At 64.6% G+C, this 229,570-nt stretch carries 199 protein-coding genes, 2 pseudogenes and 1 riboswitch (2 of these 202 only partly in view); of the genes and pseudogenes, 109 read left to right on the top strand and 92 right to left on the bottom strand.

The window, feature by feature from the left end:
• Positions 1-915, bottom strand: the 5' portion of a protein-coding gene (locus J2X19_RS06665) for a circularly permuted type 2 ATP-grasp protein (protein WP_116608724.1). Its footprint begins 603 nt before the window's first position; only the first 915 of its 1,518 coding nucleotides appear in the window; it begins with the start codon at positions 913-915; its stop codon lies beyond the left edge, outside the window.
• A gap of 148 nt (positions 916-1,063) precedes the next feature.
• The gene (locus J2X19_RS06660; RefSeq protein ID WP_310371751.1) at positions 1,064-3,514 is read right to left on the bottom strand and encodes a DNA internalization-related competence protein ComEC/Rec2; all 2,451 of its coding nucleotides are present in this window, start codon (positions 3,512-3,514) and stop codon (positions 1,064-1,066) included.
• A gap of 118 nt (positions 3,515-3,632) precedes the next feature.
• Here J2X19_RS06660 and J2X19_RS06655 point away from each other — a divergent pair, with 118 nt between their 5' ends.
• From J2X19_RS06655 to J2X19_RS06640, 4 genes are all read left to right on the top strand, one after another.
• Complete coding sequence (locus J2X19_RS06655; RefSeq protein WP_310371749.1) at positions 3,633-7,214, top strand: transglutaminase family protein; 3,582 nt, start codon at positions 3,633-3,635, stop codon at positions 7,212-7,214.
• Positions 7,215-7,342: 128 nt separating this feature from the next.
• Positions 7,343-9,937: a circularly permuted type 2 ATP-grasp protein gene (locus J2X19_RS06650; protein WP_310371746.1), complete on the top strand. Its 2,595-nt coding sequence runs from the start codon at positions 7,343-7,345 to the stop codon at positions 9,935-9,937.
• A 92-nt stretch (positions 9,938-10,029) separates the two neighbouring features.
• Positions 10,030-11,046, top strand: a complete 1,017-nt coding sequence (locus J2X19_RS06645) for a transglutaminase family protein (RefSeq protein WP_310371744.1) — start codon at positions 10,030-10,032, stop codon at positions 11,044-11,046.
• 100 nt (positions 11,047-11,146) lie between these two features.
• Complete coding sequence (locus J2X19_RS06640; protein ID WP_116608698.1) at positions 11,147-11,605, top strand: RidA family protein; 459 nt, start codon at positions 11,147-11,149, stop codon at positions 11,603-11,605.
• 39 nt (positions 11,606-11,644) lie between these two features.
• Here the strand turns inward: J2X19_RS06640 and J2X19_RS06635 are convergent, their stop codons facing one another.
• The 4 genes from J2X19_RS06635 to J2X19_RS06620 all read right to left on the bottom strand — a co-directional run bounded on the left by J2X19_RS06635 (position 11,645) and on the right by J2X19_RS06620 (position 18,865).
• Positions 11,645-13,438: a methyl-accepting chemotaxis protein gene (locus J2X19_RS06635; RefSeq protein WP_310371742.1), complete on the bottom strand. Its 1,794-nt coding sequence runs from the start codon at positions 13,436-13,438 to the stop codon at positions 11,645-11,647.
• Between the two features lie 95 nt (positions 13,439-13,533).
• Complete coding sequence (gene parC, locus J2X19_RS06630; RefSeq protein WP_310371740.1) at positions 13,534-15,966, bottom strand: DNA topoisomerase IV subunit A; 2,433 nt, start codon at positions 15,964-15,966, stop codon at positions 13,534-13,536.
• A 90-nt stretch (positions 15,967-16,056) separates the two neighbouring features.
• The gene (locus J2X19_RS06625; RefSeq protein ID WP_310371738.1) at positions 16,057-16,854 is read right to left on the bottom strand and encodes a lytic transglycosylase domain-containing protein; all 798 of its coding nucleotides are present in this window, start codon (positions 16,852-16,854) and stop codon (positions 16,057-16,059) included.
• Positions 16,855-16,888: 34 nt separating this feature from the next.
• Complete coding sequence (locus J2X19_RS06620) at positions 16,889-18,865, bottom strand: DNA topoisomerase IV subunit B (RefSeq protein WP_310371736.1); 1,977 nt, start codon at positions 18,863-18,865, stop codon at positions 16,889-16,891.
• A 90-nt stretch (positions 18,866-18,955) separates the two neighbouring features.
• Between J2X19_RS06620 and J2X19_RS06615 the strand changes: the two genes are divergently transcribed.
• The 7 genes from J2X19_RS06615 to J2X19_RS06585 all read left to right on the top strand — a co-directional run bounded on the left by J2X19_RS06615 (position 18,956) and on the right by J2X19_RS06585 (position 24,547).
• Entirely contained in the window at positions 18,956-20,179 is a 1,224-nt protein-coding gene (locus J2X19_RS06615) for an MFS transporter (protein ID WP_310371734.1), read from the top strand.
• Positions 20,180-20,183: 4 nt separating this feature from the next.
• Entirely contained in the window at positions 20,184-20,309 is a 126-nt protein-coding gene (locus tag J2X19_RS06610) for a hypothetical protein (protein WP_310371732.1), read from the top strand.
• Positions 20,310-20,465: 156 nt separating this feature from the next.
• Positions 20,466-21,347 (top strand): 4-hydroxy-tetrahydrodipicolinate synthase, encoded by an 882-nt coding sequence (gene dapA, locus J2X19_RS06605; RefSeq protein WP_116608704.1) that lies wholly within the window; start codon positions 20,466-20,468, stop codon positions 21,345-21,347.
• 31 nt (positions 21,348-21,378) lie between these two features.
• Complete coding sequence (bamC, locus tag J2X19_RS06600; RefSeq protein WP_405048622.1) at positions 21,379-22,464, top strand: outer membrane protein assembly factor BamC; 1,086 nt, start codon at positions 21,379-21,381, stop codon at positions 22,462-22,464.
• Positions 22,465-22,478: 14 nt separating this feature from the next.
• Positions 22,479-23,261 (top strand): MBL fold metallo-hydrolase, encoded by a 783-nt coding sequence (locus J2X19_RS06595; RefSeq protein ID WP_310371729.1) that lies wholly within the window; start codon positions 22,479-22,481, stop codon positions 23,259-23,261.
• 39 nt (positions 23,262-23,300) lie between these two features.
• Positions 23,301-23,489, top strand: a riboswitch (yybP-ykoY riboswitch).
• A gap of 1 nt (position 23,490) precedes the next feature.
• Positions 23,491-24,066: a TMEM165/GDT1 family protein gene (locus J2X19_RS06590; RefSeq protein ID WP_310371727.1), complete on the top strand. Its 576-nt coding sequence runs from the start codon at positions 23,491-23,493 to the stop codon at positions 24,064-24,066.
• A gap of 169 nt (positions 24,067-24,235) precedes the next feature.
• On the top strand, positions 24,236-24,547 hold the full coding sequence (locus J2X19_RS06585; protein ID WP_207776414.1) for a hypothetical protein: 312 nt from the start codon (positions 24,236-24,238) through the stop codon (positions 24,545-24,547).
• A gap of 31 nt (positions 24,548-24,578) precedes the next feature.
• Here the strand turns inward: J2X19_RS06585 and J2X19_RS06580 are convergent, their stop codons facing one another.
• Positions 24,579-25,091: a hypothetical protein gene (locus J2X19_RS06580; RefSeq protein WP_310371725.1), complete on the bottom strand. Its 513-nt coding sequence runs from the start codon at positions 25,089-25,091 to the stop codon at positions 24,579-24,581.
• Between the two features lie 11 nt (positions 25,092-25,102).
• Complete coding sequence (locus J2X19_RS06575) at positions 25,103-26,221, bottom strand: JmjC domain-containing protein (protein ID WP_310371723.1); 1,119 nt, start codon at positions 26,219-26,221, stop codon at positions 25,103-25,105.
• A gap of 54 nt (positions 26,222-26,275) precedes the next feature.
• Between J2X19_RS06575 and J2X19_RS06570 the strand changes: the two genes are divergently transcribed.
• The 4 genes from J2X19_RS06570 to J2X19_RS06555 all read left to right on the top strand — a co-directional run bounded on the left by J2X19_RS06570 (position 26,276) and on the right by J2X19_RS06555 (position 29,479).
• A complete protein-coding gene (locus J2X19_RS06570; RefSeq protein WP_116608710.1) occupies positions 26,276-26,800 on the top strand; it encodes an FKBP-type peptidyl-prolyl cis-trans isomerase in 525 nt (174 codons plus the stop codon).
• Positions 26,801-26,879: 79 nt separating this feature from the next.
• Positions 26,880-28,079: an MFS transporter gene (locus J2X19_RS06565; protein WP_405048597.1), complete on the top strand. Its 1,200-nt coding sequence runs from the start codon at positions 26,880-26,882 to the stop codon at positions 28,077-28,079.
• Entirely contained in the window at positions 28,079-29,173 is a 1,095-nt protein-coding gene (locus tag J2X19_RS06560) for an NAD(P)/FAD-dependent oxidoreductase (RefSeq protein WP_405048596.1), read from the top strand. Before J2X19_RS06565 ends, J2X19_RS06560 begins: the two co-directional genes overlap by 1 nt.
• A gap of 9 nt (positions 29,174-29,182) precedes the next feature.
• Positions 29,183-29,479 carry a cupin domain-containing protein gene (locus J2X19_RS06555; RefSeq protein WP_310371713.1) on the top strand — a complete coding sequence of 99 codons (297 nt, stop codon included), beginning with the start codon at positions 29,183-29,185 and terminating at the stop codon, positions 29,477-29,479.
• Positions 29,480-29,521: 42 nt separating this feature from the next.
• On the opposite strand, the gene J2X19_RS06550 is transcribed toward J2X19_RS06555, so the two are convergent.
• The 9 genes from J2X19_RS06550 to J2X19_RS06510 form a co-directional block, all read right to left on the bottom strand.
• Positions 29,522-30,451, bottom strand: coding sequence for a sugar kinase (locus J2X19_RS06550; protein ID WP_310371711.1), 930 nt, complete (start codon positions 30,449-30,451; stop codon positions 29,522-29,524).
• A gap of 5 nt (positions 30,452-30,456) precedes the next feature.
• Entirely contained in the window at positions 30,457-31,896 is a 1,440-nt protein-coding gene (locus J2X19_RS06545) for an aldehyde dehydrogenase family protein (protein ID WP_310371709.1), read from the bottom strand.
• A 13-nt stretch (positions 31,897-31,909) separates the two neighbouring features.
• On the bottom strand, positions 31,910-32,821 hold the full coding sequence (gene kdgD, locus J2X19_RS06540) for a 5-dehydro-4-deoxyglucarate dehydratase (protein ID WP_116608893.1): 912 nt from the start codon (positions 32,819-32,821) through the stop codon (positions 31,910-31,912).
• A 40-nt stretch (positions 32,822-32,861) separates the two neighbouring features.
• On the bottom strand, positions 32,862-33,836 hold the full coding sequence (locus J2X19_RS06535) for a Bug family tripartite tricarboxylate transporter substrate binding protein (RefSeq protein WP_405048595.1): 975 nt from the start codon (positions 33,834-33,836) through the stop codon (positions 32,862-32,864).
• A 21-nt stretch (positions 33,837-33,857) separates the two neighbouring features.
• Positions 33,858-35,147 carry a TRAP transporter large permease gene (locus tag J2X19_RS06530; protein ID WP_116608895.1) on the bottom strand — a complete coding sequence of 430 codons (1,290 nt, stop codon included), beginning with the start codon at positions 35,145-35,147 and terminating at the stop codon, positions 33,858-33,860.
• 13 nt (positions 35,148-35,160) lie between these two features.
• Positions 35,161-35,754, bottom strand: a complete 594-nt coding sequence (locus tag J2X19_RS06525) for a TRAP transporter small permease (RefSeq protein WP_116608896.1) — start codon at positions 35,752-35,754, stop codon at positions 35,161-35,163.
• Positions 35,755-35,824: 70 nt separating this feature from the next.
• On the bottom strand, positions 35,825-36,814 hold the full coding sequence (locus J2X19_RS06520) for a TRAP transporter substrate-binding protein (protein ID WP_310371702.1): 990 nt from the start codon (positions 36,812-36,814) through the stop codon (positions 35,825-35,827).
• Between the two features lie 35 nt (positions 36,815-36,849).
• The gene (locus J2X19_RS06515) at positions 36,850-37,755 is read right to left on the bottom strand and encodes an SMP-30/gluconolactonase/LRE family protein (protein ID WP_310371700.1); all 906 of its coding nucleotides are present in this window, start codon (positions 37,753-37,755) and stop codon (positions 36,850-36,852) included.
• Complete coding sequence (locus J2X19_RS06510; RefSeq protein ID WP_310371698.1) at positions 37,752-38,561, bottom strand: NAD-dependent epimerase/dehydratase family protein; 810 nt, start codon at positions 38,559-38,561, stop codon at positions 37,752-37,754. The genes J2X19_RS06515 and J2X19_RS06510 overlap by 4 nt, the downstream gene beginning before the upstream one ends.
• 170 nt (positions 38,562-38,731) lie before the next feature.
• Here J2X19_RS06510 and J2X19_RS06505 point away from each other — a divergent pair, with 170 nt between their 5' ends.
• Together J2X19_RS06505 and J2X19_RS06500 are read left to right on the top strand one after the other, a co-directional pair.
• Positions 38,732-39,523 carry a FadR/GntR family transcriptional regulator gene (locus J2X19_RS06505; protein WP_310371696.1) on the top strand — a complete coding sequence of 264 codons (792 nt, stop codon included), beginning with the start codon at positions 38,732-38,734 and terminating at the stop codon, positions 39,521-39,523.
• Positions 39,524-39,645: 122 nt separating this feature from the next.
• Complete coding sequence (locus tag J2X19_RS06500) at positions 39,646-40,629, top strand: Bug family tripartite tricarboxylate transporter substrate binding protein (RefSeq protein WP_310371694.1); 984 nt, start codon at positions 39,646-39,648, stop codon at positions 40,627-40,629.
• Positions 40,630-40,736: 107 nt separating this feature from the next.
• Here the strand turns inward: J2X19_RS06500 and J2X19_RS06495 are convergent, their stop codons facing one another.
• From J2X19_RS06495 to J2X19_RS06455, 9 genes are all read right to left on the bottom strand, one after another.
• Positions 40,737-41,693 (bottom strand): alpha/beta hydrolase, encoded by a 957-nt coding sequence (locus J2X19_RS06495; RefSeq protein WP_310371693.1) that lies wholly within the window; start codon positions 41,691-41,693, stop codon positions 40,737-40,739.
• Positions 41,690-43,324: a methyl-accepting chemotaxis protein gene (locus tag J2X19_RS06490; protein WP_310371691.1), complete on the bottom strand. Its 1,635-nt coding sequence runs from the start codon at positions 43,322-43,324 to the stop codon at positions 41,690-41,692. Before J2X19_RS06490 ends, J2X19_RS06495 begins: the two co-directional genes overlap by 4 nt.
• A gap of 4 nt (positions 43,325-43,328) precedes the next feature.
• On the bottom strand, positions 43,329-44,159 hold the full coding sequence (locus J2X19_RS06485) for an alpha/beta fold hydrolase (protein ID WP_310371689.1): 831 nt from the start codon (positions 44,157-44,159) through the stop codon (positions 43,329-43,331).
• A 28-nt stretch (positions 44,160-44,187) separates the two neighbouring features.
• Positions 44,188-46,605 (bottom strand): efflux RND transporter permease subunit, encoded by a 2,418-nt coding sequence (locus J2X19_RS06480; protein ID WP_310371686.1) that lies wholly within the window; start codon positions 46,603-46,605, stop codon positions 44,188-44,190.
• 34 nt (positions 46,606-46,639) lie between these two features.
• Positions 46,640-47,704 carry a WD40/YVTN/BNR-like repeat-containing protein gene (locus J2X19_RS06475; protein WP_310371685.1) on the bottom strand — a complete coding sequence of 355 codons (1,065 nt, stop codon included), beginning with the start codon at positions 47,702-47,704 and terminating at the stop codon, positions 46,640-46,642.
• Positions 47,704-49,062 carry a DUF1329 domain-containing protein gene (locus J2X19_RS06470; RefSeq protein WP_310371683.1) on the bottom strand — a complete coding sequence of 453 codons (1,359 nt, stop codon included), beginning with the start codon at positions 49,060-49,062 and terminating at the stop codon, positions 47,704-47,706. The genes J2X19_RS06475 and J2X19_RS06470 overlap by 1 nt, the downstream gene beginning before the upstream one ends.
• 32 nt (positions 49,063-49,094) lie before the next feature.
• Complete coding sequence (locus J2X19_RS06465; protein WP_310371681.1) at positions 49,095-50,777, bottom strand: DUF1302 domain-containing protein; 1,683 nt, start codon at positions 50,775-50,777, stop codon at positions 49,095-49,097.
• Between the two features lie 81 nt (positions 50,778-50,858).
• Complete coding sequence (locus J2X19_RS06460) at positions 50,859-51,626, bottom strand: coniferyl-alcohol dehydrogenase (protein ID WP_310371678.1); 768 nt, start codon at positions 51,624-51,626, stop codon at positions 50,859-50,861.
• A gap of 139 nt (positions 51,627-51,765) precedes the next feature.
• Entirely contained in the window at positions 51,766-53,220 is a 1,455-nt protein-coding gene (locus J2X19_RS06455; RefSeq protein WP_310371676.1) for a benzaldehyde dehydrogenase, read from the bottom strand.
• 237 nt (positions 53,221-53,457) lie between these two features.
• Between J2X19_RS06455 and J2X19_RS06450 the strand changes: the two genes are divergently transcribed.
• Entirely contained in the window at positions 53,458-55,296 is a 1,839-nt protein-coding gene (locus tag J2X19_RS06450; RefSeq protein WP_310371674.1) for a sigma 54-interacting transcriptional regulator, read from the top strand.
• A 66-nt stretch (positions 55,297-55,362) separates the two neighbouring features.
• On the opposite strand, the gene J2X19_RS06445 is transcribed toward J2X19_RS06450, so the two are convergent.
• Entirely contained in the window at positions 55,363-55,677 is a 315-nt protein-coding gene (locus J2X19_RS06445; protein WP_310371672.1) for a nucleotide pyrophosphohydrolase, read from the bottom strand.
• Positions 55,678-55,739: 62 nt separating this feature from the next.
• Here J2X19_RS06445 and J2X19_RS06440 point away from each other — a divergent pair, with 62 nt between their 5' ends.
• The gene (locus J2X19_RS06440; RefSeq protein WP_310371670.1) at positions 55,740-57,119 is read left to right on the top strand and encodes an alpha/beta hydrolase; all 1,380 of its coding nucleotides are present in this window, start codon (positions 55,740-55,742) and stop codon (positions 57,117-57,119) included.
• 41 nt (positions 57,120-57,160) lie between these two features.
• Here the strand turns inward: J2X19_RS06440 and J2X19_RS06435 are convergent, their stop codons facing one another.
• From J2X19_RS06435 to J2X19_RS06395, 9 genes are all read right to left on the bottom strand, one after another.
• Positions 57,161-57,637: a DUF2269 family protein gene (locus J2X19_RS06435; protein ID WP_310371668.1), complete on the bottom strand. Its 477-nt coding sequence runs from the start codon at positions 57,635-57,637 to the stop codon at positions 57,161-57,163.
• The gene (locus J2X19_RS06430; RefSeq protein WP_310371667.1) at positions 57,634-57,993 is read right to left on the bottom strand and encodes a DoxX-like family protein; all 360 of its coding nucleotides are present in this window, start codon (positions 57,991-57,993) and stop codon (positions 57,634-57,636) included. The genes J2X19_RS06435 and J2X19_RS06430 overlap by 4 nt, the downstream gene beginning before the upstream one ends.
• Before the next feature lie 8 nt (positions 57,994-58,001).
• Entirely contained in the window at positions 58,002-58,502 is a 501-nt protein-coding gene (locus J2X19_RS06425) for an SRPBCC family protein (protein ID WP_310371665.1), read from the bottom strand.
• A 16-nt stretch (positions 58,503-58,518) separates the two neighbouring features.
• Complete coding sequence (locus tag J2X19_RS06420; RefSeq protein ID WP_310371663.1) at positions 58,519-59,640, bottom strand: saccharopine dehydrogenase family protein; 1,122 nt, start codon at positions 59,638-59,640, stop codon at positions 58,519-58,521.
• 140 nt (positions 59,641-59,780) lie between these two features.
• Positions 59,781-60,203: a PPC domain-containing DNA-binding protein gene (locus tag J2X19_RS06415; RefSeq protein WP_310371660.1), complete on the bottom strand. Its 423-nt coding sequence runs from the start codon at positions 60,201-60,203 to the stop codon at positions 59,781-59,783.
• A 66-nt stretch (positions 60,204-60,269) separates the two neighbouring features.
• Positions 60,270-60,392: a hypothetical protein gene (locus tag J2X19_RS06410; protein WP_310371659.1), complete on the bottom strand. Its 123-nt coding sequence runs from the start codon at positions 60,390-60,392 to the stop codon at positions 60,270-60,272.
• Between the two features lie 15 nt (positions 60,393-60,407).
• Entirely contained in the window at positions 60,408-61,712 is a 1,305-nt protein-coding gene (locus J2X19_RS06405) for an MFS transporter (protein WP_310371657.1), read from the bottom strand.
• A gap of 9 nt (positions 61,713-61,721) precedes the next feature.
• Entirely contained in the window at positions 61,722-61,868 is a 147-nt protein-coding gene (locus J2X19_RS06400; protein ID WP_310371655.1) for a hypothetical protein, read from the bottom strand.
• Positions 61,869-61,874: 6 nt separating this feature from the next.
• Positions 61,875-62,660 (bottom strand): sensor histidine kinase, encoded by a 786-nt coding sequence (locus tag J2X19_RS06395; RefSeq protein WP_310371653.1) that lies wholly within the window; start codon positions 62,658-62,660, stop codon positions 61,875-61,877.
• 364 nt (positions 62,661-63,024) lie between these two features.
• Between J2X19_RS06395 and J2X19_RS06390 the strand changes: the two genes are divergently transcribed.
• The 3 genes and pseudogenes from J2X19_RS06390 to J2X19_RS06380 all read left to right on the top strand — a co-directional run.
• On the top strand, positions 63,025-64,680 hold the full coding sequence (locus J2X19_RS06390) for an MASE1 domain-containing protein (RefSeq protein ID WP_310371651.1): 1,656 nt from the start codon (positions 63,025-63,027) through the stop codon (positions 64,678-64,680).
• A complete protein-coding gene (locus J2X19_RS06385; protein WP_310371649.1) occupies positions 64,670-65,326 on the top strand; it encodes a response regulator in 657 nt (218 codons plus the stop codon). The genes J2X19_RS06390 and J2X19_RS06385 overlap by 11 nt, the downstream gene beginning before the upstream one ends.
• Before the next feature lie 16 nt (positions 65,327-65,342).
• Positions 65,343-65,489, top strand: a pseudogene (locus J2X19_RS06380) (IS5/IS1182 family transposase); the annotation flags it as partial.
• A gap of 3 nt (positions 65,490-65,492) precedes the next feature.
• Here J2X19_RS06380 and J2X19_RS06375 read toward each other — a convergent pair.
• The gene (locus J2X19_RS06375) at positions 65,493-65,903 is read right to left on the bottom strand and encodes a hypothetical protein (RefSeq protein ID WP_310372667.1); all 411 of its coding nucleotides are present in this window, start codon (positions 65,901-65,903) and stop codon (positions 65,493-65,495) included.
• A gap of 492 nt (positions 65,904-66,395) precedes the next feature.
• Between J2X19_RS06375 and J2X19_RS06370 the strand changes: the two genes are divergently transcribed.
• A complete protein-coding gene (locus J2X19_RS06370; RefSeq protein ID WP_310371647.1) occupies positions 66,396-67,664 on the top strand; it encodes a helix-turn-helix transcriptional regulator in 1,269 nt (422 codons plus the stop codon).
• 130 nt (positions 67,665-67,794) lie between these two features.
• On the opposite strand, the gene J2X19_RS06365 is transcribed toward J2X19_RS06370, so the two are convergent.
• Genes J2X19_RS06365 through J2X19_RS06355 form a run of 3 tightly spaced genes read right to left on the bottom strand, consistent with a single transcriptional unit; the run spans position 67,795 to position 71,840 of the window.
• Positions 67,795-69,369, bottom strand: a complete 1,575-nt coding sequence (locus J2X19_RS06365; RefSeq protein ID WP_310371645.1) for an acyl CoA:acetate/3-ketoacid CoA transferase — start codon at positions 69,367-69,369, stop codon at positions 67,795-67,797.
• A gap of 23 nt (positions 69,370-69,392) precedes the next feature.
• Positions 69,393-70,631, bottom strand: a complete 1,239-nt coding sequence (locus J2X19_RS06360) for a thiolase family protein (RefSeq protein ID WP_310371644.1) — start codon at positions 70,629-70,631, stop codon at positions 69,393-69,395.
• A gap of 3 nt (positions 70,632-70,634) precedes the next feature.
• Positions 70,635-71,840, bottom strand: coding sequence for a thiolase family protein (locus J2X19_RS06355; protein ID WP_310371641.1), 1,206 nt, complete (start codon positions 71,838-71,840; stop codon positions 70,635-70,637).
• A gap of 158 nt (positions 71,841-71,998) precedes the next feature.
• Between J2X19_RS06355 and J2X19_RS06350 the strand changes: the two genes are divergently transcribed.
• The 12 genes from J2X19_RS06350 to J2X19_RS06295 all read left to right on the top strand — a co-directional run bounded on the left by J2X19_RS06350 (position 71,999) and on the right by J2X19_RS06295 (position 90,807).
• Positions 71,999-72,787 (top strand): crotonase/enoyl-CoA hydratase family protein, encoded by a 789-nt coding sequence (locus J2X19_RS06350; RefSeq protein ID WP_092758489.1) that lies wholly within the window; start codon positions 71,999-72,001, stop codon positions 72,785-72,787.
• Positions 72,788-72,800: 13 nt separating this feature from the next.
• Entirely contained in the window at positions 72,801-74,654 is a 1,854-nt protein-coding gene (locus tag J2X19_RS06345) for a feruloyl-CoA synthase (protein ID WP_310371639.1), read from the top strand.
• 151 nt (positions 74,655-74,805) lie between these two features.
• Positions 74,806-75,570, top strand: coding sequence for an SDR family NAD(P)-dependent oxidoreductase (locus J2X19_RS06340; RefSeq protein ID WP_310371637.1), 765 nt, complete (start codon positions 74,806-74,808; stop codon positions 75,568-75,570).
• A gap of 157 nt (positions 75,571-75,727) precedes the next feature.
• Positions 75,728-76,894, top strand: a complete 1,167-nt coding sequence (locus tag J2X19_RS06335) for a porin (RefSeq protein WP_310372648.1) — start codon at positions 75,728-75,730, stop codon at positions 76,892-76,894.
• Between the two features lie 91 nt (positions 76,895-76,985).
• Positions 76,986-77,972, top strand: a complete 987-nt coding sequence (locus J2X19_RS06330) for a Bug family tripartite tricarboxylate transporter substrate binding protein (protein WP_116608921.1) — start codon at positions 76,986-76,988, stop codon at positions 77,970-77,972.
• Positions 77,973-78,151: 179 nt separating this feature from the next.
• Positions 78,152-79,849 (top strand): acyl-CoA dehydrogenase family protein, encoded by a 1,698-nt coding sequence (locus tag J2X19_RS06325; RefSeq protein WP_310371634.1) that lies wholly within the window; start codon positions 78,152-78,154, stop codon positions 79,847-79,849.
• A gap of 97 nt (positions 79,850-79,946) precedes the next feature.
• Positions 79,947-81,650, top strand: coding sequence for a tannase/feruloyl esterase family alpha/beta hydrolase (locus tag J2X19_RS06320; protein WP_310371632.1), 1,704 nt, complete (start codon positions 79,947-79,949; stop codon positions 81,648-81,650).
• 179 nt (positions 81,651-81,829) lie between these two features.
• On the top strand, positions 81,830-83,548 hold the full coding sequence (locus J2X19_RS06315; protein WP_310371629.1) for a tannase/feruloyl esterase family alpha/beta hydrolase: 1,719 nt from the start codon (positions 81,830-81,832) through the stop codon (positions 83,546-83,548).
• 50 nt (positions 83,549-83,598) lie between these two features.
• Positions 83,599-84,057, top strand: coding sequence for a MarR family winged helix-turn-helix transcriptional regulator (locus J2X19_RS06310; RefSeq protein WP_310371627.1), 459 nt, complete (start codon positions 83,599-83,601; stop codon positions 84,055-84,057).
• Positions 84,058-84,202: 145 nt separating this feature from the next.
• Positions 84,203-84,514 (top strand): winged helix-turn-helix transcriptional regulator, encoded by a 312-nt coding sequence (locus tag J2X19_RS06305; protein WP_092758496.1) that lies wholly within the window; start codon positions 84,203-84,205, stop codon positions 84,512-84,514.
• A 273-nt stretch (positions 84,515-84,787) separates the two neighbouring features.
• Positions 84,788-89,230, top strand: a complete 4,443-nt coding sequence (locus J2X19_RS06300; protein ID WP_310371625.1) for a beta strand repeat-containing protein — start codon at positions 84,788-84,790, stop codon at positions 89,228-89,230.
• 101 nt (positions 89,231-89,331) lie between these two features.
• Positions 89,332-90,807 carry a ShlB/FhaC/HecB family hemolysin secretion/activation protein gene (locus J2X19_RS06295; protein WP_310371623.1) on the top strand — a complete coding sequence of 492 codons (1,476 nt, stop codon included), beginning with the start codon at positions 89,332-89,334 and terminating at the stop codon, positions 90,805-90,807.
• Positions 90,808-90,895: 88 nt separating this feature from the next.
• Here the strand turns inward: J2X19_RS06295 and J2X19_RS06290 are convergent, their stop codons facing one another.
• Positions 90,896-91,222, bottom strand: coding sequence for a LysR substrate-binding domain-containing protein (locus tag J2X19_RS06290; RefSeq protein ID WP_310371621.1), 327 nt, complete (start codon positions 91,220-91,222; stop codon positions 90,896-90,898).
• Positions 91,223-91,272: 50 nt separating this feature from the next.
• On the opposite strand from J2X19_RS06290, the pseudogene J2X19_RS06285 reads away from it, so the two are divergent.
• The 7 genes and pseudogenes from J2X19_RS06285 to fghA form a co-directional block, all read left to right on the top strand.
• Positions 91,273-91,953 (top strand): annotated as a pseudogene (locus J2X19_RS06285) (fumarylacetoacetate hydrolase family protein); the annotation flags it as partial.
• 184 nt (positions 91,954-92,137) lie between these two features.
• Entirely contained in the window at positions 92,138-92,497 is a 360-nt protein-coding gene (locus tag J2X19_RS06280) for an FKBP-type peptidyl-prolyl cis-trans isomerase (RefSeq protein WP_092758500.1), read from the top strand.
• Between the two features lie 132 nt (positions 92,498-92,629).
• Entirely contained in the window at positions 92,630-93,136 is a 507-nt protein-coding gene (grpE, locus tag J2X19_RS06275) for a nucleotide exchange factor GrpE (protein WP_310372646.1), read from the top strand.
• Between the two features lie 122 nt (positions 93,137-93,258).
• Positions 93,259-95,211 carry a molecular chaperone DnaK gene (gene dnaK / locus J2X19_RS06270; RefSeq protein ID WP_116608932.1) on the top strand — a complete coding sequence of 651 codons (1,953 nt, stop codon included), beginning with the start codon at positions 93,259-93,261 and terminating at the stop codon, positions 95,209-95,211.
• A 130-nt stretch (positions 95,212-95,341) separates the two neighbouring features.
• The gene (gene dnaJ / locus J2X19_RS06265) at positions 95,342-96,478 is read left to right on the top strand and encodes a molecular chaperone DnaJ (protein WP_116608933.1); all 1,137 of its coding nucleotides are present in this window, start codon (positions 95,342-95,344) and stop codon (positions 96,476-96,478) included.
• Positions 96,479-96,682: 204 nt separating this feature from the next.
• The gene (locus tag J2X19_RS06260) at positions 96,683-97,801 is read left to right on the top strand and encodes an S-(hydroxymethyl)glutathione dehydrogenase/class III alcohol dehydrogenase (protein ID WP_092756767.1); all 1,119 of its coding nucleotides are present in this window, start codon (positions 96,683-96,685) and stop codon (positions 97,799-97,801) included.
• 37 nt (positions 97,802-97,838) lie between these two features.
• Complete coding sequence (gene fghA, locus J2X19_RS06255; RefSeq protein ID WP_310371613.1) at positions 97,839-98,699, top strand: S-formylglutathione hydrolase; 861 nt, start codon at positions 97,839-97,841, stop codon at positions 98,697-98,699.
• A gap of 4 nt (positions 98,700-98,703) precedes the next feature.
• Here fghA and J2X19_RS06250 read toward each other — a convergent pair whose 3' ends face one another.
• On the bottom strand, positions 98,704-99,786 hold the full coding sequence (locus tag J2X19_RS06250; protein ID WP_310371611.1) for a PA0069 family radical SAM protein: 1,083 nt from the start codon (positions 99,784-99,786) through the stop codon (positions 98,704-98,706).
• 207 nt (positions 99,787-99,993) lie between these two features.
• On the opposite strand from J2X19_RS06250, the gene J2X19_RS06245 reads away from it, so the two are divergent.
• From J2X19_RS06245 to J2X19_RS06175, 15 genes are all read left to right on the top strand, one after another.
• The gene (locus J2X19_RS06245; protein WP_310371609.1) at positions 99,994-105,945 is read left to right on the top strand and encodes an alpha-2-macroglobulin family protein; all 5,952 of its coding nucleotides are present in this window, start codon (positions 99,994-99,996) and stop codon (positions 105,943-105,945) included.
• 290 nt (positions 105,946-106,235) lie between these two features.
• Positions 106,236-106,604: a hypothetical protein gene (locus tag J2X19_RS06240; protein WP_310371607.1), complete on the top strand. Its 369-nt coding sequence runs from the start codon at positions 106,236-106,238 to the stop codon at positions 106,602-106,604.
• Positions 106,582-107,463: a hypothetical protein gene (locus J2X19_RS06235; RefSeq protein ID WP_310371605.1), complete on the top strand. Its 882-nt coding sequence runs from the start codon at positions 106,582-106,584 to the stop codon at positions 107,461-107,463. The genes J2X19_RS06240 and J2X19_RS06235 overlap by 23 nt, the downstream gene beginning before the upstream one ends.
• Positions 107,464-107,533: 70 nt before the next feature.
• A complete protein-coding gene (locus tag J2X19_RS06230) occupies positions 107,534-109,624 on the top strand; it encodes a tetratricopeptide repeat protein (protein ID WP_310371603.1) in 2,091 nt (696 codons plus the stop codon).
• A complete protein-coding gene (locus J2X19_RS06225; protein ID WP_310371601.1) occupies positions 109,614-110,072 on the top strand; it encodes a hypothetical protein in 459 nt (152 codons plus the stop codon). Before J2X19_RS06230 ends, J2X19_RS06225 begins: the two co-directional genes overlap by 11 nt.
• Before the next feature lie 547 nt (positions 110,073-110,619).
• Positions 110,620-111,285 (top strand): methyl-accepting chemotaxis protein, encoded by a 666-nt coding sequence (locus tag J2X19_RS06220; protein ID WP_310371599.1) that lies wholly within the window; start codon positions 110,620-110,622, stop codon positions 111,283-111,285.
• Positions 111,286-111,289: 4 nt separating this feature from the next.
• Complete coding sequence (locus tag J2X19_RS06215; RefSeq protein WP_310371597.1) at positions 111,290-111,781, top strand: SEL1-like repeat protein; 492 nt, start codon at positions 111,290-111,292, stop codon at positions 111,779-111,781.
• Between the two features lie 168 nt (positions 111,782-111,949).
• A complete protein-coding gene (locus J2X19_RS06210) occupies positions 111,950-113,533 on the top strand; it encodes an extracellular solute-binding protein (protein WP_310371595.1) in 1,584 nt (527 codons plus the stop codon).
• A gap of 21 nt (positions 113,534-113,554) precedes the next feature.
• Complete coding sequence (locus J2X19_RS06205; RefSeq protein ID WP_310371593.1) at positions 113,555-114,418, top strand: hypothetical protein; 864 nt, start codon at positions 113,555-113,557, stop codon at positions 114,416-114,418.
• 57 nt (positions 114,419-114,475) lie between these two features.
• Positions 114,476-115,186 carry a PspA/IM30 family protein gene (locus tag J2X19_RS06200; protein ID WP_310371591.1) on the top strand — a complete coding sequence of 237 codons (711 nt, stop codon included), beginning with the start codon at positions 114,476-114,478 and terminating at the stop codon, positions 115,184-115,186.
• A gap of 19 nt (positions 115,187-115,205) precedes the next feature.
• On the top strand, positions 115,206-117,026 hold the full coding sequence (locus J2X19_RS06195) for an AAA family ATPase (protein WP_310371588.1): 1,821 nt from the start codon (positions 115,206-115,208) through the stop codon (positions 117,024-117,026).
• Positions 117,027-117,071: 45 nt separating this feature from the next.
• The gene (locus J2X19_RS06190; RefSeq protein ID WP_116604317.1) at positions 117,072-117,527 is read left to right on the top strand and encodes a TerB family tellurite resistance protein; all 456 of its coding nucleotides are present in this window, start codon (positions 117,072-117,074) and stop codon (positions 117,525-117,527) included.
• Positions 117,514-119,676, top strand: coding sequence for a penicillin-binding protein 1C (pbpC, locus tag J2X19_RS06185; protein ID WP_310371586.1), 2,163 nt, complete (start codon positions 117,514-117,516; stop codon positions 119,674-119,676). The genes J2X19_RS06190 and pbpC overlap by 14 nt, the downstream gene beginning before the upstream one ends.
• Positions 119,677-119,699: 23 nt before the next feature.
• Positions 119,700-120,404, top strand: a complete 705-nt coding sequence (locus J2X19_RS06180) for an aspartate/glutamate racemase family protein (RefSeq protein WP_310371584.1) — start codon at positions 119,700-119,702, stop codon at positions 120,402-120,404.
• A gap of 187 nt (positions 120,405-120,591) precedes the next feature.
• On the top strand, positions 120,592-121,614 hold the full coding sequence (locus J2X19_RS06175) for an iron ABC transporter substrate-binding protein (RefSeq protein ID WP_310371580.1): 1,023 nt from the start codon (positions 120,592-120,594) through the stop codon (positions 121,612-121,614).
• An 83-nt stretch (positions 121,615-121,697) separates the two neighbouring features.
• Here the strand turns inward: J2X19_RS06175 and J2X19_RS06170 are convergent, their stop codons facing one another.
• From J2X19_RS06170 to coaBC, 3 genes are all read right to left on the bottom strand, one after another.
• Positions 121,698-122,540, bottom strand: coding sequence for a PEP-CTERM sorting domain-containing protein (locus J2X19_RS06170; protein WP_310371579.1), 843 nt, complete (start codon positions 122,538-122,540; stop codon positions 121,698-121,700).
• Positions 122,541-122,669: 129 nt separating this feature from the next.
• Entirely contained in the window at positions 122,670-123,116 is a 447-nt protein-coding gene (dut, locus tag J2X19_RS06165) for a dUTP diphosphatase (protein ID WP_116604321.1), read from the bottom strand.
• Positions 123,113-124,360 carry a bifunctional phosphopantothenoylcysteine decarboxylase/phosphopantothenate--cysteine ligase CoaBC gene (coaBC, locus tag J2X19_RS06160; protein WP_310371576.1) on the bottom strand — a complete coding sequence of 416 codons (1,248 nt, stop codon included), beginning with the start codon at positions 124,358-124,360 and terminating at the stop codon, positions 123,113-123,115. The genes dut and coaBC overlap by 4 nt, the downstream gene beginning before the upstream one ends.
• Before the next feature lie 88 nt (positions 124,361-124,448).
• On the opposite strand from coaBC, the gene J2X19_RS06155 reads away from it, so the two are divergent.
• The 5 genes from J2X19_RS06155 to J2X19_RS06135 all read left to right on the top strand — a co-directional run bounded on the left by J2X19_RS06155 (position 124,449) and on the right by J2X19_RS06135 (position 129,333).
• A complete protein-coding gene (locus J2X19_RS06155) occupies positions 124,449-126,098 on the top strand; it encodes a CTP synthase (RefSeq protein WP_310371573.1) in 1,650 nt (549 codons plus the stop codon).
• A complete protein-coding gene (gene kdsA / locus J2X19_RS06150) occupies positions 126,095-126,952 on the top strand; it encodes a 3-deoxy-8-phosphooctulonate synthase (protein WP_310371571.1) in 858 nt (285 codons plus the stop codon). Before J2X19_RS06155 ends, kdsA begins: the two co-directional genes overlap by 4 nt.
• A gap of 148 nt (positions 126,953-127,100) precedes the next feature.
• Positions 127,101-128,387 carry a phosphopyruvate hydratase gene (eno, locus tag J2X19_RS06145; protein WP_116604325.1) on the top strand — a complete coding sequence of 429 codons (1,287 nt, stop codon included), beginning with the start codon at positions 127,101-127,103 and terminating at the stop codon, positions 128,385-128,387.
• An 18-nt stretch (positions 128,388-128,405) separates the two neighbouring features.
• Positions 128,406-128,684 (top strand): septum formation initiator family protein, encoded by a 279-nt coding sequence (locus J2X19_RS06140; protein WP_116604326.1) that lies wholly within the window; start codon positions 128,406-128,408, stop codon positions 128,682-128,684.
• Between the two features lies 1 nt (position 128,685).
• Positions 128,686-129,333: an AAA family ATPase gene (locus tag J2X19_RS06135; RefSeq protein ID WP_310371568.1), complete on the top strand. Its 648-nt coding sequence runs from the start codon at positions 128,686-128,688 to the stop codon at positions 129,331-129,333.
• On the opposite strand, the gene hslO is transcribed toward J2X19_RS06135, so the two are convergent.
• A complete protein-coding gene (hslO, locus tag J2X19_RS06130) occupies positions 129,319-130,308 on the bottom strand; it encodes an Hsp33 family molecular chaperone HslO (RefSeq protein ID WP_116604327.1) in 990 nt (329 codons plus the stop codon). The two genes, J2X19_RS06135 and hslO, sit on opposite strands and share 15 nt — an antisense overlap.
• 72 nt (positions 130,309-130,380) lie before the next feature.
• On the opposite strand from hslO, the gene J2X19_RS06125 reads away from it, so the two are divergent.
• Positions 130,381-131,193, top strand: coding sequence for a ferritin-like domain-containing protein (locus J2X19_RS06125; protein WP_310371564.1), 813 nt, complete (start codon positions 130,381-130,383; stop codon positions 131,191-131,193).
• Between the two features lies 1 nt (position 131,194).
• Here J2X19_RS06125 and J2X19_RS06120 read toward each other — a convergent pair whose 3' ends face one another.
• Both J2X19_RS06120 and J2X19_RS06115 read right to left on the bottom strand, forming a co-directional pair.
• Positions 131,195-132,313 carry a glycosyltransferase family 2 protein gene (locus tag J2X19_RS06120; RefSeq protein WP_116604329.1) on the bottom strand — a complete coding sequence of 373 codons (1,119 nt, stop codon included), beginning with the start codon at positions 132,311-132,313 and terminating at the stop codon, positions 131,195-131,197.
• 27 nt (positions 132,314-132,340) lie between these two features.
• Complete coding sequence (locus J2X19_RS06115; protein ID WP_310371562.1) at positions 132,341-133,984, bottom strand: glycosyltransferase family 39 protein; 1,644 nt, start codon at positions 133,982-133,984, stop codon at positions 132,341-132,343.
• A gap of 187 nt (positions 133,985-134,171) precedes the next feature.
• Between J2X19_RS06115 and J2X19_RS06110 the strand changes: the two genes are divergently transcribed.
• The 9 genes from J2X19_RS06110 (at position 134,172) to J2X19_RS06070 (ending at position 144,559) form a co-directional block, all read left to right on the top strand.
• On the top strand, positions 134,172-135,419 hold the full coding sequence (locus J2X19_RS06110; RefSeq protein WP_116604331.1) for an EAL and HDOD domain-containing protein: 1,248 nt from the start codon (positions 134,172-134,174) through the stop codon (positions 135,417-135,419).
• 91 nt (positions 135,420-135,510) lie between these two features.
• Positions 135,511-136,782: an EAL and HDOD domain-containing protein gene (locus J2X19_RS06105; protein ID WP_116604332.1), complete on the top strand. Its 1,272-nt coding sequence runs from the start codon at positions 135,511-135,513 to the stop codon at positions 136,780-136,782.
• Between the two features lie 292 nt (positions 136,783-137,074).
• The gene (locus J2X19_RS06100) at positions 137,075-138,160 is read left to right on the top strand and encodes an ABC transporter ATP-binding protein (protein WP_310371557.1); all 1,086 of its coding nucleotides are present in this window, start codon (positions 137,075-137,077) and stop codon (positions 138,158-138,160) included.
• A gap of 8 nt (positions 138,161-138,168) precedes the next feature.
• Positions 138,169-139,044: a carbohydrate ABC transporter permease gene (locus J2X19_RS06095; protein ID WP_310371555.1), complete on the top strand. Its 876-nt coding sequence runs from the start codon at positions 138,169-138,171 to the stop codon at positions 139,042-139,044.
• 12 nt (positions 139,045-139,056) lie between these two features.
• The gene (locus tag J2X19_RS06090; protein WP_310371553.1) at positions 139,057-139,893 is read left to right on the top strand and encodes a carbohydrate ABC transporter permease; all 837 of its coding nucleotides are present in this window, start codon (positions 139,057-139,059) and stop codon (positions 139,891-139,893) included.
• Between the two features lie 87 nt (positions 139,894-139,980).
• Positions 139,981-141,312 carry an extracellular solute-binding protein gene (locus J2X19_RS06085; RefSeq protein ID WP_310371551.1) on the top strand — a complete coding sequence of 444 codons (1,332 nt, stop codon included), beginning with the start codon at positions 139,981-139,983 and terminating at the stop codon, positions 141,310-141,312.
• Between the two features lie 64 nt (positions 141,313-141,376).
• Positions 141,377-142,897, top strand: coding sequence for an arabinosylfuranosidase ArfA (gene arfA, locus J2X19_RS06080; RefSeq protein ID WP_116604337.1), 1,521 nt, complete (start codon positions 141,377-141,379; stop codon positions 142,895-142,897).
• 42 nt (positions 142,898-142,939) lie between these two features.
• Positions 142,940-143,659 (top strand): FadR/GntR family transcriptional regulator, encoded by a 720-nt coding sequence (locus J2X19_RS06075; RefSeq protein ID WP_116604338.1) that lies wholly within the window; start codon positions 142,940-142,942, stop codon positions 143,657-143,659.
• Positions 143,660-143,662: 3 nt separating this feature from the next.
• Positions 143,663-144,559, top strand: a complete 897-nt coding sequence (locus J2X19_RS06070) for a glycosyltransferase (protein ID WP_310371548.1) — start codon at positions 143,663-143,665, stop codon at positions 144,557-144,559.
• On the opposite strand, the gene J2X19_RS06065 is transcribed toward J2X19_RS06070, so the two are convergent.
• Complete coding sequence (locus J2X19_RS06065) at positions 144,556-145,134, bottom strand: TetR/AcrR family transcriptional regulator (protein WP_310371546.1); 579 nt, start codon at positions 145,132-145,134, stop codon at positions 144,556-144,558. The two genes, J2X19_RS06070 and J2X19_RS06065, sit on opposite strands and share 4 nt — an antisense overlap.
• 109 nt (positions 145,135-145,243) lie before the next feature.
• Here J2X19_RS06065 and J2X19_RS06060 point away from each other — a divergent pair, with 109 nt between their 5' ends.
• From J2X19_RS06060 to J2X19_RS06040, 5 genes are all read left to right on the top strand, one after another.
• A complete protein-coding gene (locus J2X19_RS06060; protein WP_310371544.1) occupies positions 145,244-146,059 on the top strand; it encodes an SDR family NAD(P)-dependent oxidoreductase in 816 nt (271 codons plus the stop codon).
• A gap of 66 nt (positions 146,060-146,125) precedes the next feature.
• The gene (locus J2X19_RS06055; RefSeq protein ID WP_310371542.1) at positions 146,126-147,349 is read left to right on the top strand and encodes an MFS transporter; all 1,224 of its coding nucleotides are present in this window, start codon (positions 146,126-146,128) and stop codon (positions 147,347-147,349) included.
• Positions 147,350-147,455: 106 nt separating this feature from the next.
• The gene (locus J2X19_RS06050; protein WP_310371540.1) at positions 147,456-149,453 is read left to right on the top strand and encodes a patatin-like phospholipase domain-containing protein; all 1,998 of its coding nucleotides are present in this window, start codon (positions 147,456-147,458) and stop codon (positions 149,451-149,453) included.
• Positions 149,454-149,481: 28 nt separating this feature from the next.
• Positions 149,482-149,691, top strand: a complete 210-nt coding sequence (locus tag J2X19_RS06045) for a DUF6434 domain-containing protein (protein ID WP_310371538.1) — start codon at positions 149,482-149,484, stop codon at positions 149,689-149,691.
• A 38-nt stretch (positions 149,692-149,729) separates the two neighbouring features.
• Complete coding sequence (locus J2X19_RS06040) at positions 149,730-150,458, top strand: class I SAM-dependent methyltransferase (protein ID WP_310371536.1); 729 nt, start codon at positions 149,730-149,732, stop codon at positions 150,456-150,458.
• Between the two features lie 23 nt (positions 150,459-150,481).
• On the opposite strand, the gene J2X19_RS06035 is transcribed toward J2X19_RS06040, so the two are convergent.
• From J2X19_RS06035 to J2X19_RS06025, 3 genes are read right to left on the bottom strand one after another with little or no spacing between them, the layout of a single operon-like run.
• The gene (locus tag J2X19_RS06035) at positions 150,482-151,234 is read right to left on the bottom strand and encodes a dienelactone hydrolase family protein (RefSeq protein WP_310371533.1); all 753 of its coding nucleotides are present in this window, start codon (positions 151,232-151,234) and stop codon (positions 150,482-150,484) included.
• A gap of 30 nt (positions 151,235-151,264) precedes the next feature.
• A complete protein-coding gene (locus J2X19_RS06030) occupies positions 151,265-151,741 on the bottom strand; it encodes an SRPBCC family protein (RefSeq protein WP_310371531.1) in 477 nt (158 codons plus the stop codon).
• Positions 151,728-152,072 carry an ArsR/SmtB family transcription factor gene (locus J2X19_RS06025; protein ID WP_092758540.1) on the bottom strand — a complete coding sequence of 115 codons (345 nt, stop codon included), beginning with the start codon at positions 152,070-152,072 and terminating at the stop codon, positions 151,728-151,730. The genes J2X19_RS06030 and J2X19_RS06025 overlap by 14 nt, the downstream gene beginning before the upstream one ends.
• A gap of 179 nt (positions 152,073-152,251) precedes the next feature.
• Here J2X19_RS06025 and J2X19_RS06020 point away from each other — a divergent pair, with 179 nt between their 5' ends.
• On the top strand, positions 152,252-153,217 hold the full coding sequence (locus tag J2X19_RS06020; RefSeq protein WP_310371527.1) for an AEC family transporter: 966 nt from the start codon (positions 152,252-152,254) through the stop codon (positions 153,215-153,217).
• A 36-nt stretch (positions 153,218-153,253) separates the two neighbouring features.
• Here J2X19_RS06020 and J2X19_RS06015 read toward each other — a convergent pair whose 3' ends face one another.
• From J2X19_RS06015 to dapA (J2X19_RS05995), 5 genes are read right to left on the bottom strand one after another with little or no spacing between them, the layout of a single operon-like run.
• Positions 153,254-153,937, bottom strand: coding sequence for a GntR family transcriptional regulator (locus J2X19_RS06015; protein ID WP_310371526.1), 684 nt, complete (start codon positions 153,935-153,937; stop codon positions 153,254-153,256).
• Positions 153,938-153,984: 47 nt separating this feature from the next.
• Positions 153,985-155,439, bottom strand: coding sequence for a dihydropyrimidinase (hydA, locus tag J2X19_RS06010; RefSeq protein WP_310371524.1), 1,455 nt, complete (start codon positions 155,437-155,439; stop codon positions 153,985-153,987).
• Between the two features lie 27 nt (positions 155,440-155,466).
• Positions 155,467-156,192: an amino acid ABC transporter permease gene (locus tag J2X19_RS06005; protein WP_310371522.1), complete on the bottom strand. Its 726-nt coding sequence runs from the start codon at positions 156,190-156,192 to the stop codon at positions 155,467-155,469.
• 37 nt (positions 156,193-156,229) lie between these two features.
• Positions 156,230-157,057 carry an ABC transporter substrate-binding protein gene (locus J2X19_RS06000; RefSeq protein ID WP_310371520.1) on the bottom strand — a complete coding sequence of 276 codons (828 nt, stop codon included), beginning with the start codon at positions 157,055-157,057 and terminating at the stop codon, positions 156,230-156,232.
• Between the two features lie 59 nt (positions 157,058-157,116).
• The gene (dapA, locus tag J2X19_RS05995) at positions 157,117-158,013 is read right to left on the bottom strand and encodes a 4-hydroxy-tetrahydrodipicolinate synthase (protein WP_310371518.1); all 897 of its coding nucleotides are present in this window, start codon (positions 158,011-158,013) and stop codon (positions 157,117-157,119) included.
• Between the two features lie 117 nt (positions 158,014-158,130).
• On the opposite strand from dapA (J2X19_RS05995), the gene J2X19_RS05990 reads away from it, so the two are divergent.
• The 3 genes from J2X19_RS05990 to J2X19_RS05980 are packed head-to-tail and all read left to right on the top strand — an operon-like array spanning position 158,131 to position 163,119.
• Positions 158,131-161,079: an FAD-dependent oxidoreductase gene (locus tag J2X19_RS05990; RefSeq protein WP_310371516.1), complete on the top strand. Its 2,949-nt coding sequence runs from the start codon at positions 158,131-158,133 to the stop codon at positions 161,077-161,079.
• Between the two features lie 13 nt (positions 161,080-161,092).
• Positions 161,093-162,343 carry a M20/M25/M40 family metallo-hydrolase gene (locus J2X19_RS05985; protein WP_310371514.1) on the top strand — a complete coding sequence of 417 codons (1,251 nt, stop codon included), beginning with the start codon at positions 161,093-161,095 and terminating at the stop codon, positions 162,341-162,343.
• 41 nt (positions 162,344-162,384) lie between these two features.
• Positions 162,385-163,119, top strand: a complete 735-nt coding sequence (locus J2X19_RS05980; RefSeq protein WP_310371512.1) for an amino acid ABC transporter ATP-binding protein — start codon at positions 162,385-162,387, stop codon at positions 163,117-163,119.
• 30 nt (positions 163,120-163,149) lie between these two features.
• Here the strand turns inward: J2X19_RS05980 and J2X19_RS05975 are convergent, their stop codons facing one another.
• Positions 163,150-164,142, bottom strand: coding sequence for a Bug family tripartite tricarboxylate transporter substrate binding protein (locus tag J2X19_RS05975; protein WP_092758548.1), 993 nt, complete (start codon positions 164,140-164,142; stop codon positions 163,150-163,152).
• A gap of 149 nt (positions 164,143-164,291) precedes the next feature.
• Between J2X19_RS05975 and J2X19_RS05970 the strand changes: the two genes are divergently transcribed.
• The 5 genes from J2X19_RS05970 to J2X19_RS05950 all read left to right on the top strand — a co-directional run bounded on the left by J2X19_RS05970 (position 164,292) and on the right by J2X19_RS05950 (position 168,811).
• Positions 164,292-165,101 (top strand): DeoR/GlpR family DNA-binding transcription regulator, encoded by an 810-nt coding sequence (locus J2X19_RS05970; RefSeq protein ID WP_310371509.1) that lies wholly within the window; start codon positions 164,292-164,294, stop codon positions 165,099-165,101.
• Positions 165,098-166,129, top strand: a complete 1,032-nt coding sequence (locus J2X19_RS05965) for a four-carbon acid sugar kinase family protein (RefSeq protein WP_310371507.1) — start codon at positions 165,098-165,100, stop codon at positions 166,127-166,129. The genes J2X19_RS05970 and J2X19_RS05965 overlap by 4 nt, the downstream gene beginning before the upstream one ends.
• Entirely contained in the window at positions 166,126-167,151 is a 1,026-nt protein-coding gene (gene pdxA, locus J2X19_RS05960) for a 4-hydroxythreonine-4-phosphate dehydrogenase PdxA (RefSeq protein WP_116604351.1), read from the top strand. The genes J2X19_RS05965 and pdxA overlap by 4 nt, the downstream gene beginning before the upstream one ends.
• Positions 167,148-167,927, top strand: coding sequence for an SDR family NAD(P)-dependent oxidoreductase (locus tag J2X19_RS05955; RefSeq protein WP_310371504.1), 780 nt, complete (start codon positions 167,148-167,150; stop codon positions 167,925-167,927). The genes pdxA and J2X19_RS05955 overlap by 4 nt, the downstream gene beginning before the upstream one ends.
• Before the next feature lie 110 nt (positions 167,928-168,037).
• Positions 168,038-168,811 carry an HpcH/HpaI aldolase family protein gene (locus J2X19_RS05950; protein WP_310371502.1) on the top strand — a complete coding sequence of 258 codons (774 nt, stop codon included), beginning with the start codon at positions 168,038-168,040 and terminating at the stop codon, positions 168,809-168,811.
• A 71-nt stretch (positions 168,812-168,882) separates the two neighbouring features.
• On the opposite strand, the gene J2X19_RS05945 is transcribed toward J2X19_RS05950, so the two are convergent.
• From J2X19_RS05945 to J2X19_RS05935, 3 genes are all read right to left on the bottom strand, one after another.
• Entirely contained in the window at positions 168,883-169,341 is a 459-nt protein-coding gene (locus J2X19_RS05945) for a carboxymuconolactone decarboxylase family protein (RefSeq protein ID WP_310371500.1), read from the bottom strand.
• 93 nt (positions 169,342-169,434) lie between these two features.
• Complete coding sequence (locus J2X19_RS05940) at positions 169,435-170,310, bottom strand: RNA polymerase sigma-70 factor (RefSeq protein WP_310371498.1); 876 nt, start codon at positions 170,308-170,310, stop codon at positions 169,435-169,437.
• Positions 170,311-170,372: 62 nt separating this feature from the next.
• Entirely contained in the window at positions 170,373-170,633 is a 261-nt protein-coding gene (locus J2X19_RS05935) for a DUF3297 family protein (RefSeq protein WP_310371496.1), read from the bottom strand.
• Between the two features lie 247 nt (positions 170,634-170,880).
• On the opposite strand from J2X19_RS05935, the gene J2X19_RS05930 reads away from it, so the two are divergent.
• On the top strand, positions 170,881-171,804 hold the full coding sequence (locus tag J2X19_RS05930) for a ketopantoate reductase family protein (protein WP_310371494.1): 924 nt from the start codon (positions 170,881-170,883) through the stop codon (positions 171,802-171,804).
• Positions 171,805-171,810: 6 nt separating this feature from the next.
• Here the strand turns inward: J2X19_RS05930 and J2X19_RS05925 are convergent, their stop codons facing one another.
• Positions 171,811-174,357, bottom strand: coding sequence for an EAL domain-containing protein (locus tag J2X19_RS05925; protein WP_310371492.1), 2,547 nt, complete (start codon positions 174,355-174,357; stop codon positions 171,811-171,813).
• Positions 174,358-174,642: 285 nt separating this feature from the next.
• Here J2X19_RS05925 and J2X19_RS05920 point away from each other — a divergent pair, with 285 nt between their 5' ends.
• On the top strand, positions 174,643-176,379 hold the full coding sequence (locus tag J2X19_RS05920) for a methyl-accepting chemotaxis protein (protein WP_310371490.1): 1,737 nt from the start codon (positions 174,643-174,645) through the stop codon (positions 176,377-176,379).
• A 109-nt stretch (positions 176,380-176,488) separates the two neighbouring features.
• Here the strand turns inward: J2X19_RS05920 and J2X19_RS05915 are convergent, their stop codons facing one another.
• Positions 176,489-177,208 (bottom strand): aldolase, encoded by a 720-nt coding sequence (locus J2X19_RS05915; RefSeq protein WP_310371488.1) that lies wholly within the window; start codon positions 177,206-177,208, stop codon positions 176,489-176,491.
• A gap of 148 nt (positions 177,209-177,356) precedes the next feature.
• Positions 177,357-178,508 (bottom strand): phytanoyl-CoA dioxygenase family protein, encoded by a 1,152-nt coding sequence (locus J2X19_RS05910; RefSeq protein WP_310371486.1) that lies wholly within the window; start codon positions 178,506-178,508, stop codon positions 177,357-177,359.
• 108 nt (positions 178,509-178,616) lie between these two features.
• Here J2X19_RS05910 and J2X19_RS05905 point away from each other — a divergent pair, with 108 nt between their 5' ends.
• Entirely contained in the window at positions 178,617-179,654 is a 1,038-nt protein-coding gene (locus tag J2X19_RS05905; RefSeq protein WP_310371484.1) for a LacI family DNA-binding transcriptional regulator, read from the top strand.
• A gap of 8 nt (positions 179,655-179,662) precedes the next feature.
• Here J2X19_RS05905 and J2X19_RS05900 read toward each other — a convergent pair whose 3' ends face one another.
• From J2X19_RS05900 to J2X19_RS05890, 3 genes are read right to left on the bottom strand one after another with little or no spacing between them, the layout of a single operon-like run.
• Complete coding sequence (locus J2X19_RS05900) at positions 179,663-180,190, bottom strand: chromate transporter (RefSeq protein WP_310371482.1); 528 nt, start codon at positions 180,188-180,190, stop codon at positions 179,663-179,665.
• Entirely contained in the window at positions 180,187-180,756 is a 570-nt protein-coding gene (locus J2X19_RS05895; RefSeq protein ID WP_310371480.1) for a chromate transporter, read from the bottom strand. Before J2X19_RS05895 ends, J2X19_RS05900 begins: the two co-directional genes overlap by 4 nt.
• Before the next feature lie 55 nt (positions 180,757-180,811).
• Entirely contained in the window at positions 180,812-181,672 is an 861-nt protein-coding gene (locus tag J2X19_RS05890; RefSeq protein WP_310371478.1) for a LysR family transcriptional regulator, read from the bottom strand.
• A gap of 127 nt (positions 181,673-181,799) precedes the next feature.
• Here J2X19_RS05890 and bla point away from each other — a divergent pair, with 127 nt between their 5' ends.
• A complete protein-coding gene (gene bla, locus J2X19_RS05885) occupies positions 181,800-182,684 on the top strand; it encodes a class A beta-lactamase (protein ID WP_405048593.1) in 885 nt (294 codons plus the stop codon).
• Here the strand turns inward: bla and J2X19_RS05880 are convergent.
• The 6 genes from J2X19_RS05880 to J2X19_RS05855 form a co-directional block, all read right to left on the bottom strand.
• Positions 182,681-183,199: an acyloxyacyl hydrolase gene (locus J2X19_RS05880; RefSeq protein WP_310371476.1), complete on the bottom strand. Its 519-nt coding sequence runs from the start codon at positions 183,197-183,199 to the stop codon at positions 182,681-182,683. The genes bla and J2X19_RS05880 overlap by 4 nt on opposite strands.
• A gap of 296 nt (positions 183,200-183,495) precedes the next feature.
• Positions 183,496-185,376 (bottom strand): putative bifunctional diguanylate cyclase/phosphodiesterase, encoded by a 1,881-nt coding sequence (locus J2X19_RS05875; protein ID WP_310371474.1) that lies wholly within the window; start codon positions 185,374-185,376, stop codon positions 183,496-183,498.
• Positions 185,373-186,800 carry an ATP-binding protein gene (locus J2X19_RS05870; RefSeq protein ID WP_310371472.1) on the bottom strand — a complete coding sequence of 476 codons (1,428 nt, stop codon included), beginning with the start codon at positions 186,798-186,800 and terminating at the stop codon, positions 185,373-185,375. The genes J2X19_RS05875 and J2X19_RS05870 overlap by 4 nt, the downstream gene beginning before the upstream one ends.
• The gene (locus J2X19_RS05865; RefSeq protein WP_310371470.1) at positions 186,797-188,893 is read right to left on the bottom strand and encodes a PAS domain-containing protein; all 2,097 of its coding nucleotides are present in this window, start codon (positions 188,891-188,893) and stop codon (positions 186,797-186,799) included. The genes J2X19_RS05870 and J2X19_RS05865 overlap by 4 nt, the downstream gene beginning before the upstream one ends.
• A gap of 64 nt (positions 188,894-188,957) precedes the next feature.
• A complete protein-coding gene (locus J2X19_RS05860; RefSeq protein WP_310371468.1) occupies positions 188,958-190,655 on the bottom strand; it encodes a methyl-accepting chemotaxis protein in 1,698 nt (565 codons plus the stop codon).
• 577 nt (positions 190,656-191,232) lie between these two features.
• Entirely contained in the window at positions 191,233-191,916 is a 684-nt protein-coding gene (locus J2X19_RS05855; protein WP_310371466.1) for a GntR family transcriptional regulator, read from the bottom strand.
• A gap of 127 nt (positions 191,917-192,043) precedes the next feature.
• Between J2X19_RS05855 and J2X19_RS05850 the strand changes: the two genes are divergently transcribed.
• The 5 genes from J2X19_RS05850 to J2X19_RS05830 are packed head-to-tail and all read left to right on the top strand — an operon-like array spanning position 192,044 to position 197,123.
• Entirely contained in the window at positions 192,044-192,733 is a 690-nt protein-coding gene (locus J2X19_RS05850) for a DUF2848 domain-containing protein (protein WP_310371465.1), read from the top strand.
• A gap of 10 nt (positions 192,734-192,743) precedes the next feature.
• Positions 192,744-194,093, top strand: a complete 1,350-nt coding sequence (locus tag J2X19_RS05845) for an amidase (RefSeq protein WP_310371463.1) — start codon at positions 192,744-192,746, stop codon at positions 194,091-194,093.
• A gap of 36 nt (positions 194,094-194,129) precedes the next feature.
• Entirely contained in the window at positions 194,130-194,765 is a 636-nt protein-coding gene (locus tag J2X19_RS05840) for a DUF4286 family protein (RefSeq protein WP_310371461.1), read from the top strand.
• A gap of 48 nt (positions 194,766-194,813) precedes the next feature.
• The gene (locus J2X19_RS05835) at positions 194,814-196,097 is read left to right on the top strand and encodes an MFS transporter (protein ID WP_310371459.1); all 1,284 of its coding nucleotides are present in this window, start codon (positions 194,814-194,816) and stop codon (positions 196,095-196,097) included.
• Between the two features lie 48 nt (positions 196,098-196,145).
• The gene (locus J2X19_RS05830) at positions 196,146-197,123 is read left to right on the top strand and encodes a Bug family tripartite tricarboxylate transporter substrate binding protein (protein WP_310371456.1); all 978 of its coding nucleotides are present in this window, start codon (positions 196,146-196,148) and stop codon (positions 197,121-197,123) included.
• 92 nt (positions 197,124-197,215) lie between these two features.
• On the opposite strand, the gene J2X19_RS05825 is transcribed toward J2X19_RS05830, so the two are convergent.
• From J2X19_RS05825 to J2X19_RS05800, 6 genes are all read right to left on the bottom strand, one after another.
• Positions 197,216-197,662 carry a PRC-barrel domain-containing protein gene (locus J2X19_RS05825; RefSeq protein ID WP_310371454.1) on the bottom strand — a complete coding sequence of 149 codons (447 nt, stop codon included), beginning with the start codon at positions 197,660-197,662 and terminating at the stop codon, positions 197,216-197,218.
• 454 nt (positions 197,663-198,116) lie between these two features.
• On the bottom strand, positions 198,117-198,425 hold the full coding sequence (locus J2X19_RS05820) for a putative quinol monooxygenase (RefSeq protein WP_116604369.1): 309 nt from the start codon (positions 198,423-198,425) through the stop codon (positions 198,117-198,119).
• A gap of 190 nt (positions 198,426-198,615) precedes the next feature.
• On the bottom strand, positions 198,616-200,085 hold the full coding sequence (locus J2X19_RS05815; RefSeq protein ID WP_310371452.1) for an efflux transporter outer membrane subunit: 1,470 nt from the start codon (positions 200,083-200,085) through the stop codon (positions 198,616-198,618).
• 23 nt (positions 200,086-200,108) lie between these two features.
• A complete protein-coding gene (locus J2X19_RS05810) occupies positions 200,109-203,363 on the bottom strand; it encodes an efflux RND transporter permease subunit (RefSeq protein WP_116604372.1) in 3,255 nt (1,084 codons plus the stop codon).
• Between the two features lie 24 nt (positions 203,364-203,387).
• The gene (locus J2X19_RS05805) at positions 203,388-204,620 is read right to left on the bottom strand and encodes an efflux RND transporter periplasmic adaptor subunit (RefSeq protein ID WP_310371450.1); all 1,233 of its coding nucleotides are present in this window, start codon (positions 204,618-204,620) and stop codon (positions 203,388-203,390) included.
• Between the two features lie 105 nt (positions 204,621-204,725).
• Complete coding sequence (locus J2X19_RS05800; protein WP_405048592.1) at positions 204,726-205,622, bottom strand: alpha/beta hydrolase; 897 nt, start codon at positions 205,620-205,622, stop codon at positions 204,726-204,728.
• Positions 205,623-205,918: 296 nt separating this feature from the next.
• On the opposite strand from J2X19_RS05800, the gene J2X19_RS05795 reads away from it, so the two are divergent.
• Both J2X19_RS05795 and J2X19_RS05790 read left to right on the top strand, forming a co-directional pair.
• Positions 205,919-206,827 (top strand): LysR family transcriptional regulator, encoded by a 909-nt coding sequence (locus J2X19_RS05795; RefSeq protein WP_310371448.1) that lies wholly within the window; start codon positions 205,919-205,921, stop codon positions 206,825-206,827.
• A 194-nt stretch (positions 206,828-207,021) separates the two neighbouring features.
• A complete protein-coding gene (locus J2X19_RS05790; protein ID WP_310371445.1) occupies positions 207,022-207,606 on the top strand; it encodes a DinB family protein in 585 nt (194 codons plus the stop codon).
• Between the two features lie 219 nt (positions 207,607-207,825).
• Here J2X19_RS05790 and J2X19_RS05785 read toward each other — a convergent pair whose 3' ends face one another.
• The 3 genes from J2X19_RS05785 to J2X19_RS05775 all read right to left on the bottom strand — a co-directional run bounded on the left by J2X19_RS05785 (position 207,826) and on the right by J2X19_RS05775 (position 211,740).
• On the bottom strand, positions 207,826-209,541 hold the full coding sequence (locus J2X19_RS05785; protein WP_310371443.1) for a diguanylate cyclase domain-containing protein: 1,716 nt from the start codon (positions 209,539-209,541) through the stop codon (positions 207,826-207,828).
• The gene (locus tag J2X19_RS05780) at positions 209,538-210,554 is read right to left on the bottom strand and encodes an extracellular solute-binding protein (protein WP_207776254.1); all 1,017 of its coding nucleotides are present in this window, start codon (positions 210,552-210,554) and stop codon (positions 209,538-209,540) included. Before J2X19_RS05780 ends, J2X19_RS05785 begins: the two co-directional genes overlap by 4 nt.
• A gap of 283 nt (positions 210,555-210,837) precedes the next feature.
• Positions 210,838-211,740: a LysR family transcriptional regulator gene (locus J2X19_RS05775; protein ID WP_116604379.1), complete on the bottom strand. Its 903-nt coding sequence runs from the start codon at positions 211,738-211,740 to the stop codon at positions 210,838-210,840.
• Positions 211,741-211,835: 95 nt separating this feature from the next.
• Between J2X19_RS05775 and J2X19_RS05770 the strand changes: the two genes are divergently transcribed.
• The 5 genes from J2X19_RS05770 to J2X19_RS05750 all read left to right on the top strand — a co-directional run bounded on the left by J2X19_RS05770 (position 211,836) and on the right by J2X19_RS05750 (position 216,734).
• Positions 211,836-212,177, top strand: coding sequence for a c-type cytochrome (locus J2X19_RS05770; RefSeq protein ID WP_116604380.1), 342 nt, complete (start codon positions 211,836-211,838; stop codon positions 212,175-212,177).
• 30 nt (positions 212,178-212,207) lie between these two features.
• A complete protein-coding gene (locus J2X19_RS05765; RefSeq protein WP_092758584.1) occupies positions 212,208-212,681 on the top strand; it encodes a (2Fe-2S)-binding protein in 474 nt (157 codons plus the stop codon).
• A 13-nt stretch (positions 212,682-212,694) separates the two neighbouring features.
• On the top strand, positions 212,695-214,941 hold the full coding sequence (locus J2X19_RS05760; RefSeq protein WP_310371437.1) for a xanthine dehydrogenase family protein molybdopterin-binding subunit: 2,247 nt from the start codon (positions 212,695-212,697) through the stop codon (positions 214,939-214,941).
• A 20-nt stretch (positions 214,942-214,961) separates the two neighbouring features.
• Positions 214,962-216,017 (top strand): XdhC family protein, encoded by a 1,056-nt coding sequence (locus J2X19_RS05755; RefSeq protein ID WP_310371435.1) that lies wholly within the window; start codon positions 214,962-214,964, stop codon positions 216,015-216,017.
• A 99-nt stretch (positions 216,018-216,116) separates the two neighbouring features.
• Positions 216,117-216,734, top strand: a complete 618-nt coding sequence (locus J2X19_RS05750; protein WP_310371433.1) for an NAD(P)H-dependent oxidoreductase — start codon at positions 216,117-216,119, stop codon at positions 216,732-216,734.
• Between the two features lie 43 nt (positions 216,735-216,777).
• Here J2X19_RS05750 and J2X19_RS05745 read toward each other — a convergent pair whose 3' ends face one another.
• The 10 genes from J2X19_RS05745 to J2X19_RS05700 all read right to left on the bottom strand — a co-directional run bounded on the left by J2X19_RS05745 (position 216,778) and on the right by J2X19_RS05700 (position 223,888).
• The gene (locus tag J2X19_RS05745) at positions 216,778-217,185 is read right to left on the bottom strand and encodes a YchJ family protein (RefSeq protein ID WP_116604383.1); all 408 of its coding nucleotides are present in this window, start codon (positions 217,183-217,185) and stop codon (positions 216,778-216,780) included.
• 12 nt (positions 217,186-217,197) lie between these two features.
• A complete protein-coding gene (locus J2X19_RS05740) occupies positions 217,198-218,226 on the bottom strand; it encodes a DctP family TRAP transporter solute-binding subunit (RefSeq protein ID WP_310371430.1) in 1,029 nt (342 codons plus the stop codon).
• A 17-nt stretch (positions 218,227-218,243) separates the two neighbouring features.
• Entirely contained in the window at positions 218,244-219,542 is a 1,299-nt protein-coding gene (locus tag J2X19_RS05735; protein WP_310371428.1) for a TRAP transporter large permease, read from the bottom strand.
• On the bottom strand, positions 219,539-220,063 hold the full coding sequence (locus tag J2X19_RS05730; protein ID WP_116604386.1) for a TRAP transporter small permease: 525 nt from the start codon (positions 220,061-220,063) through the stop codon (positions 219,539-219,541). Before J2X19_RS05730 ends, J2X19_RS05735 begins: the two co-directional genes overlap by 4 nt.
• A gap of 189 nt (positions 220,064-220,252) precedes the next feature.
• A complete protein-coding gene (locus tag J2X19_RS05725; RefSeq protein WP_116604387.1) occupies positions 220,253-220,495 on the bottom strand; it encodes a DUF2789 domain-containing protein in 243 nt (80 codons plus the stop codon).
• Between the two features lie 59 nt (positions 220,496-220,554).
• Positions 220,555-220,956 carry a GNAT family N-acetyltransferase gene (locus J2X19_RS05720; RefSeq protein ID WP_310371423.1) on the bottom strand — a complete coding sequence of 134 codons (402 nt, stop codon included), beginning with the start codon at positions 220,954-220,956 and terminating at the stop codon, positions 220,555-220,557.
• A gap of 19 nt (positions 220,957-220,975) precedes the next feature.
• Complete coding sequence (locus J2X19_RS05715; protein ID WP_310371420.1) at positions 220,976-221,413, bottom strand: ribonuclease HI family protein; 438 nt, start codon at positions 221,411-221,413, stop codon at positions 220,976-220,978.
• A gap of 63 nt (positions 221,414-221,476) precedes the next feature.
• Positions 221,477-221,920, bottom strand: a complete 444-nt coding sequence (cynS, locus tag J2X19_RS05710; protein WP_116604389.1) for a cyanase — start codon at positions 221,918-221,920, stop codon at positions 221,477-221,479.
• Positions 221,921-222,019: 99 nt separating this feature from the next.
• A complete protein-coding gene (locus J2X19_RS05705) occupies positions 222,020-222,487 on the bottom strand; it encodes a nuclear transport factor 2 family protein (protein ID WP_310371417.1) in 468 nt (155 codons plus the stop codon).
• Positions 222,488-222,496: 9 nt separating this feature from the next.
• Complete coding sequence (locus tag J2X19_RS05700) at positions 222,497-223,888, bottom strand: aminotransferase-like domain-containing protein (protein WP_310371416.1); 1,392 nt, start codon at positions 223,886-223,888, stop codon at positions 222,497-222,499.
• 348 nt (positions 223,889-224,236) lie between these two features.
• Here J2X19_RS05700 and J2X19_RS05695 point away from each other — a divergent pair, with 348 nt between their 5' ends.
• The 7 genes in view from J2X19_RS05695 to J2X19_RS05665 are tightly spaced (at most 12 nt apart) and all read left to right on the top strand, a layout consistent with a single transcriptional unit that may run on beyond the window.
• Positions 224,237-224,719: an MSMEG_0572/Sll0783 family nitrogen starvation response protein gene (locus J2X19_RS05695; RefSeq protein WP_310371414.1), complete on the top strand. Its 483-nt coding sequence runs from the start codon at positions 224,237-224,239 to the stop codon at positions 224,717-224,719.
• Positions 224,720-224,731: 12 nt separating this feature from the next.
• Positions 224,732-225,727, top strand: a complete 996-nt coding sequence (locus J2X19_RS05690; protein ID WP_310371412.1) for a Nit6803 family nitrilase — start codon at positions 224,732-224,734, stop codon at positions 225,725-225,727.
• Positions 225,728-225,731: 4 nt separating this feature from the next.
• Complete coding sequence (locus J2X19_RS05685; RefSeq protein WP_310372640.1) at positions 225,732-226,802, top strand: MSMEG_0568 family radical SAM protein; 1,071 nt, start codon at positions 225,732-225,734, stop codon at positions 226,800-226,802.
• Positions 226,803-226,813: 11 nt separating this feature from the next.
• Positions 226,814-227,371, top strand: a complete 558-nt coding sequence (locus J2X19_RS05680; RefSeq protein ID WP_310371410.1) for an MSMEG_0567/Sll0786 family nitrogen starvation N-acetyltransferase — start codon at positions 226,814-226,816, stop codon at positions 227,369-227,371.
• Positions 227,368-228,357 carry a sll0787 family AIR synthase-like protein gene (locus J2X19_RS05675; RefSeq protein WP_310371408.1) on the top strand — a complete coding sequence of 330 codons (990 nt, stop codon included), beginning with the start codon at positions 227,368-227,370 and terminating at the stop codon, positions 228,355-228,357. Before J2X19_RS05680 ends, J2X19_RS05675 begins: the two co-directional genes overlap by 4 nt.
• Positions 228,354-229,517, top strand: a complete 1,164-nt coding sequence (locus tag J2X19_RS05670; protein ID WP_310371406.1) for an MSMEG_0565 family glycosyltransferase — start codon at positions 228,354-228,356, stop codon at positions 229,515-229,517. The genes J2X19_RS05675 and J2X19_RS05670 overlap by 4 nt, the downstream gene beginning before the upstream one ends.
• Positions 229,508-229,570, top strand: the beginning of a protein-coding gene (locus J2X19_RS05665; protein ID WP_310371403.1) for an MSMEG_0570 family nitrogen starvation response protein. 222 nt of this gene lie beyond the right edge of the window; 63 of the gene's 285 nt are visible here — the first part of the coding sequence; it begins with the start codon at positions 229,508-229,510; the stop codon falls past the right edge of the window. The genes J2X19_RS05670 and J2X19_RS05665 overlap by 10 nt, the downstream gene beginning before the upstream one ends.

Below are 229,570 nucleotides of genomic sequence, written 5' to 3'. Positions count from 1 at the left end.
GCCCAGGGTGGAGGTGGGGCGGAACACCTGCGGATCGAGGAAGTCGTCGTCGACGCGCCGGTAGATCACGTCCACGCGCTTGGGGCCGCGGGTGGTGCGCATGTAGCAAAAGTTGTCTTTGACAAACAGGTCCTGGCCTTCGACCAGCTCGACACCCATTTGCTGCGCCAGGAACGCATGCTCGAAGTAGGCGCTGTTGTACATGCCAGGCGTCAGCACCACCACCGTCGGGTCGGACGTCGCTGCCGGGGCCGAAGCGCGCAGGGTTTCCAGCAGCAGATCGGGGTAATGCGCGATTGGCGCCACGCGGTGGCGGTTGAACAGATCTGGGAACAGCCGCATCATCATCTTGCGGTCTTCCAGCATGTAGCTCACGCCGCTGGGCACGCGCAGATTGTCTTCCAGCACGTAGTATTCACCGTTGCCCTGGGCATCGGGGGCACGCACGATGTCGACGCCGGAGATGTGCGAATAGATGTTGTTGGGCACATCCACGCCCATCATCTCGGGGCGGAACTGGGCGTTGTTGATGACCTGCTCACGCGGGATCAGGCCAGCCTTCAAAATTTCCTGGTCGTGGTAGACGTCGTGGATGAAACGGTTCAGCGCGGTGACGCGTTGCACCAGGCCTTTTTCCATGCTGCCCCACTCGTGGGCCGGGATGATGCGGGGGATCAGATCGAAGGGAATCAGTCGCTCGGTACCCGAGCCGTCTTCGTCCTTGGCGCCGTACACCGCGAAGGTGATGCCGACGCGGCGGAAGATCATTTCGGCTTCTTCGCGCCGCTTGGCCATCATGTCACCCGGCTGCTTGGCCAGCCAGGCATCGTAGATCTTGTAATGGTCCCGGATCTGCTTGCCCTCAGAGAAAAACTCATACGGCAGCGCCGTGTACATCTCGTCAAATTTTTGCATAAAAAAATCCATCTCCTGATAACAAAGCATAGCAAGTTGCGCGCCAGGTTGGTGCAAAAACCAGCGATCTGTGGAGGGTTCCGGCAATCCACGCCGTCCCGTTCATGGCTTCCACGGCACCCATCGTAGCGCTGTTTTCAGGGCCGATTCACAAAGGCCGGTGCTGCCAGTAATGCGGCGCCGCCAGCCGCTCGCAGCGCACCGCCTCGGGGGCCGCCGACGACCAGGTCGCCGCCCCGCAATGGCTGCTGTCGATCAGCTGGATGCCCCGCTCCTGGTAGCGCGCCAGCACCGGCGGTGCGGGGTGGCCGAAGCGATTGCGGTAACCGGCCTGTACCAGCGCAATCCGCGGCTGCACTGCGTCCAAAAAAGCCGGGCTGCTAGAGGTCTTGCTGCCATGGTGCGGCACCAATAGAACATCGGCCCGCAGTGCGGAGGCATCGGCCAGCAGCCGGGCCTCTTGCGGCTGTTCGATGTCGGCCACCAGCAAGGCGGTCTGTGTGCCATTGCTGACGCGCAGCACGCAGCTCAGCGCGTTCGGCTTGGTGGCCGTGTCGTAGTCGCCAACCTGCGGGTGCAGCAGCTCGAAATGCACGCCATCCCAGTCCCAGGCCTGGCCGGTCACACAGCGCCGGGCCGGGCGCTGCGCTTGCAGTACATGGCCGGCCTCTATCGAGCTCAGCAATTCGGCTTGCGGCTGCATCGCCAGCACCGAAGCCGCACCGCCGCTGTGGTCGCTGTCGCGGTGGCTGACCAACACGGTATCCACCGACGCATCCAGCGCCCGCAATAGCGGCACCAGCACGCGCTGGCCGGCATCGCTGTCCAGACCAAAGCGCGGCCCGGTGTCATATACCAGTGCATGCTGGGCGGTGCGCACCAGCACGGCATTGCCCTGGCCGATGTCGGCGGCTAGCAGTTCGAACTGGCCGTTGGCCGGACGCGGCGTTTGCCACAGCAGTACCGGCAGCAACAAGGGCAAGCCCAAGACGCGCATCCCCCAGGGCAGGCGCAATACCAGCAACACCGCACCCAGTACGCCGGCCACGCCCATCCAGATTGCGGAAGCCGCTACGGAAACAGTAGCAAATGGCATTTGCACCAGCACCTGCAGCACCCAGCCCATGGCATCCACCGCCAGCGCCGCGCCCTGCCACAGCGGCGGCAACAGCACGCCCAGCATGGCCAGCGGCGTGACCACCAGCGTGACCCAGGGGATCGCCAGCAAATTGGCCAGCAGCCCCACCACCGATACCTGCTGGAACAACAGCAGGCTCAGTGGCGCCAAGGCCAGGGTGATGGTCCACTGCTCCCGCAACATCAAACCAAATCGGGCTCTGGCGCTTATATGGTCTGCATGGGCAGCTCTTTTATCTGTAGCAAACAGCACACCGACCGCGACAAAGCTCAGCCAGAATCCGGCCTGCAGCAATGCCCAGGGGTCGATGGCCAGCACCACCGCGCAGGCCAGCAGCCAGACCGAGGGCCAGGGCCATTGCCGGCCGCTGAGCCGCAGCAAGCCCACCGTCGCCAGCATCCATACCGTGCGCTGCGACGGCACGCCCCAGCCGCTGAACACCGCATAGGTGCTGGCCAGCAGCACCCCGCCCAGCAGCGCCACCTGCGGCACCGGCCAGAGCAGGCCCGCCCGCCAGCCCAATACATCGCTGCGCCGCCACAGCCAGCCCACCAGCCCGGCCGCCAACCAGGCAAACATGGTCACGTGCAACCCAGAGATGCTGACGAGATGGGCCACGCCTGCCGCGCGGAACAACTCCCAGTCGGCGCGTTCGATGGCCCCCTGGTCTCCCACCACCAGCGCTGCCAGCACCCCGGCCAAGCGCCGGTCTGCCACCTGCTGGTAGATCGCGTCGCGCACCGCCTGGCGGGCCTGCTCCACCAGGTGCTGCCAGGTGCGCGCCAAGCGCTGCGGTGCGGCGTCCTTGGGGCCGGCACGCACATAGCCGGTGGCCTGCACGCCCTGCTCCCAGAGCCAGAGTTCAAAGTCGAAGCCATGCGGATTGCGGCCACCGTGCGGAGCCTTCAGGCGCACCGTCATCTGCCAGCGCTCGCCGGCGCGCAGTGCCTCGGGCAGGCGCTGCAGCTCCAGCAGCTGGGCACTGCCACCCCAGCCCGAAGCCAGCACGCCGCCGTACCAGGCCAGGTCGATACGCGGCGGAACCACCACCGCCACACCGTCGACCTGTGCCGACTCGACCTGCAAGCGAAACCGCAGGCCCGTGTCGCTGGGTTGTGGCATGGCCGCGACAAGCCCGACCACGGCCACGTCGCGCCCTTCCAGTTCCGGCGCCAGCGCGGTCTGCAAAAAATAGCCGGCGCGCAGGCCGCAAGATCCCCAGGCCAGCAGCAAACCGCAGAGCAAAGCCGACAACCAGCGCCTGCGCCGCCATCGCAATGCTACTTTTTTAATAGCTACCAGCGCAATCAGAATAAGCGCCAGCAGCAAACAGCCTATATAAACCCAGGGCGACCACAAGGCCGGCTGCACGACCTGCAGCGCGGTGCCCAGCAGCCAGCCCAACAAACCAGGGGCTAGCCAGGCAACACGTTTGATCTCCGAGGGCCAGAGGTTTTGCATCAAGTTATGTCCAAGTCGCCACAGCTTATTCACGTTTCATGGCTCAGGACTTGCTAGTATGCGTGCAGGCCCTGGCGTTGCTAGGACATCTTTTTCGAAGCTTCCAAGAGACACCTACATGTCCATCCATGCCGCACTGAACCACGTTACGCACTACAAGTACGACCGACCGGTCAACCTCGGCCCCCAAGTCATTCGACTCCGTCCCGCACCGCACTGCCGCAGCAATGTCATCTCTTACTCGCTGAAGATCGAGCCCGCCAACCATTTCGTGAACTGGCAGCAAGACCCGTTCGCCAACTACCAGGCCCGCCTGGTGTTTCCCGAGAAGACTACCGAATTCAAGGTCACTGTCGACCTGGTGGTCGAAATGGCGGTCTACAACCCCTTCGACTACTTCCTCGAGCCCGAGGCCCAGCACTTCCCCTTCAAGTACAAAGACGGCCTGAAGGAAGAACTCTCGCCCTACCTGGTCACCGAGCCGGCCACGCCGCTGGTCCAGGCCTACCTCGACAAGCTGAACCTGGACAAGCAGCCCACCAACGACTTCCTGGTGGCCATCAACCAGCAGATCCAGCACGACATCAAGTACCTGATCCGCATGGAGCCCGGCGTGCAGACGCCCGAAGAAACGCTAGAGAAGGCCAGCGGCTCCTGCCGCGATTCCGGTTGGCTGCTGGTACAGCTGCTGCGCCACTGCGGCCTGGCCGCGCGCTTCGTCTCCGGCTACCTGATCCAGCTGACCCCCGACGTCAAAGCGCTCGACGGCCCCAGCGGCACCACCGTTGACTTCACCGACCTGCACGCCTGGTGCGAAGTGTTTCTGCCCGGTGCCGGCTGGGTTGGCCTGGATGCGACCTCGGGCCTGTTCGCCGGTGAAGGCCACATCCCCCTGGCCTGCACGCCCCAGCCCTCCAGCGCCGCGCCGATTGAAGGTGGCGTGGACAAGGCCGAGGTCGAGTTCGAGCACCACATGCAGGTCACGCGCCTGTACGAATCGCCGCGCGTCACCAAGCCCTATACCGACGAGCAATGGGCCGACATCCAGGTGCTGGGCCACAAGGTGGACGACGAGCTGGTGGCCGGCGACGTGCGCCTGACCATGGGCGGCGAGCCCACTTTTGTGGCGGTGAACGACCGCGATGCCGCCGAATGGAACACCGACGCCCTCGGCCCCACGAAGCGCGGCTTTGCCACCGAGCTGGTGCAAAAGCTGCGCGACCAGTACGGCCAAGGCGGCTTTCTGCACTTCGGCCAGGGCAAGTGGTACCCCGGCGAGCAGCTGCCGCGCTGGGCACTCAATATTTTCTGGCGCGCCGACGGCCAGCCCGTGTGGCGCAACCCCAAGCTGTTTGCCGACGAACGCCAGCCCTCCAACTACACCAGCGAAGACGCACGCCGCTTCACCGAACGCCTGGCGCAAAACCTGGGCCTGAAAACCGACTACATCCTGCCCGGCCATGAGGACGTCTGGTACTACCTGTGGCGCGAGCGCCGCCTGCCGGTGAACGTCGATCCGTTCGACTCCAAGCTCGGCGACGAAATGGAACGCGCCCGCCTGCGCCGCGTCTTCGAACAAAAGCTGGATGCGGTGGTTGGCTATGTGCTGCCGGTCAAGCCCGCCGACGGCCCGCGCCTGGCCGGCCCGGTGTGGACCACCGGCCCCTGGTTCCTGCGCGACGAGCGCATGTACCTGATGCCTGGCGACTCGCCCATGGGCTTGCGCCTGCCGCTGGACTCGCTGCCCTGGGTCAGCGAAGCCGACTACCCCTACATGATCGAGCAAGACCCGTCCATCCCCCGCGACGGCCTGCCCGAATCCTCGTCCATGTACGCCCGCTACGCGAACCGCGCGGCGGCACGCGCTGCCGGCTTCACAAGCAGTGCCACCGCCGTGGGCGGCCCGGTACGCCCGGGCAAGGACGCCATTCCAACGCTGACCGAGCGCGCCAACCTGCCCTACCAGGCGGGCGTCAACCCACAGCCCGAAGCCTTGCGCCAACGCCAGGACGGCGCCGCCCGCTCCATCGGCGACACCCCGCCGCTGGCCAGCGCCCATTCGCCGCTACAAACCGAGCCGGCCAGCTTCACCCGCGCCCCGGCGCGCAACGAGTCGGCCTACTGGGTGGGCCGCACCGCGCTGTGCGTGGAAGTGCGCGACCCGCGCCGCGCCAGCGGCCCCAAGGCCGAGGCCATAGGCACCAAGTCCGGCGTGCTGTACATCTTCATGCCGCCGCTGGAGCTGCTGGAAGACTACCTGGAGCTGCTGGCGGCAATCGAAAACACCGCAGAGCAACTGGGTGTCAAGCTGGTCATCGAAGGCTATCCGCCACCGCGCGACCCGCGCCTGAAGCTGCTGGCCGTGACCCCCGATCCCGGCGTCATCGAAGTCAATGTGCACCCCGTCACCACCTGGGGCGAGCTGGTGGACAACACCGAGTTCCTGTACAACGCCGCCTTCGAGTCGCGCCTGAGCGCCGAGAAGTTCATGACCGACGGCCGCCACATCGGCACCGGCGGTGGCAACCATTTCGTGATGGGCGGTGCCACGCCTTCGGAAAGCCCGTTCCTGCGCAAGCCCGAGCTGCTGACCAGCCTACTGGTCTACTGGCACAACCACCCGTCCCTGAGCTATCTGTTCAGCGGCATGTTCGTCGGCCCGACCAGCCAGTCGCCGCGCGTGGACGAGGCCCGCAACGACCAGCTGTACGAGCTGGAAATCGCCGTCGAGCAAGTCGCCAAGAACCGCGAGAAATACGGCCAGGACATGCCGCCGTGGATAGTCGACCGCACGCTGCGCAACATCCTGATCGATGCCACCGGCAACACCCACCGCAGCGAGTTCTCCATCGACAAGATGTACTCGCCCGACAGCGCCACCGGCCGCCTGGGCCTGCTGGAGTTCCGTGCGTTCGAGATGCCGCCGCACGCCCGCATGAGCATTGCCCAGCAGTTGCTGTTGCGCGCCCTGGTGGCCCGCTTCTGGAAGACCCCGTACCAGGCGCCCGCGACCCGTTGGGGCACCGAGCTGCACGACCGCTTCATGCTGCCGACCTTCATCGAGATGGATTTCAACGACGTCATCGCCGAGATGAACATGGCCGGCTACGCGTTCGACAAGAGCTGGTTTGCGCCGCACCTGGAGTTCCGCTTCCCGCTGGTCGGCGATGTAAAAACCCATGGCATGGAGCTGACGCTGCGCAACGCGCTGGAACCCTGGCATGTGCTGGGCGAGGAAAGCACCTCCAGCGGCACGGCCCGCTATGTGGACTCGTCGCTGGAACGCATGGAAGTCCGCGTCACCGGCTTCAACCAGAGCCGCTACGTGGTCACCTGCAATGGCCGGGCAATCCCGCTGCAGCCCACCGGCACCACCGGCGAGTTTGTGGCCGGCGTGCGTTACCGCGCCTGGAACCCGCCATCGGCGCTGCACCCGACCATCGGCATCCATGCGCCGCTGACCTTCGACATCGTCGATACCTGGATGAAGCACTCGGTCGGTGGTTGCCAGTATTTCGTCACCCATCCGGGTGGTCTGAGCTACGACACCTTCCCGGTGAATGCCTACACGGCCGAAAGCCGGCGCCTGTCGCGCTTCAGCCGTATGGGCCATACGCCGGGCGTAATGAGCGTGCCGCCGGCGACCATCAATGTGCCGGGCAGCCGGGAGTTTCCGTTCACCCTCGACTTGCGGCGGTGAGCCGCCTGCCGCCCACCCGGCGGCCTGCATCTGGAGAGGGAGAAGCGGTATTTGTACGCGCCGGGTTGTCCATATCTGATGTGACAATCGGGTGAATCGTGGAAAACCTGAACCTACCCCCTTTTCAAATGCCGCCCTCGGAGGACCCCCGCGCGCTCGCCTTGGCGCTGGCCCGGCCGGCCATGGCCGGGCATTTTGACGAGCTGCTGGGCCAGTCGCGGCCAGCCGATACCTGGCTGCTGCCCAAGCCGCCGGCCGAACGCACACCGCTAGCCCCCGAATGGAACCAGTTCTTTGAACACCTGGGTGCCAGCGGCTTTGCAGACCTGAACCACCGCACCGAGCAACTGCAGCGCCAAATCCATGACAACGGCGTGACCTACAACGTCTACGCCGATGCCGACAACCCGCAGCGGCCCTGGTCGCTGGACCTGTTCCCGCTGATCGTCTCGCCCGAAAGCTGGAAAAAAATCGAAACCGGTGTGCTGCAGCGGGTGCAGGTGCTCGACCGGGTGCTGGCCGATATTTACGGGCCGCAGCAGCTGCTGGCGCGCGGCTTGCTGCCGCCCGCCCTGGTGCAAGGCCACCCCGGCTATCTGCGCCCCATGCACGGCGTGCAACCCCTGGGCAGCACGCATCTGCACGTCACCGCTTTCGATCTGGCCCGCGGACCCGATGGCAACTGGTGGGTGGTGTCGCAGCGTACCCAAGCCCCGTCCGGGCTCGGCTATCTGCTGGAAAACCGGCTGTCGATCTCGCGGCTGTTCCCGCAGGCTTTCGAATCCATGCACATCCAGCGCCTGGCGGCGACCTACCGGGCCCTGGTGGATGGACTCAAGCGCATGAGCCCGGCCGGCCAGGATGCGCACATTGCGTTGCTGACCCCCGGCCCATACAACGAAACCTATTTCGAGCACGCCTACCTGGCCCGCTACCTGGGCCTGACCCTGGTGGAAGGTAGCGACCTGACGGTGCGCGACCAGCGCCTGTACCTGAAGACATTGAAGGGCCTGGAGCCAGTGCACGGCCTGCTCAAGCGCCTGGACGATCAGTTCCTGGACCCGCTGGAGCTGCGGCCCGACTCGCGCCTGGGGGTTCCCGGCCTGATGCAGGTGGTCCGCGCCGGCAATCTGGTGATGGCGAATCCGCCGGGCTCGGCCTTCCTGGAGTCCCCGGCGCTGCTGGGCTTTCTGCCGGCTTTGTCCCGGCACTTGCTGAACCAGGAACTGCTGCTGCCCGCCCTGCCCACCTGGTGGTGCGGCGAACGCGCAGCGTCCGAAGCCGCCCTGCCCGAGCTGGCCAACTGCGTGATCAAGCCAACCTACCAGGGTGCGGCCAGCCGCCAGGCTTTTGACGCGATACTGGGCCGCACGCTGTCGCGCCGCGAACTCGACGAATGGGCGGGCCGCATTCTGCGCCAGGGCGACGAATACACGGTGCAAGCCTATCTGCCGCTGTCGCAAATGCCGACCTGGAGCGCCCAGCCGAACCAGCCGGCGCGCATCGCCCCGCGCTCGATGATGCTGCGTGTGTTCGCGGTGTCCGACGGGCCGCAGTCCTGGCGGGTATTGCCCGGCGGACTGGCGCGCATGGTCAATGTGCGCGACAGCGTGGCGTCCATGCAGCGCGGCGGCAGCAGCGCCGACGTCTGGGTGCAAACCCAGGGTGAGGTTGACCGCACCACCTTGCTGCAGGCCAGCCTGTCACCCGAGCTGGTGACCCGGCGCAGCCACCGCGTTACCAGCCGCGCCGCCGAAAACCTATTCTGGCTGGGCCGCTATGCCGAGCGCACTGAAAACAGCCTGCGCCTGGCCCGCGTCACTCTGGAGGGCCTGGGCGGCGAAGACCAGACCTCCACGCCTTTCCTGGTCTGGCTGCACGATATGGCCACGCGCCACGGCCTGGTGCTGGCAGCCGTGCCCTCGCCGCTGCAAGCGCGCCGGGTGTTCGAGCGCTCGCTGATCGCCGGCCTGGCCGACCCGGCCGCCGTGCCCAGCGTGGGCTACAACCTGCGCGCCATCAAGCAATCGGCCGCCACCCTGCGCGAGCGCCTGTCGCAAGAGCACTGGAACGTGATCGTGCGTGCCGAAGACAAGTTCTTCAGCCGCTGCGCCAAGAATGCCAAGGACGGAGACTTCTCGCCCATGGAAGCACTGCGCGTGCTGGAAGCCACCAGCACCCACCTGGCCGCCATGACTGGCGCCCAGACCGACCGCATGACCCGCGACGACGGCTGGCGCCTGCTCAGCATCGGCCGGCATATCGAGCGCCTGGGCTTCTTGTCCACCGCCCTGGCGCGCGGCTTCAAGGCCGGCTCGCTGGCCAATACCGGCGGCTTCGAGGCCATGGTGGCGCTGTTCGACAGCACCATCACCTTCCATTCGCAATACCAGCAAAGCCGCGATGTGGCAGCACTGGTCGACCTGCTGGTGCTGGACCGCGACAACCCGCGCTCACTGGCCTGGGTCGCGCATACCTTGCGCGGCCGGCTGGCCAAGCTGGCGGGCAGCCCGCCCGGCGAGCTCAGCCCCATGTCGAACCGGGTGCTGTCGCCCGCCGACTGGGACCTGGCCGAACTCTGCAGCGTGGACGCCCAGGGTAACTACCGGGTGCTGACCGACCTGCTGGCGCAGTGCACGCAATGCGCGTATGCGGTGTCCGACGAAATCAGCGCCACCTACTTCACCCATTCACGGGACGCCAAGAAGAGCCTGGGGGCCTGAGTTTCAGCTTGCGCAGCACCCGGAGAATCCGGTTAAACGGCCGCTGGCCCGGCCTGCGGGCGCTGCGCAAGTCGTGTTAAGGTTGGTTTGCCATGCAGCTAGAAATCACCCACGAAACCCATTACGCCTACCAGCCTGCGGTGGAAACCGCCCAGCATGTGGCGCATCTGCGCCCGCCCAGCACGGCCCACCAGCAGCTGCTGAGCCACACACTGAAGATCGGCCCCACACCCAGCCAGCTGACCCAGTCGCTCGACGTCTACGGCAACCTGTGTTCGTTCTTTTCGCTGCAGGCAGTGCACGAACACCTGAGCGTGGTCGCCCGCAGCCTGGTCCGCACCAGCGAGCCCATCTGGGCCCAGAGCACCCTGACCTGGGAGCAGGTGCGCGAACGCTTTCGCTACCAGGCCGGCGCCCAATTCAACGCTGCCTCCGAATTTGTATTTGCCTCGCCCTATGTACCGCGCCACCCCGACTTTGTGGCCTACGCCCGGCCCAGCTTCGGCCCCGGTGTGCCCTTGCTGGCGGCAGCCCAGAACCTGATGGAGCGCATCTACACCGACTTCACCTACTCGTCGGAAAGCACCGAGGTCAACACCCCGGCCGTCGAAGCCCTGGCGCTGCGCAAGGGCGTGTGCCAGGACTTCGCCCACATCATGGTCGCCTGCCTGCGCGCCATGGGTTTGCCGGCCCGCTATGTCAGCGGCTATTTGCTGACCCACCCGGCGCCAGGTCAGCCCCGGCTGATCGGCAGCGATGCCTCGCACGCCTGGGCCTCGGTCTATGTGCCGGACCAGAGCGGTGACCTGGGTTGGTGCGACTTCGACCCGACCAATAACCGCACCCCGGGCGAAGACTATGTAACCCTGGCCACCGGGCGCGACTATTCCGATGTATCGCCCATGCGTGGCGTGATCCACGGCGGCGCCAGCCACACCCTGAGCGTGGCTGTTACGGTGATGCCGTTGGAGCCTGCCATTGCTGCACCGGAGCGCCCGGACGATGCCAGCCAAAGCCAGCGCAGCAGTGGTGCATCCCCATCTCAATCCCAAAGCCAAAGCCAAAGCCAAGCCAGCAACTGGTCGCCACCGCCGATGCAGTGGCAATAGGCTACGAATAGGCGCGGCTGGCAGTTACTATCAAAATAGTAGCTGCTTGCGCAATACCCCTATGCGGCAACCGCCGTTTTTATCTATAAAAGGAATCGCCATGGACGTGTACGCCAAACTCAAAGAACTGAATATCACCCTGCCACCGGTGGCGGTACCCGTGGCGGCCTATGTGCCGTTTGTGCGCACCGGCAACCTGGTGTTCCTCAGCGGCCACGTGGCCAAGAAAGACGGCAAACCCTGGGTTGGCCAATTCGGCAAAGACATGACGACCGCCGAAGGCCCGGCCGCAGCCCGCGCCATCGCCATCGACCTGCTGGGCACTTTGCACGCCGCTGTCGGCGACCTGAACAAGATCACCCGCATCGTCAAGCTCATGTCCCTGGTCAATTCCACGTCCGATTACACCGAGCAGCACCTGGTAACCAATGGCGCCAGCGAGCTGTTCGCCGAGGTGTTTGGCAAAGACGTAGGCGCCCATGCGCGCAGCGCCTTCGGCGTATCCCAAGTGCCTATGGGCTGCTGCGTGGAAATCGACCTGATCGCCGAAGTCGGCTAAGCAGCCCACTCCAGCGATCCGCTTAAACCAGCGGGTTTCTTAAAAGCTTTCCCACTCGCCTTCGCCCCCGGCGGGGGCGGCAGCGGGTTTAGCCTTGGCCGCCGGTGCCGCGAGCGAACGGGCCACGGGGCCGCTTGCAGCTGGCCGCGCTGGGGCAGCGACCGGGGTGCGTTTGACCGCCGCCACCGGCGCATGTTTTACGGCCGGAGCCGCAACCGGCCTGGCCACGGGTGCAACCGCCTTCTTCACGCTAGACGCAGGCCGGTGGACCGGCGTGGTATGCAGCGAGCCGTGGACCTTGAACACCGACACCGCCGCAGCCAACTGGGTGGCCTGCTCGCGCATGCTGCTGGCGGCAGCCGCGCTTTCCTCGACCAGGGCCGAGTTCTGCTGCGTCATCTGGTCCAGGTTCACCACCGCACGGTTGATCTCGCCGATGCCCGAGCTTTGCTCGGTGGCGGCGGCGGAAATCTCACCCACGATATCGGTCACGCGCTTGACCGACTGCATGATGTCGGTCATGGTGGTACCGGCTTCGGCCACCAGCCGGGCACCGGACTCGACCTTTTCCACCGAGGTGCCGATCAAGCCCTTGATCTCCTTGGCCGCCTGGGCGCTGCGCTGCGCGAGGCTGCGCACCTCGCTGGCGACCACCGCAAAGCCCCGGCCCTGCTCACCCGCGCGGGCGGCTTCCACGGCGGCATTCAGCGCCAGGATATTGGTCTGGAAGGCAATGCCGTCGATCACGCCAATGATGTCCGAAATCTTGGTGCTGCTGGCGTTGATCTCTTCCATGGTGACCACCACCTGCTTGACCACATCGCCGCCCTTTTGCGCCACGCTGGAAGCGCTGGCCGCGAGAGTACTGGCCTGGTGGGCGTTGTCGGCGCTCTGGCGCACGGTCTGGGTCAGGTTGTCCATGGACGCCGCGGTTTGCTGCAGGTTGCTGGCGGTCTGCTCGGTGCGTGCTGCCAGGTCGTTGTTGCCGCTGGCAATCTCGGCGCTGGCGGTAGCAATGCTGTCGGTACTCTCGCGCACCTGGTGCACCATGCGCCCCAGCGAACTGCTCATGGTGCTCAGGGAACGCAGCAGATCACCAAACTCGTCTTTGCGCGCCGACTGCAATTGCATGCTGAGATCGCCCTCGGCAATCAGTGCCGCAGCCGAATTGGCCTGCTCTAATGGCTGCTGGATGCTGCGGATCAGCCAGTAGGCGCCCGCCAGCACGCACAGCACCAGCAGCGCCAGCCCCACGCTCACCACATTGAACAGCAGGGCACGGCCAGCCTGGGCATCGGACTCGGACTGGCGCAAGGACTGCTCCTGCATCTCCACAAACTTGCGCTGCTCGCCCAGGTAGGCAGTGACAGCCGATTTGACTTCGCCTTGCAGCAGCGCCAGGGCTTCCTCGGTCTTGCCATCCTTCTTCAGCTGCTGGGCCCGGGCCCGGCTGTCCAGCACCAGCTTGCGGCTGCTGGCGATTTTCTCCAGCTGTGCCTTGTCGGCGTCACCCAAGGCGCTGTCGGCAATGTTTTTCTGGATTTCCGTGATCTGGGCGCTGGTGGCCGCAGTCGGGTCTTTGAAGGTAGCCGCGACCACCGGGTCGGTGCTCAGCAAGGAGGCTTCGGCCCGCACGGCATTCAGTGCGGTCAGCCCCGACCACTTGGTCGACTGCATGACCCGCTGGACCATGGCACTCTGCGCCGCTGAGCTCTCGGCTTCCAGCTTGCTGAGCCGGAAGCTCACCAAACCGACCAGGACCAACAGCGTCGTGATGATCACCCCAACTGCCAACCAGAGCTTGGCAGCCACCCGCAGATTGCTGAAGTTCATGATTTCTCCTTGTAGTGCACGGAATTTGTCTCTCGACAAATTGTGACAGATTCACACAGGAGAGATCAGCTTATGTATACAAAAGCAAATGCGAATTACTCCAGTCGCAACACGGCATTCGGCTTGAAGCCCAGGTCGGCCAGTTTGCCCTTACGGCCCCGTACGGCGCGCGCATTGTTCAGGCTGCGGATCTCCAGGGTTTCGGTGCGTGGTTTGGCGCCCCGGCCAATGCCGTCGATGCGGATGCTGCGGGTGTAGGCCGCAGCGCCAGCCAGCACGTCTTTGTCTTCCAGATCGATCAGCATCAGGCCGCGGCCACCCTTGGGCTGGTTCTTCAGCTCGGTGATCTCGAAGGTCAGAATCCGTCCGCCGGCCGATGCGCAGGCCACATGGCTTGCCGGTGGCACCGGCTGGCCACCGCCACCACCGCTGGCATGCGACGGCGGGTTCACTGTTTCGCCCTCGCCCACGGTAATAAAGGCCTTGCCGCCTTTTTGGCGCGACAGCATATCGTCCACCGTTGCCAAGAAACCATAGCCGCCCGAGCTGGACAGCAACAGGGTGGCATTGCCCGGCCCGGCAAAATAATGCGCCACCTGGGTGCCGGTTTCCAGCTCGATCAGCGTGGTCACCGGCTGGCCGTCGCCACGCGCGCCCGGCAGCGACGCCACCGGCACGGTGTAGACCCGGCCGACCTTGTCCTTGGCGGTGCCGAACACCAGCAAGGTATCGACGCTGCGGCATTCAAAGGTGCCGTAGAGCGCGTCACCCGATTTGAAGCTGTACTCGGGCGTGCCATTCGCTGCCCGGTCTTTGGCCCAGCCCTTCTGGGCGCGTACCCAGCCTTTTTGCGACACCACCACGGTGACCGGCTCATCGACCACCTTGACTTCGACCACCGCGCGCTTCTCGGCCTGGATCAGGGTCCGGCGTGCGTCGGCAAACAGCTTGGCGTCGGCTTCGATTTCCTTCACCATCAGGCGGCGCAGCACGGCTGGATTGGCCAGAATGTCTTCCAGCTTGGCCTGCTCTTCGCGCAGGTTTTTCAGCTCCTGCTCGATCTTGATGGCTTCCAGCCGAGCCAGCTGGCGCAGGCGGATTTCCAGAATGTCTTCGGCCTGGATCTCGCTGAGCTTGAAGCGCTCTATCAGCGCCGCCTTGGGCTCGTCGGCCTGGCGGATGATGGCGATCACCTCGTCGATATTCAGCAGCACCAGGTGCCGGCCTTCCAGAATATGGATGCGTGCCAGCACCTTGTCCAGCCGGTGCCGAGAACGGCGCTGCAGGGTGGTCTGGCGGAAGGCAATCCACTCCAGCAACATCTGGCGCATGGCCTTCTGCATGGGACGGCCATCCAGGCCGATCATGGTCAGATTCACCGGCGCCGAGGTCTCCAGGCTGGTGTGGGCCAGCAGCGCGGTGATCAGCTCCTGCTGTTCGATGCGGCTGGTCTTGGGCTCGAACACCAGGCGCACCGCCGCGTCCTTGTTCGACTCGTCGCGCACCACGTCCAACACCGACAGCACCGAGGCCTTCAGCTGCGTCTGCTCCAGGCTCAGAGCCTTCTTGCCGGCCTTGATGCGCGGGTTGGTGAGCTCTTCGATTTCTTCCAGCACGCGCTGGGTGCTGACGCCGGGCGGCAGCTCGTTGACCACCAGCTGCCACTGGCCGCGCGCCAGGTCTTCGATCTTCCAGCGCGCGCGCACTTTCAGCGAGCCGCGGCCGGTACGGTAGGCGTCGGCGATATCGGCGGCACTGCTGATGATCTGGCCACCGCCCGGGTAGTCGGGGCCGGGCACGATGGCAAACAGCTCTTCGTCGATAAGCTGCGGGGTCTTGATCAGCGCCACGCAGGCATCGGCGATCTCGCGCAGGTTGTGGCTGGGGATTTCGGTCGCCAGGCCCACGGCAATGCCGCTGGCGCCATTCAGCAGATTGAACGGCAGGCGCGCCGGCAGCTGCTGCGGCTCTTCGAAAGAGCCGTCGTAATTGGGCACAAAGTCGACCGTGCCTTCGTCCAGCTCGTCGAGCAGCAAGGTGGTGATGCGCGACAACCGGGCTTCGGTATAGCGCATCGCCGCTGCACCGTCACCATCGCGGCTACCGAAGTTGCCCTGGCCGTCAATCAGCGGGTAGCGCTGGCTGAAATCCTGCGCCATGCGCACCATGGCGTCGTAAGCAGCCTGGTCGCCGTGCGGGTGGTATTTGCCCAGCACGTCGCCGACAACACGGGCACTTTTCACCGGCTTGGCACCGGTCGCGCCATTCGCGCCGCCAAAGCCCAGGCCCATGCGCGACATCGCGTACAGGATGCGCCGTTGCACCGGCTTTTGGCCATCAGTCACGTCCGGGATGGCGCGGCCCTTGACCACGCTCAGCGCGTATTCGAGGTAGGCGCGCTGGGCGTAGCTGGCCAGACTCAGGGCGTCATCGCCATCGGCGGCCAGCGGGATGGCTTCATCAACAGGAGGCAGGGGCGGTTCGCCGGGTGGATTGGGAGGCAGGTCCAGTTCGGGTTGGTCGTTCATGGAACAAAAACTTCAGTGCAAAGAATGGGAATGGGAGGCAGCGGCTGGCTGCCGCGCAGACGGATCAGACAGCTGTGCAGAAGATGGGAATCAGGGCAGGCCTACCAGCACAGGTTGGCTGCTGGACGGCATATTGCCGCGACCAACAGCCCCACCAGACAGCTCCATGCGCACCCGGGTGGGCTGGCGCCGCTGTTCCACCGGGGGTTTCAGCCCGTTGTAGAGCTGTAGCACGGTTTTGACGTAGGCCTGGGTTTCCTTGTAATTGGGAATCCGGTTGCCTGCGCGCTGCACCGCGCCTTCGCCAGCGTTATACGAGGCCACGGCCAGGTCCAGCTGGCCGGGGAACATGCGGATCAGGTCGCTCAAATAGCGTGAGCCGATCCGGATATTGGTCTTGGGGTCGGTGAGCTTTTGCTCGATGCTGTTCTTCGGGTCGCCCACCAGGCCATAGCGCTCGGCGGTGGCGGGCATGATCTGCATCAGGCCGACCGCGCCCTTGGGCGATACCGCCGTGCTGTTGAAGCCGGACTCGGCCACGATCAAGGCCTGCAGCAGCTCGTAGTCGATGCTGAGCTTGTTGGAGGCTTCGCGCAAATGGTGCTTCACCAGCTTATAACTGGGCGAAATGTCGAAAAATGCCAGCAGCTTGGGCGGTGCGCCCGGCGTGGCAGGCGTTTGCGAAGCTGCAGCTTTCACGCCCTGGGTGGTGTCAAAGCTTTCGTCCCCCTGGTAGAACAGCTCGTAGCGCTCGTCCACCCGCTCGCTGGCGAAATGGGCGACGCCCTGGGTATCGATATAGCCCCAGACGTCCGCACACGCCCATTGCTGCACTATTAATAGCGCAAAGCCTATACAGAATCTGCGCCAGAGGCCAGTTTTATTCATAAATTTCACGACTTAACCCAGCGCTGCTACGCAGCTAGACATCGATCTCCACCGCATCGCCATGCAGCTCCATCAGTTCCCGGCGCGACGAAGCCTCGCCTTTGCCCATCAGCTTGGTGATCAGGTTCTCGGTTTGTGCGAAGTTAACATTCCCCAGCTGAACCGGCAACAGGCGGCGTGTATCCGGGTTTAACGTGGTGTCCCACAGCTGCTCGGCATTCATCTCGCCCAGGCCCTTGAAGCGGCTGATGCTCCAGGCGCCTTCGCGCACGCCTTCCTTGCGCAGCTTGTCCAGGATCGCGGTCCGTTCGCCTTCATCCAGCGCATAGGCTTTGGACGCGGGCTTCTTGCCGCGCGCCGGCGCATCGACGCGGAACAGCGGTGGCCGGGCCACGTACACATGGCCGGCCTCGATCAGCTTGGGGAAATGGCGGAAGAACAGGGTCAGCAGCAGCACCTGGATGTGCGAGCCGTCCACATCCGCGTCGCTGAGGATGCAGATCTTGCCGTAGCGCAGGCCGCTCAGGTCGGGCGTGTCGTTCGGGCCGTGCGGATCGACGCCAATGGCCACCGAGATGTCGTGGATTTCGGTGTTGGCAAACAGCCGATCGCGCTCGACTTCCCAGGTATTCAGTACCTTGCCGCGCAGCGGCAGGATGGCCTGGCTTTCCTTGTTGCGGCCCATCTTGGCGCTGCCACCGGCGGAATCGCCCTCGACCAGGAACACCTCGTTCTGCGCCAGATCGCGGCTTTCACAGTCGGTGAGCTTGCCGGGCAACACGGCCACGCCCGAGCCCTTGCGCTTCTCGACCTTCTGCCCGGCTTTCTGCCGGTACTGGGCGGCCTTGATGGCCAGTTCGGCCAGCTTCTTGCCGTATTCCACATGGTGGTTCAGCCACAGCTCCAGCGCCGGCCGCACAAAGCTGGACACCAGGCGCACTGCATCGCGCGAATTCAGCCGTTCCTTGATCTGGCCCTGGAATTGCGGGTCCAGCACCTTGGCACTGAGCACAAAGCTGGCGCGGGCGAATACGTCTTCGGGCAGCAGCTTGACGCCTTTGGGCAGCAGCGAATGCAACTCGATGAAGCTCTTTACCGCGGTGAACAGGCCATCGCGCAGGCCCAGCTCGTGGGTGCCGCCCACTGTAGTGGGAATCAGGTTCACATAGCTTTCGCGCACCGGTGCGCCATCTTCGGTAAAGGCCACGCACCACTGCGCACCCTCGCCTTCGGCGAAGGTTTCATGGCCGTTGTCGGCAAAGCCCTCGCCCTCGAACATCGGGATCACCAGCTCGCCGTTCAGGGTCTGGGTCAGGTAGTCGCGCAGGCCGCCCTTGTACAACCAGGTCTGCACGTCCTTGGTTTTCTCGATGGTCAGGGTGACGGTGACGCCGGGCATCAGCACGGCCTTGCTGCGCAGCAAGTGGGTGAGTTCGGCCATGGGCAAGGCCACGGCTTCGAAGTATTTGGGGTCGGGCCAGACGCGCACGCTGGTGCCGGATTTACGGTCGCCGGCCTCGGCCTTGCGCACCTGCAGCGGTTCAACCACGTCGCCGCCCGCAAACACCAGCTTGGCGGCCGAGCCTTCGCGGTAGGAGGTGGCCTCCAGCCGCAGCGCCAGCGCATTCGTCACGCTAACGCCCACGCCGTGCAGGCCGCCGGAGAAGCTGTAGGCGCCGCCTTTGCCCTTGTCGAACTTGCCGCCCGCGTGCAATCGGGTGAACACCAGCTCGATCACCGGGGCGTTTTCTTCGGGGTGCATGCCGAACGGGATGCCGCGGCCTTCGTCTTCGATGCCGACCGAGCCGTCAACGAACAAGGTCACGCGGATCTTCTTGCCATGGCCAGCCAAGGCCTCATCGGCCGCGTTGTCCAGCACTTCCTGGATCACGTGCAAGGGGTTGTCGGTGCGGGTGTACATGCCCGGGCGCTGCTTGACAGGCTCCAGGCCTTTCAGTACGCGGATCGAGCTTTCGGAATATGCAGGGGTAACGGGGTTTTGGGTTGCCATAGGCGCGGATTGTAGTGGTTTGGCGCAGCAAACACTGGATGCAACCACAGCTCTACCGCCTATAGCCGGCAAATTGGCTACAGTCCAAGGATGAACCGCCCCTCCTCCACTCTTTCACTCCCCCAACTGCTGCTCTGCGGCGGTGCCATCGTCACGCTGTCCATGGGCATACGCCACGGCTTTGGCCTGTGGCTGCAGCCCATCACCCAGGCCCAGGGCTGGACCCGCGAAACCTTCGCCTTTGCGATTGCTATCCAGAACCTGGCCTGGGGCATCAGCGGCGTGTTTGCCGGCATGCTGGCCGACAAGCTGGGCGCCTTCCGCGTGATGGTCGCCGGCGCCGTGCTGTACGCCCTGGGCCTGGTCGGCATGGCCTATGCGCCCACGCCATTCCTGTTTACGCTGAGTGCCGGCGTATTGCTGGGCATGGCCCAGGCCGGCACCACCTATGCGGTGGTCTACGGCGTGATCGGGCGCAATGTAGCGGCCGACAAGCGCTCCTGGGCCATGGGCATCGCCGCGGCGGCGGGCTCGTTCGGTCAGTTTCTGATGGTGCCGACCGAAGGCCTGTTGATCAGCCAGCTGGGCTGGCAGCAGGCGCTGGTGGTGCTGGGCGCCGCCGCGATGCTGATCGTGCCGCTGGCTTGGGGCCTGCGCGAACCGAATTTTGGCTCTGGCCAGCCGGTGCGGCGCGAACAAACGATTGGCGAAGCCCTGAAAGAGGCCTTCAAGTACCCCAGCTTCCAGCTGCTGATGGCCGGCTATTTCGTCTGCGGTTTCCAGGTGGTGTTCATCGGCGTGCACATGCCCAGCTATCTGCGCGACAAGGGTTTGTCGCCCCAGGTGGCCAGCTACGCGCTGGCGCTGATCGGCCTGTTCAACGTGTTCGGCACCTACGCCGCCGGCTCGCTGGGCCAGCGCATGCAGAAAAAGAACATCCTGGCCTTCATCTACTTTGCCCGGGCGGTGGTGATCAGCGTCTTCCTGCTGGCGCCGCTGTCGCCCACCAGCGTCTACATCTTTGCCGCGACCATGGGCGTGCTCTGGCTGTCCACCGTGCCGCCGACGAATGCGGCGCTGGCCCAGATTTTCGGCATCCAGCATATGTCGATGCTGAGCGGCTTTGTGTTCCTGAGCCACCAAGTCGGCTCGTTCATGGGCGTCTGGCTGGGCGGCTTCCTGTACGACCGCAACGGTAATTACGATCTGGTCTGGTACATCGCAATTGCCCTGGGAGTATTCGCCGGGCTGGTGAATCTGCCGGTCAAGGAAGCGCCGATCCAGCGCACGCGCACGGCGCCGCAGCCGGCCTGACAGCATGCACCGCGCCACCAAACCCCTACTCTGGTGTGTCGCCCTGGCGGCGCTCGCCGGCGTCTTTGCACTCTATACCCGGCCCGAGTTCCTGGTGGCGCTGGCCGATCAGCTATGGGCTTGTTTTTGAACAAAATCCGCCTCCAGCGCACTATCTATTTGCGCAAGCAGCTATTAAATTCATAGCAACCCAGTCTTTCAGTGCCATTTTTGAACGTAAAGGCCTATCGAATACCCGATACACGCTCTCGTTAGAATGGCCGTTTTCCCGTTTGAGACTGCGGACATGACACCCATTACCGGCAGCATCGTGGCGCTTGTAACGCCCATGCTTGAAGACGGCAGCGTGGACTACCCCACCCTGCGCACATTGATCGACTGGCATATCGCCGAGGGCACAGACTGCATAGGCGTGGTCGGCACCACTGGCGAATCGCCGACGGTCAACATCGAAGAGCATTGCGAGATCATCCGCGTGTCGGTCGAGCAGGCCAAAGGCCGGGTGCCCATCATGGCCGGCTGCGGCGCCAATTCCACCTCCGAAGCCATCGAGCTCACCCGCTTCGCCAAGAGCGTGGGCGCCGACTGCCATCTGCAGGTCGTACCCTACTACAACAAGCCCACGCAAGAAGGCCAGTACCAACACTTCAAGGCCATCGCCGAAGCGGTGGACCTGCCCATGGTGCTGTACAACGTCCCCGGCCGCTCGGTCGCCGATATGCTGCACGACACCGTGCTGCGCCTGGCCCAGGTGCCCGGCATCGTCGGCATCAAGGAAGCCACCGGCAACATCGAGCGCGCACAGTGGCTGATCCGCGATGTGCCCCAGGGTTTTGCCGTGTACTCGGGCGATGACCCGACCGCCGTGGCCCTGATGCTGTGCGGCGGCCAGGGCAATATCAGCGTCACCGCCAATGTGGCGCCGCGCCTGATGCACGAACTCTGCGTGGCCGCGATTGCCGGCAATGTACGCCGCGCCATGGAAATCCAGCGCCAGTTGATGCCGGTGCACAAAAACCTGTTTGTCGAAGCCAACCCGATCCCAGTGAAATGGGCGATGGCCGAAATGGGCCTGTGCGGCCCGGCGCTGCGCCTGCCGATGACCCAGCTGTCCACCCACCTCCATGCCACCGTCAAAGACGCGCTGCGCAGCGGCGGCCTGGTCTAAACACACTTTTTAGGAACGCTACGTGAACCATATTGCAAAAGCTGGATTGAAAGTTGGATTGCTGGGATTGACGCTGACTCTCGGCGCCTGCTCGATCATGGACGGCGAGAAAATCGACTACAAAAGTGCGGGTGCCAAAACCGGCCCGTCACTCGACGTGCCCCCCGACCTGACGCAGCTGACCCGTGACTCGCGCTATGTGGTGCCCGGCGCGCCTATCACCGCCAGCAACTACAAAGTAGGCCAGGTCGCAGCCGCAACGCCCACTGCCGCCTCTTCCCTGGGCGACATCCGCATTGAACGCGCAGGCACGCAGCGCTGGCTGGTCATCAACCGTCCGGCCGACCAGCTGTGGGGGCCCGTACGCGACTTCTGGCAACAGAACGGCTTCTTGCTGACCGAAGACCAGGCCAGCCTGGGCATCATGGAAACCGACTGGGCCGAAAACCGCGCCAAGCTGCCGCAGGACATCATCCGCAGCACCCTCGGCAAGGTGTTTGAGTCGCTGTACTCCACCGGCGAACGCGACAAGTTCCGCACCCGGCTGGAGCGCAATGCATCCGGCGGCACCGAAATCTACATCAGCCACCGCGGCATGATCGAGGTCTACACCAACCAGGCCAAGGACCAGACTATCTGGCAACCGCGCCCCACCGACCCCGAACTGGAAGTCGAATTCCTGCGCCGCCTGATGCTCAAGCTCGGCGTGCCTAGCGACGATGTGAAGACCGCGCTGCTGCCCGAAACCGCCAAATCCGGCGCCCGCGCGACCACCATCAACAACCAGCCCGTCGTGCAAATGGACGACGGCTTCGACCGCGCCTGGCGCCGTGTCGGCCTGACCCTGGACCGCACAGGCTTCACCGTGGAAGACCGCGACCGCAGCAAAGGCACCTACTTCGTGCGCTATGTGGCGCCGAATGCGGACAAGAAGGAACCCGGTTTCTTCAGCAAGCTGTTCAGCAAGGAAAACGCCACACCACCGCTGCAGTACCGCATCGCCGTGGTCAGCGCAGGCGAATCCACCACCGTCTCGGTGCTGAATGCCAGCGGCGCCCCCGAGTCGTCGGCCAATGCCCAGCGCATCGTCAAGATCATCGCCGACGATCTGAAGTAAGAGCTGCTTTCCAGGTGCTGCGCTTCAAAAGCCTGGGCAGTGGCAGCGCGGGCAACGGCACTGTGGTGGAAACCCAGCACGGCGGCCAAACCACCCGCCTACTGGTCGATTGCGGCTTCGGCCAGAAGCAGCTTGACCAGCGGCTGGCGCTGGCGGGCCTGCAGGCCTCACAGATCGATGCCATCTTCATTACCCATGAACACGGCGACCACGTCGGCTGCGCGCCGCAATGGGCGCTGCGGCACCGCATCCCGGTGTGGATGAGCCACGGCACGCAAGCCGCCATCGGCCCGCACGACTGGGATGGCTTGCTCCACATTGCCCGCGACACCAGCGCGATCGAGGTGGGCGGCCTGCAGCTGATGCCGTTCACCGTGCCACACGATGCACGCGAGCCACTGCAGCTGTGCTGCCGCAGCGGTGATGCCCAGCTGGGCATACTCACCGACCTGGGCCACGCCACACCCCATGTGCTGGAACAACTCATGGGCTGCCAGGCCATGCTGCTGGAATGCAACCACGACACCGAGCTACTGGCCGCATCGCGCTACCCCGCCTTCTTAAAGCAACGCGTGGGCGGCATGTACGGCCACCTGGCCAACCAGGCTGCTGCTGAAATCGCCCAAACCCTGGTGGGCGGTGGCCTGCGCCACATCATGGCCGCGCACCTGAGCGAGCAGAACAACCGACCTGAACTGGCGCTGGCGGCCCTGGCCGAGGCGGCGGTTTGCAGCGGACTGACCTTGGGCGTCGCAGATGCCGCCACGGGCACCGACTGGCTGGCGGTCGCAGTTTAGAGAGACGCACCCTGGTAATTACCCTAGGATTTTGGGTTATCATTGCCGGGTCACTGGGGAGTAGCCGCCCGTCTCAAGACGGGGCTTGCATCAACATACTTGGCCGCAAGGCTATGGTGCAAGCGGTTCATATTGAAAGCTTGGCAAGACCTTTGACCATAATGCCTTCGGAATGGCCGGGGAGCGTTGTGGTCAATCGTTTTGGATTCCGGCCAATACAAAGAACCCCATGGAAGCATTTCTCGTCTCTACCGGCATCGTCGCACTGGCTGAAATCGGCGACAAAACCCAACTCCTCGCCTTCATTCTGGCGGCCAAGTTCCAACGGCCCTGGCCCATCATCGGCGCCATTCTGGTCGCGACGCTGGCCAACCATGCATTCGCCGGCGCGCTCGGCTCCTGGATCACCTCGCTGGTCGGCCCCGAGACCCTGCGCTGGGTGCTGGGCATTTCCTTCCTGGCCATGGCCGCCTGGACCCTGGTGCCCGACAAGTTTGACGAAGAAGACGCCAAGCTCGCCCGCTTTGGCGTATTCGGCACCACGCTGGTCGCGTTCTTCCTGGCCGAGATGGGCGACAAAACCCAGTTTGCCACCGTCGCGCTAGCCGCCAAATACCACTTCTTCTTCTTGGTGGTCGCCGGCACCACGCTGGGCATGATGCTGGCCAATGTGCCCGCCGTGATTCTGGGTGACCGGATCGCGCAACGTCTGCCAACCCAGTTGGTGCACCGCATCGCCGCCGCGATTTTTGCGATTATGGGCATTGCCACCTTAATGGGCGCAGGCGCCGGGCTCGGCTTATAAATTCAAGGCCATGCAAATGGCCGTACAGACTTGAATATCCTGTACGGCCATTAGTAATCGGGCATAAAAAAAGCCACCTCGCGGTGGCTTTTAATGCGTCGAGTAATGAATTACTTCGAAGCGGCGCTGGCAGCAGCAGCAGCGGCTGCAGCAGCTGCGTCAGCAGCAGGTGCCGAAGCGTCAGCAGCAGGTGCCGAAGCAGCTTCAGCAGGTGCGGGTGCTGGTGCAGCAGCTGGTGCTTCAACCGCAGGTGCTGGTGCAGGAGCTGGTTCTTCTTTTTTGCCGCAAGCAGCCAAAGCAACAGCAGCCATCAGAGCTGCGAGTACAAGCGATTTGTTCATTACAAAATTCCTTAAGAGGTAGGGGAAAACAATTTCCGGAAATCGTCGGCATCACACGGATGCGTATGCGACCGAGAGAAAGCACTCGAGCTCTTTCAACTCAGCCCTCGATTATAAGCTTCTTCTTTGGCAATGCTTAAAAACCCTAGGGCGTAAAAGCAACAGGCAAACTCATAAACCGAGGATGGAAGCCGGGAATGCCGGGCTGCTTTTACGCAGCCATTCGTCAATGCTTTGCCGTAACAACAAACGCCGTTGGGGCTCGTCGCCGCAGATGCCATCGCTGCGTTCCAGGTCCAGCCGGCGCAAGGCCCAGGCCGGGCTCCAAAGTGCGCTAGGTAGGTCTTGTGGACTGGCCTGGCGGCACGAACGGCAGTCCACCAGATGCGACCAGGTGGTCCGCCAGACCGCAAACCGCGCATGGCGCCGCACCACCTCGTCGTAGGCGATGGCCAGCATCGTGAACTGGCGCCCCGGCCGGGCCCAGGCTTGCAGGGATTCGACCACCGCCCGCTCGCCCAAAGGCCAGTCTTCAAAGTTGGGATCACAGACGACGATTTCGCGCCAGCCCTCGTGGGCTGCACAGGCGAAAGCATCGCGCACCCGCTGCTGGAATTCCACCCGGCCCTGGAAGCGCCCAGCGGGCCTGGGCGGCGCTTCAGAAGGGGTTTGCGAATCGTCCATAGAACACCTTTTCAGTGCGCGTGCACCCAGCCGGACGCACACCATGACAACAGCAAAGACCGTGCATCGGCACTGGCGCGGGCCAGTTCCTTAGGGCCCAGTTTCCGCGCGTCGGCGAGGCGGCGCATCAGGGTGGCATCGCGGCCCGCGGCGCGGTAGCTTTCGCCATTGATGAACACGTGGTGGGCATCGTAGAACATGCGGCTACGCGGGTCCAGCGCCACCTGGTCCAGGCTGGCGGGCGGCTCTTGCGACTCGAACCAGACCTGGGCTTTGGGCTCGGTCAGCACCTCGCCCAAAGCACATTGCAGTGCCATCGGATCGTCCAGCAAAGCCGTCAAAGCAGTCTGTGCAAAGTCTTGTAAAGATGCCGGAATCGCGCCCGGATGCTCTACCGCCGGCTGCCCGGCATCGCTGTACAAGGCCTCGCCGACCACATCCTCTGCCTCCTCGGCCATGCGCTGCAGCAGCTCGCGGGCCAGCTCGCTACGGCGCGGCGCCCGAAAACCGATGGAATAGGTCATGCATTCGCCGACCGCGACACCATCGTGGGCGTAGCGTGGCGGCAGGTACAGCATGTCACCCGGCTCCAGCACAAACTCCTGCTCGGGCTCGAAATTAGCCAGAATCTTCAGCGGTGCACCCTCCACAAGGCTCAGGTCTTTTTGCCGCCCGATGCGCCAGCGGCGCTGGCCGTGGGCTTGCAGCAGGAATACATCGTAGCTGTCGAAGTGCGGCCCCACGCCGCCGCCATCGGTGGCGAAGCTGACCATCACATCGTCCAGCCGCACGTCCGGCACAAAGCGAAACTGTTGCAACAGTTCGTGCACGGTGGCCGCGTGCGTGTCCACACCCTGCACCAGCAAGGTCCAGCCCGGGGTCTTCAGCGGCGGCAGGGCACGGCGCGGCAGCGGGCCATTTTTCAGCTTCCAGCCAGCGCCAGCCTGGGTGACCAGGCGCGACTCAACCTCTTCTTGTTCAGCCAACGCGAACAGCGCGCTGCGGTCCAGCAAGGCCTGGAAGCCGGGTATGGCCTGGCGTATCAGCAAGGGCTTCTTCTGCCAATAGCGCTGCATGAATTGCTGCGGGCTCAGGTCGCCCAGCAAAGGCAAAATTTGGGTGATGTCCACGGGTATCCTTGGTTTCTTCAGCAAGGCGGGTGCCTAAACTGCGACAATTCTCGTATGGAAATCACACAACAATGCGTCGTCGCTCTGACCTGGACGCTCAAAGACACCCTTGGCGAAGACCTGGACGTACTCAGCGAACCGGTCGAATTTCTGGTCGGCGGCGATGATCTGCTGAAAAAGGTCGAAGAAGCCCTGCAAGGCCATGTGGCCGGCGATGTGCTGGAGCTGCACCTCGAGCCCGAGGAAGCCTTTGGCGACTTCAATGACCAGCTGATCTTTCTGGAGCCGCGTGCGCTGTTCCCCGATGTGCTGGAAGCCGGCATGAGCTTCGACGGCGCCGCCCTGCCCGAAGGCCTGAGCCCCGAGCTGCCACGCGAAGGCCTGTACACCGTGGCCGAAATCTACCCCGAACACGTGGTGCTGGACGGAAACCATCCGCTGGCTGGCATCGCACTGCGGCTCAAGCTGGGCGTGGCCGGCGTGCGCGAAGCCACCGAGGACGAAATCGGCAGCGGCACCGCCGGCACCGGTTTCTTCAACATCGCCCCCAGTGCGCCCAACGGCCAGCACCTGCACTGAGCACCAGGCAAAAACAAGCCTCCAGCGCAGATAACACCTGCGCCGGCAGCTATTTATTCAATAGCAACCAAGGTTTTCGTTGACTCCCCTTTTTCAACAACGCGCATTCATGCGCCTGTGGACGGCGCGCGTATTTGGCACCTTGGGTACGCAGATTCTGATGCTGGCCGTGGGCTGGCAGATGTACGACCTGACCGGCAGCGCCTGGGACTTGGGCCTGGTCGGCCTGCTGCAATTCCTGCCCGCCCTGCTGCTGACCCTGGTGGCCGGCCATGTGGCCGACCGGGTACACCGCGGCCGCATCGTGGCCGTCTGCGTGGGGCTGCAGGCCCTGGTCGCCGTACTGCTGCTATTGGCCACCTACGAGCACTGGGTCAGCCGCGGCTGGCTGCTGGGCATCTCCCTGGTGCTGGGCACGGCCCGGGCCTTCCAGATGCCGGCCCAGCAGGCGCTGACACCGCTGCTGGTGCCGCCCGCGCTGCTGCCGCAGGCCATGTCGCTGAGCGCGGCCGGCATGCAGGCGGCGACCATCGGCGGCCCGGCCTTGGGCGGGGCGATCTTCCTGGCCGGTGCCAGCGCGGTGTATGCCAGCGGCGTATTGCTGTTCGCGGTCAGCGTGGTGCTGCTCAGCGGCCTGCGCTACGAGCATGTGCCGCCGCCGCGCGAACCCATGACGATGCGCAGCGTGCTGGCCGGCGTGCACTTCATCTGGGAACACAAGCCGATTCTGGGCGCGGTGTCGCTCGACCTGTTTGCCGTGCTGCTGGGTGGTGCTACCGCCCTGCTGCCGATGTTCGCCAAGGACATCCTGCACACCGGCCCCTGGGGCCTGGGCCTGCTGCGCGCCGCGCCGGCCGTGGGTGCGCTGGTGATCTCCATTGCGCTGACGCGCTGGCCGCTGCAGCGCAAGGTCGGCCGCACCCTGCTGCTGTCGGTGGGGCTGTATGGGCTGTGCATGGTGGTGTTCGGCGCATCGACCAGCCTGCTGCTGTCGCTGGCAGTGCTGGCGATTTCGGGCGGTGCCGACATGGTCAGCGTGGTGGTGCGGCAAAGCCTGGTGCAGCTGGAAACCCCGAACGCAATGCGTGGCCGGGTCAGCGCCGTGAATTCGGTGTTCATCGGCGCCTCCAACCAGCTGGGCGAATTTGAATCGGGCGCCACCGCCGCCCTGCTCGGGCCGGTCGGCTCGGTGGTGCTGGGCGGCATCGGCACGCTGGTGGTGGCGGCCTTGTGGCTGAAGATCTTCCCCGGCCTGGCGCAACGCGATACGCTGCAGTGATGGACCAAGTCGATGCTGTTGTCATAGGAGCCGGTGTGGTCGGCCTGGCGGTGGCGCGGGCGCTGGCTTTGCAGGGGCGCGAGGTACTGGTGCTGGAAGCGGCCGACGCTATCGGCACCGGCACCAGCTCGCGCAACAGCGAAGTCATCCACGCCGGCATCTACTACGCGCCGGGCTCGCTCAAGGCCAGCCTGTGCGTGCAAGGCAAACAGCTGCTGTACGCCTACTGCGCCGAGCGCGGCATCGCCCACCAGCGCTGTGGCAAGCTGATCGTCGCCACCGACGCCGAGCAGCTGGCGCAGCTGGAAAAAATCCGCCTACAGGCTGCCGCCAATGGCGTAGACGACCTGCAGCTGCTGGACCGTGCCGCCGCCCGCGCGCTGGAGCCGCAGCTGGAATGCACGGGCGCGCTGCTGTCGCCCAGCACCGGCATCGTCGACAGCCACGCGCTGATGCTGGCGCTGCTCGGCGACCTGGAGAACGCGGGTGGTCTTTTGGCACTCAATAGCCCGCTGGCGCAGATGCAGATTGCGCAAGACGCTATTATTTTGGAAGCAGAAGACGGTACGCGGCTGCAAGCCCGCACGGTGGTCAACGCCGCCGGTCTGCAGGCCCAGGCACTGGCCCGGCGCTGCGCCGGGCTGGACCCGCGCCATGTGCCGCCCAGCTATTACGCCAAGGGCAATTACTTCACCCTGGCGGGACGCGCACCGTTCCAGCACCTGATCTACCCGGCACCGCAGGCCGCGGGGCTCGGCGTGCACCTGACGCTGGACCTGGGCGGCCAGGCCAAATTTGGCCCCGACGTGCAATGGGTGGATTCACCGGATGACCTGGTGGTCGACCCGGCGCGCGGCAAGGCGTTTTATGCCGAGGTGCGTAAATACTGGCCCGGCCTGCCGGACGGCGCCCTGCTGCCCGGCTATGCGGGCATTCGCCCGAAGATCCAGGCCCCGCACGAAGCGGCCAAAGACTTCCTGGTCCAGGGCCCTGCAGTACACGGCGTGCCGGGTCTGGTCAATTTATTCGGCATCGAATCGCCGGGGCTGACCAGCTGTTTGGCCATCGCCGAACACGTAGCGCGGCTGGTGTAAAAACAGCCCATGCCGCATATCCCGCTGACTGCCATCGCCGCGCAATTACCGCAGGCCTGGACCTCGCAAATCCAGGCCTATGTCGGCACCACCCGCATCAAGGTATTGCGCATGGACGGCTGCGACTACCCCGACGAAACCCACGACTACGCCGAAGGCCTGCTGGTGCTGGAGGGCGAGATGCAGCTGACCGTGCAAGGCGCGCTGGTGACCGTGGCCGCAGGCGAGCTGTACCTGGTGCCGGCCGGCACACCGCATGCGGTGGCACCGGGCAGCTACGGTACCTTGGTGATTCTGGACGTTTAAAGAAAAAAAGCCTTGCAGCGCAGGTACTACCTGCGCAAGCAGCTACTTATTCGATAGCACCAGATCGGTCATCACATCCATGGGAATCAAGGCACCGCGGTGCTGGATCACGCGTCCAGCCAGCCGGTTACCCTGGGTGGCTGCAGCCACTACATCGCCGCCTTGCAGGCGCACAGCCAAATAGCCGGCGGCGAATGAATCGCCAGCAGCGGTGGTATCCACCACTTTGGCAACCAGCTCGGTAGCCACTTCCTGCTGCCCGCTGGCGGTGCGTACCAGGGTCGGGTTGCGACCGCGCTTGATGACGACTTCGGGGCAAGGCAAGGCCTTGGCGGCAGCGACTGCATCGTCGAGCTGCGGCAGGCCACGCAGGGCTTGTTCGTCGTCGGCCGTGACCAGCGCGATGCTGGCCAGGCTGTAGGCACGGTCGAAACTGGCCAGGGCCTCTTCGCGGCTGGCCCACAGGCGCGGACGGTAGTTGTTGTCAAAAATCACCGGGGTGCCGCGGGCCTGCAAACGGGCCATCAGGGCAAACAGGCGTTCGCGGCCCGCCGCCGGCAGGATCGCCAGGCTGATGCCACTCAGATACAGGGCACCGAGGCTGTCGGCCGCGGCTTCCAGCGGCGTCTGCTCGGCATCGAAATAGGACTTGGCGGCGCTGTTGTCGCGCCAGTAGCTGAAGCTGCGTTCGCCTTGCGCATCGACCTCGATCAGGTACAGGCCGGGCATGCGGCCCGGCAGGCGTTGCACCAGCGATACACCGAGCTTCTCCGCCTGCCAGCGCGCCAACATGCCGGCGCTGAGCTTGTCGTCGCCCAGCGCGGTGGCGTAGCCGACCTGCAGGCCGGTCGCGCAGCGCGCCAGGTAGACGGCGGTATTGAGGGTGTCGCCCCCAAAGCTTTGCTGCATGCTGCCAAAAGCCTCCCCCTGGAGTTCCAACATGCACTCACCAAACAGGACGACACGCTGCATACCGATCAGGCCCCCGTGTAAGCCGTCTTCACCGTCGTGAAGAACTCCTGCGCATAGCGCCCCTGCTCACGCGAACCGTAGCTGGAACCCTTGCGCCCACCGAACGGCACGTGGTAGTCCACGCCCGCGGTCGGCAGGTTCACCATCACCATGCCGGCCTGGCTATGCCGCTTGAAGTGGGTCGCGTACTTGAGGCTGGTGGTGGCAATGCCCGCCGACAGGCCGAACGGCGTGTTGTTGGACTCGGCCAGTGCGGCTTCGTAGTCTTTGACGCGGATCACGCTGGCTACCGGGCCAAACACTTCTTCGCGGTTGATGCGCATGGCCGCCGTGGTGTCCAGCAGCAAGGCGGGTGCCATGTAGAAGCCTTCGGTGGTGCGCTCCAGGCGGGTACCGCCGGCGACCAGCTGGGCGCCTTCGGCCTGGCCGATGGCCACGTAGTCCAGATCCTGCTGCAGCTGCGACAGGGAGGACACCGGGCCGATGTCGATACCGGCCGCCAGGGCGTCGCCGATCTTCAGCGTGGCCATGCGGGCTTGCACGGCGTCGACGAACTTGCCGTAGATGCCGTCGGTGACGATCAAACGGCTGGAGGCGGTGCAGCGCTGGCCGGTGGAGAAGAAGGCGCTTTGCACGCTGAGCTCGACGGCCTGGGCCAGGTCGGCGTCGTCCAGGATGATTTGCGGGTTCTTGCCGCCCATCTCCAGCTGGACCTTCTTCAGGTTCACCGCGCACTGCTGGGCGATACGGCCACCCACGCCTTGCGAGCCGGTGAAGCTGATGCCGCTGATGCCCGGGTGGTTGACCAGCGGGTCACCGATGACGGAGCCGCGGCCCATCACCAGGTTGAACACGCCGGCGGGGATGCCGCTGCGGCTGATGATCTCGGCCAGGGCCCAGGCGCAGCCGGGGACCAGGTCGGCGGGTTTGAGCACCACGCAGTTGCCATAGGCCAGGGCCGGGGCGATCTTCCAGGCCGGAATCGCGATGGGAAAGTTCCAGGGAGTGATCAGGCCGACCACACCCAGGGGTTCGCGGGTGATTTCCACGCCGACACCGGAGCGCACCGAAGGCACGATCTCGCCGGTCAGGCGCAGGCATTCGCCAGCGAAGAACTTGAAGATATTGCCAGCACGTGTGGCTTCGCCAATGCCTTCGGCCTTGGTCTTGCCTTCTTCGCGGGCCAGCAGCGTGCCCAGCTCTTCGCGGCGGGCCAGGATTTCGGTGCCGATCTTGTCCAGCGCGTCGGCGCGGGCCTGCACATTGCCGGTAGACCAGGCGGGGAAGGCGGCTTGCGCTGCCTGCACGGCCGCGTCCAGCTGAGCCGCGTCGCCCTGGGTGTACTCGCCGATGACGTCGGACAGGTTCGACGGGTTGATGTTGGGGGCGTAGCTATGGCCGGCCACCCAGGCGCCGTTGATGTAGTTGTCGTGTTTTTGGGTCATGCTTGTCGGTCCATTATTGGGGGCCAAGAGACTTGATCAGCACAGCCAATTCTTCCATCTCGGCAGGCTTCAAATCGGTCAGCGGCGCCCGCACCGGGCCACCGTCATGGCCGACGATGGTAGCACCGGCTTTGATGATGCTCACGCCATAGCCTTCGACCCGGTTGCGGATGTTCAGGTAGGGCATGAAAAAGTTTTTCAGCAAGCGGTGCTGGGTAGCCAGGTCGTCCGCAGCCACGGCATGGTAGAAATCCATGGCGGTCTTGGGGATGAAGTTGAACACCGCCGACGAGTACACCGGCGTGCCCAGCGCCTTGTAGGCGGCTGCATAGACTTCGGCCGTGGGCAGGCCGCCCAGGTAGGCGAAGCGGTCGCCCATCTTCATGAAGATGGAGGACATGGTTTCGATATTGCCCACGCCGTCCTTGAAGCCGATCAGATTCGGGCAGCGGTCGGCCAGAATGGCCAGTGAGTTGGGGGTCAGCTTGGTGCGGTCGCGGTTGTAGACGATGACGCCAAACTTGACGCTATTGCAGACCTGCGCCACGTGTTCGATCAGGCCTTCCTGGCCGGCTTCGGTCAGGTAGTGCGGCAGCAGCAGGATGCCGTGGGCGCCCAGGCGCTCGGCTTCCTGGGCATGGGCGATGGCCATGCGGGTCGGGCCACCGGCGCCGGCGATGATAGGCACCTTGCCGCGGCAGGTATCAACGGCGGTCTTGATGACCTGGCTGTATTCGGCGCCGACCAGAGAGAAGTATTCACCCGTGCCGCCAGCGGCAAACAGGGCCGAGGCGCCGTAGGGGGCCAGCCATTCCAGGCGTTCGATGTAGGTCTTGGGACGGAAGTCGCCATTCGCATCGAAGTCGGTGATGGGGAAAGACAGCAGGCCGGAGCCCATGATGGTTTTGAGGTCTTGAGGTGTCATATGTGTGCTCTCTGGTGAAATTGAAAGAATGGAAGGAAGCTCAATCCAGCTTGATCTGGGCCTGGGCCACGACCTGGGCCCAACGGATGCGTTCGCGGTTGAAAAACTGGTCTTGCTCGGCCGACGGCATGGTCACCACTTCGGCGCCCTGCCCGGTCAGGCGCGAACGGATGTCGGCGCTGCGGATGATCTTGATGAGTTCGGCGTTCAGGCGGGCGATGATGGCCGGCGGTGTGCCATTGGCCACCAGCGTGCCCTGCCAGGTACCGGACTCGAAATCGGCCAGGCCTTGCTCGGCCAGGGTCGGCACATTGCCCACCAGCGGCATGCGGGTCTTCTTGGAGATACCCAGCACCTTGAGCTTGCCGCTCTGCACATGCGGCAAGGTGGCCAGCATGCCGTTCATCAGCACCTGGGTCTGGCCACCGATGGTGTCGGAGATGGCTTGCACGCCGCCCTTGTAGGGCACGTAGATCCACTTGGCGCCGCTGGCGCGCTCCACCGCCACACCGGCGATGTGGGGTGCGCTGCCCATGGCGGTGACCGCGAAATTCAGATCGGTGGTCTTGGACAGCGCGACCAACTCTTTCAGGTTGTTGGCCGTCACCGAGGGATGCACCACCAGCATGTGCGGCGAATAGGCCAGCATGGTCACGCCGCGTAAATCCTTGCTCGGATCGAATGCCAGCTTGGTGTAGACCGAGGGGCTAATGGCCAGCGCACCTACGTCGCACAGCAGTACCGTATGGCCGTCCGGCGCCGACTTGGCGACGAAATCGGCACCCAGGTTGCCATTGGCACCAGGCTTGTTTTCCACGATCACCGACTGCTTGAGCGCCTCGGCCAGCGGCTGGCTGATGGCGCGGGCAATGATGTCCGACGAACCGCCGGGTGGGTACGGCACGATCAGCTTGATGGGCTTGCTGGGCCAGGCCTGGGCTTGGCTCAGGGATGGCATACCTACCGTAGCCAATGCGCCAGAGGCCAGCAATACACTTCGACGATTCAATTTCACAATTTTCTCCTGGTTCCGTATTTACTTGAACAGACTCGGCAGCCACAACGAGAACGCCGGTACGTACGTCACGAGCAGCAGGCATGCGGTCAGCGCGCCATAGAAGGGAAGGATCGATTTCATGACCTCCCCGACCGATATCTCCCCGATGGCGCAGCCCACGAACTGTGTGACCCCCACCGGTGGCGTATTCAGGCCCAGCGCGCAGTTGATCAGCATCACGATGCCGAACTGCACAGGGTCCATGCCAAACTGGGCGGCGATGGGCAGGAAGATCGGCGTACAGATCAGGATGGTGGCGGCCATGTCCAGGAAGGTGCCCAGCACGAACAACAGCACGTTGATCATCAGGAAGATCACCCACGGCGTGGCCGAGAAGGACGTCATCAGCGCACCAGTCTTCTGTGGCACTTCGTACAGCGCCATGAAGTAGCCAAAGGCCGAAGAGATGCCGATCAGCAGCAACACCACGCCGGTGGTCTTGCAGGCTTTGGCGCAGGCCTTCAGGAAATGCTGCCACGACAGCGAGCGGTAGACCAGCACCGTGACCAGCAGCGCCCACAGCACAGCCGTAGCGGCCGACTCGGTGGCGGTGAAGACACCGGACAAGATGCCCGCCAGGATGATCACCACGATCAGCAGACCGGGCAGCGAACCCAGGAAGGCTTTCAGCACTTCCTTCCAGCCAGGGAAATTGCCACGGGTGGGATAACCGCGCTTGACGGCCACGTAGTAGGCGGCAGCCAGATTGCACAGCGTCAGGATCAGCGCCGGGATCACACCGGCCAAAATCAGACTGAACACGCTCACCGAGGCAATGCCCGTGGTTGCCAGCGCGAAGATGATCAGGTTGTGCGAGGTGGGCATCAGCGCGCCCACCAGCGCCGCATGCGTGGTCACGTTGACGGCGTAGTCGGCGTCGTAGCCTTCTTTCTTCATCAACGGGATCATCACCGAGCCCATGGCCGACACGTCGGCCAGCGGTGAACCGGCAACACCACCGAACAAGGTACAGCCGATCACATTGCTCATGCCCAAGCCGCCGCGCACATGGCCGACCAGGCTATTGGCAAAACGCACAATACGGTCGGCAATGCCGCCGTACAGCATCAGCTCACCGGCGAACACGAAGAACGGAATGGCCAGGAAGGAAAACACCTGCATGCCGCCCACCATCTTCTGGAAAACGATGGCGATGGGCATGCCCGAATACAGCACGGTGCAGACCGAGGCGAGCCCGATCGAAAAGGCCACCGGCACGCCCAGTACCAGCAGCAGCGCAAAGCTCAATGAGAGAACAGTCAGTTCCATTTTTTTCTTTCAGTCAGTACCAGGACGGAACAACTTCTTCGTTTCGGAGCAGCGCCACAATGTGCTCGATGGAGAACATCACGATCAGCACGCCGGCAATCACCAGCGACAGATAGTCGATACCCACGGGCAGGTGCAGCATCGGGTCGAGCTCGTCCCACTTGAGGCGGGTCCAGAGCATGCCGCTCTGCACCATGATTCCGCCAAACAACGCCACCAGCATGTGGATCAGGATCTCCAGCTTCAGGCGCAATGCTTCAGGCAGCAGCGACACCAGCGACTCCAGGCCAATGTGGCCGGCATCGCGCACGCCCACCGCCACGCCGAGCGCGGTCACATACAACACCAGTTGCAAGGCCAGGGCTTCAGCCCAAGTCGGCGTGTCATTGAAAACATAGCGACCGACCACCTGGATCTGCACGCTCAGAATGATGCCTATCAGGCAGAAGATCGCGAGGACCAGGCAGATCTTGCTCAACAGTCCGCACAGGCGCGAATAAGCGTGGCGTGCAGGCGGACGCGCTTGTTCGGGGTCGATGCCCAGGGCAACAGCGCTCACGGCCGCTGTGGTGGCCGCGGCCGCAGCCGATGTATGGGGTGCACTCATGGGATTCCTAGGTGGACGCGCGAAGCCCGGACCGGCCACTGCCAGACCGGGCTTCAAACGGTCGCTGGCTTTACTTGTTGTCCTGAACGGCCTTCACCAGACGCTGCAGATCAGGCGTGGTGATGAACTTGGCGTACACCGGTGCCATGGCGGCCTTGAACGAGGCTTTGTCCACGTCTGCCACGATCTGCGCGCCGGCCTTGGTCACGATGGCCAGGGCCTTGGCTTCCTGCTCGTCCCACTTCTGGCGCTGGAACGTCACCGATTCCTTGGCCGCAGCACGGAACATGGCCTGGTCGGCCGGCGTCATCTTGTCGAAGATCGCCTTGGACATCACCAGCATTTCAGGCGCCATCGAGTGTTCGGTACGCGAATACACCTTGACTGCTTCGTAGTGCTGGAAGCCTTCGTATGACGGGATGTTGTTTTCGGCGGCATCGATCAGGCCTGTCTTCAGTGCGGTCAAAACTTCACCGGTAGGCATGGGGGTGGCATTGGCACCCATGGCGCCCACAAGCGAAACCCACAGCTCAGACTGCTGCACGCGGATCTTCAGACCCTTGGCATCGGCGATGTTGCGCACGGGCTTCTTGGCGTAGATGGAGCGTGCACCGCTGTCGTAGAACGCGAGACCGATCAGACCCTGGCTTTCGCAGCCCTTCAGAATCTCCTCACCAATGGGGCCGTCCAGCGACTTACGCATGTGGGCGATGGAGTCGAACAGGAAAGGCATGGTCGGCACCAGGCTCTTCGGGCAGATGGAGTTCAGCGAGCTGATGTTGACGCGGTTCATCTCCAGCGCGCCGATCTTCACCTGGTCTAGCGTTTCTTTCTCGGAACCGAGCGCGCTCTTGTTGAACACCTTGATCGTGTACTTGCCACCGCTTTGCTTGGACAACACTTCACTCATGTGTTTGACGGCGGCCACGGTGGGGTATTCGTCGCTGTTGTGCACGTCGGCGGAGCGGAACTCAACGGCGTGGGCGGAAAGGCACAGGCTGGCCAGCACGCTGGCGGTCAGCGCAGCAGCGCGGAAGGAAGGACGGCGGATAGATTTCATGGACTTGTCTCCTGATTAGAATTAAAAATGCTCGGTTAGAGCGACATGGGAAAACGCGAAAACACAGGTTCAGGCAGGCCGCGCACGCCAGGCTGCAAGGCAAACACCGCACCGTTCAGGCCCGGCGCAGCAGGGTCTACGGTGCCGGGCTGGATAGAAGCCACATACAGGACATCCAGATTGGCCCCGCCAAACGCGCACATCGAGGGCTTGGCTACAGGCACTTCCAGCGAAGCCAGCAACTGGCCTTGCGGATCAAAGCGGTGCACCAGGCCGGCGTCGTTGGCGCAGATCCAGTAGCAGCCCTCGGCATCCACCGCCGCGCCATCCGGACGACCCGGCAGAGGCAGCATGTCGACGAACAGACGGCGGCGCGCCAGCTCGCCGCTGACGGCATCAAAATCAAAGGCCCAGATCTTTTGCACGCTGGGGTGCGAATCGGACACATAGGCGGTAGCGCCATCCGGGCTGAACGCCAGCCCGTTGGGGGTGATCAGGCCGTCCAGCCGGGCCGGACTGAGGCCGATTTCATCCAGACAGTACAGGCCGCCCAAGGGCGAGGCCAGGCCCATGTCCATCACCATGGTGCTGATCCAGAAGCGGCCTTGCGCATCGCAGCGGCCGTCGTTGAAACGCATGCCGGGTGCAGGATGGGTGACGGCCACCAGGCAGTCCAGCTGCACTGCGGGCGCCTCGCCCAGCTGCACCACGTAGACGCCGGTTTCCATGGCGGCCACGATGCGGCCCACCGCAGGGGTCAGGGCAATGCAGCCCACGCGCTCGGGCAGGGTCCAGCTCTGTACCGCATCGCTTGCGGGGCTCCAGCGGCGGATCTGCCGACCTTCGATATCCACCCAGTACAGGGCGTTTTCGGCCACCGACCACACCGGGCATTCGCCCACGCGGTCGCGGCTGCTCGCAATCGCCTTGGCGGTGGTCATTGCTCGTACGGTCCCATGCGCACAAAGGCGCCGCCCTGGTGCAGGGCTGCAGGGTCGCTGAAATCGGGCGCCGGGGTGCGCGCAAAGACCGCTTCGCGGAACACGTCAGAGCTGTCTTGCGGTACATAGCCGACGTGGCGGGCGCGGGAGTTGTCCCACCAGGTCACGGAGTTGTTCGACATGCCGAAGATGATGCTGAAACCCAGCGCCGGCGTGGTCAGGCAGGCGGTAATCAGGCGGTGCAGGTCGCCGTAGCTCAGAAAGGTGGCCAGCATGCGGCGGTCCCGTGGCTCGGGGAACGAGGAGCCGATGCGCACGCACGCGGTTTCGATGCCGTAGCGGTCAAAGTAGTAGCGCGCCAAGTCTTCGCCAAACGCCTTGCTCAGGCCGTAGTTGCCATCAGGCCGGGCCGGGGCATCGGCAGTGATGGTTTCGTCCTGGCGGTAAAAGCCGGTCACATGGTTGGAGCTGGCAAACACCACCCGCTTCACGCCAAATTTACGGGCGGCCTCGTACAGGTTGTAGGTGCCCAGGATATTCGCCTGCATGATGGGCAGGAACGGGCCGTCGAGCGATTTGCCTCCCATATGCACAATCGCGTCCACGCCCTGCACCATGGCATCCACCGCTGCCGCATCGGCCAGGTCAGCCAGCATGATTTCCTCGCCTTCGGCGGCTGCGCCGAAGTCCACCACGTCGGACAGGCGCAAGGTGGTGCAGTTCTGCTTGAGGCTCTCGCGCAACACCTTACCCAGGCCACCTGCGGCACCGGTTAACAATATCTTTTCATGCTGCTTGATGGCCATGTTTTTTCCGATACACCTGAAAGTTAAAGTTGGCACTGACTAAGGGCTCTACCGCTGGACATTTCCAGGGGCTTTGCTAAAGTGGTACCGGAGGTCCCACACATCAGTCATGTGTTGTCTGATGACTTAGATTTTGATAAATTCCACACTCCCCTGTCAAGGCTTTTTTGATGGCATCCGTACAAACCCTTAGCTCCTTGGCCCATGCTGGCGACAGCTCTGCTGCTACCACTGCCACCCGCCCCAGAAGGCCGCGCGGCCTGGTTTCGGAAATCGTCGAAGCCCTGGTGCTCAATATCCGCCAAGGGCAATTACAGCCCGGCGACAAGCTGCCCACCGAGGTCGAATTCATGGCCCGGTTTGACGTCAGCCGCACCGTGGTACGCGAGGCTATCTCCAAGCTCCAGGCTTCAGGCCTGGTGGAAACGCGGCACGGCATCGGCACCTTCGTGATCGAGCCGCCCGATACCCGCAACTTCAAGATTGCGCCCGAAGACTTCGCCACCGTAGCCGACGTGATCGCCCTGCTGGAGCTGCGCATCAGCCTGGAAACCGAGGCCGCCGGCCTGGCGGCCCAGCGGCGTACCCCGGCCAACCTGGTCCAGCTGGAAGCCGCGCTGCAGAGCTTCAAGGACGCGATCCCCCACGAGTCAGATGGCGTGCCCGCCGACTTCCAGTTCCACATGGAGGTCGCCCGCGCCACCGGCAACCAGCACTTTGCCGATCTGATGACCTACCTGGGCACCATGATCATTCCGCGCACCCGCGTCAAAACCCTGGAAAACGTGCCCGAGGGCCGGCTCGCCTATCTGCAAAAAGTGCATGCCGAGCACGAGAGCATCTACCACGCGATCCGCGACCAGGACAGCGACTCGGCCCGCGCCGCCATGCGCACCCATTTGTCGAATAGCCGCGAGCGCCTGCGCAAAAGCCAGCCACTCGACAGCGCGTCCAGCAGCTGAACAGGCACTCGCAGGACCAAGGGTTAGTCCGCGGCGCCAATGGCAACTCCAGTTGTAGGATGACTGGCTAATTTTTAGCCCTTAGAACGTGTTCTAAAACCTATAACACCACTGGAGACACCATGCCACACCACCCTGTTTCTCGCCGCACCGCCGCCAGCTATCTGGCCCTGGGCGCCGGCAGTTTGTTGGCTGGCCGGGCATTTGCCCAGGCCGGCGACTACCCGAACCACCCCATCGAGCTGGTGGTGGCCTACGGTGCAGGCGGCGGCACCGATGTGCTGGCCCGAGCCTTCAGCGATGCTTCGCGCAAACACACAAGCCAGGCCATCGCCGTGACCAACAAGCCCGGCGCCAGCGGCGCCATCGGCCTGACCGATGTGCTCAACGCCAAGCCCGACGGCTACAAGATCGCCATGCTGACGGTCGAGCTGACCACCCTGCCCCACGTGGGCGTGATCAAGTTCAGTTATGAGGACTTTGCGCCCATCGCCCTGCTGAACGCCGACCCGGCGGCCATCACCGTCAAGGCCGATGCACCCTGGAACACCATCGAAGAATTCCTGGCCGCTGCCAAGAAGGCGCCGGGCGAGTTCCGCGTCGGCAACTCGGGTGCCGGCTCGATCTGGCACCTGGCGGCCGCCGCGCTAGAGGACAAGACCGGCACCAAGTTCAACCACATCCCCTACCCAGGTGCCGGCCCGGCCATGCTGTCGCTGCTGGGCGGCCACATCGAGGCGGTGGGCGTGAGCGCGGCCGAAGTCACCGCCCATGTGGCCTCGGGCAAGCTCAAGACCCTGGCGGTGATGGCCGACAAGCGGCTCAAGGGCTTCGACAATGTGCCCACTCTGAAGGAACGCAATATCGACCTGTCGATCAGCGCCTGGCGCGGCCTGGGTGCCCCCAAGAACACGCCACCCGAGATCCTGGCCATCCTGAAGAACATCGCTGTCAAAACCAGCGCCGAGCCTTCGTTCCGCGAAATCATGGACAAGCAGAACATGGGCTTCGCGTTCGGCGACGAGGCCGGTTTCAAGGCCGTGATGGTGCGCGACAACACCTACTTCAAGAACCTGATCGCCAAGCTGAACTTCAAGCTGGCCTGATCCGAATGGGCAGCGCGAGGCAGCTATGGTTTTTTATATCAAAAACAATAGCTTCCTGCGCTTATTAAATATGCGCTAGAGGCCTATTTAAGCATTCAATTTAGGCCCTAAATCTGCAAACGCAGCCACTGCGCCATATCCACCAGCAGCTGGGTGCCCACCGGCGACACCGCGCTGAAATGGATGCAGGCGTGGATGGCACCCGGGTAGTGCTGGTGGGTTACCGCCACGCCCGCCGCTTTGGCGCGCAAGGCCAGCGCATGGCCTTCGTCGCGCAGCGGGTCGTGGCCCATGGTGGCGAGCCAGGTGGCGGGCAAGCCCGCCAGGTTGGACTGCAGCAAGGCCATATCGGGATGGCCGGGCGATTGTCCGCCCAGGTAGCTGGCAATGAACCAGCGCATGGCGCCCATGGTGAGGAACTTGCCTTCGCCGTTCTCCTGGTACGAAGGGCTGGGTTCGTCCGGGTGCTGGGCCACCGGATAAATCAGGCCCAACGCGCGCACCGCGTTGGCCTGCACACGCCGCGCCGCCACCAGGGCCAGTTGCGCGCCCGCGCTGTCGCCCACCACGGCGATGCGCTGCGGGTCGGCACCCAGGCTGTCGGCATGGGCCAGCAACCAGCGCAAGGTGGCTTCCACATCGTCGGGCGCGGCCGGAAACGGATGCTCGGGCGCCAGCCGGTAGTCCACTGCCACAACCAGCATCTCGGCATGGTGGCACAGGGTGCGGCAGACGCTGTCGTGGCTTTCCAGATCGCCAATCACAAAGCCGCCGCCGTGCACGTACAGCACCACCGGTAAAAGCCGCTGCTGCACTGCGCTACTCGGCGTATAGACCCGCAAAGGCAAATCTCCTCCTGGCCCGGCAATGGCGGTGTGGAACACCCGGCCAATCTCAGGCGGTGGCAGGCCCAGGGCCCGCGCCAGGTCCCGGTACATCTGCCGCGCCACCGGCGGCGGCAAGGCCTCCAGGGGCGGGTTGCCCTGGGCAGCGGCCTGGGCCAGAAATCCGGCCAGGGCCGGGTCCAGATCGGCCGAGGCCAGGGTCGGGAGGTCGCTCATCATCGGGGTTGCTCCTTGGGGGTTGTGGGAAGTGCCGGCTCCAGCCGGAAGACGCTGACCAACCCAGTCAGCCGCTCGGCCTCCTGGCTCATGGCCATGGCGGCGGCCGCGCTCTGTTCGACCAGGGCGGCGTTCTGCTGCGTCATCTGCTCCAGCGCATGCACCGACTGGTCGACTTCGGCGATGCCCTGGCCTTGTTCGGCCGCGGCTGCGGCGATTTCGGTCACGAAGCTGGCCAGCCCGTCCACGGCTCCCACGATGTCGGCCATGCTGCGGGCTGCGTTCTCTACATGGCGCTGCCCGCTGGCGACTTCGCCGGCCGACTGTTCGATCAGCTGGCGGATGTCCTTGGCCGCGCTGGCCACGCCCTGCGACAAGGCGCGCACCTCCGACGCCACCACCGCAAAGCCGCGGCCATGCGGGCCGGCTCCTGCAGCTTCGATTGCGGCGTTCAATGCCAGGATGTTGGTGCGGAACGCAAAGCTGTCGATCATGCCGACGATCTCGGCCATGCGCTGCGAGGAACGGCTGATGTCGGCCATGCTGGACTGGGCGCGCAGCACTACCGCACCACCGTGTTGCGCTGCCTGCGTGGCCGCGCCGGTGATCTGCTGGGCGGCTGAAGCCGACTCGGCCAGCATCTGCACATTGCCCGCCAGCTGCGTCGTGGCTTCGGCCGTGCGCCGCAAGGAAGCGGCAGCGTTCTCGGTGCGCTGCGACAAGTCGTCGTTGCCGGCTGCCACATCCGAGGCCGATGCATCGATGGCCGAGGCCGACTCGCGCACCGCACCCACCAGCGCCCGCAAGCCGTCCTGCATGGTGCCCAGGGCGGTCAGCAGGCGGCCGGTTTCATCCTGCGCAGCCGCCGACATGGGCTGCGAAAGATCGCCTTGCGCCACCTGGCGCGCCAGCGCCATCGCCTGGCGCAGCGGCAGGGTCACGCCACGGGCGATCCACCAGGCCGCTGCAGCCCCCAGGCACAGCGCCACGGCAGCCGCACCGGCCAGCCACAGGCGCGCACGGCGGGCCGCCACACCGGCCTGGGCCGCAGCCTCGGCGCTGGCTTGCGCGGCACCATCGTTCAGCGCATCGATCGCGCGCAGCCATTGGTCGAACAAGGGTTTGACGCTGCTGACCACCAGCACCTGGATCGCCGGGTCGCGTTCATAGTCAGCCCCGGCCGACTCCGCGGCCAGCTGCAGGCGCTGCACCGCGCTGCCGAGCAAGGGCCGCAGCTCCGCTTCGGCGCTTTGCAGGGCGACGGCGTGGGCCTGCAGCGCCGCGCCCTGGGGGGTGCCGAACAATTGGCTGTAGCTGCTCTGGTAGGCACCCAGCGCCTTTTGCAGCGCGGCGTTCTCGTATTGCAGGTCTTCCAGATCGTCGACCATGGTGGCCACCAGCAGGCCCAGATAGGCATCGGCCACGCGGTCGTGCATGTTGCGGGCCTGGGCCGCCAGACGCTGGCCCGAGGCCATCGCGTCCTGCATGCCCTGGTCCACCGCGCGCAGCTGGTAGATAGCGCTGGCCGTGGTAACCGCAAACAGCAGCAGCACCATGCCGAAGGCCATGGCCAGCCGCGCCACCAGGCCCATGCGCAGCAGAGGGCCGAGGTGCAGCCGATAGTGCAGCGGCACTCTCTCAGGCCTCGACAACCAGCGCCCGCAAAGCGGCGTTGAAGACGGCAGGCTGCTCCAGCTGGGGCGTGTGGCCGCAGTCATCGATGGGCTGAAACCGGCTCGCCGGGGCCCGCTTGTGCGCGTGCTCCGAATGCGCGAACGGGATCACGCTGTCTTGCCGACCATGCAACAGGAGCGGGGGCACCGGGGCCGAAGCGAGTGCCGTATGCGCATCGGCCACCAGCGACGCACGCTGCCCACCCAGGTCCGTCATCCGCCGCAAGGTGGCGAGGAAGGCGGCCTGGGCACCCGGTCGCATCACGTTGCGTTCTATCGTCTTGCGCAGCTCGTCGGTGACGACAAACGATGGGCCGAAGATGGCCTGGATCTGTTGCGTGACGGCCATGGGGCCAGCCCGCGACATCAGCGTGCCCAGCACAGGCAGCGTCATCAGCCGGAAGGGCACGGGGCAGTCGCGCCCGAGGTTGGCCGCCGCGGCGAGCAGCACGGTCTGCACCCGCGCCGGCTGCTGGGCCTGCATCTGCAGGCAAATGGCCCCACCCAAGGAATTGCCGGCCAGATGCACCTTGTGCAAACCGAGCGCATCGACAAACTTCCACACAAAGGCGGCAAAGGTCTTGGGCGCGTACGGCTGCCGACCAAAGCCGGACAGGCCGTGCCCCGGCAGGTCCAGCGCGATCAGGCGCATGGCCCGGTTGTCACTGACAAGTTGCGCCGACCAGAGCTCCAGTGAGCCGCCGATGCCGTGCAGCAGCAGCACCGCCGGGCCAGCACCGCCCGAATCGCGGTACCGCACCTGTACGCCGTCTGCCGAAATGTATGAATCGATCAAATCTCTTCCCCTTTTCAAAGCATGTGTCTCATGCTGCAACCCGGCCCGGGACACCCGCCATGCTCTCGGCCTCAGCAGGCCGCAGCAGGAAGTAGCCGAGCGCGGGCAGCAGCACCAGGGCGCCGACCATGTTCCAGACGAACATGAAGGCCAGCAGAATCCCCATGTCGGCCTGGAACTTGATGGGCGAGAACGCCCAGGTACCGACGGCCAAGGCCAGGGTGATACCGGTCAGCATGACCACCCGGCCGGTAAACTGCAGCGCGTGGTGGTAGGCGTCCGACAGGCTCGCACCTTCGCGCATGCGGGCCAGGGTGATGCTCAGCACATACAGTGCGTAGTCCACGCCTATGCCCACACCCAGTGCAATCACCGGCAAAGTGGCCACCTTCACGCCCATGCCCAGCCAGACCATCAGCGCCTCGCACAGGATGGAGGTCAGCACCAGCGGCAGCACCGCCACCACCACCGCGCGCCAGGAGCGGAAGGTGATCCAGCACAGCACGACCACCGCCGCATACACCCACAACAGCATCTCGTGCATGGCCTGGCCGACCACGATGTTGGTGGCCGCTGCAATACCGGCGCTGCCCGCGGCCAGCTTGAACTGCACGTCGTCGGTGTTGTGGGCGGCGGCAAAAGTCTCGACTTCGCGCACCACCCGCGACAGGGTTTCGGCCTTGTGGTCCTGCAGGTAGACATACAGCGCCAAGAACGAACAGTTCTGGTTGAACAGCTCGCGCGGCGCCCGGGTCTGCACGCCGCCGAGCGCGCCATCGTTAGGCAGCAGCTCCAGCCATTTAAAGTTGCCCTCGTTGTAGCCCACCATGGCCAGCTTGGACAGCGCGGCCATGGAGTTGGTGGACTCCACGCCCGGCAGCTGCTCCAGACGCCAGGCCAGGCTGTCCAGCTGGGCCAGCGTGCCGTACGTGGTGCACTGGTCGACCGGGGTGGTGACCATCACTGTCAGGATGTCGGCGCTGGCCGAGTAATGCGAAATTTGGTAGGCGTTGTCGCGGTTGTAGCGCGAGTCCGGGCGCAGCTCGGAGGCGCCGGCGTCCAGGTCGCCGATCTTCAGGTTCAGACTGACGGCATAGCCGCCAGCCGCCATCAAGGCCGACGCCACGATGGCCGCCGCCGCCCAGCGCTTCTGCGTGAAGTGGTCGAGCAAAGCCCACAGCCAGGGCCGCTTGCCGCCGTCCAGCACCGCTTCTTCGCGCAGGCTGCGTGCCGCCGCCTTGGCACCCACGCCGGTGTAGGACAGCAGAACCGGCAGCAGCACCAGGTTGGTAAAAATCAGCACCGCCACGCCGATGCTGGCGATCAGCGCCAGGTCCTGGATCACCTTGATCTGGATGATGACCAGCACCGCAAAGCCCACGGCGTCGCACAGCAGCGCCGTCAGCCCGGCCATGAACAGGCGGCGGAAGGTATAGCGCGCAGCCACCACCCGGTGGGTGCCACGGCCAATGTCCTGCATGATGCCGTTCATCTTCTGCGCGCCGTGGCTCATACCGATGGCGAACACCAGGAACGGCACCAGCACCGAATACGGATCCAGCTCATAGCCAAACAAGGCCAGCAGGCCAAACTGCCAGACCACCGCCACCAGCGAACAGGCCACCACCAGCGCCGTGCTGCGGGCGCAGCGGGTATAGGCGAACAGCACCACGGTGGTGATGGCCAGGGCCAGCAGAAAGAACAGTAGCACCTGCTGCAGGCCTTCGATCAGGTCGCCCACCACCTTGGCGAAGCCGGTGACGCGGATCTCCAGGGTGTCGCTGGCGTACTTGCCACGCAGCACTTCGATCTGGCGCGACAGATCGCCGTAGTCCAGCGCTTTACCTGTTTCGGGGTTGCGGTCCAGCAGGGGCACGAAGACGATGCTGGACTGGAAGTCGCCGGCCACCAGCTGGCCGATTTCGCCCGAGCGCTCGACGTTGGCGCGCAGCTCGGCCAGGCTGGCGGGCGAGCCGTCAAAGGTATCGGGGATTACCGGCCCCCCGTCAAGGCCTTCTTCGGTCACCGCCACCCAGCGGGTGTTGGAGGTCCACAGCGACTTCATGAACGGCCGGTCCACGCCGGGCAGCAGGAAGATTTCGTCGTTGATCTTCTGCAGCGCGTCCAAGTAGCCCTTGTCGAAGATCGTGCCCTGCTTGGCCTGCACCACCAGGCGCAGCGCATTGCCCTGCCCCGCCAGATCGCCTTTGTGCGCCAGGTAGTTGACGATGTAGGGGTGGCTGGTGGGAATGGTCTTCTCGAAACTGGCGTTCAGCCGCAGCTGGCTACCCAGCCAGCCCAGCACCAGGGTCAGCGCCAGGCAGACCAGCATCACCCAGGGCCGGTGGTTGAAAAAAACCCGCTCCAGCAAACTGCCAGAACGCGTATCGAAATCTTCGAGCCGCGCAACGACAGGCTGGTTGGGGGTGGAGGAATCGGCGTGCATAAATGTGTGTCCGCAGCAGGGCGGCTTCTCTTCTTCAGTTGACAGACAGGGCGGGTAGACGGCGCATGCCGCGCAGGCTGGACAGCACCAGGCTGCCGTCGGCGGCCAGGGCTACACCCGATACCGGTACCGGCTCGCGCGCCGGCATGCGTTGCAGCGTTAAGCCATCGGCCCGGCCAAGCAGCACATCGCCGGCCTGGCCCATCAGCACAAAACCGCCATCGGGCAAGGCCGCACCCGACCCTACCGCCATGGGCAAGCCGGTATCGAGCTTTTGCCACTGCGCACCCGCATCGGTGGACCGATAGGCCGAGCCGCGCAGACCGTAGGCCACCCAGGCATCGCCCGTGCTGTGCAGCAGGCCAAAGAAGCTGCCCTTGTAAGGCGACTCCAGTGCGTTGAAGCTGGCGCCGCCATCGGTGGAGCGCAGCAGCAAGCCCTGCTCACCCGCCAGCAGCAAGGTGTCACCGCGGGCACGCAGGCCATACAGATGCAAGGCCTTGGGGTTGGGCAACGCCACTGCCGTCCAGTGCCGACCGCCGTCCACAGTAGCCAGCATCAGGCCGTAAGCGCCCACGGCAAAGCCGCGCTGGCTGTCGATGAACTCCAGGTCGAAGAAGGGTTTGTCCGCGCCCTCCTCTACCAGGCGCTGGGCATTCGCTATGGCTTTTGTGTCGCCCGCGCTTTGCGCAGCTTGCAGCACCAGCGCTGCGGCCTGCAGGCCATCCATCTGCTTGTGCCAGCTGGCGCCGCCATCGTCGCTGCGCAAGACCACACCCAAATGGCCCGCAGCCCAGCCGGTTTTTTCATCCACAAAGCGCACGCAGGTCAGCGTGGCCTGCACCGGCACGGCGGCCTGCTTCCAGCTGACGCCGTGGTCGTCCGACAGCAGCACGGTGCCGCGCTCGCCCACGGCCACCAGGCGCTGGCCGGCCCGGGTCACGGCCAGCGTGGCGGCACCCAGGGCCTTGGGCGTCTGCAGGGCCGGCTGCGACAGCACGGCCGGCAGGGTGGCCGACCAGCCCGCACCAGCCGCCAGCCCCAGCAGCCCGAGCACGGCTGTCCGCCGCGCAATGCCTGCTTGTGCGAGTCCGCGCATCAGCGCGCACCTTCGCTGGACAGGGATTCGGCGCTGAAGAAGCTGCGCGGAATCGGCGGCACGATTTCGTACTGCTTGGGCAGCTCGTTCGAAGCCATGTTCAGGTAGTAAGAGCTGTTTTGCAGGTCGTAGCCACCCCACAGCACAAAATTGCTGACCACGGGTACATCGGGCGCGGTGAGCATCAGCGCGAAGTTGGTGCGCCAGAGTTGGCCCTTGGCATCCCAGCCATCAAACAATGCGGTCTGCCAGCTGTCTTCGTCGATGTAGTACTTGCGCTTGGGCACCACATGGCGCTTGCCGGCGGCCAGCGTAGCTTCCACTTCCCACACGCGGTGCAGCTCCCAGCGTACCTGGGCCGGGTTCAGCGTATTCGGCGTCACCAGTTCATCCACCTTGGCGGCGGCGGCGCGGTTATTGTTGTAGGGGATGTACATCTCCTTTTTGCCCACCAACTTCAGCTCATGCTTGTCGATGGGGCCGAACAGGGTGAAGGCTTCGTCGAACAGGCCGATGCCGGAAGTCACCGAGTCCGGCGTGTCATAGGCTACCGAAGGCGCTTTGCGCACGCGGCGCTGGCCTACCAGGTACTGCCACAGGCCGCGCGGTGCGGCGTCGGACACGCCGTCCAGCGCCAGGATCGCCTCGCCGGCCTTGGAGCCCGGCGCATCGGCCACAAACTTGCCGAGCGAGTAGTAGCCGTCGAACTTCTCCAGGCTGCCGTCCTTGGCATAAAAGGTCTGGCTCAGGGTCTGCGTGCCGCCCGAGGCCAGGGCGCGACGGCCATCGGCCGTCACCACCCAGACCCGCGTCGGCAGCGTCACATTGCCGCCGCGCCAGGCGGTACGCTGGTTCCAGATGGCTTCATAGCCGTCCTTGGGGATAGGGAACGGCACGCCGCCAAACGCACCTTCCATGCCGTAGCCACCTTCTATGGTCTTGGCGCGGGTGGCGTTTTTGAAAGTGTTGTCGTACACCGCCTGTGGCGCTGCCGCCGTGCGGTGCGTGGGGTAGACATCGATGCGGAAGTCCGGGTACTTCTTCATCAAGGCCTGCACGCCATCGCTCAGCTTGTCGGCGTATTGCGCCATGTTCTTGGCGTTGATGGACAGCGTGGGCTTCTCACCGGGGAACAGGTCGGGCCGGGCATCGCCGTTCTTGTAGCCGGGCGTGGCCTTGGTCAGGCCGCCGTCCCAGGCGGGAATCGTGCCGTCCTTGTTGCCGGCTTTCTCGGCGCCCACCGGGGTCAGCGTGGTCTTCAGCTTGGCGGCTTCGTCGGCGCTGACGGCGGCCTGGGCGCCCATGGCAGCGGCCAGCAAGGCAGCGGCCAGCAAGGTGTTGTGTGCGAACTGGGTCATGGTGTGTCTCGAAAGTGCGTTGGAAGGACGTTTTAGAAAGTGCGGGAGATGTTCAGCGCCAAGTAGTTGCGGTCCTTCATGGTCTGGCCATAGGACAACATGCGCGAACCGGCGGGGTCGACCACGGTGAAGGTGTTCTGGCTGCCGAAGAAGGCCGTGTAACTCAGGCCCAGGTTCCAGTCGCGGTACTTGGCCTTGACACCCACCGTGTAGTCGCCGGCCTTGCTGGCGCCGCCGGCGTAGTTCATGATGGCCGACGAACGCCCGGCAAAGTTGTAACCCAGGCCTAGCGGTACCGACAGGTCCAGCCCCGGCAGCACCTGGAAGTACTGCGGCTCGAAGATCATGCGGAAAGCCGCCGCGTCGCGCGTGGTGTTCGGGTCCAGCCCGCCATTGCCGCGGGTGCTGGGGTTCTTGGTCACGCTCAGGGTGCGGTTCCAAGCCAGCTCGGAGACGATGGAGCCGCCATCCCACAGCGGGCCCTTGGTCAGCACATAGATGCCCGACAAATTGATGTGCGCGGTCTTGCCGATGGCAAAGCAGGGGTTGGACGGCGAGCCGCTGCAGTCGGCCGCCGGCCCGCCCACGCCCAGGAAGGCGGGCAGCAGTACAGCCGGGTCTCCGGCCAGCGGCGCATCGGCACGCAGCGAGCCTTCCAGCGCCCAGTTCAGCGGGCCGACCGACGAGGTCACGCTGGCGCCCACGGTCTTGATGCCCTCGGCATACACCTTGTGGACGTTGCCATTGATCAAGTCGAACACCGGCACGGCCGGGGTTTTCTCGTTGTAGCGGGCCGCATAGAAACCGTATTCGAACGCGCTGCCGGCCGGCGACCAGCGCAGCTGCGCGCCGAACTGGCCGCTGTTGCCTGGCGTCTGGTCCTTGCTGTTGTCGGTGTTCAGTACTGTGGTCGGGCCCAGGTAGACGCGGCCGCCGTTGATGTAGTCCTGGTTGGAGAAATAGCTGCCCACGCCGGGCAGCTTGCTGGGCCGCCATTTCAGCTGGTAATAGCCGCCCAGGGTCACGGCGTCCGTCAGCTGCAGCGTGCCGGAGATCTGCTCTACCGGCAGCAGCACTTCCTTGAATTGCCAGTTAGGCACCGAGGAAATCTTGGCAATATCCACCGGGCCCTGGGCATTGGCAATGCCGTTCTGGCCGAAGAACAGGCTCTCGCCGTACTGCAGCGCGTGCTTGCCGACGCGGATCGACGCCGGCATCTCGCCCAGGTGGCCCTTGGCAAACACGAACGCATCCAGAAACTCGTCGTTACGGCCATGCTGGCTGCGGGTGAACGGCAGGAACTCGTTGCTGGGCTGGCTGGCAAAGTTGCTCACGCCGTTGCTGCCGTCGTTGTTGCTGTGGCCCAGGTATTTGGAGTCGTACCAGGCGGAATGGCTGATGCGCAGGCCATAGTTGCCGTGCGTCACATCGAACTCGGTCAGCAGGTCCACGCGGGTGGAGACAATGCCCTTCTTGCGAAAGTTGGTGTCGCCGTCGTTCTCGTTCACCACCCCGCCGTCGTTGGCCGGGGAAATCAACCCGGGCGAGGCGTCCTTCATGCGGTAGGCCGTGCTGAACTTGGGCGTGAAGTCCAGCCGGATCTTGGTGTCGGGGTTGCCGCTGTCCAGCTCAAAGGCCTGGGCCGACAGCGCACACAGCATGCCCGCGGCCAGCGCCAAGGCGCTGCGTTGGAAGGGGGTGGATTTTTTTATCATTCAAGTCTCCTCGTTAAGTGTTTTTCGCTAATTCAAAAAATGGTGGCCCCAGCGCCCGCCCACTGGGGCCACCGCCCCAAATCACAGATAAGTCGATGCCAGGCCGCCATCGACCGGAATATTCACGCCGCTGACCCAGCGCGCGGCGTCGCTGCACAGCCAGGTAATCACCGCGGCCACCTCGTCGGCAAAAGCCGGGCGCAGCATGCGGTGGGCATCGGCCTGCACCCGCTCTTCGCCCAGCATGGACACGAAGTCGCCCAGGATCGGGGTGAACACCGGACCGGGCGCTACACAGTTCATGCGCACGCCCTTGCCCAGGAACCACTCCTGCGACTGGGTGGCATTCCAGACGATCAAGGCCTCCTTGAAGTACTGGTAGCAGGTGGCCTGGGGCACAGGGTGGTCGCGCAGCCAGGCGGCGCCGGCTTCAAAGCCCTTGGCTGCCGCCAGCTGCTTGTGCAGGTCTAGCCGCAGTGGCCATTCGGCGCCCAGGATGGAGGCCACGTTGACGATGCTGCCGCCGCGCGGCATGCGCGGCAGCACGGCTTCCGTCAGATGGCGCAGGCCCAGGTAATTGACCCGTGCGACCAACTCACCATCGGCCGTGCCGGGCACACCGGCGATGTTGCAGAACGCGTCGATGCGCGCAGGCAGCTCGGCCACGGCCGCATCGATGGCGGCCACGCTGCCCAGATCGGCTTTGACAAAGCCGTCCAGGGTGAGCGTGGGATCGTTGCGGTCCATGCCGATGACATGCGCGCCCTGGAAGCGGGCAAGCCGGGCGACTTCGGCCCCGATGCCGGACGAGGTGCCGGTGATGACGACGGTTTTTCCTTGCAAGCTCATGCGGTTCTCCTCAATAAAAATGGGTCGCTATGCCACTACCGCGCCCTTCCAGGGATACCGCGGAACCGGCTTAGCCGGGCCGCTGGTATCGCCCCCTGCAAGGGGGTTGGAGGCCACACGCAGTGGGCAAGCCTGGGGGTTAGAAGGGATAACTTGGGGCCTGGTCTTTGAGGGTGATCCACTGCCACTGGGTGTATTCCTCCCAGTCGGCCGGGCCACCCACGCTGCTGCCGTTGCCGGCAATGCCGGGGCCGCCGAAGGGGTTCACGCAGTCGTCGTTCACGGTCTGGTCGTTGATGTGCACCATGCCGCACTTGAGCTGCTGGCCCACGCCCATGGCGCGGCCCAGCGACTTGGAGATCACCGCGCACGACAGGCTGCCGGTGTTGTTGTTGGCCAGCGCAATCGCTTCTTCGTCGCTGCGGTAGGTCACGATGTTGGCCACCGGGCCAAAGGTTTCTTCGTCGAACACCCGCATGCCGGGCTTTACGCCGGACAGCACGGTGGGCTGGTAGAACAGACCGTCGAAGCGGCCTCCGGCTTCCAGCTTGGCGCCGGCCGCCACGCTGTCCTGCACCAGGGCGTGCACGCGGTCGCGCTGCTTGGCGTCGATCAGCGGGCCTAGCGCCACCTGGCCGGTTGCGCCATTGCCCAGGGGCAGATGGGTGGCCTTCGCCACCAGGCGCTTGGTCAGCTCCGCCGCCATGCTGGCATGCACCAGGATGCGGTTCGCCGCCATGCAGATCTGGCCCTGGTGGAAGTACGCACCCCAGGCCGCATTGCTGGCGGCCACGTCCAGATCGGCGTCGTCCAAAATGATCAGCGAGTTGGCGCCGCCCAGCTCCAGCGACACCTTCTTCAGATGCCGGCCGGCCAGCTCGCCGATGCGGCGGCCTACGGCGGGCGAACCGGTGAAGGCGATCATCGGCACCAGCGGGTCGGTCACCAAGGCCTCGCCGGCCTCGGCATCGCCGGGCAGGACGTGCAACAGGCCGGCCGGCAAGCCGGCTTCGGCAAACACCCGGGCGATCATCAGCCCGCCGGTCACCGGAGTACGCGAGTCGGGCTTGATGACCACCGCGTTGCCCGCAGCCAGCGCCGGCGCCACGGCGCGGATGGTCAGGATCATCGGAAAGTTGAACGGCGAGATCACCCCCACCACGCCATGCGGCACGCGGCGCGCCAGGCTGGTACGGCCCTGCACGCTGGGCAGCACATGGCCTTGCGACTGCAGCGGCATGCCGGCGGCCAGGTTGCAGATCAACGCGGCTTCGCGGATCTCGTGCTGGCCCTTGGCCAGGATGCCACCGGTCTCGCGGGCGGCAAACAAGGCCAGGGCGTCAAAATGCTGCTGGAACAAAGCCGCAGCACGGCGGAACACCTCGGCCTTGTCGCGCGGCGGCACCGCCACCCAGCTGGCTTGCGCGGCGGCGGCAGCCGCCGTGGCCACCGCCACATCGGCCGCATCGGCAATGCCTACCGTGCACAGCACCTGGCCGGTGGCCGGCTCGACCACGTCGCGCACGCCGCCGCCCAGCTTGGCAGGCGCCAGGCCAACAAAATCAGACCATGCTGTCGCATCTGCTGCACCCATGGGTAACGTCCTTTCGATTGGTTGATCAGTTCGCCACTTTTGCGGTGGCACACTGATTTATTGCAATGCACGGACCAGCCGCGCCTGGCGCACCCCAATCGCCCCGTTTCCAGGGCCGTCTTCCACAGGAGAATTAGGGACATACCCTAGGCCGCTTTACCGCAGCGCAACAAAGGGAAATCCCTCGCTAGGTTTTTCACCATTTGCTTATAAATTTGAATCAAATTTGAGCATTTGATGAAACTGGAAAAACCCATGGCGCGCAGCTCCACCCGCATCTCCCTGGCCGATGTCGCCCGTGCCACCGGCACGGTGATGGGCAACTTCGACAGCGCCGCCGTCGGCAAGGCCCTGGGCGGCTTTAGCAGCACCTCCATAGGCTACGACGCCCACCCCAACGTGGCCGACATCAGCGAATGCCTGTTCTTCTCGCCAGGAGACGGCCGCATCTGGCTGCAGGACCAGCGCATGGTGCTGCTGCACACCGAGGCCCTGGGCTCGCTGCGCCGCGAGATGGTGGATAGCCTGGGGCTGAAGCAGGCGCGCGGCCTGTTCACCCGCGCCGGCTATGTCAGCGGCGCGCGCGACGCCCAGCTGGTGCGCAAGCAGTGGCCGGATGCCGACCCCTCTGCCGCGGCCATCGCCGGCACCCGCCTGCATGCGCTGGAGGGCGTGGTCAAGGTCGAGCTGGTGCAGGTGGTCTACGACGCCAAGACCGGCAGCTACGAGGGCGAATTCCTCTGGCACAACTCCAGCGAGGACGATGAGCACATCGCCGCCTACGGCATAGGTGGCTCACCCGCCTGCTGGATGCAGGTCGGCTATGCGACCGGCTACGTCAGCACCTTGTTTGGCCGGTTGATCGTGTTCCGCGAAACCCAGTGCCGCTCCATGGGCGACGCGCATTGCCGGGTCATTGGCAAGTCAGCCGACCAGTGGGACGACATCGAGGAAGACATGCGCTACCTGAACGCGCGGGAGTTCGTCGACACCGCCGCCTATGCACGGCCCGATGCCGATGCAGCCGAATTGCCCAGCGCTGGCGCCTCGGCGGGCGACGCCATGGTCGGCGCCTCGTCGGCCTTCAATGCCGCCTGCCACCAGCTGAGCCGTGTCGCGCGCACCTCGGCCACCGTGCTGTTCACCGGCGAATCCGGCGTCGGCAAGGAAAAGTTTGCCAGCATGCTGCACAAAATCAGCCCGCGCAAAAGCCAGCCCTTCATCGCCGTCAACTGCGCGGCGATTCCCGAGACGCTGATCGAATCCGAGCTGTTCGGCGTGGAGCGCGGCGCCTACACCGGGGCCAGCGTGTCGCGGCCCGGCCGCTTCGAGCGGGCCAGCGGCGGCACCCTGTTCCTCGACGAAATCGGCACGCTGAGCTTTGTGGCCCAGGGCAAGCTGCTGCGCGCGCTGCAGGAGGGCGAGATCGAGCGCGTGGGCGGCACGCGCAGCGTTCCGGTGGATGTGCGGGTGGTGGCGGCCACCAACGAAACCCTGCGCCAGGCCGTGCGCGAGGGCAAGTTCCGCGAAGACCTGTTCTTCCGGCTCAATGTGTTCCCCATCCACCTGCCGCCGCTGCGCGAGCGCCGCGACGACATTCCGCTGCTGATGAACCACTTCCTGAACCACTACCGGCGCAAGCACGCCTGCAATGTGCGCGGCTACTCGCAGGCCGCCGTACGCACCCTGCTGAACTACGACTTTCCCGGCAATATCCGCGAGCTGCAGAACCTGGTCGAGCGCGCTGTCATCATGGCCGACGTGGGCGGCCTGATCGACGTACACCACCTGTTCACCAGCGGCGAAACCCTGAGCCCCGACGTCATGACGCTGCGCCTGCAAGAAGGCTCGGACACCTTGAACCTGGCCGCCACCACCGCCCAGGCCGCGGCCACCACGCCCGTGCCCGTGCCCAGCCGCAGCAGCCCGTCGCCCTTGTCGCTGGAACAGACCGAGCAGGCCATGTTGCAGCGGGCGATTGCCGCGTCCCAGGGCAATCTGTCGGCGGCGGCGCGGCTGCTGAACACCAGCCGCGCCAAGCTGGCCTACCGGGCCAGGAAGCACAAGCTGGTTTAAATTTATACAAAAAGTGGCTCTGGCGCAGGTAATACCAGCGCAAGCAGCTACGCTTTCAATAGCAAATCAAGCAACCGGGTACTTCTGGGCATTCACCAGCATCTTCAGCCGCGCGGCCTCCAGCAGGTCGATGCCCAGCTGGTCGCACAGCTGCAGCAGGTACAGCAGCACATCGGCTGCCTCTGCGCCCACCTCGGCCCGCTGGTCGGCGGCCAAATTGCGGCTCTGCTCCTCGGTCAGCCACTGAAAATGCTCGAGCAGCTCGGCCGCCTCCACACTCAAGGCCGAGGCCAGGTTCTTGGGCGAATGGAACGGTGCCCAGTTGCGCGCAGCGGCAAAATCGCGCAAGGCCTGGGTCAGGGAAGAGATATCGTTGGTCATGCAGAATTTTGGCCTGGATCGGCGGCCACCCTCTTGGGCCGACGGATAAAAGGAAATCCTTGATGTACAGATACCCTTGGCCAGCCCTGCTCGCCGCCCTCGCCGGCCTGCTACTGGCCGCCCCGCCCGCCCTGGCGCAGACGCCGTATGCCGACCGCTTCCAGCCCCACTCTGGCGCCCCGCTGCACCCGTGGAAAGACGCCAGCGGCAAGGACAAGCCCTTCAGCCGCTACCTGCAGGACGCGCAGGATGGCATCGCCCGCTACCACTACGCCCTGCCCCCTGGCACGCCGCTGCCCGACGAGCCCCTGGCCCGCGCCGTCGGCCCGCGCGAATGGCCACTGCAAGGCCAGAACTGCAGCGCCGGCAATACCGACGGCATCCTGCTGGTCCACGGCCTCAGCGATTCGCCCTACCTGGTGCGCGACCTGGGCGACATGCTGTCACGCCAGCCCATCGCCGCCGGCCGCTGCGTACTGGTGCGCAGCCTGCTGTTGCCCGGCAATGCCACCACCCCCGGCGACCTGCTGCGCGTGCGCTACGAAGACTGGGTAGCAGCCACCGGCTACGGCCTGCGCAGCTTCGCTGGCGCCGCCGCGCGCGTGCACCTCGTCGGTTATTCGACCGGCGGCGCGCTCGGCATCTACTGGGCCTACCACCAGCAGGAATTGCAGCCAAGGGTGCCGCTGGCCAGCCTGGTGCTGCTGTCGCCGGTGGTGCGGCCCACCGGCTTCATCACCCGGCTCAGCACCCTGCCGGACATCCTGGCCCGGCTGGTCGACATCACCGGCTACAAACGCTGGCTCAGCCAGCACCTGGACCAGGACTTCGCCAAGTACGAATCCTTTCCGCTGAACGCCGGCTACCAGGTGGTACGGCTAGACAACGCGCTGGAAGCCCTGCTGGAGCAGGCGCCGATCCCGGTACCGGTGTACATGGCACTCAGCCGCAACGACGCCACGGTCAACGCCAAAGACAGCATCCAGGCCTTCTTGCGCAGCACCGACCCGCGCAACCGCATGCTGCTGGCCGCCCCGCAAGGCAAAGCCAGCAGCGACGACGCCGTCCAAGCCGCCCTGGTGGATGCCAGGGTCACCGTGGTGGACGCCGTGCTGCCCGCACAGAGCATCGTCGACATCGCCCACACCGCCACCACCATCGCCCCGTCCAACCGCCACTACGGCCCTGGCGGCGCCTACGCCCAGTGCATGCGCTACACCGTGCAGCCCCTGGACGCCAGCCCGGCCTTCTGCGCCTGCATCACCCCGCAAATGCGCGCTGCCGCCTGCAGCACCCAGTCCACCGCCGCCGTGCAATACGGCGAAGCCCTGCCCAAGAACTTCCCCACCGACACCGCCTTGCGCCGGCTCACCTTCAACCCCTACTTTGACCGGATGGTGGGGGAGATACAGCAGTTTCTGGGGAGTGTGGGGGCGCCGTAGCCCAGCCATCCACTACCCACTAAAGTACAAACCCGGAGCTTCTAGAAAATAGACGCCGGCTTCGCCACCATCAGGTAAAAAACACCCACCATGGCAACGAATGCCGGGTAACCCAAGGCCTCCCACCACCGGGTGTAGCGCCAATACAGTGCGGGCAGCACAGTCTCTTCATCCATTGCCTGCTGTGCGAGCCGCGCCATCTGGATCTGCAACCACACCACGGGCAACCAGCACACCCCGGCCAGCACAAACAAGCCCAACGACCAGGCCAACCACGGGGTAGCCAGAGGCCAGCCCGCCAGGTGCGCCATCAGCAAACCCGTGGCCGGCTGGATCACCACCGTGGGCGTGGTGAACCACCAGTCGGCCCGCACCACCAGCTTCACCACTTCGGCCTGCGCGACCAGGTTGCGCGTGCGGTTGATGAAAAAGAAATAAAAAGCCGAACCAAAGCCGGTACCTACCAGCACCACGCTGGACAGCACATGCAGCCACTTCAAAGTCATGTACCAGTTCATGCGCGCACCTTTGCCAACACCCACAGAATGACGGCCATCGGCAGGTTCTTGGTCAGCGGCCCCAAAGGGTGTAGCCACAAGGACGGGTCAAATACCGTGGCCACCAAAGTCATCGCCAGCATAAGGACCAAGGCAGCCCAGTAGCTTGCGCGTACAGGCTTCATGAGCATGGCCAGGGCCACTACTACGTCAACTCCGGCGCCGCCCAGGATCAGGGCCTGCGCCAGCAGCGGGTTGTGCAAGCCCGCAGCCGTCAACAGGCTCAGACTTTGGCCATGCAACTCCCACACGCTCGCCAACGCCGTGGCCAACCAGACGAATACAAGGCTGTAGCGCAATGCGGCAACTTCTTTCATAGAGAGTGTCATGCCACACCTGCCTCTGCGCCATGGGTAGGCGCCACGGTATCCCGTTGCTGCCACAGCCGCACCTCTTCGGCATGCAGTGCCAGAAAGTTTTGCAACCTGGCAAAACGCCGGCGTGTCTGCTGGGCAAATACCAGTGCGACCAAGGGACCGAGCAGCCAGCGTAGCGCGGCAGGTCCCACCTCGAATGTGTAGGTGTAGACCAGCACAGACTCCTGCGGGGCCGTAGCCCGGTGCCGCATTGAAGCGGCCCACTGCGTGAACGGAAAAGCCTGGCCCACCATCGCGGCCGCAGCCACATGCGGTCGGTCGTAAGAAACAAACTGCGTGCGCATGGACAGGCTGCGCAGCATGCCCGCGCCGGCGTTCTCCGTAACCGCACCTTTGTAGGGGCACGGCGCACCACCCACGACATGGGTCGCACTCACCAAAGAATCCCAGCGCGCGCGCCACTGGTGGTAGTGGAACGCATCAAACACCACGTCCAGGCTGGCGGGCATGGGAAATTCCAGCTTTTTATGCACCATACGCAACACCCTCTGCGACTATCTCCGTCACCATGCCCCAACGCACGAACTCGGAGCCGAACTCTTCCAGCTTCAGCAAGCCCATGCAGGGCATCGCGCCCACCGGCATCGGCTCGGCGCGGGCCAGCCGCCGGGCCAGCAAGATGGCCGCCATGCAAGGGATTTCAGGGCCATGGTCGTTATCGGCGGCGATATGCCAGGCGCGGCGGGCTGCTTGCCCAGCCCCATTCAGCCCCTGCACCCGCACCACCATGCCACCCAGTGCTGTACCCATGAAGTCCAGCAACGTAGCGGTCCGGTTCAGCAGGCCCGCCAGCACGGCGGGCTGTGGCATCAGGCGCCAACTACGCAAGGCCGCCAACACGGCAAATGCGCGCTGGGCCAGCCCCACCTCTAACGCTGCGCGGAACATCACGCGCTGCGCCACGCCGTACCGTGCAGGAAACAGCTCCAGATCGGGGATGTCGCACAATGCCCCCAGGCGAGGGCTCAGGCGGGCGAACCGCACTGGCGTCAGCTGGCCCCAGCCACGCATCGAACGCCATTGCCCGCCGCTCCATACGGAAATCGGCTCGCCGCAATAGCTCAACACCCCCGCCAGCGTGGCCTTGCCCCGGGGTGCGGTTTGGGCCGGGGCGATGCAAATATCTATCGTATCGATACGCTGCCAGCCCTGGCACAGATGCTCTACCACCGCGGAAGACAAAGCCGGCACCGTGCTGGCCCCAGACACCGCGGTACGCCCAGCAGCCTGAAACCGCGCCTGCAGCGCTGTAGAAAAGTCGCAGACAAAGCGACGGCCATCGGCCAGGTCCAGATAATGCGCGCCCGCCTCCGCTGCGGCTTGGGCCACGGCATAGTCTTGCTGCTGAAATGGCCCGGCGGTGTGGATCAACAGTTCCACGCCGAGCGCACGCAAGCTCTGCGCGAAATTCGCAGCCGTGTGGTCTATAGCAACACCCTGGGCGCCATGGCCAAGTTCCCCGGCTAAAGCGCGGGCGCGCTGCACATCACGCCCACCCACCAGCAGTTGGATGGATGCATCGCCCGCCAATGCCCGACAAATGCGTGCGCCAAAATTGCCGTAGCCCCCGAGTACCAGAGTTTTCAACGCTGCAAATCCTTGCTGAAGGGGTAGGGAGATAAGCCTGCCATGCCGGCGATTATCAATGCGCCACGGTCGTCCCACTGCGCACGACTTTTATAAGAAAAAATAGTTGCTGGTGCAGACGATATCTGCACCAGCAGCTATTATTTTTGATGGTCCAAGAGCCGCCGCACCACCAGCTCGTCATAGCCCGTCACCGCATCCGGCTCGCGCGCAAACTCCCACTCGGGTAGCAGTGCCAGCAACACCTCGGCCGTGGTCCGCACGATGCAGCCCGCCGCCACATGGCCGCCCAACACCGCGCCGGTGGCGGTGGACAGTGCCATGTGCAGGTGCGAGCTGCTGTGCTGGCCGTCGAAGGCTATGGTGCCCGACAGGCTGAGGATTTCGCTATCGCCCACCAGGCGTTGCGGCTGATCCGCGCCAGCAAAACGCAGGCCGGCGGTGGACAGGCTGCCTATGCCGGAGAGCACGAAGGCGGCACGGCAATTCTGGCTGCGCACGGCGGCTTCCAGGGCTTGGCGCAGGTCCTGGCCGGGGGGCAGGCGGATGGGAAGGGTTTGCATGGTTTTCATAAAAAATAGGCCTCCAGTGCATTCTGCACCTGCACGAGCAGCTATCATTTTTGAAAATTAATCGTATTCCTGTTGCACCGCCGAACCACCGATCAACGCCGCCAAAGCCGCAGCGCTGCCGACCGGCGGCCCCAGCATGCACAGCAGAACACCCAGCCCGATTTCAGCCGGCGAATGCATGCTTGCGGTCTTCCTTCAGAACGTGGGACGTACAGGGCCGGCAATGCCGCATGCGATGCGGGGCTGGCAAGCGGGTCCACCCATGCAGACATCCGCCAACCCTTCCGAGGGAACCGCGATGTCGGACGGCTCGCCGCCACGCATCGCCGTCTGGCCGATCCGGCAGCGCTTGGCCAAGGCCCAGCAGCAGGCCACACCAAGGGCGGCGAGAGCCAGGCACGGCAGCGCCGCCAGTTCGCCGGAGAGCATTCCCTGCGAGACCTGCGCCAAGGCCGCACCAAGGGCGATGCCGCAATTCGCGGTGGCCTTGATGGCCCCTTGGGCTTTGCCGGCCGACAGCTGGTCGAGCATGGCGTAGACGTTGCCAAAGCATGCGCACAAAAAGCCCACCGTGAACATGGTCGAGCCGAGTAGCCAAGGGTTCGATGGCGGCGCAATGAGTATCCATGCCCACAGGGCGAAGGCGGCGAGAGGGACTCGGCGAGCGACCTTATTGCGGGCCTTGGCCTTGTCGCCTATGCCGCCCCATGCCAGCGAGCCCAAGGCGAAACCTCCAACCATCGCCGAGACCACCATGCCCGCGGCTTGGCTGTCGATGCCGAGGGAGCGGGCGAGTTGGTGCGCTCCGAAGCCGGCGAAGGCGTGGAAAGCGCCCGCCAGGCCCGCCAGGGCTCCGGCCGCGAGATAGACCTCCGAGTGGCGAAGAGAGTCGAGGAAGGCCGGAAAAGCCTTGCGGGCCGCCGTCCGGATGCTGTCGCCCGGAGAGTCCTTGGGCGCGAGGACCAGGGTCGCCAGGCCGGCAATGGCAGAGCCCACCGCCAACGCCCACCACGCTTGGCGCCAGCCGACCAGGTCGAGGGCGAATTCGAGTGGGGCTCCGGAGGCGACGCCGCCGATGTTCCCGATGAGAAGGGCACGACCGAGCGCCGAGCTCGAATGGCTGCCAAAGGATTTGCTGCAGTAGGAGATCAAGGCGAGAAAGACACTCACGGCCCCGGCGGCGCACAGGCCTCGGGCGCCGGCCATCATCCAAGGGGTGCTCGCCGAGGCGAACAAACCGGCTCCGATCGCCATGGCCGCGCTGCCCCAGGCGGACACGCGCCGAGATCCGGCCGCGTCGACCAGGATGCCGGCTGGGATCTGAAAGCCGAGGTAAACCCAGAAAAAGGCCGACCCGATCCAGGCCAGGCATTCGGTGCTCAGCGCGCCGTCGTGGCCGAGGATCGAGGAGACCTCCGAGAAGGATGTGCGGTGAAACATGGCCAGCGCGTAGGCCAGGCTGAGGGCGATGGCGGCGCGACGCGTAGTGCTGGTTTGCATGTCAGGATGTCAGTCGGGGCAGACATAGACCGTGTCGAGTGGGACACAGACGTTCTGGTCTGCAGCCTGGGGTAACGCTGGATACGACAACCACAGGAACACCGCCATCAACACGGCCGCACCCAGCGCCAGAATTTCAGGCAAATACTTTTTCATGGCGGTTCACTCAACTTTGTCCAGACGGCTAACCAGACGCCGTACCGGGAGACGCAACGCAAGACAAGTCCCTGCGCTGTTGGACACCCAAGCCAATTCCGCACCAATAGCCTGGGCGCGGTGCCGTTGATTGGGCAAGCCCCTGCCCTTGCTTTCGGCCTGCTGTGGGAGCAAAAATCCGCATCCGTTGTCGCACACGCTGACGACAACGTGATCGTTCTGCTCGTACGTAGCCACCCTGATTTCGGTGGCATGGGCGTGCCTGCTGATGTTGGTAAATGCCTCCTGCAGGATCCGCAGGATGTGCAGCGAGGATGGGGGCTCCAGCCATTCGAGCGCAGGGACCTTTTGGACTTCCCATTTCAAGCGGATGCCACTCGCCTCCAGGCCCGGGCCCAGCCGAAACCGCAAGGTCGCAAGCAGGAGCAACAGATCGGCGTCCACCGGTTCCATGGAATCAATCGCCAGCTTCAGATCGTCAATGCAACTTCTGAGTACCCGCGTGACCGCTGCTTCGTCCAGGTGGCCGTGCTCCACGACCCGCAAGGCACTGATCAGGGAAAAGCCCACGCCGTCGTGCATGTCCTGCATCAGGCGCTGCCGTTCCTGGCTGAGGATTTGGCGGCGCTCACTCTCGCGCAGTCGCAGATGGATCTCGGTCAGTTCTGCCCCTCTGGCTTGCAACAGTGCCGGACCGGTTACGGTGGGTAGCCCGGCAAGCAAGCCGGCCACGCGTCGGCCAAACAGTTGCCTCACCGTCAGCAGCAATGCGACTGTGGGGGCGGTGAGCATGGCTCTGTAACCCAAGTCCATCACAAGCGTCCTTACCATAGGTGGTTCGGCGCAAGATTAGGCTGTCCCTCTGACCTCAGCGTCATCGGAAGCAATGAGCCACGCACACTTTTTTGCACGGCCGCATATAGATCGCAAGCATGTTCTAAGGGCATCCCTGAGGGCAAAACCAGGGATTCCCCAGCGCCGCATCCGGGCCCCTCTCCGACAGTCCGGCCATCGCGCGTCTGGCGCCAGACGCGCGGCCACCCCCGTATTTTCGGCAAGACTGTTCCATCACCGTATGATCGGCCACGGGGCTGCGCATCCGGGCAGCGTCTTCTGCTCTCACCACTGACCCAGCCTGGAGAACACAGCCGAAGCTATGCCACCGCCCACCGCCTTTTTCGCCCGACTGGCAGGGGTCACGCTGCTGTACGTGGCCACCGCGAAGGCCGGGCTGTTGTTGGCCGTGGTGGGCCACACCGTTACGCTGGTTTGGGCACCGAGCGGAATCGCGCTGGCGGCGCTGCTGGCCTATGGCTACCGCATGGCGTTCGGCGTGGCCATCGGCGCTTTCATCGCCAACGCCTGGAGCGAGCTTCCGCTGGCGGCGGCCGCCGGCATCGCCGCGGGCAACACCCTCGAAGCTCTGGCCGGTGCCTTCCTGCTGTTGCGCTTGGCCGGCTTTCGCAACGCGCTGGACCGTCGCAGGGACGTGTTCGCGCTGATCCTGCTAGCCGCCGTCTGCGCCACCATGCTCAGCGCTTTTGTGGGCGTGGCCACGCTGTCTCTGGGGAAGGTCATCGCCGCGGGCGACTACGCCACCGTATGGCTCAAGTGGTGGCTGGGTGACATGATGGGGGTGCTGGTGGCGGCACCGCCACTGCTGGTCTGGCTCAGCCGGACAAGGCCACGACTCTCGCCGGCGAAGGCCTTCGAAGCCTGCTGTCTCGCGGTGGCGCTGACAGCCGTCAGCCTCAACATCTTCGGTGCGCCCGAACTGGCAGTGCAGGGTTTTTATCCGGCCTCGCTGGCGGTCTTTCCCTTCATCATCTGGGGCGCTCTGCGCTTTGACCAATGGGGTGCCAGCCTGGTCACCCTCATCGTCTCGCTACTAGCCGTGTGGTGCACGACGCACGGGACCGGGCCGTTCGTGGTGGCAGAACCGGTGGATAGCCTGGTGCGCTGGTGCGCCTTCGCCATCGTGCTGGCCGTGACCGGGCTGTTGCTGGCCGCTTCGGTGGCCGAGCAACGCCGCGCGCAGGTCGAGCTCAAGAGCTCGCATGACCAGTTGGAGCAGCGCGTCTTAGCGCGCACCCGGGACCTGGCCCAGACCAACATCGATCTGCGCAAGGAAATGACGGAGCGCCGGCGGCTGGAAGCCTCGCTGATCCGCATCAGCGAAGAGCAGCAGCAAAACATGGGCCGCGAACTGCACGACGGCCTGGGCCAGCAACTGACCGGGCTGGCGCTGTTCAGCGCCACCTTGCGGCACAGGCTGGAAGAACAGGCCTTGCCGGAGGCAGAGCTGGCCGGCCGCATTGTCGAGCAGGTCCATCAGGCCACGGCCGTAGTCCGTTCGGTAGCGCACGGACTCTACCCTTCCGAGTTGGAATTCGATGGCCTACCCGCGGCCCTGGCCCGGCTCGCCGAAGACACACTGTCGCTGCAAGGCCTGCGGTGCACTTTTCAAAGCGATGCAGGGGTGCAGGTGGACGACGCGCTGGTGGCGATCAATCTGTACCGCATTGCACAGGAGGCCGTGCACAACGCCGTGAAGTACAGCCGGGCCAGCGAGCTGCGGATCGCGCTGACACAGAGCCAGGGCCGGCACCAGCTCGTGGTGAGCGACAACGGTATCGGCATGAATCTTGCGACTTCGCAGCGGGGCCGCGGCATCGGCATGCACAGCATGCGCTACCGGGCCAGCCTGCTCGGCGGCCATTTCGACATCGCCCCAAACGCACCGAGCGGCACAACCATTCGCGTCACTTATCCGGACCAGAAGGTGCAAAGTGAGCAACAACATGGTGCATAAACCGGGAGCCACCCGCATTCTGATGGTGGACGACCATCCAATCGTGCGCGAGGGCATGGCCTTGTTCCTCAATGCCCAGCCCGATCTCCACCTTTGCTGCGAAGCCGGCAGCACCGAAGAAGCCCTGGATGCCATGCTGCGCTGCGACCCAGCGCTAGCCATCGTCGACATATCGCTCAAAAAGGATTCAGGCCTGGACCTGATCAAGACACTGCGCCAACGCCACCCCACGGTGAAGCTGCTGGCCATGAGCCAGCACGACGAGTCCATCTTTGCCGAACGCGCGCTGCGCGCGGGCGCCAACGGCTACCTGATGAAGCAGGAGGCGACCGCGCATGTGCTGCTGGCGGTGCGCAAGGTGCTGGCGGGAGAGATCTACCTCAGCGCGGCCATGCACAGCCGACTATCGCAGCAATTGGCCGCACCGCGCCGCTCGACCCCGAGCTTGGTGTCAGCGCTGACCGAGCGCGAATTCGAGATCCTGCTGCTGCTCAGCAGTGGACTCGGTACCCGCGAAATCTCCGAAAAACTCAACCGCAGCGTCAAGACGATAGAGACCCACCGCGCCAGCCTGAAGGACAAGCTGCAGCTCAAGAACGGCGCGGAACTACTGCGCTTTGCCGTGCAGTGGCTGGAGAGCCGCTGAAGCACGCGCGACCTCTCTGACGCGGGTGCAAAGCCTACTGGCAGACGCCGGCTACGTCGACGCGCCATTCGCGCAGGGCGGATGCGACATCCTGGGTGGACACGTCTCGGTGCAGATCGCCAAGCGCAGCGAACTGCACACCTTCAAGGTCATGCCCCCGCGCCGGTCACTGTGGCGCGGTCGGCGCCAGATGCGACAGGGCCGTGCCGTCTGCCTTGGCGAGCGCCAGGTGCTCAGCCTCCTTGTGCTGCCGCCACCAGGCCAGCATGGCATTGAAGTCGCCATCGAACTTGCGCTGTTTCAGCGCCTCGGTAAGGCTGCCGCAAGTAATCGCGGCGCCCGTGTCGATGAGACCGATCGTCGCCGCGTGGTCGCAGAGCCAGAAGACTTTCTCGAGCTCGGTCAAGCGCAATTCGGTGCCGCTGATCGCTTGCGCGCTGCTCGGCGCGAACCAGCCCGTCGCGCCGGCGGCGATCAGCACCGCGGCAGCAGCCTTCATCGCCGGCGAACGCCGGCCCGTGATCGCACGGCAGAGCCGCTCGGTGACTTCCCATTCCTTGTGACGCGTGGCCTGCATGGTGTTCTCCGGTAGTTGCAAAAGGTATAGCCGATCCGCAATGGCGTGCCTTGGGCACGGCTATCAGCTTAGGCAATCGGCCTGGTCACCGCGTCATCTGAAGCGATGATGCGCAGAGCCCGCCAGGCAAAGGCACGCCTCGCCTGGATCGCAATCTCCCGGGCAGCCACGGCGGCCCATGGCGCTTGCGAATTTCGCCTTTTACTGCCACGTTCAACCCATGCCGATTGCACCTCAACGTGGCCTTAAAGAGATCGTAAACACGTTCTAAGGGAATCCCTTAGGGCAGAACCAGGGATTCCCGTCGCCGCATCGGGGACCTTCTCCGATGGCCCGGCCACCCCCAAAAACCTACAGTCTGCACAAGCATGGCGATGGCGCCTCCGTGATCTTGACGCCACGGCCGTGCCATTCACCGCCGAAAACGCGGTGCACGTCGGACCAGCCTTCCCTTGCACCGGCACAGGGAGGCAAACCACAGGGAGCCACAGAATGCAAAACGCATCCAGCCACGCCTACACCAGCTACCCAACTGATCCACTCGGCAACATGCCCGGCGCCATCTCGCACCTGCCGGACATATCCGCACCCGTGCTATCTGAGCTTATTGGTGAGATCTATGACTGCGCACTCGATCCGCAGCGCTGGCCGGCCACCTGCCGAAAGATTGCAGACCTGTGCGCAGGCATCGGAGGTGGCATATGCGTTCATGATCTACAGCACCAGCAGAACGACCAACTATTTGTGTTCGGCTACCAGCCGGAATTTCTGCAACGGCTGGGAAGCCAATACGCGCAGAGCCCCATGGCCGCCTCGGATGTGGTGTCGAATATCGGCGATGTCAGCGCTCTTTCCATGGAGCGCCACCATTTGCGCGGCAGCCGGTTTTTCCACGAGGTATTGGAGCCGTTTGGGCTACTGGACATGATCTGGTTTCCTGCCTTGCGCACCGGCGGGCGCATGGCCTCCCTGCATGCCTCGCGCAGCGTGGACTCCCCGCATTTTCAGGAGCGCGATGTCGGTCTGTTCAAACTGCTGTCACCCCACGTCAACCGTGCGCTGACCATCTCCGATGCGCTGGATATCAGAACACTGCGATCGGAAATCCTGGAAAAGACACTGGATGGACTGGCCGCCGGTGTTTTCCTCACCACGCACGATGGCCGCGTCGTTTACATGAACCAAGCCGCCGAGCAGCAGGTGGCGAACGGCAAATCGATCCGTATGGTCCATCAACGCGTTGTACCCACGAATGCCGCAGCGCGCACTGAACTGTCCAGGGCGATTGAACAGGCATCGCGCGACGCCGCCGATGCAGATGTGGGGCCCAAGTCCGTGGCGATACCGAATGGTGTCAGTGGCGGCTACGTGGCAACGCTGCTGCCGATCGCAAGCGGCCTTCGCCACGGGATGCTGGCACCCTTTGCTGCGTCGGTTGCCATCTTCACGCAGGATCCCGTCCTGGTGCCACCGATGCCCGGCGAGGCCTTCGCCAGGTTGCATGGGTTGACTGGCGGCGAACTGCGGGTGTTGATGGCGCTTTCCCAGGGCATAGCAGGCACGGAAGTGGCCGACATGCTGGGCATCAGCGAACCCACTGTTCGCACCCACCTGCAACACATCTTTTCCAAGACCGGCACCTCCAGGCAGGCCGACCTGCTGCGCATGCTGCACCACTCGACGCCGCCCATCCGCACCCAGCCCGCGGCGCCTCGCATTCCCGCAAATGCGTCTGCTCTCAAGACGGCCGCAATTGTTTAAGCTTCTGGCTGAGGCCGAGTCTCTGCATACGCATTTATAAAAAAAAATGGCCGCCAGCGCAGATAGCACCTGCGCTGGCAGCTATATTTTTGATAGTCTTTCAGCTGAACCCGTTAACTGGGCAGTCGCTTTACTTCACCTGCGCCGCCTTGGCCGCCATGGCCTGCGCCAGCCCACCCCATTGCGCGCTGAACAGGCCGGCGTCCATAGTCTTGACGTTCTTCATGATGGGCTTGAAGCCCATGTGGGCGAGTACGTCGCGCTCCAGGTCCACACCCGGGGCAATCTCGGTCAGCTCCAGGCCGTCGGTGGTCAGCTGGAACACGGCACGCTCGGTGACGAACAGAACTTCCTGCTGGCGCAGCGCCGCGTCGTGGCCGTTGAAGGTGATCTGCTCAACCTTCTCGATGAACTTGCGCGACTTGCCTTCTTTGACGATGCTCAGCTGGCCGTCGGCGACCTTGACCTCCAGGCCGCCGGCGGTGAAGGTGCCGCAGAACACCAGCTTCTTGGTCGAGCGGGTGATGTTGACGAAGCCGCCGCAGCCCACCGGGCGACCGTTGAACTTGCTGACGTTGACGTTGCCCCAGTAGTCCGCCTGGGCCAGGCCCAGGAAGCTGGCGTCCAGGCCACCGCCGTCGTAGAAGTCGAACTGCAGCGACTGCTCGATGATGGCGTCGGCGTTATAGGCCACGCCGAAGTCGCCCAGCTGCGCCGGGATGCCGCCGGTGATACCGCTCTCGATGCTCAGCGTCAGCTGGTCCGACACGCCCTCTTCCGCCGCCACCGACGGCACGCCGGCGGGGATGCCGATGCCGAGGTTGGTGATGGCGCCGGGGGTCAGCTCCATGGCGGTGCGGCGGGCGATGACCTTGCGCTCGTCCAGCGCCATGGGCTCCAGCGAGTTGACCGGCACGCGCACATCGCCGCACAGCGCGGGGTTGAACTGGGTGGCGATGGTCTGCATGTGGTTCTCGGGCTTGCTGAGCACTACGTAGTCCACTGACACGCCGGGGATCTTCACCGCCTTGGGGTGCAAGCTGCCGGCCTTGACGATGCGCTCGACCTGCACGATGACGATGCCGCCGCAGGCCTTGGCCGCGTGGGCAATGTTGATCTGCTCGAGCAGCATGCCTTCCTTGTCCAACGTGATGTTGCCGTTCTCGTCGGCCACGGTGCCGCGGATGATGGCCACGTCGATCTTGGGCGTGGGGTAGAACAGCCATTCTTCGCCATTGAATTCGACCAGCTTGACCAGATCTTCGGTGGACTTGCTGTTGAGCTTGCCGCCTTCGATGCGCGGGTCGACAAAGGTGCCCAGGCCCACCTTGGTCAGCAGGCCGGGGCTGCGGCTGGCGATGTGGCGCGTCAGGTGCGACAGGCTGCCCTGCGGGAAGTTGTAAGCCTCGACCTGGCCTTCGAACACCATCTTCATCATCTCGGCACCGGTCTGGCCGAAGTGGCCGGCCACGGTGCGCTTAATCATGCCGGCGTGCGCAAAGTGCACCATACCCGCATCCTTGCTGTTGCCAATGGCGCCGCAGGCCCAGGTGGTGACGTTGCGCGGGTGGCCGGTGTCCAGAAAGGTTTGCTCCACGCCTTTGAGCACTTCTTCCGGCAGGCTGGTGACGGCCAGGCCGCCGAGGAAGATGGTGGCGTTGTCTTGGATAAGGGCGCCGGCTTGGGCGGCGGTGATGATTTTCATGTCGGTCTTTCAGGAATTCGGAATTAAGCGTCGGGGTTCTCAATGAGTAAAGCCATGCCCTGGCCGCCGCCCACACAGGCGCTGGAGATGCCGTAGCGCAGGCCGCGGCGGCGCAGTTCGCGCGCCAGGGTCACGGTGAGACGCACGCCGGTCGCGGCCAGCGGATGGCCGAGGGCGATGGCGCCGCCGTTGACGTTGAGTTTGTCGCGGTCCAGGCCGAGTTCGCGTTCCACCGCAATGGTTTGCGCGCCCTGGGCTTCGTTGATTTCAAACAGGCCGATGTCGGACAGCTGCAGGCCGCAGCGCTCCAGCAAGGCGCGGATGGCAGGCGCCGGGCCAATGCCCATCAGCTCGGGCGGCACACCGGCGGCAGCCGCACCGCGCAAGCGGGCCAAAGGCTTCAAACCGTTCTTGCGCACGTAGGCATCGCTGGCGACCAGCGAACCCACCGCGCCATCGACCAGGGCCGAGCTATTGCCCGCGGTTTGCACGCCACCGGGGTAGACGGTGCGCAAACCGGCCAGGGCTTCGATGGGCGAGGGGCGCGGATGGGTGTCGCGGTCGAGCTGGGCGACTTTGCGCGGCAGCTGGATGCCGCGGGTGACGTAGCCGTCCAGTTCAAATTTCTCGCTGACGACGGGCACGATTTCGCCTGCGTGGAAGCCGTCGGCCTGGGCCTTCAGCGCACGCTCGAACGACAGGGCCGCAAACGCGTCCACGTCGGCACGCGTAACGCCGTATTTCTTGGCCAGGTTTTCGGCGGTCTCGATCATGGTCACCGGGCCGGCGGTGTCGATCAGGGCTTCCATCAGAAAGTCCTTGAACTCCACCGGCGCGCCCAGCTTGAAGCCGGTGCGGTGGGTGTAGGCGGCAATCGGGTTGCGCGTCATCGACTCGGCGCCGACCACCAGGGCCAGCTCAGCATAGCCGAGGGCGATCTGGTCGGCAGCCTGGCGGAACAGCTCGAAGCCGGTGCCGCAGATGCGCTGCACCAGGATGGCCGGCACGGCGATGGGCACGCCCGCATACAGACCGATGTGGCGCGGCAGACAAAAGGCGTCGAAGTCGGCCTGGGCCATGGAGCCGGTGATGACCGAATCCACATCGGCGGCCGGCACGCCGCTGCGCTCCAGTACCGCGCGGGCCACCTTGATGCCGGTGTCGGTGGGCGACACATGGCCCAGCGGGCCGCAGTAGTCGACCAGGGGGGTGCGTACGCCGTCAACAATCCAGGCGTCCAGTTTGGCGGAAAAGTGTTGCATGGTTTAAGCCTTTGTACTGTCGGTGACGCGCAAGATGGTGGCATAGCCGCTATCGCCGGCTGCGCAGCCGGTGAACAGGCCCACGCCGCCGCCGCGCAGCACCAGCTCTTCGATCAGCTCGATGATGGCGCGCATGCCGGTGGGGGCCTGCGGATGGCCCCAGATGATGGAGCTGCCATAGTTGTTCATCTTCTCCCAGGCAAAGCCGGTATCGCGCGCCAGGGCGATGTCGTTCACGGCAAACGGATTGTGGGTTTTGATGGCATCAATGTCTTTGATGGTCAAGCCGGCGTTCTTCATGGCATTGAAGCTGGCCGGCGATGGCGCCATGGGCATGTAGCCGGGCTCGGCGCGGGCCATGCCGAAGCCCAGGATTTCGATTTCGATATGCGGGTTGGTGGATGCGGCACGGGCCAGGTCACGCGTGGTGACGATGGCGCCGGCATTGCCGTCGGCCGGGTGCGTCTGGCCACCGAAGGTCACCGTACCGCCCTCCTTCACCGGCTTGAGCTTGGCCAGGCCTTCGGCGGTGGTGGGGAAGATGCCTTCGTCGGCAGCCAGCACGCCGGTCTGCTTGCGGAACTTGGAGTCGGTCAGCGGCACATCGACCATGTAGCGCTTCTGGAACGCGCGGTCATCGGCCAGCGCCTGCAGGTACTGGGTGTAGCGGTGCAGCTTGACCTCGTGCTGCTCGCTGGTACTGATGCCATAGCGCGCGGCCACGTTCTCGCCGGTTTGCAGCATCGGGTTCTTGGCGTAGGGGTCATGGCCCATGTTGTCGGGCACCCAGTGCTCGCTGATGCCGTAGCCGCCACTGCCGCTGGAATCGGGGTAATACACCACCGGGCCGTTCGACTGGCGGTCGGCCATCACCAGCAGCGCACTGGTGGCGGTGCCGCAGACCACCTCTTGCGCCGCCATCTGCAGGGCCCGCACGCTGGTGGCGCAGGCCTGTTGGATGGTCGGGCCGGCCACGCGGTCTATGCCCATCATGCCGGTAACCCAAGGCAGGCCATAGAAGCTGCCTTTTTGCGGGTTGGTCAGGCCCAGGATGGCCAGGTCGATCTGCGCCAAGTCATAGCCGCGGGCCGCCAGGGCTTGCTTGCCCACGCTGGCCGCCAGGGGCAAGGCATTCAGGTTGGCCAGCGCGCCCTGCCACTTGGCGAATGGCGACGACCAGTAAATACCGTAAGGGATATAGGCGTTCATGGCGGATTCCTTGCTGTGTTTTTTGGCAAATTTAGTTATTTATCATAATCAAATTGAGACCCCAAATAACTAGGGAAAGCACTTAGTATTGAGTGCCTTTAATGCCTTGTTTTAGTTATTTTCCATAACCATAATTCAACCAACTAACGTACCTCAGCATGACTACACACAACCCCGACATCACCCTGGAAATCCGCGGCAACGAGCAGGAAGTCGCCGTGATCCGCCTGTCCCGCCCTGCCAAGCGCAATGCCTTGAACGACGGCCTGGTGCTGGCGCTGCGCAACCTGATGGACGGCCTGCCCTCCAGCGTGCGCGCCGCAGTGATCGACGGCGAAGGCGAGCATTTCTGCTCCGGCCTGGACCTGAGCGAACTCAAGGAACGCGACGCCGGCCAGGGCCTGCAGCATTCACGCATGTGGCATGCGGCGCTGGAACGCGTGCAGTTCGGCCCGGTGCCTGTCGTCGCCGCGCTGCACGGCGCGGTGGTCGGCGGCGGCCTGGAGCTGGCCAGCGCCTGCCACATCCGCGTGGCCGATGAATCCACCTTCTACGCCTTGCCCGAAGGCTCGCGCGGCATCTTTGTCGGCGGCGGCGGCGCGGTGCGCATTCCGCGCCTGATCGGCACTGCCCGCATGACCGACATGATGATGACCGGCCGCGTCTACAACGCGGTCGACGGCGAACGGGTCGGCTTCGCCCAGTACCTGGTGCCCACCGGCCAGGCCTTTACCAAGGCCTTCGAGCTGGCCGAGCGCATCGCCCAGAACGCCCCGCTGACCAATTACGCGCTGATGCACGCCCTGCCGCGCATCGCCGAGCAGCCGTCCGACCAGGGCCTGATGACCGAGGCCATGATGGCCGCCATCGCCCAGAGCGCGCCCGAAGCCAAGGCCCGTGTGCGCGCCTTCCTGGACGGCAAGGCCGCCAAGGTCCAAAAAGCGTAATCGAGACTGCCGCATGTCCGCCCCCCAATACCGCCCACTGCGCTTCGGCGTCACCCAGGTCACCACCCGTGACACGCCCGACGGCGTGCGTTATGTGCGGGCCGCACAGGACCTGGAGCCCTACCCCACGCGCCTGACCGACCGGCTGGCCCACTGGGCGCAAACCACGCCTAACCACACCTGGATGGCCCAGCGCGTGAAGAACACCGACGGCAGTCTGGGCGAATGGCGCCACATCAGCTACGCCGAAGCCTGGCAGTCGGCCCGCAACATCGCCCAAGCCTTGCTGGGCATGGGCCTGGGCGATGACCGCCCCATCGCCATCCTCAGCGAAAACGACCTGGACCACGCCCTGCTGTCGCTGGGCGCCCTGGTGGCCGGCATTCCGCAGTGCACGATTTCCACCGCCTACTCCACCATCAGCCAGGACTACGACAAACTGCGCCACGCGCTGGACACCCTGACCCCGGGCCTGGTATTTGCCAGCAACGGCAGCCGCTTTGCCCGCGCCATCAACGCCACCGTGGGCGCCGATGTCAAGGTGGTACTGGGCTCGGGCAGCATCGAAGGCCGGGACACAATTCCCTTCAGCGATCTGTTGAACACGCCGGCCACGCCCGCTGTGGACGCCGCCCATGCGGCCATCGGTGGCGACAGCATTGCCAAATTCATGTTCACCTCCGGCTCGACCAAGCTGCCCAAGGCGGTGGTCGTCACCCACCGCATGTGGAGCGCGAATCTGCAGCAGATGAACCAGTCCATGCCGGTGCTGGCCGAGCCTGGCCTGGTGCTGGTCGACTGGCTGCCCTGGAACCACACTTTTGGCGGCAACCACAACTTCGGCATCGTCATCTACAACGGCGGCACGCTGTACCTAGACGAGGGCAAGCCCACGCCCAAGGGCATGGCCGAGACCATCCGCAACCTGCGCGAAATCGCGCCCACGGTGTACTTCAACGTGCCCACCGGCTTCGAGGTGCTGGCCGAGGCCATGCAGACCGACGACCAGCTGCGCCAAAAGCTGCTGAGCCGGGTGAAGATGTTCTTCTTTGCCGCCGCCGCCCTGTCGCAGCCGATCTGGGACTCGCTATTTGCCAGCGCCGAGCGCGAGGTGGGCGAGCGCATTGTGATGAATACCGGCCTGGGCATGACCGAAGGCACGCCCTTCTGCATCGCCGTCAACAGCCCAAATGTGAAGGCCGGCTACATCGGCGTGCCCACGCCGGGCCTGGAACTCAAACTGGTGCCCACCGACGGCAAGACCGAGGTGCGCTACCGCGGCCCCAACATCACCCCCGGCTACTGGCGCAACCCCGAAGCCACCAAGGAGAGCTTTGACGAAGAAGGTTTTTACTGCTCGGGCGACGCAGTGCAGTGGATCGATGAAAACGACCTGCACCAGGGCCTGAAGTTCGACGGCCGGATTGCCGAAGACTTCAAGCTCAGCACCGGCACCTTTGTCAGCGTCGGCCCGATGCGCGCCAAGATCATTGCCGCCGGCGCGCCCTATGTGCAGGACGCGGTGCTGACCGGCATCAATTGCAAGGAAGTCGGCGCGCTGATTCTGCCCACGCCGGCCTGCCGCAGCCTGAGCGGCCTGCCTGACAGCGCCAGCCTGCAAGAGGTGCTGGAAAGCGCCCCGGTACAAGCCCACTTCCAGCAGGTTGCCAACCGGCTGGCCGCCGAATCCACCGGCAGCGCCACCCGCGTGGCCCGCATCCACCTGATGGCCGAGCCGCCCTCGCTGGACAAGGGCGAGATCACCGACAAGGGCTCGATCAACCAGCGCGCCGTGCTCAAGCACCGCGCCGACCTGGTCGCGGCCCTGCACGACGGCAGCCTGCCTTTCACTATCCAACCCCAATAACCCAACTTAAAAACACAACCCCAAGCCACAGCTAGAACGTACGCCCCAGAGATACCGAGGAACCGGCTTTGCCGGGCCTCTGGTATCGCCCCCTGCAAGGGGGTTGGCGTAGCAAAGCGAAGCCTGGGGGTGAGCCAAAGGAAACCACCACATGCAAATCCAAGGACAAGCCGCCCTCGTCACCGGAGCCGCCTCCGGCCTGGGCGAAGCCACCGCCCGCGAACTGGCCCGCCTGGGCGCCAAGGTCGCAGTACTCGACGTCAACATCGCCCTGGCCGAAAAGGTTGCGGCCGAAATTGGTGGCATCGCCTGCCAGTGCGACATCACCAGCGCCGACAGCGTGACCGCCGCCATCGACAAAGCCGCTGCCGCCCACGGCCCGGCCCGCATCCTGATGAACGTGGCCGGCATCGGCGGCGCCAAGCGCGTGGTGCAAAAAGACGGCAGCGCGGCCCCGCTGGACGCCTTCAGCAAGGTCATCGCCGTCAACCTGATCGGCAGCTACAACATGACCCGCTTGTTCGCCGCCGCCTGCGCCAAGCTCGACGCGCTGGAAGACGGCGCCCGCGGCGTGATCCTGTTCACCGCCTCGGTCGCGGCCTTCGACGGCCAGGTCGGCCAACAGGCTTACAGTGCATCCAAGGGCGGCCTGGTCGGCATGACACTGCCGATGGCACGCGACCTGGCGCAGTACGGCATCCGCGTCTGCACCGTGGCGCCCGGCCTGTTTGCCACACCATTGATGAAAGAGCTGCCCGAAGCCGTGCAGGCCTCGTTGGCCGCCAGCATCCCGTTCCCGTCGCGCCTGGGCAAGCCCTCCGAATTCGCCGAGCTGGCCGCCCACATCGTGACCAACGGCCATTTGAACGGCGAAGTGATACGCCTGGACGGCGCGCTGCGCATGGCGCCGCGTTGATAAATTTATAAGAAAAGAGCTGCCAGCGCATATACCACCTGCACCGAAAGCTATACAAATAAGAGCAGGCTCGATGCCCACCACCGAAGCCATGCCACCCCAGAACATCAAGGCCGCTGCGCATCTGCAGCGGGATGTACCACCCGAAGGAGACAACATGCAAGCCCCCAAGAACCGCCCCCAACGCCTCAACCGACACTTCCGCCCCCTGGCCATCGCACTGATCGGCGCTGGCGCCTTTGCCGCCCACGCCCAGACGGCGGCACCGAGTTCCAGCGTCAACTTGTACGGGCTGATCGACGTGGGCGTGGAACACGTCAGCAAGGTCAACGGGGTGGGTGGCATCACCCGCATGCCCAGCAATACCAGCTCGCTGCCATCGCGTGTGGGCTTTCGCGGTACCGAAGACCTGGGCGACGGCCTGAAGGCCCAGTTCGTGCTGGAAATGGGCTTTGCCCCCGATACCGGCGCGTCCGGCCAGGGCGGACGCTTGTTCGGCCGCCAGGCCAACGTCGGCCTGGCCGGCTCTTGGGGTAGCGTTACCCTGGGCCGCCAGTATTCCACGCTGTTCTGGTCGATCCAGGACTCGGACGTGATCGGGCCAGCCGTGTACGCCATTGGCTCGCTCGACTCCTACATCCCCAATTCGCGGGCCGACAACTCCATCGGCTACCGTGGCACCTTCAGCGGCTTCACCGTGGGCGCCGAATACAGCCTGGGCCGTGACACCGTGAACGCCGGCCCCAGCCCGGCCGGCACCAACTGCGCCGGCGAAAGCGGCACTGACAAGCAGGCCTGCCGCCAGTGGTCGGCCACCGCCAAATACGACACCCCCAACTGGGGCGCCGTGCTGACCTATGACACCTTGAATGGCCGCACCCCCACCGGCCCCACCGACGTGATTTTCGGCGGCCTGAACAGCAGCAGCACCAGTGACAGCCGCACGCTGGTGGCCGGCTACTTCAAGGTGGCGGGCGCCAAGATCGGCGGCGGCGTGATCCGCCGCGACAACGAAGGCAGCCTGACCCGCCCCCGCAGCAAGCTGTGGTACCTGGGCGCGTCCTACCCGCTGACCCCCCAGCTGACTCTGGACGGCCAGTGGGCCAGCCTGCGCTATAGCAATGCCAACGACGTGAATTCGACCCTGCTGGCCGCGCGCCTGGTCTACAGCCTGTCCAAACGCACGGCCGTGTACGGCCAGGTGGGCCACATCAGCAACGACCGGCTGGTCAACGTGTCCGTCAGCGGTGGCGCAGCCGGCAGCAACCCGGCCCTCGGATCCTCACAAAACGGCATCAACTTTGGCGTTCGCCACGCGTTCTAAGCCGCCGTTCCCACCCGATACATCGATATAGAAAGTGGCTCTAGCGCACATAAAACCTGCGCTAGAAGCTACTAAATTAGGAGCAAACAGCATGACCCGCCGCCTCTTCCTCACCACCCTGACCAGCAGTGCCGCCCTGGCGGCCTGGTCGCCCCTCACGCTGCTGGCCCAGGGCCTGGAGCAAGTCAAGATTTACTACGGCTTCCCGCCCGGCAGCTCGGGCGACAGCGTGGCCCGCCGCGTCGGCGAGAAGCTGATCGGCACCGCCTACACCAAGAACGCCGCCGTGGTCGACAACAAGCCCGGCGCTGGCGGCCGGATTGCGCTGGAAACCCTGAAGGCCGCGCCCGCCGATGGCTCGGTGCTGGCGCTGGCGCCGGTGTCGGCCATGTCGGTCTACCCGCACATCTACAGCAAGCTCAGCTACGACCCCAAGGACTTCGCCCCGGTGTCGATCGGCGCGATCATGCACCACGGCCTGGCGGTCGGTCCGGCCGTGCCGCCCTCGGTCAAGACCTTGAAGGACTTCCTGGCCTGGGCCAAGGCCAACCCGGACCAGGCCAGCTACGGCTCGCCCGGCGCCGGCTCCATGCCGCACCTGCTGGGCGCGCTGCTCGGCCTGCGCTCCAAGGTCGACCTGAAGCATGTGCCCTACCGCGGCACCGTGCCCGGCATCACCGACCTGGTGGGCGGCCAGATCGCCTCCACTATGAACCCCAGCGGCGACTACCTGGCCTATGCCAAGGCTGGCAAGCTGCGCGTGCTGGCCACCTCGGGCCCGCAGCGCTCGCCCTACTACCCCGACGTGCCGACCTTCGTCGAGCAAGGCTTCCCCGACCTGGTGGTGGAGGAATGGTTTGGCTTCTACGCCCCGGCCAAGACCCCGGCCGCCACCCTGGCCAATGCCACGGCCGCCATCAACGCCGCGCTGAAAGACAAGGTGGTGGTGGACAGCCTGGCCCTGGTCGGCCTGATCCCCCATGGATCGAGCGCCGAGGAAATGGCCAAGTCGCAGAAGGCTGAGTTCGAACGCTGGGGACCGTTGGTGAAACAAATCGGTTTCAGCGCAGATTCTTAGGCACACCCCCAGGCTTGCCCACTTCGTGTGGCCGCCACCCCCCTTGCAGGGGGCGGCACTGGCGGCCCGGCGAAGCCGGTTCCGCTGTGCCCTGGAGGGGGCGTGGCTGCGCTCGCCCTTGGAAGAAATGTAGTTCCCGCGCTTATTTCATAAGCGCAAGCAGCTATCGAAAGTAGAGCATGACTGCATTGAATGACATCACCTTCATCCTGAACGACGTGTTGCAGGCTCCGGCCCAGTGGCAGGCGTTGCCGGCGTTTGCCGACACCGATGCCGATCTGGCTCTGCAGGTGCTGGACGAGGCCAGCAAGTTCGTCGCCAGCGAGATCGCGCCGCTGCACCGGGTGGGCGACGAGCTGGGTTGCAGCTTCAATGCGGGCCAGGTGACGGTGCCGCCGGGTTTCAAAGCGGCCTACCAGGCGTTCTGGCAGGCCGGCTGGCCGTCGCTGTCGTGTGCGGTGGAGGACGGTGGCCAGGGTTTGCCGGCGGTTTTGGAGGGCGTGCTATTCGAGATGCTGGCCGGTGCCAACCACGGCTGGACCATGGCGCCCGGCCTGCTGCACGGCGCCTATGCCTGCCTCAAGCACCACGGCAGCGACGCACTCAAAGCCGCCTATCTACCCAAGCTCGCCAGCGGCGAATGGCTGGCCACCATGTGCCTAACCGAAGCCCACGCCGGCAGCGACCTGGGCCTGGTGCGCAGCAAAGCGCTGCCGCAGGCCGACGGCAGCCTGCGCGTGTCCGGCACCAAAATTTTCATCTCCGGCGGCGAACACGACCTGACGGACAACATCGTCCACCTGGTGCTGGCCCGCCTGCCCGATGCGCCCGCCGGCCCCAAGGGCCTGTCGCTGTTCCTGGTGCCCAAGGTCTTGCCCGACGGTCAGCGCAATACCGTGGTCTGCGAGCGCATCGAGGAAAAAATGGGCTTGCACGGCAGCCCGACCTGCGTGCTGCGCTTCGACGAAGCCATCGGCTGGCAGGTCGGCGCAGCGAACAAGGGCTTGAACGCCATGTTCGTGATGATGAACGCTGCCCGTCTGCACGTCGGCATGCAGGGCATAGGCCTGCTGGACGCCGCCTGGCAGAAAGCCCAGGCCTATGCGCAGGAGCGCCGGCAGATGCGCGCGCCAAAGTCAGTACAAGGCCCGGACCTGATCACCGAACACCCGGCAATCCGCCGCATCCTCGACACCCAGCGCGCCTGGATCGACGGCGGCCGGGTGCTGGCCTACCACACGGCCCTGCAGTTGGACGTGGCCGAACACCACCCCGACGCCGCCGAGCGCGCCACCGCCCAGCGCTGGTGCGCGCTGGTCACCCCGGTGCTGAAGGCCGCGTTCACCGACCAGGCCTTCAGCGGCGCCAGCGCCTGCCTGCAGGTATTTGGCGGCCACGGCTATATGCGCGAATGGGGCATAGAGCAGATCGTGCGCGACGCCCGGGTGGCGATGATTTACGAGGGCACGAACGAGATCCAGGCCATCGACCTGCTGCTGCGCAAGGTGCTGGCCGATGGCGGTGCCGGCCTGTCCAGCCTGCTGGCCGACCTGCCCGGCGACCGGCGCCGCGATGCGTTGCTGGAAACTACCGCCGCCCTGGTGCAGGCCGCCCAGACCGACGCCGAGCTGCCCTACTGGGTGGCCGACGACTACCTGCGCGCCCTGGCCCTGGTGCTGCTGGACTGGGCCTGGGGCCGCATCGCCGCCGCGCCTGGAGCACACACACTGCGCTGGGCCGAGCCGGCCCAGGCCTTCCAGACCTGGGTGCTGCCCGAGTTCGACATGCGACTGGCCATCATCCGCCAGCGCCTGCCCCCACGAATAAGTAAAAAAACCGCCGCTAGCGCAGCATCTGTGTGCGCTACCAGCTACTGATTCAGTAGCAAACCCGTTTCCCCGCTCCCCCAGCTTTCAGCGTGTTGAGGCCACGCTGTGGGCTCCCCTGCGCCTCGACCTTGGAGACAACAACACCATGATAAGAAGATTGCACCCTGGATTACTCGCCCTGTCGGCCCTGCCGGCAGCCCTGCTGATAGGTTGCGGCGGGTCGGACAGTTCGCTGCCCCAGCTCTCCGCCGCCAGCGCCGGCACGCTGCTCTCCTGTACCGATCTGGTCAGCAAGATCAGCTTCCCCAACACCACGATCACGGCCGCCAATGCGGTTGCGGCGGGCACGCTGACGGTGGCCGGCACACCCGTGCCAGCGCACTGCCAGATCACCGGCAGCATGTACCCACGCGTCAGCGCGGTGGACGGCAAAAGCTATGCCATCGGCTTTGAGATGCGCCTGCCCAATGCCTGGAACGGCCGCTTCTTCTACCAGGCCAACGGCGGCATTGACGGCAACGTACTCACAGCCATCGGTAATGTCGATGGAGAAAATAGTGGCGGCCCGACCAACGCCTTGAACATGGGCTTCGCCGTCATCAGCTCGGACGCCGGCCACGCCGCTGCGCTGGGCGCAAGCTTCGGCATCGACCCCCAGGCGCGCCTCGACTACGGCTACCAGGCGGTAGCCAAGCTCACCCCCATGGCCAAAAGCGCGATCCAGACCGCCTACGGCAAGGGCCCGGACCGCTCGTACTTCGGCGGCTGCTCGAACGGCGGGCGCCACACCATGGTGGCCGCCGCGCGCTATGCCGACCAGTACGACGGCTTCCTGGTCGGCAACCCCGGCTTCAACCTGCCCAAAGCGGCAATTGCCAACATTGCCAGCGCCCAGATCTACGCCACGCTGGCCAGCACGCCAGGCGATTTGTCCACCGGCTTCACCACCGCCGAGCGCACCCTGGTCTCCAAGGCCGTACTGGCCAAGTGCGACGCGCTGGACGGATCCACCGACGGCCTGGTGCAGGACACCGGCGCCTGCCAGGCCGCCTTCAACCTGGACCGTGACGTGCCCACCTGCAGCGGCACGCGCGACGGCAGTTGCCTATCGGCTGCACAGAAAACCGGCATCGCCAAGATCCTCAGCGGCCCGACCACCAGCAGCGGCAGCAAGATCTACGCGAGCTTTCCGTATGACGCGGGACTGGCCGGCAGCGGCTACGGCTTCTGGGAATTCACCGCACCGCTGGTGCTCGACTCGGGCGGTGTGGGCTTGATCTGGCCGGCCCCGCCAGAAGACCCCACCACCTTCAATGGCCCGGTGTTTGCGCTCACCGGCAATGTGGACACCATGCTGGCCCGGGTCAACGCCACCACGGCGCTGTACACCGAGAGCGCCATGTCGTTCATGACCCCACCCAACCCCAGCAACCTGTCGGCCGTAAAGGGCCGGGGCGCCAAGATGATGCTGTACCACGGCACCAGCGACCCGATCTTCTCCAGCGACGACACCACCGCCTGGTACGACGCCCTGCGCAGCGCCAACGGCGGCGACGCCAGCAACTTTGCCCGCTTCTACCGCGTGCCCGGCATGAACCACTGCTCGGGCGGCCCTGCCACCGACCAGTTCGACATGCTGACGCCACTGGTCAACTGGGTCGAAAAAGGCCAGGCCCCGGACAGCGTGACGGCCAACGTGCGCGGCCCGGGCAATGCGGTTGCGGTCAATCCCGACGTCCCCAGCAGCTGGTCCCCCACCCGCAGCCGCCCGCTGTGCGCCTACCCCAAGGTGGCCCGCTACAACGGCAGCGGCGATGTGGAAAGTGCGGCCAGCTTCAGCTGCAAGTGAACGCCTGGTACCGCCAGCGCCCACCTCAAAAATAAGTAAAAAAACAACTGCTAGCGCAGAACCTGCCTGCGCTAGCAGCTACTGATTCAGTAGCAAACCTATTGCCCCATTCCCCCAGCCTGCAGCGTGTTGAGGCCACGCTGCGGGTGCCCCTGCGCCTCGCCCTTGGAGACAACACCATGAAAAGAAGATTGCACCCTGGATTACTCGCCCTGTCGGCCCTGCCGGCGGCCCTGCTGATGGGCTGCGGTGGGTCGGACAGCGCGGTACCGCAGCTCTCGGCCGCCACCCCGGCCACGCTGCAGTCCTGCGCCACCCTGGCCAGCAGCCTGGCGCTGCCCAATACCAGTATCACCTCGGCGGTCGACGTAGCCGCCGGCGCACTGGTGGTCACCGGCGTCAGCACGCCCATCCCCGCACACTGCCTGGTCAAGGGCAAGATGAACCAGCGCACCAGCGCAGTCGACGGCGCCAGCTACGCCATCGGCTTCGAGATCCGCATGCCGGTGGCCTGGAACGGCCGCTTTCTGTACCAGGCGAACGGCGGGCTGGACGGCAGCGTGGTCACTGCCGCCGGCGCGACCAGCGGTGCCGCGCCCATCGCTCCCGGCCTGAGCCAGGGCTTTGCGGTGCTGAGCTCGGATGCCGGCCACGGCGCACCCACGCCCTTCTTCGGCCTGGACCCGCAGGCCCGGCTCGACTACGGCTACCAGGCCGTGGGCAGCCTGACGCCCATGGCCAAAAACCTGATCAAGTCTGCCTACGGCAAGGCACCCGACCGCTCCTACTTTGCCGGCTGCTCGAACGGCGGCCGCCACGCGATGGTCGCCGCTGCCCGCTATGGCGACCAGTACGACGGCATCCTGGCCGGCAACCCCGGCTTCCACCTGCCCAAGGCTGCCACCACCCAGCTGTGGAAAGCCCAGCAGTACGCCACCGTGTCCAGCCTGGACTCCAACAGCCAGCCGGTGCTGACCAGCGCCGTCACCCCGGCGGAATTCAGCATGGTCGGCGCCAAGATCATCGCCAAATGCGATGCGCTGGATGGTGTCACCGACGGCCAGGTGCAGGACGTAGCTGCCTGCCAGGCCGCCTTCAGCCTGCAAAACGACGTGCCCAGCTGCAGCGGCGCCCGCGACGGTAGCTGCCTGACGCCGGCCCAGAAGACGGTGCTGGGCAATATCTTCGCCGGCCCGAAGAACAGCAAGGGCGAGGCCCTGTACACCGGCACCTGGTTCGATCCGGGCATTGCCGGGGCCAACTTCGCGTCCTGGCATTTCGGCTCGCCGGCCACCCGCGATGCCGGCGCCGTGGCCTTCATCTTCGCCACGCCGCCCTCCACCACGGCCGCCTTCGCCGCCACCACCGGTTTGCAGTACGCGCTGAACTTCAGCATGGAGACCGACTATCCGAAGATATTCGCCACCACCTCGGTGTATACCGAATCGTCCTGGGCCTTCATGACGCCGCCGAACGAGAGCCAGCTGAACACGCTGCGCAACCGCGGTGCCAAGCTGATGGTCTACCACGGCGTGGCCGACGGCGTGTTCTCGCCGCTCGACACCGCCAACTGGATGGATGCCTTGCAGGCGAACAACAGCGGCAATGCCAGCAGCTTCGCCCGGCTGTTCCTGGTACCGGGCATGAACCACTGCTCGGGCGGCCCGGCCACCGACCAGTTCGACATGCTGGCCCCGCTGGTCAACTGGGTGGAAAAAGGCCAAGCCCCGGACAGCGTGATCGCCAACGTGCGCGGCGCCGGCGCCAATGTGGTCAACACCGAGCTGCCCACAGCCTGGTCGGCCACCCGTACCCGCCCGCTCTGCGTCTACCCCAAGGTGGCCCGCTACAACGGCAGCGGCGACGTGGAAAGTGCGGCCAGCTTCAGCTGCAAGTAGGCTGGGACCGGCAAAAAATGGGGGCTGGCCACGGCTGGCAAAATAGCACTATGACCGTTACCAGCCCCCGCAAGTCCATTACCTCCGTCGACAGCAGTGCCTTGGAGACCCTGGTGGGCTACAACACCCGGCGGGCCTCGCTGGTGATCACCGAAGTTTTTGTCGAGCGCATGGCGGTGCACGACCTGCGCATGGTGGAGTTTTCCATCCTGTCGCTGGTTGGGCACAACCCCGGCATCACCTCGCGCCAACTGTCCAGCGCCCTCAGCATCCTGCCGCCCAACCTGGTGAGCCTGGTCAACGGCATCGACAAGCGCGGCCTGGTCGAGCGCCAGCCGCACCCGGTAGATGGCCGGGCCGTCGGCCTGCACCTCACCAGCGCTGGCGAAACCCTGCTGGCCGAGGCCGAACACACCGCGGCCCAGCTGGAAATGGAATCCACCGCCAGCCTGAGCGCCGCCGAGCGAAAAACCCTGATCCGGCTGCTGCAAAAAATATACCGCGCATAAATCTGCACCAGCGCATATACCCTATGCGTGCATTGCTATTAAACTAGTAGCAAAATTGATTTTTGCGGTATAGTTGCACCGCCATCCGGGCGCAAAGCCAGCAACCGGACACCCCCAACAAACATTGCACCGAGGAGAACACCCTATGAGTTCCAAAGAAAACGTCGCCGTCCACCAACTGCTGGCCCTGCTGGAATCCCGCTACGCCATCCGCGTGCTGTGGGCCCTGAAAGACGGCCACGCCCAGACCTTCCGCCTGCTGCAAGACAGCGTCGGCGGTGTCACCCCCAACACCTTGAACACCCGCCTCAAAGAGCTGCGCGAAGCCGACCTGCTGACCCACGGCTCCGACGGCTACAGCGTCACCCCCACCGGTGCCGACCTGCTGAAACGCCTGAGCGACATCCAGGCCTTTGCCGGTAAATGGTCGGTAGCCCAGGCCAAGAAGGTCAAGTAAGCTGGAATGCCATGAAGTCACCGATAGAGTGACCATGGTTTCCAGTCGACGGATTCAAATTGCAAGCCTTGGCAAAGGCAGAGGGAGGTTCAAAGTGAGGATGGAATCACCATGCTTGACCAGCCGCTACGCCCCTTCCCGGCATACGAAGAAGCCTCTCCTCTTCACAGCAAGCGCAACTCCGCCTCCGGCACAGACCTAAAGAGAGGCCCGCTGGCAAAGCCGCTCCCCCAAGCGCGTTGCCAGGGCAGTCCAAAGCGCAGTCTGGCGGCCTTGCTCGCCGGCCTTGCCTGCTACGGCCCAAGCCAGGCCGAGCCAGCGGGCGGCAACATCGCTGCGGGCAGCGGCAGCATCAGCCAAACCGGCCTCACCACGACCATCAACCAGAATAGCCAGCACCTGGCCATCGACTGGTCCCGTTTTGGCATTCGCGCCAACGAAACGGTGCGGTTTGCCCAACCGAATGCCCAGGCCATCGCACTGAACCGTGTTACCGGCCGAGAGTCGTCCAGCATTCTGGGCAGTCTGATCGCCAATGGGAACGTGTTCATCCTGAACCCGAATGGCGTGCTCATAGGCTCTGGCGCGCAAGTCAATGTCGGAGGCCTGGTCGCCAGCACACTGGATATCAGCAATGCCGATTTTGAAGCAGGCCGGTACCAGCTGGCGGGCAGCAGCACGGCCAGCGTAGCGAACCAGGGCACGATCACCGTCCCCCCTGGCGGCAAGGTCGCGCTGATTGCCCCCAGCGTTGCCAATACCGGCCAGATCCACGCCCCCCAAGGCAGCGTGCTGCTGGCGGCTGCCAATGGCGTCAGCCTGAAACTGGCCGATGGCAGCCCCATCGGCTACACCCTGACCCAGGGCGCGGCCCAGGCCCTGGTAGACAACGGCGGCATGGTGCTGGCCGATGGTGGCAAGGTGGTGCTGACGGCCAAAGGCCTGGAAGGCTTGAACAACGCCGTCATCAACCACAGCGGCATCGTCCAGGCCAGAACGGTGTCGCAACGCAACGGCAGCATCGAGCTGCTGGGCGATGCGGGTAGCACGGCACTCGTCAGCGGCACTTTGGACGCCAGCGGCCAGAGTGCCGGCGACAGCGGCGGTACCATAAAGGTGCTGGGGCAAAAGGTTGGCTTGTTTGGAGCCGCCCGCCTGGATGCCAGCGGCCCCGCGGGTGGGGGCATGGTCCTGGCCGGAGGCAACCAGCAAGGCCTGGGGCCCGAGCCCAATGCCGATGCCGTCTATATGGCCTCCACAGCTACCATCGACGCCAGTGCCACGCAGGCCGGCAATGGCGGCAAAGTCGTCGTCTGGGGTACTGACGTAGCCAATGTGCATGGCCGCATCCTGGCCACGGGCGGCGCACAGGGCGGCAATGGGGGTGCGGTAGAAACATCTGGGCACGCGCTGGATACCAATCGCATTGAGGTCGATGTTTCCGCCCCGCAAGGCCAAGGTGGCCTGTGGCTGCTGGACCCGTATAACGTCACCATCTCCAGCGGAGTTCAGACGGGCGGCGCCTTCACCAGCAATGTGTGGGCGCCTACGGCCTCGGGCTCGCTGGTCAACACCGGCAATATCCAAACCATTCTGAACGCTGGCGGCAGCGTCACCATCACCACCGTCGGGGCTGGAGCCCAAGAGGGCAATATCGCCATCAATGGCAATATCCTGAAGAATGTGGGCTCGGCCGCCACGCTGACCCTGATTGCCGATGGCCGCATCACCAGCAATGCCACCGTCGGCAGCCACCGCACCATCACCAGTACCAGCAATGCACTGAATGTCGCCATGACCGCCAATGCCACCACCACGGCTGCCGGCAACAATGGACTAAAACTGCAATTTGTGGATGTAACAGCCAATGGCGGCAATATCAGCCTGACGGCCACGGGAGCGCAGAACGGCACGGCTTCGGCCCTGCAGTTTCTGAACGGTTTTCTGAACACCACAGGCACTGGGAATATCAACATCACCGGCACCATGCCCAGCAATGGCAACTCCCAGGGCGTGGTAATGAACTCGGCGACCCTGACCACAGCCAGCGGAGCCATCACAGTACAGGGCACGAGTGGCGGCACCGGCACCATTACCGGCGTCAATGGCAACGGCGCGTCGCTCATGAGCACCAACAATACCGGCGTGAAACTTACAGGCAGCAACACCTTGCAAAGCACCTCGGGCGGCAATATTTCACTGACCGGCATTGCAACCGGCGCCGTCAGTACCTGGGCCGGGGGCGGTGTGGAGATTGGCGCTGGCGACACCATTTCTACCACCGGGGCAGTCAACATCATCGGCACCGTCTCCAACCCGGTATCCACTACCTACAGAAACCAGTTGTCCACCGTCAATTTTGCGGGGAACACCGGTACGGCGATCAACGTCACCGGAGGCACGGTAAATATTTCCGGCACCAATACCACCGTCGGCCAGGCCGGCACCACCAGCAATAGCAATGCCGGTTTGAAACTGGCGGGCAAGATCAACATCACATCCACCACGGGAGCCGTCACCCTCAGCGGCTCCAATGCCGGAGGCGATGGCGTGTGGGGTTCCGGCACCGCCAATGCCACGGTTTCCATCTCCGCACCGGTGGCCAGTGCAGTCAATATCAATGCGGCCGCGCTGGATGCCGTCAATGGCTATACCGGCTTCTATGTGGGGGGCAACGCCACCCTGGCTTTTTTGACCACGGCACCCGTCCACCTGGCTTCCCAGACTGCAGAGACATCCACCCACAATTCCATCTGGAACAAGGGTTTCATCAGCACTCCTGGAAACCTGGTGATCACATCCACCGGTGGTGCGATTTCAGACGATGCAGCTGCCAATGCGGGTGTCTTCTCCAATGTCGGAGGCACTACCCACATCACCAGCATGGGTGGCGGCAACGCCGTCAGCCTGACCCATGCCAGCAATAAATTTACGGGAGCCGTGTCGATCAATGCCGGCGCCGCCAGCCTGGTCAACAGTACCGCCTTGTCGCTCGGCAGCAGCACCATCGCTGGCGCCCTCACGCTAACTGCGCCTGGAATCACCCAAACCGGAGCCATCACCGCCAGCGGAGCAACCACACTCCACGGCGGTGGCAGCGCCATCAGTTTGACCAACGCAGGCAATGACTTCAGCACGCTATCAGCCAACAATGCCGCAGGCGTAACGGTCGTGGACGCGAATGCGCTGGGCGTCACCGGTATCGCTTCCACCAACACGGTACAACTAACCACCCTCACCCAGAATTTGACTACCAGCGGCAGCCTGGCGGTCAGCAATGGCGACTTGACACTGACCGCCGGCGCCAACACAGCGCGCGGAACCAGCGCGGGCGGCGATGTGGTGAGCAGCGCCACCTTGTCGGTCGATTCCGGCAAAAAAATCTATGTCTACAGCGGTGCCTTGGGCTCGACCAGCCTGGGCGGATCACTGGCCACACAAGCCGCGGCAGGTAGCGGCAATTTCCGTTACAGCAAGCAGGCGGGCGATGCGCCCGGCGCAAGCTCGGTAGGCGATGGCACCACCTATGTGCTGTACCGGGAACGCCCCACACTCACGGTCACGCCCACCGACCCCAGCAAGGTCTACGATAAAAATGCCGCAACCGACCCCAGCCTGGGCTATGCCATTTCCGGCCAGGTACATGGAGATACCGCCAGCCAGATACTGAACGGCAGCCTGGTGCGCAGTGCGGGACAGAACGTCGGCAGCTACAGCATCAGCCAGGGAAGCTTGGCCGACCAACTGGGATACCAGACCAGCTTCAGCGCAGGGCATAGCTTTGCCATCACCCCCGCCCCACTGACCGTCAGCGGCAGCAGCGCCGCCTCCAAAACCTATGACGGCAACACCACAGCCGCCGTCAGCGGCGGCACGCTCAGCGGCGTGGTCACAGGCGACACCGTGACCCTGGGCCAAAGCGGTAGTTTCGACACCCGCGACGTGGGTACCGGCAAGACCGTCACGGCGGCCTTCAGCCTGGGTGGCAGCGGGGCCAGCAACTACGTGCTGGCCAGTTCCTCTGCCACCACGACCGCCGACATCACCCCCAAGGCCCTCACCGTCGCAGCCAACGCCGCGTCCAAGGTCTACGACAACAACGCCGCTACCGACCCCAGCCTGGCCTATGCCACCAGCGGACTGGTCAGCGGTGACAGCCTGACGGGGACGCTCAGCCGGGCCGGCGGCCAGAATGCGGGCAGCTATGCCATTGGCCAGGGCAGCCTGGCCAATGGGAACTACAGCATTGCGTTCACAGGCAATACGTTCTCCATCACACCTGCGCCATTGACCATTTCTGCCAACAATGCCAGCCGCCTGGTGGGACAAAACAACCCCTCCTTCAGTGCCACATACAGCGGTTTCGTGGCGGGCGAGAGCGCTGGCGCTTCTGATTTAACCGGCAGCCTGGCCTTCAGCACCGGTGCTGGCAGCAACTCCGTGCCAGGTAGCTACGCCGTCGTTCCCAGCGGCTTGGGCAGCAACAACTACCAGCTGCACTATGTCGCAGGAACATTGCGAGTTCTTCCGGCCAGCATGGCGGCCGTGACACTGGGGTCTGCTGGCCTGGAGCTCGGTTATGCCGCAGCACTGTCCGACTTGCCCCGCATGCAGACGGGCAGCGCGCTGCCCATGCAACAGCCCCCTACCCTCCAGAAAAACTGCGGAGGGAGTCTGGCCTCAGCCGGCCCGACCGACGCATGCCGGGCCAAATGAAGGCAGTACGAGCACACACACTTGCAGCATTTTTGTGGGGCTTGTTAGCACCGGCACTGGCACAGACGCCCCCGGACCAAGTGGACACCAGCGCATCGCCCATGTCCCCCAGCGCGGAAAGAAAAATTCCCGTCCGGCAGATCCACGTAACGGGCGCCACGCTGTTTCCCGCCGCCACACTGGAGGCGCTGGTCAGCCCGCTGAATGGCGGCGAACATACCCTTACCGAACTCAACCTCGGCATAGAACGCATCAACGCGCTCTACCGCGCGAATGGCTGGACTCTGGTACGCGCCTACCTGCCACCGCAGGCCATTCAAAATGGAGAGCTTGAAGTACGCGTTGCAGAAGGCGCGTTGTCCGAAATACGCATCGACAACCGGAGCCGGCTGCGCACCGAGGTACTGGAAGCCCGGCTGGGCCACATCCGGCGCAACGCGCCCATCAACCTGTACCAGCTCGACCGGGCCGTATTGCTGCTTTCCGACATGCCGGGCATCGAGCCCCAAGCCGAGCTGGCGCCCGGAACGACCACGGGACTCACCGAACTACGTATCAACGTACAGGATTCCCCACTGCTGACGGGCCGACTGGAGAGCGACAACCATGGCTCCCAATACCTGGGCCGCATGCGCTACGGCGGCAAATTCGCGCTGAACAACCCCTTCGGCTACGGTGAGCAATTCGGCCTGCATCTGCTTAGCAGCCAATCTGCCCTCTTTTTCGGCCATCTCTCGGCACAGGTGCCCCTGGGTACCGATGGCCTGACGCTGGGCACCAGCATCATCCGCACCCAATACCGGCTGGGCTCCGACTTTGCCCAGCTGGACGCCACAGGCAGCGTCAAAGCCGCAACAGTCCGCGTCAGCTACGCCTTGATTCGCAGCCCGGAGCGCAATCTGGTGGGGCAGATCAGTGCCGAAAACCGTGCTTTGCAGGACAAGGTCAATGCAACCCAGACCACCATCGACAAGCACGCACAGCATTGGAGCCTGGACCTCACGCTCAGCCAGCTCGACCGCATGGACGGGAGCAATCTGCTGGCCCTGCAACTGGGCACCGGATACCTCCGCCTCGACAGCGATGTCTCTCGTGCCATTGACGCAGCCAGTGCCCAGACAGCCGGGCGTTACAGCACCTTGGGCCTGGAACTGCAGCGCACCCAGCGGTTGAGCCCCCGGTGGGAGGCGTACCTGCGCCTGCATGGGCAACTGGCATCCCAGAATCTGGACTCCTACGACAAACTGGCTATCGGCGGCCCTGCCGGCGTACGCGCCTATCCATCCGGCGAAGCCACGGGCGACCAGGGCTGGCTGTCCCAGTTGGAACTGCGCTATGCGATCACACCCATGTTCATACCCAGCGTGTTTTGGGATACTGGAAGCGTGCGTATCAGCAAAAATCCCTTCCTGACCGGTACCAACCACCGCCGGCTAGAAGGCGCAGGGCTCGGTTTGCGCGGCAGTTACAAGGCACTGGACTGGCAAGCCTGGCTGGCTTGGCCGCGCACCGGCCCAGCCCAATCTGAACACGACAAATCCCCTCGCGCCTGGATTCAAGGCCGCTGGGCCTTCTGATCAATACCTTCTCAAGATTTTTCTGCAGCTGCATTTGAGCCTCGACTCCGTATTTGGCCGACGTTCTCTGAAGCTAAATCGTAAGGACTCAAACTTGGCGCGTTGCCTCTCGGAACGCTACCGCTTCCTTGGTTAGCCAGTCAGCCACCGCGCGCGCCGCGGGGTTGCGCAGCACACGTTTGGTCTGCAACAAGTGGTAGCCCGCAGCAAGCGGCGCATAGGCAGGCCAGACCTCCATGAGACGGCCCTCGCGCACATCGTGATCGACCAGCACGGCATGTCCTATGGCAATACCAAGGCCCGCGGTCGCCGCAGTCAAAGTAGCCTCCGTGTCCTGAAACTTCATATTGCGTGCGCTCGCCAACTCTTCCACTCCGCAAGCGGCAAGCCATTTGGACCATTTGCTGGTGCGCAATAGATCGTGCAGCCAGGGAAACCTTTTGAGATCGCCAATTTCCTGGATGCTCCCCGGCTGCCGCCCAACTCAAACAGGTGCTGCTGGCCCAGGGTATGTGGTCGCAGTACCTGGAGGTCGGCATTGGCCCGGACGCCGAAATCTTCACCAAATCCCAGGTGCTGAGCGTCGTCGGCGTAGGCGCCGAGGTCGGCATCCACCCGGGCAGCGTCTGGAACAACTCCGAGCCCGAAGTGGTGCTGGCCGTCAACAGCCGCGGCGAAACCGTGGGTGCAGCGCTGGGCAACGACGTCAACCTGCGCGACTTCGAAGGCCGCAGCGCCCTGCTGCTGGGCAAGGCCAAGGATTCCTGCGCCATCGGCCCGTTCATCCGCCTGTTCGATGCGGATTTCGGCATCAACGAGGTGCGCCGCTGCGACCTGGCGATGCAGGGTGCCAGCAGCCGCAGCAAGATCAGCCGCGATCCGTTGGACCTGGTGGCCCAGGCGATTGGCCCGAACCACCAGTATCCCGACGGCCTGATACTGTTCCTGGGCACCATGTTCGCCCCCACTCAGGACCGGCATGGCCCGGGCCAAGGCTTCATCCATGTGGTGGGCGATGTGGTGACGGTGGCCACGGCCCAGTTGGGGCAGCTGGTGAACCGGGTCAATACCTGCGACCGGGTGGCTCCCTGGACCTATGGCATCAGCGCGTTGCTGCACGACCTGGCGCGGCGCAATCGCGCATAAGCCCGAATACCCCTGCGGGCTGCTGGCATAATCCAGGGTCTTTTAGGGCTGCTGCGCACGTCTACTGTGCGACAGCAGCTATTACTTCCATAGCAAACAAGCTACGCAGCGCCAGAGTGGCGGGCCACAGGCCTGCCGCCCGGGCGCCGCGTGGGCATGACAGCAATACATTCAAGGAATTCACATGGCATTCACCACCACCGCCTCCGGCCTGCAGTTTGAAGACACCATCCAGGGCTCGGGCGACGTCGCCACCAAGGGCAAGAGCGTGACCGTGCACTACACCGGCTGGCTGTACAACGACGGCGTGCAAGGCGCCAAGTTCGACTCCAGCAAGGACCGCAAAGACCCGTTCGTGTTCTCCCTGGGCGCCGGCATGGTCATCAAGGGCTGGGACGAAGGCGTGGCCGGCATGCAGATCGGTGGCGCCCGCACCCTGATCATCCCCGCAGCCCTGGGCTATGGCGCCCGCGGCGCCGGTGGCGTGATCCCACCGAACGCCACGCTGAAGTTCGACGTGGAATTGCTGGCCATCAAGGGCTAAATTCCGGTTTTTTAGGCGGCTAAGCCCTTGCAAACAGGCGCTTAGCCCCCAGTCTGTGTCGCTGGTTCATTCCATTTCCTCATAAGCATGTCTGATATCAATCCCAATCCCGACCACAACCCGCTGGACAGCATGGCCCCCACCGACGAGCAGCCCGCTGCCAGCGATGCGGAAGCCCTGGCCCAGGCCCAGGCCGAGTTGGCTGCGTTGAAAGCCAAAAGTGCCGATCTGGCCGACCAGTTCCTGCGCGCCAAGGCCGATGCCGAGAACGCCCGCCGCCGCGCCGAGGAAGACATCGCCAAGGCCCGCAAGTTCAGCCTGGAAAGCTTTGCCGAAAGCCTGCTGCCGGTGGCCGACAGCCTGGAAGCCGGCCTGGCGATCAAGGACGGCACCACGGCCCAGATCCGTGAAGGCGCTGAAGCTACCCTGCGCCAGCTGAAAAGCGCACTGGAACGCAACAAGGTGATCGAGATCGCCCCTCCCGCCGGCACCAAGTTCGACCCGCACCAGCACCAGGCGATCAGCGTGGTACCGGCCGAGCAGGAAGCCAATACCGTGGTCAGCGTGCTGCAAAAAGGCTATTTGATCGCCGACCGCGTGCTGCGCCCGGCTTTGGTCACCGTTACTGCACCTAAATAAACAAAAAGCGGTAACCCCACTCTTGAAGTGGCGAAAGTTATCCACACGTTAGCAACACAAGGGTTTTTGCAGCACGAACTGGCAACAACCCGCTCCACTCACATAAATCGAAGGAAGCAATCATGGGAAGAATCATTGGTATTGACTTGGGCACCACCAACAGCTGCGTCTCCATCATGGAAGGCAATGTGCCCCGCGTCATTGAAAACTCCGAAGGCGCGCGCACCACGCCGTCCATCGTGGCCTACCAGGAAGACGGCGAAGTGCTGGTTGGCGCGTCCGCCAAGCGCCAGGCCGTGACCAACCCGAAGAACACGCTGTACGCCGTCAAGCGTTTGATCGGCCGCAAGTTCTCGGAAAAAGAAGTCCAAAAAGACATCGATCTGATGCCTTACAAGATCGTGGCAGCCGACAACGGCGACGCCTGGGTCGAAGTGCGCGGCACCAAGATGTCGGCCCAGCAGGTCAGCGCCGACATTCTGCGCAAGATGAAGAAGACCGCCGAAGACTACCTGGGCGAGCCGGTCACCGAAGCCGTGATTACCGTGCCAGCGTACTTCAACGACGCGCAGCGCCAGGCCACCAAGGACGCTGGCCGTATCGCCGGCCTGGAAGTCAAGCGCATCATCAACGAACCCACCGCTGCAGCCCTGGCCTTCGGCCTGGACAAGCAGGAAAAGGGCGACCGCAAGATCGCCGTGTATGACCTGGGCGGCGGTACCTTCGACATCTCCATCATCGAAATCGCCGATGTCGATGGCGAAAAGCAATTCGAAGTGCTGTCCACCAACGGCGACACCTTCCTGGGCGGCGAAGACTTCGACCAGCGCATCATCGACTTCATCATCACCGAGTTCAAGAAAGAATCCGGCGTCGATCTGTCCAAAGACGTGCTGGCCCTGCAGCGCCTGAAAGAAGCCGCTGAAAAGGCCAAGATCGAACTGTCGAACGGCGCCGCCACCGACATCAACCTGCCCTACGTGACCGCCGACGCTTCCGGCCCCAAGCATCTGAACATCAAGCTCAGCCGCGCCAAGCTCGAAGCCCTGGTGGAAGAGCTGATCGAACGCACCATCGCCCCTTGCCGCCTGGCGATCAAGGATGCTGGCGTGTCGGTCTCCGACATCCATGACGTGATCCTGGTCGGCGGTATGACCCGCATGCCCAAGGTGCAGGACAAGGTCAAGGAATTCTTCGGCCGCGAACCCCGCAAGGACGTGAACCCTGACGAAGCCGTGGCCGTGGGCGCCGCGATCCAAGGCCAGGTGCTGTCGGGCGACCGCAAGGACGTGCTGCTGCTGGACGTGACGCCTCTGTCTCTGGGTATCGAAACCCTGGGCGGCGTGATGACCAAGATGATCAACAAGAACACGACCATCCCGACCAAGTTTGCGCAGACCTTCTCCACCGCCGACGACAACCAGCCGGCCGTGACCATCAAGGTGTTCCAGGGCGAACGCGAGATCGCCAATGTGAACAAGCTGCTGGGTGAGTTCAACCTCGAAGGCATCCCGCCCGCAGCCCGTGGCACGCCGCAGATCGAAGTGTCGTTCGACATCGACGCCAACGGCATCTTGCACGTCGGCGCCAAGGATAAAGGCACGGGTAAGGAAAACAAGGTCACCATCAAGGCCAACTCCGGCCTGTCGGAAGCCGAAATCCAGCAAATGGTGAAAGACGCCGAGCTGAACGCCGCCGACGACAAGAAGAAGCTGGAACTGGTGCAAGCCCGTAACCAGGGCGAAGCCAGCGTGCACAGCGTGAAGAAGAGCCTGACCGAATACGGCGACAAGATCGAAGCGTCCGAAAAGGACAGCATCGAAGCCGCCATCAAGGCCCTGGAAGAAGCGCTGAAGGGTGACGACAAGGCTGCGATCGACGAAAAGAACACCGCCTTGATGACCGTCAGCCAGAAGCTGGGCGAAAAAATGTACGCCGACATGCAAGCCAAGCAAGCTGCCGAAGAAGCCTCTGCCGGCGCAGCCGCCGGTGGCGCCGAAGCCGCTGCCGAAGCCAAGCCCGCTGCCGACGACAACGTCGTCGACGCGGAAGTGAAAGAGGTCAAGAAAGGTTAATCCCGCGGGGTTCACTCCACCGGACCCGCGCCGCGTTCGAATGCCCCTCACGGGGTTTCGACGCGGCTTTTTGCGTACTGGCGCTGATGTGGCTCATCCCGGATCGCTGTATTGAGAAAGTAATTGCAGAATGAGCAAAAAAGACTACTACGAAACCCTGGGCGTTCCCAAGAACGCTTCCGACGAAGAAATCAAGAAGGCCTATCGCAAGCTGGCGATGAAGCACCACCCTGACCGCAACCAGGGTGATGCAGGCACTGTCGCGGAAGAAAAGTTCAAGGAAGCCAAAGAGGCTTACGAGATGCTGAGCGACGCGCAAAAACGCGCGGCCTACGACCAGCACGGCTTTGCCGGCGTCGACCCGAACATGCGCGGCGGCCCGGGCGCGGAAGGCTTTGGCGGCTTTGCCGAAGCCTTTGGCGACATTTTTGGCGACATGTTCGGCCAGAGCCGGGGCGGTGGCCGCGGTGGCCGCCAGGTGTTCCGCGGCAGCGACCTGAGCTACGCCATGGAAATCACCCTGGAAGAAGCCGCCCGCGGCAAGGAAGCGCAGATCCGCATCCCCACCTGGGAAGCCTGCGACACCTGCCACGGCAGCGGCGCCAAGCCCGGCACCCAGGCCAAGACCTGCGGCACCTGCGCGGGCCAGGGCACGGTGCAGATGCGCCAGGGTTTCTTCAGCGTGCAGCAAACCTGCCCCACCTGCCGCGGCACGGGCAAGGTGATCCCCGAGCCCTGCACGGTCTGCAGCGGCCAGGGCAAGCTGAAGAAACAAAAGACGCTGGAAGTGAAGATCCCCGCCGGCATCGACGACGGCATGCGCATTCGCAGCGTCGGCAACGGCGAGCCGGGCTCCAACGGCGGCCCCTCCGGCGACCTGTACATCGAGATCCGCACCAAGAAACACGACATCTTTGAGCGCGACGGCGGCGACCTGCACTGCTCGGTACCAGTGAGCTTCATCACCGCGGCCCTGGGCGGCGAGATCGAAGTGCCGACGCTGGCCGGCAAGGCCGCCATCGACATCCCCGAGGGCACGCAAGCCGGCAAGCAGTTCCGCCTGCGCGGCAAGGGCATCAAGGGCGTGCGCGACAGCTCGCCCGGCGACCTGTACTGCCACATCACGGTGGAAACGCCGGTCAAGCTCACCGAGCACCAGCGCAAGCTGCTGCGCGAGCTGGAAGAGTCGTTCAAGAAGGGCGGCGGCAAGCATTCGCCCTCCGGTGACAGCTGGACCGACAAGCTGAAGAAATTCTTCAACGCATAAGGTGTTGAAGCAAAGCGCCCGGCGTTACAACCGGGGGCTTTTTTCGTTTGCGGCTGCCATCGCTTTTGCTATTGTGTTGATAGCTACGGGTGCAATTCCTACCTGCGCCGGCGATCTATTTGTTATAAAAATAGCAGGATGGGCAGGTAGCAAATAGGTGGTCGCGGCTTATAGTTGAACTTTTGCCAGCGCAAGGACACCGCCATGAAAACCAAAGCCGCAGTCGCCTGGAAAGCCGGCACCCCCCTGACAATAGAAACCGTGGACCTGGAAGGCCCGAAATTCGGCGAAGTGCTGGTCGAAATCAAAGCCACCGGCATCTGCCACACCGACTACTACACCCTCAGTGGCGCCGACCCCGAAGGCATCTTCCCCGCCATCCTCGGCCATGAAGGCGCGGGCATCGTGGTCGATGTCGGCCCCGGTGTGACGACATTGCAGAAGGGCGACCACGTCATCCCCCTGTACACCCCCGAATGCCGCCAGTGCAAGTTCTGCCTGAGCCGCAAGACCAACCTGTGCCAGCTGATCCGTGGCACCCAGGGCAAGGGCCTGATGCCTGACGCCACCAGCCGCTTCAGCCTGGGCGGCCAGCCCATCTTCCACTACATGGGCACCAGCACCTTCAGCAACTACACCGTGGCCCCCGAGATCTCCCTGGCCAAGATCCGCAAGGACGCCCCGTTCGACAAGGTCTGCTACATCGGCTGCGGCGTCACCACCGGCATCGGTGCCGTGCTGTTCACCGCCAAGGTCGAAGCCGGCGCCAATGTGGTGGTGTTCGGACTCGGCGGTATCGGCCTGAACGTGATCCAGGGCGCCAAGATGGTGGGCGCCGACAAGATCATCGGTGTCGACCTGAACCCGGCCCGCGAAGCCATGGCCCGCAGCTTTGGCATGACCCACTTCCTGAACCCCAAGGACATCGAAGCCGCTGGCGGCAACATCGTCGATGCGATTGTCCAGCTGACCGACGGCGGTGCTGACTACAGCTTTGAATGCATAGGCAACACCAAGGTCATGCGCCAGGCGCTGGAATGCACCCACAAGGGCTGGGGCCGCAGCATCATCATCGGCGTGGCCGAGGCCGGTGCCGAGATCAGCACCCGGCCGTTCCAGCTGGTCACCGGCCGCAAATGGGAAGGCTCGGCCTTCGGCGGCGCACGGGGCCGCACCGACGTGCCCAAGATCGTCGACTGGTACATGGAGGGCAAGATCAGCATCGACCCGCTGATCACCCACACCATGCCGCTGGAGGACATCAACAAGGGCTTTGATTTGATGAAGCGCGGTGAATCTATCCGCGGAGTCGTGCTGTTTTAACGCCCCGCCCTCCCTTCCCATTTCTTTGATTGGCTGTATGACCGAACCCCTGAAAACCCTCTCCGAGCACGGCTGTTTTGGCGGCGTGCAAACCTTCTACCAACACGACTCGCGCGAGATCGGCTTGCCGATGAAGTTCTCGGTCTACCTGCCGCCGCAGGCCAACCACGGTCGCGTGCCGGCCCTGCTGTACCTGGCGGGCCTGACCTGCAACGAAGAAACCTTCATGACCAAGGCCGGCGCCCAGCAATACGCGGCCCAGCACGGCCTGGCCTTGATTGCGCCCGACACCGGCCCGCGCGGCGCGAATGTGCCAGGCGAGACCGATGACTGGGACTTCGGCCTGGCCGCCAGCTTCTACATCGACGCTACCGAGGCCCCCTGGTCCACCCACTACCGCATGGAAAGCTACCTGACCAAGGAGCTGCTGCCGGCCATCGCCTCCGAGCTGCCGATTGACCCGCAGCGCGTCGGCATTTTCGGCCATTCGATGGGCGGCCACGGCGCGCTGACCCTGGCGCTCAAGCATCCAGGCCTGTTCAAGTCGGTATCCGCCTTCGCCCCCATCTGCGCACCCACCCAGTGCGGCTGGGGCCAAAAAGCCTTCAGCGGCTACCTGGGCGCCGACAACACCGATTGGCCCAAGCACGACGCGGTGTTCCTGATGGCCGCCAAGACCTCGGCGCCCTACCCCGGCGGCATCCTGATTGACCAGGGCCTGGCCGACAAGTTCTTGGCCGCCCAGCTGAACCCGCATATCTTCGAAGCCGCCTGCCAGGCCGTAGGCCAGCCACTGATCGTGCGCCGCCACATGGGCTACGACCACGGCTACTACTTCATCACCACCTTCATGGCCGAGCACATCGCCTTCCACAGCCAGGCGCTGCAAGGCAACTAAGCTCTCAAAACAAACTCGACTGCCCCGACAGCAGCCCCGGCCGGAACTGCGCCACATCCAGTTCGACCCGCTCGCGGTTCAGCCCCAGCTTGGCGCAGGTCTTGTGGAAGCGCTGGCGCAGCAGCTCGGCCCACAGGCCGCTGCCCTTCATGCGGGTAGCAAAGTCGGCGTTGTAGTCCTTGCCGCCGCGCATGTCCTGGATGCGCGCCATCACCCGCTCGGCGCGCTGGGGGTAGTGCAGCTGCAGCCATTCGCGGAACAGCGGCCGCACCTCCCAGGGCAGGCGCAGCACGGTGTAGAACGCGGTGCGCGCGCCGGCCTCATAGGCGGCGGCCAGCACCTGTTCCATGTCGTCGTTGATGAACGGAATCTGCGGCCCCACGCTGACGCCCACCGGCACGCCGGCCTCGGCCAGCGCGCGGATGGTGCGCAGCCGGCGGTACGGCGCAGCAGCCCGTGGCTCCAGGGTGCGGGCCAGTGCGCCGTCCAAGGTGGTGATGGTCACGTAGACCGCTGCCAGCTTCTGCGCCGCCATCGGCGCCAACAGGTCCAGATCCCGCTCCACGCCGCTGCCCTTGGTCACCAGGCCCACCGGATGCCGGCAGCGCTGCAGCACCTCCAGCGCGCCACGGGTCAGGCGCAGCTCGCGCTCCACCGGCTGGTAGCCGTCGGTCACCGTGCCCAGGGCGATCATCTGCGGCACATAGCTCTTGGCCGCCAACTCGCGCGCCAGCACTTCGGCCAGGTTGCGCTTGGCGATGATGCGGGTTTCAAAGTCCAGCCCTGGCGACAGATTCAGGTAGCTGTGCGTGGGCCGGGCATAGCAATACACGCAGCCATGCTCACAGCCGCGGTACGGGTTAAGCCCGTAGTCGAAGTAGATGTCGGGCGAGTCGTTGCGGGTGATGGCGCTACGCGCGTCTTTAAACGTGACCTCGGTGGCCAGCGGTGCCCTGGGCTCGGCGTCTTGCAGCGTGCCCCAGCCGTCGTCGAACGCATCGCGCTCCAGCGATGTGAAGCGGTGCGCCAGGTGCGTGGCCGTGCCACGGCCTTTGATGGCGTGGATGGGGACGATGGTGTGGGACATGGCAGGACAAAATAAGGATTAAATCGGCCTCTGGCGCTGATAGAAGCTGCGCAAGCTGCTATCAAAACAGGAATTCACCCATTACTGTAATTTTATACAGTAAATTTCAGACTTCAAGTACCCGCTGCGTCCATACGCGATCCGGGTTCGCGTCTTTTTTTTCGGCTACCCTAGCGGCGCCCGACAAGAGGCATATGAGGGAATCGCTTGAACATCCAAAAATTCGCCATCGCCTGCTGCATTGCAGCCTCCGCCAGCCTGGCCCAGGCCGCACAAATCATCCGCGTGTCGCCGCAGGGCGAGGTGGCACGCATCCGCCAGTTGGTGGTGCAGTTCGACAGCAGCGCAGTCAACTTTGGCGACCCCAAAGCACCGGCCCCCGCCAGCCTGCAGTGCAACGACGCGCAGGCCAGCCAGGGCACGGGCCGCTGGACCAGCGACCGCGAATGGGCGTTTGAATTTGCCAACGATCTACCCCCCGGCATACGCTGCACCCTGCAGCCGCGGCCGGATGTCAAATCGGCCTCCAGCGCTTATTTGGTGGGCACCACCAGCTACAAGTTCAATAGCGGCGGGCCGTTTGTGCAGAACATCCGCCCGTCCAGCGGCAGCCAGATCGACGAAGAGCAATACTTCACCCTGCAGCTCAACGGCGATGCCACGCCGGCCAGCCTGCAGGCCAACCTGTGGTGCGCGGTAGACGGCCTGGGCGAGAAGGTCGCGGTGCGCGCCATCACCGGCAAGGACCGCACTGAATTGCTGAAGGCCCACGGCCTGGACAAAGCCGCTGCCGCCGCCCCGCTGCGCTTCGCCACCCTGGCCTGCAACCGCCGCCTGCCGCCGTCTGCCAAAGTGCAGCTGGTCTACGGCAAAGGCGTGGCCACGCCCAGCGGCGTCCCCAATATGGTGGAAAAACGCTTCGGCTTTGAAGTGCGCCCACCGTTCGAAGCCAGCTTCAGCTGCGAACGCGAAAACGCCCAAAGCGCCTGCCTGCCGATCCAGCCCATGCGCCTGACTTTCAACGCGCCGGTGGCCCGCAAGCTGCTGGAAGGCATACGCCTGAAATCCGGCAAAGACACGCTGCAGCCCACGTTTGACGAAGAAAGCAGCGACGCCGACGCGGTGCTCAGCAGCCTGACCTTCAAAAGCCCGTTCGAAGAGCTCACCAAGTTCAGCCTGACCCTGCCCAGCGACTTCAAAGACGCCTCCAACCGGCCGCTGAGCAACGCCAGCAGCTTTCCCCTGCAGGTCGCCACCGGCAGCCGGCCGCCGCTGGCCAAGTTCGCCGCCGCGCCGTTTGGCATCGTCGAGCGCTTTGCCGAACCGAATGGCGTGGCGCTGCTGCCGGTGACGCTGCGCAATGTCGAGGCCAAGCTGGCGATCTCCGGCTTGAACCCCGAGACCGCCAAGTCAGCCGGCAAGGTCAGCGAGCTGCAGCCGCGCAGCGACGCCGAGATCATTGCCTGGTTCGAAAAGGTGCAGCGCTACGACAGCTACCACGTGCCACGCAAGCTGGCCGCCGCCGAGCTCAAAGGCCGCCTGCCCAAGGTGCTGGGCGATGAGGACAAGAACTACGTGCAAAGCCGCATGCTGTCGCTGCTGCAAGACCAGCCCGGCGTGAAAACCCTGGACCTGCCCCAGCCCGCCAACAACGACCCACGGCCGTTCGAGGTGGTCGGCATTCCGCTGACGCCCGGCTTCCACGTGGTCGAGATCGCCTCCAAGATGCTGGGTACCTCGCTGCTGGACGAGCGCTTTGGCGGCCAGCGCACCATGTATGTACGCACCTCGGCCCTGGTGACCAACCTGGGCGTGCACTTCAAGCTGGGCCGTGAGAACGCCCTAGCCTGGGTCACCAGCCTGGACAAAGGCCTGCCCGTGGCCAACGCCCAGGTACAGGTATCCGACTGCCGGGGCAAGCCCGTCGCCCACGCCACCACCGATGCCCAAGGCATCGCCTACCTGAGCGGCATCAGCGCTGAGGCGCCGAATTGCAGCGGCGAAGAGAGCAGCCGCCAGGCCTATTTCGTCAGCGCCCGCAGCACCGGCAAGGACGGCGTGCCCGACATGGCCTTCACCTGGAGCGACTGGAACCGCGGCATCGAGGCCTGGCGCTTCAACCTGCCGACCAGCAGCCAAGCCCGCCCGGACGAGCGCGCCCACACCATCTTCGACCGCACCCTGCTGCGGGTCGGCGAAACCGTGTCGATGAAGCACATTTTGCGCACCGAAACCAGCAAGGGCTTTGGCCTGCCGCAGTCGGCGCCCGACACCTTGTTGATCACCCACGTGGGCAGCGGCCAGCAGTACACCCAGGACCTGGCCTGGCGCAAAACCGCCACCGGCGGCCGCAGTGCAGAGAGCACCTGGTCGATTCCGCCCGCCGCCAAGCTGGGCGTCTACACCGTGGAGTTACACAGCGCGGGCAACGAGCGCAACTTCAGCACCGGCATGTTCCGCGTGGAAGAGTTCCGCCTGCCGGTGCTGGAAGGCCGGGTCACGCCCAGCGACAAGAAAGCCCTGGTGAATGTGAAGAGCGTGCCGGTCGATGTGCAGATCAACTACGTGGCCGGCGGCGGCGCGGCCAACCTGCCGGTGCGTGTGTCGGCCCTGGTGCGCGGCAAATACCTGAGTTACAGCGACTTCGAAGAGTTCAGCTTCGCCGCCCCCCGGCGTGAAAACGCAGACTCCAACGCCGCCGTGGCCGACGAAGAGCAGACCGAAGCCAGCCAGGACAACCGCGTCATTGCCGACAAGCTGCCCTTGACGCTGAACAAGAACGGCGCCGGCAAGGTCACGGTCAACGAAGTACCCATCCGCCCGCAACCACAAGACCTGCTGCTGGAAGCCACCTACTCCGACCCGAACGGCGAGGTGCAGACCATCCGCAGCACGCAAACCCTGTGGCCAGCCTCGGTGGTCGCCGGCATCAAGACCGAGGGCTGGGTATCGACCAGCCAGAAGCTGAAGTTCCAGGCCCTGGCGCTGGACCTGGCCGGCAAGCCGAAGGCCGACGTGGCGCTCGAGGTCACCGCTACGGCCCGCATCGTCACCACCAGCCGCAAGCGCATGGTCGGCGGCTTCTACACCTACGACAACAAGACCACCATCAAGTCGCTGGGCACGGTATGCAGCGGCAAGAGCGATGCGCGCGGCCTGCTGCTGTGCGAAGCGGCGCTGAAGGAAGCCGGTGAAGTCGAGCTGGTGGTCACCGCCAAAGACAGCGAGGGGTATCGCATCCAGGCCGCGTCCTCGGTCTATGTGACCAAGCAGGGCGAGCTATGGTTCGGTGGCGAAAACCACGACCGCATGGACCTGCTGCCCGAGAAAAAGAGCTACCAGCCCGGCGAGACCGCCAAGTTCCAGGTGCGTATGCCGTTCCGTTTTGCCACCGCGCTGGTGACGGTGGAGCGCGAAGGCATTGTGCAAACCCAGGTGGTGCAGCTCAACGGCCAGGACCCGACCATCCAGCTGAAGATCCAGGACGGCTGGGGCCCGAACGTGTATGTCAGCGTGCTGGCCCTGCGTGGCCGGCTGCGCGAGGTGCCGTGGTACAGCTTCTTCACCTGGGGCTACAAGGCGCCACGCGAATGGTGGACCAGCTTCTGGTACGAGGGCCGCGAATACGTGGCGCCCACCACCCTGGTCGATCTGAGCAAGCCGGCCTTCCGCCTGGGCGTGGCCGAGATCCGCGTCGGCAGCAAGGCGCACCAGTTGGATGTGAGCGTCAAGGCCGATAAAGAAAGCTACCCGGTGCGCAGCCAGGCCAAGGTCACGGTCCAGGTCAAGCTGCCGAACGGCCAGCCCGCGGCGAATGCCGAGGTGGCCCTGGCCGCCGTCGACCAGGCGCTGCTGGAGCTGATGCCCAACAACAGCTGGAACCTGCTCGATGCCATGCTGCAGCGCCGGTCCTGGGGCGTGGAAACCTCTACCGCGCAGATGGAAATCATCGGCCGGCGCCACTACGGCCGCAAGGCCGTGCCCGCGGGCGGCGGCGGCGGCCACAGCGGTGCCCGCGAGCTGCTGGAAACCCTGCTGCTGTGGAACCCCAAAGTGCAGCTGGACGCGAATGGCCAGGCCACCGTGACCGTGCCGCTGAACGACGCGCTCACCACCTTCAAGATCGTCGCCGTGGCCGATGCGTCCACCGGCCTGTTCGGCACTGGATCGACCAGCATCCGCGCCACGCAAGACCTGCAGATCATCAGCGGCCTGCCGCCGCTGGTGCGCGAAGACGACCAGTTCCGCGCCCAGATCACCCTGCGCAACACCACGCAGAAAGCCATGAAGGTCGAAGTCGCGCCGCGCGCCACCCTGCTGGACCTGAAGCCGCAAACCGTGGACATCCCGGCCGGCGAAGCGCGGGAAGTCGCCTGGAACGTAACGGCACCGGCGCAGCTGGCGCAAGTCCGCTCCGAGGCCATCCTCTGGGAGATCGAAGCCAAGGACAGCATCAGCGGCGCCCGCGATGCGCTGAAGGCGCGGCAGCGCATCATCCCCGCCGTGCCGCTGACGGTGCAGCAGGCCACGCTGGTGCAGGTCGACGGCCCGTACACATTGGATGTGAACCCGCCGGCCGACGCCCTGCCCGGCCGCGGTGGTTTGAAGATGTCCATGCAACCCACCCTGGCCGAAGGCCTGCCCGGCGTGCGCGACTGGTTCGCCAACTACCCGTTTGCCTGCCTGGAGCAAAAGACCAGCAAGTCCGTGGGCCTGCGCGACGCCAAGCTATGGGAAACCGTGGCTGCGCAAATCCCCAGCCACCTGGACAGCGACGGCCTGGCCAGCTACTTCCCGCCGCGCGACGGCGAAGCCGAGCGCGGCAGCGACACGCTGACCGCCTACCTGCTGGCGGCGACGCACGAGGCATCGGGCATCAACCCGGCATTCGCCCTGAGCGACGAGGTGCGCGCGCCGATGGAGCGCGGCCTGATCGCCTTTGTCGAAGGCCGTATCCAGCGCAGCTTCTGGAGCCCGCGCAAGGACCTGGACATGCGCAAACTGGCCGCCATCGAAGCCTTGTCGCGCTACGGCAAGGCCCAGGCCCGCATGCTGGGCAGCATCACCATCGCGCCCAACCAGTGGCCCACCCACGCGGTGATCGACTGGCTGAACATCCTGAAACGCGTGGCCGACGTACCCGAGCGCGACAAGCGCCTGGCCGAAGCCCAGCAGATACTGCGATCGCGCCTGAGCTTCCAGGGCACGAAGATGGTCTTCAGCACCGAGCAGGACGACTACTGGTGGTGGCTGATGCAGAACGGCGACGTCAACACCGCCCGCCTGCTGCTGGCCGTGATGGACGACCCGGCCTGGAAGGACGACATGGGCCGCCTGGCCAACGGCTTCATCAGCCGCCAGCAACGCGGCGCCTGGCTGACCACCACCGCCAATCTGTGGGGCGGCCTGGCACTGGAGAAGTTCTCTGCCAAGTTCGAAGCCACGCCGGTCACCGGCATCACCAAGGCCGCCCTCGGCGCCGCCATGGCCAGTGTCGACTGGAGCAAGGTCGAGCGCATCAAGCCTACCGATACAACAGGCGCACCGCACCAGACCAGCATGTTCGGCGCGCCCGCCTCACCCGGCAACCTGCGCAACAACGGCATGTTCCTGCCCTGGAGCAAATCCGCCGCCAAGGAAACGCTGACCATCACCCAGCAAGGCACAGGCAAACCCTGGCTGACCCTGCAGTCGGTGGCCGCCATCGCGCTGAAGGCACCGTTCAACGCCGGCTACCAGATCAAGAAGACCATCACCCCGGTGGAGCAGGCCGTCAAAGGCCAGTACACCCGTGGCGACGTGCTGCGCATCAGCCTGGAAGTCAACGCCTCCGCCGACATGACCTGGGTCGCCATCACCGACCCCATCCCCGGCGGCGCCACCATCCTCGGCAGCGGCCTGGGCCGCGATTCCGAGATCGCCACCCAGGGTGAAAAGCGCAGCGGCAGCGGCTGGCCGGCCTTCGAGGAACGCAGCTTCGAATCCTTCCGCAGCTACTACGAATACCTGCCCAAGGGTGTGGTGAAGATGGAGTACACGGTACGGCTGAACAACGTGGGCGACTTCGCCCTGCCACCCAGCCGCGTCGAGGCGATGTATGCGCCGGAGATGTTTGGCGAATGGCCGAATCCGCGAGTGAAGGTGGAGGCGGCGAAGTGAAGACCCTGCTGGTTCATAGGTTCCAAGACCAGCAAGGTAGGCACCAATGTCCCGCAAAGTCGAACCCGCACTATCTGGCATGCTTCACAACTTTTCCCACAGCCCACCATCCATGGAACGGTGGGTACCGCCAGTGGCGCAACAACCACCTGCACCGCGCTCTGGTGCCGCCCCTGGCGTTCGTGGACCAGATTGGTGATCTGGTCCAGGCCCAGCAACACCGCCACCAGTAGCAGACCGGCAAGCCACCAATGCGAAACACGCGTCTCATCGTAGTCCTGTCGTTGCTGTTGAGCACGCTGCTCGTCGTGGGCGCATTGGCATGCGCGCCCACAATGAAGTTTCGCTATCTTTCCGGCATGGAATGCTTGGTGGGAGTGCCCATATTTGTCTTGATCAGTTGGCCATGGGTGGTCGCTTTTTTCCTGGCAAGCAAACCACGCGCCTGGCTTGGCGCAAAGGTCTTCGCATGTACCGCAGTCGTAGGTGCGACACTGGTTTTCATGCCGATTGCAACCGCTTCGGAAGATGGGGTTGATGACTTCGTGCGTATCTACTTGCTGGGTGTATGGATAGTTGGCCCCTTGCTGCTCATGATTCGCAGCCGCGAACCCCATCCCCCCAACGTTCCTTTGTATGAGTCCAATGAAGTTATTTAGCAGGTTCGCAATTCATTGCGCGTTGATTACGGCAAGCCTGTTGTTGGCGGGTTGCGAGAAATCCGACATTCGATATTCCAAAACCCTGGACCGCAATGCCTTGATGGTTCTGCCGTTCCCCGGCTGGACGTCGACGGGAGACGACAAAGTTCAACCCGTGGACTTGTCGGCCACAACAGATACGCCCACCGAAGTGGGTGTAGCCGGGACGCAGGCAGAAATTTCGCCTCTGTATGTGGTGAGGCTGGACGACACACATGCTGCGCTGGTGACCCAGGTGCTACCCGTCGATGAGAACAACCGTCCATTCGATTGCCATAGCTGCTCCGGCACGATTGGGGCCTACTTTTTTGAGCACAGTGCCGATGGATGGCACATGATCACCAGACAAGATTCTGTGGCAACCAGTGGCGTAGAAGGCAATATTGGTAGAACCAGCATTACCAAATTGGAAGAGGGGCACTTTGCCGTCACTGCCGAATGGGGAAGTTGCTGGCAAGGCTATTGCGGCAGGTGGTTGGTAGTCGTCGGCCTGCAGGGCGATCTGGCCCATTTGCTGAATGCGGGCATTGCCTTGTCGGTAGACAACGATGGTGCCCACGGCGCCTGCAGTGCCTTGGATAATTCTGCGTCTGCAAAAGAAGATGCAAAGGACGGAAGCGATGAGTGCATGGATATTCAAAGCGAGTGGAAATTCCAGGGAAACCATCTGCAGGTGTTGTACACCGGCAGACTGCGCCAATTGGGTACAAGCGGTGAATTGCTGCCCACGAAAAAGATTCGAGAACGAACGATTTACGTCGCCACACCGGGTCAGCTCACGCTGATCAGCGGGAGCGATCCGATCCCTGATTTTTGACCTGCCCCGTGCTGTCGCCAGCGCACATTTACTGCCATCCTTTCATGCATCCACCTTCGGAGCCGAACCCATGGTGTGGACTTCCGCAGGCCAGGTATTCCTTGTTGCCAGCGCGCTGTTTCTCGGCGCTGCGTACTGGTTGGGGTGGCGCGTGTCGCAGCGCTCACGACCCGGCAGCGGAGTCGTGAAAATTTACACTGCAGTCATGCAGTGCAAACCTTTCAAGCTATTGGCAAATGTATTGGCAGGGTGGCTGCTGGCTGCTGGTATGGCCCTCGGCCAAACGCTGGGCTTGGCGTATACCAGCGCTGAGGCCCAGTCGTATGGCAACGTGCCCGTGCCAGAGCTGGTGTATGCCCGCTTTGGCAAGAGCCAGGACCCGCTGATCCGCGAACAAGTAGCGCAGGGCATGCTAAACAAGGCCAACGCGTTATCGCGGAGCGGCGAGGCTGCAGAGTCCGCCGCCACCTACGACCTGGTGTACGAACGGTTTGGCCAAGACCCTGCCCCCAATGTACTGGTACAAGTGCTCAAAGCGCTGATCAACAAAGGCTACGACCTGGGCCAGCGGCAGCAACTGGAAGCGGAGCGCGAGGTATATGCGCTGATTGATCGCGAATACGGTCAACGCCAGGAGCTAGTGCTGAAAGAGAAGCTGGCAGATGCGTTATTCAACACGGGCATCCATTGGCAAAAGACCGGGGACGCTGAGGCCGCTATTGCGGCTTACAAGCGCATTGACACCCGCTTTGGCACGGAGACTGCCCCCTCCCTGCAAGCCAGCGTCGCGATGGCCTTGGTCAATGCCGCTGTGCAGCTATCGCATACCGATGTGCGAGCGGCCATTGTCCTGTGCGACCAAGTAAAAGCGCGTTATGGGCAAGCGCCGTCACCACAGATACGCCAACGGGTCGCACAGGCGCAGGTGAATAAGGCCATCGGTCTGCAAAGATTGGGCGAAACGGCGCAGGCCTTGTACACCTACGATGGGGTCGTTCAGCAGTACGCGGCTGACAAAGCAGGGCCTGTGTTGGTACAACTGGGGCGGGCCTGGTATGGCAAGGCCATTAGCTTGGCAGCACTGGGACAAACTGCGAAGGCCATGGCGCTGTACGACACGGTCTACACCCGCTATGGAACCAGCACGCACGCACCGCTGCGTTTGGTAGCAATGCAATCGCTGTTTAACAAGGGCGCGGCACTCGCCGTCCAAGGTCAACTGGAAAAAGCTGTTGCCAGCTACGCGCTACTCAGCAATGCGCTAGACCGTCGGGGAGATAGTGAGGTGCAGGAAGTCGTGCTGCAAGGCACGGTGAACATGGGGGCCACACTGCACAAACTACAACGCTACAGGCAAGCCATTGAGGCGTATGACAGGGTGGTACGGATTTACCACGTTGACCTGTCAAACGAAATGCGTGAACAGGTTGCATTTGCCTTTTTTAACCGCGCTGCCAGCCTGAACGCCCTTTCCGACACGCGCAGCGTACGGGTGAACTACGACCGGGTTGCAGAAACTTTTAGTGAAGACCCGAGCCCGATACTGCGCGAGTATGTGGCCGCCAGGCTCTATAACGCAGCGCAACAGCTGACCGTTAGTGAAGAGTATGCCGACGCTGCAATCCTGTACCAATTGACCTATGCCAACTTTTCCAAAGACACAGCGCCCGGTGTACGCAAAGTGCTGGCCCGAAGCCTGAGCAATTGGGCGCTGGGCTCCGGCTTGACCGACAAGCTGCAAGAAGAGCGGCAAATAAACGATTTGCTGGCGGAGCGTTTTGCCCGAGACGACGACTCCGACATTAACACCTTGGTAGCGCGGGCTTTAAGCAACGCCTCAGATGCACGGGTGGTGGAATCAAAGCAGCTGCTGCTAAATGCGCAGAGTCCGGCACCACTGCTCGCACGCGCGGTGGCCGACTTGCAAAAGGCCAAGTTCATTTGCGCGCAAGAAGAATGCGCTGCAGTACTCGCCAATCTGGGCTACGCCCAGTTTTTGAATGGTGATGTGACCATGGCGGAGCTGACCATTCGTGAGGCAATACAACAAGGAGGAGCCCCTGTGCTGGAAAACTTGCGCAAAGATGCCGCTTTGCACCGCGTTGAGCCCATAGATACGCGGTTCGAAAAAATGCTCAAGTCGTGTTGTGATGCACGATGAACATGGCAACCGCGCTTTGCTGGCGCGGATCAAGGCGTCTCTTCTCGGCGGAGTGGCAGCAGCACTTGCGGCACCGGCGTTCTGGTTCATGGCCGAACTGGTCGCACCGAGTGGCTTCTGGATCAATCCCGTCGATGTGCTCTTTGCAAGTCCGGCAATCTGGCTGTTTTCGGGCTTCATCGCGGTCCCCACCAGTCTCTGTCTGGGGCCAGTACTATTTGCGTTCACCTGCCGCCTACCAAGGCCACAACAGTCGGCCTCCGTCCTGGGGGCGCTGGTTGGTGCTGCAATCATGTACATCCTGCCGGCTGTAGTCGGCAGCGCAGACCGCCCGTTCTCGCCAGAACTCAGCGTTTTCGGTGCGCTAACCGGAGCATTCGGCGCAGGGGTTGCAGCGCACTTCCTGAGGCGTCGTGAAGTGCAGGGACGTAGCGAGAATGCGGCCTAATATCCCCTGCTTCATTCACGAGGTTTGTTGCAGGTTCAGTGCGCTTCACGCCGGGCGTTTTGTCCAGCCCGGCAAACCATCCTTCCCAGCGCTTGCCATCTTTTCTATCGCGAAAGTTTAGGCGCTGCACCCGCTCTGCCATGGGCGGGGTTGGCGACAGGATGTCGAGGCATCGCATTCTTGCTGGCCGCCGCGGTGGGCTTGGGCCTGGCGGCCAAGACACTGCCGGATACGGCAGCCAGCTTTGTATTGCATATGGTTGCGGTACCGCTGTGGCTGCCCTACTGGTTCTGGGGTGGCATGGTGGCGCTGTTGACTTGCACCGTGGCCCTGCTGGGCGCGGCCTACGCCAGCCGGGGCCAGAAGCGCAAACAAAGCGACCGTTCCGTCCACAAGGGTATTGAAAACCCCGCCGCACTCCACCATCTTCAGCGCCAGAAAGCCCCCACTATTGGCATTAAACTGGTGCGCGCTCACAGGAGCGGCACTGCGGTGGAATGGCTGTCGCAGGCAGGTATGGCATGCAACACAGGGTGGAGAACACGCGATGAAGGGAATGCTGAATTTTCTGGAGAAAGCCGGCTTGGTCAAGAACGACCCGCCCAGCGACTCCATCCCTGCCATCGCCGAGCCTGCTGTTGTAACCCAGCCCCCGGCTCCCACCGCATTGCCGATCGAAACCGGGCCTGGCACACTGGATACCGACACCATCTACGCCAACGCCGGCATCGCCCCCGCCCTGTACCCGGCGGAGCGGCTGCTGCGCCTGGTCGACGGGCTCAGCGCCATGGACCCGGCCACGCGCCTGATGGCCATCCAAGCCATGGATGCGGCCGACGAGTCCTGGTCCATCGAAGACCCACTGAGCGACGCCGCAGCCAAGACCCAAGCCCTCGCAGCCTATGCAGAACAGCTGCAGGCAAACCTGCAGTCTCTGGAACACGAAACCCAGGCCCAGCTGACCGCCGCCACCGCCCGCCAGGAGCAGGTGGTGGGCGACATCCGCAAACAGATCACCGAGCTGGAAGCCCTGGTGGCCCGCGAGCTGACCCGTGGCGCACAGGAAGCGGCAAGCGTTGAAGCCAGGCTCAAAGCCGCCAGCGAGCAGACGCAGCGCACGCTGGCCGAAATCACCCAACGCAGCCAGCGCCTGCAAAGCCTTTCGGCGCAGTTTGGCGCCGCTACCGCATCCACCAGCACCCTACAGGAATAAGCCGATGGCAAGTTTGACCCCTCTCTCCAAGGGCCTGATCGGCTTGGCCATCGTGGGCGCCATGGCCTCGGCCGTATGGCACCTGGGCCTCAAGGAATGGCTGGCCGAGAAGCAAGCCCCGGCTGAATCGCCATCGATCTCCACCGCACCCGCACAATCCCAAGCGCCCAATATGACCGAGCCGCAGGTGGCCGTGCCAGTACCTGCCGTACCGACGCCACCGCCAGCCGCACCGGCGGCCAACAATGCCCCCATCTCGGCACTCACACCCGCCAACCACGCCGAGGCCGGGCGCAAGCTGCTGGCCAGCGGCGACTACGCCCAGGCCCGTACGCACCTGGAGCAGGCCGTGCAAGGTGGGGATGGCAGCGCCGCCTGCCTGCTGGGCGAAATGACCATCAAAGGCCAGGGCGGCATTACCGCCAGCCAGGACAAAGCCGCGGCCCTGTTCCAGCTGGCCCAGTCGCGCGGCAGTATCTGCTTCGCATCGAATTGAGCTCACCCCCAGGCTGCAGTGCTTCGCATCTTTCGCCCACCCCCTTGCAGGGGGCAACACCTGCAGCCTGGCAGAGCCAGTTCTGCGGTGTTTCTGGAAGGGGTGCGTTCTGCTTGCACGGGGGCGGTGATTAGTTAGTATTCTTCTCGACTTACCAGGACTGACTCCATGAAAATTCGCACAGTTGCCCTCGTCGCAGCGCTTTGTACCAGCGGCTGGATGGGGAGTGCCGCCATGGCACAAGGTTTTGTGTTTGGCACCGACGGACCGAAGGCGGACGCCCCGGCGCCCAGCACCGCCAACAGCGGCAACCGCAACGCCAAGGTGGAAACCGCCCAGCGCTTGCTGGCACGCATGGGCCTGTTCCGCGAAACGCCCAGCGGCAACCTCACACCGGCCACGCTGGAAGCCATCCGCGCGTTCTCGCAACAGCAAGGGCTCGCACCGGCCAACCAGGTGACGGACGCCCTGCTGAATGCCATCCGCAAGGTGATCTGGCAAACCCAGAACTGGTCGAGCGGCAACTACAAGGGCCGCGAAAAGCTGGTGGACGCGGCCGGGCTGCGCGAAGCGCAAATCCTGCTGGGCAAGCTGGGCTTCAACGCCGGTCCATTGGATGGCACCTTCGGCCCGCAAACCCAGGTCGCCACCGAAGCCTTCCAGGAGTCGCAGGCGGTGTCGGTCGACGGCCTGATCACCGCCACGGTGCTGATGAACCTGCGCCGCGCCGTGAACGGCGTGGGCGCCAGTGCCAAAGACACGGTGCGGGTGCTCAACTGGCCTGACTACATCGAACCCAGCGTGCTGCAGGACTTCGAGAAGGAAACCAAGATCCGTGTGGTCTACGATATTTTCTCCAGCAACGACGACCTGCAAACCAAGCTGCGCAGCGGCGGCACGCCGTACGACGTGGTGTTCCCCACGGCCAACGCCGTGCCCGCCATGGCCGCCAAAGGCCTGCTCGGCAAGCTGGACAAAGCCAGCCTGAAAAACCTGGGCAACATCGACCCCCGGGTCGACGCCACCCTGCGCGCCTGGGACAAGGACGGCGCCTACAGCCTGCCCTACATGTGGTATACGGTCGGCATTGCCTGGAACCCCAAGCTCACCGCCCGCGCCTACCCCGGTCGCGACATGGATTCGCTGACCAATGTGTTCGACCCTGAAGTCGCCAAACGCTTCCAGTCCTGCGGCATCGGCGTGGTCGACTCGGCCAGCGATGTGGTGCCCCTGGCGGCCATGGCCGGCGGCCAGCGCAAATGGGACGGCAAGGCCTCCACCGCGGCTGCCGCCCAGGTGCTGGACCGGCTGGCGGGCATCGTCAAAGTGATCCCTACCGACCAGTACATCGATGCGCTCGCCACGGGCAAGATTTGCGTCGCCATCGGCTTCTCGGGTGACGCGGTGCAAGCCCAGGCCAAGGCCCGTGGCGCGGTCGAATACCGGGTGCCGGCCGATGGCGGCCTGCTCGCCATCGACGCCATGGCCGTGCCCGCCAATGCCAGGAACAAGCGCGAAGCCCATCTGCTGATCGACTACCTGATGCGCCCCCAGGTCATCGCCAAAATCTCCAACACCGTGGGCTACGCCAACGCCAATTCCAAGGCCGGCGAGTTCATGAGCGACAGCGTCAAATCCAACCCCGCCGTCGTGCCCAGCACCGCGTCGCTGAGCCGGTCCTTGCCGATCCCGATTCTGTCGGAGCAAGACCAGCAGGAGATCGCGCGCATCTGGGCCAAGTTCGCCAAGTAACGCCCAACCCACCGTGCACCCGTGACCCCCAAGCCCAACTACCTGGGTGCTTTTCTGAAGCACCCCACCAACCTCACCGCATTGCTGGCAGCCGGTTGCGCCGCCATATTTGCGTCCCTGCCCATGGGCTGGGCAGGTTTGGGCTTGGTGGGTGTGGTGGCCTTGGGCACCGAGGCGCTGGCCGCGTTGGCCATACCCAGCCTGCCATCGTTTCGCAACTGGGTGGACCGCGAAGAACACCGCCAGGCCCGCGACCAGCGGCAAGCCCGGCTGATGGCCGAGCTGAACACCTACGGCGATAAAAACGGGCTGGCCACCTACCGGCATATGTGCAGCCGCGTGCAAGCCCTGTACCAAACCGCCGGTGACGTACGCACCACCCTCACGCGCCAGGATGTAGAGAAGCTGGAAGACCTGACGGTGGACTACCTCGGCCTGTGCGTGGTCCATCTGTCGCTCAGGCAGCGCAAGGACGGCGCCAGCGAAGAGGTGCTCGCCAGGCGCATTGCCGAAATCCAGGCCCAGCTGCAAAACACCCAGTTGCCCGAAGACGAAGCCCGCCAGCTGCGTAGCGCCATGGCGCAATACACCGAATCCATGCAGCGCTCGCGCCGCCTGGCGGTACGGCGCAGCGCACTGGAGGCCACGCTGATCTCCATGCCCGACAAAATGGAAGAGGTGTACCAACTGGTGATCACCTCGCCCTATTCGTCCGAGATGGGCAGCAAGCTGGAAGACTCCTTGGCGCGCCTGCGCATTGCCGAGGAGGTGGCTGCCGAGTTCGAGTTACCAGGTGCGCTGGACTTTGAGCCCATGCCGACGGGCAATGCAGCCTCCCGCGCCACCACTGCCACCAAGCCCCAAGCGCGCGCGCTCAAAGCCTGAGCCGCCACCACGCTCCGTCCCCCCTATTTACCTTACCGATTCAACCTGGAGAACTTCATGGCCAACAACGCAATCTTCGCCCGCCTGTCCAACCTGTGGACAGGCTTCATCTCCCTGTGGGTGTCCGACATCGAGAAAGAGCACCCTGAGATCGCCTACCAGAACGCGATCGCGTCGATGATCCAGAAGTACACCCAGCTGAAGGCGGCGACCGGCGCCATCATCGCCCGCCGCCTGGACATCACCTCCCGGCTGGAAACCCATGAACGCGAGTTGGCCAGCGTCAGCGCCGACCTGGAAACCGCGCTGGCCACCAACCAGGACGACCTGGCCGTGGTGCTGATCCAGAAGAAGAACGCACTCGACACCGCCCTCACCGACCTGCGCGCAGACGCCGCCCAGGCTACTGCCGACGCCGACAACGCCAAGGATTCGCTGATGCAGGTGAAGTCCGAGATCGACAAGCTCAAGGCCGAAAAAGACCGGATGCTGGCGCAAATGCACAGCGCCCAGGCGCGCATCAAGATCCAGGGCCAGCTGGATGGCCTGTCGGTGGATGCCGAAGTGCAGGCCCTGGGCGCGGTGCGCGACCACATCAAGGGCCAGGTCGCCCAGGCCAACCTGGGATCGGAACTGCAAAGCTCCGACCTCGACGTACGCCTGAACAAGCTGCGCCAAAGCAGTGCCAGCGTCACCGCCAAGGCACAGTTGGACGCCATGAAGCAGGCCCGCGCCGCCGCCCAGGCCACGCCCGCCAAAAACCTGTAAGCCCGCTCAAGCACCCACGATGGCCGCCCCCTCCACCACCCGCAACGCACTGCCCCGCTGGGCCGAAACCCTGAGACAGAAGTACCTGGCCGGGGAGGCTTCCACCTTTGTGCTGTACCGCAATGTGTTCGACAACTTCCTGGTCGGCGACACGCTGCACAACCTGCAGTCCTTCCTGGTCGCCGAGCTGTTCAAGGACACCAAGAAGCATGTCGTGGAGGTCAGCCTGGAACGTGGCATCCGCAGCCTGAGCGGTCTGCCCGGACTCGTCACCCACGGCGACGACGCCCCCGAGCTGCTGGCGGCCCTGCACACGCTGGAAACCCAGATGCGCACCGAGCAGTCCACTGCCGTCATCGTGCCCTATGCCGATGCGCTGCTGCCCGCCGGCGACCCCAGCTTCATGGCGCAGCAGGACCGGCAGATCTACCTGGCATTCCACCGCTGGTCGCTGGACAAGAGCCTGACCACTGGCGACAACATCACCATCCTGGTTACCGAATCGCTGAACGCCATCAACCCCGGCCTGCTGTCCAACCCCAAGGTCGCGGCCATCGAAATCCCCATGCCCGACCTGGCTTTGCGCCACAAGGTCATCGCGTTTCTGGCGCCCAAGCTCAGCGCGCAGCAAGTCAGCCTGTTCTCCGAGCGCACCGGCGGCCTGCGCACCGTGCAGTTGGCCAGCATCATGGCCAGCTCCGAAGGCCATGGGCTGAGCGAGCCGCAGCGGCGCGCGCTGATACTGCAGCTGCTGCAAGGCTCGGCCGATGCCGAACAGCGCGCCACCACGCTGGCCACCATCACGGCGGGCATGACACCGGCCGAGATCACCAAGCTCATCGAGCCCGAAAAAACCTTGCCGGTGGGCGATGCCAACGAGGAAGTGCTGAAAGTCATCCACGCCCGCAAGCGCGAAATGATCGAGAAAGAGTGCGCGGGCCTGATCGAGTTCATCGAACCCAAGCATGGCCTGGCATCGGTGGGCGGGCATGAAAACATCAAGCATGAGTTGCTGGCGATTGCCAAGAATCTCAAGGCCGGCGAAACCACCCTGACCCCCATGGGCCTGTTGGCCGTGGGCCCCATGGGCTCGGGCAAGACCTTCGTCATCAAGGCGTTCTTGAAGGAAGCCGGCTTGTCCGCCGTGGCGCTGAAGAACTTTCGATCCAAGTGGGTGGGCTCGACCGAGGCCAATCTGGAACGCGTGCTGGCCACTGTCAAAGCCATGGGGCCGATCGCCGTCATCATCGACGAAGGCGACCGCAGCTTTGGCTCGGGCGGCGGCGAAGGCGGCGACGACGGCACCAGTTCGCGCGTCATCGCCCGGCTCAAGGAATTCATGGCCGAGACGGAGAACCGCGGTCAGGTCTTGTTCGTGATGCTGACCAACCGGCCCGACAAACTGGACAGCGACATCAAGCGCCCCGGCCGGCTCGACCGCAAGATCCCGTTCTTCTACTGCGACTCGGCCGCCGAGCGCGCCCAGGTGCTGCAGGCCGTGCTGTCGCGCTACGGGGAAACCTGCGTTGCCAGTACCGAAGAGCTGCTCATGCTTTGCGAAACACTGCTCGGTTACTCGAACGCCGACCTGGAAGCCCTGGCCCTGCTGGCCGTGGAGCTGGCGCGCAACCAGGCCAGCCCCTTGAACGCCACCGTGCTCAGCGCCGCCGCACAAGACTTCATGCCGCCGCAGGAACGCGACATGATCGAATTCATGGAGCTGCTGGCCGTATCCGAAACCTCGCGGCGCAGCATGCTGCCCAAGCGCTACCGCGACATGGCGCTGGCCGACATCCAAAGCAACCTGATCGCTGCCAAACGGCGCGCCCTGGCGCGTTAACCACCTGCCCCAGCCACAGAAAATCATCCACGTTAGGAGACCACCATGCACAACATGCCCGACCAGAACCTCAGCCCCGCGCAAGTCGCCCTACTCACCAAGGCCATGCTCTCGGTAGCGTTGGTGGACGGCATCCACCCCGCCGAAGCGGCCTTGATCGGCCAGTTCTACGAAAGCTCACGTAGCGCAGACATGCCCACCACGGCCGCCATCATGGCCGACACCGCCAGCCCGTTTGACGCCCAGGCCTTCTTGCCCAGCACCGATGCCTTCGCCGACACGGTGGTGCTGATGTGCCTGATGACCGCCTACGCCGACGGCAGCCTGAGCAGCGCCGAACGCGAGCACGTGCAATCCATCGCCACCACCCTGGGTGTCAGCCCGGCCCGCTTTGAAGCCCACATCGCCCAGGTGCGCGACGAACTCGTGGGCGCACTGTCGCACCTGCCCGACACCGCATCGGTCGCGGCGGTGGTGCAAGAACTCAATGCTGCGGGCTAAAAGCCGGCTTTTTGCTGCGCTTTTAATAGCTGCTAGCGCAGGTAACGCCTGCGCCACAGCCACTTTCAACTCCATAAAATCCAGCTACCAGCCGTCCGACACCCAGATCCTCGACCGCCATGGCGAGCTGCTGCAGCGCCTGCGCACCGATGCCAGCGTGCGGCGCGGCCAGTGGGTGGCGCTGGCTGATGTGTCGCCGGCGCTGCGCACGGCGCTGGTGCTGAGCGAAGACAAGCGTTTTTACGAGCACAGCGGCGTGGACTGGCAGGCGGTGTCCAGCGCGGCCTGGGGCAATTTGTGGAACACCAAGACCCGTGGCGCGTCGACCATCACCATGCAGCTGGCCGGCCTGCTGGATGCGGACCTGAAGCCCAGCGCCGGCGGGCGCAGCGTGGTGCAGAAGATCGGCCAGACCGTATCGGCCCAGATGCTGGAACGCAGCTGGCGCAAGGACCAGATCCTCGAGGCCTACCTGAACCTGGTGCCGTTCCGCGGCGAGTTGGTCGGCATAGCTGCACTCAGCCAGACCTTGTTCGGCAAGGCCGCCCACGGCCTGGATGCACGCGAAGCCGCTGTCGCCGCCGCCCTGGTGCGTGCGCCGAACGCCAAGCTGGCGCAGGTCACGCAGCGCGCTTGCGGCGTGCTGCAGGCCATAGAGGCGAAAGCCGACTGCACCGGCCTGGACCTGTTCACCACCGCCGCGCTGCAGCGCCGGGCCTTTGACACCAACGAAGGCATCGCGCCGCACCTGGGCCGGCAACTCGCCAAAGGCACGGCACGCAGTATCACCACCAGCCTGCGCGCCCCCCTGCAACGCTTTGCGGTGCAGACCCTGCAGCAGCATCTGCGCGAGCTGCAAGGCCGGCATGTGGAAGACGGCGCCGTCGTGGTGCTGAACAACGCCAGCGGCGAGGTGCTGGCCTGGGTCGGTTCGTCCGGCACGCTGAGCGCGGCGGCCGAGGTCGATGGCGTAACGGCGCTGCGCCAGCCTGGCTCCACCCTCAAACCTTTTCTGTACGCCGAGGCCATTGCCGAGCGCCGCATCACCGCCGCCTCGCTGCTGGAAGACACGCCCACCCACATCCAGACCGCGGGCGGCCTGTACATCCCGCAGAACTACGACCACCAGTTCAAGGGCTGGGTGTCGACGCGCACCGCACTGGCCGCCTCGCTGAACGTGCCGGCAGTGCGCACCCTGGTGATGGTGTCGCCCGATGCGTTCTTCCGCCAACTGCAGGCGCTGGGCCTGCCGCTCAAGGAATCGGGCGGCTACTACGGCTACAGCCTGGCGCTGGGCAGCGCCGAAGTCTCGCTGCTGAACCTGGCCAACGCCTACCGCGCGCTGGGCAACGGCGGGCGCTATAGCGCGACCAGCTTCACGCCCAACGCCAAGCCGCAGTTCCGCCCCGCGCTGGACCCGCGCGCAGCCTTCATCGCCAGCGACATCCTGTCCGACCCGCTGGCGCGCAGCCGCACCTTCGGCAGCGACAGCCTGCTGGCCACACGCTTCTGGTCGGCGGTAAAAACCGGCACCAGCAAGGACATGCGCGACAACTGGGCCGTCGGCTACTCGCAGGCCTACACGGTCGGCGTGTGGGTTGGCAACGCCAGCGGCGCGCCGATGTGGGACGTCAGCGGCACCACAGGCGCCGCACCGGTCTGGGTCGCGGTGATGCAGTTCCTGCACAGCCGCCAGCCCAGCCGCGCACCTGTGCCACCCGCCGGCGTGCTGCAGGCCGCGGTGCAGTTCGGCGGCCAGGAGGCGGCGCGCAGCGAGTGGTTTATTGAGGGTACGCAGCAAACCCAGTTTGCTATGCATTCCGTAGCTGGTGGCGCAGATGGAAGCAGCGCTAACGGCCTAAAAGGCTTAGAAGTTGCGGCCCGCATCACCAGCCCGACCAGCGGCACCATCATCGCGCTGGACCCGGACATTCCGCCCGCCCACCAGCGCGTCAGCCTGCAGGCCGAAGGCAGCGGCCTGCGCTGGTGGATAGACGGCAAGCTGTTCGCCCCCGGCCCGTCGGCCCAGTGGCTGCCCTGGCCGGGTCGGCATGTGCTGCAGATCCGCAACGCGCGTGGCGAGGTGCTGGACAGCGTGCGGCTGGAAGTGCGCGGCGCCGGGCTGCGGGCGGCAACAAACACGCGCTAACCCCCTCACCCACAGGAAAACACATGAAAACCATAGGCCTGATCGGCGGCATGAGCTGGGAATCGACCATCCCTTACTACCGCGCGATCAACGAAACCGTGAAAGAGCAGCTGGGCGGCCTGCATTCGGCCAAGCTGGTGCTGGTCAGCGTCGACTTCTTTGAGATCGAGCGGCTGCAGCATGCGGGCGATTGGGACGCGGCCGGCGCGCTGCTGGCCGATGCGGCGCGTGCACTGCAGCGTGCCGGGGCCGACTGCGTGGTGGTCTGTACCAACACCATGCACAAGGTGGCGCCAGCCATCGAAGCGGCGGTCGGCATCCCGCTGCTGCACATTGCAGACCCAACGGCGGCGGCCATCCAGGCAGCCGGTTTGCACACCATCGGCCTACTGGGCACGCGCTTCACCATGGAGCAGGACTTCTACAAAGACCGCATGCAAACCCGCCACGGCCTGCGCATGCTGATGCCCGACACCGCCGGCCGCGACAGCGTGCACCGCATCATCTACGAAGAGCTGTGCCTGGGCCAGATCCTGCCGGCGTCGCGCCAAACCTACCGCGAGGTCATGGCCGGGCTGGTGGCCCGGGGCGCGCAAGCCATCATCCTGGGCTGCACCGAGATTGCGCTGCTGGTCGATGCCAGCGACGCCAGCGTGCCCTTGTTCGACACCACGGCCATCCATGCCCGCAGCGCGGCAGAGTGGGCCTTGCAAGACGCTCCAGGCTGAATTTTCAAGCCAAATCGGCCTCTGACGCAGATAACACCAGCGCTAGCAGCTATAAAAACTGAAGCAAAACCATAACCCATGGCCGCGGACCCGGCGCAGCGCCATCCTATAATTCAAATGCAAATTATTCGCGTTTAAATTAACTCTGCCGATTTTTTGGCAGCTGCCCCCATAGGATTTACTGCCCATGCCATTCCGTTCCCCTTCCCTGCTGCGCCGCTCCCTTATCCTGGCCCTCGGCCTGGGCCTAGCTTCACTGGCGGCGCAAGCCCAGAGCAGCAACGAGCCCCTGGTGATCTACAACGCCCAGCACGTCAGCTTGACGCAGGCCTGGGTCGAAGCCTTCACCCGCGAAACCGGCATCAAAGTGGTGGTGCGCAACGGCGGCGATGCCGACCTGGCAAACCAACTGGTGCAAGAAGGCGCGGCCTCGCCGGCCGATGTGTTCCTGACGGAAAACTCGCCCGCCATGTCCCTGGTGGACAACAACAAGCTGTTCGCGCCGCTGGACCCGGCCACCCTGGCCCAGATCCCCGCCGAATACCGCCCCGACCACGGCCGCTGGACCGGCATTGCCGCGCGCAGCACAGTGTTCGTCTACCGCAAGATCAAGTTCACGCGCGACACCCTGCCCAAATCCATGATGGACCTGGCCGATCCGGCCTGGAAAGGCCGCTTTGGCGCAGCACCGGCCGGGGCCGACTTCCAGGCCATCGTTAGCGCCGTGCTGCAGCTCAAGGGCGAAGAAGCCACCGCCACCTGGCTCAAGGGGCTGAAAGACAACGTGGTCACCTTCCGCGGTAACAGCGTGGCCATGAAGGCCACCAACGACGGCCAGGTCGATGGCGCCTTGATCTACCACTACTACTACTTTGGCGACATGTCCAAGGGCGGCGAGAACACCGAGAAAATCGGTGTGCACTACTTCCGCAACCAGGACCCGGGCGCCTTCGTCAGCGTCTCCGGCGGTGGCGTGCTGGCCTCCAGCAAGCGCCCCGCCCAGGCCCAGGCTTTTCTGAAATGGCTGACCGGCAAGGGCGGCCAGGAGATTCTGCGCAGCGGCAATTCGTTTGAATATGCCGTGGGCGTGGACGCCAAGTCGAACCGCAACCTGGTGCCGCTGGCCGAGCTGCAAGCGCCCAAGGTCGACATGTCCAAGCTCAACACCGGCAAGACCACCGACCTGATGCTGAAGGCCGGCCTGCTGTAGTAAGTCCTCGACGCCACGATATGGTGCTGGTCGATGACCGGGACCATGTTGTGGCCGTTGGCCACTGGCGGTGACTGACGATTTCAGTACAGTGTTCTTCTGAAAGCAATTTGGCGCAGGTTTTTGGAAGAAGCACTCAACAGGGCCATCAGCCCCAACCCCATCAATGCAAGAGAACTGGGCTCAGGCACGGATTGCGGAGGAAGATCCGGAACAAGCGCCAAAGAATCCAGACTAGCCCCTAACGATAGATTGATGGGGTTTCCACAATCCGTGCCGATACACGTGCGCGGGTTATATCCAAAAGTCAAAGATGAGAGTGAAGGGTCCATGCCCGAAAAATCGGGGAGCTGGGAAAAATCGGTCATGTTGCCCAACAAGGCGTTTCCGAGAACCTTTGCTAGCAGACCCAGATATGCCTGATCAACTGTATAGGCAGTGGGTTCGACGGGAGAAAAATAATTGGTAGTGGATAGCGATGAAGAGATGAGAACCGTATCCGAGCCAAGCGATGTATTCTGAAATGGTAAGACCCGTTCATATCCGACCATAGAACCATCATTGCCAATTGAATAATTGGCTTGCGCCGCGTACGAATCTCCCCATGAAGTGGAAAGGCTGAACGCACTCACTATGGGGCTGTACACATCGGTATACGCGCTGCAAACATTGGACGTGGCAAAGTCACATCCGCCATGGCTCATTCCATAGCTTCCATAGAATAAAGAACCGAAACTCTCTAAAAAACTGCTTGCATTGCCGGTGTAGACAAAAGTACCCGACACATGCCCACCCACTTTGGAACTATCGCTTACTCCATAAGCGGAGTAACTGGTCACAGTTCCGGTAAACGCATACGTCGTTGGGGTTGCCCCTACGTCAAGCGCAGTCAGCAGGGAAAAGATCGCGAGTCCTGTTTTCAGCATACCGCCACTCCCCTAAATATCGCCACTGGCATGCACTACTGACTCAAGCGGCGGTCCTGCACTATCCGTTAACAATTGGAAAAGTGTGGGCAAAAATAGTTACAAACATGCAACACAAGTAACATATTCTTAGGCCGTACCGGTAGAGCCGTAGCCCCCCTCCCCGCGCTCGGACGCGGGGAACTCGGTGACGATGTTGAACTGGGCCTGCACTACCGGCACGATCACCAGCTGGGCCAGCCGCTCCATCGGCTCGATGGTGAAGGGCACCGTGCTGCGGTTCCAGGCGCTGACCATCAGCTGGCCCTGGTAATCGCTATCGATCAACCCGACCAGATTGCCCAGCACGATGCCGTGCTTGTGGCCTAGACCCGAGCGCGGCAGTATCAGCGCCGCATAGCCGGGGTCGCACAAATGGATGGCGATGCCGGTAGGCACCAGCTGCCAGGCGTTGGCCTGCAGGGTCAGCGGCGCATCCAGGCAGGCGCGCAGGTCCAGGCCGGCGCTGCCGGGGGTCGCATAGGCTGGCAGCTGCTCTGCCATGCGGGGGTCGAGAATTTTGACGTCGATTTTCATGGGGATGTGTGCAAGCGCTTGGCGATTTCGGCAACCAGTTGCCGCGCCAGGCTGAGTTTGGAGGCATGGGGGAGCTCGGTAGCGCTCAGCGCGTCTACCAGCAGCAACGCATTTTCGTCTTTGCCGAAAGTCGCCGGGCCGATGTTGCCCACCAACAGCGGCACGCCTTTGCGGGCGCGCTTGGCCTGGGCGTTGGCCAGCAGGTCCTGGCTCTCGGCGGCGAAGCCTACGCAGTACAGGGCGCCGCTCAAAGCGCGGGCAGATTGGGCCACGGTGGCCAAAATGTCGGTGTTCTCGACGAACTGCAGCTGCGGCGTGGCACCCGAGCCGTCTTTCTTGATCTTCTGCTCGGCCGCTTGCGCGGGCCGCCAGTCGGCCACCGCGGCAGTCGCTACAAATAGCGTAGCTGCCTGCGCATGTTGGACCACCGCTGCGAGCATATTTTGTGCAGATTTCACATCGATGCGGTTGACGCCGCGCGGCGTGGCCAAGGCCACCGGGCCGGCCACCAAGGTGACGTCGGCCCCAGCCTCGCGGGCCGCGCGGGCGATGGCGAAACCCATCTTGCCGCTGGACAGATTGGTGATGCCGCGCACCGGGTCGATGGCCTCGTAGGTGGGCCCGGCGGTGACCAGCAGGCGCTGGCCGGCCAGGGACTTGGGACGGAAGAAGGCAATCAGGTCCTCGACCATCTCGGCCGGCTCCAGCATCCGGCCGTCGCCGATTTCGCCGCAGGCCTGCGGGCCGTTACCGACTCCCAGCAGGGTCGCGCCGTCTTCGGCCAGCTGCGCCATATTCCGCTGGGTGGCGGGGTGCACCCACATTTCGCGGTTCATGGCCGGGGCGATCAGCAGCGGCGCGGTGGCGATGGGCCGGGCCAGGCACAGCAGGCTCAGCAGTTCGTCCGACCGCCCCTGCACCAGCCGCGCCATGAAGTCGGCGCTGCAGGGCGCGATCAGGATCGCATCGGCCTCGCGGCTCAGGTTGATGTGCGGCATGGTGTTGGGCTCGCGCGCATCCCACTGCGAGCCATACACCGGCCGGCCACTGAGCGCCTGCATGGTGGTAGTCGTAATGAACTGGGCGGCGGCCTCGGTCATCACCACCTGTACGGTGGCACCCTGCTTGATCAACAGCCGGCAGAGTTCGGCCGACTTGTAGCAGGCAATGCCGCCGGTGAGGCCCAGCACGATGTGCTTGCCTGCCAGGTCGCCATCGGCCGAAAGAAGTGTGTTGGGGTTCATGGCGGGCAATGTAGCAGAGCAGAACCGCCTAATTCACGCCCTTATAATCACCATTTCCACCTCCTCGGGATTACGTCCCGACTTTGAGATGACCAAATTTGTCTTCGTCACCGGCGGTGTCGTGTCTTCCCTCGGCAAGGGAATCGCTTCAGCCTCTCTTGCAGCTCTTCTCGAATCGCGTGGCCTCAAAGTCACCCTCATCAAGCTGGACCCCTACCTCAACGTAGACCCCGGCACCATGTCGCCGCTGCAGCACGGCGAAGTTTTCGTCACCGATGACGGCGCAGAAACCGACCTGGACTTGGGCCACTACGAGCGTTTCGTTGAAACGCGCATGCGCAAGTCCAACAACTTCACCACCGGCCAGATCTACCAAAGCGTGCTCGACAAAGAGCGCCGCGGCGACTACCTGGGCAAGACCGTGCAGGTCATCCCGCACGTGACCAACGAAATCCAGGAATTCATCAAGCGCGGTGCGCGCTTTGGCGAAGCCGATGCGGTGGACGTGGCCATTGTCGAAGTCGGCGGCACCGTGGGCGACATCGAGTCCCTGCCCTTCCTGGAAGCTGTGCGCCAGATGAGCCTGAAGCTCGGCCCGAACAACACAGCCTTCGTGCACCTCAGCTACCTGCCGTGGATTGCCGCCGCTGGCGAGCTGAAGACCAAGCCCACCCAGCACACCGCCAAGCAACTGCGCGAAATCGGCATCCAGGCCGATGTGCTGCTGTGCCGCGCCGACCGCCCGATTCCGCAAGAAGAGCGCTCCAAGATCTCGCTGTTCTCCAACGTCGCCGAATGGGGTGTGATCTCCATGTGGGACGTGGACACCATCTACAAAGTGCCGCGCATGCTGCACGAGCAAGGCCTGGACGGCCTGATCTGCGACAAGCTGCGCCTGAATACCCCGCCCGCCAACCTCAAGCGCTGGGACGACCTGGTCTATGAGACCGAGCACCCCAAGGGCGAAGTCAACATCGCCATGGTCGGCAAGTACGTGGACCTGAGCGACAGCTACAAGTCGCTGAACGAAGCGCTGCGCCACGCCGGCATGAAAAACCATGTGCGGGTCAAGATCAACTACATCGACTCCGAAACCATCACCCCGGCCACCGTGTCCCGGCTCGGCGGTTTTGACGCGGTGCTGGTGCCCGGCGGCTTCGGCAAGCGCGGCATCGAAGGCAAGATCTGCGCGGCCCGCTTTGCGCGCGAACACAAGGTACCGTACCTGGGCATCTGCCTGGGCATGCAGGTCGCCACCATCGAGTTCGCCCGCCATGTGGCCGGCCTGAACGATGCCAACAGCACCGAGTTCGAACCCGAAACGCCCCACCCGGTGATCGCCCTGATCAACGAGTGGAAAGACGCCGACGGCACCATCAAGACCCGCGACGAACACTCCGACCTGGGCGGCACCATGCGCCTGGGCGCGCAAAGCTCCGACGTGGCGCCTGGCACGGTGGCCCACAGCATCTACGGTGACGTGGTCACCGAACGGCACCGCCACCGGTATGAGGCCAACGTCAACTACCTGGACCGCTTGCGCGAGGCCGGCCTGGTGATTTCGGCGCTGACCCAGCGCGAACAGCTGACCGAAATGGTCGAGCTGCCGCAGAGCCAACACCCCTGGTTTGTGGGCGTGCAGTTCCACCCCGAATTCAAGTCCACCCCCTGGAACGGCCACCCGCTGTTCAACGCCTTCGTGAAAGCCTCGCTGGACCACCAAGGAGCCAAGAAATGAAACTGTGTGGATTTGACATCGGCCTGGACAAGCCCTTCTTCCTGATCGCCGGCCCCTGCGTGATCGAATCCGAGCAGCTGCAGATGGACACCGCCGGCACGCTGAAGGAAATCACCACCGAACTCGGGATTCCCTTCATCTTCAAGAGCAGCTTCGACAAGGCCAACCGCAGCAGCGGCAACACCTTCCGCGGCCCGGGCATGGAAAAAGGCCTAGAAATCCTGGCCAAGGTGAAGCGCGAGCTCGGTCTGCCGGTATTGACCGACATCCATGACGAATCGCAGATCGCCCATGTCGCCAGTGTTGTCGACGTATTGCAGACCCCGGCCTTTCTGTGCCGCCAGACCGATTTCATCCGTGCCGTCGCCCAAAGCGGCAAGCCGGTGAACATCAAGAAGGGCCAGTTTCTGGCCCCCGGCGACATGAAGAACGTGATCGACAAGGCCCGCGCTGCCGCCAAGGAAGTCGGCCTGAACGAAGACAACTTCATGGCCTGTGAACGCGGCGCCAGCTTTGGCTACAACAACCTGGTCAGCGATATGCGCAGCCTGGCCATCATGCGCGAAACCCACGCCCCCGTGGTGTTCGACGCCACCCACTCGGTGCAGCTGCCTGGCGGCCAAGGCACCAGCAGTGGCGGTCAGCGCGAGATGGTGCCGGTGCTGGCACGTGCGGCAGTCGCTGTAGGCGTGGCCGGTGTGTTCATGGAAACCCACCCGGACCCAAGCAAGGCCATGAGCGACGGCCCCAACGCCGTGCCGCTGAAACACATGCGCGCCCTGCTGGAAACCCTGGTGGCGCTGGACCGCGTGACCAAGAAGAACGGCTACCTGGAAAACAGCTTCTCGGCATGAACCTGGTGCGCGCGTTGGTTACGTACCCCGAACAATCGGCACGCAAGCAGCCGCGCAGCCCCCAAGCCATGCAAAAATCCGTTGTTGAGCTCCAGGCCCTTAGCCAGGCTAGCCATGCCCGATTTTTATTTAACTAGGAAGACAAAAAATGAGTGCAATTGTTGACATCGTCGCCCGTGAAATCCTGGATTCGCGCGGTAACCCCACCGTGGAATGTGACGTGCTGCTGGAATCCGGCACCATGGGCCGCGCGGCTGTGCCGTCGGGCGCATCCACCGGCTCGCGCGAAGCCATCGAACTGCGCGATGGCGACAAGAAGCGCTACCTGGGCAAGGGCGTGCTGAAGGCCGTCGAGCACATCAACACCGAAATCTCCGAAGCCATCCTGGGCCTGGACGCGTCCGAGCAAGCCTTCCTGGACAAGACCCTGATCGACCTGGACGGCACCGAAAACAAGTCCCGCCTGGGCGCCAACGCCATGTTGGCTGTATCGATGGCCGTGGCCCGCGCTGCGGCCGAAGAATCCGGCCTGCCGCTGTACCGCTACTTCGGCGGCATGGGCGGCATGCAATTGCCGGTGCCTATGATGAACGTCATCAACGGCGGCGCCCACGCAAACAACAGCCTGGACCTGCAAGAGTTCATGATCATCCCGGTGGGCGCACCCAGCTTCCGTGAAGCCCTGCGCTACGGCGCCGAAGTGTTCCACGCGCTGAAGAAGATCCTGCACGACCGTGGCATCAGCACCGCCGTCGGCGACGAAGGTGGCTTTGCCCCTAGCGTGGAAAACCACGAAGCTGCGATCCAGCTGATCCTGGAAGCCATCACCCTGGCCGGCTACACCGCTGGCGAAGACATTGTGCTGGGCCTGGACTGCGCCGCCAGCGAGTTCTACAAGGACGGCCAGTACGTGCTGGAAGGCGAAGGCGGCATCAAGCTGTCGGCCGCCCAATGGACCGACATGCTGGCCACCTGGTGCGACAAGTACCCCATTATCAGCATCGAAGACGGCATGGCCGAAGGCGACTGGGACGGCTGGAAGCTGCTGACCGACCGCCTGGGCAAGAAGGTGCAGATCGTCGGCGACGACCTGTTCGTCACCAACACCAAGATCCTGCAAGAAGGTATCGACAAGGGCATCGCTAACTCGATCCTGATCAAGATCAACCAGATCGGCACCCTGACAGAAACCTTCGCCGCGATTGAGATGGCCAAGCGCGCCGGCTACACCGCCGTGATCTCGCACCGCTCGGGCGAAACCGAAGACTCGACGATTGCCGACATCGCCGTGGGCACCAACGCCGGCCAGATCAAGACCGGTTCGCTGAGCCGCTCCGACCGCATGGCCAAGTACAACCAGCTGCTGCGCATCGAAGAAGACCTGGGCGACGTGGCCACCTACCCCGGTCGCAAAGCCTTCTACAACCTGCGCTAACCGGTCCACTGCTGCGCCATGGCCTCTCGCGTTGTGCCTGTGATCTTGCTAGCGCTGCTAGGGATATTGCATGCGCAACTCTGGTTCGGGCGCGGTAGCATTTCCGAAGTCAGCCGCCTGCAGCAGAAGCTGGAGGCGCAAAAGATCCACAACGACGAGGCGCAGCGGGTCAACGACCAGCTCAGCGCCGAAGTCCGCGATCTGCAAGAAGGTTTGGAAATGGTGGAAGAACGTGCCCGCTTCGAGCTGGGCATGGTCAAGTCCAACGAAATCTTCGTCCACATCACAACAAAGTAAGTTGATCAAAATTGCTTTGCTGGGTGCCGAGAGCACGGGCAAGACCCAGCTGGCCGAAGCCCTCAGCGCCGCCTTGCGCAGCCAGGGCCACAGCGTTTCCCATATCCCCGAATACTTGCGCCTGTGGTGCGACACCGCAGGCCGCATGCCGTGTGCCGATGAGCAATGGGGAATAGCCGACGCGCAAACCGCGCGTATCGCCCAAGCTCCCGCCGCCACCTACCTGATTGCCGACACCACCGCGCTGGTGACCGCCGTCTACAGCGACTTGCTATTTGGCGACGACAGCTTGTACGCCATGGCGTTGCAGCAGCAACGCAACTTCGATCTGACGCTGCTGATGGGGCTGGACCTGCCCTGGACTGCCGACCCCCAGCGTGACGGCCCACACAGCCAGGCCCCGGTGGATGGCCGCCTGCGCGCCGCGTTGGCCCGGGGCAATCTGCCCTACCAAGTGGTCTACGGCAAAGATCTGGCCCGCAGCCAGAATGCGCTGCATGCTATCGAATCGATAGCGGCTGGCGCAGGTGGAATCAGCGCCAGAGGCCGATTTTCGTCAAAAAGTAATACGCCCTGGGTCTGGAACTGCGAAAAGTGCAGCGACCCGGAGTGCGAGCACCGGCTGTTCAGCGGCCTATTGAACCGCTGACGGCCCGGGCAACGTGGCGTCGGGCGTGGTGAATAGCTGGGCCGCATCTACAGCGTCAAAGCGGTACTGCTTGCCGCAGAATTCACAGGCCACTTCCACCTGGTTGCTCTCGGCCAGAATGCCCTCCACCTCCTCGGTGCCCAGGCTGCGGATCATCGCGCCCACGCGGTCGCGGCTGCAGGTGCAGGCAAACTTGGGCGCGGTGGGGCCGATGTGCGGGCTGAACATCAACACTTGCTCTTCCCAGAACAAACGCCGCAAGATGGTGTCCACGTCCAGGGTCAGCAGCTCTTCGCGCTTCAGCGTGGAGGCCAGGTGGGCGATGCGGTTGTAGTGCTCGCTCTGGCCGATTTCGTCCTCGTTCTCCTGGCTCACCAGGCTGCCGGCCAGGTTCTTCTCGCCCTTGACCGGCAGGCGCTGGATCAGCAGGCCCGCAGCCACCTGCTCGTCGGCCGCCAGCACCATCAAGGTGTCGAGCTGCTCGCTTTGCAGCATGTAGTGCTGCAGCACGTCGCTCAGCTTTTCCAGCTTTTCCTTCCGGTCACCAAACAGCGGCACCACGCCCTGGTAGGCCTGCTGGCCAGGGAATTTGTCCTTTGGGTCCAGGGTGATGGCGCAGCGGCCTTCGTTGTGCACGTTGACCATCTGGCTCAGGCTGGCGCCCACCGGCACCTCGCCCATCACGCTGGCGGTGGTGCGCAGGCTCAGGTCGGGCTGCACTTCGACCACGGCCAGCTTGACCGGGCCGTCGCCAAAAATCTGCAGCACTACCGCGCCGTTGAACTTGATGTTGGACTGCATCAGCACGCCGGCCGCCGTCATCTCGCCCAGCAACTCGGCCACTGGCGCCGGATACGGCCCGGTGGTGCTGTTGGAGGCGCGGCGCTGCAGGATCTCTTGCCAGGCGTCGGTCAGGCGCACGATGCAGCCACGCACCGGCAGGCCGTCGAATAGGAATTTATGGAGTTCAGACAAGGTAATTTCCCCGGACTATTGGGCTACTAGGATATGGATAAGCTGCCGCTTGGGCTTTCTACAATTGTAGGTATGGAACTCCGACACCGCGCACTGCAAGCCCTGTGCCTTAGCGATCCTGCAGAAAAAGTGGCTGCGGCGCAATTACTACAAGCGCAGGCAGCTACGCTTTCAATAGCAAAAACCAATTTCACGCCCTTCGGCAATCCGCCGGGCCGCCCGCCCCTCCCACAGCTGGTCGAGCGCGTCAGCAAACCGCAGCGCTCGCCCTTCACCCCCGACGGTCTGGCCACGCTGCTGCACACCGTGGCGCATATCGAATTCAACGCCATTAACCTGGCGCTGGACGCCGCCTGGCGCTTCGACGGCATGCCCGACGCCTTCTACCGCGACTGGGTGCGCGTGGCGGCCGAAGAGGCCCAGCACTTCAGCCTGCTGCGCAGCCATCTGCAAAGCCTGCAGGGCCACGACGGCCGGCGCTGGGACTACGGCGACTTCCCGGCCCACGACGGGCTGTGGACGGTCTGCGCCGCCACCAGCGTCGATGTGGTGGCCCGCATGGCCCTGGTGCCGCGCACCCTGGAGGCCCGTGGCCTGGACGCCACGCCGCTGATCCAGGCCAAGCTGCGCCGCGTCGCCACACCGCAGGCGCTGCGCGCGGTGGAGATTCTGGACACCATCCTGCACGACGAAGTCGGCCATGTGGCCATCGGCAACCGCTGGTACCGCTGGCTGTGCGAGCGCGACGGCTGGGAGCCGGTCGCGCATTACCGCCTGCTGGCCGAACGCTACGACGCGCCCCAGCCCAAGCCGCCGTTCAACACCCAGGCCCGGCTGCAGGCCGGGTTTACCGACGAAGAGCTGGCGATTCTGTTGGCCAGCTAGCTCAGGCTGCAACGTTTTTGGGTTTGTTCCACGTGTAGACCGCGGTGACGGCGTAGTTCCATACTGCTCCGACCACAATGCCCGCCAGTGCCGCCAACGCCCAATTGGTCGTGTTTTCACGGAACAAGTAGGTGGCAATACCCACATTGGCCGCCGCCCCGAAGGAACAGGCAATAGAGAACGATATCCACCCCTTGACCAGACCCCAACCAGTGAGGCGACGGTCGCGGTAGGTGAAGGCATTGTTCAGCAGAAAATTGAAGGCCATGGTCACCACCGAGGCCGCGATCTGGCCATTCGCAAAATCGACCTCCATGCCTTTGAACAGTGCCAACAGAATGAGCATGTGTACCAGCACACCCAACCCGCCGATCATCGCAAACGGGATGAAGCGCACCGGCACATAGCGGCCGATGGATTTGTCCAGCAGCAGCATCAGGTACTCCCAGGCGACCATTGAATCGAGCTTGCTTTCGCCCGAGAACCGGCTCTTGAAGGTATACCCCAACTCCAGAAAACGCATGGGCCGCGGCACCGATGCGAACAGATCCAGCAAAATCTTGAAACCGATGCCCGACAGATTCGGCATCGCCTCGTACAGCACCTCGCGGCGCAGCATGAAAAAGCCGCTCATGGGGTCGCGCAAATCGGCCTTCACGACAGTGCTGGCAAGCCGTGTGGCAATACGGCTGATCTTGGCGCGCTCGGCATCCCATTCGCCCACACTGCCCTGGTCCACATAGCGGCTGCCGACCACAATATCCAGTTGGCCCGTCTGCAGCTCACGCAACATAGCCGGCAGCAGGGTTTCGTCGTGCTGCAGATCGGCGTCCATCACCGCAACATAGGGCGCACTGGACGCCAACATGCCTTCGACGCAGGCAGTGGACAAACCCCGGCGTCCTATGCGATGCACCAGCCGCACCCGGGCATCCTGCAATGCCAGTTCACGCACGACCTGGGCGGTGCCGTCCGGGGAATTGTCGTCAACAAAGATGGCCTCCCACCGAACCTGGTCCATGCAATCGCCTATCCGGCGCAGCAGCTCGGCGATATTGCTTTTCTCATTGAAAGTCGGAACAACGATGGACAACTGGACGCCAGGGAGGAAATTTTGCATAGTGGTCGATCCATGGAATGAAACGGCTTAATTTGCTTTCAACTCTGTACCTATTCCGACCAGTTCGGCGCCCAGCGGCAGTGCAGGAGACTGCAGCTCACCCAGGAACTGGTAAATGCGCAGGCGTTTATCGGCCTGGTTGAAATTCGCCGTGGTGCGGATTTCCTGCACCAACGCAAAGCGGCTACGGTCCTCGAGTAGCGAGGACAACGCGGCCATGGACGGCAAGTCTTGCCAAAAATCCGGGTCGTACACGATATAGCGCACGCCATGCTGGTGGAAAAACTCGGAAATCCTCTCGCCGGTCAGTTGCCGGTCCTGGATCCCGCGTTCGCGCTCGATGGAGACACGGAACAGCAACTTGTCTGCCCGAGCCACACTGACATCGCCACGCTTGCCTGCCCGCATATTGAAGATGAAGCTGCCATCGCGGTTGCCTGAAAACAGCACCACGCTATCGGCTGGCGCATGCTCCAGTACATAAGCAGCCGCCTGTTCATAACCACGCACAAATTGAATCGGCCGGTAGGCAATCGACCAAGCCAGCAAACCCACTGCTAGCAGCACAGCACTTGCCTGCCCCCCATACGCATACCGCACTGAAGCCAAATGCTGGATGGCCAGAACCGCGAACAAGGGCAAAGGCAGCAATGCCATCAAATCGTGGCGCGGCTCGCGCACCATGATGAATGAGAAAAACAGATAGCCGCACACCAGCCACGCCAGCAGTAACACCATGTGCGCACGCGGCAGGCGCCAGGCCGGACGGACACAGCAACCGCCGATATAAATCAGCGCCAGAACCACCGTAGGCCAGCCCAGTTGTGCGGGCAGCACCGAAGCGTAATATGTCCAAGCGGCCAAGCTCAGGCGGGACATGTCAGCCCGCTGGCTGCCACCCAGCAGCGACGCGGAATTGACTTGGCCAAACTTGAGCTGCAAAAAAATCAGCGGCGCAATCAACACCAGAGCCAATAAAGTTGCGCCCCAGACATGGCGGTTGCCGAGAACCCGCCGCCCCTGCCCGGCCCACAGACCCAATGCCATGGCGGGAATCACAAACAAGGGGGTTTGCTTGGTGTACAAGGCCAACGCCAACAGCAACACGCTGGAATAGAGATCACGCGGGCGTTCCTGGTCCAGGTAACGCACAAACACGAGCACCATCGCCACCAACCAGGCGTACGTCGGGATGTCCAACATGACCTGCCGACCCCAGAAAGTGATTTCTGGTGCCCCCACCAGCAGCAAGCCTGCAGCCAGCGCCAGCAGTCCCCCCACCCAACGCCGGGCCAATCCGTAATACAAGCACCCCAGCAAAAGGTAAAAAACTGCAACCGTGCCCTGTGCAACCGGATGTGAAAACCCAAAAACCGCGTAAGCCAGCGCCAGGGCACCCGAGAACAAAGGGGGGTAGAAAAGAACCGTCAGCGCCGGGTACTGGAGGTAATAGCGGACCGCAAAGCCCCGCGGGTCAGCCATCGGCAGATGGGCTAAAAAGTCATGCACGAAAATGCCATTCAAGGCATGGCGGGGTGCATCGCTCCAGACAAAATCGCCCTCCACGGGCGCATGCAAATAAAGAACAATGGTGGCAACAGCAAAAACGATGAATACACCCGCGATCCGCAGGTAGTGCCGGCAGCGATTCAATCCTATTGCACTAATCATGTCCGCATGCGCCCACGACCACTCCCCCATCCATTTTTACGAGGATTGCAAGCCCAACTCCAAGCTTAGGGCTAGCTTCGTGAGCTACTATAAGCGTAAGTCCACTGATGCCATCCATCAGATGATCAACACGTTCCTTATTGAAGCGATCCAAGTTGTTTCTTGACTTCGTCTTAGCCTGCAACCCATGCCACCATCTGACATATCCGACCCCACTGCTCCTCAAGCCACGGGCATGATCGTGATCGCCCGCCAACCTATCGTGGACGCGCAGCGTTCCGTAGTGGCCTACGAGCTGTTTGACCGCTCGACCGCAGCCCACAATGCGGCCAGCGATGTAGCGCTGATCTTCAATGCCATGACCCACACCGGCAACGAGTCGCTGGTCGGCAAGGTCACGATCTTCGTCAATTGCACGCATGAAAGCCTGGCTGGCGGCCATCTGGACCTGATCCAGCCCGACAAGGTGGTACTCGAGGTCGGCCCGGTACCCGGCCATGCGCCGGAAGAAATTGAAGTCCGCAAGCACACCCTGATAGAGCTGCGCAAGCGCGGCTTCCGGCTGGCCTTCAACCACACGGTGCTGGCGCCGGTCTACGCCTCCTGGCAGCCGCTGGCCGACTACGTCAAGCTGGACCTGATGGCCCTCAAGCCCGAACAGCTGCAAGTCATCGTGGCCGCCGTCAAAACCCGCACCAAGGCCGCAGTCATCGCCGAAAAGGTAGAAACCGCCGAACAATTCAGCGCCCTGGCCGCCTATGGCGCCACCCTGTTCCAGGGCTACTGGTTCGCCCGCCCGGATGTCATCAAAACCCGGGTGGTGACCCCGAGCCAGGCCCATGTGCTGCAGCTGATCAACCTGGTGCGCAACCAGGCCAGCACCGAAGAAATCGAAGCTGTGCTGAAAAAAGACGCCATGCTGGGTTTCAATTTGATGCGGTTGATCAACTCCTCTGGCTTTGGGCTGACCCGCGAAATTACCTCGTTCCGCCAGGCCGTGATGCTGATGGGCCTGAAAAAGCTGTTCCGCTGGGCCGCCCTGCTGCTCACCGCCTCGCGGGCCAACGGCACCTCGGCCGCGGTCGGCACCATGGCCGTGGTGCGGGGCCGGATGATGGAGCTGCTGGCCAAAGGCAATATGACAGACGAGGAAACCGATGGGGCCTTTGTGGTCGGCATCTTCTCTTTGCTCGACGTGATGCTTGGCATGCCGCTGGAGCAGGCACTGGAGCTGCTGTCGCTGCCGCCGGCGGTCACCGAGGCGCTACAACACGGCACAGGCATCTACGGCCCGATGCTGGCCCTGACCAAGGCCTGCGAAAGCAATGACGACGAAGCCTTCACCGCCGCCGCCAACGCCATGCAGTTCTCCAACCACCACATCAATATGGCCCATATGGAGGCTCTGGCTTGGGCAGACACCCTGTCGATCTAGGGTCAACCCGGGTATAAGTTTCCCTTGCCGAGCCGTTCTTCCCTAAAATTGGATTTAATTGGCCCCCGCGGCCCGAAGTAACCACTACGCAATGTCCACCATACCCGACGAACTCCAAGGCTCGAAACAGCCGTCTGACGCTGAAGAAGACAGCCATGTGCTGATCGCGCGCCAGGCCATCGTGGATGAGAACCGCGCCGTATTCGGCTATGAGCTGTATGACCGCTCCACGCCCAGCCAAGGCTACACCGCCGACAGCGATGCGGCCTTGCTGTTCAACGCGTTATCGTTCGCCGACACCGAGACGCTGGTGGGGCAAAAGCTGGTTTTCATCAACTGCACACTGGCCAGCCTGGCCGGCGGCCACCTGGAGCTGATCCACCCCGACAAGGTGGTGCTGGAAGTGCCGCCAGTGCCGGGCAACCTGCCCGAAGACATTGAAAGCCATGCCGTGGTGCTGGAAGACCTGCGCAAGCGCGGCTTCAAGTTTGCCTTCAACCACTCGGTGCTGACCCGCGGATATGCGCCCTGGCGGGCCCTGGCTTCGTTCGTCAAGCTCGACATGACGGTGCTCAAGCCGGAAATGGTGCAACCCTTTGTAAAGTTCGCCACTGCCAACACCACTGCCCAGCTGATTGCCGAAAAAGTAGAAACCGCCGAACAGCACCAACTACTGACCAGCTACGGCATCAAGCTATTCCAGGGCTACTGGTTCGCCAAGCCGGCGCTGGTCAAGGCGCAAACCATACGCCCCTCGCAGGCCACCATCCTGCAGCTGATCAATCTGGTGCGCAAACAAGCCACCACCGCCGAGATCGAAGAGCTGCTCAAGCGCGATCCGACTTTGTCGTTCAACCTGCTGCGCTTCATCAACTCGTCCGGCTTTGGCCTGAACTGCGAGATCACCTCGTTCCGCCACGCGGTGATGATCCTGGGCCTGAAAAAGCTGTTCCGCTGGGCCGCGCTGCTGATGACCACCTCGCGCAACGGCGGCGCGCCGCCGGCCGTGGGCCAGACCGCCGTGGTACGCGGCCGCCTGATGGAGCTGCTGACCGCCGAAATGCTGTCGCCCGAAGACTGCGACAACGCCTTTGTGGTCGGGGTCTTCTCCCTGCTCGACGCCATGCTTGGCGTGCCGCTGGCCAAGGCCCTGGAATCCGTAGCCCTGCCCCAGCCGGTGCTCGACGCCCTGCTGTACCGCACCGGCGTGTTCGCCCCCTTCCTGGCGCTCACAGAGGCCTGTGAAAGCGGCGACGACGAAGTCTTCGGCCGCACCGCCGAAGCTCTGCACCTGTCCAACAAGCAGGTCAACTGGGCGCATCTGCAAGCCCTGGCCTGGGCCGAGTCGCTGGCCGCCGACTAAAGCGCGGGCCGCCTGCGTAGCTCGGCGCTATGCTTTTTCAGTAAAAATTCAATAGCTGCCAGCGTAGGCTGTTACTGCGGTAACAGCCTTTTTTATGCCTGAAAAATGGCTTCAAACTTGCACAGCCAACGAGCGCCCCGTGCAGCACAGACAAGCTGCCGCGCACTCGCTGTAGCGCCCCTCCTCCATCCGCTTCACTTGCTGCAGCGCAACATCATCTTTTGTTGACAGGCCAAACTAAGCTCTTCTATGATCGTCTTTCATAATACCAAAGACATATTGGAGACAAGACGTGGCAGGCATTCAACTGAACCGGGTCAGCAAGCACTACGGCAACGTAGCGGTGATGAACGATCTGAGCCTGGACATCGCGCAAGGCGAATTCCTGGTCTTCCTCGGCCCCTCGGGCTGCGGCAAATCGACACTGCTGCGCATGATGGCCGGCCTGGAACCGGTGACCGCGGGCAGCATCACCATCGCCGGGCGCGACGTAACCGACCTGCCGCCCGGCCAGCGCGGCGTGGCCATGGTGTTCCAGCACTATGCGCTGTACCCGCACATGAGCGTGTACGACAACATGGCCTTCGGCATGCGCAACATCGGCCTGGCCGAGGCCGAGATCGGCACCCGCATCACCGACGCCGCCCGCATGCTGGAACTGGAGCCCCTGCTGCAGCGCAAGCCCGGTCAGTTGTCGGGCGGGCAGCGCCAGCGGGTGGCGATTGGCCGCTCCATCGTCAAGAACCCCAGCGCGTTCTTGTTTGACGAACCGCTGTCGAATCTGGACGCCGCTCTGCGCACCCGCACCCGGGTCGAGCTGGCACGGCTGCATCAACGGCTGCAATCGACCATGGTGTTCGTCACCCACGACCAGGTCGAAGCCATGACGCTGGCGACCCGCATCGTGGTGATGAACAAAGGGAAGATCGAGCAGATCGGCGCGCCCATGGACATCTACCGCCGCCCGGCCACGCGTTTTGTGGCCGGCTTCATTGGCCAGCCGGCGATGAACTTCTTAGACACCGAACGCATGGCCCCGCAAGACGGCCGGCTGTGCCTGCAACTGGCCCATGGCAGTGTGCTGCGCACCACGCTGATGGATGCCGACGTGCCGCAGACCGGTCCGCTGACCCTGGGCATTCGCGCCGAATCCATCACCGTAGACCCGCAAGGCGAGCTGCCCGGCCGCATCGACATCGTGGAGCGACTGGGCGACCGTACGCTGGTGCACGTAGGCCTGGCCGATGGCAGCAGCGTGGTGGCCGAAGCCCACCGCGACAGTGCGGCCGCTCCCGGCGAAGCCGTGGCGCTGCGCATCGACAGCGCACGCCTGCATGTGTTCGACGCGGCGGGCCTGGCCCACCACGCGCCGCTGTAAGGCCTGCCATGCAAAAACCCCGCAAACAACCCAAGCACTGGGGCAACGCCTTGTTCGTGCTGCCCTTTCTGGTGGTCTACGTCCTGCTGCTGGTACTGCCGCTGGCCACCGGCTGGTGGCTAAGCCTGCGCGACGTGGACATGCTGGCCGACACCAGCGACTTCATCGGCCTGAAGAACTACGCCGACCTGCTGCACGACGACATCTTCATGGGCGCGGTGCGCAACACCTTTTACTTTGTGGCCATGACGACGCCGGTATTCGTCGCACTAGGCCTGGCGCTTGCCTTGGCTTTAAACCGTCCTGGGCGCACCGGTGCTGCGCTACGCGCTATCTTTTTTGGGTCATCGGTGCTGTCGGTCACCATCGTCACCCTGGTCTGGCGGCTGGTATTGATGCCCGACCGGGGCCTGCTGTCGAACCTGATGCAGGGTATGGGCCTGGCACCGATTGCACCCCTGGTCAGCGAGACCCTGGCCCTGCCGTCGGTGGCGCTGGTCACCGTATGGTGGATTATTGGCCTGCCGATGATGCTGTTCCTGGCCGCGCTGCAGCAGATCCCGCAAGAGATGTACGAGGCCGCCGCGCTGGACAACGCCGGCCGCTGGCGCACCTTTGTGTCCATCACCCTGCCGTCGATCAAGCGCACGGTGGCGCTGGTAGCGGTGATCGAGGTGATACAGCAATTCCAGCTGTTCGGCCAGTCCTATCTGATGACGGCCGGCGGGCCCAACAACACCTCGCGCCCCATCGTCCAGTTCATTTATGAGACCGGCTTCCGGCAGTGGGCGCTGGGCTACTCGGCCGCCGCCGCCCAGGTGCTGTTTGTGCTGATGCTGCTCGGCGTCAGCCTGCAAGCCTGGCTGAACCGCCGCAACGCATAAAGGAACCCCGCAATGTCAAATATGGTTGGAAAAGGCTGGGGCGACCGGCTGGTGCTGGGTGCGGCGATCGCGCTGGCCTGCCTGTGGGTTGCACCCTTGCTGTGGGTTCTGGTGCTGTCGTTCAAACCCAATGACGTGCTGGCAGCACGCACCGATGTGCTGTTTGCACCGCCGTTCACGCTGAAGAACTACAGCGACATCCTGGGCACGTCATCGGTGTTCCGCTGGCTGATGAACAGCGCCATCGTGTCGCTGGGCCAGACCTTTCTGACGCTGGTGATCGCCTCGCTGGCCGGCTATGGCTTTGCCCGCACCACGTTTCCGGGCCGGCGCATCTTGTTTGCGTTCGTGCTGGCCGGGCTGGCCGTGCCCGAGCAGGCCATCATCGTGCCGCTGCACCGCATGTTTGCCGACCTGGAGCTGCACAACACCTATAGCGCCCTGATCCTGCCGCGGCTGGCCGCACCGTTTGGCGTGTACCTGATGGCCCAGTATTTCAAAGGCATACCGGTGGAGCTGGAAGAAGCCGCGCTGCTGGACAACGCCTCGCGCCTGAAGATCTTCTGGCGCATCATCCTGCCGCTATCGGTACCGGCGCAGGCCACGCTGGGCATCTTCACCTTCCTGAATTCGTGGAACGACTACCTGTGGCCGCTGGTGTCGGCATCCAAGTCGGAGATGTACACCATCACCCTGGGCCTGGCCTCGACGCAATCGAACTTTGCCCAAAGTGAAGGCATTGGCTACCTGATGTCGCAGGCGGTGTTTGCCGGGCTGCCGCTGTTCATCCTGTACCTGTTCTTCCAGAAATACATCGTCACCGCAGTCGCCGGCACCGCCGTGCGCTGACACACCCCAAACGGGGCAGCGCCGATCCGCTGCACATGGAAAACGGCCATCCGCTGCGGTGGGGCCTGGATAAAAAAGGAGACAAGCATGCATTTCAGAAAGCTCACCATCCGCCTGCTAGCGGTCACTCTGGCCAGCAGCGCCGCACTGTGTGCCGCCCAGGAGAAAACGGAAATCACCCTGGCCCGCTTCTTCGGCGCCTGCGAGGCCGACTATGGCAAGGCGACGGATGCCAGCAAAGCCCAGGGCGAATGCGGCATCATCACCACGCTGGTGAATGAATTCAACGCCACCAACAAACAGGGCATTGTGGTCAAGCCGCAGATCGCCGAGTGGCAGCCGTTCTACGACCAGCTGAGTGCGCGCATCGTCTCCAAAGACGTGCCGACCATCAGCGTGATGCATGAGTCGGTGCTGGGCGACTACGTGGCGCGCAAACTGGTGGAGCCGCTGGACGATGGCTTCAAGTCGGTCGGCATCAGCACCGACCAGTTCAGCGAGCAGGCCAAGACCGGCGCCATCATCGGCGGCAAGGCCTACGCCCTGCCCTTCGACACCTGGTCCTGGCTGTGGCACATCAACGGCAATCTGATGAAGAAGGCCGGCTTGACCAAGGCCGACGGCACGGTGATCCTGCCGCAAAGCCCCGAAGAGCTGCTGACCCAGGCGCGCAAGTTCAAGGAAGCCACCGGCAAGCCCTATCTGAGCTGGCCGGCCGCCGATGTGGCCGGCAACTTCCGCAGCCTGGTGACCCTGGTAGCCCAGCAAAACGCCAGCCTGTTTCCGACCAGCGGCAAGCAGATCGACATGCATTCCAAAGCCGTGCGCAACGCACTGGAACTGGCCAATACGCTGTACAGCGAAGGCCTGATCAAGCCGAATCTGGACTACAGCGCCGGCAACCAGGCCTTTGTGAACGGCGACGTGGGCGTACACATTGTCGGCACCTGGACGATTGGCGACTTTGTCGCTGCCGCAGAAAAGGCGGATTCGCCCCTCAAAGGCGGCTACTCGGTCGTGCCATTCGCCAAGCTCTACGCCAAGAAAGCCGCATTTGCCGATGGCCATAGCTGGGTGATGCTCAAGGGCGGCGCCAAGGACGACAAGACCCGCAAGGCTGCGCTGACTTTCATGAAGTTCCTGTGGGACCGCGACTTCGAGTGGGCCCGCACCGGCCACTTGCCAGCCAACAAAACCGCTGCCGAGCGCGATGACTTCAAGAAGCTGCCGTTCCGCAACAACATCCTGGAGATCAGCTCCATCGGCGTATCGCTGCCTAACAGCGTGCCACGCCAGCGCGCGATCGAGTCCATCGTTGGCGAAGAGATGGTCAACATGATGGTCGCCAAAAAGCCCATCGATGCGGTGCAGAAGTCGGCCGAAGAACGCGTCAACAAGTTGCTGGCAGGCGTTCGCTAGTTCACACCACCATTTTGCTGGGGCGTACCGCCCCAGCCCACCCACTTTTTACAGGAAGCACACCATGATCTCCACCCGCCTGGTCGTAGACCGCGACTTCGTCGTCTCCGATCTCGACCGACGCATCTTCGGCTCCTTCGTCGAACACCTCGGCCGCGCGGTCTACACCGGCATCTACGAACCCGGCCACCCCACGGCCGACGAGCGCGGCTTTCGCGGCGACGTGATGGAGCTGACCCGCGAACTCGGCCCCACCATCGTGCGCTACCCCGGCGGCAACTTTGTCTCGGGCTACAACTGGGAAGACGGCGTGGGCCCCGCCGCCGACCGCCCGGTGCGCCTGGACCTGGCCTGGGCTTCCACCGAGACCAACCAGTTCGGCACCAATGAATTCATGGAGTGGTGCAAGGCCACCGACATCGAACCGATGTGGGCCGTCAACCTGGGCACGCGCGGCCCGGACGAAGCCCGCGAATTCCTCGAATACTGCAACCACCCCGGTGGCACGGCCTTGTCGGACCTGCGCAAGTCGCACGGCGTAGAGGCCCCGCACGACATCAAGTTCTGGTGCCTGGGCAACGAGATGGACGGCCCCTGGCAGATCTGCTCCAAAACCGCCGACGAATACGGCCGCATCGCCCATGAAACCGCCAAGCTAATGCGCCTGGTCGACCCGACCATCCAGCTCGCCGCCTGCGGCTCGTCGCAACACAATATGCCGACCTACGGCAAGTGGGAAGACACGGTGCTCGAGCACTGCTTTGACGACGTGGACTTCATCTCGCTGCACACCTATTTCGAAAACCGCGGCGACTCCACACCCGAGTTTTTTGGCTGCATCGAGCAAATGGATGTATCGATCAAGGAGATCGTCGCCGTGGCCGATGGCGTGGCGGCGCGCAAGCATTCAACCAAGCGCATCATGCTGTCTTTCGACGAGTGGAACGTCTGGTACAAGGCCCGCTCGATCAACGACCTGCGCAAGCCCGGCTGGCCGCAAGCCCCGCGCCTGCTGGAAGAAATCTACAACACCGAAGACGCCCTGGTGGTCGGCGGCGCCCTCATCGTGATGATGAACAACGCCGACCGCGTAAAAGCAGCCTGCCTGGCGCAGCTGGTGAACGTGATCGGCCCCATCATGACCGAGCCCGGTGGCCCGGCCTGGCGCCAGACCATCTTCTACCCCTTCGCCCAAGCCACCCGCTTTGCCCACGGCAAGGTGCTGCGCCCGGTGATCGAGTCGCCCAGCTACGAAGCCAAGAGCCACCCGGAAATCCCCTACCTGTGCGCCTGCGTGGTGGACGACGAGAGCACCGGCACCACCACCGTGTTCGCGCTGAACCGCCATCTGACCGAAACCATGCAGCTGCGCGTCGAGCTGCGCGGCCTGGGCACGTCGCGCACACTGGACCATGCGCTGGCCCTGCACCACAGCAATATGAAGGCCACCAACACCAAGGATGCGCCGAACACAGTTGTGCCGGAAAATAACCCCCATGTGCAGGTAGACGGTGAAACCATCCTGGCCGAATTGAAACCGGGCTCGTGGAACGTGATCGTGACGACTGCGCAAGCGCGTCGATAAAAACAAGGGGGGCCTATGGATGCCCCGCTACAAGGAAACCGCATGTTTGAACGTGAACCCCTGGTAGGCACGATGACCGCACAGGTGGCAAAAATCATAGGCATGCGCGTCGTCGGCGGAGAGTTTTTGCCGGGCGACGCGCTGCCCGTAGAAAGCGATCTGTGCAGCGCCTACGGCGTCAGCCGCACCACGGTGCGCGAGGCCATCAAGCAGCTGTCGAGCAAGCGGCTGATCGACGTGTCGCCGAAGATCGGCACGCGGGTGCTGCCGTTTTCCGACTGGAACCTACTGGACCGCGACGTGCTGGCCTGGCGGCTGCACGCCCAGTTCGACAGCAAGATCATCGAAGACATCTATGAAATGCGCCTGTGCTTCGAGCCGCGCGCTTGCTATCTGGCGGCGCAGGCCGGCAACGCAGCCGATATGCAGCTGCTAGACCGGCGCTACCGCGAGCTGGCCGACGCCTACACCAGCAACGAGGTGCGCGCCGCCGCCGAGGCCGACCTGGCCTTCCACATGACCATCATCGAGGTGTCGCGCAACGGCATGTTCATCACCATCGGCAACGGCATCAAGGCCGCGCTGCGCGTGTCGTCCGAAATGCTGCTGCGCCACGCCACCCGGCCCAGCGAAGACCTGGAACTGCACGCCGCCGTGCACCGCCACATCCTGGCCCACGAACCCGATGCTGCGGCCAAGGCCATGACCGATCTGCTCAGCGCGTCCCAGGCGCGGCTGCTGCCCTATACGGTCAAGCCCTAGCGCATGGCAGCCACCTGGTCCGTCGCGGTATTCGCCCACAACGAGGCGAAGCGCATCGCCGCCACACTGGAAAGCATCGCCGTGGCCGCCGACGGCGCCGCGCTGGACGTGGTGGTACTGGCCAATGGCTGCCGCGACCGCACAGCCGCCATCGTGCGCGAACTCGCTCAGGCCTCGCCACGTCTGCGGGTGGTCGAGATCCCTTTGGGCGACAAGGCCAATGCCTGGAACCACTACGTCCACACCCTGGGCGTCGCCGCGGACATGCATGTCTTCGTCGATGGCGACGTGCAGGTCGAACCCGGGGCATTGCCCGCGCTGGCCGCGGCCCTGGCCGGGCTGCCAACCGCCAACGCCGCCGGTGCACTGCCCACCACCGGCCGGGACCGCGAGGCCTGGAGTGCCCGCATGCAGGCCAACGGCACACTGGCCGGTGGGCTGTATGCACTGCGTGGGGAGTTTGTGGAGCGCATCCGCCAGCGTGCGATTCGCCTGCCCCAAGGTCTGATTGGCGAAGACTGGCTGGTGTCGGTGCTGGCCAAAAGCGAGCTACAGCCTCTGGCAATGCAGCCGGCCTCCAACCAGCGCGTGGTGTTTGCACACCAGGCCGGCTTTGCCTTCCGCTCGCTGAGCCCGTGGCGCCCCGCGGACTACCGGGTCTATCTGCGCCGGCTATGGCGCTACGCGTTGCGCGGCGTGCAATTCGAGATGGTGCTGGGCTGGCTTTGGCACTATCCGCCCGAAACCCTGCCGCCCGAGATAGAGCAGCTCTACCTGCGCGCCCGCCCGCCATCGCGGCTGAAATGGGTGGGCTGGACTTCGCCACTGCGCCTGTGGGCCGTGCAAAAAGTGCGCGGCGTGCGCGCCAAAGCGACGGCGAGAGGCGAGGTCGTCGCTTAGACGGCCGCGCCCTTGGGCAGGCTCCGCGCCACGGACTGCAAAATCTCTTCGGACAGCGTCGCATCGTCCACCGCGCGCGCCAGCACCAGCCCGCCGATCATGCTGGCATAGGCAGCCAGCGCTTTCTCGCGCTTGGAGGCTTTAGAGCGGCCGGGCATCCACTGCCCCAGCAGCCCGACCATGGCCGTGATGCCCTCGGTCAGCGCGTGGCGCACCGACGGTGGCTGGCGCGCCACCTCGGAGCCCAGGGCCGCGACCCAGCAGCCCTTGCCCGGCTTGTCGCGGTGGGAGGTGGACAGGAAGCGGCTGGTCACCGCCTCCAGCGGCTGGTCTGGCATGTCCGCCGCCAGCTGGTTCCACCAGGCGACACCGCCGTCGAAGGCCCGCGTGCTGGCCTGGGCCATCAGGTCTTCTTTCGACGCGAACTGGCCGTAAAAGCCGCCGTGGGTCAACCCGGCAGATTTCATGATGTCGGCCAGGCCCACCCCGTCAAAACCCCGCTCACGGAACAGCTGGGCAGCCACCTGCAGCACCCGTTCACGGTTCTCGTTGGCTTGTTCGCGGCTGACTTTCATGGCGTTACCTCGGCAGTGGAAATTCTCTTGCTTGCATTTTAAATGATGATCGACATATAATTCAATCATGATGATCATCATCTAAAATCCAACCACCCGGAGCACACACATGGAATCCCTGAACACCCCCCTCGGCACCGCACTCGTTACCGGCGCCTCCAGCGGCATTGGCGCGGTCTATGCCGACCGCCTGGCCCAGCGCGGCTACAACCTGCTGCTGGTGGCGCGCGACCAGGCGCGGCTGGAGGCCCTGGCCACCCGGCTGCGCAGTGCTTTTGGCGTGCAAGTCGAAGTGCTGCCGGCCGACCTCACGGCCAAGGCCGATGTGGCCCGCATCGAACAGCGCCTGCGCAGCGATGCCACTATTACCCTGCTGGTCAACAACGCCGGCATCGCCAGCAACGGCAAGCTGGCCGAGTCCGATATCGACAGCGTGGACGCCATGGTGCAGCTCAACGTGGTCACCCTGACCCGCCTGGCCGCCGCCGCCTTGGCCGGCTTTGTGCCACGCGGCCGCGGCATCCTGGTGAACATCGCCTCGGTGGTCGCCCTGTTCCCCGAGAACTTCAACGCCAGCTACAGCGCCACCAAGGCCTATGTACTCAGCCTGTCACAAAGCCTGCATGCCGAAGCCAGCCCCAGCGGCGTACAGGTGCAGGCCGTGCTGCCCGGCGTAACGCGTACCGAGATCTGGGAACGCAGCGGCATGGAACTGGCCCAGCTGCCACCCGAGATGGTGATGGACGCCGGCGCCATGGTCGATGCCGCCCTGGTGGGCATGGACCAGCACGAGCTGGTCACCATCCCCTCGCTGCCCGACGCGGCCGACTGGCAGGCCCTGGGCAACGCCCGCGCCAAGCTGCAGCCCAATCTGTCGCGCAGCCAACCCGCGTCCCGCTACCTGCCCGCAGCCGCTACTGTTTAAATAGCTGCTCCCGCTGGTGGAATAAGCGCTAGCGGCCGATTTTTATAAATTTAGCCAGGACTGCCCATGACATCCAGCGCCCCCTCTAACCGCCAGTTCGCCCTGTGGCTGGTGCTGCTGGCATCGGCCGGCACCTTTGCCCTGACCATGGGCACGCGCCAGACCATGGGCTTGTTCATGAGCCCGCTGAACACCGCCACCGGCCTGGGCGTAGGTAGCATCAGCCTGGCGTTTGCCTTTGGCCAGCTCTGGTGGGGCCTGACCCAGCCCTTCGCCGGCGCCATGGCCGAAAAAGTGGGCACCGGCCGCGTGCTGTGCACCGGCGTGGCACTGGTAGCGCTGGGCACCTTCATCACACCCTATATGACCAGCACCGCCGGCCTGGTCTTCGCCATCGGCGTGCTGGCCGCGGGCGGCGCGGGCATGGCGGGGCCGGCGGTGCTGATGTCGGCCACCGCCCGTTTGATGCCCGCCGACAAGCGCGGCATGGCCACCGGCATCGTCAACGCGGGTGGCTCGTTCGGCCAGTTCCTGATGGCGCCGCTGGCCAGTGCGCTGATGCTGGGCATAGGCTGGGCGAATGCAATGCAGGTACTGGGCCTGCTGGTCTTGCTGGCGCTGCCGGCCGCGTTTCTGCTCAAGGGCAATGCCGCGCAAAGCCGGGCGCCCAGCGCGGCCCCACCGATTCCCACCAGCCAGGCGATCCGCAGCGCGCTAGCCCACCCCGGCTATCTGCTGCTGGCCACCGGCTTCTTTGTCTGCGGCTTCCACGTGGCCTTTCTGGCCACGCATCTGCCGGGGGTGGTGGCGGCCTGCGGCCTGCCGCTGCAGTACGCGGGCTGGTCGCTGGCGGTGCTGGGCCTGTTCAATATCGTGGGCAGCCTGGCCATGGGCTGGGCCGTGGGCCGCTGGCGCATGAAGTCGCTGCTGTCGCTGCTGTACGCGGTGCGGGCGCTGGCCATTACGCTGTTTGTGCTGGCCCCCAAGACCGGGCCGGTGATGCTGGTATTTGCCGCCGTGATGGGCCTGACTTTTCTGTCCACCGTGCCGCCCACCGCTGGCCTGGTCGCCAAGTTCTTCGGCACGGCCCACATGGCCACCCTGTTCGGCATGGTCATGCTGACCCACCAGGTCGGCGGCTTCCTGGGCGCCTGGCTGGGCGGCAAGGTGTTCGAGGCCACCGGCAACTACGACGCCATGTGGCTGCTGGACATTGCACTGGCCGTGGGCGCAGCCCTGCTGCACCTGCCGATCAAGGAAGCGCGGATGCCGCGCCTGGCCGTGGCCTGATGCGAGACCACGCTTCCACCATTTTGGGGAGCTAAGCCGGCCGCGGCGGCGATCCGGCCCGGGCGTCGGCAAGAATGCGGGGTTCCGCATACCTTGTTAGGACCGCATGAAGCCGAATGCATTGCCGCTGTCATCTCCGTTGCCACCACTACCCGCAGAGCCGCGCCCCCACTACTTCGTGCGCGAGTGCGATCTGGTGATGAAAGGCGGCATCACCAGCGGCGTGATCTACCCGCTGGCCATCGTCGAGATCAGCAAGGCATTTCGGCTGCGCAGCATTGGCGGCACCAGCGCCGGCGCCATCGCCGCAGCGGCTGCGGCTGCGGCCGAGGTCGGACGGCAGCGCGCCCGCAGCGGCCAGCTACCCAGTAGCCACGACGGCTTTGCCGAGCTGGCCGACTTACCCGCCCATCTGGGCCAGAACGCGGCCCGCGGTGGCGGCACCAAGCTGCTGGCCTTGTTCCAGCCGCAGCCCAAGACCGCCGCCTTGTTCAAGCTGTTGACCGGCGTGCTCGGCCACAAGGGCATGCAGCTGGCATGGGCGGTCTGGCTCGGCCTGCTGTGGAACTACCGCCTGCCAGCCCTGACCGGCTTCCTGGTCGGCAGCCTCGCGCTGTGGAGCCATAGCAGCTGGCCGGTGCTGCTGACCGCGCTGGCCCTGGGCGCGGTATGCGCCACGCTAGCCGCCGGCCTGCGCCTGGCCTACGACCTGTTCTGCGTGATTCCGGACAACCGCTTCGGCATGTGCTCGGGCATGCCCAACGGCCAACGCCAGCCCGGCGAGGCGCTGACCGTCTGGCTGGCCGCGTTCTACGACCGCCTGTCGGGCGAACAGCTGCTGCGCCAGCAGCACGCGCTGCCGGTGGACCGCAACAAGCCGCTGACCTTCGGTGACCTGCAGGCGCAGGGCATCGACCTGCAGATGATGACCACCTGCCTGACCATGGGCCGGCCGTTCCGCCTGCCGTTCCGGCACGACGACGTGGTCAAGGAAAATCGCCAGTTCTATTACGCCGAAGACGAATTCCGCGCGCTGTTCCCCAAGGAAGTGGTGGACTGGATGGTGGCCCACCAGCGCCCGCTAAGCGCCGACGAAGCCCACAAGAAGTTCGCCAAGGCCGACTTTTCGGGTCTGCGGCGCCTGCCCGATCCGCAGGACTTGCCTGTGGTGGTGGCGGTGCGCATGAGCCTGAGCTTCCCCATCCTGCTCAGCGCGATCCCGCTGTACGCGTTCGACTTCAAGGCCGGTGACCCCGAGGGCACGCCGCACCGCTGCTGGTTCACCGACGGCGGCATAGGCTCGAACTTTCCGATCCACTTCTTCGACAGCCCCATCCCCACGCGCCCGACCTTCGGCCTGGACCTGGGCGTGGCAGATGCCGACGCCGACCCGCGCGTGTACTTTCCCAAGGGCAATTCCGGCGGCGTGCTGGTGTACCGCCGGCACATCGCCCACAGCGGCCTGGGCCGGATCGGCGGCTTTCTGGGCGCCATCGCCGGCGTGGCCAAGGACTGGAACCACGAAGCCTTGTCGCACCTGCCCGGCTACCGCGACCGCATCGGCCTGGTGCGCCTGACCGGCGCCGAAGGCGGGCTGAACCTGAACATGCCGCAGCGCCTGATCACCCAGCTCACCGAATACGGCCGCTACGCGGGCAAGGAATTTGTGCGCCGCTTCGGCGACCCGGCGCTGTCGCCCGGCGCTCCGCTAGAGACCGAGATGAACTGGGAAAACCACCAGCGCATCCGTCTGCGCCTGCTGCTGGCCGCCACCGCCGAAACCCTGCAATCCCTGCACCACGCGCGCGACCGCATGGAGGCCGACGCCATGCCCTATGAGCGCTTCTTCGAGCCCGGCATCCGCGGCGACGGCTCCTACCCCTGGAACGGCCGCCCCTCGGTAGACAGGCTCGATGCCCAAGGCCGCCACACCAGCCAGGCAGGCCTGGCGAAATGGATGTTCGGGCAGATGCTGGCCATGGCCCGGCATATCGAAGCCACGGTGCAGGCCCGCCAACCCGCTGGCCCCGGCACGAACCAGGTCGACCCGGCCACCGGCGCACCCCGGCCCCTGCCCGAGGTGAAACTGCGGCCACGCATCTAGCGCCCCCCACCCACAACAGGACCATGCAATGCACTTCGATTGGCACGGCGGCACCATCAGCCGGCACACCAGGGTCGACCCGGCCTACAAGAACACCCAAAACGTACGGCGCTTTCTGCTGCTGGCCTGCGGCGAGGGCTTCAAGTTCGACCGCGACTTCATGGCCTGGGTCCGCAACAGCACGCCCAAGACCATGGGCGAGGTGGCGGACGAATGGCTGCGGCGGCACAGCGATTGACGGCTGAACCACACGCATTGAGAAAACAGCAAGCTGCCATGGCACAAAACATCTACGACACCCCGGAATTCTTCGAAGGCTATGGACAGCTGCCGCGCTCGGTCCACGGCCTGGACGGCGCACCGGAATGGCCGGCATTGCGCGCGATGCTTCCGCCGCTGCAGGGGCTGCGGCTGGTCGACCTGGGCTGCGGTTTTGGCTGGTTCTGCCGCTGGGCGCGCACGCAGGGAGCCCTGTCCGTGCTCGGCCTCGATGTGTCGGAACGCATGCTCGACCGTGCGCACAGCCTGACCTCGGATGCGGCTATCACCTACACCCGGGCCGACCTCGAAGTGCTGGCGCTGCCGGAGGCGGCATTCGACTTTGCTTACAGCTCGCTCGCCTTGCACTACATCGAAAACCTGCCCGGCCTGCTGAACACCGTGCACCGCGCGCTGCTGCCGGGTTCCAGCCTGGTGTTCTCGGTGGAGCACCCGATCTTCATGGCCTCTCGCCAAGCAGGCTGGGTCACGGATGCGCAAGGCCGAAAGACCTGGCCGGTGGACAGCTACCAGATGGAAGGCCCGCGCAGCACCCACTGGTTCACCGACGGTGTCGTCAAGCAACACCGCATGCTGGGCACGCTGCTGAACATGCTGGTGCGCACAGGCTTCTGCATCCAGCATGTGGAGGAATGGGCGCCCAGCCCAGAACAGGTGTTGGCGCAACCTGCGCTCGCGCAGGAACGAGAGCGGCCGATGATGCTGCTGGTCCGCGCCCAGCGGTAGCCGTCAGCGCCCTGGAACGCCCGCTAGTACAGCACGCGCCGGAACATGCCAATCGCCAGCTGGTAGCCGAGCAGCTGCAGTTCGGCATCAAAACGTTCGCCTTCGTCGCGCATGAAGGCATGGACGCCGTTGAACTCGTGCCAGGTGAAGTTGACAGCTTCGTCCGCCAGTTTCTTGTACACCAGCGCCCGGCCTTCGGCGGGGATATGCGGGTCTTGCTTGCCCCAGACCATTTGCAGCTCGCCCTTGATTTCACCGGTGCGCGCCAGGCTGCCGTTGCCCGGCTGCGATGGCGTCAAGCCCGAATGGATGTCGGTGGCGTAGAAGCAGGAGGTGGCCGCAATCGCCGGATTGAGGGCGGCGCGGTACGCCAGCCCCCCGCCCAGGCAAAAGCCCATGGCGCCGATGCGGCCCGAGTAGTCGCTCAAGGTGGCGGCGTACTGGATGATGGCCTCGGCGTCGCTGTCGTGGGCTTCCAGGGTCTTGGCGACCTTGTCGGCATTGCCTTTGTCGCGGCCAGCGTCGTCGTAACCGAGGACTGTGCCGAGCGGATTCAGCTCGTGGAAGACCTCGGGCACGATCACGATGAAACCATGGCCCGCCATGATTTGCGCGCTGCGCCGGATCGGCCCGGTCTGCTGAAAAATCTCCGAGTACAGAATGATCGCCGGAAACTTCTTGGGCACGGTGGAGCCCGCATCCTTGGGGCGGTACACATAGCAGCGCATGGCCCCGGTGGGCGTGGGCAGATCGACTTCGTGGGCTTGGATTTGCATGGTGTCAGGTTCCGGTGGAATGCAGTTCGGCTAGTGTGCCGCAGGCGTGCGGGGCAGCGCGTGGCCGGTTTCCAGGAAGGTCTTGAGGTTCGACAATACTTTGGGCCAGCCGCCCGAGATGCCATTCAGCATGTCCGGGTCGCCCGCCAGCGCGTCGTGCGTGACCGTCAGGCGTACCAGGCCGTCGCCATAGACTTCGATGTCAAAGGCCACCCGCGAATGCTTGGCATCGTCCTCCGCGTCCGCCGGCCGGGCCCAGGTAAAAGCCAGGCGGCGCGGCGGTGTGCTCTCGATCACCTTGCCGACGATGTCGACAGTGTCCGTGTCGTCGGCGCGCTGGTGCACCCAGCGGGAGCCCGGCTGCCAGTCCGACACGTTGACCCGCGCACAGCCGGCCTGCGGATCGACCCACCATTCGCGCATCAGGTCGACATCAACCAAGGCCTGCCACAGCTTTTCGGGCGTGGTTGCAATGTAGGTTACGTAGACGTAGTCAGGTTTTTTCATCGCCATCTCCTTCTAGTTTCAGCTTCAGATCGCGCAGCACGCCGAGGCGTTTGCGCTCGAACTTTGAAATCCAGCGCGCATGGATTTCGTGCAGCGGCACCGGGTTCAGGTAGTGCAGCTTCTCCCGCCCCTGCCAGACGACGGCGACCAGGTTCGCGTCCTCCAGCAGCTGCAGGTGCTGCGTCACGGCCTGGCGCGTCATGTCCATGTGCTCGCACAGCGCCGACAGCGTCTGGCCGTTGTCCTGGTGCAGCTGGTCCAGCAGGCGCCGGCGACCCGGGTCGGCCAGCGCCTTGAATACCTTGTCCAACTCCGAGGGCCTTGCTTCCATGGAGTGCATTATATGCAAGCATTTACTTGCATGTCAAATACGGCAATCACCCACGCACTCGCAGCCGTTCCATTCAGAAATTTATACGTTTTAGGCCTGTAGCGCTTATTTAACCTGCGCCACCAGCTACAGAATACATAGCAATCAACCCGCCGACGGGCTCAAGCACAATACGCCCCGTGCTCCACATCCTCGCCGTTACCTTCCCCTTCTTCGCGCTCGTGCTGGCCGGCTATATCGCCGCCCGCCGGCGCATGCTGCCGCTGGAAGCCATACCGGGCATGAATGGCTTTGTGCTGTTCTTCGCCCTGCCCTGCATGCTGTACCGGTTTGGCGCCAGTACGCCGCTGGCGCAGTTGCTGGACGGCAGCGCCTTCTTCACCTACCTGCTGTGCGGCCTGGCCATCGTGGCGGCCACGGTGCTGCTGAGCCGCAACGCGCGCATAGGCTGGAACGATGCGGCATTTGGCGCGCTGGTGGCGGCTTTCCCGAACACCGGATTCATGGGCGTGCCGCTGCTGGTGGCGCTGCTGGGCGCACAGGCGGCCGGGCCGGCGATTGTGGCCATCGTGGTGGACATGGTGGTCACCACCTCGCTGTGCATTGCGCTGTCGCGGCTGGACGGTGCCGGCACCCACGGCGTCGGCCATGCGGCACGGCAAGCGCTGCAAGGCGTGCTACGCAACCCCATGCCTTGGGCCATCGTGCTGGGCGGCGTGGCCTCGGCCGTGCAGCTAAAGCTGCCAGCCCCCGTGACGCAGACCGTGGGCCTGCTGGCCGATGCGGCTTCGCCGGTGGCGCTGTTCACCATCGGCGCGGTACTGGCGCGCTCGCACATGCTCAGCGCACGCGGCCATGCCCACACGCCGCTGCTGCGCGACTACCTGCCGGTGGCCGGGGTCAAGCTGTTCCTGCACCCGCTGCTGGTGTGGTGCGCGGGATCGCTGGCCATACGCGCCGGCGTACCGCTGGACCCGTTTGCCTTCCAGGTGCTGGTACTGGTGGCCGCCCTGCCCAGCGCCAGCAATGTGGCCCTGCTGGCCGAACGCTTCGGCGCCGACAACGGCCGCATCGCCCGCATCATCCTGGTGACCACGGCAGCGGCGTTTCTGACGTTTTCCGCGGCGGTGCAGTGGACGGTCTAGTGAAGCCCGGTGTTGCCGACTTTGTGGAGCAGCATCTCAGCCCATGATGACGCGCTGAACGTCATTCTGCAGACTACGCAAATGGGCCCGCATGGCGCCCTTGGCGCCTTCCACGTCCTTCTTGCGCAAGGCATGGATGATTTCGCCGTGTTCGTGGTGGTTCTCTTTCTGGCGGTGCAGCGGGCTGTGCAGACGGAACAGGCGCGAATCGTCGCGCAGCTGCTGGATAAGCCGGGGCAGCACGACATTGCCGCTGGCCTGGGCAATGAAGAGGTGAAAACGGTCGTCGAAGTGCCAGTGCTCGGTCTCGGTATGCTGGCCCGCATTGAGCGCGTCCACCTCCGCCGCCAGGCTCACCAGGTCCGCCTCATCGATGCGGTTGATGGCCAGGGCGATCGCCTCGCACTCCAGCAACTCGCGCGTGCGCATGGAGTCGAAATATTCCTTGGTACCCACGCTGCGCACCGAATAAGACCGCGCATCGCGCCGCACCAGCAAGCCTTCTCCGGCCAGCCGCCCGAGAGCCTCCCGCATGGGGGTTCGGGAGATGCCCAGCTCGTCGGCAATCTTTCCCTCCAGCAGCGTGCTACCGGCGGAGATTTTCCGGTCCAGGATCAGCTCGCGCATGCGGATGTAGGCCTGCTCGGACAGGCTGGCCGAGCGCACTTCCAGCGCTCCCAGCGGGGGCATGGCGGTGGGCGATTCCAGAACGCTCGACATGTTGGGTGTACCTTATGGTTGGTGGCTGTGTCGCCGGGATTATCTCCTCACAGCCACTTTGCCAACGCACTGCCTGTGACCGGCTCGCGGGGCCGCAAGCAAGGCTGAAACTGGCCATCACCCGCCTGGGCCGTAAACACGCCGTCGCGCCACACCGTGCGCCCGCGCGACAGCGTCAACGCTGGCCAGCAGCGCAAGGCCTGGCCTTCGTATGGCGTGTAGTCGCAGGCGCTGTGCAGCATTGCGTGGCTCAGCACCTGTTCTTGCCCGGGCTCGAACAGGTTCCAGACCACCAGGTCGGCGTCGCTGCCCACGGCGATGGTGCCCTTCTTGGGATACAGGCCGTACAGCCGGGCCGGATTGGTGGAGGTGAGCTCGACAAAGCGGTGGATGTCGATGCGCCCGCCCAGCACGCCTTCGCTCAGCAGCAGGGGCAAGCGGGTCTCGACCCCCGGAATGCCGTTGGGCACTTGGTTGAACGGAGCCTGCTCCCCGGCCAGGCGTTTGCCCTGTGGGCCGTGGTAGTTGAAGGGTGCATGGTCGGACGAAACGATGGTGAACAGGCCATTGGCCAGGCCGTTCCAGATCACCTGCTGGTTGCCCTTGTCGCGCGGCGGCGGGCTGCAGATGCAGCGCATGCCGTGGGCGTGGTCATCCCCCTGGGGCTGCAAGTCGTCGGCACTCAGGAACAGATACTGCGGGCAGGTCTCGGCATAAATCGGCAGGCCGCGGCCGCGCGCCCAGTGGATCTGCTCGACCGCTTCCTGGCCTGACACATGGACAATCAGGATCGGCGTGTCCACCAGCTCGGACAGGGCGATGGCGCGGTGCGTGGCTTCTCTTTCCACGACCATGGGCCGCGAGTTGCCGTGGTAGCTGGGCGCGGCCAGCCCGGCAGCCAGCAGATGCTCTGTCAGCCAGCCTATGCAGTCGCTGTTCTCGGCATGGACCATGGTCATCGCCCCGTGCTGGCGCGCCGTGGCCAGCACCTCGATGATCTGCCGGTCGCCCAGCTTCATGTCGTCGTAGGTCATGTAGATCTTGAGCGAGGTATAGCCCTGGCCGATCAGCCTGGGCAGTTCTTCGCGCGTGACCGTGTGGGTGGCGTCCGACACGATCAGGTGAAATGCATAGTCGATCACCGCCTTGCCGTCGGCGCGGCGGTGATAGTCGTCCACGGCCTCCTGCAGGGAATGGCCTTTTTGCTGCGCTGCAAATGGGATAACGGTGGTGGTGCCGCCGCAGGCCGCCGACCGGGTGCCGGTGAAGAAGTCGTCGGAAAACACCGCGCCATCGCTGGTGGGCTGGTCCAGATGCACATGGCCATCCACACCGCCGGGGGTGACCAGGCGGCCGAGAGCATCGATCACCTCGCCCGCCTCGCCGGACAGGTCCTTGGCGATGGCGACGATGCGCCCGGCGCGTATGCCGATGTCGGCCTGGTAGCGGTCGCCCGAGGTGGCGATGTCGGCGTTTTTAACGATCAGGTCGTAAGTATCCACGTGCAAGTCTCCTATTGCCAACGTTGGCTAGCGTTGTTCCATCATCTCGGCGGCGCGTATCGGCGCCTTCCCTTCGCTGGCGTTGCCGTAGGCGCGGCCATAGTAGGCCTCGATACGGCGCTGCACAAAGTCCCATATGGAGGTGAGCAGCAGGTAGTACAGCGCCGCGACCAGGAACAGCTCCAGCACCATGAACTTCTCCTGGATCAGCACCTGGGTGCGGCGCAGCAGCTCTTCCATGGAAATCACCGAGGTCACCGAGGTGGTCTTCAGCAAACCGTTGATGCTGTTGCCCAGGGTCGGCACGATCAGGCGCATGGCCTGCGGCATGACGATGTCCCAAAGAGTCTGCGCCCCGGTGAAGCCCATGGCCCGGGCGGCGTTGGTCTGGCCGACAGGAATCGACTGGATACCGCCCCGCACGATCTCGGCCAGGTAGGCGGCCTCGTTCAGGATCAGGCCCAGCAGCGCGGATTCGATCACCGAGAACTTCAGGCCCAGTTGCGGCAGGCCGGTGTAGATGATGATCAGCTGCACCATCAGCGGTGTACCGCGAAACAGCCAGATGTAGAAGTGCGCGGGCGCGTTCAGCCAGCGGTTCTTGGACAACCGGGCCAAGGCGAGCAGACAGCCCAGCACCAGCCCCCCGGCAATCGCCGCCAGCGTCAGCCAGACGGTGGTCACCGCACCCCCCAGGATGAACGGGTTCAGCAGATATTCAAAAAATCCCGACCAACTCCAGCCTTGTCCCATTGCATTTCTCCTTGGGGAATGTGCTGTTAATCTTTGCTTAGGTCGCCGGGCCTTTAACGACGATGGCGCCGTCAATCGGCTTCACGCCATAGCTGGTGAACAGCTTCTGAAAGCTGCCATCGGCGCGCATGTCGTTCAGCACCTTGGCCACGGTGTCGGCCAGCGGCTTGTTCTTCAACGCGACCGCCACCGGGGTGGGGAACAGGCCCGACAGCACCCGTTCGAAATCGCCGCGCTTCTGGTATTCGGCGCCGGTGGAGTCGATCGACAGCGCGACCTCGACCTGGCCTGCGCGCAGTGACTGGAAGGACATGGCGAAGTTCTCGAAGGTGCGGATGTTCATGCCCTTCAAACCCTTGTCGGTCAGCTGCTTGTCGAGTTCGCGGGTCTTGCGCTCTTCGAAGCCGCCGAGCTCCACGCCAATGGTTTTACCCGACAGGTCTTCCAGCTTGCTGATCTTGCCGGGGTTGCCCTTGGCGGTGGAGATGCTGATGGCCTGGTCTTCGTAGGCCAGCATCTGCATCAGCTTGGCGCGCTCCTCGGTGTAGAAAATGCCGGTGTTAATCATGTCCCAGCGGCCTGCCTGCAGCCCGGGCACCATGGCCGAGAACTCGATGCGCACGTATTCCGGCTTGAGGCACAGGCGTTTGGCGATCTCTTCGCCCAGCTCCACCCGCATGCCCTTGAGCGTGCCGGTCTGGTCCACGTACTGCAAAGGCGGCAGCGTGGGGTTGACCGACATGGTCAAGGTACCTTTCTTCACCAGCTGCGACTCGGGCACGCTGTATTTGCAGTCCTGCGCCTGGGCCTGGGTGCCCCCCAAGATGGCGGCGATGGAAACGAGGGCAAACGAAAACTTCATCATGGTGGTTCCTTTGGTAGCGGTTGGAGGTGGTGAAAGCAAGGGCGAGATCGGGCAAAGATTCAACGGGAAATCGAGTTCAGCAGGCCCAGCTTGTCGAGCGCAAGGCGCAGCTCGGCCGCGTCGGCTGCAGGCAGGGGCAGGCGCGGCGCACGCGGCTTGCCCACAGGCAGGCCCATCATGTCCAGCGCGTCTTTCGAGGCAGCCACATAGCGGTGGCCGCCGACCCACTTCACGATGGGCAGCATTTTTTGGTACAGGGCCAGGGCCTGGTCCATGTCTTTTTCGTCGGCCACCAGCTCGAACAGGCGGGCTGACATGTGCGGAATCAGGTTGGAGCAGACCGCCACCCAGCCCTGGGCACCCAGCCAGAAGGACTCGTAGCCCAGGATGCCGGCAAACACCGTCATGCGGTCGCCGCACAGGTCGATGATGTCGCGCACGCGGGTGACTTCCAGCGTGGACTCCTTGATGTAGCAGCAGTTGTCGATCTGCGACAGGCGCGCCACGATAGGCGGCGTCAGGTCCACATTGGCCGTGGCCGGATTGTTGTACAGCATGATGGGAATGCTGATCGCCTCGCCCACCTTGCGGTAGTGCGCGAACAGCTCGTCTTCCGTAGGGCAAGAGTAGAAAGGCGGAATCACCATCACGCCGTCGGCGCCCATCTCCTGCGCCTCCTTGCTGAGACGAACGCATTCATCGGTCCACTCCGCGCCGGTACCGATCAGCACCGGCACCCGCTTGTTCGCGGTCTTGATGCAGGTGTCGATGACCAGTTGGCGCTCACCGGGCGTCAGCGACAGGAACTCCCCCGTGCTGCCCAGTGGAATCAGGCCGTGGATGCCCTGCTCTATCTGCCAGTCCACCAGCCGCTGCAGGGCGGGCACATCGACATGCTTGCCGTCCGCCGTCAAAGGGGTGATCAGGACGGTGTAGGTACCGCGGAATTTGCTCATGTTTGGCTTCGCTTCAGGTGTGGAAAGCAGTTTTTTGCGACTTGCTTTTTTAATGTATACGTGTAGTATACGTATACGTTTTACCGAGTCAAGCCTGATCACAAATATTCGTCCACCATGGCGGCGCACCTCTCCCACCCCCTGATACCTTGCACAGGCACGCCCCTGCACTTCTCTTATGACGGCCAGGCTGTGCCGGCTCTGGAGGGCGAAACCATCGCCGCCGCCCTGGCCGCCAGCGGCATCCAGGCCCTGCGCCACACCCGGGATGGCCAGCGGCGCGGCCTGTATTGCGGCATGGGGGCCTGCCATGAATGCCTGGTCACCGTGGACGGCCTGGCCAGCCAGCGCGCCTGCATGACCAAGGTGCAGGCCGGGCAAGTCGTGCAATCCGCAAGCTCGCCAGCAATGGGAAATACCCCCCAGCTGCATCCGCTGGCGCCAGCACCGCATGCCGTACCGGCCAACGTCTCGGTCGATGTGCTGGTGATTGGCGCCGGCCCTGCGGGCCTGTCCGCCGCCATCGCGGCACGCAAAAGCGGTGCCAGCGCCACGGTGCTGGACGAGCGCCTGCAGACCGGCGGGCAGTTTTACAAACCGCTGGCACCCTCGCACCAAGCCAGCCAGCCAGCCGACAAGCAGTTCGCCGGCGGCATCGCGCTGACCCGGGAGGCGCAGGCGGCCGGGGTGGAGATTCGGCAAAGTGCCCAGGTATGGGCCGCGTTTTCGGCCACCGAGGTGGGCGTTCTCCTCGAAGGCCGCGCCACGGTATTCCAGTGCCAGCAGCTGGTCATTGCACCGGGTGCCTATGAGCGGCCGGTGTCCTTTCCCGGCTGGACCTTGCCGGGCGTGATGACCACCGGCGCGGGCCAGACCCTGGCCCGCGCCTACCGCGTGTCGCCCGGCCAGCGTGTGGTGGTCGCCGGCAACGGCCCCCTGAACCTGCAACTCGCTGCCGAATTGCTCGCCGGGGGCGCCAAGGTACTGGCCGTGCTGGAAAGCGCCCCCGGGCCCGGCTTGGCGCAATGGCGCGAGCTGCTGCAGGCCAGCCGCACCGGACCGGACTTGCTGCTGGACGGCGCCCGCTACCTGGCGCAGCTGCGCCGCCATGGCGTTCCAGTGCTGTGGGGCCACGCAGTGGTCGCGGCCGAGGGCCAGGACAGCCTGCACACCGTGCAGGCTGCGCGGCTCGATGCGCACGGCCTGCCCGTGGCGGGCAGCGAACAGCGATTCCAGGCCGACGCCTTGTGTGTAGGCTACGGCTTCATTCCCTCCACCGAACTGGCCCGCATGCTGGGCTGCCAGCACCGCTTTGTCGCGCGCCACCTGGGCTACCTGGCCACCGTGACCGACGAAGACGGGCGCACCAGCATCCCCGGCGTCTTTGTGGTGGGTGACGGTGCCGACCTGGGCGGCTCGCGCGTGGCCTTGGCGCGCGGTACCTTGGCAGGCTGCGCCGCCGCACGCCAGCTGGGCCATGCCGCACCCCCGCCGACGCACAGCCTGCAGGCGCTGCAACGGGGACTGGCCTTCCAGCGCGCACTCTGGTCGCTCTACCAGGCGCCGCCGGTCAGTCTGCGCCAGGTGCCCGACGAAACCTTGCTGTGCCGCTGCGAAGACATCACATTCGGCTCGGTACGCGCCCAGATTGCGGCAGGCCGCGACACCCTGGCCGCCATCAAGCGCAACACCCGCCTGGGCATGGGCCGGTGCCAGGGCCGCTACTGCGCCAACGTGGCAGCGCGCCTGGTGCACGAAATCACCGGCCGGCCGAACAGCGTGGAGCAATACTTTGCCCCGCGCGCGCCGACCCGGCCCGTGCCTGCGGGCGCCCTGGGCTTCGAGAAGCCGGAATGGGGCGGCCACCGCCCTGCCATCACCCCCAACCTGGCCCGCCCGGTGGAAGACGCGCCGCTGGCAGAGCAAAAAACCGATGTGCTGGTGATTGGCGGCGGCGTGCTGGGCGCCAACCTCGCCTACTTTCTCGCGCGCGCAGGCCAGGACGTGCTGGTGGTGGACCGCGATGACCTCAACCTGCAGGCCTCCGGTGCCAACGCAGGCAGCCTACATGTACAGCTGCTCTCCTTCGACTTCGGCGCCAAGGCACAGGAAGGCGGCGGCCCGGCCGCTGCCACCCTGCCGCTGGGGCCGCTGTCGGTCCAGCTGTGGCAGCAGATCCAGGAAGACTGCGGCGAAGACCTGGAAGTCAAGATCACCGGCGGCCTGATGGTGGCCGACAGCGCCCAAGGCATGGCGTTCCTGCAGGCCAAGGCGGCGCTGGAGCGCAGCCACGGCATAGAAGCCCATGTGGTGGACGGCCACGAGCTGCGCCGCCTGTCCCCGGCCTTGTCGCCTGGCCTGCTGGGTGCCGAATGGTGCCCGATGGAAGGCAAGATCAACCCCTTGCGGGCCACCTATGCGGTGGCGGCCAAGGCGGTGCAGCGCGGCGCCCGCTTCCTCCGCGGTTGCAACGTGGAGCGGATCGAGCGCCACGTAGGCGATGGCGCGGGCTTCACCGTGCACACCTCGCGCGGCACGATACGCGCCGGCCGCATCGTCAACGCCAGCGGCGCCTGGTCCAGTGCCGTGGGTGCGATGCTGGGTGTCAAAGTGCCGGTCAAGGGCGCGCCGCTGCAGATGATCGTGACCGAGCCGGCGCCGCCCCTGGTCAGCCACCTGATTGCCCACGCCGACCGCCACCTCAGCATGAAGCAGGCGGCCACCGGCGGCCTCATCATCGGCGGCGGCTGGACCGCGGCGTTCGACGCCGGCATGCGCCTGAACCACGCCGAGCGCAGCAGCATCGAAGGCAATCTGTGGGTGGCCAACCAGGTGCTGCCCGCCCTGGCCGGCCTGCATGTGGTCCGCTGCTGGGCCGGCATGAACGTCAACATCGACGGCGCCCCCATCCTGGGCGAAGTGCCTGGCGTGCCGGGCTTCTTCAACGCCGTCACCTCGAACGGCTACACCCTGGCACCGATCACGGCCAGCCTGGTGGCCGACCTGCTGGTGCGCGGACGCACCGACATCGACATCCACCCCTATCGCATCGAACGTTTCAACTAAGCCCATGACAACTATGACAACCCAAAGCCCACCATCCGCCAAAGACGCCATGCGTGGCTTCATAGAACAGCATTTTGACGAGCAGGTCCACGCCCTCGCCCGCCTGGTGCAATGCCCGTCCGACAACCCGCCCGGCGACTGCACGCAACATGCGCTGGTCACGGCGCAGTGGCTCACGGAGATGGGCTTTGCGGTGGAGCAGCACGAAGTGCCGCTGGCCCTGGCGCAGCAGCACGGCATGCAGAGCGTCACCAACCTGATCGTGCGGGAAAAGTTCGGCGACGGCGGCCCGGTGGTGGCCATGAACGCCCACGGCGATGTGGTTCCGCCGGGCGAGGGCTGGAGCGCCAGCCCCTACAGCGGCGAGATCCGCGACGGCTGGCTGTATGGCCGGGGCGCGGCCGTGTCCAAGTCGGACTTCACCACCTATGCCTACGCCTTGCGTGCGCTGAAATCCCTCTCCGGCGTGGGGCTCAAGGGCCAAGTGGAGCTGCACTTCACCTACGACGAGGAAACCGGCGGCATGACCGGCCCGCAGTGGATCCTGCAGCAAGGGCTGTCCAAGCCCGACTACGTGCTGTCGGCAGCCTTTTCGCACCATGTGGTGACCGCACACAACGGCTGCCTGCACCTGGAAATCACGCTGCGCGGCCGCTCCGCCCACGCCGCCTGGCCCGATACCGGCAGCGACGCCATCGAAGCCAGCGTGCCGCTGCTGGCCGCGTTGTACCGCTACCGCGACGGCCTGGCCGATCGCCCGTCCAGCACCCCCGGCATTACCCACCCGACCCTGGTGGTCGGGCTGGTCAAGGGCGGCATCAACACCAATGTCGTGCCCGATGTGGTGACACTGCGCGTAGACCGCCGCATCGTGCCCGAGGAAGTGCCCGAGCAGGTCGAAGCCGAGCTGCGCGAGGTGATTGCCGCATCGGTGCAGCCGCTCGCCGGCATCCAGGTCGAGGTCACGCAAATCCTGCTGGCCCGGCCGTTCAAGCCCGTGGCTGGCGCGCAGGCCCTCACCGACCTGGTGTGCCGCGAAGGCAGCGCCGTGCTGGGCACACCGGTGACACCGATAGGCGTGCCGCTGTACACCGATGCCCGGCTCTACAGCGAAGCCGGCATTCCCACCGTGATGTACGGCGCCGGCCCGGCCACGCTGCTGGCAGCCAACGGCCACCGCGCCGATGAACGGGTGCCGCTGCTGGAACTGCAGCAGGCCACGCAGGTGGTGGCCAACGTCCTGCTGGAACTGCTGACCCGCTGAAGCCGCACCGCAAGCCACTCAACCACACAAAAGGTACTCAAATGATCAACATCCACAAGGTCAGCAAATGGTATGGCAGCTTCCAGGTGCTGAGCGACTGCAGCACCCAGATCCGCAAGGGCGAGGTGGTGGTGGTGTGTGGCCCGTCGGGCTCGGGCAAATCCACCCTCATCAAATGCGTCAACGCGCTGGAGTCGATCCAGCAAGGCGACATCGTGGTGGATGGTATGTCGGTCACCGACCCGAAGATCAACCTCAACCAGCTGCGCTCGCGCGTCGGTATGGTGTTCCAACATTTCGAGCTGTTCCCGCACCTGTCGATCACGGAGAACCTCACCTTGCCGCAGATCCGGGTGCTCAAACGCAGTGAGAGCGAAGCCCGGCGCAAGGCCCTAGGCTTGCTGGAGCGCGTCGGCCTGTCGGCCCATGCGCACAAGTTTCCGGCCCAGCTCTCGGGCGGTCAGCAGCAACGGGTGGCGATTGCCCGGGCCCTGGCTATGGACCCGATTGCCATGCTGTTTGACGAACCCACCTCGGCGCTGGACCCCGAGATGGTCAACGAAGTGCTAGACGTGATGGTGCAGCTGGCCCGCGACGGCATGACCATGATGTGCGTGACCCATGAAATGGGCTTTGCACGCAAGGTGGCGCACCGCGTCATCTTCATGGACCGCGGTGTGATCGTGGAAGACTGCGACAAGGAATCGTTCTTTGGCAGCCCCCACGCCCGCAGCGAGCGGGCGCAGCAGTTTCTATCCAAGATCCTTCAGCACTGAATAAAAACGGCATGCCTTCGACAGGCCGGTCTAGTCAGCCTTGATGTTGGCGGTCTTGATCACCTTGCCGTACTTGGCAAATTCGGTCTGGGTGAACGCGCCCAGCTCCTGCGCTGAGCCATAGGCGGGCTTCACCGCCAGGGACTTGAGCTTGCTGTCCACCTCGGGCATGGCCATCACCTTGCCCAGGTCGGCGCTCAGGCGGGCCAGCACATCGGCCGGGGTTTTGGCCGGGGCGTACAGCGCATACCAGGCCTGCACCTCGAAGCCGGGGTAGCCGGCCTCGGCAAAGGTCGGCACATTGGGCAGGTCGGGCAGGCGCGTTGGCGAAGACACGGCAATCGCGCGGATCTTGTCGCCCTTGATCATCGGCATGGCGGCGGTGGTGGTGTCAAAAATCACCGCCAGGCGGCCACCGATCAGGTCCATGGTGTGGGCATTGCCGCCCTTGTAGGGCACATGCGTGACGTTCACCCCGGCGGCCTGCGAAAACAGCTCGCCCGCCAGATGCAGCGGCGAACCATTACCGGCCGATCCGTACATCACGTCGCCCGGGTGCTTCTTGGCCTCGTCCACCAGCGACTTCAGGCTGGTGTAGGGCGACTCCTTGTTCACCGTGGCGACGATAGGGGCCACGCCGATCAGGCCGATGGGCGCAAAGTCTTTCAGCGCGTCGTAGCCGGGGTTGGCGATCAGGTGCGGGCTGACAGCATTGCTGGCCAGCGAACCCAGCAAGATGGTGTAGCCGTCGGCCGGCGCGCGGGCCGCCAGCGCTGCACCGATGGTGGTGCCGGCGCCCGGACGGTTGTCTATCACCACCGGCTGGCCCAAGGTTTCGGCCAGCTTCTGGCCGATCAGGCGGCCGACCGCATCGTTGGCACCACCTGCGGGATACGGCACGATCAGGGTCACCGGCTTGTTCGGGTAGGCCTGCGCCTGGGCCAGAGCGGGCAGGCAGGCGGCGGCGGCCAGGGCAACCGCAGTGAGTACGGTGCGGCGGGAAGGGATACGGTTTGCAAACATGGGCGTTGTCTCCGGTGTGTAGGTTTTTGGTCTGTTGCAAACGGCCATCTTGCAACATGCTTCAAATTCTTTCACAATCTACCAAATACAATCAAGATAAATTTCCATTATTCGCCAATTCATTGGTGAATACCCTAGCAAAATCTACCATGACCAGTCCCAAAGCACTCGCCATCCTCACCCTGCTGCCCAGCCAGCGGCGCGACCGCATCGTGGACTTTTTGCGCCGCCACGGCGCGGTGACCCTGCAGCAACTGGCCCAGGCCATGGATGCGTCGGTCTCCACCCTGCGCCGCGACCTGGACGCGCTGGAAGCCGATGGCGTGCTGGACCGCACCCATGGCGGCGCGCTGCTACGCCAGCAGCACTACAGCACCTTCGAGCCCGACCCGGTGGCCGCAGCCGAGCTGTCGCCGCGCGAAAAGCGCGCCATCGGCTACGCCGCGGCGGCCGAGCTGGAGCCCGGCCAGAGCGTGATCTTTGACAGTGGCACAACGGTGATGGAAGCCGCCCGCGCCGTGCTGGAGCGGCGCATCCCCCTGGTCGCTGTGACCAACGACCTGGCCATCGCCCAGCTACTGGGCAGCAGCCCGCAGATCCGCGTGCATGTGCTGGGCGGCATGCTGCGCGCCGGCAGCAATACCTTGATGGGCGACGAAGTGGTCAGCGGCGCCCGCCACATCCGCGCCGATGTGCTGCTGATGGGCGCGCATGCGGTCACCGACGGCATGCTGTCCGAAACCGAACCCGAGGTCGCCGCGGTGAAGCGCGCACTGATGCAAGCGGCCCACAGCAAGCGCCTGCTGGTCGACAGCTCCAAGTTCCGCCCGCGGGCCTTCATGGGCATCTGCGCGCTGGCCGAATTCGACGCCGTCATCACCGACACCGGCCTGCCCACCGTGGAAGCCGAAGCACTGGCAAAAGCCGGATTGAAGCTGACCCAGGTATCGGTGGCATGAAGCATTGGCGCATCCTGGCCGATGACCTGACCGGTGCGCTGGACACGGCGGCGGCCTTTTGCGGTGCGCAGGAAGTACCGGTGTTCCTGCAGCCCACTGCCTCGGACACCCCGGTGCAAGCCTGGGCCACCGATAGCCGCGATCTGCCTGCCCACGCCCTGCCCGGCATGCTGCAAGCCTGCCTGCCCTGGTTGACCCAACCCGGCCATGGCGCGTTCAAAAAAGTCGACAGCCTGTTGCGCGGCAACAGCTTTGCCGAAGTCGCCTGGCTGCTGCTGCACGGCGGCTTTGCCGGCGTGGTGTTCGCCCCGGGCTTCCCCGCACAAGGCCGGTTCACCCAGCACGGCCAGCACTGGGTGGGCACGCCGCACCAGCCCGGCCTGCCGCACAACGCCATCGCGGTGCACGAAGCCTTTGCCGCCCTGGGCGTGACGGTGCGCATGGGCGAGGACTTCAGCACCGGCGGCCTGCTGCTGCCCGATGTGACTACCGATGCCAACCTGGCCCGGCTCGCCCAGCACAGCCGCCAGGCCCCGGGCTGGCTCTGGTGCGGCAGCGCCGGCCTGGCCTGGGCACTGGCGAGGCAATGGGGCTGCGCGCCGGCAACAGCCACTGCGCCGCGCCCGGGTCTGACCCACATCGTCACTGCCAGCCGGCACCCGGTGCTGCGCGCACAACTGGCGGCCATCCGCACAGCCGCGCTGCACGACCTGGCCAGCCCGCACGCCCTGTCTGCCGCAGAAGCCCAGGCCCAGCTGCAGCAACGCAGCCAGGCCCTGGTGCACGCTCTGCCCTGCCCCGACAACCTGGTGGTCGTCGGCGGCGACAGCCTGCTGGCCCTGTGCCAGGCCGCCGGCGCGCAAAGCCTGCACGCCAGCGCCAGCCCGCGCCCCGGCTGGGGCCGGGCCCAATTGCAAGGCGGCCTGTGGCACGGCGCCACCGTGTACTCCCGCTCCGGCGCATTTGGCGCGCCGGACGACTTATCCGCCCTACTTGCCAGCTTGACCGAAAAGGAAACCACTCCATGAGCAAACCCATACGCCTGGCCCTGACCATGGGCGACCCGGCCGGCATTGGCCCCGAGATCATCGTCAAGGCCGCACACCAGATGCGCGACCTGGTGCAGCAAGGCCGGGTCGAGCTGCAGGTATTCGGCTGCGGCGCCGCCCTGCAGCGCGCCACCCAGTTGCTGCAGCTGGATGCAGCACCTCTGCACATGGTCGATGTCGGCCCGGTAGACGGCCCCATGCCGGTGGGCCAGGTATCGGCCGCCGCCGGCAAGTGGTCGTACCTGGCGGTAGAGCGCGCGGTGCAGCGGACCCAGGCCGGCGAGATCGACGCCATCGTTACCGCGCCGCTGTGCAAGGAGGCGCTGCACCTGGCCGGCTATCCGTTCGAAGGCCACACCGAGATGCTGGCCCACCTGACCGGCATGCGCGACGGCGTGATGATGCTGGCCCACGGCGGCATGCGCGTCAGCCATGTGTCGACCCACTGCCCCTTGTCCGAAGTGCCGAAACGCCTGACTCCGGTACGGCTGCGCCGGGTGCTGGACGTGACCTTGAACGCGCTGCGCGCGCTGGGCATCGAGAACCCACGCATCGCCGTGGCCGGCCTGAACCCGCACGCGGGCGAAGGCGGCATCCTGGGCAAGGAAGACGGCGAGATCATCGCCCCCATCGTCGCCGAGTACGCGGCCGCCGGCCATGCGGTCACCGGCCCCTGGGCGGGCGACACGGTGTTCATCAAGCTGCGCGCCGGCCAGTTCGACGCGGTGGTCGCCATGTTCCACGACCAAGGCCACATCCCGGTGAAGCTGCTGGGCTTTTCCATCGACCCGGCCACCGGCGCCTGGAACGCCGTCAGCGGCGTGAACATCACCTTGGGCCTGCCGATCCTGCGCACCTCGGTAGACCATGGCACGGCCTTCGACATTGCCGGCAAAGGCATCGCCAGCGCCGACAGCATGGTCGACGCGGCCCAGTACGCCATGACCCTGGTCGAAGGCCTGCGCCGCACCCAACCACAACCCCTGGAGACCCTGGCATGACCGACTTTTCACAATCCCTGCAATTCGCCGGCCGCAGCGTGCTGGTGACCGGCGGCGGCTCGGGCATAGGCGCGGCCGTGGCCCTGGCCTTTGGCGCCAAGGGCGCGCAGGTGGCCGTGCATTACTCGCGCAACCGCGACGGCGCCGAAACCGTGGCAGCCGCCATCCGCGCCGCCGGCGGCACGGCCACCACCCTGGGCGGCGACCTGCAGGACCGCGCGGTGGCGAACTCCCTGGTGGAGCAAACCGTGGGCGCATTCGGCGGCCTGGATGTGCTGGTCAACAACGCCGGCGACATGTTCGGCCGGCGCCCGCTGGCACTGGCCACCGACGAAGACTACGACCGCGTGATGGGCCTGAACGTGCACGCCGCCTTTGCCATCTGCCGCGCCGCTGCGCCGGTGATGCGCGCGGCGGGCCGCGGCAGCATGGTCAACACCACCTCCATCGCGGCCCGCACCGGCGGCGGCGAAGGCGTGGGCTTGTACGGCTCGGCCAAGGCTTTCGTCAGCACCATGACCCGCGTGTTTGCGCGCGAGATGGCGCCGTTCGGCGTGCGCGTGAACGGCGTGGCGCCGGGCGTGATCCTTACCGACTTCCATGCGCGCAACTCCACGCCCGAGCAGCTCGAAGGCGCGCGCAAAAGCATCCCCATGGGCCGCACCGGCACGCCGGACGACTGTGTGGGCGCCTACCTGTTCCTGGCCGACGACACCCTGTCGGGTTACATCACCGGCCAGATCATCGAGGTCAACGGCGGGCAGTTGATGCCGTGACCAGTGGACTCGCGCCAGGGGCCATGCCCGCGGCCCGGCAAAGCCGGTTCCGCGGTATTTCGCAAACCCGTCTTGGCGTGTACCTCAACAAAAAAACATCGGAGATACCCATGCACAGCCTTCCCCCCAACACCTTCAAGCAAGCCCTGGCCTCGGGCCGTCCGTTGATCGGCCTGTGGTGCAACTTCGCCCACCTGGCCAGCGTGGAATGCGTGGCCCAGTCCGGCTTTGACTGGCTGCTGCTCGACATGGAGCACACCCAGAGCAACCTGGACACCATCAGCAGCCAGCTGCTGGCGCTGCGCGGCACGCCCAGCGCGGCCGTGGTGCGGGTGCCGTCGAACGACATGGCCTTCATCAAGCGTCTGCTGGACGCAGGCACCAGCAACCTGATGGTCCCCAACATCCGCAGCGCGGCCGAGGCGGCGGAAGCCGTGTCCTACACCCGCTTCGCGCCCCAAGGCCTGCGCGGCGTGGCCGGCAGCACGCGCGGCGGCGGCTACACCCGCTACAAGGACTACATGGCGCGGGCCAACGACGAGATTGCGCTGGTGCTGCAGATCGAGTCGCGCGAAGCCCTGGACGAGCTGGACGCGATCTGCCGCGTGCCCGGTGTGGACGCAGTCTTCATCGGCCCGGCCGATCTGGCCGCCAGCCTGGGCTACCGCGGCCAGGTGGCCCACCCCGAGGTGCAGGCAGCCATCAGCAAGGCCATTGCCATCGGCAAGGCGGCCGGCAAGGCGGTGGGGATTCTGACGGTGGACGGCAAGGGCGAGCCCTACCTGGCGCAAGGCGCGACCATGGTCGGCGTGGGCACCGACATGCACCTGCTGATCGCCGCAGCGGACGCGCTGGCGGCCCGCTTCAAGGCCGTCGTTAGTTAAAGCAATTCAGGGCTCTGGCGCAGGCAGCACCTGCGCTAGCAGCTATGTAATCCATAGCAAACACAGAGCGCTTATTCCAGCGGCTTGTTGGCCACCGGCTGGCGCATGCCGACCGCCATGCGGTTCCAGGTATTGATCTGGGCGATGCACCAAGTGAGTTCGACGATTTCCTGCGCGCTGAACTCGGGCTGCAAGGCGGCGAAGACGCTGTCATGGTCGCCATGCGCGTCAGCCAGCCGGGTCAGGGCTTCGGCCCAAGCCAGGGCGGCGCGTTCGCGCGGGGTGTAGAAGCTGGTTTCGCGCCAGGTCGGCAGGCTGTTGATGCGCAGCCAGGTTTCGCCCTGCTTGCGCAGGTCGCGCACATGCATGTCCAGGCAGAAGGCGCAGCCATTGATCTGCGAGACGCGCGTCTGCACCAGGTCGATCAAGGGCAGGCCCAGGCTGGAGCTGGCTGTGGTGGCGGCCACGGCGGCCATGGCGTTATAGGTTTTGGAGGCGATCTGGGTCCAGGGGAGGCGGGCTTCGGTCATGGTGTGTCCTATGGGGTTGGTATGGCTCGGAATTGAGATCCATACCCATAAGACGTTGGCCAAGCCCAGCCTGTGACACGCGACAAATAAAAGCTAGGAAAAATGTGCGGCCAGCCGGGCCAGTTTGTCGGGGTTGCGCTGGGCGTGGATACGCAGGATGCGCTCGCCGTCGGTCTCGAAGGCCTGCACCGACTCCAGCACGCCGTCGATAAAACGCAGCAAACCCCATTCGCCATTGATGCAGGCCAGTTCGACCCGCAGGCCGCTGCCGCAGCGCAGCTGGGTCGCCAAGTACAGCTGGGCGATACGTGGCCCGCCGCAGAGCGGCTTGCCAAAGCTGGGGACCTTGCCGCCGCCGTCGCCAATCAGCTCGGCATCCTCGGCCAGCAAGGATTTCAGCAGGGCGAAATCGCCGCGCACGGAGGCGTCGGCAAAGCGGCTCAACAGGCGGTGGTGGGTTTCGCGCGGCACCACGAAACGCGGCCGCTCCTCACGCAGCTGCGCCTTGGCGCGGTGCACCAGCTGGCGGCAGGCGGCCTCGGTCTTGCCCAGGGTGTCGGCCACCTCGGCGTAATCGGCGTCGAACACTTCGCGCATCAAAAAGGCCGCGCGGGCCTCGGGCGCCAGGCGCTCCAGCAGGCTGAGAAAGGCCAGCGACACATCGCCCGCGCGCTCCAGCAGTTGCTCGGGCGTCGCCGGGGCCGGGGTGAGCTGCGGCTCGGGCAGCCAGGTGCCGACGTAGTGGGCACGCTGCAGCTTGGCGCTGCGCAGCCGGTCGATGGCCAGCCGGGTGGTGACGGTGACCAGCCAGGCCTCGGCGTTGTCCAGCGCGGCATGGGCGGCCTCGTGCCAGCGCAGCCAGGCATCCTGCACCACCTCTTCGGCCTCGGCCGTGGAGCCGAGCATGCGGTAGGCGATGCCCTGCAGGCGCGGGCGGAGGGTGTCAAAAGTGCGGGTCGTTGCGTCCATGGCTGTTAGACGTTGCAGCCCCCGGTTTTGTGACAGACCTGGCGACGGGCCCTATGCCCGCATCAACGGTAGAAGGCTTCTACCTTGCCCTTGAGCTTGAGCAGCAGCGGGTGGCCTTTGCGGTCCAGGGTCTTGCCGGCCGGCACCTTGATCCAGCCTTCGCTGATGCAGTATTCCTCCACATCCAGGCGCTCCTTGTCGTTCAGGCGGATGCCCACGTCGCGCTCGAACACGGCGGCGTTGAAGTGCGGGCTGCGCGGGTCGATGGACAGGCGGTCGGGCAAGGCGATAACGGGGGTGGTTTCGGGTGTGGTGTCGGTCATGGCTGGCTTATGGAGTGGATACGGATCAGGTGCCAATTTTCCCGGATTTGGCGGCTGCCCCGGCCGGATCGCCGGCGCTGCCGCAAAATTTAAAGAAAATAGGGCTGTAGCGCATATTTCACCAGCACCAACAGCTATCTAATTAATAGCAAAAGGTGTACCCAAGGGCATCCAGCACGCCCTCTCGCTTCGTGGCACCATCGCACCGACGGCCAGGTACCTGGCCCGAATTCAACACAGGAGCGGTATGAAAATAGCCATCATGGGTGCGGGCGGTGTGGGCGGGTATTTCGGGGCGCGGCTGGCGCACAGCGGCTGCGATGTGCACTTCATCGCCCGGGGTGCGCATGGTGCCGCCATCCGCACGCAAGGCCTGCGGGTCAGCAGCGCCCGCGGCGATCTGCACCTGCAGAACGTACAGGTCAGCGAAACGCCGCAGGGCATCGGCCCGGTGGATGTGGTGCTGTTCGGCGTCAAGCTGTGGGACACGGCGGCCGCTGCCGAAGCGATACGCCCGCTGATCGGCCCGCAGACCGCCGTCATCTCGTTCCAGAACAGCGTGGTCAAGGACGACATCCTGCAGGCCGCGCTGGGCGCACCGGCGGTGGCCGGCGGGGTCTGCTACATCGCGGCCACGATTGCCGCGCCGGGCCTGATCGCCCACACCGGGAATCTGCAGAAGCTGGTGTTTGGCGAATACGGCGGTCAGCGCTCGGAACGGCTGGAGCGCCTGCTGCAGGCCTGCCAGGCGGCGGGCATAGACGCCGAGATCAGCCCCGACATCCGCAAAGCGGTGTGGGAGAAATTCGTGTTCCTGGTCGGTCTGTCGGCCACCACCGCAGCCACCCGCCTGCCGATTGGCCGGGTGCGTGCCCACCCCGATGCCCGGCGTGTGCTGCAGCAGGTGATGGAAGAAGCCGTGGCCGTGGGCCGGGCCCAGGGCGTGCCGCTGGCCGCCGACTTTGCCGCCGACCGGCTGCGCTTTTGCGACCAGCTGCCCGAGGGCATGACCTCGTCGATGGCGCACGACCTGGAGCGCGGCAACCGGCTCGAAGTGCCCTGGCTGAGTGGCGACGTGGTGCGCCGCGGCGCGGAGCTGGGCGTGCCCACGCCGGCGAATGCCGTGCTGCACGGCATCCTGGCGCCGCACGCCGAGGGCCGCAGCGCCTGAACAAGGTCAAGGCGGCGCGGGCCGGCCAAACAGATAGCCCTGGAAATGCTGGCAGCCCAGGGCCAGCAAGGCATCACGCTGCTCGGTGGTTTCCACGCCTTCGGCAATCACCTGCAACTCCAGGCTGGTGCCCAGGGTGACGATGGCGCGGACGATGCTGGCATCCTGCGGATCGGTCAGCAGGTCGCGCACAAACGACTGGTCGATCTTCAGCTTGTCCAGCGGCAGGCGCTTGAGGATGCTCAGCGACGAATAGCCAGTGCCAAAGTCGTCCAGCGAGAAGCGCACACCCAGGGCCTTGAGCGCCGCCATCTTCTCGACCACGCTGTCTATGTCTTCGACCAGCTGGCTCTCGGTCAGCTCCAGCTCCAGCAGTTGCGGGTTGGCGCCGGTTTCCTGCAGCGCGGACTGCACCTGCTGCACAAAGTCGGCCTGGCGGAACTGGCGCGCACTGATGTTGACCGCCGCACGCCAGTGCGCGGTGCCCGCGTCGGCCGACCAGCGCACCAGCTGGCGGCAGGCGGTGAGCAGAATCCAGCGGCCCAGCGGCAGGATCAGGCCCGACATTTCGGCCAGCGGTATGAATTCCGCCGGCGGCACCAGGCCGCGCTGCGGATGCTGCCAGCGCACCAAGGCCTCCACACCGGTCTGCTGGCCGGCGCTGTCGATCTGCGGCTGGTAGTACAACAGGAACTGCTCGGCCGCCAGGGCCTGGCGCATGTCGGACTCCAGCACGGTGCGGGCCCGCACCTGGGCCTGCATCTCGGGGTTGAAGAAGCACACCGTGTTGCGGCCATCGGCCTTGGCCCGGTACATCGCCAGATCGGCCTGGCGGAACAGCTCGTCCTGCTCGGTTTCCGGGCCGGAGAACAAGGCGATGCCTATGCTCACCGTGGTCTGGTAGAGGTGGCCGTCCAGGGTATAGGGCTGGGCCAAGGCGTGCAGGATTTTCTGCGCCACTAGACGGGTCTGCTGCACGGCCTCGGGCAGGTTGGCGCTCATGGCCTGCAGCATCACCACGAACTCGTCGCCGCCCTGGCGCGCCAGCGTGTCTTCGATGCGGGTACAGCCCTCGAGCCGGGTGGCGATCTGGCACAGCAGCTGGTCACCGACCAGGTGGCCGCGCGAATCGTTCAGGTCCTTGAAGTTGTCCACGTCGATGAACAGCAAGGCGCCCCATTCGCGGTCGCGCGCATGCACGGCAATCGCCTGGCCCAGGCGCTCGCTCAGCAGCCGGCGGTTTGGCAGCTGGGTCAACGGGTCGTAGAAGGCCAGCTGGTGGATCACCGCCTCGGCCTGCTTGTGCTTGGTCACGTCGGTGGAGATGCCGCACAGCGCATACACCGAGCCGTCAGGCCGCCGCAAGGGCAGCTTGATGGACAGATAGGTATTGGTGACCTTGCCGTCGGCGCTGCGGTTCACCTCTTCCTCGTCGATCCGCTCGCCCTGCTCCACCACGCGCAAATCGTTGACCCGCAGCTTGGCCACGGTGGTGGCATCGAAGAAGTCGCTGTCGGTCTTGCCGATGGCGTCGGCCGGCGTGGTGTGGAACAGGTCGGCGACCTTGCGGTTCACGTACTGGTAGCGCAGCTGCGGGTCCTTGATGTAGATGTAGGCGTCCACGCTGTTCAGGATGGTGGACAAGCGGTCTTCGCTGCTGCGCAGATGCCAGGCGGTGTCGGCCACCTGGCGCCGCAGCAAGAAGCCCACCCCCACGGCAACCGACAGCATCGCACCCAGAATGCCCAGCGACCACCAAACCGTATCCGGAATGACCGACTTGCTGGCCGGTGCCATCCAGCGGTTCATCACGTTGAAGTAAGGCGAATCGGACTGCGCCTGCCAGGGCGCAAGATGGTTCTCTATGGCCGCCAGCAGATCGGCATTTCGGCCCTGGGCCGTGGCGTAGAACACCTTGGCCGGCTGGAACAGGATGGGCGTAGGCTCCAGCTGGTAGCGGCCCGACTGCAGGTCGCCAAAGAAGCGGTTCACCGCGGCCGCATCGACGGTATGGTCCGCGGTTTGCTCGAACGCCTCCTTGAAGGATTGCACCGGCACCAGCTCGGTCTTCAGGCCAAAGCCCTGCACCAGGTTCTTCAGATAGTCCTGCTGCACCGAGCCCTCCAGCACCGCCACCCGCTTGCCGTTCAGGTCCAGCGCGGTGTTGATGTTGACGCCGCTGTGCTTGTACAGCTGCGACCAGCTGAGCAGAGACGGCGTGGTGTGGAAGTCCATCAGCTTGGCGCGCTGCTCGGAATACGCCACGTCGGGCATCAGGTCGATGCTGCCGGCCTGCAAGGCGTCCAGACAGGCCTGCCATTCGCAGGGCACGGAGACCAGGGTCCAGTCTTCCTTCTGGGCCATGGCCTGCAGCAGCTCCCCCAGAATGCCCGAGGGTTGCTGCTTGGCATCCAGGAAGATCTTCGGCTCGTTCTGGTAGACCCCCACCCGCACTTCCCGCGGCGCAGCCAGCGCAGCAGACGCCAGGCAACCCGCCGAAATCAGTATGAGGGACTGGATCAGTACCCGGTGGAGCAGAGGTTTATGCAGCACGCAGTGGTTTGTTTCAGTGGCAAGGTTGCTAGTGCATTATGTGTCGATCACCGCGCCAGCCCAAGCGGACAAAAAAACCGCCGCATGCGGGCCACCCGCGCATCAACGGTGTCGATCTGCTACCGGCTTGATGCCCTTTGCCTGCCAGGATTCGCTATGTAAAAAGTAGCGCATGGGCAAACCAGCACCTAGAAAATACAGACCGCTCCAGACCTGAAGTAACAAGAAGTTACGGCAAAATAAATGCAGAGAAAACCTTATCTACTCACTTCCCAAGAAAGAGCTATGCGTTTCAACGACTTAAAAATTGGCACCCGTCTGGGCCTGGGTATTGCCCTGTCTGCGTCACTCATGGCCGGCATGGTCTGGGTCGGGGCATCGAATATGGGCGCGATCAAGAACATGCTGGACACGGCAACCAACGACCGCATGCCCAAGATCATTGCGGGCAAGGAGATCAAAGACAACATCCGCGTGCGGGCGATTCTGGTACGCAATATGGTGTTGCTAGAAGATGCGGCCGAGATTAAAAAACTGGCCGATCAGCTAGCCGAGACGCGGGCCAACTACACCAAACTAAACAGCACACTGCAAGACACCATCACCAGCCCACAGGGCAAAACCGCCCTCACCAAAATGCAGGTTGCAATAGCCGCGATGAAGGACCCTGTGGACCAGGCAGTCAAGCTCGCCACCGCCAACAACAACGCAGAAGCAACCCAGTTGCTGCTGAGCACGGTAGCCCCGCTGCAAGCCACAGCCACCAACGCTGCAGACGAATTTGTACAGGTGATGATCAGCAATGGGCAGGTGGCGCAAACCAATGCGCATGCGGCTTACAACTCCGCGCTGGCGCTGCTGATAGGCCTGGGCCTTGCCGCCATCGCGCTCCTGTGCGCGCTTGGCTGGCTGCTGGTGCGCTCAATCACCCGGCCCTTGAATCTGGCGGTCGACGTGTCGCGCGCCGTCGCCGCGGGCGACCTGAGCCTGCAGTTCAACGCCGAAGGCAAGAACGAAACCGCCCAGCTGCTGCTGGCCCTCAAGGCCATGCAGACCAGCCTGGCCCAAGTCGTGGGCAATGTGCGCCAGAACGCAGAAGGCGTCGCCACGGCCAGCGCACAGATTTCGCAAGGCAATAACGACTTGTCGGCCCGTACCGAGCAGCAGGCCAGCGCTCTGGAAGAAACTGCAGCGTCGATGGAAGAGTTGTCCAGCACTGTCAAGCAAAACGCCGACAACGCCCGCCAGGCCAACCAGCTGGCGCAGAGCGCGTCCACCGTGGCCATACGCGGTGGCGATGTGGTCGGCCAGGTGGTCGAAACCATGAAGGGCATCAACGACAGCAGCAAGAAAATCGCCGATATCATCAGCGTGATCGACGGTATCGCCTTCCAGACCAATATCCTGGCCTTGAACGCGGCGGTGGAAGCCGCCCGGGCCGGCGAACAAGGCCGGGGCTTTGCCGTGGTGGCCAGCGAAGTGCGCAGCCTGGCGCAGCGCAGCGCCGAAGCCGCCAAGGAGATCAAGAACCTGATCTCCGCCAGTGTGGACCGGGTAGATCAGGGCACAGTCCTGGTCGACCAGGCGGGTGTCACCATGCAGGAAGTGGTCAACTCCATCCGCCGCGTGACCGACATCATGGGCGAGATCAGCGCTGCCAGTTCCGAACAGTCCACGGGCGTGAGCCAGGTGGGCGAAGCCGTCACGCAGATGGACCAGGCCACGCAACAGAACGCGGCGCTGGTGGAGGAATCGGCCGCCGCCGCCGACAGCCTGAAGGTGCAGGCCGAGCAACTGGTGGACACGGTTGCCGTGTTCAAGCTGGCCTACGGAATCACGCCTGTGGCCGCAACGCCCAAGAAAATGCCTGCGCCCCAACCCGCCGCCGCGCGGCCCGTACCCCACGCGGCCACCCCACCTCGGCTGGCGCCTACACCCCGCCGCCCGGCCCCCACCAAAGCCGCTGAACCGCCCAAGCTGACACAGGACAAAACCAGCCAGGGCGATTGGGAATCCTTCTGATCCAGTCCGGCGTCACAGCCTAGCCGAGGGCCCTGGATACAAACCTATTTTTGGCTGCAGCGCTTTATTTATAAGCGCCAGCAGCTATTTAATATATAGCAACCCAGAATCAGATGTTCCGCCGCAGGGCTTCGAAGAACAGCTCGGACTGCAGGCGCTCGCTGGCCATCTGCTGGGCCACGCGCTCGGCCAGCGCCGCATCTGTGGGGGCCAGCGGCCGGCCGGTGGACTGGGCCAGCACCTGGGCCATGCAGGCGCGCTCCAGGTAGTAGAGGTCGTCGTAGGCGTAGTCCATGCGGTCGCCGCAAACCAGGATGCCGTGGTTGCCCAGGAACGCGATCTCCGCCGTGCCCATGGCCTGGGCGATGCGCTCGCCCTCATGGTGGTCCAGCGCCAGTCCGTTGTACTGCGCGTCCACCGCCACCCGGCCGTGGTAGCGCATGGCGTTCTGCGACAAGCGGGTGTCCAGCACCCGGTCGCTGGTCAGGGTCAGCGCCGTGGCATACGGCATGTGGGTGTGCAGCACGCAGGCCTTGGCGCAGATGCGGTGCACCGCGGCATGGATGTGCATGGCGGTGGACTCGACCTCGTGCCGACCCGCCAGCTTGTTGCCCTGGGTGTCGATCATCACGATGTCGTCGGCCTGGATCTCGCTCCACAGCAGGCCGCGCGGGTTCAGCAAGAAGCGACCCGAGTGGTCGGGCAGCTCTTGGCTGAAATGGTTGCACACGCCCTCGCCCAGGCCATGGTGGGCGGCCGCGCGCAGGGCCAGGGCCAGGTCGGCGCGCAAGCGGCTGACGGTATCGGATGCGTAATCATCTGCATGCATAAACAGCAATCTTTCGTGGTTCAAGATGGGGGTTGCCGCAGATTGTCATACGAACCGGAGTTTCAAGCTTTTCAGGCCACTGGCGCAACTGCTACCTGCGCCAGCAGCTACGGAATCCATAGCATGCCACGTCGGCGTGGAAACGGCGTTAGTGGGTCCACTTCTTCTCGGCCTGCTGCCGCAAGGCCTGGTGCAGCTGGTCGGCTGGCCAGCCCTCCTGCAGCGCGCGCAGCAGCAGGCCTTGCTGGCTCTCGGGCGCCAGGCCGCCCAGCGGCGGGTCGCGGTCCAGGTTGGTGGGAAACGCATAGCCCTCGGCGCAGGCCGCTACCGCGCTGGCCTGCGCCGCAGGTTCCATACCGGGCAGCGCGGGGTACAGGGCTTCGCACATGCGCAGCCGGTCCACCGACTCCATGGCCCGGCCAAAGGCGCTGGAGACCTGCAGCAGATTGGCCATGCGGTAGATATCCAACGAGCGGTTGTGGCCGGCTGCGTGCATCAGCGCCGGGTTGAAGAACACCGCATCGCCCTTGCGCAAAGGCAGCTGCACATGGTGGGCATCGAAGTAGGCCTGGAACGCCGGCTGGCCCGCCACCAGATAGCCGGCAGGGTACTTCTGCGAATGCGGCAGATACAGCGTGGGGCCGCTTTCCACCGGCATGTCCACATGCGCGACCGCGCCCTGCAGGGTCAGGGCCGGCGACAGCTGGTGCACATGGGCGGGGTAGCGCGCAGCCTGGGCGGGGCTGAGAAAACCCAGGTGGTAGTCGCGGTGCGCCATCTGTGCGGCGCCACCCGGGTTGACGCTGTTGATCTGCGATGTCACCTGGTAGGCCGGGCCCAGCCAGGCCTCGCAGACCCAGGCCAGCAGCGGGTTGCCGTAGTAGGCGGCAAACACCGGGGGCGCTGCCAGGCAGAGCTTTTCCAGCGCGTTCCAGACCCGGTCGTTGGCACCGGGCTTGGCGAAATGGTCGGCCCGGGTGCCGGTCAGGCGCTCGGCGGCGATCAGCTTATGGAATTCTGCCGTGGCCGCGTCCACCACCGCCAGGTCGGCAAACGCGGCCTGCAGCACCAGCACGCCGGGGCCGCCCTGCCAGACGCGGCACCATTCGGCCATCAGGTCGCGCTGCAAGGCCGGGCTGGCATGGCGGATCTGCGCGCCGTCGTACACCGGTACGCCCTGGGTGATGGTGGGGGCCAGCGGGTAATCAGCGGGCTGCGTGGGCGTGCGCACCAGGGCATCCAGCTCGGCCACCGCGCAGGCTTGCGGGTCCAGCCAATGGGGAAAATCGTGTGAGGGCATGTGAAGGGTTCTGCGGCTGAAAAGATGGGCAAAGTGTAGGCAGACCTACCTTCTGTGTAGGGACTAAAACCCCTCAAAAACACCTCAAAAATCCATCACAATCTGCGCATGGCCCATCCCCATCTTTTGAAAGACATTGCCTCCCAGGCCGGCACCAGCCTGGCCACCGTGGACCGCGTGCTGAACCAGCGCGGCGGCGTGCGCCAGCACACAGTACGCCGGGTCGAACAGGCGCTGCAAGAGCTGGAGCGGCAGAAAAGCCAGGTCGGCCTGGTGGGCCGCAAGTTCCTGGTCGACGTCGTCATGCAGACCCCCGAGCGCTTCTCCAAGCTGGTGCGTGGCGCGCTGGAGCAGGCCATGCCCGGCCTGCACCCGGCGATCTTCCGCGCCCGCTACCACCTGGCGGAAGACCTGCCGGTGGCGCAGCTGGTGGCCATGCTCGACAAGATCGCCCAGCAGGGCAGCCACGGTGTGCTGCTGAAGGCCCCGGACGTGCCCGAGGTGGTACAAGCCGTGGCCCGGCTGCAGCGCCAGGGCATCCCGGTGGTGACCCTGGTGACCGATGTGCCCGGCTCGGCCCGGCGCGCCTATGTGGGCATGGACAACCGGGCCGCCGGCCACACCGCAGCCTACCTGGTGGCGCAGTGGCTGGGCCCGGCAACGCAGGCGCCGGCAGGGGTGCTGATCTCGATTAGCAGCAACCATTTCCGCGGCGAGGAGGAGCGCGAGATCGGCTTTCGCCAGGCCATCCGCGACCGCTATCCGCACATCGCCGTGCACGAGGTCAGCGAAGGCCTGGGCCTGCACGAGGCCACCGTGGGCCTGGTACGCCAGCGGCTGCGGCTCTGCCCCGAGGTGCAGGCGGTGTACTCAATCGGTGGGGCCAATGCCGCCATCCTGGAGGCCTTTGCGCAGCTGCAGCGGCCCTGCCGGGTGTTCATCGCCCACGACCTGGATGCCGACAACCTGCCGCTGCTGCGCGCCGGCCGCCTGCAGGCGGTGCTGCACCACGACCTGCAACAGGATATGCGGCAGGCCTGCTTCCAGGTGATGGCAGCCCATGGTGCGGCGCCGGCCGGCCTGCCATTGCCGACCTCGTCGGTGCAGGTGGTCACGCCGTTCAACCTGCCCCAACACAGCCTGTAGCCGCACGCTCAGTGCGGGATCAGCAGGAACAGCAGCCCGCCCAGAGCCAATAGCAGCAAGGGGTTGATGCGCGTCCACATCAGCGCCAACGTGGACAGGGCCGCCACCGACCAGGCCCAGACCCCACCCTCGGCCGCCCGCAGCACGGTGCAGGACGCGGCCAGGATCATGCCCGCGGCCACCGGTGCCAAACCGGCCTCGATGGCCCGCACCAGGGCGCGCGTGCGGTAGCGCGACCACACATGGGCCAGGCCAAACACCAGCACCGAGCTGGGCAAGAAGATCGCCGCCGATGCCGCCAGCGCACCGCCCAGGCCGGCCACCTGCCAGCCCACCAGGGTTACCAGCAGCGAGCCCGGCCCGGGCGTGATGCGCGACAGGGCAAACAGGTCCAAAAACTGCGCGTCGCTCATCCAGCCATGCACGCCCACAGCCTGGCGGTGGATGTCGGCCACGATGCTCTGGCCGCCGCCCACGGTCAGAAAAGACAGCGGCACAAATACCGCCAGCAGGTCGCCCATCAAGCGCAGATTCATGGCTGGGCTCCCTCATTGCGGATACGCCACCAGGCCAGGCCAATCGACAGCGGCGCCATGGTACCCACCACCCACAGCAGCGGCAGGCGCCAGAAAAAAATGGCCGCAAAGGTGGCGGCCAGGATCAGGCTGCGCACCACGCCGCGTGCCGCATTGCGCGCGGCCCGTAAGCCGGTCTGCAGCGACAGGCCCACGGCCGCGGCCGCCACCCCGGCCAGCAGCCAGTGCACCTGCGGCCCGTCGGCCAACGTGGAGAACAAGGCCGCCACCACCATGGCCACCAGCATGGCCGGCACCACGATGCCCAGCGCCGCCACCAGCGCACCGCGCCCGCCGCGCAGCTGGTAGCCGATCCAGATCGCCATGTTCACCACATTCACCCCCGGAAAGGCCTGGGCCAGCGCCAGGCCGCTGAGAAACTCCTGCTCGGTCAGCCAGGCGCGGCGCTGCACGAATTCGCGCAGCATCCAGCCGCTGAGGCCGCCGCCAAAGCTGGTCAGGCCGATCTTGGCAAATGCAGAGAACAGGCTGCGCAGCCGCGGCGCTTCGCTGGTATGGGGTGGCATGGGCAAATGGGTGCTAAGGGATAGAAAAAGTAGGAGCAGTGGCAACGCCCGAAGTTCACAGCGCCGCGGTGCGGACCAGCCAATCGCGGAAAACCTGCATCGCCGGTGTCGGCTGCTTGGAGCTGAGTCGCGCCAGCCAGTAGGCGCCGCGCTCGATCTCCTGCTCGAACGGCCGTACCAGCCGGCCCTGCTGCAGTTCGCGGCCAAACATGCAGGCCGGCAGCAAGGCCACGCCCGCGCCTTGGGCCGCGGCTTCGGCCAGGGTCAGCGAGGAATCGAACACCACGCCGCGTATCACCGGGCAGCGCAGGCCGGCCTGCGCGAACCAGGCCTCCCATTCATCGGTTCGGTAGGAGCGCAGCAGCACCTGGCCGGCCAGGTCTTCGGGCCGGCGCAGCCGGGACGCCAGCGCCGGCGCACACAGCGGCGACAGCGGGCCGGCCAGCAGCAGCTCGGCCTTGGTGCCATGCCAGGCACCGTCGCCAAAACGGATCGCGTAGTCCAGGCCCTCGCCGGCAATGTCGACCCGGTTGTTATTGGTCAGCAGCCGCAGGTCGACGAAGCCATGGGCTTGCTGGAAGTCACGCAGCCGTGGCATCAGCCAGCCGACCGCGAAAGTGCCCACCACGCCCACCGTCAGCACCTCGCGCGGCCGCGCATCGCCCACCTGGGCCAGCACCTGGGCCATCCGGTCGAAGGCATCGCTCAGCGTGGGCAGCAGGGCCTGGCCTTCGTCGGTCAGCGCCAGGCCGCGCGGCAGCCGGCGGAACAGCGCCACGCCCATCCGGTCTTCCAGATTGCGCACCTGCTGGCTGATGGCCGTCTGCGTGACGTTGAGCTCGGACGCTGCGCGGGTAAAGCTCAGGTGCCGGGCCGAGACTTCGAAGGCGCGCAGTGCGTTCAAGGGGAGGTGCATGGATGAGAGGGCCAACGGTGCCGATGGCCCAGATTTTCTGGGGTCAGCCTGCAATTATTGTCGATTGCGGGATGGCTGCTGCGCCTCTATCGTCCGGGCTCCTTCCACTCCCAAGAAAGAAAAACGGATGCCGTCCTCCACCCCTGCCCTGCCTGTGAATGCGCACCGCCGCTCCCTGCTGCTGGCCGCCGCAGCCAGCCCGTTCCTGCCCGTGGCGGCCGCAGCGCCATCGGCCAGCCAGCAGTTGCAAGCCCTGGAAACCGCGGCCGCTGGCCACCTGGGCGTCGCGGCTTTCGGCGCTGGCAGCGCCCGCCTGCTGCACCGCGCCGGCGAGCGCTTCCCCGCCTGCAGCACTTTCAAGCTGGTGCTGGCGTCGGCCATCCTGGCGCGCAGCGTACAAGACACAGGCTTGCTGCAGCAGCGCATCCGCTACGCCGCATCCGACCTGGTCAGCTACTCGCCCATCACCGAGAAGCACGTAGCCAGCGGCCAGACCGTGGCCGAGCTCTGCGCGGCCGCACTGCAGTACAGCGACAACAGCGCGTCGAACCTGCTGATGCGCCTACTCGGCGGCCCGCCGGCGGTGACGGCATTTGCGCACGCCATCGGCGACAGCAGCTTCCGCCTCGACCGCTGGGAGACCGATCTGAACAGCGCCATCCCCGGCGACCCGCGCGATACCTGCACGCCCGCAGGCATGGCGCACAGTCTGCAAGCCCTGCTGCTCGGCGATGCACTGGCCCTGCCCCAGCGCACGCAGCTGAAAGACTGGATGCTGGGCAACACCACCGGCGCCACCCGCATCCGTGCCGGCGTGCCCGCGGACTGGCGGGTGGCCGACAAAACCGGTGCCGGCAGCTATGGCACCACCAACGACATCGGCGTGGTGTGGAGCCCGGCGGGCACGCCCGTGGTGCTGGCGATTTACTTCACCCAGCCAGACAAGGGCGCCCCCATGCGCAACGACGTGGTGGCCGCGGCCACCCGCATCGCGCTGCAAGCTCTGGTCTAGAAGTTGTAGCCGTAGCGCAGCTGCACAAAGGTCTCGCCCGGGTTGGGGCGGCGCAGGCCGGCGTTGGACACATGCTTGATGTACAGCCCCAGCTCGTGCTGGCGCGCGCTGCCGAAGTTGCGCCCCAGGCCCAGGTGGTCGCTGAAGTTCCACTGCGTGCTGAAGCGCTTGGATGCTGTCTGGTAGGGCTCGTTCATATGCGACACGCCGATGCCACCCTCGACAAACCACGGCGACTGCCCGGCATCGAAGCGGTAGCGGAACATCGGCACCACGCCGATCTGGGTGTAGTGGCGGCGCTGCCCCGCCAGGCCCCGGGTGCGCCATTCGCTCAGATACAGATCCCAGTTGCCGGTGACCCGCCCATCCCAGAACGTGCGCTGCATCGGCAGGCGCAGGCCGATGGTGGAGGTGGTGGTGTCGCGCCCGTCTTCCAGCGTTTGCCCGGCTTCCAGGTACACCGATGGCCCCGTACGGTCTGCAGCGCTGGCCGGGCTCCAGCCTACGATGCCCAAGATCCCCGCCAATGCAAGCTTTGCGGCTGCGCCAGCCGACGGTTTTGCTGTGTGGCCCATGTTGCTCCACCTCCTGCACGCCAGCACGCCAAGAAACCGAAAACCGGGTCCAGGCGCTGGCACGGGGAAATTTTTCACGTCCACGCCATGGCGCGGCAGCGGCGGCTATGCCGTGTGCGTGTAGGAGTTTGCTGACCCGCGAAAGGACGGCACCGCCAGCTACAAGCCTTTATGCCTCTGGCGCAATAGGCACCTGCGCCAGCAGCTATATTAATAATAGCAAATCAAGATGTCTCTCAAATCCATTCGGGGCTGCTGTGGGCCCGCAGCAGGGCTTCGATCCCGCTGGCCGGCACCGGCCTGCTGAAGTAATAGCCCTGCATCTCGTCGCACTGGTTGGCGCGCAGAAAGTCGAGTTGCTGCACGGTTTCCACCCCTTCGGCAATCACCTTGAGACCAAGTTCATGGCCCAGCGAGATGATCGCCCGGGCAATCGCCTTATCGTCTTCGTCGTGCGGTATGTCGCGCACAAAGGCCCGGTCGATCTTCAGCCGGACGATGGGGAAGCTCTTCAGCGCGCTCAGGCTGGAGTAACCGGTGCCAAAGTCGTCGATGGAGAGCTGTACGCCCATGGCCTGCAGCGCGCGCATGGTTTCCAGGGCCTTCTCCAGGTCTTGCATGATCAGGCTCTCGGTCAGCTCCAGCTCCAGGTACTCGGCCTGCATCCCGCTGTCTTCGAGTGCCTGGGCCACACGCTTGAGCAGGTCTTCTTCGCGGAACTGCCGGGCCGACACATTGACCGATATGCCGATGGCGCCCATGCCCGCGTCCTGCCAGGCCTTGTTCTGCATGCAAGCAGTGCGCAGCACCCATTCGCCAATGGGAACGATCAGCCCGCTTTCTTCGGCCAGCGGGATAAATTGGTCGGGGGCAACCAAGCCCTGCTCCGGGTGCTGCCAACGGATCAGCGCCTCCACCCCGATGATCTGCCCGGTCTGCAGCGCCACCTTGGGCTGGTAAGCCAACTCGAACGCACCGTGCGTGATGGCATTGTGCAAGCCCTCGAACATGGCCAGCTTGTTCTGCGCCTTGTGGTTCATTTCGGCGGCGTAGAACTGGTAGTTGTTGCGCCCCAGCTCCTTGGCGCGGTACATCGCGGCATCGGCATTCATCAGCAGCGTCTCAACATCCGACCCGTCTGCGGGATAGGTCGCCAAGCCCATGCTGGCGGTGATCTGCAGCGTGTGGCGGCCCAGCACCACCGGCTGCGCCATAGCGTCGCGCAACCGGTGCAGCGTAGGCAACCCGCTCTCGCCCTGCACAGGCTGGTCGAACAAAACCACGACAAACTCGTCTCCCCCCTGGCGCACCACCGTGTCCACGCTGCGCACACAGGCCGCCATCCGGTCCGCCATGGTTTTCAGCAGTTCATCGCCGGCCTGGTGGCCGAGGGTGTCGTTGATCAGCTTGAAGTTGTCCAGGTCGATCATCGCCACCGTCACCTGGCGCGCCGACCGGTCGGCATAGGCCATGGCCTGGCGCAACCGGTCCTCCAGCAAGGACCGGTTGGGCAGCCCGGTCAAAGTGTCGTGGGTGGCCTGGTACTGCAGGCTGTCATGGGCCGCATGCAGCTCGTGTGTGCGGTTGTGCACCACCACCTCCAGCCGGGCCAGCTGGGCCGCCATATCCTCGGCCATCTGCCATTTGGCAGTGAGTGACGATGCAAGCTGGTAGACCTCGATGGCCTCGAACGGCTTCTTCAAAATCAACAGCCGGTCGCGCACATCCAGCCGGGCCAGCAAATCGTCCCAGGGCGTATCGGAATAGGCGGTACAGATCACCACCTGCAGCCGCGCATCGGCCTGCCACAGGTGCTCTATGGTTTGCATGCCGTTCCAGCCGGGCGGCATGCGCATGTCGACAAAGGCCATGGCGTACGGGCGCCCCACGGCCACCGAGGTCTGCACCATGGCCCAGGCTTCCTGCCCCTGGTAGGCGGAGTCGAGTTCGAAGCTCACCTCCAGGGCTGCAGGCTTTTCTTTGCCAAACAGGGCCGCCTCCATCGCCCCCAGCTGGGCGTGCTGCTGCATCTGGGTGCGGAATATCTTGCGAAAGTCCCCGTGGATCGAGGGCATATCGTCGACCAGCAAAATACGCCGATTGGGAGTGCGGGTCATATGCCGGTTGCCAGTACGGCGTCTTGCTGCAGCGGCCGGCGTATCGGCAGCGTGACGCGAAACGCGGTGCCTTGGCCCAGGGTGCTCTCCACGTCGATGCGGCCCTGGTGTTTTTGCACGATGCCATAGGACAAGGACAGTCCAAGGCCGGTGCCCTTGCCCACCGGCTTGGTGGTGAAGAAGGGCTCGAAGATGCGCTTGAGCGTATCGGGGGGAATGCCTGCGCCGTTGTCAGCCACCTCCAGCCAGACCTCTTCACCCGCGGTGCCGGTGCGTACCGTGATGCGGCCGCGCTCGTCGCCCATGGCATGCGCAGCGTTGACCACCAGGTTCATCACCACCTGGTTGATCTGCGAGGCCAGGCATTCGATGTCGGGGATCTCGCCGTACTCCTTGACCACCTCGGCCTTGTACTTGACCTCGCTGGCCACGATGTTCAGGGTCGAGTCAATGCCCTGGTGCAGATTGGCCCATTCCCATTCCTGCGTCGAATCCACGCGCGAGAAATCTTTCAGGTCCTGCACGATCTGACGCACCCGCACAATGCCCTGTTGCGATTCGCGCATCAGCACAGGAATGTCCTCTTTCAAGAAGTCCAGTTCGATCTCTGCGCGCAGCTTGCGCAGCCGGGTGGTCACCTCGGGCTGTGCCGCGCTGCCCTCGGCAGCCTCGTAAGCATCCAGCATCTGGAATAGCTGCGCCAGGTAGCCCTCCAGCGTGCCGAAATTCGAAAAGATGTAGCCAATCGGGTTGTTAATCTCGTGCGCCACACCGGCTGCCAGCTGCCCGATGGAGGCCAGCTTTTCCGACTGCACCAGCTGGCCTTGCAGATGCTTGCGCTCCCCGACTTCCAGCTGCAAGGCATCGTTGGCCGCGCTCAGTTCGCCGGTGCGTTCGCGCACCGCCTCCTCCAGCCGTGTGAGTTGCTCCGCGGCGTCCTGCGCCATCTGCCATTTGGCGGTCAATGAAGATGCGAGCTGGAACACCTCGATGGCATCGAAAGGCTTCTTCAGAATCAGCAGCCGGTCGCGCACGTCCAGCCGGGACAGCACCTCGGTCCACGAGGTGTCGGCATAGGCGGTGCAGATCACGACCTGCAGCCGCGGGTCGGCCTTCCACAGCTGCTCTATGGTCTGCACACCATCCCAGCCCGGCGGCATGCGCATGTCGACAAAGGCCATCGCGTAGGGGCGCTGCGCTTGCAGCGAGGCCTGTACCTTGGCCAGGCCTTCCTGGCCCTGGTAGGCCGATTCGAGCGAGAAGACCTCGGCAGTGGGCTGGGCTGCGTCGCCAAACAAAGCCAGCTCGACCGCGCTGAGTTCGTCCGACTCTGCCACCGGGGGCGCCAGCACCTTGCGGAAGTCCTCGTGGATGGCCTGCATGTCGTCAATCAGCAAGATGCGCCGATTCGGCGGGAGATTCATAGCGTGTCTCCCTCTGGGGTGGTTACTGGAATATCGAGTGTGAAGATGGCACCCTGCCCGGTTCCGGGACTGTATGCGGCCAGGCTGCCGCCCATTTCCTGCGCCGCCAGCACACAGCTGTGCAGACCAAAGCCGTGTCCGGTTGTGCGGGTCGTAAAACCATGCGCGAAGATGCGCGTCAGGTTCTCGGGCGCAATGCCTTCGCCGTTGTCAGCCACGGTAATGCGCAGCAACTGCCCGTGCTCGCTAACCACCAGGCGGGCCCCCAGCGTGATGGTCGGTTGGGCCAGGTCCTGGCCACCCAGGGCTTGTTTGGAGTTGCCGATCAGATTCACCAGAATCTGCAGCAGGCGATGGCGGTCCAGCAGCAGCATGGGCAGATCGTCAAACTCTTTGACGATCTGCACCTTGTGGCGCTCCAGCGCGCTGACATTCATGCGCAGCGCGTCTTCCACCAGTTCGTTCCAACGCACGGATTCGACTATCCGCGGTGCGCCCGCATGGGACTGCTGGGTGGCAACGACTTCCTTGATGTGGTCCACGCTCTTGGCGAGCTGGCCCAACTCCTCGGCCATGGTCCTCTGCTCCGACTCCAAAGTCTGCGCCAGTTCGCGCAAGTACAGGGGCAGCAACTTGCCCCGTGCGTCGTGCACCAGAAACTCGCCCAGATCGTCGGCATGTTCGTCCATCAAGCCCACCGCACGCGCCAGGCCTTTGAGCTTGGAGGCCCGCAACTGCGCGCTGAGCATGCCCACAGACACATTGACGCTGTTCAGAATATTGCCTACGTTGTGCAGCACATTGGTGGCGATCTCGGCCATGCCCGCCAGGCGCGAGGCGTCGACCAGTTTCTTGTGCACCTCTTCAATCGTCTTCTCCGCCTGCTTCAATTTGGAGATGTTCTTGGACGTACCAAAGGTGCCGATGATGCGTCCGTCGCGGTCGCGCCAAGGGCATTTGGTCGACAAATGCCAATCGGCGTACCCATCTGGATGCATCCCGACGATTTCACTTTTTTCAATCATCGGCTGGCCGGTGCGCAGCACTTCCTGCTCGCTTTTGGCAAACTCGGCGGCCTCTTCCGCCCCATAGAAATCGGCATCCGACTTGCCGATCGCATATTCCCTGAACGCCTCCACGCTCTGCAGATGCGGCGGCAAAGCAGCACCGGGAAAGGCCGCGCGGTGGCGGCTGAGCGAAACGTGGAAAAGGCTCTCCGCCTCCGACCGGCTGAGCTGCACCAGACGCGATTGCAGGTCCTTGAAGAAGATGGAATCGGGCAGGTTGTCCATCAACGTCGCCAGCAGATCGCGCTGGTAGGCCAGTTCATTTTCGGTTTGCTTGATGCCGGAAATGTCCTTGGTGATGCCAAAGGTGCCGATGATCGTGCCGTCTTTGCTACGCAGCGGCATCTTGGTGGTCAACGCCCAGGAATCCGGCCGGCCGTCTTGCCAGGTTTCGCGTTCCACCTTGTTGACCATGGGCTGCCCGGTGCGGATGATTTCTTGCTCATCCTCGAACGCGGGGCGCGCATGCTCTTCAGAGAAGATGTCGAAATCCGTCTTGCCCACCAAGGCATCCGAAGACTCCACGCCAAACTGGCGGGCCTGCGCGGTACTGCATTTGATGAAGCGGGATTCGGTGTCTTTGAAGTAAATATGGTCTGGAGAGCTGTCCAGCAGCATCCACAGCAAATCCCGCTCGTAGATCAGCTTTTCCTCGGTCTGCTTGCGTGGCGTAATGTCCTGGCAAGCCCCTTGCACCCGGGTAATCTTGCCCGCCGCATCCCGCTGCGCCTCTCCGATGCCACGCACCCATATGTGCCGTCCCTGGGCGGTAAACACCTCCAGCTCCAGGTCAAAGGGCGTGCCATGCTGCGCGCAGGCCTCGAAAACCTGGCGTGCGGCCGCTTGCGACTGTGGCGCATAAAAACCGAACACCTGTTCCAACTCGGGAGTCGCGCCAGGCGGCAGATCGTGGATGGCGCACATCTCGTCCGACCAGACCAGGTGCTTGTCCGGCAGGTCGACGGTCCAGCCGCCCAACTGCGCGATACGCCCGGCCATACCCAGCAGGGTTTGGTTCTGATGCATTTCTTTGTCGGGGCTCATCTGGTAACGAGGTCCACTGAGAAACAAGTCCTACATCCTAGCCGGTTCAAACCGGAACCTGCTGCAACAGCAACTTGGATGGCAATGTTCCAAATGCCGGACGGACAATATTCTTCGCGCGTGCAGGGCTGCGCTGCGCTATGCGTTGGATGCTGCCGCCATGGACTGCAGCTGCTTTTTCTTGCGGGTCGTGGGCATTGAGCTTGAAAGCCGCCACGGTGTGCAGCAGTTGTTCCGCCTGGGTTTGCAGGCTATTGGCCGCAGCCGCGCTTTCCTCGACCAGTGCGGCGTTCTGCTGCGTCACCTGGTCCATCTGGGTAATTGCTTCGCCGACCTGGGCGACGCCCTGGCTTTGCTCGTGGCTGGCCGCGCTGACTTCACCCATGATGTCCGTCACTTGGCGGATAGCGGTAACCACCTCGGTGATGGTGGAGCCGGCCTTCGCCACCAGCGCCGTGCCCATTTCCACCTGGCTTACGCTGTTGCCAATCAGGGTTTTGATCTCTTTGGCGGCGGCAGCGCTGCGTTGCGCCAGATTGCGCACCTCGCTGGCAACCACCGCAAAGCCGCGGCCTTGTTCGCCCGCGCGGGCTGCTTCGACGGCAGCATTCAAGGCCAGGATATTGGTCTGAAAGGCAATGCTGTCGATGACGCTGATGATGTCGGCAATCTTCTTCGAGCTGTCGTTGATGCCTTTCATGGTGTCTACCACCTGGTTCACCACCACCCCACCCTGCACCGCGATGGTCGATGCATTGACCGCCAGTTGGTTGGCGTGGCGGGCACTGTCGGCGTTTTGCTTGACGGTGCTGGAGAGCTCTTCCATGGAGGCGGCAGTTTGCTCCAGGGCGCTGGCCTGTTGCTCGGTGCGGCTGGACAGGTCGTTATTGCCCTGGGCAATTTCGGCGCTGGCGGTGGCCACGCCTTCGGACCCCTGGCGAACATTCGACACGACCTGGGCCAGGCTGGTCTGCATCAGCTTGAGCTGGGCCATCAGACTGGTGGAATCGCCTGTTTGCAATGCAATCTGCAGGCTGAGGTCGCCATTGGCGACGCTGCGCACCAGGTTGGCCGCCTCTGCCGGCTCGGCACCCAGCTGGCTGGCGATGGAACGGGTCATCACAAAACCAAACCAGCAGGCGAACAGCAAGCCCCCCGCAATCGAGGCTATGGATATCCACTGGATCGTCTCATAGTGCGCCGTGCCCGCCGAGAACTCCTTTTTGGCCTCATCCACCTGCAGCTGGATCAAGGCATCCAATCCCCGCTCCAATGGAGCGGCCAGTGGACGTAGCTTTTCAGCGCTCAGCCGCTGCACCTCCGGCAGGTTGTTCGCCCGCAGAGCAGCCAGGGTCGGTAGCAATCCATCTTGTACAAAGGTTTTGCGAGCGACGGTGAATTCCCGGGCCAATCGGCTTTCTTCCACCGTCAATTGGGTGGCCATGTAGGCATCCCACAGTTTGGCAACGGAAGCTATGTTGCGCTCCACCAGGGCGGTGTTCTGCGCAATCACCTCGGCGGTCGGTGTTGTCAACGCGATCTCTACAGCCAAGCGATTGCCCAGCTGCATGGCCCGGATATCACCTAGCTGGGCAGCCGGGACGGTGCGGTCCTCGTACACCGACTTCAAGGCCGCATTGGACTGCGCTATGCCAAACAAACCTAGCCCGCCGATCGCGGCCAACAGTGTGCAAAGTATGCCTATCAGCAATACCAGGCGCGTGGAGATTTTCAAATTTTGCATGCTGGGTACTCTTTCAATGGATGCCGACCGGTTCGCAAAACACGCTTCGGTCAGATGCTCAAAACCCAGAATGTCGGCCGCAGCGAGGGCGCAGTTAGGTGGGGTGGATGTATGGGGGATCCTGGCATTTACCGCATGGGCTTTCCTGGTCGGTAGTACCGAATAGGGCGATCCTAGGCCACATATGCTAAAAAAGATATTAATGATTTAATTTAGACGAAAACTGCAACTAGTACCCTAAACGCCATTTTTACCTAATGACATTGCCCTATTCGTACGAAGAATCATTACCAAACAATAACTTACAAAAGGAGTTGGTAGATGGCTCTGGAGCCAGCGGGCTTTTCTCATTTGCTCAGCAAACAGCTGATCACGGACTATTAAATATCATATATATGATATTTATCAATTAATGAAGCACACCATTGCTGTACAAGCCGCAGCCTGGCTGGCCGTGTCACACCAACGCAGCGCAAAATTTTGGGATGTTTTGGGGCGCAGGATTTACCTGCGCAGTCAGCTATCAAATAAATAGCAACCACCCCCCCAAACCCAAGGGATGGCAGAGCACGCGGCTCTAGCGCGACAGGCGGAGCAGCGAGGACTTGAACGACAGGATGTGCGTCTTTGCCGCCTCGGCGGCGGCCGCCCCGTCGCGGCTGACCAACGCTGCCACGATGGCGCGGTGCTCGCCCATCACCTCCTCCACATGTCCCTCGGTGGAGAACGAAATCGCCCAAAAGCGCTGTGAGCGCGCATGCAGCACGCTGAGGATGTCCAGCAGCACGCTGTTGCGGGCGGCGGCGGCGATCTTCTCGTGGAACATTCGGTCGGTGTTCATCAGCCCCACCACATCGCGCTGGGCGGCGGCGGTTTCGAAGTCCTGAGCGATGGCCTCCAGTTCCTGGATTTCCGCCGGGGTGATGGCAGCGGCGGCCAGGCGCATGCACAGCATCTCATTGACCAGCCGCACCTCGATCAGCTCCAGTGCGTCGTTGATGGACAGCGGCGCGGCCATCGCGCCCTTGCGCGGAATGATCTGCACCAGGCCCTCGGCCGACAGCCGGTGCAGCGCCTGGTTGATCGGCGTGCGGCCCAGGCCAAAGCGCTCCATCACCTGGGCCGTGTTCAGGTATTCGCCGGGTTTGTAGACCAGGGTGACCAGCGCGTCCTTCATCAAGGTGTAGGCGGCTTCGTTGCGGGACAGGTCTTCGGCCGGGGCGCGGGCAGCGGTTTTGCGGGCAGGGGCGGCAGTTTTCATGGGGGTACGCGAATAGCACAGGTAGTACGCCGATGCTACACGGGAAAACGTGGCATGAAATTCGCTTGAAGCAACTGTAATATTTCACTGAAATTTCTCAGTTGTTTTAACAGGAGCCTTGCTTTCCATGAACGTCTTCTTCCATCTCCCCTCTGAAACCGGCGCCCAGCCGCTGCAAATCGAGGTCAATCGCCTGGTCATCGCCGGCTGGACCGGCCGCGATGCGCACGCCATCGAGCACCACATCGGTGAACTCGAAGCGATAGGCGTGCCCCGCCCCAGTGCGGTGCCGCTGTTCTACCGCGTGGCCAGCAACCAGCTGACCCAGGCCGACAGCGTGCAGGTGGTGGGCGACGGCACCTCAGGCGAGGTCGAGCCGTTCTTGTTCTTCCACGGCGGCGAGTTCTTTGTGTCCATCGCCTCCGACCACACCGACCGACCGCTGGAAACCCATAGCGTGGCCCTGTCCAAGCAGATCTGCCCCAAGCCGGTGGCCCGCCATGCCTGGCGCCTGGCCGAGGTGCTCAACCACTGGGACACGCTGGTGCTGCGCTCGTGGATCGAGGAAGACGGCGAATCCCGCCTGTACCAGGAAGGCACGCTGGCCGCCCTGCGCCCGCCGGCCGACCTGCTGGCACGCTTCAGCGCCGCCGGCAACCCGCCGCCCGCCGAAGGCTTTGCCATGGCCTGCGGCACGGTGGGCGCCATCGGCGGCATCCGTCCCTCGGCCAGCTTCCGCATGGAGCTGTTCGACCCCCGCCTGGGCCGCAGCATCGTCCACGCCTACCGCTGCCAAGCCCTGCCAGTGATTGCCTGAGGTAGCCGCCATGCTCCACACATTCCACAGTGCCCGCGCCGCCCTGGACGCCGGCCATAGCAGCGCCCAGGCGCTCACTGCAACAGCTTTGGACCGCATCGCCGACCCTGCCAGCGAAGGTGCGCGGGCTTTCACCCAGGTGTATGCCGAGCGCGCGCTGTGCCTGGCCCAGGCCTCCGACAGCCTGCGCGCCGCCGGCCTGCAGCGCTCGCCACTGGAGGGCCTGCCGATCTCGGTAAAAGACCTGTTCGACGTGGCCGGCACGCCAACCGCGGCCGGCTCCGCCGTGCTGCGCGATGCGCCACCGGCCAGCGCCGATGCGGGCGCGGTGCAGCGCCTGCTGGCGGCCGGCGCGGTACTGGTCGGCAAGACCAATATGACCGAGTTCGCCTACTCGGGCCTGGGCATCAACCCACACTACGGCACGCCGGCCAATCCCTGGCAGCGGCAGGAGCAGCGCATCCCCGGCGGCTCGTCCTCGGGCGCGGCGGTGGCGGTGGCCGATGGCATGTGCATCGCCAGCGCGGGTAGCGATACCGGCGGTTCGGTGCGCATTCCGGCGGCGCTCTGCGGCATCACCGGCTTCAAACCGACCGCGCGGCGCATGCCGTCCACCGGCCTGGTGCCGCTGTCGCCCACGCTGGATGCGGTCGGCGTGCTGGCCGCCGATGTGGCGGGCTGCGCGGCGCTGGATGCGGTGCTCTCGGGTAGCGCCAACCAGCCCCGTCCGGCACGTTTGGCACAGGCGCGCTTCGCCGTGCCGACCACGTTGGTGCAAGACGGTATGGACGCCGAAGTCGCCACTGCCTTCCAGCAGGCGCTGCAGCGCCTGGCCGCCGCGGGCGCTGAGCTGGTGGAACTGGCCGTGCCGGAATTCGACGAGCTGGCCGGCATCAACGCCAGCGGCGGCTTCAGCGCGGCCGAGTCCTGGGCCTGGCATGCCGAGCTGGTGGACCGCAGCGGCGCCGGCTACGACCCGCGGGTGCTGTCGCGCATCCTGCGCGGGCGCGACTTCTCGGCCCGGGCCTACATCAACCTGTTGGCCCAGCGCGCCGACTGGCAGCGCCGGCTGGCCACACGCCTGGACGGATTCGACGGCTGGCTGATGCCCACCGTGCCGCGCATCGCCCCCCGCATCGCCGAACTGGTAGCCGACGAGGCCCTGTACTTCGCGGCCAATGGCGCCATGTTGCGCAACCCCTCGATCGTCAACTTCATGGATGGCTGCGCGGTCTCGCTGCCCTGCCATGCCCCCGGCAGCGCCCCGGTAGGCCTGAGCCTGGCTGGCCCGGCCATGGCCGATGCGGCCGTGCTGGCCTGGGCCGCCGCCATCGAAGCCGCGCTGCACATCCACCCCTAGTTTCCAAGCCTAGTTTTCAATCCAAGGAGCACTCTGATGCACACCACCCCCCAAGGCATGCTGTTTGTGGCGACCGATGTAGGCGCCGCCGACGAAGTCGATTTCAACGCCTGGTACGACCACGAACATGTGGAAGAACGCGCCCGCATCGAGGGTTTCATTTCCGCCGCACGTTATGAATCGGTGCGCGGCGGCAGGCGTTACCTGGGCCTGTACCGCACCGATTCGCTGGGCGCTTTCACCTCGTCGGCCTATAAGGCGGCGTTCGGCCAGCAAACCGCCTGGTCGGTCACCAACCTGGGCCGCATGGTCAAGCCGATGCGCCGGGTCTGCGCGGTCACGGCCGTGGCCGGCCAGGGCAGCGGCAGCTTCTTGTCGGTGCTGAGCCTGCAGGCCGGAGCCGAGGCCGATGCACTGGGCCCGCAGCTGGCCGCCCTGCCGGGCTTTGTGCAGTCCTACCTGCTGCTGCCCGATGCCGCACTGAGCACGCCCCTGCCCCAGGAGAGCAGCGAGGGCCGCCAGCTGCTACCCCTGCTGGTGGTAGAGACCAGCAGCAGCGATGCCAACGACGCCGCCCTGGCCCAGGCCCAAACCGTGCTGGGTACAGCCGCACACGACGCCGCCTGCTACGCGCTGAAGTGGAAGCTGTTCTCTGCTGAACTGGCCCGCTGATCCCACCCCTATTTTTGGCATGCACCACACCTTTTACCGGAACCCTTTATGACCTCCCACACTTCCCAAAAAATGGGGCGACTGGCCGCTGCCAGCTCGGTCGGCACCACACTGGAATGGTATGACTTCACCATCTACAACCTGATGGCGGCGCTGGTCTTCAACAGCGTGTTCTTCCCCTCGTTCGACCCACTGACCGGCACCATCCTGGCCTTCTCCACCTACGCGGTGGGCTACATCTCGCGGCCGCTGGGCGGTTTTGTGTTTGGCCATCTGGGCGACAAGCTGGGTCGGCGCTTTGTGCTGGCCGCCACCCTGATGATGATGGGCGTGGCCACCGGCCTGATCGGCTTCCTGCCTGGCTACGCATCCTGGGGCATCTGGAGCCCGGTGTTGCTGGTCACGCTGCGCTTTCTGCAGGGCGCGGCCATCGGCGGCGAATGGGCCGGTGCGGTGCTGCTGTCCATGGAGCACGGCACCCAGCACCAGCGCGGGCGCAATGCGTCCTTCGCCCAGGTTGGCCCCTCGTGCGGGACTTTGCTGGGCACGGGTTTCATCACCTTGCTGACGCTGTTTCTGAGCCCGGAGGACTTCCAGTCCTGGGGCTGGCGCATCCCGTTCCTGGCCAGCATCGTGCTGGTGCTGTTCGGCCTGTGGCTGCGCTGGGGCGTAGAAGAAACCCCGGTGTTCCTGGAGCTGGAAGCCCACCACGAAAAAGCCCAGACCCCGCTGAAAGAGGTGTTCACCCATCATTGGCGCCGCCTACTGATGGCCGGTGGCTCGCGCATAGGCTCGGACGTGCTGTACGCGCTGGTGGTGGTGTTCACCCTCACCTACGTCACCACCGTGCTGCATCTGTCGCGGCCGGTGGCGCTGACCGCCACCATGCTCGGCGCCGCCTGCAACGCAATCGCCGTGCCCTTCTTCGGCAGCTTGTCGGACCGCCTGGGCCGCCGCCCGGTGTACATCGCCGGTGCCGTGCTGGGCGCGGTGTGGGCCTTTGTGTTCTTTGTGCTGATGGACAGCGCACGGCCGGTGCAGATCTGCATCGCCGTGGTCGTCGGCCTGGTCATCCACGCCATGATGTACGGCCCGCAGGCCGCCTTCGTGACCGAGCAGTTCCCCACCCGCGTGCGCTACGCCGGCTCGTCCCTGGCCTACACGCTGGCCGGCATTGTGGGCGGCGGGTTTGCACCGCTGATCATCGCCACGCTGTTCAAGTCTTACGGCTCCACCCTGGCCATCTCGGCCTACGTCACCGCAGCGCTGAGCCTGACCTTGGTGGCGGTCTTCGTGGCTCGCGAGACGGCGAAGTCGCCGCTCGAAAGCTGATACGCCCCGCCATCCATCCTCCTTCAACCCTCCAAAATCACCATTGATATGAAAAAACCATTCCAGCTCTCCTTGGCCCTGGTTGCGGCCAGTCTTGCCCTGCTGTCGTCGCCTGCCAGCGCAGAGGATGCCTACCCCTCCAAGCCGATCCGCCTGGTAGTGACCTATCCGCCCGGCGGCAGCAACGACATGGTAGCCCGCATCGTTGGCCAGAAGCTGGCCGTCAGCCTGGGCCAGCCGGTGCTGGTGGACAACAAGCCCGGCGCCAGCGGCAACATCGGTATGGACTTCGTGGCCAAGGCGCCGAAGGACGGCTACACCTTGCTGTTGGCCCACACCGGCTTAGCCTCCAACGCCCATTTGTTTGCCAAGATGCCGTTCGACCCGCTGAAGGACATCGCGCCCATCATCCGCATCGCCGACCAGCCGAACGTGCTCATCGTTAACCCCAAATGGCCGTTCAAGAACGTGGCCGAACTGGTGGCCTACGCCAAGGCCAACCCCGGCAAGCTGAGCGTGGGCACCTCCGGTCTCGGCGGTCCGCAGGACGTGGCCGCGCGCCGCTTCATGCAGATGACCGGCACCGACATGCTGAACGTGGCCTACAAAGGCGGCGCGCCCGCGCTGGCCGACCTGCTGGGCGGGCAGATCGATCTGATGTTTGAAACCTCGCCCACCGCCGTGCCCTACGCCAAGAGCGGCAAGCTGAAGGCACTGGCCGTCACCAGCGACAAGCGCCTATCCACCCTGGCCGATGTACCCACAGTGGCCGAGGCCGGCGTGGCCGGCTACAAGTCCATAGGCTGGGTCGGTCTGGCCGCACCTGCGGGCACACCGCCGGCCATCATCGCCAAGCTCAACGAACAGGTGCAGTTGCTGCTCAACACCAGCGAGATGAAGAAGCAGATCACCGACATCAGCCTGGATGTGACCGGCAGCTCAGTCGCCGGCTTCAACACTTTTGTGCGCAAGGAGTGGGACGACTACGCCAAGTTCGTCAAGGACTCGAACATCACGCCGCAGTAGGCCGGTTGCTCCTGAATCTATAGCTTGTGGCGCAGCTTCTACCTGCGCCACAGCCACTTTTTTTATAAATCACCCTGGCCGCACAGCCTGCACTACAGGCGCGTGTCGTCTACGTGCGGCTGGGTGCCGTAATAGGCATGGATGCCACTGGCCCAGGTCGGGTCCGACATGTCCGGCCAGTCGTCCTTGTCGAAGCCTGGCGCGGTTTCCAGCTGGTCCTTGTTCACGTTCAGTGTGAAGCGCTTGTTCACCGTGTCCAGCGTCAACGCGGCCCAGGGCACGGCGAACAGCTTTTCGCCCAGGCCCAGAAAACCGCCGAAAGACAGCACCGCGTAGCTGACTCTGCCGGTGCGCATGTCGAGCATGATTTCCTTGATATCTCCCAGGTCTTCGTCCAGCTGGTTGTAGACGTCGTTGCCCACCAGGGTGTTGGCGCCCATCAGTTCGGGGCCGGGGCCGCGGTGCGTGGCGGGCTCACCGTCGCTTGCGACGACAGGGCCTTTGTACATGCCGTAGGTGTCGCGGTCTTCGTAGTTCATATGCATCTCCGTTCAGTCAGCCGGTGGTGGATAGGCCAAGCGCCGTACCGGCAGGTCGACGCCCTGCAGCCAAGATAGGCGTTGCCACCCGCAGAGTCTGTGCGCCAGCGCACCTTGCGTGGCCATACGGAGGGCGCAGCCGGTACCTATTCGGCGCTATGTACGCCACAGCACAGACGACCGTCGAGGGCCCGGGCTTCAATGGCCTGTCACAGCGTGCCTGACAACCCTCGCCGAGGGTGGGTACCGTGGTGAGTCATCTCAAGGAGACAGCTATGTATATCGGTGGCGGCGCAATCCTGATCATCATCTTGATCGTTCTTTTTCTACGCTGAACAAGCGCTCGGCCAGGGCACAGACTGGGCGGGCGCAAAGTCAAAGCCATTGCGGCGATATGGCCCCCCCGCGGCAGAGCCGCGGGCAAGCTGCTGGCCAGCAGCGGGTTACCGGGCGCTTAGCCGCCCTTGCTCCACATAGGTGTCAGCGCCGTCACTTGTGGAGGGCCGACCAGCAAAGGCTCCACATCCTGCAGGTAGGCGGCGTAGCTGCTGGTTTGCAGAAACTCCCGGGACGCTTCCGCGCTCACATACTGCTGGAAAGCGCAAATCACATCCGGGTCGGCATTGTCAAAACAGTAAAAGTAGGCGGTATGCCCCGGGTTGGCGGCAATCGCGGGCGCCATATGCCTTTCCCATACCGCGCGGACTTCCTCGCGCCTGCCGGGCTGCGTTCTGTGCTGGATGATGAGTGCGAATGCAGACATGGCGATCCTTTCGGTGGTGGATTCAAGACGCTGAACCTCGCGCCCATTCTGAAATAAGTGCGGCGGTAGGCGCAAGCGCTCAGATGGCGAACAGCCATTGACGCACGGCCAGCGCAAAGCCCACCCACTCCTGAATCCATAGCATCTAGCGCAGTATTTATATGCGCTAGAGCCACTTTTCTTATAAATCCTAGCGTAGGCCTTCGGCTTGCTGCTGCACCGCCAAGTTCAGCGGCGCAGGCTCCCAGCTCGCCTTGCCCGGCGTCTCCCAGCCGCCGCCCAGTGCGCGGATCAGCGTCACCGTGGACTGGTACTGGGCGGAGCGCACATTCAGCGCCTGGCGGCGGTTGCTGAGCTCGCTGCGGCGAGCGTCCAGCAGGTCGAGCTGGCTGACCAGACCGTTGCGGTAGCGCGAGTCGGACAGCACCGTAGCGCGCGTGGCCGACGCCACGGCGCGGCCCTGGGCCTGGGCTTGCTGCTCCAGCAGACGTAGTGCGGACAGCTGGTCTTCGACCTCCTGGAACGCCGCCAGCACCTGGCCGCGGTACTGGGCCGTGGCGCCGTCGAGCTGGGCCTGGGCCGCCTGCACACCGGCTTCGCGGCGGCCACCGTCCAGCAGCGGCAAGGACAACAAGGCACCTACGCCCCAGGCGCGGGCCGACCACTTGAACACATCGCCCAGCTCGGGCGAGGCAAAGCCACCGGCCGCGGTGAGCGACAGGCTGGGGAACCAGGCGGCCTGGGCCACGCCGACGCGGGCTTGCGCGGCCAGCAGGCTGCTTTGGGCCGCAGCCACATCGGGCCGGCGCGTCAGCACGGTGGCCGGCACGCCGGCGGGAATCACCGGCAGCGCAGTGCTCCAGTCCACGCTGCCCAAGCTGAAGCTGGAGGCGCTGTCGCCGACCAGCACGGCCAAGGCGTGTTCCAGCGTGGCGCGGCGGCGCTCCAGGGCCAGGGCCTCGGACTCGGTGGCCGCGACTTCGGTCTGCACCCGCACCACATCGAGCTCGGCCACATCGCCGGCACGGAAGCGGCTCTGGGTGAGCTGCAAGGTATTGCGGTAGGCGTCCAGGGTTTCGCGCACCAGTACCCGTTCGGCGTCCAGCGCACGCAACGCCAGGTAGGTCTGGGCCACGTCGGCCTGCACCAGCAGGCGCGTGCTTTGCAGCAAGGCGGCGCGGGCTTGCGCATCCAGGCTCGCGGCGTCGGTGGCGCGGGCCAGTTTGCCGAACAAATCCACCTCGTAGGACAGATTCAGGTTGGCATTCAGCAAGGTGCTGGGCGTGCTGCCGTTGGCCGTGCCGGCCCCGGCCTGGCGTGTGGCACCGGCGCCGGCGCCTAGCTGCAGTGCCCGGTCGGATTCGCTGCTGCGCAGCAAGGCGCGGGCCTGGGCCAGCCGGGCTGCGGCTTCGGCGATGCCGGTGTTCTGCTGGCTGGCCCGCTCGACCAGCGCGTCCAGCGCAGGGTCGGCAAAGGCGCGCCACCAGGTGCCGCGGTCGCGGGCTTCGGCGGGGGCCGCCTGGGTCCATTGCGCCGCACCTTCCTTGAAGGTGGTAGGCGTGGCGACCAGGGTGGCGGTGTCGATGGCCGGGGCGGTGGCGCAGCCGGCCAGCACCAGGGCGGCCAACAGCGGAACCAGGCTATGGGATAGGAGCTTCATGGTGTTTCTCGATTCTTTTAAAGTCAGTCCTGCACGGGTGCGGCCAGCACCGGGCGGGCGGTGGTGCCGCCATGCGCGCCGTGCACACCGTGTGCAGGGACGATGGGCGCCTCCACCCCGTCCGGCACCGCGCCGTGCAGCTTCAGCGGCTTGTTGCCTGCCAGGCGGCGCATCAGCACATAGAACACCGGGGTCAGGAACAGGCCGAAGGCGGTCACGCCAATCATTCCGGAGAACACCGCTACCCCCATGGCCGAGCGCATTTCGGCGCCGGCGCCGGTGGACAGCACCAGGGGCAGCACGCCCATGATGAAGGCCAGCGATGTCATCAGAATCGGCCGCAGGCGCAGGCGGCTGGCTTCGATCGCGGCCTGCACCGGGGTGCGGCCGGCGAACTCCAGCTCGCGGGCAAATTCGACGATCAAGATGGCGTTCTTGGCGCTTAATCCCACCAGCACGATGAGTCCGATCTGGGTGAACACATTGTTGTCACCGCCGTGCAGCCAGACGCCGGTCATCGCCGCCAGCAAGCCCATGGGCACGATCAGGATGATGGCCACCGGCAGAGTCAGGCTTTCATACTGCGCGGCCAGCACCAGGAACACCAGCAAGATGGCCAGCGGGAACACCAGCAGCGCGGAATTGCCGGCCAGGATTTCCTGGTAGGTCAGCTCGGTCCACTCGAAGGTCACGCCCTTGGGCAAGGTTTCGGCGGCGATGCGCTCGATCGCGTCCTGTGCCTGGCCGCTGGAGAAGCCGGGGGCCGGTCCACCGTTCACGTCCGCCGCCAGATAGCCGTTGTAGCGCATGGCACGCTCGGGGCCAAAGCTGGCATTGACCTTCATCAGCGCCGACAGCGGCACCATCTCGCCGGTGGTGGAGCGCACCTTCAGCAGGCCCACGTCTTCGGCACGGGCGCGGTATGGCGCATCGGCCTGCACGCGCACGCTGTAGGTACGGCCGAACTTGTTGAAATCGTTGGCGTACAAGCTGCCCAGGTAGATCTGCATGGTGTCGAAGATGTCGGTCACCGGCACACCCAGCTGGCGCGCCTTGGTGCGGTCGATGTCGGCATACAGCTGCGGCACGTTGACCTGCCAGCTGGTGAACAAGCCGGCCAGCTCGGGCGTCTGGTAGGCCTTGGCCATGAAGGCCTTGACTGCCTTGTCCATCTCGTCGTAGCCCAGCGAACCGCGGTCTTCCAGCTGCAGCTTGAAGCCGCCGGTGGTGCCCAGGCCGGCCACGGGGGGGGGCGGGAACATGGCGATGAACGCATCCTGGATGCTGCCGAAGGCCTGGTTCAGCTGGCCGGCCACGGCACCGCCGCTCTGGTCGGCACGGGTGCGCTCGGCAAAAGGCTTGAGGGTGGCGAACACGATGCCCGAGTTCGAGCTGTTGGTGAAGCCGTTGATCGACAGGCCGGGGAAGGCAATCGCGTCTTCGACGTTCGGGTTCTTCTTGACGATCTCGCCCATGCGCTGGATAACGTCTTCGGTGCGGTCCAGCGTGGCGCCGTCGGGCAGCTGGGCAAAGCCGATCAGGTACTGCTTGTCCTGCGCCGGCACGAAGCCGCTGGGCACGGCCTTGAACAGGCCGAAGGTCACGCCGATCAGCGCCAGGTAGATCACCAGCATCAGCGTCTTGCGGCCGATCACGTTCTTCACGCCGCCGCTATAGGCTTCCGAGCCGCGGTTGAACATCGTGTTAAAGCCGCGGAACAACCAGCCCAAGGTCTTGTCCATGAAGCGCGTCAACGCGTCCTTGGGCGCATCGTGGCCGCGCAGCAGCAAGGCGGCCAGCGCTGGCGACAGGGTCAGCGAATTAATCGCCGAGATCACCGTCGAGATAGCGATGGTCACCGCAAACTGCTTGTAGAACTGACCGGTCAGGCCGCTGATGAAGGCCAGCGGCACGAACACCGCCACCAGCACCAGGGCGATGGCGATGATGGGGCCGGACACCTCGCGCATGGCGCGGTAGGTGGCCTCGCGCGGTGTCAGGCCGGCTTCGATATTGCGCTCCACGTTCTCCACCACCACGATGGCGTCGTCCACCACGATGCCGATGGCCAGCACCAGGCCGAACAGGCTCAAGGCGTTGATCGAGAAGCCCAGGATGTGCAGCACGGCGAAGGTGCCGATCACCGACACCGGCACGGCCAGCAGCGGAATGATGGAGGCGCGCCAGGTCTGCAGGAACAGTATCACCACCAGCACCACCAGCAGCACGGCTTCCAGCAGGGTGTGCACCACCGAGGTGATGGAGGCGCGCACGAACTGCGTGGGGTCGTAGGCGATGCGGAACTCCACGCCCTCGGGCATGTTCTTCTGCAGCTCGTCCATGGTCTTGCGCACATTGGCCGAGATGTCCAGCGCGTTCGAGCCCGGCGCCTGGAACACGCCCATGCCCACGGCCGGGTCGTTGTTCAGCAGCGAGCGCAGCGAATAGTCGGCCGCGCCCATTTCCAGCCGGCCGATGTCGCGCAGCCGGGTGATGGCGCCGTCGGCACCGGTCTTGACGATGATGTCGCCAAACTCTTCTTCGCTCTGCAAACGGCCCTGGGCATTGATGGACAACTGCATGTCGACACCGGCCAGGCCAGGCGATGCGCCGACCACGCCGGCCGCAGCCTGGATGTTCTGGCCGCGGATGGCAGCCACCACATCGCTGGCCGACAGGCCGCGCTGCGCGACCTTTTGCGGGTCCAGCCAGACGCGCATCGAATAGTCGCCGCCGCCAAAGATCTGCACCTGGCCCACGCCCTGGATGCGCGCCAGACGGTCCTTCACGTTCAGCACTGCGTAGTTGCGCAGGTAGTTCATGTCGTAGCGGTTGTTCGGCGAGGCCAGGTGCACCACCATGGTCAGGTCGGGTGCGCTCTTGATGGTGGTGATGCCCAGGCGCCGCACTTCCTCGGGCAGGCGCGGCTCGGCTTGCGAGACCCGGTTCTGCACCAGCTGCTGGGCCTTGTCCGGGTCGGTGCCGAGCTTGAAGGTGACGGTCAAGGTCATCACGCCGTCGGTCGTGGCCTGGCTGCCCATGTAGAGCATGCCTTCCACGCCGTTGATGCTTTCTTCCAGTGGCGTGGCCACGGTTTCGGCGATCACCTTGGGGTTGGCGCCCGGGTACTGGGCGCGCACCACCACCGAGGGCGGTGCGACCTCGGGGTATTCCGAGATCGGCAGGCTGCGCAGCGCGATCAGGCCGGCGATCAGCATCAGCAGCGACAGCACGCCGGCAAAGATCGGCCGGTCGATAAAGAATTTAGATAGATTCATGGGGTTGTTCTCATCAAATCCAGATCAGGACTGGGCAGCACCATCGCGCTTGGCTTGCGCTTCGGGCTTGGCGTCCATGGACACGGGTTGCGGGCTGACCAAGGCGCCGGGGCGCACGCGCTGCAGGCCGTTGACCACCAGCTTCTCGCCCGCGGCCAGGCCCTTGCTGACGATGCGCAGGCCGTTCACCGAGCCGCCCAAGGTCACCTCGCGGTAGGCCACAGTGTTGTCGGCACCCAGCACCAGCACAAACTTCTTGTCCTGGTCGGTGCCCACCGCGCGCTCGTTCACCAGCAGGGCCGACTGGGCCTGGGCCTGGCCCATGCGCAGGCGGGCAAACTGGCCGGGCATCAGGCTGCCGTCGGCGTTGTCGAACACCGCGCGGGCCCGCACTGTGCCGCTCTTGGCATCGACCTGGTTGTCGACCAGCTGCAGCCGGCCCTTGAACGGGGTGTCGGTGGTGGCGGCCGTGCCCATTTGCACCGGAATGCTGTCCAGCGCCCGCGTACCGCCCTGGCCGTGCAAGCCCTTGAGGGCGCGGGCGATCACGCCCTCGTCGGCATCGAAGCTGGCGTAGATCGGGCTGATGGAGACCAGCGTGGTCAGCACCGGTGCGCCCGGGCCGGCGGCCACCAGGTTGCCCACGGTGACCTCCAGCTTGCCGACGCGGCCGGACACCGGCGCCCGCACCTGGGTGTAGCCCAGGCTCAGGCGGGTCGACTGCAGTGCGGCCTGGGCGGCGCGCAGATTGGCCTCGGCTTCGCGCAGGCTGTTGACGCGCTCGTCCAGCTCGCGCTGGGCAATCGCGCGCTCGTCCCACAGACGCTTGGAGCGCTCGTGTTCGCTGCTGGCGTGCGACACGCGGGCCTGGGCGGCGGCCACCTGGGCTTCGCTGCGCTCGACTTCGGCCGCATAGGGCGCGGGGTCGATGGTGATCAGCAGGTCGCCCTGCTTGACCAGCGCGCCTTCACGGAAATGCACGGCCTGCACCGCACCGGCAACGCGCGAACGGATGTCGACGCGCTGCACGGCTTCTAGCCGGCCCGAGAACTCGTCCCAGGCGTTGATCTGGCTGGATTCCACGGTAGCCACCGACACAGGAATGGCTTGCGGCGCTGCGGGGGCGGAGCCGGCCTCGGCCGGGGTTTGCATACCGAACACGATGGCCGCCGCAGCCGCGATGGCGGTCAATGAGGCCGCCGTGGTCCAAAGGGCGCTGCGGTAGGTGAAGGAGTTGGAGGATTTGGATGCGGACATGGCGGGCCTTTCAAAGAACAAAAACAAAACAGGAATGCGGCGGCCCACCTGGGCGCCAGAGCGGCCAGGAAGGCGGTGGTTTACAGAGGGTTTAAGCGGTGCAGGTCAACAACGGGGCGCCCCATCCGCGACCGGTTTGGCCGGCTTGGCGGTAGGCTGCGTGGCGTCAAAAAACGCGCGGAACTGCTGCAGCACGGCCGGGCCGCAAGCGCATTCGCTGCTGATCGGTGCGGTCAGCGCGTCGGGCCAGCCCTGGGCCGTCGACAGCAGGCTGTAGGTCACGGCGATGCCGGCAACGCGCAGGCGTTCGGCGTAGGCACGGGCTTCGTCGCGCAACGGGTCGTCGGGGCCGCTGAGCACCAGGGTGGGCGCGATATCCGCCAGGCGGCGGGCGATGCCAGGTACGGCATAAGGGTGCTCGGCGTCCATGGCGCAGCGCAGGTACTGGTGCCAGCCATCGGCATATTTGCAACTGTCGGCGCAGCCAGCCGCCATGCGCTCGGCGGCAGCGGCGCGCAAGGATGCGGTGCCGACGCAGGGGTCGAGCATGGGCGACAGCAGAATCTGCCCAGCCAGCGGCGGATGGCCGCGGTCGCGGGCCATCACCGCCACGGCAGCCGCCAGGTTGCCGCCGGCCTCTTCACCGGCCACAAATACGCGGGCGCCCTGCCCGGCCAGCTTGACCCGGTGCTTGTAAACCCAGGCCAGCACGTCGTAGCCGGTTTCCACACCTTCCGGGAAAGGATGGACCGGCGCCAGCGGATAAGCCACCGACACCACCACCGCACCCGCGCTGGCCAGCAGCCGGGCCACGGTAGCGCCGTTGTCCAGCCCGCCTTTGACAAACGCACCGCCGTGGAAGTGCACCACCAGCGGCGCGGCACCGCCCGGCACGCGCTTGCCGTACATGCGCACATCCACCGCTGGCCGCTGGGCCAGGGCAATGCGGGTGTCGGCTTCTTCAATCGTGGCGGACTTGGGTGTGCTGGAACGGGGTGACATGGTGTGGACCTAGGGAGGTTCGTGTATGTGAAGAAATGTAGTGCGTAGCCGACATTGCATAAAGAGGGGGTTTTAGGACTTCTCTGTTTCTGTTTTGCCAACAATCGAACATCTTTACCATGCGATTATTGGCACACCCCCAGGCTTGCCCGCTTCGCGTGGCCTCCACCCCCCTTGCAGGGGGCAACACCAGCGGCCTGGCACAGCCAGTTCCGCGGTGTTCTGGAATGGCGACGCATGGCGACCCATGCATGGTGAGACGCTACGGCGATAGAAGAAGGAAACGAGGAAAACCTATGGATCAGATACTGACCATGCGCGTGTTTGCAAGGGTGGTGGAGGCAGGCACGTTCACCAAGGCCGCCGATTCGCTGGCCCTGCCCAAGGCCACGGTGACCAAGCAGATCCAGCACCTGGAGGCGCGGCTGCGCGTCAAGCTGCTGAACCGCACCACCCGCCGCGTCACCGTCACGGCCGACGGTGCCGCCTATTACGAACGCACCGCCCGCCTGCTGGCCGACCTGGACGAGCTGGAAGCCAGCATGGGCAATGCGCAGACCAACCCGCAGGGGCGCCTGCGGGTCGACGTGGGCTCGTCCTTGGCCAGCCTGCTGATCATCCCGGCCTTGTCCACCTTCTTCGACCGCTACCCCGACATCCAGCTGGACCTGGGCGTCAGCGACCGGCCGGTGGACCTGATAAGCGACAACGTGGACTGCGTGATCCGCGGCGGCGAGCTGACCGACCAGTCGCTGGTGGCGCGGCGCATCGGCAACCTGCCGATGATCACCGTGGCCTCGCCCGACTACCTGCGCCGCTTCGGCATGCCGACCGACCCGCAGGCCCTGGAGCAGGGCCACCGCATGGTGAACTTCTTCTCGCCGCGTACCGGGCGGATGATGCCGAACGAGTTTGCCAAAGACGGTATGGAATTGGCGCTGGACAGCAGCTACCGCATCGCCGTGAACGAGAGCAATGCCTACATGGCGGCCGCGCTGGCCGGGCTGGGCGTGTCGCAGATGGTCACCTTCATGGCCGTACCGCACCTGGCCGACGGCACGCTGGTGCAGATCCTGCCCGACTGGGCCATACCGTCCATCCCCATCTACGTGGTGTACCCGCCGAACCGCCACCTGAGCGCCAAGGTGCGCTCGTTTGTGGACTGGGCCGCGGATTTGTTCACCAAGCATCCGTATCTGCAGTAAGGCGGTAGCAGCCAAAATTTAGGCCTTTCCGGCCTCTGGCGCTTATTCCATCAGCGCAAATAGCTATCAAATAAGTAGCAAACGCCTACCCAGGTAGCGCCCATGGACCCGCACGAGGCTGCGGCCTGGATGCACGGCCCCCGGTGGCGAAGCACAATGCGCCCCACACTCACCACCCCGTACGGAGGCCCGCCATGCCGCAAGACCCGCTCTCGCACCACCTGACGACCATGGCCTACAACAACGCCTGGGCGAACCACCGGCTGCTGGCGGCCTGCGCGCGCCTGGACCCCGCCGAGTTTGTGGCGCCGCGCAGCGGCTTCTTCCCCTCCATCCGGGCCACGCTCAACCACATCCTGGCAGTGGACTGCTTCTACGTCGACGCCTTCGAGCGCGAGGCGCGCGACGAACCGCCCCACCCGCGCATCGCGGAGTTTTTTGACGTACCGGAGCCCTGCGACAACTGCCAGGCGGTGCAGGCAGCACAGCGTGCCGTCGATGCCAAACTGATCGCCTACTGCCAGACGCTGAACGATGCCAGCCTGTCGCGCGTGGTCACCATCCTGCGCCCCAGCGGGGCCCAGCATGAAACCCGCACCCGCCTGCTGGCCCACGTGTTTGAACACCAGATCCACCACCGCGGCCAGGTGCACGCCATGCTGTCCAGCACCGCCGTGCCACCACCGCAGTTGGATGAATTCTTCTGCACCATGGATGCGCCGCTGCGCCGGCAGGACTTTGCGGAAATGGGCTTGAGCGAAGCCGACATCTGGACCTGACTGCTGCATCGTTGGCGGCGGAAACCTTCTACCAGACGATGGACCTCACCGCATCGGCCTCGATAGACAAGACACGGCATCCTGGCGAGGCAGTGCAGTCGCTCCGGCAAGTCCGGTATGGACTTGCCGGACTCGGTTACTGCACGCTCATTTCGGCCACTGGCGCTTATTCCAGCAGCGCAAGCCGCTATGCATTCAATAGCAATCTACTGCACCGGCTTACGCAGCTGGATTGGAGAAAAACCGGAAACCATCGCGCCCGGCCAGCTTGGCGTTGTACATGGCCTGGTCGGCGTTGATCAGCATCTCCGACGCGGTCTGCCCGTCCTGCGGGAAGCGGCTGATGCCGATACTGGCGGTGACGTGCAAGGTGTGCGACTGGACCCGGATCGGCGCCTTCAGGCCCTGCAGCAGCTTGTCGGCAACGACGGTCAGGTGGTCGTTCGGCGCGGGTGCGCCCAGCAGCACCACGAACTCGTCGCCACCCAGGCGGGCCACGGTATCGACCTCGCGGGTCATCTGCTGCATGCGTTCGGCCATGGTCTTCAGCACCACATCGCCGACATCGTGGCCCAGGCTGTCGTTGATGGACTTGAACGCGTCCAGGTCGATGAACAGCAGGCACACCTGCGAACCATAGCGGCGCGCGTGGGCCAGGGCTTGCTCGAGACGCTCCTGGAACAGCCGGCGGTTCGGCAGGTCGGTCAGCATGTCATGCTGGGCCAGGTGTTCCAGCTCTTCCTGGTTGTCCTGCAGATCGGCCAGTTGCTGGTTGATCTGGTAGTGCATCTGGTGGAAGCTGCGCGCCAGCGTGCCGATCTCGTCCTGCCGTTCCAGGGGCAGTTCGCCGGGCTGCTGGCCGTTGGCAAACCGCTGGGCCGCGCGGGTGATGGCGTCCAGCGGACGGGTCCAGGCGCGCGCCAGCAGCAAGGCCAGCAGCACGCAGGCCAGGCACAGGCCGGCGACGATTTGCAGAATCACCTTGCCCAGTTGTTGCGACTCTTCCAGCACCTGGCCCAGCGGCTGGGCCAGGCCCAGGACCAGCCGGTTCTCGGTCGACGCGACGGCGATCTTCTGCTCAATGAAGGCCGCCACCACCGGATCGGCTGCGTAGCCGTCGGTCTTGGCTTCGAACACCACGTGGTCCTGCTTGCCCTCGACCACGGCCAGGGTGGGCGCAAATTCGTCCTGCACCAGCGTGCGCCGGCCTTTGTCGAAACCAAAGGTCTTGCTGCTGTCGGGGTGGACCAGGATATCGCCCTCGCCGTTCGCCAGAAACAGCTTGAACACCGGCGGCAGATCGGCGGCCAGCAGGGCGAACATGCCGTTCAGGTCGATGTTGACCACCACCACGCCGATGGCCATGCCTTGCACGTCCATCACCGGCATGGCCAGTTGCAGCGTGGGCTGGTCCAACCCCGCCCCGGCATTGCCTTCGTGGTTGATGGTGATGCGCGACAAATAGATGGCGCCGGCCGGCAGCTTGAGGGTTTCGGCCACATAGGGGTAATGGCCTTTTTCCTGCAGGTCGTCGCCGCGCACGCGCAGCGCCACCCGGCCCACGCGGTCGACCCGCACCTGCTCCAGCCCGTGGTCGCTGGCCGAGATCACCCGCAGCTGCAGGTAGGAGGGATGGGCGTCCATCAGCAGTGCCAGCAGCGTGGCCAGCCGCTGGGCTTCGACCTCGTTCGGCTGCTGCAGCACCGACACCACGCTGGGATGGCGGGCCAGCACCTGCAGATTGCGCGAGATTTCCTCGTGGGTCAGCAGGATGCGCCGCGCCAGCACCTGGGTGGATGTCAGCAGCTTGTTCTTGGCCGACGCCACCAGCAGGTCACGGCTGGTCTGGTAGGCATAAAAGCCGGTCAACCCCGCGGCCAGCACCCCTACCAGCGCCAACAGCAGCGCCAGCTTGGCAACGATGCCGAACCTCATGGTGCCAATACCTTGCTGGCACGGTCGCCCGCCAGGATGCGGGCCCAGAGCAGGTTGCGGCGATCTTCGCTGTCCACCGGCTCCAGCCAGAGCAGGCGGTCTTCGGGGCTGTCTTCGGGCGCAGCCGAGGTGGTGTTGTCCAGCCCATGGCGAGTGCGCAGCACCTGGCCGGGTTCGGGCTCCAGCATGTAGTTGATCCAGGCGGCGGCCAGCGTGCGGTTCCTGGCGCCGCGGGTGATGGTCCAGCAGTCCAGCCAGGCCAGCGCGCCTTCCTTGGGAATCACATAGCCCACATCCACCCCGGCCGCCTGCAGCAGCTGCAGCTGCTGGCGGCCGTAGTTGGCAAACATCAGCGAGGCCTTGCGGCTGCGGAACAGGTCGACCGACTCGTCGGGGTCGATATAAAAGCCGGTTACGTTGCGGCGCAAGGCAATCAACTGGTCGACCGCCGCCGGCCAGTCGGCGGCCGACAGCTGGAACGGCTTCTTCAGCCCCAGGGAAATCGCCGCCAGCGAGAAATTATGGGTTCCGCCGTTGTAGGCCACCACCTTGCCCTTGTAGCGCGGGTCCCACAGCGCGCCGATGGATTTGGGCGCCTGCGGGATTTGCTTGCGGTCGTAGATCAGGCCCATCTCGGCATAGGTATAGGGAATCGCGTAGACCGTGCCGCCATGCACCAGGCCGGGAATGCCCCGCAGATCGCGGAACCGGGGTAGCTGCTTGGCCAGATTCGGCACGGCAGCGGTGGGAACCCCCTGCACCAGGCCCATGCGGATATAGCGCTGCAGCTCGGCGGTGTTGACCGCGAACAGGTCGAAATCCTGGCCGTTGTTGTGGCTGACCTTCTGCCACAGGTCCACATCCGAGTAGATGGTGGTGATCTCCACCTTGCACTGGTAGCGCTGCTCGAAGGTCTTGACGATATCGGGGTCCGCATAGCCCACCCAGGCCAGCACCCGCAAGGGCTCGGCAGCATGGGCCACGGCCGCCAGCGGCGATGCAGCAAGCGCCATACAGAAATGCCGACGGTAAAGAAGGGGCCGATTCATGCGAGGGTGTGGGAGCTATCGGTCTAGGTCTGGATCCAGGGCGCAGCTTTTTCGCGCAGATTACACCAGCCAGAAGCCCAAAAGATGCTGCATGAGCCTGACCCCCAGCGGACGAGCCTGCTGTTACATCAATATTTGATAAATGTCACTCACGCGACCGACACGGCACTGCGTATGTGCCAGCAATTCAAAATAACAATGAAATAGTGCTTTGGCGCTTATTCCTCCGGCGCAGGTAGCTATAGTTTCAAGAGTGAACAGCCCGCTGCCGAACATAGTCTATGAACGCCTTGAGTTTGCTAGGCTGGTCGTGGCGGCTGGGGTAGTACAGGTAGAAGCCTGGAAACGTGGGCGAATACGCCTGCAGCACCCGCTGCAAGCGCCCGGCCTGCAGGTAAGGCTGTGCCAGCGACTCAAAGGTGTAAGCCAGGCCCACGCCTTCCAGCGCGGCTTCCAGGTTGAACAGGCTGTCGGTGATGGTCAGGTTGCCCCGGGCCTCGTACTCCACGATCCGGCTGTCCAACTGGAACTCCCATTTGTAGATGGCCCCGGTGCTGGCAAAGCGAAAACGCACGCAGTTGTGCTGCGCCAGGTCGTCGGGGTGCACTGGTGCGGGATGCTGCCGCAGGTAGTCCTTTGATGCCACCACCGCCACGGTGACCGGCCCGCCCAGGGGGATGGCCACCATGTCGCGGGCCAGGCTTTCGCCCATGCGCACACCGGCATCGAAACCCTGCTCCACGATGTCCACAAAGCCCTCGTCGTTGGTCAGCTCAATCTGCACCTGCGGGTGCTCGGCCAGAAAGCCCACCAGCAAGGGCTGCAACACCATGGCGGTAGCAATGCGGGCGGAGTTCAGGCGCAAGGTGCCCGCCGGTCGGCCTTGCAAGGTATTGATTTCCTCGCCCGCCTCGATCACCTGGCCCAGCGCCGGGCCGACCCGCGCCAGGTAGGCCTGACCCGCCTCGGTAAGGCTCACGCTGCGCGTGCTGCGGTGCAGTAGCCGCACACCCAGCCGGGCCTCTAGCTGCCGGATGGACTGGCTCAGGGCCGAGGGCGACACCTCCAGCTCGGCAGCCGCCGCCGTGAAGCCCCGGTGCTCTGCCACCTTCCAGAAAGCCATCAGGCCGTCGAATTGTTTGAGTTGCATGCTTTTAAGCATAGCTTCATAAGGCATGAAGTATTGCGCTATTTTTCTTTTGTATTGCGGTCCCTACAGTGCACCAAACCCCCGATGGAACCCACATGCTGAAAAACCGTTCTTCCCCGCCCACCGCAAGCCTGCTGGCAGCTCTGGGGCTCTGTGCCACCACCTTGTGGCCTGTCCACGCAACCGCCAGCCAGGCGCTGGCACAAAAGTACGCCTGTGTGGCCTGCCACCAGCCCGCCACCAAGACGGTGGGGCCGTCCTGGAAAGACATCCGCGCCAAGTACGACGACGGCACAACTGCAACGCAACTGGCAGCCACCATCAAAGCCGGAAGCACCGGCAAATGGGGTGCCATGCCCATGCCGCCACAGCCCAGCATTCCCGATGCCGACCTGCAGACGCTGGCGCAATGGGTGCTGGACGGCCCCCGCCCCTGATCCACATCCCCCCTTTTTAGAGAACTCCACATGCCCACCCTGCACATCAACGGCCGTGACCTCACTGTCGATACCGACCCCGGCACCCCCATCCTCTGGGCCCTGCGCGACACGCTGGGTATGACCGGCACCAAGTTCGGCTGTGGGGCTGCGCTGTGCGGCGCTTGCACTGTGCATCTGGACGGACAGGCCATCCGCTCGTGCATCACGCCCATCTCCGCCGCCGAGGGCAAAAAAATCAAGACCATCGAGGCCACCACCGATGGCAGCGACCGCGTCGGTGCCGCCGTGCACGCGGCCTGGGTCCAGCATGACGTAGCGCAGTGCGGCTACTGCCAAAGCGGCCAGATCATGAGCGCCACCGCCTTCCTTCAATCGCAGCCCAAGGGCAAGCAACCGACGGCAGCGGAAATCGACGCGGCCATGGCGGGCAACATCTGCCGCTGTGGCACCTATGCCCGTATTCGCGCCGCCGTGGCGGATGCCGCCAAAGCCCTGGCCTGAAGGAATACCCACCATGATGCCCACCCACATCGACCCAACCGAACTGCCCCGCGTGCTGCAACATTTGATGGAACGCTCGAATGCCGACACGACCGCCACCCTGCCCCGGCGCAGCTTCCTGAAGCTGGCGGGCGTAGGTGGTCTGGCGTTGGGGGCCTTCCCCTACCTGGCCAACGCCCAAGCCACGGCCTCGGCCGCAGCCTCCGCGTTAAAGCCCACCCAGTTGCCCTCGGCCTTTGTGCAGATTGCGCCCAATGGCGAAGTCACCGTGACCATCAACCGGCTGGAATTCGGCCAAGGGGTGCAGACCGGCCTGCCGATGATCCTGGCCGAGGAGCTGGATGCCGACTGGAGCCTGGTGCGCAGCAAATGCGGCACCAACGATGCGGCCTACCACGACCCGATGTTCGGCATGCACCTGACCGGCGGCTCCAACTCGATCAAGAACAGCTATACGCAGTACCGCGAACTCGGCGCGCGTGCGCGGGCCATGCTGTTGTCTGCCGCCGCCGCACAATGGAACGTGGATGCCGCCACGCTGCGCACGCAGGCCGGCACGGTGATCGGCCCCGGTGGCCGCAAGGCGGGCTACGGCGCACTGGCCGAAGCCGCCATGGCGCTGCCCGTGCCAGAGAAAGTCACGCTGAAAGACCCCAAGGACTTTCGAATCATCGGCCAGCCCACCACGCGCCTGGATGCGCGCGCCAAGAGCAGCGGGCGACAGGACTTCGGCATCGATGTCAAGCATCCCGGCCAGCTCACCGCCGTAGTGGCGCGCCCACCGGTGTTCGGTGCCCGCCTGGCCTCGGTGGACGACAGCGCGGCACGCGCCGTGAAAGGCGTGCAAGCGGTGTTCCGCATACCGGTCGACCTGGGCGGCGAAGGCGTGGCGGTGGTGGCCGACGGCTACTGGCCTGCCAAGCTGGGGCGCGACGCGCTGAAGCTGCAATGGGATACGTCTGCCGTCGAGAAGGTAGACAGCGAGAAGCAACTGGCGCAGTACCGGGCGCTGGCCCAGCAACCCGGCCCGCGTAAGTTCGATGCCGACCTGTCGGCGCTGGACAAGGCCCCGCACCACATCGAAGCCGAGTTTTTGTTTCCGTACCTGGCCCACGCGCCGATGGAGCCGCTGAACTGCACCGTCCGGCTGGCGGGCGATAGTGCTGAACTGTGGGTGGGCACCCAAAGCGCCGGGCTGGACGCGGCTGCGGCGGCCAAGGCGCTGGGCATCCAACCCGAGCAGGTGAAAGTGCACGTGCAGATGGCAGGCGGCGGCTTTGGTCGGCGCTTTGTGGGCAGCAGCGACTACGTGGTCGAGGCCTGCCAGATCGCCAAGGCTGCGCGCACCGCAGGCCTGAACGTACCTGTGCGCCTGCTGTGGAGCCGCGAGGACGACATCAAGGGCGGTTACTACCGCCCCATGCACCTGCATCGCGCGCACATCGGCTTCGACGCACGCGGCAAGGTGCTGGCCTGGGACCACACCATCGTGGGCCAATCCATCCTGGTGGGAACGGTCTTCGAATCGTTCCAGGTGAAGGATGGCATCGATGCCACCGCCACCGAAGGCATGCGCGATCCGTACGACCTGCCCATGCGCCTGACCGTGCACCACCCCAAGCTGAACGTGCCGGTACTGTGGTGGCGCAGCGTAGGCTCCACGCACACCGCGTTCGTGATGGAGACCCTGCTCGACGATATCGCCCGCAGCACCGGGCAAGACCCGGTGGCCTACCGGATGGCGCTGTTCGGCGACAAGCATCCACGCCACCGCGCGGCCTTGCAACTGGCGGTGGACCGCAGCGGTTATGGCAAGACCACACTGCCCCCAGGCCGCGCCTGGGGCGTGGCGGTGCACGAGTCGTTTGAGACCGTGGTGGCCTACGTGGTCGAGGCCTCGGTCCAGGACGGGCAGCCGGTGCTGCACCGCGCCACTGCGGGCGTGCATTGCAACCTGGCCGTCAACCCGCGCAGCATCGAAGCCCAGATCCAGGGCGCGGCTGTCATGGGCCTGTCGATGTGCCTGCCCGGCGCGGCCATCACGCTGAAGGACGGCGTGGTGGAGCAAAGCAATTTCGGCGACTTCACCGTGCCGCGCATCACCGACATACCCGCGTTCGCGGTGCACATCGTGCCCAGTGCGGAGCCGCCCAAAGGCGTGGGCGAGCCCGGCCTGCCACCCCTGGCACCGGCGTTTGCCAATGCGATTGCGCTGCTCACGGGCAAGCCATTGCGGCAGTTGCCGTTCAACCTCGCCTGAGAACCTTCAAAGGAGACACCATGGAAGACCTCGACACCCTGGTCTTGCGCACCGCCGTAGGCTGGCAGGCCCAGGGGTTGCCGGTGGTGCTGGTCACCGTGGCGCGCACCTGGGGCTCCTCGCCCCGGCCACCGGGCTCGCTGATGGCCCTCAACGGGCGCGGGGAGACGGTGGGCTCGGTCTCGGGCGGCTGTATCGAGGACGACCTGATCCTGCGTATCCGAGAGGGTGGCGTGCAGGCAGCCTGCGCGACGGACACGCCCGCGGTGCTGCGCTACGGCATATCCGCCGATGCGGCGCACCGCTTCGGCCTGCCTTGCGGCGGCACGGTGGAACTGGTGCTGGAGCCCATGTCGCCCCGCAGCCAGCTGGAGGCGCTGCTGAAGGCCTGCCTGCAACGGCGCAACACCGAGCGGCGGCTGGACCTGCGCACCGGCGAGGTGGCATTGGGCGCAGGCCACCGGGACGGCGTGCCTGTTTTGAGCGACACCCACCTCACCACCCACCTGGGACCGCAGGCCCGCATCATCGTGATCGGTGCCGGGGACTTGTCGCGCTTTCTGTGCCAGATGGCGCTGGGCCTGGGCTTTGAGGTGATCGTCTGCGATCCGCGCGAAGAACACCGTGCGGGCTGGGCGCTAGACGGCGTGCAGCTCAGCCATGAAATGCCCGACGATCTGGTCTTGCGCTTGAAGCCCGATGCGCGCACCGCCGTGGTGGCGCTGACCCACGACCCCAAGCTGGACGATCTGGCGCTGATCGACGCGCTGCAGTCTGATGCCTTCTACGTGGGTGCCATCGGCTCGCGGCGCAACAGTGCGCTGCGCCATGAGCGGCTGCGCACGCACTTCGACATCTCCGAGTCCGCGCTGCATGCACTGCACGGCCCCGCGGGCCTGTACATCGCCAGCAAGACCCCCGCCGAAATCGCCCTGTCCATCATGGCCGAGGTGGTGGCGGTGAAGAACGGTATCCGCCAGCCCGCCCCCACACCGGTGGCCATAGGTAAGCAGAGCAAGCAGGGCAAACACGGCGAGGAAAGTGCCAGCTTTCCCGGCTGTGAAGTCGTGGCGTGATCTGATATTGAAGAAAATCTTCACAAGGCATGCAGCATTGGGCTATTTTTCTTTTGAATGCACCAACCTACAGTTAAATATGTTCAACAGAAAGCCGACATGCAAAACGTTTTAATCCTCCACGCCCACCAGTTCTACGAGGGCATTTCCACCGGCAAACTCAACGCGGCCATGGCCGACGTGGTGCAGCAGGAGATGGAGCAGCGCGGCTACACCGTGCAGCACACCCACATCGAAAAAGGCTATACGGTAGCCGACGAGGTCGCCAAACACCTGTGGGCCGACCTCATCGTTCTGCAGTCGCCCGTGTACTGGTTTGGCATGCCGTGGATCTACAAAAAGTACGTGGACGAGGTGTTTACCGCGGGCATGCTGCAGGGCAGCTTCATCACCGGCGATGGCCGCACCCGCACCGACCCCACCCGGCAGTACGGCTCGGGCGGTTTGCTGCAAGGCAAGCAGTACATGGCGTCACTCACCTGGAATGCGCCGCAAGAGGCATTCGACAACCCGGCGCAAGACCTGTTTAAAGGCAAATCGGTAGACGACGTGCTGGTGGCCAACACCGCCAACTACGCGTTTAGCGGCATGGAGGTACTGCCGTCGTTCTCATGCTTCGACGTGTTCAAGGCACCGACCGTCGAGAACGACATGGTGCGGCTACGCGCGCATCTGGCCGAGTTTGTCGTTGATTCTGAGTGTCTTATAGGGGTCTAGCGCATATTCCATATGCGCAAGCGGCTATTATTTAAGTAGCACCCTACTCCGCCCCATGCATCTGCCCGTCGATGTAATACCAGCGCCCGTCCTGCCGCACAAAGCGGCTGGTCTCGTGCATGCGCTGGGCTTTACCGCCATCGCGGCAGCGCGCGACGAACTCGACCACCCCAGCATCGCCGGCCTCCATTGCATGGCGCACTTCCAGGCCCAGCCACTTGACCGGTGGCAGTTCCAGATCCCCAGGCGCGGTGGACGGGTGCCAGGTGAACAACAAATACTCCAGCAGGCCCAGCACATAGCCGCTGTAGCGCGAGCGCATCAGCGCCTCGGCCGTGGGCGCATAAACGCCTGCATCCATGCCCTTGTGCCAGGGCGCGCAGCACTCGGCGTAGGGTTTGCCGCTGTCGCAAGGACAGGGGGCGTGGGCGGGATGCAGATTTTTCTTCATAGGCGGAGAAGCTTACTTCTTGCGCGCGGCAATGGACTTCTCGGCGGTGGCCACGAGGTCGGCGCCGATGGTCTTTTTCCACTTGTCGTACACCGGGCGGGTGGCGGCGACAAAGGCAGCACGTTCTTCAGGACTGAGCTTGGTGACGGTGACGCCCAGCGCGCCCAGGTCTTTCAGCAGCGGCTGGTCGGCTTCGACCAGGCCTTTGCGGGCAATGGCGATCTGGTCGCGGGCGGCATCCAGCGCAGCCTGCTTGACGATGGCGCGGTCGGCCTCGGTCCAGCTGGCCCAGATGTCCTTGTTCACCACAAACACCAGCGGATCGGCCACATAGCCCCACATGGTCACATGCTTTTGCGCCACGTTCTGCAGCTTGGCGGCGGTGTAGATGGAGATCGGGTTCTCCTGCCCATCCACCGCGCCGGTGGCCAGCGCGGGCTGGGCATCGGCCCAGCTCATTTGCGTGGGGTTCGCGCCCAGGGCGGTGAAGGTGTCCTGGAACAGCGGCGAGCCAACGACGCGGATCTTCAGGCCCTTCAGGTCGGCCGGCTTGTGGATGGCCAGTTTGGAGTTGCTGATTTCACGGTAGCCGTTTTCACCAAAGGCCAGGGGCTGCACACCGGCCTTGTCGATAATCTTGAAGATGTCCTTGCCGACCTGGCCTTGGGTCAGCGAGTCGATGGCCGCGTAGTCGGGCATCAGGAAGGGCAGCGAGAACAGGTTCAGCTCCTTCACCTGCGGCGACCAGTTGATGGTGGAGCCGATGGCCATGTCGATTACGCCCTGGCGCAACGCCGAGAATTCGCGCGTCTGGTCGCCCTGGATCAGCGACACGCCGGGGTACAGCTTGATGTTGATGCGGCCTTGGGTGCGCTCGCGGACCATATTGGCCCAGATCTCGCCGCCCTTGCCCCAGGGGAAGGCGGTGCCCAGCACCAGCGACATCTTGTACTCGGGCTTGTAGGTTTGGGCGATGCTGCCGGTGGTGGCCAGCATGGCGGCCGTAGCGACGGCCAGGGCGAGGAATGAGCGAACTTTCATTTTTGTCTCCTAAAAAATTAATAACCCAGATGGTGCGGCAGCCAGAGCGCCAACTGAGGGAAGGCAATCACCAGCACCATCACCAAGAACATCGAAAACAGCATCCAGCCGACCCAGGGCACGGTCTCTTCCATGCGCACCTTGGCGATGCGGCAAGACACCATCAGATTGACGGCCAGCGGCGGCGTGAACTGGCCGAGTGCGACCTTGAGAGTCAGGATCACGCCGAACCACACCAAATCCCAGTGGTAGTGCGTGGCAATCGGCAGCAGCAAGGGCACAAAGATCAAAAAGATCGACACGCCGTCGAGGAACATGCCGACGGTAACCAGCATCACGATCAGCAGCGCCAGCACGCCGTATTCGCCCAGGCCGGAATTGACGATGGCGTTGGTGATCGGGTCGATCACGCCCAGGGTGGACAGCGAATAGGCAAAGATGCCCGCCAGCGACACCACCAGCAAAATCACCGCCGACAGCTCGCCCGATTCGCGCAGGATGGGAAACAGATCGCGCACCGTCATCGTGCGGTGGATGAACATGCCGACGAACAGGCCGTAGAACACCGCCACCACGGCCGCCTCGGTGGGCGTGAACCAGCCGGCGCGCATGCCGCCCAGGATCAACACGGGGGCGGCCAGGCCCCAGACCGCATCGCGCAGGCTGGCCCAGAACGGCGGCCTTGGCAGAGTCGCTTCCAGTGCGCCCATCTTGTGTTTGCGCGACAGCCACACGGCCGGCACGATCAACGCCAGGCCGGCCAGCACGCCAGGAATCATGCCGGCAGCGAACAGCGCCGGCACCGAAGCGCCGGGCACCAGGATCGAATAGACGATGAAGGCGATAGACGGTGGAATCAGGATGTCGGTGGCCGCTGCAGCGCCCACCACGCTGGCCGAAAACGCCGGCGGATAACCCGCCTTGTTCATCGCGCTGATCATCACCGCGCCCACCGCCGCCGCACAGGCCGGGCCGGAGCCGGAAATACCGCCCAGAAACATCGCCACCGCAATCGCCACCAGCGGCAGCATGCCGGGGCCGCGCCCGACCACCGCCACCGCAAAGTTCACCAACCGCGAGGCCACACCCGAGCGGTCGAAGATCGAGCCGACCAGCACAAACATCGGGATCGCCAGCAGCGGGTACTTGCCCAGGCCGGCGTAGAAGTTCTGCGGCACGGCCAGCAGACCAAACCACTGGCTGCTGCTGTTGGCAATCGCAATCGCCGCAGCACCGGCCAGGCCCAGGGCGACGCCAATCGGCACGCCCATCAGCATCATGGTGATGAAGGTCAGAAACAAGAGCGTGGTGATCATGCTTCGCGGCCCCGGCGGATGAACAGGCCGACAGCGCGCAGCGCAATGCCTAAGGACAGAATCGGCAGCCACATCGAATACCACCAGGCAGGCAGGCCAATGCCGGGCGTGGTTTCTTCAAAGCGGTAGTCGTCCCAGACCATGCGGATGCTCAGCGTGCCGATCAGGGTGAACAGAATTGCCACCATCACCGCGCCAAAGCGCGACAGGCCTTTGCGGCGCGCCATGCTGCCGCTGTCGGAGAAGTATTCGATGCGGATGTGCCGATCCCGCGCGACCGCGGCCGAGGCGGCCACCAGGGTCAACGCAATCATCAGGAACACCGAGATTTCCTCGGTCCAGGCAAACGACTCGTTGGTGAAGTAGCGCGCCAGCACATTGGCAAAAGTAATTAGCGCCAGCGCGCCCATCACCAGCACGGTCAGCCAGTCTTCGATCTTCAAAGGGACGGTGGTCTGGGGGTCGGGTTCGGGGGCGTCTACGGCGGGCGCGTCTGGCCCAGGCTGGGAGTCGGAGGACATACGGGTCAGGGGATATGAGAGACAGGACCAAAGTCGGCCCACCGGGCGCGTGACAGAAGCAACGGCGCGGCAAAAAACCAGCCGGCATCATAACTTTGTTACATCCCCTGCCGCCCCCGAACACCCTAGGGTTTACGCGAGGTAAACCGACATCCGTTGTCTACCCCCAAGCAATGCATTCTTGGCGGCTCAGGCCCCGGGTGCCCGCAGGGCTTGACTCAACTGGTCGGCCAGCTCGGCCCAGTCCGAATCCTGCTGCAAGGCCTCGCGCAGAAACGTGGCCTGCGCGGGCGACCAGAACGTCGCGTCCGGCAACTGGATGTTGCCAGCCAGCGGCGAGTGCATGGCCAGAAAGTGGGCAATGCTTTGCGCGTCAGAAGGAAGTCCCAGCTGGGCGAAAAGCTCGGTGAAGCGGTGTGTAGAAGTGTCCATGCCTTACCTTACTGCATTTTGGGCGCCGGGGCGATAGGACAGGGGCTTGGGGGCAGTCGTCATCGAAGCGGGTCGAGCCGGGGTCGCTCCATGGCAATGGATGATTCTGTAAACCCTAGTTTCTTAAAGAACTCCGCTGCGCCATCTCTGCCAGCCCGCAGTACCCAGGTGATGGTTTTGTCCGAACCGATGATTGCATCTACCAGGGCTTGGCCAATGCCTTGTCGACGGAACGGCTCGGCGACAACGACCATGGATATATACCCGTTCGATATGCCGTCTGTGATGGCGCGCGCAAACCCGACAAGCTCGTTATCAACCAAGGCCACGACAACGCGTTGCGATGCAGAAACCAGCTGCGCAAGTTGTGCCACGCCGCCAATACGGTGCGCCCAGCCATTGTTGAGAAGAAGGCGGTAAACGCCATCAAGGTCCGCCGTGGAAATACTCCGCACGTCCATCCTTTTCTCCTTAACGCGACTACCGCCGCTTCTTGGCGATTTTGACCACGCGTGGCACCGTGATGCCCAGCGCCGCCCGGGCCAGCGCGTCGGCCTCGCTATTGCGGTGCTGCGGTATCCACAGCAGCTCGGCCTGCTCGAAGGACTGGAACAGCGCCCGCGCTTCCCCGAACAAGGCCTCCAGCCGCGCAATCGGCTTGGCGTTGGTATCGGTGATCTGCTCGACCACCACGCTGTTGTCGCAATGCACGCGCAACGCGCGGGCGCCGCGGGCCTGCAGCTCCTGCAGCGCCGCCATCAGCGCACGCAGCTCGGCTTCGTTGTTGCAGGCCTGCAGCTGCGGTGCCCGCGACAGCGTGTGGCGCGTGCCATCGGGGGCGATCAACAGCACGCCCAGGCCGATGCGGCCGGGGTTGGGCACGGCACTGCCGTCACAGTAAACAATCCAGGGGTCCATCGGCGATCTTCCGTTGGCCCGCATTCTGCAGGAACTGCGGCCCGGTGCGACGCCCGGCCAGTCTCAATAGGTCTTGTACGGCAGGAACTTGCCCGACAGCACCACCTTGACCCGATCCCCCTTGGGGTCCGGTTGGCGTTCGATGTCCATGCTGAAGTCGATGGCGCTCATGATGCCGTCGCCAAACTCTTCATGGATCAGCTCCTTGATCGTGGTGCCGTAGACGCTGACGATCTCGTACCAGCGGTAGATCAGCGGGTCGGTCGGTACCGGAGTGGGCAGCGAGCCCTTGTACGGCACCACCTGCAGCCACTTCTGCTCGTCGCTGCTCAGGCCGAAGATCTTGCCGATGACCTTGGCCTGCTCGGGTGTGCAGGTCATCTGGCCCAGGCAGGCGGCCGTGGTCCATTCCTTGGACTGCCCGACCTTCTTGGCCACGGCCGCCCACTGGATGCCTTTGGCGACCTTGACGGTGATGATCTTCTCGGTGATGTCGTTGCGGTTCATGGATGCTCCTGACTGGGTTTATGAAAAACGGTATCTTTTTGATAGCATCTTGCGCAGGCAATATCTGCGCCAGCTGCCGATTGGAGGCTTAACTTTCTCCTATAAATCCATAGCACTCAGCGAGGCATGTTCGTCCGGCCGGCGCCCCAGCGGCCAGTGGAATTTGCGCTCGGCCTCGCTGATCGCCAGGTCGTTGATGCTGGCAAAGCGCCAGGCCATCAGGCCCTGTTCGGTGAACTCCCAGTTCTCGTTGCCATAGCTTCGAAACCACTGGCCGGCGGCGTCGTGCCACTCGTAGGCAAAGCGCACGGCGATGCGGTTGCCGGTGAAGGCCCAGAGCTCCTTGACCAGCCGGTAGTCCAGCTCCTTGGCCCATTTGCGGGTCAGGAACTGGTGCACCTCGGCGCGGCCCACAGGGAATTCGGCGCGGTTGCGCCAGCGCGTGTCCTCGGTATAGACCTGGACCACGCGGTCCGGGTCGCGGCTGTTCCAGGCGTCTTCGGCCATGCGGGTTTTTTGGGTGGCCGATTCGAAAGTGAACGGCGGCAGCGGCGGTTTGGTTTCCATGGTGTGTCCTTAAAGGTTGGTGGCGTGGTGGTGCACCGGGTGCAAAAGTGTGTCGGCGACGAGGTGCATGCCGCGTTCGCATTCGTCCAGCGTGGTCGGGCCGCCCAGGCAGATGCGCACCGCATCCGGCGGGTCGCCGTCGGTGGAAAACGCGGCGCTGGCCACCACACCCACGCCCTGGCTGCGCAGATGGGCCGCCAATTCCACCGGGCTCCAGCCCTCGGCGACCGGCAGCCACAGATGGAAGGACTCAGGGTGGCCCAGCATGCCGTACGGCGCCAGGTAGCGCTCGGCAATCGCCTGGCGCGCCGTGCATTCATCGCGGATGGCGTTCAGCATGGCCTCTGCCGTGCCGTCCTCCACCCAGAAGCTGGCCAGCGCATTGGTGAACGGCGAGGCCATCACGGTGGTGGCGCGCATGGCGCCGGCCAGGCGCTGCGACTGGCGGTCGCCCGGCGAGCACACATAGGCGTTGCGCAGGCCCGCGCCAAAGCACTTGGAAAAGCCGGTGATGTAGTAGGTCAGGCCCGGCGCCAAGGTGGCCATGGCCGGAGGCAGCTCTCTGGGCAACATCGCATAGGCATCGTCTTCGATGATCGGAATCGCGTAGCGCAGCGCCACATCGGCCAGGGCTTCGCGCCGGGACCGGCTGACGGTAGCGGTGGTCGGGTTCAGCAGCGTGGGGTTGCAGTACAGCGCCTTGGGGTGCAGGGTTTTGCAGGCATGCTCAAAAGCCTCGGCGCTGGGGCCGTCGTCGTCCAGCGGCAACGCGTGCAGCTGGATGCCGAGCTGGGCGGCGATAGCTTTCACCCCAGGGTAGGTCAGCGCCTCCACGCAGACCAGCTCGCCGGGCCGCGCCAGTTGCGAAAACAGCGCCGTCAACACGCTGTGGATGCCGGGACACACCAGCACCTGCTCGACCCGGCAGGTGGGCAGGCGCCGGCGCAGCCACTGGGCGGCCACCTCGCGGTCGTGCAGCGTGCCGCCAAAGTCCTGGTAGCGCAGCAGCGCGTACAGGTCCGCACTGGCCAGCACACCGGCGGCCGTGTCGTGCATGTGGGCCAGCAGGGCCGGGTCTTGCGGCTCGGGCGGCAGGTTCATGGTCATCTCGGCCGCACTGCCACCGCGCAACGGCAGGCTCGGGCTACGACCCCGGATGAAGGTACCCATGCCTGCGTGCGTGTCGATCAGGCCGCGCTTGCGCGCCTCGCTGTAGCCGCGCGCCACCGTGGTGTAGTTCAGCTGCAGGTCTTCGGCCAGCTCGCGCAGCGTAGGCAGCCGGTCGCGCGCCACCAGGCGGCCGGTGCGCACGTCGTCGGCAATCAGGTCGGCGATCGACAGATAGGCCGGCTTGTCGCTCTTTTGCAGCTTCTTGGTCCAGTGGACAGGGGTCTTATTCATGGCGTGTGACTGGCTCGTTCAACTTGATCGCATGACTTGATCGTATTTGCATGCAATCAATGATGCAATTTTCGAGCCTGTCCACTCCCACAGAAACGCATCCTGCCGGTGCATAAAAACCATTTATCGGGTGCATTGATCGCATGGCAAACGCATTAATCCAGTGCATTGCTGGGACCGCAAAAGCGGGGATTCCGAGCCCGCAAAAAATATTTCGGGCGGCCCGGAGTTGCCCAGCCTGGTTGATGGCGACTTGATCGCATGGCAGTGCCTGGCCGGTGGCACAGAGCATGCAAAAAGCAGGGGGCGATTCCCTTTCATCCACCCTGTACCTACCGGAGATTCCCCATGCCCAAAGTCACCAAGCCCACAAACGCCAAAGGCGATTTCCTCGTCGACTATGAAGAAAAAGTCTTTGAAGACGTGAAGGCCGATCCGGGCCAGAAAGCCCTGGTCACCTTCCACACCGTGGCCTTCGAAGGCTCGATCGGCTTCGTCAATCTGCTACAGGCCACGCGCTTGCTGCGCAAAGGGTTTGAGACCTCGGTGCTGCTGTACGGCCCGGGCGTGACGCTGGGCGTGCAGCGCGGCTTCCCCACGCTGGGTGACGAGGCCTTTCCTGGGCACCAGAACTTCAACAACCAGATCACCAAGTTCATGGCCGAAGGCGGCAAGGTCTACGCCTGCCGCTTTGCGCTGCAGGCGCTGTACGGCCACGGCGAAGGTGCTCTGATCGAAGGCATCCGCCCCATCAGCCCGCTGGATGTGCTGGACATTGTGCTGATCCACAAGAAGGCCAACGCGGTCATTCTGGACACCTGGACACTGTAAGGACACACGACGATGGCTTCCACACCACGTACCGTCCGTGCCGCAGCGGTGCAGATCGCGCCGGACCTCGAGCGCCCCGAGGGCACGCTGGAGCGTGTGTGCGGGGCTATCGACGAAGCCGCTGCCAAGGGCGTGCAGATCATGGTCTTCCCAGAGACCTTCATGCCCTACTACCCCTACTTCTCCTTCGTGCTGCCGCCGGTGCTGCAGGGTGCCCCCCACCTCAAGCTGTACGAGCAGGCGGTGGTGGTGCCCGGCCCGGTGACGGCAGCCGTGGCCGAGCGGGCGCGGGCCCACGGCATCGTGGTGGTGCTGGGCGTGAACGAGCGCGACTTTGGGAGCCTGTACAACACCCAGCTGATCTTTGACGCCGACGGCAGCCTGGCACTCAAACGGCGCAAGATCACCCCCACCTACCACGAGCGCATGGTCTGGGGCATGGGCGATGGCGCCGGGCTGAAGGTGGTGGACACCGCCGTCGGCCGCGTCGGCGCGCTGGCCTGCTGGGAACACTACAACCCGCTGGCCCGCTACAGCCTGATGGCGCAGCATGAAGAGATCCACTGCGCGCAGTTCCCCGGCTCGCTGGTCGGGCCGATCTTTGCCGAACAAATGGAAGTCACCATCCGCCACCACGCACTCGAGTCCGGCTGTTTTGTCATCAACGCCACGGGTTGGCTGACGGACGCGCAAATCCAGTCCATCACCCCCGACGCGGGCCTGCAGAAAGCGCTGCGCGGCGGCTGCCACACCGCCATTATTTCGCCCGAAGGCAAGCACCTGGCGCCACCGCTGACCGAGGGCGAAGGCATGGTGATTGCCGACCTGGACATGGCGCTGATCACCAAGCGCAAACGCATGATGGATTCGGTCGGCCACTACGCCCGGCCCGAGCTGCTGGGCCTGGTGCTGAACGACCGCCCCGCCACGCCCATGCAGCGTATGGCGGCCACCCCTTCCACTTCTGAAAGCCTGTATGAACCCCAGCCTCCAGCCCATGAATCGTGAGTTGATGACCGAGCTGCAGTCCTTCGGGCTGCGGCTGGTGGACCCCAGCGCCGGTGTCGCCAGCCGCAAGGGCGGCGCCGGCCCCAGCGACCACAAGGCGGTGACGGTGGACGGCCACACCATCATGGTGCCGGTGCATACCTCCACCGCCTGGAACTCACCCTTCACCGCGCTGGCGCCAGATGCCCAGGGCCGCAGCGTGGTGACGCGCGGCAGCATCCCGATTGCGAGTATCAGCTTCCCCAGGCAGCCGCGCTTTTACGCAATGCAGACCCTGGACGGCGTGCCCTACTCGCACATCGCCACGCTGCACGGCGCGGACGTGCTGGCCACCACGGTGCTGCAGACCTGCATCCGCTACGAGAGCCGCAAGAAGACCTGCAAGTTCTGCGCAATCGGCCAGTCGCTGGCGGCAGGCCGCACCATCGCCCACAAGACGCCGCAGCAGCTGGCAGAAGTGGCCCGCGCCGCCGTGCTGCTGGACGGCATCCAACACATGGTGATGACCACCGGCACACCCAACGCCACCGACCGGGGTGCGCAAGTGCTGTGTGACAGTGCGTTCGCCATCAAGGCCGCCGTCAACATCCCCATCCAGGGCCAGTGCGAGCCGCCGGACAAAGATGTGTGGTTCGACCGTATGCTGGCCTCGGGCATAGACACCTTGGGCATGCATCTGGAAGTGGTGACGCCGGAGCTGCGCGAAAAGATCATGCCCGGCAAGGCCCAGGTGCCGATCAGCCGCTACATGGAAGCGTTCGAAGCCTCCGTGCGCGTGTTTGGCCGCGGCCAGGTCAGCACCTACATCCTGGCCGGCCTGGGCGATACGCGCGAGGCGATTCTGCAGATCTGCGACCAGTTGCTGGCACTCGGTGTCTATCCGTTCGTCGTGCCCTTCGTGCCGATCAGCGGTACGCCGCTAGAAGACCACGCCGCGCCCTCGCCCGAGTTCATGCAATCGATTTTGCAACCCCTGGGCCGCAGCGTGGCGGCGGCGAATCTGCGCTCCAGCGACATCAAGGCCGGCTGCGGCAAGTGCGGCGCGTGCTCATCGCTGTCGGTCTACGAAACCTGAAAGGAAGCACCATGCTCTGCATCGACAACGTGCTGGAAACCCCGCCCGCTTGGGCCCCGGTCGAGTTCCGGGTACGCGCCGCCTGCCAGGACTGGGAGCGGCGCGAAGCCCATGCGCTGCGCCGGGCGGTGTTCTGCATCGAGCAAGGCATCTTCAGCGGCGACGACCGGGATGCCATCGACGAGCATGCGCAGCTGCTGGTAGCCATGTCCTGCCGCGGCGGCATGCCGGACCAGGTGGTGGGCACGGTACGCATCCATGAGAAATCGCCCGGCCTGTGGTGGGGCTCGCGGTTGGCCGTCCATCCATCCTTTCGCAGCCAGGGCAACCTGGGCGCGACCCTGATACGCCTGGCGGTCAGCCGCGCCCATGCGCTGGGATGCCACACCTTTTTAGCCCATGTGCAGGCGCAGAACGCGCCGCTGTTCCGCCGTCTCAAATGGCAGCAACTGGCCGAGCTCAGCATCCATGGCCGGCCGCATTGCGAAATGCAGGCCGACCTGGCGGCCTATCCGCCTTGCTTCGATCCGGTCAGCGGCTTTGTGACCCGTGCGCGGAGCTCGCTATGAGTGCCGAGCAGCTCTGCAACTTCCTGCGCGACAGCCGCGGCTTTGCCCACAAGCGCGACATCAGCGACATCGTCAGCGCGCTGGGCGCGGCCCTGCCCGGCGGCAGCGCAGCGCTGGCCCAGGCCGTGCCGCTGGGCGACGATTGCGCGGCCATCCCCGACGGCCAGGGCGGCTATCTGTTGTTCGCCATCGAAGGCCTGGTGGAAGACTTCATCGCCCGCATGCCCTGGTTCGCCGGCTACTGCAGCCTGATGGTGAATGTGAGCGACATCTACGCCATGGGCGGCCGGCCCACCGCCGTGGTGAATGCGCTGTGGAGCCATGGCATGCCCCCGGCCACCGAGATACTGCAGGGCATGGCGCAGGCCTCGCAGGCCTACGGCGTGCCCATCGTCGGCGGCCACAGCAACAACCGCAGCGAGCGGCCGCAGCTGGCCGTCGCCATCCTCGGCCACGCCAAGGCCTTGCTGACCAGCTTCAACGCCCGCCCTGGCGACAGGCTGGTGATGGCGGTAGATCTGCGTGGCGCCTATGAGGAGCCCTTCCCCTACTGGAACGCATCGACCCGCGCACCCGCGGCCCGGCTGCGCGGCGATTTGGAACTGCTGCCACGCTTCGCGGAAGACGGCCTGTGCGATGCGGCCAAGGACATCAGCATGGCCGGCGCCGTCGGCACGGCGATGATGCTGCTGGAGTGCTCGCAGGTCGGCGCTGTCATCGACGTGGGTGCGATCCCGCGCCCCGAGGGTGTGCCACTGCAGCGCTGGCTCAGCTCCTTCCCCAGCTACGGCTTTGTGCTCAGCGCGCGACCCGAGCACCTGGGCGAAGTCATGGCGCGTTTTGCGGTGCGCGACATCGCCTGCAGCGTGGTCGGCGAAGTCACGGCCCGCCGTCAGGTGCATCTGCGCCAAGGCGACAGCCAGGCCCTGCTGTGGGACTTTACCGAGGACGCATTCATTTGCGAGGCTGCAGGAGTCGCAGCATGAGGATAGGCCTGCTCACCCATTCGGTGAACCCGCGCGGCGGCGTAGTGCACACCATCGAGCTGGCACACGCGCTGTGTGACGCCGGCCACGATGTGACGGTGATGGCACCGGCCACACCGGGCCAGCAATTCTTCCGCCCGCTGCGCTGCGCGTCCGAGCTGGTGCCCATAGCCCCCACACCACCCAGCACACCGAGCGACATGGTCGCCATGGTCAACAGCCGCATCGCGGCGTATATAGACCATCTGACGCCGCTGCTGCAGCGTGCGCATTTCGATGTGCTGCACTGCCATGACGGCATAGGCGGCAACGCATTGGCCACCCTGCAAGAGCGCGGCCTGGTCAACGGCTTCGTGCGCACCGTGCACCACATGGACAACTTTGCCCAGCCCCAGCTGATGGCCTGGCAGCACCGCTCCGTACACCAAGCCCAGCAGGTGCTGTGCGTCAGCCGGCTGTGGCGCGATGCGCTGCGGCAGGAGCACGGCATTGCCGCCATCGAAGTACCGAACGGCGTGGATGCCACGCGCTACGGCCCGACTCCGCAAGCTGCAGACGCCGCCCTGGCGCACCGCTTAGGCATCCGTAGTATCGGACGGGTACTGCTCTGCGTCGGTGGCGTGGAGGAACGCAAGAACACCGTGCGCGTGCTGCAGGCCTTCATCCAGCTGCGCGCGCAAATGCCCGATCTGCAACTGGTGATCGCCGGCGGCGCCAGCCTGCTCGACCACAGCGCGTATGCCCGCACATTCCAGGCCCTGCTGCAAGCCAGCGGCTGCAGCCACGACGTGCTGCTGACCGGCCCACTGGCCGATGCCGACATGCCCGGCCTGTTCCGCCTGGCCGACGTGGTTGCCATGCCCTCGCTCAGCGAAGGCTTCGGCCTGGTGGTGCTGGAGGCCCTGTGCAGCGGTGTGCCGGTGGTGGTATCCCACATCGCACCGTTTACCGAATACCTACGGACCGATGACTGCAGCTGGGCCGACCCGCTGGATGCCGGCTCGATTGCCGATGCCATCCAGCAGGCGCTGGCGCATGCCGACCGGCAGCGCATCGCCGCGTCCGCGGCCCGGCTCGCCGCCCAGTTCAGCTGGCCGCGCAGCGCCGCACTGCATGCCGATATTTATTCAAAAATGAGAGCACCCAGCCTATGCCTGTAATGCACTTCCACATCGTTTGGCCCGATCAAACGCAAACCCGCTGCTACTCCCCC

The organism is Rhodoferax ferrireducens (assembly GCF_031458075.1).
GTDB lineage: Bacteria > Pseudomonadota > Gammaproteobacteria > Burkholderiales > Burkholderiaceae_C > Rhodoferax_B > Rhodoferax_B ferrireducens_A.
This window is presented reverse-complemented; position numbering and strand designations above follow the sequence as displayed.

Excerpts from the sequence above, each read along its gene's own strand:
- J2X19_RS06660 (WP_310371751.1), bottom strand. The coding sequence starts at position 3,514 with ATGCAAAACCTCTGGCCCTCGGAGATCAAACGTGTTGCCTGGCTAGCC.
- J2X19_RS06655 (WP_310371749.1), top strand. The coding sequence starts at position 3,633 with ATGTCCATCCATGCCGCACTGAACCACGTTACGCACTACAAGTACGAC.
- J2X19_RS06650 (WP_310371746.1), top strand. The coding sequence starts at position 7,343 with ATGCCGCCCTCGGAGGACCCCCGCGCGCTCGCCTTGGCGCTGGCCCGG.
- J2X19_RS06645 (WP_310371744.1), top strand. The coding sequence starts at position 10,030 with ATGCAGCTAGAAATCACCCACGAAACCCATTACGCCTACCAGCCTGCG.
- J2X19_RS06640 (WP_116608698.1), top strand. The coding sequence starts at position 11,147 with ATGGACGTGTACGCCAAACTCAAAGAACTGAATATCACCCTGCCACCG.
- J2X19_RS06635 (WP_310371742.1), bottom strand. The coding sequence starts at position 13,438 with ATGAACTTCAGCAATCTGCGGGTGGCTGCCAAGCTCTGGTTGGCAGTT.
- parC (WP_310371740.1), bottom strand. The coding sequence starts at position 15,966 with ATGAACGACCAACCCGAACTGGACCTGCCTCCCAATCCACCCGGCGAA.
- J2X19_RS06625 (WP_310371738.1), bottom strand. The coding sequence starts at position 16,854 with ATGAATAAAACTGGCCTCTGGCGCAGATTCTGTATAGGCTTTGCGCTA.
- J2X19_RS06620 (WP_310371736.1), bottom strand. The coding sequence starts at position 18,865 with ATGGCAACCCAAAACCCCGTTACCCCTGCATATTCCGAAAGCTCGATC.
- J2X19_RS06615 (WP_310371734.1), top strand. The coding sequence starts at position 18,956 with ATGAACCGCCCCTCCTCCACTCTTTCACTCCCCCAACTGCTGCTCTGC.
- J2X19_RS06610 (WP_310371732.1), top strand. The coding sequence starts at position 20,184 with ATGCACCGCGCCACCAAACCCCTACTCTGGTGTGTCGCCCTGGCGGCG.
- dapA (WP_116608704.1), top strand. The coding sequence starts at position 20,466 with ATGACACCCATTACCGGCAGCATCGTGGCGCTTGTAACGCCCATGCTT.
- J2X19_RS06590 (WP_310371727.1), top strand. The coding sequence starts at position 23,491 with ATGGAAGCATTTCTCGTCTCTACCGGCATCGTCGCACTGGCTGAAATC.
- J2X19_RS06580 (WP_310371725.1), bottom strand. The coding sequence starts at position 25,091 with ATGGACGATTCGCAAACCCCTTCTGAAGCGCCGCCCAGGCCCGCTGGG.
- J2X19_RS06570 (WP_116608710.1), top strand. The coding sequence starts at position 26,276 with ATGGAAATCACACAACAATGCGTCGTCGCTCTGACCTGGACGCTCAAA.
- J2X19_RS06560 (WP_405048596.1), top strand. The coding sequence starts at position 28,079 with ATGGACCAAGTCGATGCTGTTGTCATAGGAGCCGGTGTGGTCGGCCTG.
- J2X19_RS06555 (WP_310371713.1), top strand. The coding sequence starts at position 29,183 with ATGCCGCATATCCCGCTGACTGCCATCGCCGCGCAATTACCGCAGGCC.
- J2X19_RS06550 (WP_310371711.1), bottom strand. The coding sequence starts at position 30,451 with ATGCAGCGTGTCGTCCTGTTTGGTGAGTGCATGTTGGAACTCCAGGGG.
- J2X19_RS06545 (WP_310371709.1), bottom strand. The coding sequence starts at position 31,896 with ATGACCCAAAAACACGACAACTACATCAACGGCGCCTGGGTGGCCGGC.
- kdgD (WP_116608893.1), bottom strand. The coding sequence starts at position 32,821 with ATGACACCTCAAGACCTCAAAACCATCATGGGCTCCGGCCTGCTGTCT.
- J2X19_RS06530 (WP_116608895.1), bottom strand. The coding sequence starts at position 35,147 with ATGGAACTGACTGTTCTCTCATTGAGCTTTGCGCTGCTGCTGGTACTG.
- J2X19_RS06525 (WP_116608896.1), bottom strand. The coding sequence starts at position 35,754 with ATGAGTGCACCCCATACATCGGCTGCGGCCGCGGCCACCACAGCGGCC.
- J2X19_RS06520 (WP_310371702.1), bottom strand. The coding sequence starts at position 36,814 with ATGAAATCTATCCGCCGTCCTTCCTTCCGCGCTGCTGCGCTGACCGCC.
- J2X19_RS06515 (WP_310371700.1), bottom strand. The coding sequence starts at position 37,755 with ATGACCACCGCCAAGGCGATTGCGAGCAGCCGCGACCGCGTGGGCGAA.
- J2X19_RS06510 (WP_310371698.1), bottom strand. The coding sequence starts at position 38,561 with ATGGCCATCAAGCAGCATGAAAAGATATTGTTAACCGGTGCCGCAGGT.
- J2X19_RS06505 (WP_310371696.1), top strand. The coding sequence starts at position 38,732 with ATGGCATCCGTACAAACCCTTAGCTCCTTGGCCCATGCTGGCGACAGC.
- J2X19_RS06500 (WP_310371694.1), top strand. The coding sequence starts at position 39,646 with ATGCCACACCACCCTGTTTCTCGCCGCACCGCCGCCAGCTATCTGGCC.
- J2X19_RS06495 (WP_310371693.1), bottom strand. The coding sequence starts at position 41,693 with ATGATGAGCGACCTCCCGACCCTGGCCTCGGCCGATCTGGACCCGGCC.
- J2X19_RS06480 (WP_310371686.1), bottom strand. The coding sequence starts at position 46,605 with ATGCACGCCGATTCCTCCACCCCCAACCAGCCTGTCGTTGCGCGGCTC.
- J2X19_RS06475 (WP_310371685.1), bottom strand. The coding sequence starts at position 47,704 with ATGCGCGGACTCGCACAAGCAGGCATTGCGCGGCGGACAGCCGTGCTC.
- J2X19_RS06470 (WP_310371683.1), bottom strand. The coding sequence starts at position 49,062 with ATGACCCAGTTCGCACACAACACCTTGCTGGCCGCTGCCTTGCTGGCC.
- J2X19_RS06465 (WP_310371681.1), bottom strand. The coding sequence starts at position 50,777 with ATGATAAAAAAATCCACCCCCTTCCAACGCAGCGCCTTGGCGCTGGCC.
- J2X19_RS06460 (WP_310371678.1), bottom strand. The coding sequence starts at position 51,626 with ATGAGCTTGCAAGGAAAAACCGTCGTCATCACCGGCACCTCGTCCGGC.
- J2X19_RS06455 (WP_310371676.1), bottom strand. The coding sequence starts at position 53,220 with ATGGGTGCAGCAGATGCGACAGCATGGTCTGATTTTGTTGGCCTGGCG.
- J2X19_RS06450 (WP_310371674.1), top strand. The coding sequence starts at position 53,458 with ATGAAACTGGAAAAACCCATGGCGCGCAGCTCCACCCGCATCTCCCTG.
- J2X19_RS06445 (WP_310371672.1), bottom strand. The coding sequence starts at position 55,677 with ATGACCAACGATATCTCTTCCCTGACCCAGGCCTTGCGCGATTTTGCC.
- J2X19_RS06440 (WP_310371670.1), top strand. The coding sequence starts at position 55,740 with ATGTACAGATACCCTTGGCCAGCCCTGCTCGCCGCCCTCGCCGGCCTG.
- J2X19_RS06435 (WP_310371668.1), bottom strand. The coding sequence starts at position 57,637 with ATGAACTGGTACATGACTTTGAAGTGGCTGCATGTGCTGTCCAGCGTG.
- J2X19_RS06430 (WP_310371667.1), bottom strand. The coding sequence starts at position 57,993 with ATGAAAGAAGTTGCCGCATTGCGCTACAGCCTTGTATTCGTCTGGTTG.
- J2X19_RS06425 (WP_310371665.1), bottom strand. The coding sequence starts at position 58,502 with ATGCCCGCCAGCCTGGACGTGGTGTTTGATGCGTTCCACTACCACCAG.
- J2X19_RS06415 (WP_310371660.1), bottom strand. The coding sequence starts at position 60,203 with ATGCAAACCCTTCCCATCCGCCTGCCCCCCGGCCAGGACCTGCGCCAA.
- J2X19_RS06410 (WP_310371659.1), bottom strand. The coding sequence starts at position 60,392 with ATGCATTCGCCGGCTGAAATCGGGCTGGGTGTTCTGCTGTGCATGCTG.
- J2X19_RS06405 (WP_310371657.1), bottom strand. The coding sequence starts at position 61,712 with ATGCAAACCAGCACTACGCGTCGCGCCGCCATCGCCCTCAGCCTGGCC.
- J2X19_RS06400 (WP_310371655.1), bottom strand. The coding sequence starts at position 61,868 with ATGAAAAAGTATTTGCCTGAAATTCTGGCGCTGGGTGCGGCCGTGTTG.
- J2X19_RS06395 (WP_310371653.1), bottom strand. The coding sequence starts at position 62,660 with ATGCTCACCGCCCCCACAGTCGCATTGCTGCTGACGGTGAGGCAACTG.
- J2X19_RS06390 (WP_310371651.1), top strand. The coding sequence starts at position 63,025 with ATGCCACCGCCCACCGCCTTTTTCGCCCGACTGGCAGGGGTCACGCTG.
- J2X19_RS06385 (WP_310371649.1), top strand. The coding sequence starts at position 64,670 with ATGGTGCATAAACCGGGAGCCACCCGCATTCTGATGGTGGACGACCAT.
- J2X19_RS06375 (WP_310372667.1), bottom strand. The coding sequence starts at position 65,903 with ATGCAGGCCACGCGTCACAAGGAATGGGAAGTCACCGAGCGGCTCTGC.
- J2X19_RS06370 (WP_310371647.1), top strand. The coding sequence starts at position 66,396 with ATGCAAAACGCATCCAGCCACGCCTACACCAGCTACCCAACTGATCCA.
- J2X19_RS06365 (WP_310371645.1), bottom strand. The coding sequence starts at position 69,369 with ATGAAAATCATCACCGCCGCCCAAGCCGGCGCCCTTATCCAAGACAAC.
- J2X19_RS06360 (WP_310371644.1), bottom strand. The coding sequence starts at position 70,631 with ATGCAACACTTTTCCGCCAAACTGGACGCCTGGATTGTTGACGGCGTA.
- J2X19_RS06355 (WP_310371641.1), bottom strand. The coding sequence starts at position 71,840 with ATGAACGCCTATATCCCTTACGGTATTTACTGGTCGTCGCCATTCGCC.
- J2X19_RS06350 (WP_092758489.1), top strand. The coding sequence starts at position 71,999 with ATGACTACACACAACCCCGACATCACCCTGGAAATCCGCGGCAACGAG.
- J2X19_RS06345 (WP_310371639.1), top strand. The coding sequence starts at position 72,801 with ATGTCCGCCCCCCAATACCGCCCACTGCGCTTCGGCGTCACCCAGGTC.
- J2X19_RS06340 (WP_310371637.1), top strand. The coding sequence starts at position 74,806 with ATGCAAATCCAAGGACAAGCCGCCCTCGTCACCGGAGCCGCCTCCGGC.
- J2X19_RS06335 (WP_310372648.1), top strand. The coding sequence starts at position 75,728 with ATGCAAGCCCCCAAGAACCGCCCCCAACGCCTCAACCGACACTTCCGC.
- J2X19_RS06330 (WP_116608921.1), top strand. The coding sequence starts at position 76,986 with ATGACCCGCCGCCTCTTCCTCACCACCCTGACCAGCAGTGCCGCCCTG.
- J2X19_RS06325 (WP_310371634.1), top strand. The coding sequence starts at position 78,152 with ATGACTGCATTGAATGACATCACCTTCATCCTGAACGACGTGTTGCAG.
- J2X19_RS06320 (WP_310371632.1), top strand. The coding sequence starts at position 79,947 with ATGATAAGAAGATTGCACCCTGGATTACTCGCCCTGTCGGCCCTGCCG.
- J2X19_RS06315 (WP_310371629.1), top strand. The coding sequence starts at position 81,830 with ATGAAAAGAAGATTGCACCCTGGATTACTCGCCCTGTCGGCCCTGCCG.
- J2X19_RS06310 (WP_310371627.1), top strand. The coding sequence starts at position 83,599 with ATGACCGTTACCAGCCCCCGCAAGTCCATTACCTCCGTCGACAGCAGT.
- J2X19_RS06305 (WP_092758496.1), top strand. The coding sequence starts at position 84,203 with ATGAGTTCCAAAGAAAACGTCGCCGTCCACCAACTGCTGGCCCTGCTG.
- J2X19_RS06295 (WP_310371623.1), top strand. The coding sequence starts at position 89,332 with ATGTCCCCCAGCGCGGAAAGAAAAATTCCCGTCCGGCAGATCCACGTA.
- J2X19_RS06280 (WP_092758500.1), top strand. The coding sequence starts at position 92,138 with ATGGCATTCACCACCACCGCCTCCGGCCTGCAGTTTGAAGACACCATC.
- grpE (WP_310372646.1), top strand. The coding sequence starts at position 92,630 with ATGGCCCCCACCGACGAGCAGCCCGCTGCCAGCGATGCGGAAGCCCTG.
- dnaK (WP_116608932.1), top strand. The coding sequence starts at position 93,259 with ATGGGAAGAATCATTGGTATTGACTTGGGCACCACCAACAGCTGCGTC.
- dnaJ (WP_116608933.1), top strand. The coding sequence starts at position 95,342 with ATGAGCAAAAAAGACTACTACGAAACCCTGGGCGTTCCCAAGAACGCT.
- J2X19_RS06260 (WP_092756767.1), top strand. The coding sequence starts at position 96,683 with ATGAAAACCAAAGCCGCAGTCGCCTGGAAAGCCGGCACCCCCCTGACA.
- fghA (WP_310371613.1), top strand. The coding sequence starts at position 97,839 with ATGACCGAACCCCTGAAAACCCTCTCCGAGCACGGCTGTTTTGGCGGC.
- J2X19_RS06250 (WP_310371611.1), bottom strand. The coding sequence starts at position 99,786 with ATGTCCCACACCATCGTCCCCATCCACGCCATCAAAGGCCGTGGCACG.
- J2X19_RS06235 (WP_310371605.1), top strand. The coding sequence starts at position 106,582 with ATGAGTCCAATGAAGTTATTTAGCAGGTTCGCAATTCATTGCGCGTTG.
- J2X19_RS06230 (WP_310371603.1), top strand. The coding sequence starts at position 107,534 with ATGGTGTGGACTTCCGCAGGCCAGGTATTCCTTGTTGCCAGCGCGCTG.
- J2X19_RS06225 (WP_310371601.1), top strand. The coding sequence starts at position 109,614 with ATGCACGATGAACATGGCAACCGCGCTTTGCTGGCGCGGATCAAGGCG.
- J2X19_RS06220 (WP_310371599.1), top strand. The coding sequence starts at position 110,620 with ATGAAGGGAATGCTGAATTTTCTGGAGAAAGCCGGCTTGGTCAAGAAC.
- J2X19_RS06215 (WP_310371597.1), top strand. The coding sequence starts at position 111,290 with ATGGCAAGTTTGACCCCTCTCTCCAAGGGCCTGATCGGCTTGGCCATC.
- J2X19_RS06210 (WP_310371595.1), top strand. The coding sequence starts at position 111,950 with ATGAAAATTCGCACAGTTGCCCTCGTCGCAGCGCTTTGTACCAGCGGC.
- J2X19_RS06200 (WP_310371591.1), top strand. The coding sequence starts at position 114,476 with ATGGCCAACAACGCAATCTTCGCCCGCCTGTCCAACCTGTGGACAGGC.
- J2X19_RS06195 (WP_310371588.1), top strand. The coding sequence starts at position 115,206 with ATGGCCGCCCCCTCCACCACCCGCAACGCACTGCCCCGCTGGGCCGAA.
- J2X19_RS06190 (WP_116604317.1), top strand. The coding sequence starts at position 117,072 with ATGCACAACATGCCCGACCAGAACCTCAGCCCCGCGCAAGTCGCCCTA.
- pbpC (WP_310371586.1), top strand. The coding sequence starts at position 117,514 with ATGCTGCGGGCTAAAAGCCGGCTTTTTGCTGCGCTTTTAATAGCTGCT.
- J2X19_RS06180 (WP_310371584.1), top strand. The coding sequence starts at position 119,700 with ATGAAAACCATAGGCCTGATCGGCGGCATGAGCTGGGAATCGACCATC.
- J2X19_RS06175 (WP_310371580.1), top strand. The coding sequence starts at position 120,592 with ATGCCATTCCGTTCCCCTTCCCTGCTGCGCCGCTCCCTTATCCTGGCC.
- J2X19_RS06170 (WP_310371579.1), bottom strand. The coding sequence starts at position 122,540 with ATGCTGAAAACAGGACTCGCGATCTTTTCCCTGCTGACTGCGCTTGAC.
- dut (WP_116604321.1), bottom strand. The coding sequence starts at position 123,116 with ATGAAAATCGACGTCAAAATTCTCGACCCCCGCATGGCAGAGCAGCTG.
- coaBC (WP_310371576.1), bottom strand. The coding sequence starts at position 124,360 with ATGAACCCCAACACACTTCTTTCGGCCGATGGCGACCTGGCAGGCAAG.
- J2X19_RS06155 (WP_310371573.1), top strand. The coding sequence starts at position 124,449 with ATGACCAAATTTGTCTTCGTCACCGGCGGTGTCGTGTCTTCCCTCGGC.
- kdsA (WP_310371571.1), top strand. The coding sequence starts at position 126,095 with ATGAAACTGTGTGGATTTGACATCGGCCTGGACAAGCCCTTCTTCCTG.
- eno (WP_116604325.1), top strand. The coding sequence starts at position 127,101 with ATGAGTGCAATTGTTGACATCGTCGCCCGTGAAATCCTGGATTCGCGC.
- J2X19_RS06140 (WP_116604326.1), top strand. The coding sequence starts at position 128,406 with ATGGCCTCTCGCGTTGTGCCTGTGATCTTGCTAGCGCTGCTAGGGATA.
- J2X19_RS06125 (WP_310371564.1), top strand. The coding sequence starts at position 130,381 with ATGGAACTCCGACACCGCGCACTGCAAGCCCTGTGCCTTAGCGATCCT.
- J2X19_RS06120 (WP_116604329.1), bottom strand. The coding sequence starts at position 132,313 with ATGCAAAATTTCCTCCCTGGCGTCCAGTTGTCCATCGTTGTTCCGACT.
- J2X19_RS06115 (WP_310371562.1), bottom strand. The coding sequence starts at position 133,984 with ATGATTAGTGCAATAGGATTGAATCGCTGCCGGCACTACCTGCGGATC.
- J2X19_RS06110 (WP_116604331.1), top strand. The coding sequence starts at position 134,172 with ATGCCACCATCTGACATATCCGACCCCACTGCTCCTCAAGCCACGGGC.
- J2X19_RS06105 (WP_116604332.1), top strand. The coding sequence starts at position 135,511 with ATGTCCACCATACCCGACGAACTCCAAGGCTCGAAACAGCCGTCTGAC.
- J2X19_RS06095 (WP_310371555.1), top strand. The coding sequence starts at position 138,169 with ATGCAAAAACCCCGCAAACAACCCAAGCACTGGGGCAACGCCTTGTTC.
- J2X19_RS06090 (WP_310371553.1), top strand. The coding sequence starts at position 139,057 with ATGTCAAATATGGTTGGAAAAGGCTGGGGCGACCGGCTGGTGCTGGGT.
- J2X19_RS06085 (WP_310371551.1), top strand. The coding sequence starts at position 139,981 with ATGCATTTCAGAAAGCTCACCATCCGCCTGCTAGCGGTCACTCTGGCC.
- arfA (WP_116604337.1), top strand. The coding sequence starts at position 141,377 with ATGATCTCCACCCGCCTGGTCGTAGACCGCGACTTCGTCGTCTCCGAT.
- J2X19_RS06075 (WP_116604338.1), top strand. The coding sequence starts at position 142,940 with ATGTTTGAACGTGAACCCCTGGTAGGCACGATGACCGCACAGGTGGCA.
- J2X19_RS06070 (WP_310371548.1), top strand. The coding sequence starts at position 143,663 with ATGGCAGCCACCTGGTCCGTCGCGGTATTCGCCCACAACGAGGCGAAG.
- J2X19_RS06065 (WP_310371546.1), bottom strand. The coding sequence starts at position 145,134 with ATGAAAGTCAGCCGCGAACAAGCCAACGAGAACCGTGAACGGGTGCTG.
- J2X19_RS06060 (WP_310371544.1), top strand. The coding sequence starts at position 145,244 with ATGGAATCCCTGAACACCCCCCTCGGCACCGCACTCGTTACCGGCGCC.
- J2X19_RS06055 (WP_310371542.1), top strand. The coding sequence starts at position 146,126 with ATGACATCCAGCGCCCCCTCTAACCGCCAGTTCGCCCTGTGGCTGGTG.
- J2X19_RS06050 (WP_310371540.1), top strand. The coding sequence starts at position 147,456 with ATGAAGCCGAATGCATTGCCGCTGTCATCTCCGTTGCCACCACTACCC.
- J2X19_RS06045 (WP_310371538.1), top strand. The coding sequence starts at position 149,482 with ATGCACTTCGATTGGCACGGCGGCACCATCAGCCGGCACACCAGGGTC.
- J2X19_RS06040 (WP_310371536.1), top strand. The coding sequence starts at position 149,730 with ATGGCACAAAACATCTACGACACCCCGGAATTCTTCGAAGGCTATGGA.
- J2X19_RS06035 (WP_310371533.1), bottom strand. The coding sequence starts at position 151,234 with ATGCAAATCCAAGCCCACGAAGTCGATCTGCCCACGCCCACCGGGGCC.
- J2X19_RS06030 (WP_310371531.1), bottom strand. The coding sequence starts at position 151,741 with ATGAAAAAACCTGACTACGTCTACGTAACCTACATTGCAACCACGCCC.
- J2X19_RS06025 (WP_092758540.1), bottom strand. The coding sequence starts at position 152,072 with ATGGAAGCAAGGCCCTCGGAGTTGGACAAGGTATTCAAGGCGCTGGCC.
- J2X19_RS06015 (WP_310371526.1), bottom strand. The coding sequence starts at position 153,937 with ATGTCGAGCGTTCTGGAATCGCCCACCGCCATGCCCCCGCTGGGAGCG.
- J2X19_RS06005 (WP_310371522.1), bottom strand. The coding sequence starts at position 156,192 with ATGGGACAAGGCTGGAGTTGGTCGGGATTTTTTGAATATCTGCTGAAC.
- J2X19_RS06000 (WP_310371520.1), bottom strand. The coding sequence starts at position 157,057 with ATGATGAAGTTTTCGTTTGCCCTCGTTTCCATCGCCGCCATCTTGGGG.
- dapA (WP_310371518.1), bottom strand. The coding sequence starts at position 158,013 with ATGAGCAAATTCCGCGGTACCTACACCGTCCTGATCACCCCTTTGACG.
- J2X19_RS05990 (WP_310371516.1), top strand. The coding sequence starts at position 158,131 with ATGGCGGCGCACCTCTCCCACCCCCTGATACCTTGCACAGGCACGCCC.
- J2X19_RS05985 (WP_310371514.1), top strand. The coding sequence starts at position 161,093 with ATGACAACCCAAAGCCCACCATCCGCCAAAGACGCCATGCGTGGCTTC.
- J2X19_RS05980 (WP_310371512.1), top strand. The coding sequence starts at position 162,385 with ATGATCAACATCCACAAGGTCAGCAAATGGTATGGCAGCTTCCAGGTG.
- J2X19_RS05975 (WP_092758548.1), bottom strand. The coding sequence starts at position 164,142 with ATGTTTGCAAACCGTATCCCTTCCCGCCGCACCGTACTCACTGCGGTT.
- J2X19_RS05970 (WP_310371509.1), top strand. The coding sequence starts at position 164,292 with ATGACCAGTCCCAAAGCACTCGCCATCCTCACCCTGCTGCCCAGCCAG.
- J2X19_RS05965 (WP_310371507.1), top strand. The coding sequence starts at position 165,098 with ATGAAGCATTGGCGCATCCTGGCCGATGACCTGACCGGTGCGCTGGAC.
- pdxA (WP_116604351.1), top strand. The coding sequence starts at position 166,126 with ATGAGCAAACCCATACGCCTGGCCCTGACCATGGGCGACCCGGCCGGC.
- J2X19_RS05955 (WP_310371504.1), top strand. The coding sequence starts at position 167,148 with ATGACCGACTTTTCACAATCCCTGCAATTCGCCGGCCGCAGCGTGCTG.
- J2X19_RS05950 (WP_310371502.1), top strand. The coding sequence starts at position 168,038 with ATGCACAGCCTTCCCCCCAACACCTTCAAGCAAGCCCTGGCCTCGGGC.
- J2X19_RS05945 (WP_310371500.1), bottom strand. The coding sequence starts at position 169,341 with ATGACCGAAGCCCGCCTCCCCTGGACCCAGATCGCCTCCAAAACCTAT.
- J2X19_RS05940 (WP_310371498.1), bottom strand. The coding sequence starts at position 170,310 with ATGGACGCAACGACCCGCACTTTTGACACCCTCCGCCCGCGCCTGCAG.
- J2X19_RS05935 (WP_310371496.1), bottom strand. The coding sequence starts at position 170,633 with ATGACCGACACCACACCCGAAACCACCCCCGTTATCGCCTTGCCCGAC.
- J2X19_RS05930 (WP_310371494.1), top strand. The coding sequence starts at position 170,881 with ATGAAAATAGCCATCATGGGTGCGGGCGGTGTGGGCGGGTATTTCGGG.
- J2X19_RS05920 (WP_310371490.1), top strand. The coding sequence starts at position 174,643 with ATGCGTTTCAACGACTTAAAAATTGGCACCCGTCTGGGCCTGGGTATT.
- J2X19_RS05915 (WP_310371488.1), bottom strand. The coding sequence starts at position 177,208 with ATGCATGCAGATGATTACGCATCCGATACCGTCAGCCGCTTGCGCGCC.
- J2X19_RS05910 (WP_310371486.1), bottom strand. The coding sequence starts at position 178,508 with ATGCCCTCACACGATTTTCCCCATTGGCTGGACCCGCAAGCCTGCGCG.
- J2X19_RS05905 (WP_310371484.1), top strand. The coding sequence starts at position 178,617 with ATGGCCCATCCCCATCTTTTGAAAGACATTGCCTCCCAGGCCGGCACC.
- J2X19_RS05900 (WP_310371482.1), bottom strand. The coding sequence starts at position 180,190 with ATGAATCTGCGCTTGATGGGCGACCTGCTGGCGGTATTTGTGCCGCTG.
- J2X19_RS05895 (WP_310371480.1), bottom strand. The coding sequence starts at position 180,756 with ATGCCACCCCATACCAGCGAAGCGCCGCGGCTGCGCAGCCTGTTCTCT.
- J2X19_RS05890 (WP_310371478.1), bottom strand. The coding sequence starts at position 181,672 with ATGCACCTCCCCTTGAACGCACTGCGCGCCTTCGAAGTCTCGGCCCGG.
- bla (WP_405048593.1), top strand. The coding sequence starts at position 181,800 with ATGCCGTCCTCCACCCCTGCCCTGCCTGTGAATGCGCACCGCCGCTCC.
- J2X19_RS05875 (WP_310371474.1), bottom strand. The coding sequence starts at position 185,376 with ATGACCCGCACTCCCAATCGGCGTATTTTGCTGGTCGACGATATGCCC.
- J2X19_RS05870 (WP_310371472.1), bottom strand. The coding sequence starts at position 186,800 with ATGAATCTCCCGCCGAATCGGCGCATCTTGCTGATTGACGACATGCAG.
- J2X19_RS05865 (WP_310371470.1), bottom strand. The coding sequence starts at position 188,893 with ATGCATCAGAACCAAACCCTGCTGGGTATGGCCGGGCGTATCGCGCAG.
- J2X19_RS05860 (WP_310371468.1), bottom strand. The coding sequence starts at position 190,655 with ATGCAAAATTTGAAAATCTCCACGCGCCTGGTATTGCTGATAGGCATA.
- J2X19_RS05855 (WP_310371466.1), bottom strand. The coding sequence starts at position 191,916 with ATGAAAACTGCCGCCCCTGCCCGCAAAACCGCTGCCCGCGCCCCGGCC.
- J2X19_RS05850 (WP_310371465.1), top strand. The coding sequence starts at position 192,044 with ATGAACGTCTTCTTCCATCTCCCCTCTGAAACCGGCGCCCAGCCGCTG.
- J2X19_RS05845 (WP_310371463.1), top strand. The coding sequence starts at position 192,744 with ATGCTCCACACATTCCACAGTGCCCGCGCCGCCCTGGACGCCGGCCAT.
- J2X19_RS05840 (WP_310371461.1), top strand. The coding sequence starts at position 194,130 with ATGCACACCACCCCCCAAGGCATGCTGTTTGTGGCGACCGATGTAGGC.
- J2X19_RS05835 (WP_310371459.1), top strand. The coding sequence starts at position 194,814 with ATGACCTCCCACACTTCCCAAAAAATGGGGCGACTGGCCGCTGCCAGC.
- J2X19_RS05830 (WP_310371456.1), top strand. The coding sequence starts at position 196,146 with ATGAAAAAACCATTCCAGCTCTCCTTGGCCCTGGTTGCGGCCAGTCTT.
- J2X19_RS05825 (WP_310371454.1), bottom strand. The coding sequence starts at position 197,662 with ATGAACTACGAAGACCGCGACACCTACGGCATGTACAAAGGCCCTGTC.
- J2X19_RS05820 (WP_116604369.1), bottom strand. The coding sequence starts at position 198,425 with ATGTCTGCATTCGCACTCATCATCCAGCACAGAACGCAGCCCGGCAGG.
- J2X19_RS05815 (WP_310371452.1), bottom strand. The coding sequence starts at position 200,085 with ATGAAGCTCCTATCCCATAGCCTGGTTCCGCTGTTGGCCGCCCTGGTG.
- J2X19_RS05810 (WP_116604372.1), bottom strand. The coding sequence starts at position 203,363 with ATGAATCTATCTAAATTCTTTATCGACCGGCCGATCTTTGCCGGCGTG.
- J2X19_RS05805 (WP_310371450.1), bottom strand. The coding sequence starts at position 204,620 with ATGTCCGCATCCAAATCCTCCAACTCCTTCACCTACCGCAGCGCCCTT.
- J2X19_RS05800 (WP_405048592.1), bottom strand. The coding sequence starts at position 205,622 with ATGTCACCCCGTTCCAGCACACCCAAGTCCGCCACGATTGAAGAAGCC.
- J2X19_RS05795 (WP_310371448.1), top strand. The coding sequence starts at position 205,919 with ATGGATCAGATACTGACCATGCGCGTGTTTGCAAGGGTGGTGGAGGCA.
- J2X19_RS05790 (WP_310371445.1), top strand. The coding sequence starts at position 207,022 with ATGCCGCAAGACCCGCTCTCGCACCACCTGACGACCATGGCCTACAAC.
- J2X19_RS05785 (WP_310371443.1), bottom strand. The coding sequence starts at position 209,541 with ATGAGGTTCGGCATCGTTGCCAAGCTGGCGCTGCTGTTGGCGCTGGTA.
- J2X19_RS05780 (WP_207776254.1), bottom strand. The coding sequence starts at position 210,554 with ATGGCGCTTGCTGCATCGCCGCTGGCGGCCGTGGCCCATGCTGCCGAG.
- J2X19_RS05775 (WP_116604379.1), bottom strand. The coding sequence starts at position 211,740 with ATGCAACTCAAACAATTCGACGGCCTGATGGCTTTCTGGAAGGTGGCA.
- J2X19_RS05770 (WP_116604380.1), top strand. The coding sequence starts at position 211,836 with ATGCTGAAAAACCGTTCTTCCCCGCCCACCGCAAGCCTGCTGGCAGCT.
- J2X19_RS05765 (WP_092758584.1), top strand. The coding sequence starts at position 212,208 with ATGCCCACCCTGCACATCAACGGCCGTGACCTCACTGTCGATACCGAC.
- J2X19_RS05760 (WP_310371437.1), top strand. The coding sequence starts at position 212,695 with ATGATGCCCACCCACATCGACCCAACCGAACTGCCCCGCGTGCTGCAA.
- J2X19_RS05755 (WP_310371435.1), top strand. The coding sequence starts at position 214,962 with ATGGAAGACCTCGACACCCTGGTCTTGCGCACCGCCGTAGGCTGGCAG.
- J2X19_RS05750 (WP_310371433.1), top strand. The coding sequence starts at position 216,117 with ATGCAAAACGTTTTAATCCTCCACGCCCACCAGTTCTACGAGGGCATT.
- J2X19_RS05745 (WP_116604383.1), bottom strand. The coding sequence starts at position 217,185 with ATGAAGAAAAATCTGCATCCCGCCCACGCCCCCTGTCCTTGCGACAGC.
- J2X19_RS05740 (WP_310371430.1), bottom strand. The coding sequence starts at position 218,226 with ATGAAAGTTCGCTCATTCCTCGCCCTGGCCGTCGCTACGGCCGCCATG.
- J2X19_RS05735 (WP_310371428.1), bottom strand. The coding sequence starts at position 219,542 with ATGATCACCACGCTCTTGTTTCTGACCTTCATCACCATGATGCTGATG.
- J2X19_RS05730 (WP_116604386.1), bottom strand. The coding sequence starts at position 220,063 with ATGTCCTCCGACTCCCAGCCTGGGCCAGACGCGCCCGCCGTAGACGCC.
- J2X19_RS05725 (WP_116604387.1), bottom strand. The coding sequence starts at position 220,495 with ATGGACACTTCTACACACCGCTTCACCGAGCTTTTCGCCCAGCTGGGA.
- J2X19_RS05720 (WP_310371423.1), bottom strand. The coding sequence starts at position 220,956 with ATGGACGTGCGGAGTATTTCCACGGCGGACCTTGATGGCGTTTACCGC.
- J2X19_RS05715 (WP_310371420.1), bottom strand. The coding sequence starts at position 221,413 with ATGGACCCCTGGATTGTTTACTGTGACGGCAGTGCCGTGCCCAACCCC.
- cynS (WP_116604389.1), bottom strand. The coding sequence starts at position 221,920 with ATGAACCGCAACGACATCACCGAGAAGATCATCACCGTCAAGGTCGCC.
- J2X19_RS05705 (WP_310371417.1), bottom strand. The coding sequence starts at position 222,487 with ATGGAAACCAAACCGCCGCTGCCGCCGTTCACTTTCGAATCGGCCACC.
- J2X19_RS05700 (WP_310371416.1), bottom strand. The coding sequence starts at position 223,888 with ATGAATAAGACCCCTGTCCACTGGACCAAGAAGCTGCAAAAGAGCGAC.
- J2X19_RS05695 (WP_310371414.1), top strand. The coding sequence starts at position 224,237 with ATGCCCAAAGTCACCAAGCCCACAAACGCCAAAGGCGATTTCCTCGTC.
- J2X19_RS05690 (WP_310371412.1), top strand. The coding sequence starts at position 224,732 with ATGGCTTCCACACCACGTACCGTCCGTGCCGCAGCGGTGCAGATCGCG.
- J2X19_RS05685 (WP_310372640.1), top strand. The coding sequence starts at position 225,732 with ATGACCGAGCTGCAGTCCTTCGGGCTGCGGCTGGTGGACCCCAGCGCC.
- J2X19_RS05680 (WP_310371410.1), top strand. The coding sequence starts at position 226,814 with ATGCTCTGCATCGACAACGTGCTGGAAACCCCGCCCGCTTGGGCCCCG.
- J2X19_RS05675 (WP_310371408.1), top strand. The coding sequence starts at position 227,368 with ATGAGTGCCGAGCAGCTCTGCAACTTCCTGCGCGACAGCCGCGGCTTT.
- J2X19_RS05670 (WP_310371406.1), top strand. The coding sequence starts at position 228,354 with ATGAGGATAGGCCTGCTCACCCATTCGGTGAACCCGCGCGGCGGCGTA.